Annotated in this window: 227 protein-coding genes, 3 tRNA genes, 1 pseudogene and 2 riboswitches (2 of these 233 only partly in view); of the genes and pseudogenes, 100 read left to right on the top strand and 131 right to left on the bottom strand. The window is 65.6% G+C overall.

Features of this window, described 5'->3' with window-relative positions:
• From mdh to AC1DV8_RS01385, 13 genes are all read right to left on the bottom strand, one after another.
• Nucleotides 1-106, bottom strand: the beginning of a protein-coding gene (gene mdh / locus AC1DV8_RS01445; protein ID WP_477148217.1) for a malate dehydrogenase. It extends 857 nt beyond the left edge of the window; 106 of the gene's 963 nt are visible here — the first part of the coding sequence; the start codon lies at nt 104-106; the stop codon falls past the left edge of the window.
• A 150-nt stretch (nt 107-256) separates the two neighbouring features.
• A complete protein-coding gene (zapE, locus tag AC1DV8_RS01440; protein WP_477156197.1) occupies nt 257-1,405 on the bottom strand; it encodes a cell division protein ZapE in 1,149 nt (382 codons plus the stop codon).
• Between the two features lies 1 nt (nt 1,406).
• Nucleotides 1,407-2,012: an AprI/Inh family metalloprotease inhibitor gene (locus tag AC1DV8_RS01435; protein WP_477148219.1), complete on the bottom strand. Its 606-nt coding sequence runs from the start codon at nt 2,010-2,012 to the stop codon at nt 1,407-1,409.
• Nucleotides 2,013-2,221: 209 nt separating this feature from the next.
• A complete protein-coding gene (locus AC1DV8_RS01430) occupies nt 2,222-2,401 on the bottom strand; it encodes a hypothetical protein (protein WP_477156196.1) in 180 nt (59 codons plus the stop codon).
• Nucleotides 2,402-2,447: 46 nt separating this feature from the next.
• Entirely contained in the window at nt 2,448-3,230 is a 783-nt protein-coding gene (locus AC1DV8_RS01425) for a succinate dehydrogenase iron-sulfur subunit (protein WP_477148221.1), read from the bottom strand.
• A gap of 4 nt (nt 3,231-3,234) precedes the next feature.
• Complete coding sequence (locus tag AC1DV8_RS01420) at nt 3,235-3,567, bottom strand: hypothetical protein (RefSeq protein ID WP_477148222.1); 333 nt, start codon at nt 3,565-3,567, stop codon at nt 3,235-3,237.
• 10 nt (nt 3,568-3,577) lie between these two features.
• Nucleotides 3,578-3,865, bottom strand: a complete 288-nt coding sequence (locus AC1DV8_RS01415) for a hypothetical protein (protein ID WP_477148223.1) — start codon at nt 3,863-3,865, stop codon at nt 3,578-3,580.
• Nucleotides 3,866-3,882: 17 nt separating this feature from the next.
• Nucleotides 3,883-4,308, bottom strand: a complete 426-nt coding sequence (locus AC1DV8_RS01410) for a DUF3052 domain-containing protein (RefSeq protein WP_477156195.1) — start codon at nt 4,306-4,308, stop codon at nt 3,883-3,885.
• On the bottom strand, nt 4,305-5,150 hold the full coding sequence (locus AC1DV8_RS01405) for a hypothetical protein (RefSeq protein ID WP_477156194.1): 846 nt from the start codon (nt 5,148-5,150) through the stop codon (nt 4,305-4,307). Before AC1DV8_RS01405 ends, AC1DV8_RS01410 begins: the two co-directional genes overlap by 4 nt.
• 1 nt (nt 5,151) lies before the next feature.
• Complete coding sequence (gene sdhA, locus AC1DV8_RS01400) at nt 5,152-6,960, bottom strand: succinate dehydrogenase flavoprotein subunit (RefSeq protein ID WP_477156193.1); 1,809 nt, start codon at nt 6,958-6,960, stop codon at nt 5,152-5,154.
• Nucleotides 6,961-6,964: 4 nt separating this feature from the next.
• Complete coding sequence (gene sdhD, locus AC1DV8_RS01395) at nt 6,965-7,357, bottom strand: succinate dehydrogenase, hydrophobic membrane anchor protein (RefSeq protein WP_477156192.1); 393 nt, start codon at nt 7,355-7,357, stop codon at nt 6,965-6,967.
• Nucleotides 7,354-7,740 carry a succinate dehydrogenase, cytochrome b556 subunit gene (gene sdhC, locus AC1DV8_RS01390; RefSeq protein WP_477148228.1) on the bottom strand — a complete coding sequence of 129 codons (387 nt, stop codon included), beginning with the start codon at nt 7,738-7,740 and terminating at the stop codon, nt 7,354-7,356. Before sdhC ends, sdhD begins: the two co-directional genes overlap by 4 nt.
• Before the next feature lie 147 nt (nt 7,741-7,887).
• Nucleotides 7,888-8,118 (bottom strand): hypothetical protein, encoded by a 231-nt coding sequence (locus AC1DV8_RS01385; protein WP_477156191.1) that lies wholly within the window; start codon nt 8,116-8,118, stop codon nt 7,888-7,890.
• Between the two features lie 157 nt (nt 8,119-8,275).
• Here AC1DV8_RS01385 and AC1DV8_RS01380 point away from each other — a divergent pair, with 157 nt between their 5' ends.
• Nucleotides 8,276-8,869 (top strand): NUDIX domain-containing protein, encoded by a 594-nt coding sequence (locus AC1DV8_RS01380; RefSeq protein ID WP_477156190.1) that lies wholly within the window; start codon nt 8,276-8,278, stop codon nt 8,867-8,869.
• A 193-nt stretch (nt 8,870-9,062) separates the two neighbouring features.
• Here AC1DV8_RS01380 and AC1DV8_RS01375 read toward each other — a convergent pair whose 3' ends face one another.
• Nucleotides 9,063-9,305 carry a hypothetical protein gene (locus tag AC1DV8_RS01375; RefSeq protein WP_477156189.1) on the bottom strand — a complete coding sequence of 81 codons (243 nt, stop codon included), beginning with the start codon at nt 9,303-9,305 and terminating at the stop codon, nt 9,063-9,065.
• 189 nt (nt 9,306-9,494) lie between these two features.
• On the bottom strand, nt 9,495-9,704 hold the full coding sequence (locus tag AC1DV8_RS01370) for a DUF1737 domain-containing protein (protein ID WP_477148232.1): 210 nt from the start codon (nt 9,702-9,704) through the stop codon (nt 9,495-9,497).
• 73 nt (nt 9,705-9,777) lie between these two features.
• On the opposite strand from AC1DV8_RS01370, the gene AC1DV8_RS01365 reads away from it, so the two are divergent.
• Nucleotides 9,778-10,413, top strand: a complete 636-nt coding sequence (locus AC1DV8_RS01365; protein ID WP_477148503.1) for a carbonic anhydrase — start codon at nt 9,778-9,780, stop codon at nt 10,411-10,413.
• A 95-nt stretch (nt 10,414-10,508) separates the two neighbouring features.
• Here AC1DV8_RS01365 and AC1DV8_RS01360 read toward each other — a convergent pair whose 3' ends face one another.
• The 3 genes from AC1DV8_RS01360 to AC1DV8_RS01350 form a co-directional block, all read right to left on the bottom strand.
• Nucleotides 10,509-10,961, bottom strand: coding sequence for an N-acetyltransferase family protein (locus tag AC1DV8_RS01360; RefSeq protein WP_477148233.1), 453 nt, complete (start codon nt 10,959-10,961; stop codon nt 10,509-10,511).
• Nucleotides 10,958-11,833 (bottom strand): EamA family transporter, encoded by an 876-nt coding sequence (locus AC1DV8_RS01355; protein ID WP_477156188.1) that lies wholly within the window; start codon nt 11,831-11,833, stop codon nt 10,958-10,960. Before AC1DV8_RS01355 ends, AC1DV8_RS01360 begins: the two co-directional genes overlap by 4 nt.
• Before the next feature lie 226 nt (nt 11,834-12,059).
• A complete protein-coding gene (locus AC1DV8_RS01350; RefSeq protein ID WP_477156187.1) occupies nt 12,060-13,100 on the bottom strand; it encodes an aspartate-semialdehyde dehydrogenase in 1,041 nt (346 codons plus the stop codon).
• A gap of 415 nt (nt 13,101-13,515) precedes the next feature.
• Between AC1DV8_RS01350 and AC1DV8_RS01345 the strand changes: the two genes are divergently transcribed.
• Nucleotides 13,516-14,709, top strand: a complete 1,194-nt coding sequence (locus tag AC1DV8_RS01345) for a BaiN/RdsA family NAD(P)/FAD-dependent oxidoreductase (protein WP_477156186.1) — start codon at nt 13,516-13,518, stop codon at nt 14,707-14,709.
• A gap of 16 nt (nt 14,710-14,725) precedes the next feature.
• Here the strand turns inward: AC1DV8_RS01345 and AC1DV8_RS01340 are convergent, their stop codons facing one another.
• Nucleotides 14,726-15,577, bottom strand: coding sequence for an NAD(P)H-binding protein (locus AC1DV8_RS01340; RefSeq protein WP_477148237.1), 852 nt, complete (start codon nt 15,575-15,577; stop codon nt 14,726-14,728).
• A 78-nt stretch (nt 15,578-15,655) separates the two neighbouring features.
• Between AC1DV8_RS01340 and AC1DV8_RS01335 the strand changes: the two genes are divergently transcribed.
• The gene (locus tag AC1DV8_RS01335; RefSeq protein ID WP_477156185.1) at nt 15,656-16,603 is read left to right on the top strand and encodes an AraC family transcriptional regulator; all 948 of its coding nucleotides are present in this window, start codon (nt 15,656-15,658) and stop codon (nt 16,601-16,603) included.
• Between the two features lie 102 nt (nt 16,604-16,705).
• On the opposite strand, the gene AC1DV8_RS01330 is transcribed toward AC1DV8_RS01335, so the two are convergent.
• From AC1DV8_RS01330 to AC1DV8_RS01315, 4 genes are all read right to left on the bottom strand, one after another.
• Nucleotides 16,706-17,272 (bottom strand): acyloxyacyl hydrolase, encoded by a 567-nt coding sequence (locus tag AC1DV8_RS01330; RefSeq protein WP_477148239.1) that lies wholly within the window; start codon nt 17,270-17,272, stop codon nt 16,706-16,708.
• A gap of 179 nt (nt 17,273-17,451) precedes the next feature.
• On the bottom strand, nt 17,452-17,832 hold the full coding sequence (locus AC1DV8_RS01325) for a glyoxalase superfamily protein (RefSeq protein ID WP_477148240.1): 381 nt from the start codon (nt 17,830-17,832) through the stop codon (nt 17,452-17,454).
• Nucleotides 17,833-17,871: 39 nt separating this feature from the next.
• Nucleotides 17,872-18,342, bottom strand: a complete 471-nt coding sequence (locus tag AC1DV8_RS01320; protein ID WP_477148241.1) for a DUF6644 family protein — start codon at nt 18,340-18,342, stop codon at nt 17,872-17,874.
• A gap of 4 nt (nt 18,343-18,346) precedes the next feature.
• Nucleotides 18,347-18,739: a DUF6152 family protein gene (locus tag AC1DV8_RS01315; RefSeq protein ID WP_477148242.1), complete on the bottom strand. Its 393-nt coding sequence runs from the start codon at nt 18,737-18,739 to the stop codon at nt 18,347-18,349.
• Nucleotides 18,740-18,977: 238 nt separating this feature from the next.
• Here AC1DV8_RS01315 and AC1DV8_RS01310 point away from each other — a divergent pair, with 238 nt between their 5' ends.
• On the top strand, nt 18,978-19,991 hold the full coding sequence (locus AC1DV8_RS01310; RefSeq protein WP_477148243.1) for a Gfo/Idh/MocA family protein: 1,014 nt from the start codon (nt 18,978-18,980) through the stop codon (nt 19,989-19,991).
• A 249-nt stretch (nt 19,992-20,240) separates the two neighbouring features.
• Here the strand turns inward: AC1DV8_RS01310 and AC1DV8_RS01305 are convergent, their stop codons facing one another.
• On the bottom strand, nt 20,241-20,789 hold the full coding sequence (locus tag AC1DV8_RS01305; RefSeq protein ID WP_477148244.1) for a TetR/AcrR family transcriptional regulator: 549 nt from the start codon (nt 20,787-20,789) through the stop codon (nt 20,241-20,243).
• A gap of 77 nt (nt 20,790-20,866) precedes the next feature.
• Between AC1DV8_RS01305 and AC1DV8_RS01300 the strand changes: the two genes are divergently transcribed.
• Nucleotides 20,867-21,889 carry an NAD-dependent epimerase/dehydratase family protein gene (locus AC1DV8_RS01300; protein WP_477148245.1) on the top strand — a complete coding sequence of 341 codons (1,023 nt, stop codon included), beginning with the start codon at nt 20,867-20,869 and terminating at the stop codon, nt 21,887-21,889.
• Between the two features lie 53 nt (nt 21,890-21,942).
• A tRNA-Ala gene (locus AC1DV8_RS01295) sits at nt 21,943-22,018 on the top strand.
• Between the two features lie 178 nt (nt 22,019-22,196).
• On the opposite strand, the gene AC1DV8_RS01290 is transcribed toward AC1DV8_RS01295, so the two are convergent.
• Nucleotides 22,197-22,586, bottom strand: a complete 390-nt coding sequence (locus AC1DV8_RS01290; protein WP_477148246.1) for a c-type cytochrome — start codon at nt 22,584-22,586, stop codon at nt 22,197-22,199.
• 136 nt (nt 22,587-22,722) lie between these two features.
• The gene (locus AC1DV8_RS01285; RefSeq protein WP_477156184.1) at nt 22,723-23,298 is read right to left on the bottom strand and encodes a GNAT family N-acetyltransferase; all 576 of its coding nucleotides are present in this window, start codon (nt 23,296-23,298) and stop codon (nt 22,723-22,725) included.
• A 568-nt stretch (nt 23,299-23,866) separates the two neighbouring features.
• Between AC1DV8_RS01285 and AC1DV8_RS01280 the strand changes: the two genes are divergently transcribed.
• The 7 genes from AC1DV8_RS01280 (at nt 23,867) to AC1DV8_RS01250 (ending at nt 32,460) form a co-directional block, all read left to right on the top strand.
• A complete protein-coding gene (locus tag AC1DV8_RS01280) occupies nt 23,867-24,919 on the top strand; it encodes a LacI family DNA-binding transcriptional regulator (protein ID WP_477156183.1) in 1,053 nt (350 codons plus the stop codon).
• 138 nt (nt 24,920-25,057) lie between these two features.
• The gene (locus AC1DV8_RS01275) at nt 25,058-26,734 is read left to right on the top strand and encodes an ABC transporter substrate-binding protein (protein ID WP_477156182.1); all 1,677 of its coding nucleotides are present in this window, start codon (nt 25,058-25,060) and stop codon (nt 26,732-26,734) included.
• Between the two features lie 51 nt (nt 26,735-26,785).
• Nucleotides 26,786-27,769: an ABC transporter permease gene (locus AC1DV8_RS01270; protein ID WP_477148250.1), complete on the top strand. Its 984-nt coding sequence runs from the start codon at nt 26,786-26,788 to the stop codon at nt 27,767-27,769.
• Nucleotides 27,769-28,788: an ABC transporter permease gene (locus AC1DV8_RS01265; RefSeq protein WP_477156181.1), complete on the top strand. Its 1,020-nt coding sequence runs from the start codon at nt 27,769-27,771 to the stop codon at nt 28,786-28,788. The genes AC1DV8_RS01270 and AC1DV8_RS01265 overlap by 1 nt, the downstream gene beginning before the upstream one ends.
• The gene (locus AC1DV8_RS01260) at nt 28,781-29,749 is read left to right on the top strand and encodes an ABC transporter ATP-binding protein (RefSeq protein WP_477156180.1); all 969 of its coding nucleotides are present in this window, start codon (nt 28,781-28,783) and stop codon (nt 29,747-29,749) included. Before AC1DV8_RS01265 ends, AC1DV8_RS01260 begins: the two co-directional genes overlap by 8 nt.
• Nucleotides 29,731-30,717, top strand: coding sequence for an ABC transporter ATP-binding protein (locus AC1DV8_RS01255; RefSeq protein ID WP_477156179.1), 987 nt, complete (start codon nt 29,731-29,733; stop codon nt 30,715-30,717). Before AC1DV8_RS01260 ends, AC1DV8_RS01255 begins: the two co-directional genes overlap by 19 nt.
• Nucleotides 30,718-30,732: 15 nt before the next feature.
• Nucleotides 30,733-32,460: a glycoside hydrolase family 9 protein gene (locus tag AC1DV8_RS01250; RefSeq protein ID WP_477156178.1), complete on the top strand. Its 1,728-nt coding sequence runs from the start codon at nt 30,733-30,735 to the stop codon at nt 32,458-32,460.
• 25 nt (nt 32,461-32,485) lie between these two features.
• On the opposite strand, the gene AC1DV8_RS01245 is transcribed toward AC1DV8_RS01250, so the two are convergent.
• Nucleotides 32,486-33,541: an acyltransferase family protein gene (locus AC1DV8_RS01245; protein ID WP_477156177.1), complete on the bottom strand. Its 1,056-nt coding sequence runs from the start codon at nt 33,539-33,541 to the stop codon at nt 32,486-32,488.
• Nucleotides 33,542-33,760: 219 nt separating this feature from the next.
• Here AC1DV8_RS01245 and AC1DV8_RS01240 point away from each other — a divergent pair, with 219 nt between their 5' ends.
• The 3 genes from AC1DV8_RS01240 to AC1DV8_RS01230 are packed head-to-tail and all read left to right on the top strand — an operon-like array spanning nt 33,761 to nt 37,648.
• Nucleotides 33,761-34,456: an ABC transporter ATP-binding protein gene (locus tag AC1DV8_RS01240; RefSeq protein ID WP_477148256.1), complete on the top strand. Its 696-nt coding sequence runs from the start codon at nt 33,761-33,763 to the stop codon at nt 34,454-34,456.
• Nucleotides 34,453-37,008, top strand: a complete 2,556-nt coding sequence (locus AC1DV8_RS01235; protein ID WP_477156176.1) for an ABC transporter permease — start codon at nt 34,453-34,455, stop codon at nt 37,006-37,008. Before AC1DV8_RS01240 ends, AC1DV8_RS01235 begins: the two co-directional genes overlap by 4 nt.
• A gap of 31 nt (nt 37,009-37,039) precedes the next feature.
• Nucleotides 37,040-37,648, top strand: a complete 609-nt coding sequence (locus tag AC1DV8_RS01230; protein WP_477148258.1) for a hypothetical protein — start codon at nt 37,040-37,042, stop codon at nt 37,646-37,648.
• A gap of 549 nt (nt 37,649-38,197) precedes the next feature.
• On the opposite strand, the gene AC1DV8_RS01225 is transcribed toward AC1DV8_RS01230, so the two are convergent.
• Together AC1DV8_RS01225 and AC1DV8_RS01220 are read right to left on the bottom strand one after the other, a co-directional pair.
• Entirely contained in the window at nt 38,198-39,091 is an 894-nt protein-coding gene (locus AC1DV8_RS01225) for a carbohydrate kinase family protein (protein WP_477148259.1), read from the bottom strand.
• Entirely contained in the window at nt 39,088-40,011 is a 924-nt protein-coding gene (locus AC1DV8_RS01220) for a pseudouridine-5'-phosphate glycosidase (RefSeq protein WP_477156175.1), read from the bottom strand. The genes AC1DV8_RS01225 and AC1DV8_RS01220 overlap by 4 nt, the downstream gene beginning before the upstream one ends.
• A 520-nt stretch (nt 40,012-40,531) precedes the next feature.
• On the opposite strand from AC1DV8_RS01220, the gene AC1DV8_RS01215 reads away from it, so the two are divergent.
• Genes AC1DV8_RS01215 through AC1DV8_RS01200 form a run of 4 tightly spaced genes read left to right on the top strand, consistent with a single transcriptional unit; the run spans nt 40,532 to nt 44,586 of the window.
• Nucleotides 40,532-41,623 (top strand): polyamine ABC transporter substrate-binding protein, encoded by a 1,092-nt coding sequence (locus AC1DV8_RS01215; protein ID WP_477156174.1) that lies wholly within the window; start codon nt 40,532-40,534, stop codon nt 41,621-41,623.
• A gap of 51 nt (nt 41,624-41,674) precedes the next feature.
• Nucleotides 41,675-42,823, top strand: coding sequence for an ABC transporter ATP-binding protein (locus tag AC1DV8_RS01210; RefSeq protein WP_477148262.1), 1,149 nt, complete (start codon nt 41,675-41,677; stop codon nt 42,821-42,823).
• Nucleotides 42,820-43,776 carry an ABC transporter permease subunit gene (locus AC1DV8_RS01205; RefSeq protein WP_477148263.1) on the top strand — a complete coding sequence of 319 codons (957 nt, stop codon included), beginning with the start codon at nt 42,820-42,822 and terminating at the stop codon, nt 43,774-43,776. The genes AC1DV8_RS01210 and AC1DV8_RS01205 overlap by 4 nt, the downstream gene beginning before the upstream one ends.
• Nucleotides 43,777-44,586, top strand: coding sequence for an ABC transporter permease subunit (locus AC1DV8_RS01200; RefSeq protein ID WP_477148264.1), 810 nt, complete (start codon nt 43,777-43,779; stop codon nt 44,584-44,586). It abuts the gene before it with no gap.
• A gap of 37 nt (nt 44,587-44,623) precedes the next feature.
• Here AC1DV8_RS01200 and AC1DV8_RS01195 read toward each other — a convergent pair whose 3' ends face one another.
• A complete protein-coding gene (locus AC1DV8_RS01195; RefSeq protein WP_477156173.1) occupies nt 44,624-45,106 on the bottom strand; it encodes a VOC family protein in 483 nt (160 codons plus the stop codon).
• 204 nt (nt 45,107-45,310) lie between these two features.
• Nucleotides 45,311-45,459: riboswitch (FMN riboswitch) on the top strand.
• A 120-nt stretch (nt 45,460-45,579) separates the two neighbouring features.
• Here AC1DV8_RS01195 and AC1DV8_RS01190 point away from each other — a divergent pair.
• Nucleotides 45,580-46,557 carry a DMT family transporter gene (locus tag AC1DV8_RS01190; RefSeq protein WP_477156172.1) on the top strand — a complete coding sequence of 326 codons (978 nt, stop codon included), beginning with the start codon at nt 45,580-45,582 and terminating at the stop codon, nt 46,555-46,557.
• Between the two features lie 82 nt (nt 46,558-46,639).
• Here the strand turns inward: AC1DV8_RS01190 and AC1DV8_RS01185 are convergent, their stop codons facing one another.
• The 4 genes from AC1DV8_RS01185 to AC1DV8_RS01170 form a co-directional block, all read right to left on the bottom strand.
• The gene (locus AC1DV8_RS01185) at nt 46,640-47,755 is read right to left on the bottom strand and encodes a Gfo/Idh/MocA family protein (protein WP_477156171.1); all 1,116 of its coding nucleotides are present in this window, start codon (nt 47,753-47,755) and stop codon (nt 46,640-46,642) included.
• A gap of 217 nt (nt 47,756-47,972) precedes the next feature.
• Nucleotides 47,973-48,881: a sugar ABC transporter substrate-binding protein gene (locus tag AC1DV8_RS01180; protein ID WP_477148268.1), complete on the bottom strand. Its 909-nt coding sequence runs from the start codon at nt 48,879-48,881 to the stop codon at nt 47,973-47,975.
• A gap of 81 nt (nt 48,882-48,962) precedes the next feature.
• Nucleotides 48,963-49,976 (bottom strand): ABC transporter permease, encoded by a 1,014-nt coding sequence (locus tag AC1DV8_RS01175; protein ID WP_477156170.1) that lies wholly within the window; start codon nt 49,974-49,976, stop codon nt 48,963-48,965.
• A 9-nt stretch (nt 49,977-49,985) separates the two neighbouring features.
• Complete coding sequence (locus AC1DV8_RS01170) at nt 49,986-50,762, bottom strand: ATP-binding cassette domain-containing protein (RefSeq protein WP_477156169.1); 777 nt, start codon at nt 50,760-50,762, stop codon at nt 49,986-49,988.
• Nucleotides 50,763-50,993: 231 nt separating this feature from the next.
• On the opposite strand from AC1DV8_RS01170, the gene AC1DV8_RS01165 reads away from it, so the two are divergent.
• Complete coding sequence (locus tag AC1DV8_RS01165) at nt 50,994-51,839, top strand: MurR/RpiR family transcriptional regulator (protein ID WP_477148271.1); 846 nt, start codon at nt 50,994-50,996, stop codon at nt 51,837-51,839.
• Between the two features lie 55 nt (nt 51,840-51,894).
• Here the strand turns inward: AC1DV8_RS01165 and AC1DV8_RS01160 are convergent, their stop codons facing one another.
• Nucleotides 51,895-52,722 carry an SDR family oxidoreductase gene (locus AC1DV8_RS01160; protein WP_477156168.1) on the bottom strand — a complete coding sequence of 276 codons (828 nt, stop codon included), beginning with the start codon at nt 52,720-52,722 and terminating at the stop codon, nt 51,895-51,897.
• A 253-nt stretch (nt 52,723-52,975) separates the two neighbouring features.
• Nucleotides 52,976-53,962, bottom strand: coding sequence for an inositol 2-dehydrogenase (gene iolG, locus AC1DV8_RS01155; RefSeq protein WP_477156167.1), 987 nt, complete (start codon nt 53,960-53,962; stop codon nt 52,976-52,978).
• Nucleotides 53,963-54,220: 258 nt separating this feature from the next.
• On the opposite strand from iolG, the gene AC1DV8_RS01150 reads away from it, so the two are divergent.
• The 6 genes from AC1DV8_RS01150 (at nt 54,221) to purU (ending at nt 61,017) form a co-directional block, all read left to right on the top strand.
• Nucleotides 54,221-56,104: a bifunctional 5-dehydro-2-deoxygluconokinase/5-dehydro-2-deoxyphosphogluconate aldolase gene (locus AC1DV8_RS01150; protein WP_477156166.1), complete on the top strand. Its 1,884-nt coding sequence runs from the start codon at nt 54,221-54,223 to the stop codon at nt 56,102-56,104.
• Nucleotides 56,104-57,948 (top strand): 3D-(3,5/4)-trihydroxycyclohexane-1,2-dione acylhydrolase (decyclizing), encoded by a 1,845-nt coding sequence (iolD, locus tag AC1DV8_RS01145; RefSeq protein ID WP_477156165.1) that lies wholly within the window; start codon nt 56,104-56,106, stop codon nt 57,946-57,948. Before AC1DV8_RS01150 ends, iolD begins: the two co-directional genes overlap by 1 nt.
• A gap of 144 nt (nt 57,949-58,092) precedes the next feature.
• Nucleotides 58,093-59,010, top strand: a complete 918-nt coding sequence (iolE, locus tag AC1DV8_RS01140) for a myo-inosose-2 dehydratase (RefSeq protein WP_477156164.1) — start codon at nt 58,093-58,095, stop codon at nt 59,008-59,010.
• 60 nt (nt 59,011-59,070) lie between these two features.
• Entirely contained in the window at nt 59,071-59,313 is a 243-nt protein-coding gene (locus tag AC1DV8_RS01135) for a hypothetical protein (protein WP_477148277.1), read from the top strand.
• Entirely contained in the window at nt 59,294-60,088 is a 795-nt protein-coding gene (iolB, locus tag AC1DV8_RS01130) for a 5-deoxy-glucuronate isomerase (RefSeq protein ID WP_477156163.1), read from the top strand. Before AC1DV8_RS01135 ends, iolB begins: the two co-directional genes overlap by 20 nt.
• Before the next feature lie 77 nt (nt 60,089-60,165).
• Nucleotides 60,166-61,017 (top strand): formyltetrahydrofolate deformylase, encoded by an 852-nt coding sequence (purU, locus tag AC1DV8_RS01125; protein ID WP_477148279.1) that lies wholly within the window; start codon nt 60,166-60,168, stop codon nt 61,015-61,017.
• Between the two features lie 39 nt (nt 61,018-61,056).
• Here purU and AC1DV8_RS01120 read toward each other — a convergent pair whose 3' ends face one another.
• Entirely contained in the window at nt 61,057-61,953 is an 897-nt protein-coding gene (locus tag AC1DV8_RS01120; protein WP_477156162.1) for an NAD(P)H-binding protein, read from the bottom strand.
• A gap of 256 nt (nt 61,954-62,209) precedes the next feature.
• Between AC1DV8_RS01120 and AC1DV8_RS01115 the strand changes: the two genes are divergently transcribed.
• Nucleotides 62,210-62,569: a winged helix-turn-helix transcriptional regulator gene (locus AC1DV8_RS01115; protein ID WP_477148504.1), complete on the top strand. Its 360-nt coding sequence runs from the start codon at nt 62,210-62,212 to the stop codon at nt 62,567-62,569.
• 120 nt (nt 62,570-62,689) lie between these two features.
• On the top strand, nt 62,690-63,691 hold the full coding sequence (locus tag AC1DV8_RS01110) for a DMT family transporter (protein WP_477156161.1): 1,002 nt from the start codon (nt 62,690-62,692) through the stop codon (nt 63,689-63,691).
• Here AC1DV8_RS01110 and AC1DV8_RS01105 read toward each other — a convergent pair.
• The 7 genes and pseudogenes from AC1DV8_RS01105 to AC1DV8_RS01075 all read right to left on the bottom strand — a co-directional run.
• Nucleotides 63,688-63,966 carry a hypothetical protein gene (locus AC1DV8_RS01105; protein ID WP_477156160.1) on the bottom strand — a complete coding sequence of 93 codons (279 nt, stop codon included), beginning with the start codon at nt 63,964-63,966 and terminating at the stop codon, nt 63,688-63,690. The two genes, AC1DV8_RS01110 and AC1DV8_RS01105, sit on opposite strands and share 4 nt — an antisense overlap.
• A 12-nt stretch (nt 63,967-63,978) precedes the next feature.
• Nucleotides 63,979-65,034 (bottom strand): sulfate/molybdate ABC transporter ATP-binding protein, encoded by a 1,056-nt coding sequence (locus tag AC1DV8_RS01100; RefSeq protein WP_477148283.1) that lies wholly within the window; start codon nt 65,032-65,034, stop codon nt 63,979-63,981.
• Nucleotides 65,035-65,041: 7 nt separating this feature from the next.
• Nucleotides 65,042-65,935, bottom strand: a complete 894-nt coding sequence (cysW, locus tag AC1DV8_RS01095) for a sulfate ABC transporter permease subunit CysW (protein WP_477156159.1) — start codon at nt 65,933-65,935, stop codon at nt 65,042-65,044.
• Nucleotides 65,928-66,881 (bottom strand): sulfate ABC transporter permease subunit CysT, encoded by a 954-nt coding sequence (locus tag AC1DV8_RS01090; RefSeq protein ID WP_477156158.1) that lies wholly within the window; start codon nt 66,879-66,881, stop codon nt 65,928-65,930. The genes cysW and AC1DV8_RS01090 overlap by 8 nt, the downstream gene beginning before the upstream one ends.
• Nucleotides 66,882-66,885: 4 nt before the next feature.
• The gene (locus tag AC1DV8_RS01085) at nt 66,886-67,917 is read right to left on the bottom strand and encodes a sulfate ABC transporter substrate-binding protein (RefSeq protein ID WP_477156157.1); all 1,032 of its coding nucleotides are present in this window, start codon (nt 67,915-67,917) and stop codon (nt 66,886-66,888) included.
• Nucleotides 67,918-68,215: 298 nt separating this feature from the next.
• Nucleotides 68,216-68,644, bottom strand: a complete 429-nt coding sequence (locus AC1DV8_RS01080) for an RrF2 family transcriptional regulator (RefSeq protein ID WP_477148287.1) — start codon at nt 68,642-68,644, stop codon at nt 68,216-68,218.
• A gap of 507 nt (nt 68,645-69,151) precedes the next feature.
• Nucleotides 69,152-70,981: pseudogene (locus AC1DV8_RS01075) on the bottom strand (cation:proton antiporter domain-containing protein); the annotation flags it as partial.
• 271 nt (nt 70,982-71,252) lie between these two features.
• On the opposite strand from AC1DV8_RS01075, the gene AC1DV8_RS01070 reads away from it, so the two are divergent.
• A complete protein-coding gene (locus AC1DV8_RS01070; RefSeq protein ID WP_477156156.1) occupies nt 71,253-71,738 on the top strand; it encodes a GFA family protein in 486 nt (161 codons plus the stop codon).
• A 54-nt stretch (nt 71,739-71,792) separates the two neighbouring features.
• Here the strand turns inward: AC1DV8_RS01070 and AC1DV8_RS01065 are convergent, their stop codons facing one another.
• The 3 genes from AC1DV8_RS01065 to AC1DV8_RS01055 all read right to left on the bottom strand — a co-directional run bounded on the left by AC1DV8_RS01065 (nt 71,793) and on the right by AC1DV8_RS01055 (nt 73,581).
• Nucleotides 71,793-72,800, bottom strand: coding sequence for a zinc-dependent alcohol dehydrogenase family protein (locus AC1DV8_RS01065; RefSeq protein WP_477156155.1), 1,008 nt, complete (start codon nt 72,798-72,800; stop codon nt 71,793-71,795).
• Nucleotides 72,801-72,869: 69 nt separating this feature from the next.
• Complete coding sequence (locus tag AC1DV8_RS01060; RefSeq protein WP_477148290.1) at nt 72,870-73,160, bottom strand: 4a-hydroxytetrahydrobiopterin dehydratase; 291 nt, start codon at nt 73,158-73,160, stop codon at nt 72,870-72,872.
• Nucleotides 73,161-73,260: 100 nt separating this feature from the next.
• Nucleotides 73,261-73,581, bottom strand: a complete 321-nt coding sequence (locus AC1DV8_RS01055) for a hypothetical protein (protein ID WP_477148291.1) — start codon at nt 73,579-73,581, stop codon at nt 73,261-73,263.
• 85 nt (nt 73,582-73,666) lie between these two features.
• Between AC1DV8_RS01055 and AC1DV8_RS01050 the strand changes: the two genes are divergently transcribed.
• The gene (locus AC1DV8_RS01050; RefSeq protein ID WP_477156154.1) at nt 73,667-74,110 is read left to right on the top strand and encodes a MarR family winged helix-turn-helix transcriptional regulator; all 444 of its coding nucleotides are present in this window, start codon (nt 73,667-73,669) and stop codon (nt 74,108-74,110) included.
• Here AC1DV8_RS01050 and AC1DV8_RS01045 read toward each other — a convergent pair.
• Complete coding sequence (locus AC1DV8_RS01045; RefSeq protein ID WP_477148293.1) at nt 74,107-75,126, bottom strand: LacI family DNA-binding transcriptional regulator; 1,020 nt, start codon at nt 75,124-75,126, stop codon at nt 74,107-74,109. The two genes, AC1DV8_RS01050 and AC1DV8_RS01045, sit on opposite strands and share 4 nt — an antisense overlap.
• A 174-nt stretch (nt 75,127-75,300) precedes the next feature.
• Nucleotides 75,301-76,116, bottom strand: coding sequence for an aldo/keto reductase (locus AC1DV8_RS01040; RefSeq protein ID WP_477156153.1), 816 nt, complete (start codon nt 76,114-76,116; stop codon nt 75,301-75,303).
• Nucleotides 76,117-76,323: 207 nt separating this feature from the next.
• On the opposite strand from AC1DV8_RS01040, the gene AC1DV8_RS01035 reads away from it, so the two are divergent.
• From AC1DV8_RS01035 to AC1DV8_RS01005, 7 genes are all read left to right on the top strand, one after another.
• The gene (locus AC1DV8_RS01035; protein WP_477156152.1) at nt 76,324-77,220 is read left to right on the top strand and encodes a carbohydrate ABC transporter permease; all 897 of its coding nucleotides are present in this window, start codon (nt 76,324-76,326) and stop codon (nt 77,218-77,220) included.
• Nucleotides 77,217-78,149: a carbohydrate ABC transporter permease gene (locus AC1DV8_RS01030; protein ID WP_477156151.1), complete on the top strand. Its 933-nt coding sequence runs from the start codon at nt 77,217-77,219 to the stop codon at nt 78,147-78,149. Before AC1DV8_RS01035 ends, AC1DV8_RS01030 begins: the two co-directional genes overlap by 4 nt.
• A 3-nt stretch (nt 78,150-78,152) precedes the next feature.
• Nucleotides 78,153-79,250 (top strand): ABC transporter ATP-binding protein, encoded by a 1,098-nt coding sequence (locus AC1DV8_RS01025; protein ID WP_477156150.1) that lies wholly within the window; start codon nt 78,153-78,155, stop codon nt 79,248-79,250.
• Between the two features lie 48 nt (nt 79,251-79,298).
• Nucleotides 79,299-80,564: an ABC transporter substrate-binding protein gene (locus AC1DV8_RS01020; RefSeq protein WP_477156149.1), complete on the top strand. Its 1,266-nt coding sequence runs from the start codon at nt 79,299-79,301 to the stop codon at nt 80,562-80,564.
• 69 nt (nt 80,565-80,633) lie between these two features.
• Nucleotides 80,634-81,113: a VOC family protein gene (locus AC1DV8_RS01015; RefSeq protein ID WP_477156148.1), complete on the top strand. Its 480-nt coding sequence runs from the start codon at nt 80,634-80,636 to the stop codon at nt 81,111-81,113.
• 235 nt (nt 81,114-81,348) lie between these two features.
• On the top strand, nt 81,349-83,679 hold the full coding sequence (locus tag AC1DV8_RS01010; protein WP_477148300.1) for a putative bifunctional diguanylate cyclase/phosphodiesterase: 2,331 nt from the start codon (nt 81,349-81,351) through the stop codon (nt 83,677-83,679).
• A 153-nt stretch (nt 83,680-83,832) separates the two neighbouring features.
• Nucleotides 83,833-84,624, top strand: coding sequence for an N-acyl amino acid synthase FeeM domain-containing protein (locus tag AC1DV8_RS01005; RefSeq protein ID WP_477148301.1), 792 nt, complete (start codon nt 83,833-83,835; stop codon nt 84,622-84,624).
• Nucleotides 84,625-84,690: 66 nt separating this feature from the next.
• Here the strand turns inward: AC1DV8_RS01005 and AC1DV8_RS01000 are convergent, their stop codons facing one another.
• From AC1DV8_RS01000 to AC1DV8_RS00970, 7 genes are all read right to left on the bottom strand, one after another.
• Nucleotides 84,691-86,595 (bottom strand): glycoside hydrolase family 127 protein, encoded by a 1,905-nt coding sequence (locus AC1DV8_RS01000; RefSeq protein ID WP_477156147.1) that lies wholly within the window; start codon nt 86,593-86,595, stop codon nt 84,691-84,693.
• A 49-nt stretch (nt 86,596-86,644) separates the two neighbouring features.
• Nucleotides 86,645-87,709, bottom strand: a complete 1,065-nt coding sequence (locus AC1DV8_RS00995; protein ID WP_477156146.1) for a LacI family DNA-binding transcriptional regulator — start codon at nt 87,707-87,709, stop codon at nt 86,645-86,647.
• Nucleotides 87,710-87,717: 8 nt separating this feature from the next.
• Nucleotides 87,718-88,620, bottom strand: a complete 903-nt coding sequence (locus AC1DV8_RS00990; RefSeq protein ID WP_477148304.1) for a carbohydrate ABC transporter permease — start codon at nt 88,618-88,620, stop codon at nt 87,718-87,720.
• Nucleotides 88,617-89,495 (bottom strand): carbohydrate ABC transporter permease, encoded by an 879-nt coding sequence (locus AC1DV8_RS00985; RefSeq protein WP_477156145.1) that lies wholly within the window; start codon nt 89,493-89,495, stop codon nt 88,617-88,619. The genes AC1DV8_RS00990 and AC1DV8_RS00985 overlap by 4 nt, the downstream gene beginning before the upstream one ends.
• A gap of 146 nt (nt 89,496-89,641) precedes the next feature.
• Nucleotides 89,642-90,907, bottom strand: a complete 1,266-nt coding sequence (locus AC1DV8_RS00980; RefSeq protein ID WP_477156144.1) for an ABC transporter substrate-binding protein — start codon at nt 90,905-90,907, stop codon at nt 89,642-89,644.
• 257 nt (nt 90,908-91,164) lie between these two features.
• Complete coding sequence (locus AC1DV8_RS00975; RefSeq protein ID WP_477148307.1) at nt 91,165-92,061, bottom strand: phosphotransferase family protein; 897 nt, start codon at nt 92,059-92,061, stop codon at nt 91,165-91,167.
• Between the two features lie 51 nt (nt 92,062-92,112).
• Nucleotides 92,113-92,274 (bottom strand): hypothetical protein, encoded by a 162-nt coding sequence (locus tag AC1DV8_RS00970; RefSeq protein WP_477148308.1) that lies wholly within the window; start codon nt 92,272-92,274, stop codon nt 92,113-92,115.
• Nucleotides 92,275-92,585: 311 nt separating this feature from the next.
• On the opposite strand from AC1DV8_RS00970, the gene AC1DV8_RS00965 reads away from it, so the two are divergent.
• Nucleotides 92,586-92,756 (top strand): hypothetical protein, encoded by a 171-nt coding sequence (locus AC1DV8_RS00965; protein ID WP_477156143.1) that lies wholly within the window; start codon nt 92,586-92,588, stop codon nt 92,754-92,756.
• Here the strand turns inward: AC1DV8_RS00965 and AC1DV8_RS00960 are convergent.
• A complete protein-coding gene (locus AC1DV8_RS00960; protein ID WP_477156142.1) occupies nt 92,753-93,310 on the bottom strand; it encodes a hypothetical protein in 558 nt (185 codons plus the stop codon). The two genes, AC1DV8_RS00965 and AC1DV8_RS00960, sit on opposite strands and share 4 nt — an antisense overlap.
• 187 nt (nt 93,311-93,497) lie before the next feature.
• Here AC1DV8_RS00960 and AC1DV8_RS00955 point away from each other — a divergent pair, with 187 nt between their 5' ends.
• Together AC1DV8_RS00955 and AC1DV8_RS00950 are read left to right on the top strand one after the other, a co-directional pair.
• Nucleotides 93,498-94,244 (top strand): GntR family transcriptional regulator, encoded by a 747-nt coding sequence (locus AC1DV8_RS00955; RefSeq protein WP_477148311.1) that lies wholly within the window; start codon nt 93,498-93,500, stop codon nt 94,242-94,244.
• Nucleotides 94,245-94,343: 99 nt separating this feature from the next.
• A complete protein-coding gene (locus AC1DV8_RS00950) occupies nt 94,344-94,586 on the top strand; it encodes a DUF2188 domain-containing protein (protein ID WP_477156141.1) in 243 nt (80 codons plus the stop codon).
• 3 nt (nt 94,587-94,589) lie between these two features.
• On the opposite strand, the gene AC1DV8_RS00945 is transcribed toward AC1DV8_RS00950, so the two are convergent.
• On the bottom strand, nt 94,590-94,772 hold the full coding sequence (locus AC1DV8_RS00945) for a hypothetical protein (protein ID WP_477156140.1): 183 nt from the start codon (nt 94,770-94,772) through the stop codon (nt 94,590-94,592).
• A 115-nt stretch (nt 94,773-94,887) separates the two neighbouring features.
• Complete coding sequence (locus AC1DV8_RS00940) at nt 94,888-95,310, bottom strand: DUF1236 domain-containing protein (RefSeq protein ID WP_477148314.1); 423 nt, start codon at nt 95,308-95,310, stop codon at nt 94,888-94,890.
• Nucleotides 95,311-95,513: 203 nt separating this feature from the next.
• On the opposite strand from AC1DV8_RS00940, the gene AC1DV8_RS00935 reads away from it, so the two are divergent.
• On the top strand, nt 95,514-95,891 hold the full coding sequence (locus tag AC1DV8_RS00935) for a GFA family protein (protein WP_477156139.1): 378 nt from the start codon (nt 95,514-95,516) through the stop codon (nt 95,889-95,891).
• 9 nt (nt 95,892-95,900) lie between these two features.
• Entirely contained in the window at nt 95,901-96,209 is a 309-nt protein-coding gene (locus AC1DV8_RS00930; RefSeq protein ID WP_477156138.1) for a hypothetical protein, read from the top strand.
• A gap of 13 nt (nt 96,210-96,222) precedes the next feature.
• Here AC1DV8_RS00930 and AC1DV8_RS00925 read toward each other — a convergent pair.
• From AC1DV8_RS00925 to hemC, 5 genes are all read right to left on the bottom strand, one after another.
• Nucleotides 96,223-96,298 (bottom strand) — tRNA-Thr (locus tag AC1DV8_RS00925).
• Nucleotides 96,299-96,387: 89 nt separating this feature from the next.
• Complete coding sequence (locus AC1DV8_RS00920) at nt 96,388-97,779, bottom strand: heme biosynthesis HemY N-terminal domain-containing protein (RefSeq protein ID WP_477156137.1); 1,392 nt, start codon at nt 97,777-97,779, stop codon at nt 96,388-96,390.
• The gene (locus tag AC1DV8_RS00915; RefSeq protein ID WP_477156136.1) at nt 97,776-99,068 is read right to left on the bottom strand and encodes a COG4223 family protein; all 1,293 of its coding nucleotides are present in this window, start codon (nt 99,066-99,068) and stop codon (nt 97,776-97,778) included. Before AC1DV8_RS00915 ends, AC1DV8_RS00920 begins: the two co-directional genes overlap by 4 nt.
• Before the next feature lie 27 nt (nt 99,069-99,095).
• On the bottom strand, nt 99,096-99,818 hold the full coding sequence (locus AC1DV8_RS00910; protein ID WP_477156379.1) for a uroporphyrinogen-III synthase: 723 nt from the start codon (nt 99,816-99,818) through the stop codon (nt 99,096-99,098).
• Between the two features lie 15 nt (nt 99,819-99,833).
• Nucleotides 99,834-100,769 (bottom strand): hydroxymethylbilane synthase, encoded by a 936-nt coding sequence (gene hemC, locus AC1DV8_RS00905; protein WP_477156135.1) that lies wholly within the window; start codon nt 100,767-100,769, stop codon nt 99,834-99,836.
• Between the two features lie 70 nt (nt 100,770-100,839).
• On the opposite strand from hemC, the gene tsaD reads away from it, so the two are divergent.
• The 5 genes from tsaD (at nt 100,840) to AC1DV8_RS00880 (ending at nt 104,106) form a co-directional block, all read left to right on the top strand.
• Nucleotides 100,840-101,898 carry a tRNA (adenosine(37)-N6)-threonylcarbamoyltransferase complex transferase subunit TsaD gene (gene tsaD, locus AC1DV8_RS00900; RefSeq protein ID WP_477156134.1) on the top strand — a complete coding sequence of 353 codons (1,059 nt, stop codon included), beginning with the start codon at nt 100,840-100,842 and terminating at the stop codon, nt 101,896-101,898.
• Entirely contained in the window at nt 101,888-102,856 is a 969-nt protein-coding gene (locus AC1DV8_RS00895) for an NAD(P)H-dependent glycerol-3-phosphate dehydrogenase (protein ID WP_477156133.1), read from the top strand. The genes tsaD and AC1DV8_RS00895 overlap by 11 nt, the downstream gene beginning before the upstream one ends.
• Entirely contained in the window at nt 102,856-103,149 is a 294-nt protein-coding gene (locus AC1DV8_RS00890; protein ID WP_477148322.1) for a YciI family protein, read from the top strand. Before AC1DV8_RS00895 ends, AC1DV8_RS00890 begins: the two co-directional genes overlap by 1 nt.
• Before the next feature lie 2 nt (nt 103,150-103,151).
• Entirely contained in the window at nt 103,152-103,577 is a 426-nt protein-coding gene (locus AC1DV8_RS00885; RefSeq protein WP_477156132.1) for an EVE domain-containing protein, read from the top strand.
• 103 nt (nt 103,578-103,680) lie between these two features.
• Complete coding sequence (locus AC1DV8_RS00880) at nt 103,681-104,106, top strand: DUF1761 domain-containing protein (RefSeq protein ID WP_477156131.1); 426 nt, start codon at nt 103,681-103,683, stop codon at nt 104,104-104,106.
• Here AC1DV8_RS00880 and AC1DV8_RS00875 read toward each other — a convergent pair.
• From AC1DV8_RS00875 to AC1DV8_RS00865, 3 genes are read right to left on the bottom strand one after another with little or no spacing between them, the layout of a single operon-like run.
• A complete protein-coding gene (locus tag AC1DV8_RS00875; protein WP_477148325.1) occupies nt 104,103-104,504 on the bottom strand; it encodes a PIN domain-containing protein in 402 nt (133 codons plus the stop codon). The genes AC1DV8_RS00880 and AC1DV8_RS00875 overlap by 4 nt on opposite strands.
• Nucleotides 104,491-104,727: an AbrB/MazE/SpoVT family DNA-binding domain-containing protein gene (locus AC1DV8_RS00870; RefSeq protein WP_477148326.1), complete on the bottom strand. Its 237-nt coding sequence runs from the start codon at nt 104,725-104,727 to the stop codon at nt 104,491-104,493. The genes AC1DV8_RS00875 and AC1DV8_RS00870 overlap by 14 nt, the downstream gene beginning before the upstream one ends.
• Nucleotides 104,728-104,782: 55 nt before the next feature.
• Entirely contained in the window at nt 104,783-104,974 is a 192-nt protein-coding gene (locus AC1DV8_RS00865) for a DUF1674 domain-containing protein (protein ID WP_477148327.1), read from the bottom strand.
• Nucleotides 104,975-105,069: 95 nt separating this feature from the next.
• Here AC1DV8_RS00865 and htpX point away from each other — a divergent pair, with 95 nt between their 5' ends.
• The 4 genes from htpX to purH all read left to right on the top strand — a co-directional run bounded on the left by htpX (nt 105,070) and on the right by purH (nt 110,734).
• On the top strand, nt 105,070-106,056 hold the full coding sequence (htpX, locus tag AC1DV8_RS00860) for a zinc metalloprotease HtpX (RefSeq protein WP_477156130.1): 987 nt from the start codon (nt 105,070-105,072) through the stop codon (nt 106,054-106,056).
• A gap of 4 nt (nt 106,057-106,060) precedes the next feature.
• Nucleotides 106,061-107,359 carry an RsmB/NOP family class I SAM-dependent RNA methyltransferase gene (locus AC1DV8_RS00855; protein WP_477156129.1) on the top strand — a complete coding sequence of 433 codons (1,299 nt, stop codon included), beginning with the start codon at nt 106,061-106,063 and terminating at the stop codon, nt 107,357-107,359.
• 81 nt (nt 107,360-107,440) lie between these two features.
• Nucleotides 107,441-109,075 (top strand): heparinase II/III family protein, encoded by a 1,635-nt coding sequence (locus AC1DV8_RS00850; protein ID WP_477156128.1) that lies wholly within the window; start codon nt 107,441-107,443, stop codon nt 109,073-109,075.
• A gap of 69 nt (nt 109,076-109,144) precedes the next feature.
• On the top strand, nt 109,145-110,734 hold the full coding sequence (purH, locus tag AC1DV8_RS00845) for a bifunctional phosphoribosylaminoimidazolecarboxamide formyltransferase/IMP cyclohydrolase (RefSeq protein ID WP_477148331.1): 1,590 nt from the start codon (nt 109,145-109,147) through the stop codon (nt 110,732-110,734).
• On the opposite strand, the gene AC1DV8_RS00840 is transcribed toward purH, so the two are convergent.
• Complete coding sequence (locus tag AC1DV8_RS00840; protein ID WP_477156127.1) at nt 110,731-111,666, bottom strand: LysR family transcriptional regulator; 936 nt, start codon at nt 111,664-111,666, stop codon at nt 110,731-110,733. The genes purH and AC1DV8_RS00840 overlap by 4 nt on opposite strands.
• A gap of 95 nt (nt 111,667-111,761) precedes the next feature.
• On the opposite strand from AC1DV8_RS00840, the gene AC1DV8_RS00835 reads away from it, so the two are divergent.
• Nucleotides 111,762-112,655, top strand: coding sequence for an NmrA/HSCARG family protein (locus AC1DV8_RS00835; RefSeq protein WP_477156126.1), 894 nt, complete (start codon nt 111,762-111,764; stop codon nt 112,653-112,655).
• A gap of 2 nt (nt 112,656-112,657) precedes the next feature.
• Here AC1DV8_RS00835 and AC1DV8_RS00830 read toward each other — a convergent pair whose 3' ends face one another.
• Complete coding sequence (locus tag AC1DV8_RS00830) at nt 112,658-117,433, bottom strand: NAD-glutamate dehydrogenase (RefSeq protein WP_477156125.1); 4,776 nt, start codon at nt 117,431-117,433, stop codon at nt 112,658-112,660.
• Between the two features lie 131 nt (nt 117,434-117,564).
• Here AC1DV8_RS00830 and AC1DV8_RS00825 point away from each other — a divergent pair, with 131 nt between their 5' ends.
• From AC1DV8_RS00825 to AC1DV8_RS00815, 3 genes are all read left to right on the top strand, one after another.
• Entirely contained in the window at nt 117,565-118,923 is a 1,359-nt protein-coding gene (locus tag AC1DV8_RS00825; RefSeq protein ID WP_477156124.1) for a lipopolysaccharide biosynthesis protein, read from the top strand.
• A 94-nt stretch (nt 118,924-119,017) separates the two neighbouring features.
• Nucleotides 119,018-120,421: a 3-isopropylmalate dehydratase large subunit gene (leuC, locus tag AC1DV8_RS00820; RefSeq protein ID WP_477148336.1), complete on the top strand. Its 1,404-nt coding sequence runs from the start codon at nt 119,018-119,020 to the stop codon at nt 120,419-120,421.
• 53 nt (nt 120,422-120,474) lie between these two features.
• Complete coding sequence (locus tag AC1DV8_RS00815) at nt 120,475-120,846, top strand: metallopeptidase family protein (protein ID WP_477148337.1); 372 nt, start codon at nt 120,475-120,477, stop codon at nt 120,844-120,846.
• A gap of 7 nt (nt 120,847-120,853) precedes the next feature.
• On the opposite strand, the gene AC1DV8_RS00810 is transcribed toward AC1DV8_RS00815, so the two are convergent.
• Complete coding sequence (locus tag AC1DV8_RS00810; RefSeq protein ID WP_477148338.1) at nt 120,854-121,168, bottom strand: hypothetical protein; 315 nt, start codon at nt 121,166-121,168, stop codon at nt 120,854-120,856.
• Between the two features lie 211 nt (nt 121,169-121,379).
• On the opposite strand from AC1DV8_RS00810, the gene AC1DV8_RS00805 reads away from it, so the two are divergent.
• Nucleotides 121,380-122,588 (top strand): GGDEF domain-containing protein, encoded by a 1,209-nt coding sequence (locus AC1DV8_RS00805; RefSeq protein ID WP_477156123.1) that lies wholly within the window; start codon nt 121,380-121,382, stop codon nt 122,586-122,588.
• Here AC1DV8_RS00805 and AC1DV8_RS00800 read toward each other — a convergent pair.
• From AC1DV8_RS00800 to deoD, 3 genes are all read right to left on the bottom strand, one after another.
• The gene (locus AC1DV8_RS00800; protein ID WP_477148340.1) at nt 122,585-122,872 is read right to left on the bottom strand and encodes a hypothetical protein; all 288 of its coding nucleotides are present in this window, start codon (nt 122,870-122,872) and stop codon (nt 122,585-122,587) included. The genes AC1DV8_RS00805 and AC1DV8_RS00800 overlap by 4 nt on opposite strands.
• 226 nt (nt 122,873-123,098) lie before the next feature.
• Complete coding sequence (locus AC1DV8_RS00795; RefSeq protein WP_477156122.1) at nt 123,099-123,722, bottom strand: hypothetical protein; 624 nt, start codon at nt 123,720-123,722, stop codon at nt 123,099-123,101.
• Entirely contained in the window at nt 123,719-124,432 is a 714-nt protein-coding gene (gene deoD / locus AC1DV8_RS00790) for a purine-nucleoside phosphorylase (protein WP_477156121.1), read from the bottom strand. The genes AC1DV8_RS00795 and deoD overlap by 4 nt, the downstream gene beginning before the upstream one ends.
• Before the next feature lie 101 nt (nt 124,433-124,533).
• On the opposite strand from deoD, the gene argC reads away from it, so the two are divergent.
• From argC to AC1DV8_RS00760, 6 genes are all read left to right on the top strand, one after another.
• On the top strand, nt 124,534-125,484 hold the full coding sequence (gene argC, locus AC1DV8_RS00785) for an N-acetyl-gamma-glutamyl-phosphate reductase (protein WP_477156120.1): 951 nt from the start codon (nt 124,534-124,536) through the stop codon (nt 125,482-125,484).
• Between the two features lie 273 nt (nt 125,485-125,757).
• The gene (gene leuD / locus AC1DV8_RS00780) at nt 125,758-126,363 is read left to right on the top strand and encodes a 3-isopropylmalate dehydratase small subunit (RefSeq protein ID WP_477148344.1); all 606 of its coding nucleotides are present in this window, start codon (nt 125,758-125,760) and stop codon (nt 126,361-126,363) included.
• Between the two features lie 10 nt (nt 126,364-126,373).
• Nucleotides 126,374-126,763, top strand: a complete 390-nt coding sequence (locus AC1DV8_RS00775; protein ID WP_477148345.1) for a RidA family protein — start codon at nt 126,374-126,376, stop codon at nt 126,761-126,763.
• A gap of 5 nt (nt 126,764-126,768) precedes the next feature.
• Complete coding sequence (locus tag AC1DV8_RS00770; protein WP_477156119.1) at nt 126,769-127,197, top strand: GNAT family N-acetyltransferase; 429 nt, start codon at nt 126,769-126,771, stop codon at nt 127,195-127,197.
• 21 nt (nt 127,198-127,218) lie between these two features.
• Nucleotides 127,219-128,316 carry a 3-isopropylmalate dehydrogenase gene (gene leuB, locus AC1DV8_RS00765; protein ID WP_477148347.1) on the top strand — a complete coding sequence of 366 codons (1,098 nt, stop codon included), beginning with the start codon at nt 127,219-127,221 and terminating at the stop codon, nt 128,314-128,316.
• 109 nt (nt 128,317-128,425) lie between these two features.
• The gene (locus tag AC1DV8_RS00760) at nt 128,426-129,829 is read left to right on the top strand and encodes a pyridoxal phosphate-dependent decarboxylase family protein (protein ID WP_477156118.1); all 1,404 of its coding nucleotides are present in this window, start codon (nt 128,426-128,428) and stop codon (nt 129,827-129,829) included.
• Here the strand turns inward: AC1DV8_RS00760 and AC1DV8_RS00755 are convergent.
• Nucleotides 129,826-130,074 carry a DUF1127 domain-containing protein gene (locus AC1DV8_RS00755; RefSeq protein ID WP_477156117.1) on the bottom strand — a complete coding sequence of 83 codons (249 nt, stop codon included), beginning with the start codon at nt 130,072-130,074 and terminating at the stop codon, nt 129,826-129,828. The two genes, AC1DV8_RS00760 and AC1DV8_RS00755, sit on opposite strands and share 4 nt — an antisense overlap.
• Before the next feature lie 211 nt (nt 130,075-130,285).
• Between AC1DV8_RS00755 and AC1DV8_RS00750 the strand changes: the two genes are divergently transcribed.
• On the top strand, nt 130,286-130,933 hold the full coding sequence (locus tag AC1DV8_RS00750) for a TetR/AcrR family transcriptional regulator (RefSeq protein ID WP_477156116.1): 648 nt from the start codon (nt 130,286-130,288) through the stop codon (nt 130,931-130,933).
• A 3-nt stretch (nt 130,934-130,936) separates the two neighbouring features.
• Here the strand turns inward: AC1DV8_RS00750 and AC1DV8_RS00745 are convergent, their stop codons facing one another.
• The 5 genes from AC1DV8_RS00745 to AC1DV8_RS00725 all read right to left on the bottom strand — a co-directional run bounded on the left by AC1DV8_RS00745 (nt 130,937) and on the right by AC1DV8_RS00725 (nt 137,593).
• Complete coding sequence (locus AC1DV8_RS00745; RefSeq protein WP_477156115.1) at nt 130,937-131,938, bottom strand: LLM class flavin-dependent oxidoreductase; 1,002 nt, start codon at nt 131,936-131,938, stop codon at nt 130,937-130,939.
• Nucleotides 131,939-132,000: 62 nt separating this feature from the next.
• A complete protein-coding gene (locus AC1DV8_RS00740; protein ID WP_477156114.1) occupies nt 132,001-133,812 on the bottom strand; it encodes an ABC transporter ATP-binding protein in 1,812 nt (603 codons plus the stop codon).
• A 397-nt stretch (nt 133,813-134,209) separates the two neighbouring features.
• Entirely contained in the window at nt 134,210-135,415 is a 1,206-nt protein-coding gene (locus AC1DV8_RS00735; protein ID WP_477148353.1) for an ammonium transporter, read from the bottom strand.
• Nucleotides 135,416-135,854: 439 nt separating this feature from the next.
• Nucleotides 135,855-137,231 (bottom strand): ammonium transporter, encoded by a 1,377-nt coding sequence (locus AC1DV8_RS00730; RefSeq protein ID WP_477148354.1) that lies wholly within the window; start codon nt 137,229-137,231, stop codon nt 135,855-135,857.
• A gap of 23 nt (nt 137,232-137,254) precedes the next feature.
• A complete protein-coding gene (locus AC1DV8_RS00725; protein WP_055046886.1) occupies nt 137,255-137,593 on the bottom strand; it encodes a P-II family nitrogen regulator in 339 nt (112 codons plus the stop codon).
• Between the two features lie 287 nt (nt 137,594-137,880).
• Between AC1DV8_RS00725 and AC1DV8_RS00720 the strand changes: the two genes are divergently transcribed.
• Complete coding sequence (locus tag AC1DV8_RS00720) at nt 137,881-139,098, top strand: FAD-dependent oxidoreductase (RefSeq protein ID WP_477156113.1); 1,218 nt, start codon at nt 137,881-137,883, stop codon at nt 139,096-139,098.
• 3 nt (nt 139,099-139,101) lie between these two features.
• Here AC1DV8_RS00720 and AC1DV8_RS00715 read toward each other — a convergent pair whose 3' ends face one another.
• The 3 genes from AC1DV8_RS00715 to AC1DV8_RS00705 are packed head-to-tail and all read right to left on the bottom strand — an operon-like array spanning nt 139,102 to nt 140,985.
• Nucleotides 139,102-139,305, bottom strand: a complete 204-nt coding sequence (locus AC1DV8_RS00715) for a Trm112 family protein (protein WP_477156378.1) — start codon at nt 139,303-139,305, stop codon at nt 139,102-139,104.
• Between the two features lie 38 nt (nt 139,306-139,343).
• On the bottom strand, nt 139,344-140,009 hold the full coding sequence (locus AC1DV8_RS00710) for an LON peptidase substrate-binding domain-containing protein (protein WP_477148356.1): 666 nt from the start codon (nt 140,007-140,009) through the stop codon (nt 139,344-139,346).
• A 28-nt stretch (nt 140,010-140,037) separates the two neighbouring features.
• Nucleotides 140,038-140,985 carry a tetratricopeptide repeat protein gene (locus tag AC1DV8_RS00705; protein ID WP_477156112.1) on the bottom strand — a complete coding sequence of 316 codons (948 nt, stop codon included), beginning with the start codon at nt 140,983-140,985 and terminating at the stop codon, nt 140,038-140,040.
• A 212-nt stretch (nt 140,986-141,197) separates the two neighbouring features.
• On the opposite strand from AC1DV8_RS00705, the gene AC1DV8_RS00700 reads away from it, so the two are divergent.
• Nucleotides 141,198-141,272 (top strand) — tRNA-Gly (locus tag AC1DV8_RS00700).
• Nucleotides 141,273-141,374: 102 nt separating this feature from the next.
• Here AC1DV8_RS00700 and AC1DV8_RS00695 read toward each other — a convergent pair.
• From AC1DV8_RS00695 to AC1DV8_RS00655, 9 genes are all read right to left on the bottom strand, one after another.
• Complete coding sequence (locus AC1DV8_RS00695) at nt 141,375-141,602, bottom strand: hypothetical protein (protein WP_477148358.1); 228 nt, start codon at nt 141,600-141,602, stop codon at nt 141,375-141,377.
• Between the two features lie 9 nt (nt 141,603-141,611).
• Nucleotides 141,612-142,925: an HlyD family type I secretion periplasmic adaptor subunit gene (locus AC1DV8_RS00690; RefSeq protein WP_477156111.1), complete on the bottom strand. Its 1,314-nt coding sequence runs from the start codon at nt 142,923-142,925 to the stop codon at nt 141,612-141,614.
• On the bottom strand, nt 142,918-144,594 hold the full coding sequence (locus AC1DV8_RS00685; RefSeq protein ID WP_477156110.1) for a type I secretion system permease/ATPase: 1,677 nt from the start codon (nt 144,592-144,594) through the stop codon (nt 142,918-142,920). Before AC1DV8_RS00685 ends, AC1DV8_RS00690 begins: the two co-directional genes overlap by 8 nt.
• 65 nt (nt 144,595-144,659) lie before the next feature.
• A complete protein-coding gene (locus tag AC1DV8_RS00680) occupies nt 144,660-146,666 on the bottom strand; it encodes a M10 family metallopeptidase C-terminal domain-containing protein (protein ID WP_477156109.1) in 2,007 nt (668 codons plus the stop codon).
• 272 nt (nt 146,667-146,938) lie between these two features.
• Nucleotides 146,939-147,925 carry an SDR family oxidoreductase gene (locus tag AC1DV8_RS00675; RefSeq protein ID WP_477156108.1) on the bottom strand — a complete coding sequence of 329 codons (987 nt, stop codon included), beginning with the start codon at nt 147,923-147,925 and terminating at the stop codon, nt 146,939-146,941.
• A gap of 90 nt (nt 147,926-148,015) precedes the next feature.
• Nucleotides 148,016-148,828, bottom strand: a complete 813-nt coding sequence (locus AC1DV8_RS00670) for an ABC transporter permease (RefSeq protein WP_477156107.1) — start codon at nt 148,826-148,828, stop codon at nt 148,016-148,018.
• Entirely contained in the window at nt 148,819-149,991 is a 1,173-nt protein-coding gene (locus AC1DV8_RS00665; protein WP_477156106.1) for a type 1 periplasmic-binding domain-containing protein, read from the bottom strand. The genes AC1DV8_RS00670 and AC1DV8_RS00665 overlap by 10 nt, the downstream gene beginning before the upstream one ends.
• Nucleotides 149,984-150,973 carry a PQQ-dependent catabolism-associated beta-propeller protein gene (locus AC1DV8_RS00660; RefSeq protein ID WP_477156105.1) on the bottom strand — a complete coding sequence of 330 codons (990 nt, stop codon included), beginning with the start codon at nt 150,971-150,973 and terminating at the stop codon, nt 149,984-149,986. The genes AC1DV8_RS00665 and AC1DV8_RS00660 overlap by 8 nt, the downstream gene beginning before the upstream one ends.
• Nucleotides 150,970-151,383, bottom strand: a complete 414-nt coding sequence (locus AC1DV8_RS00655) for a cupredoxin domain-containing protein (RefSeq protein WP_477156104.1) — start codon at nt 151,381-151,383, stop codon at nt 150,970-150,972. Before AC1DV8_RS00655 ends, AC1DV8_RS00660 begins: the two co-directional genes overlap by 4 nt.
• A gap of 171 nt (nt 151,384-151,554) precedes the next feature.
• Between AC1DV8_RS00655 and AC1DV8_RS00650 the strand changes: the two genes are divergently transcribed.
• Genes AC1DV8_RS00650 through AC1DV8_RS00635 form a run of 4 tightly spaced genes read left to right on the top strand, consistent with a single transcriptional unit; the run spans nt 151,555 to nt 154,848 of the window.
• The gene (locus AC1DV8_RS00650; RefSeq protein WP_477156103.1) at nt 151,555-152,550 is read left to right on the top strand and encodes an ABC transporter substrate-binding protein; all 996 of its coding nucleotides are present in this window, start codon (nt 151,555-151,557) and stop codon (nt 152,548-152,550) included.
• Nucleotides 152,551-152,606: 56 nt separating this feature from the next.
• Complete coding sequence (locus AC1DV8_RS00645) at nt 152,607-153,359, top strand: ABC transporter permease (protein WP_477156102.1); 753 nt, start codon at nt 152,607-152,609, stop codon at nt 153,357-153,359.
• Nucleotides 153,356-154,093, top strand: coding sequence for an ABC transporter ATP-binding protein (locus AC1DV8_RS00640; RefSeq protein ID WP_477156101.1), 738 nt, complete (start codon nt 153,356-153,358; stop codon nt 154,091-154,093). Before AC1DV8_RS00645 ends, AC1DV8_RS00640 begins: the two co-directional genes overlap by 4 nt.
• A complete protein-coding gene (locus AC1DV8_RS00635) occupies nt 154,090-154,848 on the top strand; it encodes an ATP-binding cassette domain-containing protein (protein ID WP_477156100.1) in 759 nt (252 codons plus the stop codon). The genes AC1DV8_RS00640 and AC1DV8_RS00635 overlap by 4 nt, the downstream gene beginning before the upstream one ends.
• A gap of 17 nt (nt 154,849-154,865) precedes the next feature.
• On the opposite strand, the gene AC1DV8_RS00630 is transcribed toward AC1DV8_RS00635, so the two are convergent.
• The 8 genes from AC1DV8_RS00630 to AC1DV8_RS00595 all read right to left on the bottom strand — a co-directional run bounded on the left by AC1DV8_RS00630 (nt 154,866) and on the right by AC1DV8_RS00595 (nt 162,471).
• Nucleotides 154,866-155,369 (bottom strand): thermonuclease family protein, encoded by a 504-nt coding sequence (locus AC1DV8_RS00630; protein WP_477156099.1) that lies wholly within the window; start codon nt 155,367-155,369, stop codon nt 154,866-154,868.
• The gene (locus AC1DV8_RS00625) at nt 155,366-156,121 is read right to left on the bottom strand and encodes a pentapeptide repeat-containing protein (protein ID WP_477156098.1); all 756 of its coding nucleotides are present in this window, start codon (nt 156,119-156,121) and stop codon (nt 155,366-155,368) included. Before AC1DV8_RS00625 ends, AC1DV8_RS00630 begins: the two co-directional genes overlap by 4 nt.
• A gap of 19 nt (nt 156,122-156,140) precedes the next feature.
• Entirely contained in the window at nt 156,141-156,890 is a 750-nt protein-coding gene (locus AC1DV8_RS00620) for a hypothetical protein (protein WP_477156097.1), read from the bottom strand.
• A gap of 3 nt (nt 156,891-156,893) precedes the next feature.
• Nucleotides 156,894-157,502 (bottom strand): c-type cytochrome, encoded by a 609-nt coding sequence (locus AC1DV8_RS00615; RefSeq protein WP_477156096.1) that lies wholly within the window; start codon nt 157,500-157,502, stop codon nt 156,894-156,896.
• A gap of 85 nt (nt 157,503-157,587) precedes the next feature.
• The gene (locus AC1DV8_RS00610) at nt 157,588-159,336 is read right to left on the bottom strand and encodes an outer membrane protein assembly factor BamB family protein (protein ID WP_477156095.1); all 1,749 of its coding nucleotides are present in this window, start codon (nt 159,334-159,336) and stop codon (nt 157,588-157,590) included.
• Nucleotides 159,337-159,420: 84 nt separating this feature from the next.
• On the bottom strand, nt 159,421-160,470 hold the full coding sequence (locus AC1DV8_RS00605; protein ID WP_477156094.1) for a LysR family transcriptional regulator: 1,050 nt from the start codon (nt 160,468-160,470) through the stop codon (nt 159,421-159,423).
• 152 nt (nt 160,471-160,622) lie between these two features.
• A complete protein-coding gene (locus AC1DV8_RS00600; RefSeq protein ID WP_477156093.1) occupies nt 160,623-161,027 on the bottom strand; it encodes a c-type cytochrome in 405 nt (134 codons plus the stop codon).
• 199 nt (nt 161,028-161,226) lie between these two features.
• Nucleotides 161,227-162,471 (bottom strand): DUF3422 family protein, encoded by a 1,245-nt coding sequence (locus tag AC1DV8_RS00595; protein WP_477156092.1) that lies wholly within the window; start codon nt 162,469-162,471, stop codon nt 161,227-161,229.
• A 218-nt stretch (nt 162,472-162,689) separates the two neighbouring features.
• Here AC1DV8_RS00595 and AC1DV8_RS00590 point away from each other — a divergent pair, with 218 nt between their 5' ends.
• Genes AC1DV8_RS00590 through AC1DV8_RS00580 form a run of 3 tightly spaced genes read left to right on the top strand, consistent with a single transcriptional unit; the run spans nt 162,690 to nt 164,696 of the window.
• On the top strand, nt 162,690-163,475 hold the full coding sequence (locus AC1DV8_RS00590; protein WP_477156091.1) for a hypothetical protein: 786 nt from the start codon (nt 162,690-162,692) through the stop codon (nt 163,473-163,475).
• On the top strand, nt 163,462-164,085 hold the full coding sequence (locus AC1DV8_RS00585) for a hypothetical protein (RefSeq protein ID WP_477156090.1): 624 nt from the start codon (nt 163,462-163,464) through the stop codon (nt 164,083-164,085). Before AC1DV8_RS00590 ends, AC1DV8_RS00585 begins: the two co-directional genes overlap by 14 nt.
• Nucleotides 164,082-164,696 carry a hypothetical protein gene (locus tag AC1DV8_RS00580; RefSeq protein WP_477156089.1) on the top strand — a complete coding sequence of 205 codons (615 nt, stop codon included), beginning with the start codon at nt 164,082-164,084 and terminating at the stop codon, nt 164,694-164,696. Before AC1DV8_RS00585 ends, AC1DV8_RS00580 begins: the two co-directional genes overlap by 4 nt.
• A 50-nt stretch (nt 164,697-164,746) precedes the next feature.
• On the opposite strand, the gene AC1DV8_RS00575 is transcribed toward AC1DV8_RS00580, so the two are convergent.
• Nucleotides 164,747-165,073, bottom strand: a complete 327-nt coding sequence (locus tag AC1DV8_RS00575; RefSeq protein WP_477156088.1) for a hypothetical protein — start codon at nt 165,071-165,073, stop codon at nt 164,747-164,749.
• A 74-nt stretch (nt 165,074-165,147) separates the two neighbouring features.
• Nucleotides 165,148-166,512, bottom strand: coding sequence for an FAD-containing oxidoreductase (locus AC1DV8_RS00570; protein WP_477156087.1), 1,365 nt, complete (start codon nt 166,510-166,512; stop codon nt 165,148-165,150).
• Between the two features lie 222 nt (nt 166,513-166,734).
• Between AC1DV8_RS00570 and AC1DV8_RS00565 the strand changes: the two genes are divergently transcribed.
• On the top strand, nt 166,735-167,079 hold the full coding sequence (locus tag AC1DV8_RS00565) for a DUF2934 domain-containing protein (RefSeq protein WP_477156086.1): 345 nt from the start codon (nt 166,735-166,737) through the stop codon (nt 167,077-167,079).
• Nucleotides 167,080-167,181: 102 nt separating this feature from the next.
• Here AC1DV8_RS00565 and AC1DV8_RS00560 read toward each other — a convergent pair whose 3' ends face one another.
• From AC1DV8_RS00560 to AC1DV8_RS00550, 3 genes are all read right to left on the bottom strand, one after another.
• Nucleotides 167,182-167,532, bottom strand: a complete 351-nt coding sequence (locus tag AC1DV8_RS00560) for a RidA family protein (RefSeq protein WP_477148384.1) — start codon at nt 167,530-167,532, stop codon at nt 167,182-167,184.
• A 90-nt stretch (nt 167,533-167,622) separates the two neighbouring features.
• A complete protein-coding gene (locus tag AC1DV8_RS00555) occupies nt 167,623-168,048 on the bottom strand; it encodes a DoxX family protein (protein ID WP_477156085.1) in 426 nt (141 codons plus the stop codon).
• A 28-nt stretch (nt 168,049-168,076) separates the two neighbouring features.
• The gene (locus AC1DV8_RS00550) at nt 168,077-168,973 is read right to left on the bottom strand and encodes an NADP-dependent oxidoreductase (protein ID WP_477148386.1); all 897 of its coding nucleotides are present in this window, start codon (nt 168,971-168,973) and stop codon (nt 168,077-168,079) included.
• 101 nt (nt 168,974-169,074) lie between these two features.
• On the opposite strand from AC1DV8_RS00550, the gene AC1DV8_RS00545 reads away from it, so the two are divergent.
• Nucleotides 169,075-169,725 carry a TetR/AcrR family transcriptional regulator gene (locus AC1DV8_RS00545; protein WP_477156084.1) on the top strand — a complete coding sequence of 217 codons (651 nt, stop codon included), beginning with the start codon at nt 169,075-169,077 and terminating at the stop codon, nt 169,723-169,725.
• Between the two features lie 184 nt (nt 169,726-169,909).
• Here the strand turns inward: AC1DV8_RS00545 and AC1DV8_RS00540 are convergent, their stop codons facing one another.
• Both AC1DV8_RS00540 and AC1DV8_RS00535 read right to left on the bottom strand, forming a co-directional pair.
• Nucleotides 169,910-170,938, bottom strand: a complete 1,029-nt coding sequence (locus AC1DV8_RS00540; protein ID WP_477156083.1) for a MerR family transcriptional regulator — start codon at nt 170,936-170,938, stop codon at nt 169,910-169,912.
• Nucleotides 170,939-171,118: 180 nt separating this feature from the next.
• Nucleotides 171,119-171,340: a hypothetical protein gene (locus tag AC1DV8_RS00535; protein WP_477156082.1), complete on the bottom strand. Its 222-nt coding sequence runs from the start codon at nt 171,338-171,340 to the stop codon at nt 171,119-171,121.
• Nucleotides 171,341-171,516: 176 nt separating this feature from the next.
• Here AC1DV8_RS00535 and AC1DV8_RS00530 point away from each other — a divergent pair, with 176 nt between their 5' ends.
• Nucleotides 171,517-175,482, top strand: coding sequence for an NACHT domain-containing protein (locus AC1DV8_RS00530; protein ID WP_477156081.1), 3,966 nt, complete (start codon nt 171,517-171,519; stop codon nt 175,480-175,482).
• A 7-nt stretch (nt 175,483-175,489) separates the two neighbouring features.
• Here the strand turns inward: AC1DV8_RS00530 and AC1DV8_RS00525 are convergent, their stop codons facing one another.
• Nucleotides 175,490-176,242, bottom strand: a complete 753-nt coding sequence (locus AC1DV8_RS00525) for an SDR family oxidoreductase (protein WP_477148393.1) — start codon at nt 176,240-176,242, stop codon at nt 175,490-175,492.
• 109 nt (nt 176,243-176,351) lie between these two features.
• On the opposite strand from AC1DV8_RS00525, the gene AC1DV8_RS00520 reads away from it, so the two are divergent.
• From AC1DV8_RS00520 to AC1DV8_RS00500, 5 genes are all read left to right on the top strand, one after another.
• Nucleotides 176,352-177,365, top strand: coding sequence for a phosphotransferase family protein (locus AC1DV8_RS00520; RefSeq protein ID WP_477156080.1), 1,014 nt, complete (start codon nt 176,352-176,354; stop codon nt 177,363-177,365).
• Between the two features lie 23 nt (nt 177,366-177,388).
• On the top strand, nt 177,389-178,675 hold the full coding sequence (gene eno / locus AC1DV8_RS00515) for a phosphopyruvate hydratase (protein WP_477156079.1): 1,287 nt from the start codon (nt 177,389-177,391) through the stop codon (nt 178,673-178,675).
• Between the two features lie 30 nt (nt 178,676-178,705).
• Complete coding sequence (locus tag AC1DV8_RS00510; protein ID WP_477148396.1) at nt 178,706-179,731, top strand: LacI family DNA-binding transcriptional regulator; 1,026 nt, start codon at nt 178,706-178,708, stop codon at nt 179,729-179,731.
• A 303-nt stretch (nt 179,732-180,034) separates the two neighbouring features.
• Nucleotides 180,035-181,846 carry an IlvD/Edd family dehydratase gene (locus AC1DV8_RS00505; RefSeq protein WP_477156078.1) on the top strand — a complete coding sequence of 604 codons (1,812 nt, stop codon included), beginning with the start codon at nt 180,035-180,037 and terminating at the stop codon, nt 181,844-181,846.
• A 139-nt stretch (nt 181,847-181,985) separates the two neighbouring features.
• Entirely contained in the window at nt 181,986-182,456 is a 471-nt protein-coding gene (locus AC1DV8_RS00500) for a Crp/Fnr family transcriptional regulator (RefSeq protein ID WP_477148399.1), read from the top strand.
• A gap of 65 nt (nt 182,457-182,521) precedes the next feature.
• Here AC1DV8_RS00500 and AC1DV8_RS00495 read toward each other — a convergent pair whose 3' ends face one another.
• Nucleotides 182,522-182,908, bottom strand: a complete 387-nt coding sequence (locus tag AC1DV8_RS00495) for a DUF3307 domain-containing protein (protein WP_477156077.1) — start codon at nt 182,906-182,908, stop codon at nt 182,522-182,524.
• 187 nt (nt 182,909-183,095) lie between these two features.
• Between AC1DV8_RS00495 and AC1DV8_RS00490 the strand changes: the two genes are divergently transcribed.
• Both AC1DV8_RS00490 and AC1DV8_RS00485 read left to right on the top strand, forming a co-directional pair.
• Nucleotides 183,096-183,836 (top strand): FecR family protein, encoded by a 741-nt coding sequence (locus AC1DV8_RS00490; RefSeq protein ID WP_477156076.1) that lies wholly within the window; start codon nt 183,096-183,098, stop codon nt 183,834-183,836.
• Nucleotides 183,837-183,861: 25 nt separating this feature from the next.
• On the top strand, nt 183,862-186,066 hold the full coding sequence (locus tag AC1DV8_RS00485) for a CHASE2 domain-containing protein (protein ID WP_477148402.1): 2,205 nt from the start codon (nt 183,862-183,864) through the stop codon (nt 186,064-186,066).
• A gap of 3 nt (nt 186,067-186,069) precedes the next feature.
• On the opposite strand, the gene AC1DV8_RS00480 is transcribed toward AC1DV8_RS00485, so the two are convergent.
• The 6 genes from AC1DV8_RS00480 to AC1DV8_RS00455 all read right to left on the bottom strand — a co-directional run bounded on the left by AC1DV8_RS00480 (nt 186,070) and on the right by AC1DV8_RS00455 (nt 195,513).
• Nucleotides 186,070-187,491 (bottom strand): protein adenylyltransferase SelO, encoded by a 1,422-nt coding sequence (locus AC1DV8_RS00480; RefSeq protein ID WP_477148403.1) that lies wholly within the window; start codon nt 187,489-187,491, stop codon nt 186,070-186,072.
• Nucleotides 187,488-188,681, bottom strand: a complete 1,194-nt coding sequence (locus AC1DV8_RS00475) for a class I SAM-dependent RNA methyltransferase (RefSeq protein ID WP_477148404.1) — start codon at nt 188,679-188,681, stop codon at nt 187,488-187,490. Before AC1DV8_RS00475 ends, AC1DV8_RS00480 begins: the two co-directional genes overlap by 4 nt.
• Nucleotides 188,682-188,727: 46 nt before the next feature.
• Nucleotides 188,728-191,586 carry an FAD-binding and (Fe-S)-binding domain-containing protein gene (locus AC1DV8_RS00470; RefSeq protein WP_477148508.1) on the bottom strand — a complete coding sequence of 953 codons (2,859 nt, stop codon included), beginning with the start codon at nt 191,584-191,586 and terminating at the stop codon, nt 188,728-188,730.
• 93 nt (nt 191,587-191,679) lie between these two features.
• Entirely contained in the window at nt 191,680-193,656 is a 1,977-nt protein-coding gene (locus AC1DV8_RS00465) for an NAD(P)-binding protein (RefSeq protein WP_477156075.1), read from the bottom strand.
• A 74-nt stretch (nt 193,657-193,730) separates the two neighbouring features.
• Nucleotides 193,731-194,552: a PadR family transcriptional regulator gene (locus tag AC1DV8_RS00460; RefSeq protein WP_477156074.1), complete on the bottom strand. Its 822-nt coding sequence runs from the start codon at nt 194,550-194,552 to the stop codon at nt 193,731-193,733.
• A gap of 154 nt (nt 194,553-194,706) precedes the next feature.
• A complete protein-coding gene (locus AC1DV8_RS00455; protein WP_477156073.1) occupies nt 194,707-195,513 on the bottom strand; it encodes an MBL fold metallo-hydrolase in 807 nt (268 codons plus the stop codon).
• A gap of 154 nt (nt 195,514-195,667) precedes the next feature.
• On the opposite strand from AC1DV8_RS00455, the gene AC1DV8_RS00450 reads away from it, so the two are divergent.
• Nucleotides 195,668-196,231: a hypothetical protein gene (locus AC1DV8_RS00450; RefSeq protein ID WP_477156072.1), complete on the top strand. Its 564-nt coding sequence runs from the start codon at nt 195,668-195,670 to the stop codon at nt 196,229-196,231.
• Here AC1DV8_RS00450 and AC1DV8_RS00445 read toward each other — a convergent pair.
• The 3 genes from AC1DV8_RS00445 to AC1DV8_RS00435 form a co-directional block, all read right to left on the bottom strand.
• Nucleotides 196,228-196,839 carry a hypothetical protein gene (locus AC1DV8_RS00445; RefSeq protein ID WP_477148408.1) on the bottom strand — a complete coding sequence of 204 codons (612 nt, stop codon included), beginning with the start codon at nt 196,837-196,839 and terminating at the stop codon, nt 196,228-196,230. The two genes, AC1DV8_RS00450 and AC1DV8_RS00445, sit on opposite strands and share 4 nt — an antisense overlap.
• Before the next feature lie 113 nt (nt 196,840-196,952).
• Nucleotides 196,953-197,510, bottom strand: coding sequence for a 50S ribosomal protein L19 (gene rplS, locus AC1DV8_RS00440; RefSeq protein ID WP_477148409.1), 558 nt, complete (start codon nt 197,508-197,510; stop codon nt 196,953-196,955).
• A 221-nt stretch (nt 197,511-197,731) separates the two neighbouring features.
• Nucleotides 197,732-198,316: a HupE/UreJ family protein gene (locus AC1DV8_RS00435; protein WP_477156071.1), complete on the bottom strand. Its 585-nt coding sequence runs from the start codon at nt 198,314-198,316 to the stop codon at nt 197,732-197,734.
• Between the two features lie 34 nt (nt 198,317-198,350).
• Nucleotides 198,351-198,543, bottom strand: a riboswitch (cobalamin riboswitch).
• 99 nt (nt 198,544-198,642) lie between these two features.
• Between AC1DV8_RS00435 and AC1DV8_RS00430 the strand changes: the two genes are divergently transcribed.
• Complete coding sequence (locus AC1DV8_RS00430) at nt 198,643-198,990, top strand: hypothetical protein (protein WP_477156070.1); 348 nt, start codon at nt 198,643-198,645, stop codon at nt 198,988-198,990.
• Between the two features lie 46 nt (nt 198,991-199,036).
• Nucleotides 199,037-199,597: a copper chaperone PCu(A)C gene (locus AC1DV8_RS00425; protein ID WP_477156069.1), complete on the top strand. Its 561-nt coding sequence runs from the start codon at nt 199,037-199,039 to the stop codon at nt 199,595-199,597.
• An 8-nt stretch (nt 199,598-199,605) separates the two neighbouring features.
• Here AC1DV8_RS00425 and trmD read toward each other — a convergent pair whose 3' ends face one another.
• From trmD to AC1DV8_RS00400, 5 genes are all read right to left on the bottom strand, one after another.
• Nucleotides 199,606-200,286, bottom strand: a complete 681-nt coding sequence (gene trmD / locus AC1DV8_RS00420) for a tRNA (guanosine(37)-N1)-methyltransferase TrmD (RefSeq protein WP_477156068.1) — start codon at nt 200,284-200,286, stop codon at nt 199,606-199,608.
• A complete protein-coding gene (gene rimM / locus AC1DV8_RS00415) occupies nt 200,283-200,822 on the bottom strand; it encodes a ribosome maturation factor RimM (protein ID WP_477148414.1) in 540 nt (179 codons plus the stop codon). The genes trmD and rimM overlap by 4 nt, the downstream gene beginning before the upstream one ends.
• A gap of 3 nt (nt 200,823-200,825) precedes the next feature.
• Nucleotides 200,826-201,230, bottom strand: coding sequence for a 30S ribosomal protein S16 (rpsP, locus tag AC1DV8_RS00410; RefSeq protein ID WP_477148415.1), 405 nt, complete (start codon nt 201,228-201,230; stop codon nt 200,826-200,828).
• Between the two features lie 30 nt (nt 201,231-201,260).
• The gene (gene ffh / locus AC1DV8_RS00405) at nt 201,261-202,865 is read right to left on the bottom strand and encodes a signal recognition particle protein (RefSeq protein ID WP_477156067.1); all 1,605 of its coding nucleotides are present in this window, start codon (nt 202,863-202,865) and stop codon (nt 201,261-201,263) included.
• Between the two features lie 259 nt (nt 202,866-203,124).
• A complete protein-coding gene (locus AC1DV8_RS00400; RefSeq protein WP_477156066.1) occupies nt 203,125-203,610 on the bottom strand; it encodes a class I SAM-dependent methyltransferase in 486 nt (161 codons plus the stop codon).
• A 239-nt stretch (nt 203,611-203,849) separates the two neighbouring features.
• Here AC1DV8_RS00400 and AC1DV8_RS00395 point away from each other — a divergent pair, with 239 nt between their 5' ends.
• From AC1DV8_RS00395 to AC1DV8_RS00370, 6 genes are all read left to right on the top strand, one after another.
• Complete coding sequence (locus AC1DV8_RS00395) at nt 203,850-204,395, top strand: DUF2087 domain-containing protein (protein WP_477148418.1); 546 nt, start codon at nt 203,850-203,852, stop codon at nt 204,393-204,395.
• Between the two features lie 10 nt (nt 204,396-204,405).
• Nucleotides 204,406-205,293, top strand: a complete 888-nt coding sequence (locus tag AC1DV8_RS00390; protein ID WP_477156065.1) for an alpha/beta fold hydrolase — start codon at nt 204,406-204,408, stop codon at nt 205,291-205,293.
• Nucleotides 205,294-205,395: 102 nt separating this feature from the next.
• Complete coding sequence (gene dapF, locus AC1DV8_RS00385; RefSeq protein ID WP_477156064.1) at nt 205,396-206,271, top strand: diaminopimelate epimerase; 876 nt, start codon at nt 205,396-205,398, stop codon at nt 206,269-206,271.
• Nucleotides 206,271-207,536 (top strand): tRNA (N(6)-L-threonylcarbamoyladenosine(37)-C(2))-methylthiotransferase MtaB, encoded by a 1,266-nt coding sequence (mtaB, locus tag AC1DV8_RS00380; RefSeq protein WP_477156063.1) that lies wholly within the window; start codon nt 206,271-206,273, stop codon nt 207,534-207,536. Before dapF ends, mtaB begins: the two co-directional genes overlap by 1 nt.
• On the top strand, nt 207,536-209,005 hold the full coding sequence (ftsY, locus tag AC1DV8_RS00375) for a signal recognition particle-docking protein FtsY (RefSeq protein WP_477148422.1): 1,470 nt from the start codon (nt 207,536-207,538) through the stop codon (nt 209,003-209,005). The genes mtaB and ftsY overlap by 1 nt, the downstream gene beginning before the upstream one ends.
• Complete coding sequence (locus tag AC1DV8_RS00370) at nt 209,002-209,628, top strand: septation protein A (RefSeq protein ID WP_477148423.1); 627 nt, start codon at nt 209,002-209,004, stop codon at nt 209,626-209,628. Before ftsY ends, AC1DV8_RS00370 begins: the two co-directional genes overlap by 4 nt.
• A 68-nt stretch (nt 209,629-209,696) precedes the next feature.
• Here the strand turns inward: AC1DV8_RS00370 and AC1DV8_RS00365 are convergent, their stop codons facing one another.
• The 6 genes from AC1DV8_RS00365 to ccmA form a co-directional block, all read right to left on the bottom strand.
• Entirely contained in the window at nt 209,697-210,065 is a 369-nt protein-coding gene (locus AC1DV8_RS00365; protein WP_477156062.1) for a hypothetical protein, read from the bottom strand.
• A gap of 77 nt (nt 210,066-210,142) precedes the next feature.
• Nucleotides 210,143-210,691, bottom strand: a complete 549-nt coding sequence (locus AC1DV8_RS00360) for a DsbE family thiol:disulfide interchange protein (protein WP_477156377.1) — start codon at nt 210,689-210,691, stop codon at nt 210,143-210,145.
• Complete coding sequence (gene ccmD / locus AC1DV8_RS00355) at nt 210,679-210,852, bottom strand: heme exporter protein CcmD (protein ID WP_477148425.1); 174 nt, start codon at nt 210,850-210,852, stop codon at nt 210,679-210,681. Before ccmD ends, AC1DV8_RS00360 begins: the two co-directional genes overlap by 13 nt.
• Complete coding sequence (locus AC1DV8_RS00350) at nt 210,849-211,613, bottom strand: heme ABC transporter permease (RefSeq protein WP_477156061.1); 765 nt, start codon at nt 211,611-211,613, stop codon at nt 210,849-210,851. Before AC1DV8_RS00350 ends, ccmD begins: the two co-directional genes overlap by 4 nt.
• Nucleotides 211,614-211,623: 10 nt before the next feature.
• Entirely contained in the window at nt 211,624-212,277 is a 654-nt protein-coding gene (gene ccmB / locus AC1DV8_RS00345) for a heme exporter protein CcmB (RefSeq protein ID WP_477156060.1), read from the bottom strand.
• Nucleotides 212,274-212,948, bottom strand: coding sequence for a heme ABC exporter ATP-binding protein CcmA (gene ccmA, locus AC1DV8_RS00340; RefSeq protein WP_477156059.1), 675 nt, complete (start codon nt 212,946-212,948; stop codon nt 212,274-212,276). Before ccmA ends, ccmB begins: the two co-directional genes overlap by 4 nt.
• A 134-nt stretch (nt 212,949-213,082) precedes the next feature.
• On the opposite strand from ccmA, the gene acnA reads away from it, so the two are divergent.
• Nucleotides 213,083-215,848 carry an aconitate hydratase AcnA gene (acnA, locus tag AC1DV8_RS00335; protein WP_477148429.1) on the top strand — a complete coding sequence of 922 codons (2,766 nt, stop codon included), beginning with the start codon at nt 213,083-213,085 and terminating at the stop codon, nt 215,846-215,848.
• Here acnA and AC1DV8_RS00330 read toward each other — a convergent pair.
• Complete coding sequence (locus AC1DV8_RS00330; RefSeq protein WP_477148430.1) at nt 215,845-216,546, bottom strand: class I SAM-dependent methyltransferase; 702 nt, start codon at nt 216,544-216,546, stop codon at nt 215,845-215,847. The two genes, acnA and AC1DV8_RS00330, sit on opposite strands and share 4 nt — an antisense overlap.
• A gap of 182 nt (nt 216,547-216,728) precedes the next feature.
• On the opposite strand from AC1DV8_RS00330, the gene AC1DV8_RS00325 reads away from it, so the two are divergent.
• From AC1DV8_RS00325 to AC1DV8_RS00315, 3 genes are all read left to right on the top strand, one after another.
• Nucleotides 216,729-217,478, top strand: a complete 750-nt coding sequence (locus tag AC1DV8_RS00325; RefSeq protein ID WP_477156058.1) for a DUF1223 domain-containing protein — start codon at nt 216,729-216,731, stop codon at nt 217,476-217,478.
• A gap of 365 nt (nt 217,479-217,843) precedes the next feature.
• Entirely contained in the window at nt 217,844-218,242 is a 399-nt protein-coding gene (locus AC1DV8_RS00320; protein WP_477156057.1) for a DUF2794 domain-containing protein, read from the top strand.
• 38 nt (nt 218,243-218,280) lie between these two features.
• Nucleotides 218,281-218,703: a GNAT family N-acetyltransferase gene (locus AC1DV8_RS00315; RefSeq protein WP_477156056.1), complete on the top strand. Its 423-nt coding sequence runs from the start codon at nt 218,281-218,283 to the stop codon at nt 218,701-218,703.
• On the opposite strand, the gene AC1DV8_RS00310 is transcribed toward AC1DV8_RS00315, so the two are convergent.
• Complete coding sequence (locus AC1DV8_RS00310) at nt 218,700-219,197, bottom strand: N-acetyltransferase family protein (protein ID WP_477156055.1); 498 nt, start codon at nt 219,195-219,197, stop codon at nt 218,700-218,702. The genes AC1DV8_RS00315 and AC1DV8_RS00310 overlap by 4 nt on opposite strands.
• An 86-nt stretch (nt 219,198-219,283) precedes the next feature.
• Entirely contained in the window at nt 219,284-220,057 is a 774-nt protein-coding gene (locus tag AC1DV8_RS00305) for a Bax inhibitor-1/YccA family protein (protein WP_477156054.1), read from the bottom strand.
• 284 nt (nt 220,058-220,341) lie between these two features.
• Here AC1DV8_RS00305 and thpR point away from each other — a divergent pair, with 284 nt between their 5' ends.
• Complete coding sequence (thpR, locus tag AC1DV8_RS00300) at nt 220,342-220,881, top strand: RNA 2',3'-cyclic phosphodiesterase (RefSeq protein WP_477148436.1); 540 nt, start codon at nt 220,342-220,344, stop codon at nt 220,879-220,881.
• Nucleotides 220,882-221,071: 190 nt separating this feature from the next.
• Nucleotides 221,072-221,198 carry the beginning of an invasion associated locus B family protein gene (locus tag AC1DV8_RS00295; RefSeq protein ID WP_477148437.1) on the top strand. The gene runs 413 nt beyond the window's last position, so only the first 127 of its 540 coding nucleotides appear in the window; it begins with the start codon at nt 221,072-221,074; the stop codon falls past the right edge of the window.

Raw genomic sequence — 221,198 nt, 5'->3', positions numbered from 1 at the left:
CCACGTCGAACAGGATCACATCGCCCAGCTCCTTGGTCGCGGCCAACAGAGCCAGAGTGCCACCAATCTGTCCCGCACCGATCAGAGCGATCTTCTTGCGCGCCATCCACCGAACCCCGTTTTGCTTATGCTGGAAATTGCGCGCTCCTATTAACCCTAGAGGGTGACGGGGGCAAGTCAGCCGTACGTCCTACCGGCTGAGTTTTCATCACATCGGAAATTGCCCATTCCTTGGGCAAGTTGACGAGTCCGACACTTAGTGCAGCGCCGCCCCATCCCCGCGATGCGGCGCCGCTAGATACTCCGCCGACTGCATCTCGATTAGCCGCGATACGCAGCGCGCGAACTCGGCTTTTGTCTTGTCGTCCTGTCCAAGCTCATCGAGCGGCACCGCAAAGCTCGCCGCCAGCTTCGCCCCACGATCGTAGAGCGTATCCACCAGCAGAATGAACCGCTTCGCCGCGTTCGATTTCAACCGGTCGAACTGCGGCACATGATCGATCATCACCGCCTCGTAGGCGTGGCTGAGCTTCAGATAGTCGCGCGCGCCAAGCGGCGCTTCGCAAAGCTCGGCGAATGTAAACCGCGCCGCCCCCATCGCCGCCCGCGGCACCGGTATCACCCGCCCCAGCGAATGCAGCTCCGCCGGCTCACCCTCGGCGCCACCGGTGAGCTTCAGCCACAGCCGGTCCATCGCCGCATCGACCTCGGGCCCCGCGCCATAGTGATAAACCGCCTCGCCCTCGAACTTCAGCCGCCGATAATCCGTCGGCCCATCGAGCTCGACGATCTCCGCGTGCTGCTTCAACTCGGCGATGAACGGCAGCACCAGTTGCCGGTTGAGCCCGTTCTCGTAAAGATCGTCCGGCCGTGTATTCGACGTCGCAACGATCGTCACCCCGCCGGCGAACAGCTTGTCGAACAGCCGCCCCAGCAGCATCGCGTTGGTGATGTCCTGCACCTGGAACTCGTCGAGGCACAGCAGCCGCACCTCGTCCAGCAACGGCTTCACCACCGCCGCGACCGGGTCGGCGCTATCCGCCTTGCCCTTCGCCGATTTGCGGAATTTCGCGATCGCCTCGTGCATCTCGTCCATGAACTCATGGAAATGCACCCGCCGCTTTTCTGTCGTCGGCGCCAGCGAGAAGAACAAGTCCATCAGCATGGTCTTGCCACGCCCGACCTGCCCGACGAGATACACCCCGCGCACCGGCTCCGGCCCGCCGAACAGCCCGCCGAGAAATCCGCGCGAGCCGTTCTGGGCGGCAAACTCTACCGCCACGCGATCGAGCGCCGCCGCTGCCTTGAACTGCAATGGATCGGGAGTGAGCGCGCCGCCCTTGGTCAGCGCGTTCAGTTTGTCGGTGATTGGTGTGCCTGCAGGCCCCCGCCGCCGGCTAGCCAAGCTAGCCGACCATCGTGATGCCCTGGCCGCCGGCCAGAGTGCCGATGAACTGGCTGCCGCTGAGGATCAGCGAGGCGATGATGTCACCGGCCTCGTCGAACAACTGCACCTGGCTGCCCACCAGCTGCCAGCTCGCCACCACTTTCAGGCCGGCGAGAGCGCAACCCGGCGTCGAGGCGCGATAGCGCGACGTGCCCGATTTCGCCGTCTGCGTAAGGTTGAGCTTGCACTGCTCGGCGCCCGAAACCACGGTCCAGCCGCCCAGCAGCTTCTCGACGGTCAGCCCGGTCGAGAGATCCCGCCCCGGCGCCTGCGGCACCGAGCCCAGCGTCGCGAACGAACCATCGGCACTCGCCACCTGCGCCGGCTGCCCGATCTGCCCCGGCGCACCAAGCGGCGCCGGCTGGGCAATCGCGCCCGGCTGCACGGTCGTGCCCGGCAGCGCGTTGAGGTCCGAACTCGCGACCGGCGTGTTCTGGATCGGGGTGATGGTCTCGGCCGAGGCGATGCTGGAAGTGGTTACGCCGCTCGAGGCGCAGCCGCTCAGCGCAAGCGCCAAACCGGCAATCACCACCATGGAAACGCTTGCGCGTCTCGAACTCATCATCGGCCCTGCTCCGCCAGATGGTTAAGAATTGGTGACCGGCGATACAGCCTGAACGGCAACGCCGTCAACCGCCAAAGCCCCGCTTCCCCTATGCGACGATCAATGTGGCAGAGTTAGGGAGTCGTCGCCGCAGCCGCCGCTGCGTCTCCCTCCCCCTTGCGGGGAGGGATCAAGGGTGGAGGCGCAACACGCTCGGACGGATCGGCCCCCTACCGCCTCAGCATCTCCGCCACCAGCGCATCGGCGAGCAGCTTGCCGTCGCCCGCCTCTTCCTCCGGCAGCTCGATCGGAATGCCCTTCGGCCCATACACCCCCGGCAGCCCCGGCAAGCCGCTGTCGCCGCCTTCCTTCGGATGAAACCCATGCGCCTTCAGCGCCGCGATCAGCACGCGGGCGACGGACGGATCCTCGATCTCGGCGATGGTCTCAAACAGCTTATGCGAACTCCCGTGTCACCATCATCTGCTTGATCTCGGCGATTGCCTTGGCCGGATTGAGCCCCTTGGGGCAGACCTTGGCGCAGTTCATGATGGTGTGGCAGCGATAGAGCTTGAACGGATCCTCGAGGTTGTCGAGCCGTTCCTCGGTCGCCTCGTCGCGGCTGTCGATCAGCCAGCGATAGGCCTGCAGCAGCACTGCTGGGCCCAGATATTTCTCGCCGTTCCACCAGTAGCTTGGGCACGAAGTCGAGCAGCAGGCGCAGAGGATGCACTCGTAGAGCCCGTCGAGCTTGGCGCGGTCGTCGCGCGTCTGCAGCCATTCCTTCTCGGGTGTCGGCGTCGTGGTCTTCAGCCACGGCTCGATCGAGCGGTGCTGGTCGTAGAAGGTGGTGAGGTCCGGCACCAGGTCTTTGATGACAGGCATGTGCGGCAGCGGGTAGACGCTGATATGCCCGGCGAAATCGTCCATGCCCTTGGTGCAGGCAAGCGTGTTGGCGCCGCCGATATTCATCGAGCACGAGCCGCAGATGCCCTCGCGGCACGAGCGGCGCAGCGTCAGCGTCGGATCGACCTTGTTCTTGATCCACAGCAGCCCGTCGAGCACCATCGGACCGCAATCGTCGAGATCGACGAAATACGTGTCGAGCCGCGGGTTCTCGCCCGAGTCCGGATCGTACCGGTACACCCGATATTCCTTGAGCCGCGTCGCCCCTGCCGGCTTCGCCCAGGTCTTGCCCGGCATGATCCGCGAGTTCTTGGGGAGCGTGAATTCAGCCATGGCCCTATCCTACAACTTTGCACGTCTTGAGCGCCGCGGCCGACGTGTTGGTCACCGCCATCACGTCATTGGCGCTCAAATTGCCGATCACTGCCGGATCGAACAGTTTTCCGGGGTCGGTCTGCGCGTAGGTCGCGAGCTTCATCAGCTCCGGCTTCAGCTTGGCCGACAGTTCCTTGGCGTAGCACTGGCAGCTTTCCGCGGTCGCGCCCGGCACCTTCGAACAGGAATCGGCAACCGCCTGCGCATCCGCCGACAGCCCGCCGCACCCCGCAAGCCACAACGTCGCGAACGCGCCGGTAATCAGTCCAATGGCTCTCGTATGCTTCAGCGACACAGGGCTTTCCTCAGTAGTTCGGCTTGCAGATCTGGTTCGATTTGGCGACGTAGGTGTTATAGGCCGAGTACTGGCCTGCCGGCGGCGCTTTGCCCTTCATCGAGGCGATCACCATCGCCATGAATTCCTCGTCGATCAGCGTCATCGCCGCATCGGCTTTACAGCTGCACAGCGCATCGTCCGAAGCGATGCCCATGCAGGTCTTGTAGAAATCGGCCTTCTGCGCCTCGCTCGGCGCCGCCTGTGCCACGCCGCCCAGCATCCCCAGCGCCAGCAGCGCCACCAAAACCCGCTTCATCATTCGCCCCGTTTGTCTCACCGCAATTCTCTGCGGATCATCAGTTTCAAACCCGACCAGATCTCGCTGACCGCCGCCACCTTGATATCGACCAACCCGATCGGCAGCACCACTTCGCGTATCACATCTTCCGTGATGTCGGTTTGAACCTTCGCCGCCTTCTTCGGCCATGAGATCCAGATCACCCCATCCCGGGTAATCGCCTCCATCAACGGCCGCGCATTGTCTTCCAGCACTCCGCGAGAGGCGGTGAAGCCATGGATATAGTCCCAGCCCCCGGTCCCACGCCAACCGTCCCACTCGACCTCACGAACCTCAGCAAAATCCCGCGCCGTCGCCAGCTCCTCAAGCTCTTCCGGCAACGCAAGAAACAGCACCCGCTGCCCATCCTTGAGCCCGAGCTTCTGCGGCAGCGGCGTGCCGGAATAGCCGGGGACGGTCACGGCTTCGGCTCCGTGCCCTTCGGCACTTGACGCTGAAGATCGATACTAAAGCCTTCCCGTCCGCCCCCGTCAGCGCTCCTGACGCCGTTGCACGCAGCCAACCGAAGCTTCGCGCCCGGCTTGATCACCACGTCGCAATCGAACTGAGCAGCATGGAAGAACCAACCGCCACCACTAGGTCTGTTGATGACGAGTCGTTCACCTTCGAAACGGTAGTGAGCGTCCCGGACCATCGTAGGCGCTCGCTGGAAACCGTCCAGCGTCGTCACGCCCCGATCCTCCGTTACTCGCAGGAGCCCGCTTCGCTCGAAACACATGGTGATCCAGTTGTCGTAGTCGGTGATGGTTTGCGCCGACCACGTCCAGCAACCGTGGAGGGCGGTCGCAACCTCAGCTACCGTTCCATCGCGATGGTGAGGAAATCCGCGGACCCTCTCGTCCGCCGGCACCCTGATAAAGGTCGCATCAGCCACGCCCTCCGAACAGTTGCTGATCTTGATCTGGTCAACCGTGTCCGTGGTCAGCTCACACGAAAAGCGATCCTGCCCTTCGTCGTTCCAAAGCCAGCCTTCCCATTGCAGGTCGGTGCTGAATTCGATGCGGTTGCGCTCCAGTCTGTAGCGACCGTCGCCGCCGAACCCCTCGCCCCAGCCCATCACGGTGACAGAAATCTCCGAGGCGCTTTCGAAACAAATCGACGACGGCAGGATCGGCGTGTCCTCCGCCTCCTGCAGGTCCCAGCAGCCGGCCAAGGTCCTCGGCGCCGGCGCAGAGCTTTCGGCCCCTTGCGCTGCTGAGAGAGCAAGTGCGAGCGCCGCGAGTATCAGCGCCAGCCCCCTCACCTCAATACACCCGCGCCTTCGGCGCGATCTTCTTCAGGCTGATCCCGCCCTCGCTCTCCGGCGTCAGCGGGTCCACATGCACCGGCCGATACCCCAGCTCCACCTTGCCGGCATCATCGATCCAGCTCAGCGTGTGCTTCCGCCAGTTCACGTCATCCCGGCTCGGGAAGTCCTCATGCGCATGGGCGCCGCGGCTTTCGTGGCGCGCCTCGGCCGAAACCACCGTCGTCGCGGCGCAGGCCATCAGGTTCTCGAGTTCCAGCGTTTCCACCAGGTCCGAGTTCCAGATCATCGAGCGGTCCGAAACCTTGAGATCACCCAGCTCGCCATAGAGCGCGTTGATGCGCTCGACGCCCGACTTCAGCGACTCCGACGTGCGGAACACCGCGGCGTCTTCCTGCATGATGCGCTGCATTCTGTCGCGCACCTGCGCCGTCGGCGACGAGCCATTGGCATGCCGCAGCCGGTCGAACCGCGCCAGAATGCGCTCGTCCTCCGAGGCCACCGCCGCAGGCACCATCGAGCCCTTGTCCACCACCTTCGCCGCCCGCAGCGCCGCCGCGCGTCCGAACACCACGAGGTCGGTCAGCGAGTTCGAGCCGAGCCGGTTCGCCCCGTGCACGGAAGCGCAGGCCGCTTCGCCCGCCGCCATCAGCCCCGGCACCACGCGGTCGGGATCGCCTTCGGTCGGGTTCAGCACCTCGCCGTGATAGTTCGCGGGGATGCCGCCCATATTGTAGTGCACCGTCGGCAGCACCGGGATCGGCTCGCGCGTCAGGTCCACGCCGGCAAAGATCTTGGCGCTCTCGGTGATCCCGGGGAGCCTTTCGTGAAGGACCTTCGGATCCAGATGGTCGAGATGCAGGAAGATGTGGTCCTTCTTCGGCCCCACGCCCCGCCCCTCGCGGATTTCGATCGTCATGCAGCGGCTCACCACATCGCGGCTCGCCAGATCCTTGGCGTTCGGCGCATAGCGCTCCATGAACCGCTCGCCCTCGGAATTGGTGAGATAGCCGCCCTCGCCGCGCGCCCCCTCCGTGATCAGCACACCTGCGCCGTACACGCCCGTCGGGTGGAACTGCACGAACTCCATGTCCTGCAGCGGCAGCCCGGCCCGAGCCACCATGCCGTTGCCGTCGCCAGTGCAGGTATGCGCCGATGTCGCCGAGAAATACGTCCGGCCATAGCCGCCTGTCGCCAGCACCACGAGCTTCGCCCGGAACCGGTGCAGCGTGCCGTCATCGAGCTTCCACGCCATCACGCCCTGGCAGCTGCCATCGGCGCCCATGATCAGGTCGAGCGCGAAATACTCGATGAAGAACTGCGCGTTGTTCCTGAGCGACTGCCCATAGAGCGTGTGGAGGATCGCATGCCCGGTGCGGTCGGCCGCCGCGCAGGTGCGCTGCACCGGCGGGCCGTCGCCGAATTCGGTCATATGGCCGCCGAACGGCCGCTGGTAGATCGTGCCCTTGTCGGTGCGCGAGAACGGCACGCCATAGTGCTCGAGCTCGTAGATCGCCGCCGGGGCCTCGCGCGCCAGATACTCCATGGCGTCGTTGTCGCCCAGCCAGTCCGACCCCTTCACGGTGTCGTACATGTGCCACTGCCACGAGTCAGGGCCCATATTGCCCAGCGACGCGGCGATGCCGCCCTGTGCCGCCACGGTGTGCGAGCGGGTCGGGAACACCTTGGTGATGCAGGCGGTGTTCAGCCCCTGCTCAGCCATGCCCAGCGTAGCGCGCAGCCCGGCGCCGCCAGCACCGACGATGACCACGTCGAATTCGTGGTCGATGATCTCGTAAGCGGCCATGCGGCTAACCCCAGAAGACGAGCTTGGCGATGGCGCCGAGCACCACCACCACGATGAAGACGGCAAAGACGTTGTTGGCAACGAGCGCCAGGCGGTTGGGCTCGCCGTTCATGTAGTCCTCGATCACCTCGCGCATGCCGATCCGCATGTGCACGGCGACATTGACGATGAGCAGCGCCAGCCCGATCGCGACGAACGGGTTGCGCGCCAGCGCGATCATCTCGGCCGGCGCCCTGCCCGCGAGGCTGACGACGAACCAGATGATGAACAGCGCGAACAGGATGTTGATCGCGCCGGTGATGCGCTGCGTGATGAAGTGCCGGGTCGACGCCTTGGCCCGGCCGTAATGCGTCGAGGGCGTCTGGATCTGTGCCCGCGTGGGCTTGGCCGAACTCATTTGAACCACACGAAGATTGCCCAGACGATCAGCGTCAGTAGGATCGAAGCACCGAGCTGGATGCGGACGATCAGCTCTCGCCCGGCCGCGTCCATCGCCTTGGTCGCATCCCAGACGAAGTGCCGGATGCCGCCGAACATGTGGTGGAACAGCACCCAGGTGTAGCCGAACAGCACCAGCTGCCCCAGCCACATGCCGAACAGCCAGGTGACGAAATCGAAGAACCCGCCGCCGATCGCCGCCCCCACCAGCCACAGCGCCAGCAGCAGCGTGCCGCCATAAAGCGCAATGCCGGTCGCGCGGTGCACGATCGACATCGTCATGGTGAGCGTAAAGCGGTAGATCGAAAGATGCGGCGAAAGCGGCCGTGAAGAAGGAGCCATGCTAGTCTCGCGCCTCGCCCGCCGGGAGAAGGCCGGGCGCCCCAGTTTGGAATGGTTCGAGACTTCTAGCGACGCTTTGCAGGAAGGTCAAAGGCTCTGCTTATGCGGAGCATTGCACTTTCGTCCCGCTATGCGCTGAGTGCATCTCTAGCGGCGCGGGCCGGCGAGCACCTCCGGCGCGGCCCGCAGCGCTTCGAGTGTGAGCAACAAGCTCAACACCCGCTCGCTGCTGGGTCCGGACGCCACCGGGGTGGCGGACGAAAGCGTGGTCGAGGCGATCAGCCGCTGGCTGTCCTCCGCCAGGACATCCCGCACCAGGTTGCCATTCATCGCGAGGATCGCGAGTGCAATGACCGTTCCCGCTGCGAGTCTGCCCATCTCTTTCGTCCTTGTTGCGGGCGATCCCTGTGTTCGAGATTTCCGCTGCTTGATGAGACTTCTAACGTGCCGCGAATGGCTCTGCGCTGAAGCCGCTATTCACAATCGGTTCACCAACGCATGGTGTTTGTGAGCGGTTCCATTGAGGATTGACGACGTGAACGAGAAAGTACGAGTGCTCGGCGAAGAGGTGCTCTCGAACAACTGGGGGCTGGTCAAGAAGACCACCATCGAGCTCAAGCGCCGCAACGGCGAATGGCAGCGCCAGGTCCGCGAAACCTACGATCGCGGCGATGGCGCAGGCATCCTGCTCTACAACCGCACCCAGCGCACCGTCATCCTCACCCGCCAGTTCCGCTACCCGGTCTTCGCCCACGGCGAGCCGGGTACGCGTGGCGACCCCGGCTGGCTCATCGAGGTCGTCGCCGGCAAGCTAGACGGCGACCACCCGGTCACCACGGCAAAGAAAGAAGCCGAAGAGGAATCCGGCTACCGCGTCCACGACGTCGAGTTGGTGCTGAGCGCCTACATGAGCCCCGGCTCGGTCACCGAAAAGCTCTCGCTGTTCCTCGCCGAATACGACGCCGACTCGAAAGTCTCGGCCGGCGGCGGCCTCGAACACGAAGGCGAAGACATCGAAGTGCTGGAACTCGGCATCGACCAGGCGCTGGGCATGATCGCCTCCGGCGAAATCGCCGACGCCAAGACCATCATGCTGCTGCAGCATGTCAGGCTGAAGGGGATCCTCTGAGGCGCCCCCCTCCACCCCTCCGGCGTCATTCCGGCGAAGGCGGGAACCCAGTGGGATGCTTCGACGCGCAGCGAAGTGGAGAGACCACAATGGGTCCCCTCCTACGCGGGGATGACGTCAGTACTTGGAGCTCGATCAAGCCCGCCCACAAAACGGCACCTCCCCTGGACGGGGGAGGATAGGAGCCCCGATATTAGTTGGCAACCACCCCAAACGGATCCGCATCCACATCCAGCGTCGCATACCCCTCGGGCAGCTTCACGCTGAACTCGGCGCCGCTCTCACGCGGATCGAGCAGCAGCATCGACAGCACCTGCGCCTTGGCCAGCGATGGCGCCGGCTTCAGCGCTTCGAGCTTCGGCTGGCTGGCAAACACCGCGAGCGGCAACGCCAGGGCGACAAGTCCGATAGCGGCGACGACAAACTTGATCTGCATTTCGGGGCCTCAAAACCTGGCGCATCCCTGCGCGTTTTGTCCCCTTCTAGCTCCACCCGTCCGAACCTGCCTTGAACCCACCGTTCATAATCGGTTTAGCGCGCCGCTCATGGGACGCGGCGGGCCGGGAGCAGTTGTCGCCCAGATGGACGCGCTGCGACGCATCCACCTGGGCGACCAAACCAAAGCCTAGACGTAGTCGACCAGCTTCTTGTCTGCGTCATAGGGCTGGTCGCTGACCACCTTGGTCACCGCCTGCCCGCATTTCATCTTCTTGTTCATTGCGTCGTACGCATAGCTGGCAGAACCGTGCAGCACCCAGCCTTCGCTGAGCGCCTTGGTCACCTTGTGGCAGAAGGCTGAATCGTCCTCCCCCGAGAGGAAGCGATAGATCAACATGCACTACTCCTTTGCTCGCCCTCTTTGCCCCGGGCGATTGAAATTGCCTTCAGTAACCGCTAATCGCTGCGGCATGGATCGGTTTCCAGCATTTTTGCTCGACGGCTACAAGTCGTTCATGTCCGACCGCTACGACCCTGAGCAGGGCCGTTACCGGCAATTGGCCGATCGGGGCCAATCCCCTACCACCATGATCATCGCCTGTTGCGACAGTCGCGCGGCGCCCGAGACCATCTTCAACGCCGGTCCGGGCGAGCTGTTCGTGCTCCGCAACGTCGCGAACCTGGTGCCCACCTTCCAACCCGACGGCGGCCAGCACGGCACTTCGGCGGCGATCGAATTCGCCGTCAACGCGCTCGAAATCAGCAATATCGTGGTGATGGGCCACGGCCGCTGCGGCGGCATAAAGGCCGCCCTCGCCCCCGATACCGGCCCGTTGGCCCAGGGCGATTTCATCGGCAAGTGGATGAGCATGCTGGCCCCGGTGTCGGACGCCGTGTCCAAGTACACCCTGCTGACCGACAAGGAGCGCCAGACCATGCTCGAGCGCTTCTCGATCCGCCACTCGATCAACAACCTGCGGACCTTCCCCTACGTCAAGAAGCTCGAGGAAGAAGGCAAGCTCGCCGTCCACGGCGCCTGGTTCGACATCTCCACCGGCGAACTCTGGGTCATGAACGCCGACGGCGATTTCTATCGTCCGGAGTAGTTTCCGCATCGCGGCTCGTGTGGCGTTTCCCTCCCCCTTGCGGGGAGGGGACGGGGGTGGGGGTCGGCTCGCACCGGGCAGCCAGTCGGCACCCCTCACCCGCTCCCAAACTCCCGCTCCCACCGATACAGGATATCCGGCGCCCTCTGCTCGTTGGCGGCCCCGTCGGTGAACTTCACCGCCTCAAACCCCATTCGCTCGTAGAACGCCCGCCCGCGCAGATTGTTGGCGAAGCACCACAACTGCAGGTCCTCGTTGCGCGATTGCGCATCGGCAACCAGCACCGATCCAACACCCGAACGAAGCTGCGCTGCATCGATATAGAGATGCTCGATCCAGCCCTCGAGCTCGGCCATGAACCCGACGATCGAGCCGTCCCGCTCCGCCACCGTCACCCGGAAATCTCGCAGCACTTTGTCGCGCACATAGACCCGGTCCTCCTCGACGGTATGGAGGTCCGGCAAAAACGTCAGCAACCGCCGCGACGTCGCGAACAGCGCCGCAATCTCCGGCGCATCCGCCTCCACCGCCAGCCGCAGCGTGATCATGCCGGCGCCCGCCTGAACAGCCGCGGGCCGAACACGTTGAGCAACAACCCGGCAAACACCAGCGCGCTGCCCACGATCTCAACCCCGGTGATGCCCTCGCCGAGGAACAACGCAGCGCCCGCGATCCCCGCTACCGGCACGAACAGCGCAAACGGCGCAACCTGGCTCGTGCTATAGCGGCTGAGCAGCCATGCCCATGCCCCGAAGCCGAACAGCGTCGCGATATAGGCCATGAAGGCGATCGACCCCACGCCCTTGATCGTCAGCTGCGACATCGCCAGCGGGATCGCTCCCGGCCCATCGAGCAGCAGCGAGGCGAGGAACAGCGGGATCGGCGGCACCAGCGCCGACCACACCACGAACCCCAGCATGTCGATGCGCCCCGCGGCCTTCCCCACCATATTGCCCAAGCCCCAGCAACCGGCCGCGCCAATCGTCAGCAAGAGCGGCAGCAGCGCTGCCCCTTCCAGCCGCTCCACCGCGATCACCCCGATCCCCACCAGCGCCACCGCCGCCCCGCCCAGTTGCGCGAGGCTCGGTCGCTCGCCGAAAAACGCGAACGCCAGGAAGATCGTGAAGAACACCTGCAGCTGGATCACCAGCGAGCTGAGCCCCGCCGGCATGCCGAGCTTGATCGCCAGGAACAGCAACCCGAACTGGCCCACCCCGATGGCGAAGCCATAGCCAACCAGCAACGGCCACCCGACCGCCGGGCGCTTGACGAAAAACACCGCCGGCACGGCCGCGAACACATAGCGCACCGCCGTCAGCAGCAGCGGCGGCACCTCATCGACGCCCCACCGGATGGCAATGAAACTCAGCCCCCAGACCAGAGCGACGGACAGCGCGAGGAAGATGTGGCGGGGGGGCATTGGGCAGCGAGCCTCGATCTATCGGCTTCTGCCTTCTCCCCTTGTGGGAGAAGGTGGCGCGGAGCGCCGGATGAGGGGTCCGCGCCACGCAGTGCAGCGCGATCCGAGCAAAAGCGAGGAGCGACGGGTTCACGCCAGCCTCTCCGTGATCCTCCCCCGCGTGGCGGGGGAGGGGGACCACCCGTCGGGTGGTGGAGGGGGCGGCTAAAGTCTCAGTCAGCAGCCCTTAGGCCGCCTTCTTCTCCACGAGCTTGCGCTCGATCAGCGTCTCGAGGATTTGCACCGTGTTCAGCGCCGCGCCCTTGCGCAAATTATCGCTCACCACCCAGATCGAGAGCCCGTTCTCCACCGTCACATCCTCGCGGATGCGCGAAACGAACGTGTCGTACTCACCCGCCGCTTCCACCGGCGTCGAGTAGCCACCGGCCTCGCGCTTGTCGATCACCGAGATGCCCGGCGCTTCGCGCAGGATATCGCGTGCCTCATCGGCCGAGATCGGATTGACGAACTCGAGGTTGACCGCCTCGGAGTGGCCGACGAACACCGGCACGCGCACGCAAGTGGCGGTCAGCTTGATCTTGGGGTCGAGGATCTTCTTGGTCTCGGCCACCATCTTCCACTCTTCCTTCGTGTAGCCGTCCTCCATGAACACATCGATGTGCGGGATGACATTGAAGGCGATCTGCTTGGTGAACTTGCGCGGCTCGAGCTTGTTGTTGACGAACACGCTCTTGGTCTGGTCCCACAACTCGTCGACGCCTTCCTTGCCGGCGCCGGAGACGGACTGGTAGGTCGCAACCACCACGCGCTTGATCGTCGCGAAATCGTGCAGCGGCTTCAGCGCCACCACCAGTTGCGCCGTCGAGCAGTTCGGGTTGGCGATGATGTTCTTGCGGTCGTTCCGCGCCATGTACTCGTCGAGCACATGCGCGTTGACCTCCGGCACGATCAGCGGCACGTCGCCGTGGTAGCGCCAGAAGCTCGAGTTATCGACGACGATGCAGCCGGTCGCCCCGATCTTCTCGCCATATTCCTTGGCGATGGCCGAGCCGGCGCTCATCAGCGCAAAATCCACGCCCTTGAAGTCGAAATTCTCGAGGTTCTGCACCTTCAGCCGCTTGTCGCCGAAGCTGATTTCCTGGCCCTGCGAACGCGACGAAGCGAGCGCGATCACCTCGGACGCGGGAAACTTCCGCTCGGCGAGGATGTTGAGCATTTCCCGGCCCACATTGCCTGTGGCTCCGACGACGGCGACGCGATAACCCATTTGGAAACTTCCTCTTTGCCTTCATTCCCCCGCGCTGGACCTATCGGGTCCGCGGCACATGGCATCCGGCCGCTCCCCGGCGGGAGTTGCCCGGGGATCGGCTCAGGGGGTTTTGGTGGTTTTTGTCCCCGCCATGACGAAACGGCGAAGACCCATGGCCTCCGCTTTCGTCACAGTGATGTGGTGGGTCTTGCGCATCCCGCAACCCGATCCTCTTGTCCGGCCCCGGGTTTCTACGCCGAAATCGCAAATAGTCAATCACCTATAGGACATCGCCTATCACCTGAAGGAGCCACAGCGGATCCTCCCCGCGCGGCGGGGAAGGGGGCCGCCGGAGGCGGTGGAGGGGGCGGCCAGGCTCTCAGGCATCCGCCTACCCTATGCGTGCCGCAGAACTCCGTGTATTTCCCACCCCATGCAAACCTACGACACCATCATCCTCGGCGCCGGCGCCGCCGGACTCATGGCCGGCATCGAAGCCGGCAAGCGCGGCCGCAAGGTTCTGGTGGTCGACCACGCCAAGAGCCCTGGCGAGAAGATCCGCATCTCCGGCGGCGGCCGCTGCAACTTCACCAACATCAACGCCACGGTGAAAGCCGGCCGCGACCGGTTCCTCTCGAACAACCCGCGCTACGCCTTCTCGGCCCTCTCCCGCTACACGCCGGAACACTTCATCGCGCTGGTCGACCAGTACGCCATCCCGTTCCACGAGAAGACCCTGGGACAGCTGTTCTGCGATGGCTCCAGCCAGCAGATCATCAACTTGCTCGTCAGCGAACTGAAGAAGGCCCAGGGCACCCTGCTGCTCGACACCGAGATCGAAAGCGTCACCCACGCCGACGGCACCTTCACCGTGATGACCGCCGAGGAAACGCTGATCGGCAAATCGCTGGTCGTCGCCACCGGCGGCAAGTCGATCCCCAAGATGGGCGCCACCGGCCTTGCCTACCAGCTCGCCACCCAGTTCGGCCTCAAGGTCACCGAAACCCGCCCTGCCCTCGTCCCATTGACCTTCGAGCCCCGCATCCTCGAGCGCCTCGCTCCCCTTAGCGGCATCGCCGTCGATCCCACCCGCATCTCGGTGAGAAAGAAGAGCTTCGACGAAGCCATGCTCTTCACCCATCGTGGCCTTTCCGGCCCGGCGATCCTGCAAATCTCCAGCTACTGGCGCGAAGGCGATGCCATCGTCATCGACCTGTTCCCCAACGGCGGCCTTGACGAAATCCTCCGCGAAGCTCGCAGCAACAGCCCCAAACTGCAGCTGCAGACCGTGCTGTCGCAGCACCTCGCCAAGCGCCTCGCCCAGATGCTCGCCGAAGAGATCGGCATCACCACCATGATGGGCGACATGAGCGACAAATCGTTCGCAAAGATCGAGGACTCGCTCCGCCGCTGGACCATCAAGCCCACCGGCTCCGAAGGCTACCGCACCGCCGAAGTCACCCTCGGCGGCATCGACACCGACGGCCTCGACTCGACGACGATGCAGGCCCGCACCGTCCCCAACCTCTACTTCATCGGCGAAGCCGTCGACGTCACCGGCTGGCTCGGCGGCTACAACTTCCAGTGGGCCTGGGCCAGCGGCTGGGCCGCCGGACAAGTGGCCTGAGCCGCCGCGCCCCCTTTCAGGCCACCCGAACCCAAGCCCCCTTCGCTCCCGTCGCGTAGTCGCGGAATCCCACTGCCGGCCGCCCAGTGACCCGCTCCACCACATCGGTCAGCCGCGCCCCATGTCCGTCGCGGATCGAGATCTGGTTGCGCACCACCACTGCCCCCTCGTCCTCTGACACCCCCGCCCCGACGAGAACGCTCATCAACTCCTCCGGCGCGATCTCGCGATAACCGATCGGCCGCCCCGCCACCTCCCCGATGATCGCCGCCGCCTCGGCAAAGCTCAGCGCCTCCGGTCCGGTGATCGCGTAGGTTTCGCCCACGTGCCCGTCCTCGCTCAGCGCCGCCGCCGCCACCGCCGCGATGTCACCAGCATCGACGAACCCCACCTTGCCGTCCCCGGTCGCCGTCGCGACCATGTCCATGTGGACGATCCCGGGCCTGAGGAAATCCTCCGAGAAGTTCTGGTTGAATCCGCCGGGCCGCAGCATTGTCCACTCCAGTCCCGAGTCCCTGACCAGCCGCTCGACCTTTAGCCGCCCCGACTCCACCGGCTCGCCCGGAAACTCCACCCCCATCGACGACACCGCCACCACGCGCCGCACCCCCGCCGCCTTGGCCTCGGCCAGCAGGGCGTCAACCATCGCGCTCGGATCTTCGACGCCGTTCGGCGTCACCAGATACAGCGCCTCCATCCCGGCAAGCGCCGGGGCATATGTCTGCGGCCGTTGCCAGTCGAACTCCACTTGGCCCTCGCCCGGCGTGCGGCTCGCCGCCCTTACCCCGGCCCCGCGCGCCTTGAGTTCGGGCACTAGCCGCCGCCCGCTCTTTCCCGTCGCCCCCAAAACCAGCACCGATCCAGCCATTCTCTGCTCCTGTTGTTGTCAGCAGTCGGGAGATAGGATCGATTGACGCTCCAATGAATGCATGAAACGCTCCACTTTATGTTCGAACGTCTCGACTCCCGCTTTGATGTCCTCACCGAAGTGCTCGAAGCGGTACACCTGGGCAGCGCCCTCTCCTCGCGGCTCGAGCTCGGTGGGCCCTGGGGACTCCATTTCGGCAAGGCGCTCGGCCAGCTCGCCGGCTTCCACGTGGTTACCGCAGGCCACTGCTACGCCCGGCTCGACGATGGCTCGGCGACCGTGGCGCTCGCCACCGGTGACATGGTGATCTTCCCGCACGGTGCCGGCCATGTGCTGAGCGACACCGCGGATGGACACGGCGTCGAGTTCCACGATCGCGTCAGGCCTCTTGCCCCAGGCGAGCGCACCGCGCTCCCCACCGGCGGCTCGGGCGCACCAAGCGTAGTGCTCTGCGGCTCCTATTCCTTTTCCGCCGACGGTATGAACCCGCTGCTGCGCGGCCTGCCGCAGCTGCTGCACGTCCGTCCTGAGCCGCAAAGCCCGCTCGCCGCGGCCATCGGCCTGCTTGCCGCCGAGGCCGAGGCCGCCGGCTCCGGTTCGGCTCTGCTGATCGATAGGCTGGTCGACCTGCTCTTCGTCTACGGCCTCCGCGACTGGATCGCGACACAGGCCACCCACAGCGCCCATAGCTGGTTCGGCGCCTTGCAGGATCCCGTCGTCGGCCCTGCCGTCTGGGCGGTACACGACGATCCGGCGCACCCATGGACAGTCGACAGTCTTGCCCAGCGTTCCGGCCTCTCGCGCGCCGCCTTCGCCCGCCGCTTCAATACCGCCGTCGGCGAACCGCCACTCAGCTATGTCACCCGCTGGCGCATGAGCCTTGCCGCCGACCTGCTGTCGCGCGGCGAGCGCATCGGTCTCGTCGCCCATCGCGTCGGCTATGACAACGAGTTCGCCTTCGCCAAGGCGTTCAAACGCGTGCGCGGAGTTGCGCCCGGCCAGCACCGCCGCCGGCAGGCGGGCTGACGCCGCTGGGGCCAGGGCTGCGAATGTAAGGACGAGTAGGTGGGCCGTCGGGTAGGTGGCTTAACGCGCACGAGGCGGGGTCAGCACCGATACCGGCAAGCCTCAGAACTTCCAGCCGACGCGCACGCCGATATTGCTGAGGCCCCGGTTGAAGTCGCACAACCCGGCATTGGAAATGTGGTCGGCGGTGATCATCACGCTCAGGTCGGGGGTAACGTCGTAGCCGACCGAGACACTTTCATGGAACAGCACGGGGCAGCCGAGGTTACGAGCCGGGGCCACCGCGCCGCTCGATGCTCCATTGTGCACCGCGCCGCCAAACGTGCCCTCGATGAACAGCGGCGTATCGAAAAGATGCGACGTAAAGCTCAGGCCGCCATAGACCATGCTCTCGAGGCCAGCGAAATTCACCGTGGCGCCGACATGCGGCCGAAGCTCTCCCCACGAATTGAAGCTGCCCAGGTCGAACGGCGTGAACAGCAACTCGACATTGGCATCCTGGATCTGCGAGTCGATCCACGGCAACCAGGCATTGTCGCCCTTATCGAAGCCGTGGAAATACAGTCCGCCCCGGACCTCGTCGACCCCAAAGCCAGTATCCTGGGCCATGGCCGTGCCGACGCACCCAAGCGTCAGCAATATGGTCAGTCCCTGCACTAGCCGACGCATCGCAACCGCCCCCGTTTGACGATGCCCGCAAGACGCCACGGGCGCCGTGCCAAGTCAATCGTGCTGGTCAAGAATCCGCGTGTGCCGGCCCGGTTCTTGGCCCCGCGTCTTCTTTCCACATCGGGGTTGTGGCCGCCCTGCAACTGCAAAGTCGCACTACCCGCCGCAGGCACGACTTGTCACTCATAGATGTCGGCGACCCGCTCACTCGCTTTCCGGTTGCCGACCGGGTCCACCACCGTGCACTCGAGCCCGCCCCAATCCGGCCGCTCCAGCCCCGGTCGGTTGTTCTTGTACTTCTTGGCGATCAGCTCGGCCTGTAGCGCCGCGACGCCGGTGCAATCGATCCGCACCTGGCCCCCCGGCGAGCCATCCCCGTGATGTTCCGAGATGTGCAGCACGATCCCGTCGCGGCTCACCTGCATGTAGAGCGGCATTCCCGGCTCGAAGCGGTGCTCCCAGTCGACCGTGAAGCCGAGCCAGTCCACGTAGAACTCCCGAGCCTTCGCCTCGTCGAACGAGCGCAGGATCGGCACCGTCCGGATATAGTTCAACCCCATGGCGTCCCTCGATATTCTCTCATCCGCCAACAGCGGCCCTTATTCCACATACCCGAGGAACCGGCCCACCAGCACCACCGTCACCCACAGCCCGATCGACGCCCCCGCCGCCACTCGCGCCACCATGGGCGCTGGTTCACCCGTCGCCCGCCGCCGGTCGATCGCCGAAAATACCAGGAAATTCAGGCCCGCCACCCCGATCAGCCCCAGCTTCACGAGAAACAGCGGCATCACCGCATATTCCCTCGCCCGCACCGCGAACATCGTCACGCCGGTCGCCACCGCGAATGCGAACGCCCCCAGCGCCACCCGGCGCAGCAGCCGCACGAACGGCGCCTCGGGCACGCTCCGCACCACGCCGATGACCCTGAGATCCATCAACGCCACCGAGGTCACCAGCGCCCCCACCGCCAGCACATGCACGGCGTTGACGATCGGATAGGCGAAGAACGAACTCTTCAGCACCCGCACCCAGGCGAGTTGCTCGATCGCCTCCAGCCACGCCTCCATCCGGCTAGTTCGCCGGCACGCGCGACGGATAGATGTCGTAGGCCTTGCCGCCCACCGTGATCCGCACCGCCTTCATCCGCTTCTCGTTCGGGTCGAGCGACCGGTTGCCGAGCGCCACCACCTCGTCGCCGGGGTTCGCGGTCTCCTCGGTGAACCCGGCCGCCATGGTCGGACCCGGCGGCGCCAGTTCCACCCGCCACACCACGCCGTCCACGTCGACATCCATCGTCGCATGCGGGTTGCCGACATACACCGACTTGATGATGCCCGTGAGCTCGAAGAACGCCTCCTCGGTCCACGCCCAGCCATGATGCGCGAAGGCCGGCATCGCCGGCAGAACGCAAGCCAGCATCACCCCGGCCAGCAGTCCACGAACAGAAAGTCCTCCAATACTCATCTCAGGCCTCCTTCCCGTCGATCCACTCAACCCTAGGCCGGGACGCCCGAGCGTCAACCCGCTCACCGAGCCCCGACCATCACTTTGGCCTGATCCTCTCCAATTCCGCGTTCAGCCTTCGTCTATCTCCCGTTCATCTCCGATCATCCACCGAAGGTCGATAGTGCAGCGGCACTGTCTCAGTGGACGGGCGCATCGCACCCCGCTACGACTCCCCGGCTATTTCGAGGAGGGAACGATGGCAGAAAAGAAAGTTCGCTGGGGCATCCTGTCCACCGCCAATATCGGCCTCAAGAAGGTCACGCCGGCGATCATGAAGTCGCCCTCGAGCGAAGTCGTCGCCGTCGCCTCGCGCGACCAGTCCAAGGCCGAAGAGTACATCGCCGAGCTTGGCCTCACCGGCAAGGCAGTGGCCCATGGCAGCTACGAAGCCCTGTTCGCCGATCCCAATGTCGACGCCATCTACAATCCGCTCCCCAACCACCTGCACGTCCCCATGACGCTCGCCGCCGCGAGGGCCGGCAAGCACGTGCTCTGCGAAAAGCCCATTGCGCTCAACGCCGGCGAAGCCGAGCAGCTGCGCCAGCTGCCGCCCGGCATCATCTTCTACGAAGCCTTTATGGTCCGCTGGCACCCGCAATGGGCCCGCGCCCGCGAGATCGCCCGCTCCGGCGAGCTTGGTGAACTACGCGCCGTGCGCGGGGTCTTCACCTATTACCTCACCGACCCCACGAACGTCCGCAACCAGGCCGATATCGGCGGCGGCGGCATCTACGATATCGGCTGCTACCCGATCACCGGCTCGCGCTACCTGTTTGAAGCCGAGCCGCAGCGCGTCGTCTCGCTGGTCGATCGCGATCCGGTCATGAAGACCGACCGCCTCGCCTCGGTGATCATGGATTTCGGCGCTGGCAGGCAGGCAAGCTTCGTCTGCTCCACCCAGACCGTGAACCACCAGTCCCTCGAACTGCTCGGCACCAAGGGCCGCGTCGAGCTGGTCATCCCGTTCAACGCCCCCGCCGACACCGCCACCGCGCTGCTCGTCGACCCGGGCTACGCGCCCGATGGCCACCTCAGCCGCCGCGAGATCATCGCCCCCTGCGACCAGTACACCGAACAGGCCGAAGCCTTCGCCCAGGCCGTCCTCGGCAACAAGCCGCTCCCCTGGGGTGTCGACGACGCCATCAAATCGATGAAGGTCATCGACGCGGTCTTCAAAAGCGAAAAAACCGGCGCCTGGGCCCAAGTCTAAACTCGGTCTCTCCATGATCCTCCCCCGCATGGCGGGGAAGGGGGACCACCCGCCGGGTGGTGGAGGGGGCGGCCGCCAGCACCGCTCTCTCAGCCATCTCCCCTCTTGCGGGGGAGAAGGCGATTTCTTGGGCTTAGCCCTTCGCTAAGTCCTAGAAATCGCAAGAGGGAGGCCGTTTCCCGCTCCGGCTGTCGCTGCCGACGTCTCCCTCCCCTTAAGGTCAGGCGGCGCCGGCCTAAGTGTGCCCCCCTACCCCCGCACCTCCGGCCCCACCAACCGCTCCACCAGCAACCGTATCCCCGGCCCGATATCCCCGGCCGTCCGCGCCTTCCGCTTGATCCCATAAGCCGCATCGAGCACCAGCCGGGCCAGCGCCTCAGGCTCCTTCGCCCCCGCCTTCCCAAGCTCCTCGGCCACCATCGCGTCGATCACATCCTCGGTCGCCCGCACCTCAGGCCGCACCTTCTCGTGCTCGTCATAGAGCTCTTCCGCGTGCGGTGAATCCCCCAGCAGCCGCCCGATCGCCTCGTACTTGGCTGAAAGCGCCGCACTAAGCCGCGCCACCAGGTCACCGTCTCCCCGCAGTGCCCGCACGAACCCCTCGTGCAGCTCCACCATCAGCTCGGAGACAATCGTCTCGAACACTACGTTCTTATCCCCGTAGTATTTGTAGAGCGTAGGTTTCGCGACCCGCGCCTCGGCCGCAATCGCCTCCATCGAGGTCGCGCGCAAACCCTGGCGCAGGATGAGCCGCCGCGCCGCCGAAAGGATCTGCTCCTGCTTGTCGATTTCCGCCACGTCGATTTTCCTTCGCATACCACTTGAACGAATTGAACGATATTCGTACATATCGTTCAATTCAACGGAGAGATACCATGTCAGACCGCGTCCTGCTCACCGGCATTTCCGGCTTCCTCGGCGGCCACGTCGCCCTGCAACTCCTCCAGCAAGGTTACACCGTCCGCGGCTCGGTGCGCAGCCTCGACAAGGCCGAAAAGGTGAGGAAAACCCTCGCCGCCCACGGCGCCGATACCTCCCGCCTCGAGTTCGTCGCCCTCGACCTGCTCTCCGACAAGGGCTGGGCCGAGGCCATGTCCGGTGTCCGCTACCTGCAGCATGTCGCCTCCCCCTTCGTCCTCGAAATGCCCAAGGACAAGAACGACCTGATCCGCCCGGCCGTCGAGGGCACCCGCCGCGCCGTAACCGCCGCGCTCGCCGCGGGCGTCGAGCGCATCGTCGTCACCTCCTCGATCGCCGCCATCGCCTACGGCCACGATGACTACAGCCGAACCTTCACCACCGCTGACTGGACCAATACCGACAGCCCCAAGGTCAGCGCCTATCCCGAATCGAAGCTCCGCGCCGAACGCGAGGCGTGGCGCATCGCCGAGCAGTTCAAGGCCCGCGACCGCCTCGCCACCATCAACCCCGGCGCCATCCTCGGCCCGCTGCTCGACGAGGATGTCGGCACCTCCGGCGCGCTGGTGCTTCGCCTGCTCAACGGCTCGATGCCCGCCGCGCCCAAGATGAGCTTCTCCATCGTCGACGTCCGCGACGTCGCCGCCGCCCAGGTCGCCGCCATGACCGCACCGGACGCCGGCGGCAAGCGTCACATCCTGTCCGACCGCGAGATGACCCTGTTCGAGCTCGCCAGCGCGCTCCGCGCCGCCCTGCCCCAGGCCTCTTCCCGCGCCCCGCGCTTCGAGCTGCCCAACTGGGTGGTCCGCCTGATGGGCCTGTTCGACCCGCAGATCGGCTCCAACACCGCCGAACTCGGCCATATCCGCCGCGTCGACGGCAACAGCGGCCGCCTGCTGCTCGCCCGCCCGACCATCCCCGGCCCCGACGCCGCCGTGGCCACCGCGCAAAGCCTCATCGCCCAGCGTCTCCTCGCCTGAAAAAAGGACTGGTCCAACGGCGCGAGATTGGCTAATAAGCGCGCCATCGAAGCGGGGCTGTAGCTCAGTTGGGAGAGCGCATCGTTCGCAATGATGAGGCCAGCGGTTCGATTCCGCTCAGCTCCACCACTTCGATTTTCACTATCTAGCTCAATGCACTCCGTTGGCTAACCTGCAGAAGCGCGCTTCACGGTGGCACGCCATTTTCTGCGGATGACCGAATAGAATCCGCGCCATAGCCTCCCGCAGAGCGGTGTCCACGCAGGCCGTGAGGCGGCGCGACGACGCTTCGCTGCTGCTACGCCGGCTATTGGGCCGGCGGCGAGGAGAAGGTGGCGAGGTAGGCGATGACGTTGGCAACATCGTCTGGGTCGCGCAACCCCGTGAAGGACATGTTCGAGCCATTGACCACGCTGCGTGGCTTGGTGATGAACTTGGTAAGCGTCTCGATATCCCAGACCACCCCGCCTTGCCCCGCCTCAACCATGCCGTCCGAGTACTTGAAACCCTCGACGGAGGCAGCGGGGCGCCCGATCAGGTTGTTGAGCGGAGGGCCGTTCTTGGCGCCTTCACCCACCGCGTGGCAGGTGGCGCATCTGAACTGGAACATCTCCTCGCCCAGAGCCACATCGCCCTGCGCCAACGCGCCTCCGGCATTCATCATGAGGGCGGCAATCGCAACCGCGGTCCGAACCATCTCACGACCTCCCTGACTGGCCTCGCGACCGAAATCAGCTCCCGGATCGTCGGGTCATCACCGAGCAGTATAGAGCAACCCGGCGCCGTCACCTAGACCGCGTCGCCCGCAGCAGTCGACCGTGACGCTTTGATTTCTAGCTGCGCCTGGGCACCTCAGCCGTCACGAGCCATCGGTCCTTCCCCAGCCTGCGCCGGCGCTCGAACCCCGCCCGCTCAAACATCCCCAACGTACCGTTGTGGAGAAACGACGACGACACCGAGCGGCCTTCGGCGTCCTCCGGAAAACTCTCCACCGTGCCGCCGCCGAGATGGCCGATCTCGGTCAGCGCGCCGGCCAGCGCCGCCGCTGCGACACCGCGCTTGCGATAGGCCTTGTCGACGAAAAGGCAGGTGATGCGCCAGTCCGGCAGTGTCTGCGGCTCCGCCTCATAGGCCCGGCGCGCCTTGATCCTCGGCAGTTCCGCCGGCGAGCCGAACTGGCACCAGCCGACGCAGGTATCGCCGTCGAACACCAGCGCGGCGTGGGCATTGCCGCTCTCCACCCGCGCCTCCTTGTCGGCCCGGTGTTGTGCGGCGCCCTCATGCCCCGCGCCCTCGGCGTGGAACGCCATGCACCAGCAGCCGCCCCAGACGCCGTTGTGGCGCTCTACCAGGGCGGCAAAATCCGGCCAGGTGCCGGGGTCGAGCGGTCTTGTCGAGAAGCTGGCCATCGCTCTCTCGCCGAGGCTGTAGAGCGGGCATCAGGCAGCAAACCGCGGCCCGATGCAACCCGAACGACTTGACGGCAAGGTTCGGGCGACCAGGTGTCTCTCGCCCTGACCAGCGGCAGCCCTCACTTCCGCCGCCTCCGCCTCCTGCTACTGATCGAGGCTCGCGAACATCGCTTTCGTCCCGGCGCACCCCCAGGTGCGTGTTGGCGACGAGGCTGGCCGCCCGGAGGACATAGCGCTCGCTCGACGCCGGCAGGGTCACGATCCAGATTTCGTTGTTGAGGCTTTGCACGCAGACAACCGCCCGATCTCCACCTCGAAAGCCGGCACCCTCGCGACAAGGTCGTGCAAATCGTCGTTCATTTTCAATGAGCTCCACTCCGCAGGCAAGGCTTGCAGTGATCGTGCGGTCCGGCCCAGCGGGCACAGCGCGGCAGATATCCTGAGCGCTCCCGGCTGCACTGGAATCTGAGAGTATCCACCAGATTCCAGTCAGCTCGCTGCATCCGGTTGACAACCCTGCCATCGTCACGCTCATATGTGGGATCGATCTCATGTCGAGTACCCGATGGCGACGATTACCGACGTCTCGAAGAAGGCCGGCGTTTCCCGATCCACCGTTTCACGGCTGATCGCAGGCAACGGCTATGTCTCCGAGGAAGCCCGGAAGGCCGTCGAAGCCGCCATCCTCGAGCTCGGCTATCGCCCCAACACCATGGCGCGGGGCCTCCGCTCCAATCGCTCCAATATCATCGGCGGCGTCGTCGTCAACGTCTCGAGCCCGTTCTACGCCCAGATGATCGGCGGCATGCAGGAAACGGCGCGCCACGCGGGCAAGAGCATCATCGTCGCCTCCGGCTATGCCGACCGCGATGAGGAGGCCCGCGCCATCATCGAGCTGGTCGATCGCGCCTGCGACGGGCTGATCCTCTACCTCGAAAACGCCCTGCGCGACGATGCGCTAGAGATCCTCACCCGCTCCAGGATCCCGGTGGTCAGCGTCGGCGGCAACGACTGCCCGCCGGCCCTCGCCCGCGTCGGCATCGACAATTTCACCGGCGGTCTCGACGGCATGCGCCTGCTGCTCGCCGAGGGCCACCGCCACATCATCTATCTCTCCGGCGGCCCGATCTACCACGATACCCACGAGCGGCTGCGCGGCATCGATGCGGCGCTCGCCGAGTTCGGCCTTACCCGCGACGACATCTTCATCGAGCACGGCAGCTTCTCCGAGACCTTCGGCCACGAGGCCACGGCCCGGCTGATCGCCGAACGGCCCGAGACCACCGCCATCTTTGCCGGCGACGACGACGTCGCGGCGGGGTCGCTGCTGGCCTTGAAGCGAGCCAACAAGCGCGTCCCCGAGGACATTTCGCTGCTCGGCTTCGACGACAATTTCCATGCCCGCCACCTGACCCCGGCGCTGACCACCGTGCGCCAGCCGGTCGATGAGGCCGGCCGTGTCGCCACCCGTCTGCTGCTCTCCATCCTCGATGGCGAGCCGCCGGCCGATCCGGTCATCACCATTCCCACCGAGCTGATCATGCGCCAGAGCGTCGGTCCGGTGCCAAGCCTTTCGCCGACGTCCCGCGTTGCGGCGCCGGCGCTGACGACCAACTGACCAGAGCGAGATCAGGAAAAGTTCTGAGACTTTTTCGGTTCGATCTCGCGACAAACCTAGGACTGCGCCTCAGGAGCCTATTTCGACTGCACACTGGCCTATCGATTATGGGATCGATCTCACAGGGAGAGACTAGCCATGCACCGACTGCGTTTACTGACCCTTCTCGCCGCCACCGCCCTTGCCGGCACGGCCCTCGCCACCGCGGCACAGGCAGAGGTGATCATCCGCATCGCCCCGGTCCACACCGACGCGCATGTCGAGAACTACAACCCCTACAACCTCACCGGCCCGCACGCCTACGTCCAGGATTTCGCCTATGAGCCGCTGTGGATCGACAATGTCTGGCACCCGGACAACGACTTCCCGGCTCTCGCCACCTCATATGAACTCGGCGACGACCTGAAGAGCGTGACCTACCACCTGCGCGAAGGCGTGAAGTGGTCCGACGGCGAGCCGTTCACCGCCGCCGACGTGGTCTTCACCTTCAACTACGCCAAGGCGCATCTCGATTTCCCCGTCGGCTACGACATCTACAATGCCGAAAAGGACACCGGCTCGATCGTCGATGTCGTGGCGGTCGACGATCACACCGTGCGCTTCGAGCTGAAAGCCGCCGACTCGCTGGCCCGTCTCAATATCGGCCCGGTCTTCCCGCTGCCCGAGCATATCTGGAAGGACGTCGCCGATCCGGTGAACTACGCCAACCCCAAGGTGGTGGCGACGGGCCCGTTCACCGAGGTGCGCGACTTCTCGCGCAACGCCTTCAAGCTCTGCAAGAACCCGCTTTACCGCGATGCGGCCGACGTGAAGATCGATTGCATCGAATACCCGCAGCTGTCGGACAATCTCCAAGTCATAGCCGCCATCACCAATGGCGATCTCGACTGGGCCACCGACGGCATCACCGATCCCGATATCACCTATGCGTCGAAGAGCCCGGACAACCACTACTGGCTGCCGCCCGATGCCGGCACCAACCTGCAGCTCAACACCACCAAGGCGCCGTTCAACAACCTCGAGTTCCGCAAAGCCATGTCGATGGCCATCGACCGCGGCACCCTGGTCGATATCGCCACCTTCGGCCTCACCACGCCCGCCGAATATCCCATCGGCGAAGGCATGTTCTACAAGGACTGGATCGATACCGCGGCGCTCGCGCCTTACCAGTACCTGATGAAGTACGATCCCGATGCGGCAAAGAAAGTCCTCGACGACGCCGGCTTCGTCGACAAGGACGGCGACGGCTGGCGCGACAATCCCGACGGCACGCCGATCGCCTTCAAGATGGCCGTGCCGGCCGGCTGGGACGACTGGGTGAATACGCTGCAGACCGTCTCGGAGAACCTCCAGGACATCGGCATCAACGGTGAGATGGAGACCCCCGAGGAAGGCGCCTGGTTCGACAACATCCCGACCGGCAATTTCGATGTCTACATCATGTGGACGAACCTCAGCTCGACACCCTGGTTCACCTATCACTCGATGTTCAACCCGCGCACCATGGTCCCTGGGCAACTCAACGAGCAGTCCATGCACCAGATGAAGATCCCGGGCATCGAAGCCGACCTCGCTGCCATCAGCGCCACGGCCGACGTCGCCATACAGAAGGAAAAAGTCACCTCTGTGATGAAGCAGGTAGCCGAGAACCTGCCGGTGATCACCCTGTTCTCCAACCCCGCCTGGTACGAGTACTCGACCCGCAACTTCACCGGCTGGCCGGACGCCGACAACGCCTGGGCCCGTCCCAACAACCCCTCCGGCATCCACGAACGCGTCAAGGTTCTGCTGAGCCTGACACCGGTGGCGAAGTAAGCTGATCCTCGGGGACGGGTTCGCCCGTCCCCATCACGCTCGGGGTACGCGATGGCCTTCCTCCTCCGCAGACTGGGGTTCTACTTCGGGGCGTTCTTCGTCGCGATCACCCTCAACTTCCTGATCCCGCGGCTGATGCCGGGCGATCCGGCGACCCGCATCCTGCTGTCACTGCGCGGCAAGCTGCGCCCCGATCAGATCGACGCCATCCGCAAGACCTATGGCTTCGAGGGTTCGATGTGGGACCAGTACCTGCAATATCTCTGGCGCCTCGCGCACTTCGATTTCGGCATCTCGACCGTCAACTTCCCCGAGCCGACGGCGAGCCTCCTCTTCTACGCCGCCGGCTGGACCCTGCTCCTCGTCGGCACCGCCACCGCGCTCTCCTTCGGCATCGGCATCACGATGGGCATCTGGTCGGCCTGGCGCCGCGGCGGCTTCTTCGACACCTTCTTCACCCCCATCAACGTGATGCTCAACGCCTTCACCCCGGCCGTCGTCGCGCTGCTGCTCTGGTACGCCTTCACTATGCAATGGGCGATCTTCCCGCTCGGCCGCGCCCACGAGATGAACCTCACCCCGGGCTTCAATCTTGAGACCTTCGTCAGCGTCGCCTGGCACGCCGTGCTGCCCGTCGCCTCGATCGTCATCGTCAGCTTCGGCGCCTGGCACCTGGGCATGCGCAACACGATGATCAACCTCCTCAACGAGGACTTCGTCATTCTAGCCAAGGCCAAGGGCCTGTCCGACCGCCGCATCCGCAACCGCTACGTGGCGCGCAACGCCATCCTGCCGCAGATCACCTCGCTGGCGCTGTCGATCGGCTACGTGCTGGGTGGCGCCTTCATCACCGAGGTGGTGTTCAACTATCCAGGGCTCGGCAAGTTCACCCTCAACGCCATCCAGACGCGCGACTATTCCTTCATCCAGGCCCAGCTGATCCTGCTCACCATGAGCGTCCTCATCGCCAACCTCGCCTCCGACGTCCTCAACGTCATCCTCGACCCCCGCCTGCGCTCGATCGGGAGAGCCTGATGACCGACATCCTCCCCGCCCTCACCGCCGCCGCGCCGCGTGCCGAGCTCACCGCCCCCACGCAGCGCGAGCTGATGGCCGAGCTCGGCGTCCGCCCCCGCTCGCGCCTTCTCGCGAAACTCCCCGGCTGGGCCCAGCTCTTCCTCACCAACAAGAAGGGCCTGTTCGGGCTGGTCATCCTTGCGATCTTCGTGATCCTCGCCGTGCTGGCGCCACTGATCACGCCCTATGACCCCTATCGCCGCGCCGGTAAGCCGCACGTCCAGCCCGGCGTCGAGCACTTCCTCGGCACTTCGCGCCAGGGCAAGGACAACTTCAGCCAGTTGCTCGAAGGCAGCCGCGCCAGCCTCACGGTCGGCTTCATCGCCGGCTTCTCGGCCACCCTGATCGGCCTCGCCGTCGGCATCTCTGCCGGCTATTTCGGCGGCAAGACCGACGAGGTCCTCACCTTCTTCGTCAACGTCTCGCTCGTCCTCCCCGCATTGCCGCTGATCATCGTCCTCGCCAGCTTCATCGAGGAGGCGTCGCCGACCGTTATCGGCCTCGTCCTTGCCTTGACCGGCTGGGGCTGGAGTGCGCGCACCATCCGCACCCAGACCCTCGCGCTCAAAAGCCGCGAGTTCGTCTTGGCGGCAGAGCTGATGGGGGAGAAGAAATGGCGGATCATCGTCCGCGAGATCCTGCCCAACATGAGCTCGTTCGTGGTCGGCGGATTCGTCCTCGCCACCATCTACGGCATCCTCGCCGAGGCAGCACTCGAGTTCATCGGGCTCGGCAGTCCCAACTCCGTCACCTGGGGCACCATGCTCTATTGGGCCATGCGCGCGCAGGCCCTGCAGACCGGCGCCTGGTACGAAATCTGGCCGCCCGCCATCGCCATCATGCTGACCGGTGCGGCCCTCGTCATGGTCAACTTCGCCGTCGACGAGATCACCAATCCACAACTCGCCGCCACCCGCCGCATCGGCCCCATCCGCCGGTTCCTCAAGCGCCGCAACCGGAGTGCCGATTTTGTCTGACTCACCCCTGCTCGAGGTCCGCAACCTCACCGTTGATTATGTCGGCGCCAATACCGTGTCGCGCGCCGTCAACGGCATCGACTTCGACATCCGCCCCGGCGAGGCCTTCGGGCTCGCCGGCGAAAGCGGCTGCGGCAAGTCCACCGTCGCCTTCGCGCTGGCCCGCCTCACCCGGCTCCCCGGGCTCGTCAGCGGCGGCGCCGTCCGCTTCATGGGCGAGGACGTGCTGAACTTCACCGCGGAGCGCCTCCGCCGCTACCGCTGGAGCGAGGTCAGTTTCGTCTTCCAGTCTGCAATGAACGCCCTCAACCCGGTGATCAAGGTTTCCGAGCAGATCGAGGACGCCATCCTCGCCCATCGCCCGCGCGCCAGACACGCCGAAACCCACGCCCGCGCCGCCGAACTGTTCGAGCTGGTCGGCATCAGCCCGCGTCGCCTCGACGATTACCCGCACCAGTTTTCGGGCGGCATGCGCCAGCGCATCTGCATCGCCATGGCGCTGGCGCTCGAACCGAAGCTCATCATCATGGACGAGCCCACCACCGCGCTCGATGTGGTGGTGCAGCGCGACATCATCGAGCAGATCTGCGAGCTCAAGGCCCGTTTCGGCTTCTCGGTCCTGTTCATCACCCACGATCTCGGGCTGATGATCGAGTTCTGCGACCGCATCGGCGTGATGTACGCCGGCGAGCTGGTGGAAGTGGCCCCCGCCAGTTCCATTCTCACCGCCCCGCAGCATCCCTACACCCGCGCCCTCGGCCGCTCCTTCCCGCCGCTCACCGGCCCGCGCGTCCGCCTCGACGGAATCGCCGGATCGCCGCCCAGCCTCAGCGCCTTGCCGGAAGGCTGCCGCTTCTCGCTGCGCTGCGGCGAAGCCATCCCGCTCTGCACCCGCCTCGCCCCCGAACTCCGCCCCACGCCCGCCACCGGAGGAGAAGCTGCATGTCATCTGCTGTCATGACCGCCGATCCCATCCTCGAAATGCGCGACGTCGACATGAGCTTTACGCTCGGCGGCCTCGTCGGCAAGCGCACCACGCTGCGGGCGCTCTCAGGCATCTCGCTGAAGCTCACCCCCGGCCGCGCTCTGGCGCTGGTCGGCGAATCCGGCTCCGGCAAATCCACCTGCGCCCGCATGCTGGCCCGTGTCTATGAGCCCGCCGCCGGTCAGATCGCCTTCCACGGCGCCGACGTCGGCAAGCTCACCGGCAAGGCGCTGACCGACTACCGCGCCGAAGTGCAGATGATCTTCCAGGATCCGTTCGGCTCGCTGAACCCTACCCAGTCGGTGGCCTACATCCTCGAGCGCCCGCTGCGCATCCACCGCCCTGGCCTCACGAAAAAGGAAGTCCGCGAGCAAAGCGAAGCCCTCCTCACCCAGGTTGGCCTCGTCCCCGCCGCTGAGTTCCTGAAGCGCCGCCCGCATGAGCTCTCCGGCGGCCAGCGCCAGCGCGTCGCCATCGCCCGCGCTCTCTCGGTCGAGCCCACGGTACTCCTCGCCGACGAGCCCACCTCGATGCTTGACGTCTCGGTCCGCTTGGGGATCCTCAACCTGCTCGAGGACCTGAAGCGCGAGAAGAACCTCGCCGCTCTCTACATCACCCACGACATCGCCACGGCCCGCTACTTCGCCGAGGAAACCGCGGTGATGTATGCCGGCCACCTCGTCGAGCAGGGCCCGAGCGAAGCGATCACCGACAACCCGCGCCACCCCTACACCCAGCTCCTGATCGCCGCGGTGCCCAACCCCAAGAACAAGATCACCGGCGCCGCCGTCCGCCGCGCCGCCGATATCCCGCTCTGGACCGCCGAAAGCCGCGGCTGCCCGTTCGCCCCGCGCTGCCCGCGCGCCACCGACATCTGCCGCGAAGTCATGCCCGGCCCCACCACCGTCGGCGACAGCCACATGGCCCGCTGCCACCACCTCTGACCGGATTACCCCAAAATGAACCAGCTCCTGGCGATCAACGCCCAGTATCCTGCGCTCTTTTCGAGCCGCGCCATCGCCACCAACCAGGTCGGCTACGAGGCCGCGGGGCCGAAATTCGCCGTCCTCGCCCTTGGCGCAGGTCCCGAGTTCACCGCGCTCCACCTGCGCGATGCCGCAACCGGCGATGTCGTCTTCGAGACCACGCCCGGCCACGCTGCCGGCGTCGACAGCTGGAAGGCCCAGCGCTGGCAGACAGCCGAGTTCACCGCGTTCACCGGCATCGGTCAGTTCATCCTCGAAGCCTTCGACGCGACCGGGGCCCGCCTCGTCTCCGAGCCCTTCGAGATCGCCGAAACCCTTTACGCTGAGCGCTTCCCTCCAGCGCTGCTGCGCTATTTCCAGAGCCAGCGCGCCGCCGAGCTCTATGACAGCGCCGACCGCGCCATCGCCTTCATCGGCAACAAGCGCAATTCGCGCGCCGACGTGCACGGCGGCTGGTACGATGCCTCGGGCGATGTGTCGAAATACCTGAGCCACCTCAGCTACGCCAACTTCATGAACCCGCAGCAGACCCCGCTGGTGATCTGGGCCCTGAGCAAGGCCGCCGTCTGCCCGCACATCGATGCGAACCTCCACGCCGCCTTCCGGACCGAAGCCCTATGGGGCGCCGATTTCCTCGTCCGCATGTGCGATCCCGCCGGCATGTTCTACATGACTGTCTTCGACCGCTGGTCGGGCGACACGGCGCAGCGCGAGATCTGCTCCTACTCCACCCAGAAGGGTCTGAAGCACGACACCTGGGAATCCGGCTACCGCCAAGGCGGCGGCATGGCCATCGCCGCTCTCGCCCGCGCCTCCCGGCTCAAGCAGGACGGCGAGTTCACCGCCGCGCAGTACCTCGCCACAGCCGAACGCGCCTTCGCCCATCTCGAAGAGCACAACCTTGAGTACCTCGACAACGGCGAAGAGAACATCATCGACGACTACTGCGCGTTGCTCGCCGCTACCGAACTCAGCCGCTCGACCGGCAAGCCTGAATACCTGGTGAAAGCTGGCGAGCGCGTCGCAAGCCTGCTCGATCGTCTCGCCGGTGGCTACGGCTATGACGGCTGGTGGCGCGCCGACAACGGCACCCGCCCGTTCTTCCACGCCTCCGACGAAGGCCTGCCGATCGCGGCTTTGGTCGACTACCTCGCCATCGCCCCCGAGGCCGACAAAGCGCGCATCTCCGCCGCCCTCGGCAAAGTGGTGAAGCACCTCGCCGCCATCACCGCCGAAGTCACGAACCCCTTCGCCTATCCGCGCCAGCTGGTGAAGCGCACCGACGGCGATATCGGCACCCAGTTCTTCTACCCGCACGGCAATGACAGCGGCTACTGGTGGCAGGGCGAGAACGCCCGCCTCGGCAGCCTCGCCTACGCGCTCCGCCGCGCCATGCCCCACATCGACCCCGAAACCGCCGAGCTCGCCCGCATCCAGTCGCAGCGTGCCATCGACTGGATCCTCGGCCTCAACCCCTATCACTCGTGCATGCTGCAGGGCTTCGGCCGCAACTGGGCCATCTACGGACCCGCCAAATTCCCCAACGCCGACGGCGGCATCTGTAACGGCATCACCTCGTCGCTCACGGACGAAACCGACATCGGCTTCTGCGAGACCGAGGACCCGTTCCAGTCCTGGCGCTGGAGCGAACAATGGCTCCCCCACGCGGCCTGGTTCCTGCTGGCGATGACGGAGTATTGAGCTTTCGGGCGGCCGGCCGGCTGAGCTACTGCGCCGGCACCGCCGTGCGCGCCGCTCTCGGTCGCTTGTGCAACACGCGCAGCAGCGGCTTTTCGACCCGCTCGTGCACGATCACCCCGGCCACAAGCGCCAGCCCGATCGCCACCGCCACCATGCCGAAGTAACTCCCCAGCCCCTCCGGCAGCACGCGCGTCCCCACTGCGACTACGACGCCGACCACGAACATATGCACCAGGTAGGTCGCATAGGAGGCATCCCCCAGCTTCTCCAGCCAGGGGCTCCGCGGCAGCGCAGCCTCGCGAGCCAGCCCCATCACCAGCAGCGCCACTGCCAGCCCAACCAGCGATACGAACGCCAGCGCCGTTTCATAGGGTGTCCGGTCGAGGCCAAACGCCACGATCGCGCCAACTGCCGCGAGCCCAACCAGCCCTGGCATCGCCAGTGCCGGCAGCCGCGCAAATACGCCCCTGATATATCCCAGGCCCACCCACGCGCCGGCCACGAACGCCAGCACCGCATGGTGCATGTAGAAACCGAGCAGCGGATCGGTCGGCTTCAGCACCTCACCCGCCACATAGAGCGCCGCAAACCCCGCGGTCAGCGCCACGACCCGCCCGCCAGCAGCCAGCCCTGCCAGCAGCGCGAACGCCAGGTAGAAGAACACCTCATAGTTCAGCGTCCAGCCCAGGCTCAGCAGCGGGCTCGTTCCGCCTCGACCAGGCGCCTCGTGCGGGATGAACAACATCGACTGCGCATAATGCGGCACGGTGAACACCGTGCTCTTGAACAACGCCGGCAGCGCCAGCGCCAGCAGCGCGGCGAGCGTCGTGAATATCCAGTACAGCGGCACGATACGGATGGCCCGGCGCTTCAGGAACTCCAGCGCCGAGAATGGCCCCGATCCCGAAATCGCCACCATGATGAAGCCGCTGATCACGAAGAACAGATAGACCCCGAACTCGCCCAGCCGCGCCTGCAGGTAGATCGGGTCCGCCAACGGATGCTCCGAGGCATGCGCGACCACCACCAGCAGCGCCGCCAGGCCGCGCAGGTACTGCACCGAGTAGAGCTTTCCAGCCATCCGGGTAACCTTTCGTTCACCCTCTGCAATAGCACTCCAGCCGCAGCACCCAATCCTCCGTCGCGCGCTACGGTTAAGACGGGGGACAGCACCTCTGCAGCGAGGAGCGATGCCACCTCCCATTGCCGGAACCGAAAACCTCCGCCAGTGTTCCTTCCTCCATTGAACCGCCGCATCCACCGCCTATCTCCTTGAGATCGCAGCTAACCCGGCCACCCCATGCCCGCTCCCGTCGTCGATGCCAAAGGCATCAACCTGCATCTGAAGAGCGGCACCACTTCGCTGCACATTCTCAAGGATGTCGACCTCACCCTGCAGCCCGGCGAGGTGACCGCCATCGTCGGCCCCTCGGGCAGCGGCAAGACCTCCCTGCTGATGGTGCTCTCCGGCCTCGAACAGGCCACCTCCGGCGCCATCAGCGTTGCCGGCACCGACATCGCGAAGCTCAACGAAGACCAGCTCGCCATCTTCCGCCGCGACGCGCTCGGCATCCTGTTCCAGAACTTCCACCTCATCCCCTCGCTTACCGCGCTCGAAAACGTCGCCCTCACCCTCGAGATCGCCGAGCCGTCGCTGCCCTGGACGACGATCCGCGATCGCGCCGCCGCCGCCCTCACCGATGTCGGCCTCGCCAACCGCCTGACCCACCTGCCCAGCGCCCTCTCCGGCGGCGAGCAGCAGCGCGTCGGCCTCGCCCGCGCCATGGTCGGCAACCCCAAGCTCATGCTCGCCGACGAGCCCACCGGCAACCTCGACCAGGAGACCGGCGCGCATGTCATCGAGCTGATGTTCGGCCTCGCCCGCGAGCGCGGCACTGCCATCCTGCTCATTACCCACGACTCGTCGCTGGCCGGAAAAGCCGATCGCCAGTTGCGCATGAACGAGGGCCATCTGAGCGAGCGGGTGCCCGCGTGAATGCGGTCGCCACCACGCTGCGCGGCTGGCTCCGCGTCGCGTTGAAAGACCTGCGCGGCGACCTCCGCCGCTTCACCATCCTCCTCGCCTGCCTGGCGCTCGGCGTCGGCACCATCACGATTGTCGGCTCGGTCGGTGCGGCGCTGCAATCGGCCCTGCTGCGCGATGCCCGCACCCTGCTCGGCGGCGACATCGAGGCCCAGCTCTCCTATCGCGCCGCCAACCCCGAGGAACGGCAGGAATTCGCGAGCTTCGGCAAGCTCGGCGAAGTCGTCGAAGTCATGGGCCGCGGCGACGCCGGGGACTCGAACAGCTTCCTCGCTATCCGCGCCGTCGACGCCAATTACCCGCTGATCGGCACGGTGACCGTCGAAGGCGCCGACGCTCCGCTGCCCGACCTTCTCGGCAAGCGCGGTGACGGCAGCTTCGGCCTCGTCGCCGACCAGCTGCTGCTCGATCGCCTGGGCCTGAAGCTCGGCGACACGCTCACCATCAGCGACGCCACCTTCACTCTAACCGGCATCATCGGCACCGAGCCCGACCGCATCACCGCCGGCATGCAGTTCGGCCTGCCCGTGCTGATGTCGGTCGATGCCCTCAACGCCACCGGCATCCTCGCCCCGGGCGTCCTCGCCAGCTATCGCTACAAGATCCTCTTGAACGGGACCGATCCCGATACGGCCATGGCGGCCATCAAGACCACCTTCCCCGAGGCCGGCTGGAAGCTCGCGGGTCCCAAGGATGCCACCGCCGATCTGGCGCGCTTCTTCGATATGTTCGCGCGCTTCCTCACCATTGTCGGCCTGTCGTCCCTGCTGGTCGGCGGCCTCGGCGTCTCCAACGCCATCTCCGCCTATGTCACCGAACGCCAGCGCTCCATCGCCACCATGAAGGCGCTCGGCGCGACCGGCCCGCGCATCCTCGTCCACTTCCTGACCCAGGTGATGCTGCTCACCATCGCCGGCATCATCCTCGGCCTGCTGCTGGGCACGCTGCTTACGCTGGTGCTGCTGCCGATCCTCGGCAGCCTCATCGGCCTGTCGCTGCCGCCGGTGGTCGACACCGTGACGCTGTGGACTGCCGCCGGTTTCGGCGCCCTCACCGGCTTCGCCTTCGGCTATTTGCCGCTGCGCCGCGCCGAGAAACTGAAGCCCGCGCTGCTGTTCCGCTCGGCCGGCTCCGCTGTCGAAGGCGGGCTCGACTGGCGTGACATGCTGAAGCCTGGCCTCTGGCTGCCGCTCGGCCTCGCTGCCGCCGGCATCTACGCTCTAGCCGCCCTCACCACCGGCCGCCCGCTGCTGGTGCTGTGGTACGCCATCGGCATCCTTGTCGCGTTCCTGATCCTCCGCGGCGCCGCCTGGCTCTTGCAGCGCACGCTGAAGCTCATCCCCCCGATCTCCAACGCGGCGATCCGCAACGCCATCAAGTCGATCTGGCGCCCCGGCGCCCCCGCCCCTGTGGTCATCCTGTCTCTCGGCCTCGGCCTCGCGCTGCTGCTCCTCATCGCGCTGATCGACGGGAACCTCCGTCATCAGCTCGCCCGCGAGTCGATCCCCAACGCCCCCAGCTTCGTCTTCATGGATCTGTTCGAGGACGAGGTGGACTCCCTCAAGCAGTTCTCGGTCGGCGACAAATCCGTCGAGACCTTCGCCTCCATGCCCGCGGTCACCGGCGCCATCGAGGCCATCAACGACGTGCCCATCGCCGAACTCGGCCGCGTCCCACCGCCCGAATTCGCCTTCGTGCTCGAGGGCGAGATCCCGCTAACCGCCTCCGAAGGCCTGCCGGAACAGTCCACCATCACCGAAGGCAGCTGGTGGCCGCCCAACTTCATCGGCCCGCCGGAAGTCTCGGTGTTCCAGCGCCTCAAGGAACCGCTCGGCCTGAAGCTCGGCGACATCCTCACCTTCCGCATCTTCGGCGACGAGGTGAAGGTGAAGATCGGCAGCTTCCGCGATTACGCCTGGCGCTCCGGCAGCGTGAACTTCGGCTTCGTGCTATCACCCAACGCCCTCGCCGATTTCCCGCTGAGCTATCTCGGCCTGTTGAAGGCCGTCCCCGGCCAGGAGGTCGAGGTGCAGCAACGCCTCGTCGCCGAGTTCCCGGACCTGCTGTTCCTACCCGTCGGCGAAGCCCTAGAAACCTTCGCCGCCATCCTCGCCAACGTCACCACCGCCGTCGAAGTCATCGGCGGCCTTGCCGTTGTCAGCGGCGTACTGGTGCTCGCCGGCGCCATGGCCGCGGGCCGCAAGCAACGCGAGTCCGATGCCGTAGTGATGAAAGTGCTCGGCGCCACCCGCGGTGACGTGCTCCGCGCCTATCTCGTCGAGTACGGCCTGCTCGGCCTCCTCGCCGCGGTCCTCGCGGCACTCCTCGGCCTCGCCGGCACCTGGGCCTTCGTGGAGTTCGTGCTGGAGATCGACTTCTGGGCCGATCCCGCCCTGCTCATCTGGGTCGCCATCGGCACCGTCGCCCTCGCCATCGTCGTTGGCATGCTGACCACTTGGTCGGCGCTTTCCACCCGACCGGCGAGCTTCCTGCGCGAGGAGTGATCGGCTAGCGTCCCGCCAAACGGAGGTCCCGATGCGCCGACTGCTCTTCGCCCTGAGCCTGCTGCTGGTCCCCGCGGCCCATGCCGCCGAACCACAGATCGACGAAGTCCGCGCCGCCTGGGACGCTTGCACCAAGCTGCTCGAAACCGCCCCCAACGACTGGACCGGCTGGCGCCGCAACTTCGACGGCGGCTATTCAGACCACTTCGAGTTCCACGACGGTGGCGACGGCGCCTCTTCGGTGCTGGTCCAGACCTGGCTGATCGACGCCATCGCCACGCAGACCGACACCTCCTGCTACCGCCCCGACGGCAGCCTCGCCTTCATCTTCTCCGAGATGACCTCGCCCAACATGGCCGTGGGTTTCGATGGCCCCGCCATCACCCGCGAAGGCCGCCTCTACTTCGCCCCCGACGGCCACCTGCTGCGCCTGTTGAAGCGCATCACCGAAGCCGGCAACGAAGTCGCGCCCATCGACAACGAGCAATACCAGCTCGCCCGCGGCTGCGGCCTAACCGCCCCTCACGCCACCGTCGAAGACGTCCGCTCCCACATGATCTCGGAGCTCGGCGACATCGAAGGCACGCGCGGGAAATACACCGCCGAGCCGCTCGATTGGTGCGGGATGGAGACGGAATAGCGGGCGCACCTGTTCGCCCGACAGCCTCTCGGCTTCGGTAGATTCAAAGAACGGGCGGTTCCGGCGTGGGTTCGACCACGCGGGTAGTCCGCAATGAAACGGCCGTCGCCACGCCGGAACTGTTCGGAGTTTTTGCGGGGACTACGAGGAAGCGTTCGCACGCCGTGCGCTAAGCACGGACGGTGGACGGGTGCCCGTAGTCGCGGCCGCCAGGGGACGGCTCCCCCAGCACCGAAATCGCCCCACCGACCGTCCGTACGCGACCGCGCCCGTGTGGGTGACGGGGGCAGTGTCTCATTGCTGAAAGGCGGGGGGATAAGTCGGGCAAATTTTCTTTGGTGCTGACGTTGCACGCCGGCCGTCATCCCGGCGAAAGCCGGGACCCAGTGCACTGGGTCATCCACTCGCCCTTAGCCCTCCGACCTTGCCGAGATGGACCGGCACGGCCTGTGCCCAGACAGACTGTCCGAGCAGTGGGTCCCGGCTTTCGCCGGGATGACGGCCTGTGGGTGGTGAGTTTCGCTTGGTAGAGCCCCCACGCGCCGAACCCTAATCCGGCTGCCCGCCCACCTTGGTCACCGCTGCAGACCCGGCCTCGATCCCGCGCCGCAGGCACGTCTCGACATCCGCCCCCCGCAGCTCCGCCGATACGAACGCCGCGGCGAACGCATCGCCCGCCCCGGTCGTATCCACCACATTCACCGCCGGCGCCGGCAGCCTCTGCTTCACGCCCGACGCATCGCCCGCCGCCGCTCCACCCGCTCCGAGCTTGATAATCACCCGCCCGTAATTCGGTCCGAGCACCCGCATCTGCGCCTCGACATCGTCGGTACCGGCCAACGCCACTGCCTCGTCCTCATTGGCGAACAACGTCGAAAACCCCTTGGTCCACTCGAGGAACTTGTCCGCCCCGACCTCCTCGACGAACCCCACCGAGGCCGCATCCACGGCCACGGGAATGCCGCGCGACTGCGCCTCTTCCGCCATCCAGCGCGCCGCATGCCGCGGCTTTTCCGCGAACAGCGAATAGCCCGACACCAGCACGTAGCGGGTCTCCTCGAGCAGCCACACCGGCATGTCCGAGTGCGACAGGTCGAGGTTCGCGCCGCGGTCGGTGAGGAAGCTCCGCTCTCCGTCCGGATCGACGATGATGACGAGAATGCCCGACGGCTTCACCGGATCGGCGATCAGCACCGGATCGACATGGAAGCCGCGCAGATACGCCTCGAGATGCGGCTTGTCGCGCGCCCCAACGCGGGCAACGAAGCTGACGGGCGTCCCCATCGAGCCCAACCACACCGCCTGGTTGGCGCCCGAGCCGCCCGGCCGCTGCGTGATCTGCGCGCGCCGGTCCGAGCCGCGCACGATCGGACCTTCGGGGATCACGATGACGTCGGTCATCACGTCGCCGATGACGATAACCCGGCCGGTGCTGTCGCTCATTTCTTGAGCTTCGCCAACGCCACCGCGATCTCCGCCGCCACCCGCGCGTTGTTCTCAACGAGAGCAATATTGGCGACGAGGCTCTTGCCTCCGGTCAGCTCGAAGATGCGCTTCAACAGGAACGGCGTCAGCTCCTTGCGGCTCACCCCTTCCTTCTCGGCACCCTTGATCGCCTCGTTGATCCGGCCCTCGATCTCATCCTTGTCGAGCGCCGCGCTCTCGGGGATCGGGTTGGCGACCAGCACACCGCCGAGCCCGAGCGCGAATTGCAGCGCGATCACCTTGGCGGCGTCCTTGCCGCTCTCCACCCGATGGTCGACCTTGCCGCCCGACTGCCGCGCCCAGAACGCCGGGAAATCCTCGGTCTGGAACCCCAGCACCGGCACGCCCTTGCTCTCCAGCACTTCCAGCGTCTTGGGAATATCGAGGATCGACTTGGCCCCCGCGCACACCACCGCGACCTGCGTGCGGCCGAGCTCCTCGAGGTCGGCGGAAATGTCGAACGTCGTCTCCGCCCCGCGATGCACCCCGCCGATCCCGCCGGTGGCGAATACGGAAATGCCCGCCGCCTCCGCCGCCATCATCGTCGTCGCGACTGTGGTGCCGGCCACTTCACCCGAAGCGAGCAATGCCGCGACGTCGCGCCGCGAGGCCTTCGCCGCCTTGCCGCCGGTCTGCGCCAGCCGCTCGAGGTCCTTGGCGGTGACGCCAACCTTGAACTTGCCGTCCATGATGGCGATCGTCGCCGCCACCGCGCCGTGCTTTTCGATCACCGCCTCGACGTTCTGCGCCATCTCGAGGTTCTGCGGATAGGGCATGCCATGGGTGATGATGGTGGATTCGAGCGCCACCACCGGCTGCCCGGCATCGAGCGCCTTCTTGACCGCAGGGGAAATGGAGAGATGCTTCTTCAGGCTCACTGGAGCGCCTTTCACTACGAGGTTTTGCCCTCACTTGAACTGAAATCCGCGGCAGTTCAACTCCCCGCCCGCCCCTCGTTCGCGTGGCCGGCCAAAGCTCCTGTGACGGCGCGTCGCAGCACCGTGCTCGCCGGGTTCCCGGCATGGCCGGAATGCCCCTAAAACCCTTGCTCCACGTCGGATTTCCCACTACGTTTCGGCCGGCTGGAAAGCTCGTCGCGAAGGGGCACGTCACTGCTTACGGTTATTGTTGATCCGGAGCCTCCGCCGGATCGATGGGCGCCCGGCTCCGGGCACATTGCGAACCCGAATTCTCCCGGCGCAAGACCCGCGCTGCTTGGCCTACCCTCCCGCGTACCCGCTGACCGACATCTCCGTAGCCGGTCCACCTGCACCCCCAGCTTCTTCGAAATTCGCCCGGCACGCCGTCGGGCTTCTGCCATCCGGCGCCGCGAGGCGTCGGGGCCATCCGCCATGCACCGCAGGCCACCCGCGGTTCTGAATCAAGGAGACACAACAAATGCATAAGCCGATGCTCATCGCCGCTCTGGGAGCGCTGCTCGTCGCTACCCCGGTGCTCGCGCAGGACAATGTGGTCAACGTCTACAACTGGTCCGACTACATCGCCGAAGACACCATCGCCAACTTCGAAGCCCAGACCGGCATCAAGGTGAACTACGACGTCTACGACAATAACGAGATCGTCGACGCCAAGCTGCTCGCCGGCAATTCGGGCTACGACATCGTCGTCCCCTCGGGCAATTTCCTCGAGCGCCAGATCAAGGCCGGCCTGATCCTGCCGCTCGACAAGTCGAAGCTGCCGAACCTGGTTAACCTCGACCCCGCCGTGATGGCCACTGCCGCCTCGCAGGATCCGGACAACGCCCACGGCGTGCCCTACATGATCAACACTATCGGCCTCGGCTACAACGTCGCCAAGGTCACCGCGGCGCTCGGCGCCGACGCCCCGCTCGACAGCTGGGACCTGCTGTTCAAGCCCGAAGTGGTGGCCAAGCTCAAGGATTGCGGCGTCGCCGTGCTCGATAGCCCGTCCGAGGTGATGGGCATTGCTCTCCACTATCTCGGCCTCGATCCGAACTCCGAAAAGGAAGAGGATCTGGCCAAAGCCGAGGCGCTGATGGCCAGCATCAAGCCGTCGCTCCGCTACTTCCACTCGAGCCAGTACATCGACGATCTGGGCAACGGCGAGATCTGCCTCGCACTCGGCTATTCGGGCGATATCTTCATCGCCGCCGATGCCGCCGCGCAGGCTGCCCAGGGCAACGAGGTCAAGTACCTGATCCCCAAGGAAGGCGCTGCGACACTGTTCGACTTCCTCGCCATCCCGGTCGACGCGCCGCATCCGGATAACGCGCTGAAGTTCATCAACTACATCCTCGAACCCAAAGTGGTGGCCGCGATCACCAACTACGTGTTCTACGCCAACCCGAACCTGCCGGCGCTGGAGTTCGTGAACGAGGAAGTGAAGTCGAACCCGGGCATCTACCCGCCGGCCGAGACCATCGCCAAGGCATTCGTGATGAAGGCGCACTCGCCTGAGTTCGAAGAGGTCTTGACCCGGACCTGGACCCGCATCAAAACCGGTCTGTAATCTCCTCAGGGGGCGGTACTCACCGCCCCCTTTTCCAGTCTCAGGTGCCGAATGGCCAAGAAGCCGCAGCTCGCCATCGACACGCGCCCCTGGCGCGATCCGTCGGCCAAGCCGTTTGTGCGCATTCGCAACGTCTCGAAGAAATTCGGCGACGTCTCGGCTGTGCATGAAGTGTCGCTCGACATCTACAAGTCGGAGCTGTTCTGCCTGCTCGGCGGCTCGGGTTCGGGCAAGTCGACCCTGCTGCGCATGCTCGCGGGCTTCGAAAAGCCGACCTCGGGCACCATCGAGATCGACGGCCAGGACATGACCGAGGTGCCGCCCTACCAGCGGCCGGTCAACATGATGTTCCAGTCCTATGCGCTGTTCCCGCACATGAACGTCGAGCAGAACATCGCCTACGGGCTGAAGCGCGATAACATGCCGCGCGGCGAGATCGCCGATCGGGTCGCGGAGCTCCTGAGCCTCGTGAAGCTCCAGGACTACGGCAAGCGGAAGCCGAACCAGCTGTCGGGTGGCCAGCGCCAGCGCGTCGCCCTCGCCCGTTCGCTGGCGAAGCGCCCCAAACTGCTGCTGCTCGACGAACCACTCGGCGCGCTCGACAAGAAGCTGCGCGAAGAGACCCAGTTCGAACTGGTCAAGATCCAGGAATCTCTCGGCGTCACCTTTATCGTCGTCACCCACGACCAGGAAGAGGCGATGACGCTCGCCACCCGCATCGGCGTGATGAACCAGGGCGAGATCGCCATGATCGGCGAACCGCACGACATCTACGAGTTCCCCAACTCGCGCTTTGTCGCGAGCTTCATCGGCTCAGCCAACATGGTCGAGGGCGTCGTCACCGAGGATGAGCCGGACCATGTCCGCATCCGCTCGCCGGAGCTCGGCTGCGACATCTATGTCGGCCATGGTGTCGATTGCGCCCCGGACCAGCTCCTCTGGTGGGCCATCCGCCCCGAAAAGATGGAGCTGAGCCGCGAGAGGCCCGAAGCGCTCAATGGCGCCAACGTCACCAAGGGCGTGGTGGAGGATATCGGCTACCTGGGCGACATGAGCGTCTACCAGGTCGTGCTCGAGAGCGGCAAACGCATCCGCGTCAGCCAGACCAACACCGCCCGCGGCAACCCCGACGCCATCACCTGGGAAGAGCAGGTCTACGTCACCTGGGGCGACAGCTCTGGCTCGGTGCTGACGGTATGACCCTCACCGGCAACCAGTTGCCGCCGCCGCGGCGCCTCCGCCCCTGGAGTGGGCTGGAGCGCCGGCTGCGCGACGTCGGCATTTCCGGCCGCACGCTGGTGATTGCCGCGCCCGCCATCTGGCTGACCGTCTTCTTCCTCATCCCGCTCGCCGTGGTCTTCGGCATTTCGCTCGCCACCAAGCAGTTCGGCCGCCCGCCTTACTCGCCGCTGCTCACCACGGAAGGCGGCACCGTGCAGCTGACGCTGCACCTCTCCAACTATCTGAAGCTCTTCACCGATCCGCTCTATGTCGCGGCCTACCTGAGCTCGATCCGCATCGCGCTGATCGCCACGGTGATCACCCTCTTCATCGGCTATCCGATGGCCTATGCCATCGCCCGCGCCCCGGACAAGTGGCGCAACATCCTGCTGATGCTGGTGATCCTGCCGTTCTGGACCTCGTTCCTGCTGCGCGTCTACGCGCTCAGTGGTTTCATGCGCGGCAACGGCGTGATCAACCAGGTGCTCGCCGTATTCGGCATCGAGCCGCTGGTGATGATGCAGACCGATTTCGCGGTCTATGTGGGCATCGTCTACACCTACCTGCCGTTCATGATCCTGCCGCTCTACACCAACCTCGTGAAGCTCGACTCGGCGCTGCTCGAGGCCTCCGCCGACCTCGGCTCGCGCCCCTGGCAGACCTTCATCTCGGTCACCCTGCCGCTATCGCTGCCGGGCATCGTCGCCGGCTCGATGCTGGTGTTCATCCCGGCGATCGGCGAGTTCGTCATCCCCTCGCTGCTGGGCGGGCCGGAGACGCTGATGATCGGCCGCGTGCTGTGGGACGAGTTCTTCGGCGCCACCAACTGGCCGCGCGCCGCATCCGTCGCCATCGCCATGCTGGTCGTCGTCGTCATCCCCATCCTGCTACTGCAAAAGGCGCAGGATGCGGTGGTCGAGAAAGGCAAGTAGATGCGGCGCGGCTGGTTCCTCCCCATCACGGCGACGCTCGGCTTCGCCTTTCTCTATCTGCCGATCATCTCGCTGGTGGTGTTCTCGTTCAACGAGAGCAAGCTGGTCACCGTGTGGTCCGGCTTTTCCACCAAATGGTACGGCGAACTGTTCGCCGACGAGCAGATGCTGGGCGCTGCCTGGCTGAGCCTTCGCATCGCCTTCTTCTCCGCGAGCTTCGCTCTCGTGCTCGGCACGCTCTGCGCCGTGGCGCTGGTGCGCTTCAAGCGCTTCCGCGGCCGCACCGTCCTCGCCGGCACCGTCTCGGCCCCGCTGGTCATGCCCGACGTGATCACCGGCCTGGCGCTGCTGCTGTTGTTCGTCGGGATGGAATCGACCCTCGGTTGGCCCGCCGGCCGCGGCATGCTCACCATCGTCATCGCGCATACCACGTTCTGCATGGCCTACATCACCGTGGTGGTGCAGTCGCGCCTCTCCGACCTCGACCTGAGCCTCGAGGAAGCCGCGATGGACCTCGGCGCCACCCCGTTCCGGGTGTTCTTCGACATCACCCTGCCGATCATTGCGCCCGCCCTGGTCTCCGGCTGGCTGCTCGGCTTCACCCTGTCGCTCGACGACCTGGTGATCGCCAGCTTCGTCTCCGGCCCGGGCTCGTCCACCCTGCCGATGGTGATCTTTTCCAAGATCAAGCTCGGCGTCTCCCCCGACGTCAACGCCCTCGCCACCATCATCATCGGCATCGTCGCCCTCGGCGTGCTAGGCGCCACGATCATCGGGCTGCGCGCCGGCAAGGAAAAGCGGGCGTCATAGTCCGCGCACCCGCTTCCCAACTTCAGGGCATGAACAGCTAAGCCACCTGCTTCGGCCGCGTCGGCGCCACGATGCTCGTCTTCCCCCCGCCCGCCTTCAGCTTGGCGATCGCCTCGAACTGGATGCAGTTCTTCAACATCTCCATGATCTCGATCCGGTTGCCGTCCGGGTCCTCGATCCACATGCCGCGATTGCGGTCGAGCCCGCGCTTGTCGCTGCGCGGATGCATCAGCGCGATGCCGACGCTCTGCAGGTGCCGCTCCGCCACCTCGATATCGTCGACCGTCAGGCACAAATGGTTGGTCCCCGTCGCCTCCGGACCCGCAACGCGCGATTTCCCGCCCGGGAACAGCTCGAGATAGAGGTTGTCGTCGAAGCGCAGGTAGGCGATCCACGCCTGCCCATCCTCCTCGGTCAGCCGCAGGAACTCGGGGAATCCGAGCTTCTCGTAGAAGGCGATCGAAGCCTCCAGATCCTGCACCTTGAGCGCAATGTGCCCCAGGCTGTTGAACGCCGCCATGCTCGTCTCCTCGTGATGATGTTGTGCCGCGCCCTCCCGGCGCCTGCTGTACTCTGCATCAGTATTAGCGATAATACAACAGACCACGAACGTCCCATCGTTCGCTCATCCCGAACGCGCCGTCGTCCCGGTTTCGTCTTTGTGCCTGCTTGCGCAGCCAACGCGACAGGTCTATGTGAGCGCGGTCGGTCGAACTATCGGCCGGCAAGTTCTCAGGGCGGGGTGCAACTCCCCACCGGCGGTAAATGGGTGAAAGCCCAAAGCCCGCGAGCGCCTCCGGAGCAATCCAGAGGGTCAGCAGATCCGGTGTAATTCCGGAGCCGACGGTATAGTCCGGATGAAAGAGAACGGGACCACGCGCTGGCTTGCCGGCGTCCGCCCATTTTGGGCTGCCCACCATTCGGGCAGGACGCCATTTTCCATCGCCGATCCCCGTAACTCCCTGAGGGAACTGGTTACGGAAAGGATCCACGATGAGCCAGATTTCCTCGTCTACCAACTCTGCCGCCACCGGCGCCGCATTCATGCTGGTCGCTGCCTTCGCCTTTGCCGGTTCCAACCTGCTGCAGTCGGTGCTGCCGACTCCGGTGGAGTATGGCGGCTTCGGCATGAGCTCCACCGGCATGGCCTTCTGGCAATATGTCATTGCCGCCATCCTCAGCCTGCCGCTGATCCTCCGCATCGGCGTCAGCAAGCTCCGCACCAGCCATCCGCTGGCGCACGAGATCCGCGCCTTCGTCTCGGCGCTCGGGGTCCACGTCTTCGTCTACGGCTTCGCCTCCGGGGTGCCGATCTGGCAGATGGTGACCCTGCTCGCCACCGGCCCGCTGTTCATCATCCTCGGCTCCACCATCTTCCTCGGCGAGCGCGCCTCCCCGGCCCGCATCACTGCGGCGCTGCTGGGCTTCGTCGGCGCCATCATCGTCTCCGGCGTCGGCACCGACAGCCTCGGCTGGACGGCCCTCGTGCCGATCGTCGCCGCGGCCCTGTGGGGCACCACCGACGTGCTCACCAAGTACCTCGCACTCAAGGGCGAGAGCCCCGAGACGCTGACCATCTCGCTGCTGGTCCTCGTGACGCCGAACCATCTGCTGATCCTGCTCGCCGTCTGGGGCCTCAGCATCGTCGCGCCCGGCCTGCTACCGGCCGGTATCGCCAACAACGTCTTCGCGCTCCCCTCGGGCAACGCCCTGTGGCTGCTGGCTTTGCTCGGTGCGCTCACTGCCGCCGCGCAGTACCTGCTCGCCTATGCCTACAAGGTGGCCGACGCGACGTACCTGCAGCCCTTCGGCGACAGCAAGGTGCCACTGAGCGGCCTCGTCGGCTGGGTCATCCTCGGCCAGGTCCCGTCGGTCTGGTTCTGGCCGGGCGCAGCGCTGATCGTTCTGGCCTCGGTGTTCATCTACTGGGTCGAAAGCCGCGGCCGCACCGGCACCCTCGCTACCGCCTGAGCTGACTGCACCAACTCAGGCGCTCCGGGGCCGCCGTGACTGCGGCCCCCTGCGGCGACGGCCTCTGGCCGTCGTCCGCTTGTCAGACGGAAACCCAGCGCTGCTCCTGATGGCTCTCTGCCATCGCATGCACCGCCCGCTCGATCTCGAGCCCGCGCGCAAAATCGACGATCTGCGCCGCCCCATCCCCACCGATCGCCTTGAGCAACTCGTGGCACTCGATGATCTTCAGCTCGTTGAAGCCCAAGCCATGCCCCGGCGCCGGAATGAACCGCTCATACGGCGCATGCACCGGAGCCGTCAGGATCGTCCGAAACCCCTGCTCGCTCGCGTGGTCGCTGGCGGTGTAGAGCTGGAACTCGTTCATCCGCTCCTGGTCATAAACGATCGTCCCCTTGCTGCCGAACACTTGCAGCGCAATCCGCCCCTTCCGCCCCCAGGCCGAGCGGTCGAGCGCCATCACCCCGGACGCACCATTCGTAAGCTCCAGTAGCACCGAAGCAATATCGTAGGTCTCGACCTTCCGCCGCCCGCCATCCCGGCTCGGCCGGTCGGCATAGGGCATCGCCAGCTGCGCCATCACCCGGCTCACGCCACCGAACAGGAACTGCATCAGGCTCAGCGGATGCACCCCGAAATCGTCGAGCGCGCCGTAGCCCGACGACGCCTCGCTCTTCCAGTAGAACAGGGCCTCGGGGTCGGCCATGAAGTCCTCGTCCATCTCGAACCGGACATGGTTCACCGCCCCGATCGCTCCCTCGTCGAGCAGCCGCTTGATGTGCCGGATCACCGGGTTCTGGATGTAGTTATAGCCGAGCGCCGTGACCTTCCCCGAGGCCTTCGCCGCCGCAACCATCCGCTGCGCTTCGGCAAAACCCACCGCCATCGGCTTCTCGCACCAGACGTGCTTGCCCGCCTCCAGCGCCGCGATCGCCATCTCCGCATGGAAGGCGTTCGGCGTCGTCACCGACACGACCTCCACTTCCGGATCGGCAATCAGCTCGCGCCAGTCCGAGGTGGACTTTTCGAACCCGAACTCGTCGGCCCGCCGCGCTGCCAGCTCCGGCGACACCTCGGCGAGATGCACCAGCCGCGGCTTCGGCCCATCCCCGAACACCGGCTTTACCCCATTCCAGGCCAGCGCATGGCACTTGCCCATGTATCCCGTGCCGATGAGGCCGACGCCGATGGTGGTCATGTTTTCTTCCTTCCGCCGGTGGCTGGGGACCCCCACCCCTGTCCCCTCCCCCTACTGGGGAGGGAGAACCACACACCAAAATTGAGGCCAGCGTCTCCCTCGCCATTCTTAGGGGGAGGGGACAGGGGTGGGGGTCGGCTCGCACCGAACAAGCCGTCTATCAAAAGAACACCCGGAGCCCTTGCGGACTCCGGGCGTCAGCTCCTTGGAGGAGAGCTTACTTGTAATCCGCGGCGTTATCCTTGGTGACCAGCACGGTACCGGTATCGATCCACGGCTCGAGCGTCTTGCCGGCCTTGAGGTCGACCAGCGCCTGGATGCCGAAGCCGCCCATATTGGCCGGCGCCTGTGCCACCGAAGCGGTCATTTCGCCCGCGAGGATCGAGGCCGCCGCATCCGGGTTGGCGTCGAACCCGACAACCATCACGTCCTGGAGCTTGGCCGCAGCCTTCAACGCTTCCACGGCGCCGAGCGCCATGTTGTCGTTGGAGCCGAAGATGCCCTTGATGTTCGGGTTGCCGGCAAGGATGTTCTCGGTCACGGCGAGGCCCTTCGCGCGATCCCACTCGGCAGTCTGCTCGGCGACGACCTTGAGGCCGCAGGCTTCGAGACCCTTCTTCGAACCATCGGCGCGAGCCTGCCCGGTCGACTGCGAAATCAGGCCCTGGAGGATCGCGACGTCCGAACCCGACGGCAGGTTCTTGCACATGAAGTCGGCGGCAAGTGCGGCGCCCACTTCGTTGTTGGTGCCGATGAAGGTGACGCCTTCATTGATGCCGCGGGTATCGACGAACACCACCGGGATGCCGGCGGCCTTGGCCGCGTCCACCACCGGGGCGAGCGCGTTCGGGTCGGTCGGCGCCAGTGCGATGCCGTCCACCTTCTGTGCGATCAGGTCTTCGATCTGGGTGATCTGTGCCTGCACGTCCGATTCGGACGGCGGCGCGACGACGATCACCTCGACGCCGAGTTCGGCACCCTTGGCCTTGGCGCCGGCCTCGACCGCCGCCCAGAACGGATTGCCGGCGCCCGGGCCCTTCATGCCCAGGACGAACGCGGCGTTGGCCGAACCGGCCATGGCGAGCAGCGCACTCAGCGCAACGCCCGTAAGAAGCAGTTTCTTCATGGTCATGGTCCTCCCTGAACCATTTGTTGTCTCCGTTCCCTCAGGACCCCGGCCGGGAGACACGGCCGGGCCCGATTCCTCCTAGCGGCGCACCGCAGCGCGGCGGCGCAGCACGTCGATATAGACGGCGACGATGATCACCAGACCGATCAGGATCTGCTGCCAGAACGCCGAGACATTGTTGATATTCAAGCCGTTGCGCAGGATGCCCATGATCAGCACGCCGGCCAGGACGCCCAGTACCGTGCCACGCCCGCCGAAGAACGAGGCGCCGCCAATGATCACTGCCGCGATCGCATCGAGCTCGATACCGATGCCGGCATTGGGGAAGCCCGAGTCCGTCCGACCGGCGAGCAGCAGGCCCGAGAGCCCGGCCATGAAGCCCGAGATCATGTAGACCACCACCAGGGTACGATCGACATTGATACCCGACACCCGCGCCGCATGTGGATTGCCGCCGATGGCGAAGATGTGCCGGCCCATATTGGTCTTCTCTAGGAAGAACCACAGCCCGATGGCGCACACCCCGACAAGGATCAGGCTCGCCGGGATGCCCGCTGGCGCCGGCAGCCCGAGGCCGAAATAGGCCTGCCCGATGTAACGCACCTCAGGCTGCAGGCCCGAGATCGGCGCGCCGTTCGAGATCAAATAGGTGAGCCCGCGCGCTACGTTCAGCGTGCCGAGCGTCATGATGAACGGATGCGGCAGCTTCAGCACCGTGAGACCCACGCCGTTCACCCAGCCGACGATCAGCCCGATCGCCGGACCGATCAGCAGCACCACCGGCCACGGCACCCCGGCCTTCGACGCAATCGCAAGGCTGACCATGGAGAGTCCCATGATCGAGCCGACGCTGAGGTCGATGCCGGCGGTGACGATCACCACGTACATGCCGAGCGCCAGCAGCGCCAACGAGGCGTTTTGCTTCAGGATATTGGTGAGGTTCTGCGCCGACAGGAACACGTCCGGCTTGATCGCGGCCAGCACCGCCATCATCACCACGACGACGAGGATGATGCCGTAGACCTCGAGGAATTTCGACATGCCGGGGCCGCGAAGCGAGAACCCGGATTTGGTAGCGGGGGTATCAGACATGGCCCGCCCTCAATGCATGTTGTCATGGGCGAGGGCGGTGGTGTGCCCCTTGGTCCCCATGATCCAGCCGATGACCTCGTTGCGCGAGGTCTTTCCCAGCTCCGACTCGGCGAAATTGGTGCCCTGGTAGAGCGCCATCACCCGATCGCAGCAGTAGAAGATGTCGTCCATGCGGTGCGAGATGATGATCACCGCCACCCCGTGCTCCTTCAGCGAGCGCACCAGATCGAGCACCTTGCCGACTTCCTTGATGGCGAGAGCCGCGGTCGGCTCGTCCATGATCACCAGCTTGGCGTCGAACGCGGTGGCCCGCGCGATCGCCACCGCCTGCCGCTGTCCGCCCGACAGGTCCTCGGTGTTTTGCTCCACCGATTTGACGTGGATATGCAGCCGGTCGAGGTGGTCGGTCGCCATCTGCCGCGACCGCTTATGGTCGACGATGGTCAGCGGCCCGAACTTCGTTCCCGGCTCGCGGCCGAGATAGATGTTCTCGTAGATCGGCATGTTCCCGGCCAGCGCGAAGTCTTGGTAGACCATCTCGATGCCGAGCTTCTGCGCGTCCTTGGGGCTCGAGAAATGCACCGGCGCGCCGTTGAACACCAGGTCGCCCTCGCTCGGCTTGAACAGCCCGCTCAGGATCTTCATCAGGGTCGATTTGCCGGCGCCATTGTCGCCGACCACGCCCAGCACTTCACCCGGCGCCACGTGGAAGTTCACGTCGCGCAGCGCCGTGATGGCGCCGAAATACTTCGATATTCCCCTGGCTTCGAGCAGCATTGCCGCCATTGTGCACGGTCCTCCCCGACCTTGCTGCGGCCTCGTTCTCATTGAATGGAACGAATGATACCGCATTCCCTGTTGATGGAATGTTTATTCCATTCTAAGGTGGGTCGTCAAGCGGGACGTGTTCCAAATTCGGAACGTGGATAACCCGAACGGTGCTGGCAGAAGTTCATGGACTTGGCCTGCACTTATGTTGGACTCTGCCGCGTCGAATGCATGCATTTTGAGGCCGGAATGGACGACGGGGATATCAAGCTCGATGATGCGGTGCCGCGGGACTTTCCCGCACTGCGCGCGCTGATTGCTGCCCGCGCCCCCACCCTGCCCCGCCGCCTGACCCAGGTGGCGAGCTTCGCGCTCGATAACCCCGACGACATCGCCTTCGGCACCGCCGCCAGCGTCGCGCAACGCTCGGGCGTGCAGCCGTCAACGCTGGTGCGCTTCAGCCAGGCCCTTGGCTATCAAGGCTTTTCCGACCTGCAGGACGTGTTCCGCGCCCGCCTGCGCGACCGCGTCCCGAGCTACGAAGAGCGCCTGAAGCAGCTGCGCGAGCACGGCGGCGCATCAAAAAGCGGCCTGCTGCTGCAGGGTTTTGCCGATGCCGCCGAGCGCTCGGTCGCCGACCTGCGGCTCAAGCTCGACCCGGAAACCCTTGATACGGCTGTCGAAATCCTCGCCAAGGCGGAGACCGTCTACCTCGTCGGCCTCCGCCGCTCGTTCCCCATCACCAGCTACATGGCCTACGCCATGGGCAAGCTCGGCATCCGCAATATGCTGGTCGACGGCATCGCCGGGCTCGGCGCCGAACAGATCGGCTTCATCTCGCCCCGCGACGCAGTGCTGGCCATCAGCTTCACACCCTATGCCAGCGAGACGGTGACCCTCGCCCACGCGGCAAAAGCCCGGCACGCCAAGGTCGTCTCGATCACCGACTCGATCTTTAGCCCCATCGCGCCGATCGCCGACGCCTGGCTCGAGATTGTCGAAGCGGACTTCGAGGGCTTCCGCTCGATGGCCGCAACCATGGCGCTGGCGATGACACTGACCGTCGCGGTCGCAAGCCGACGCGGCGAAAAGTAGGACACCCCCTGCCTTCTCCTACAAGGGGAGAAGGCGACTGCTGCACCCCAGAGCCTCAGGCCTTCTTTTGCGGATAGCCCAGCGCGCTTCCGGCGTACGCCCCGACCACCGTCTGCTCGTACTCCACGCAAGACCCTGTCATCGGCGACGATTCCGGGCCGCCGAGGAAGGCGATCAGCCGGGCTACGTCTTCCGGCTTGATCAGCTTGCCGAACGGCCGCGTCGGCTCGGCCTGTTCCAGCCAGTCGTCCGATGCGTCGTGGAACTTCTTCAGTGTCTCGTGCTCGCCCGGCGTGTCGGCCCAGCCGAGGATGATGCCGTTGACCCGGATCCGCATCATGTTGACGGCGTTGGCGGTGTTCTTGGTCAGCGTCATCAGCGCGCCCTTCGACGCGCTGTACGCCGCGAGGTTGGGCGAGCCGATATAGGCGTTGACCGACAGGATGTTGACGATCGTCCCCTCGGTGCGCTCGCGCTGCATCACCTTGATGGCGTCCTGCATCAGGAAGAACGGCGCCCGCACGTTGACGGCGAACATCTTGTCGTAGAGCGCGAGATCGGTGTCGAGAATGGTGCCGCGATCGGTCAGCCCCGCGATGTTGGCGAGGATATCCACCCGGCCGAACGCCTTGTCCGCCGCGGGAATGACCTTCGCCACCGCCTCGGGATCCGCCAGATCCGCCTCGACGAAGACTGCCTTGGTGCCGGCTGCGTTCAGCGACTTGGCCACCGCCTCGCCCTGCTCGGCGCGCCGATCGACCAGCACCACGCCGGCCGCGCCGCGCGCCGCCAGCAGCCGCGCCGCCGCCTCGCCGATGCCCTGCGCGGCACCGGTGACAACGGCAATCTTGCCGGCAAATTGGGCGGAGGCACTATCAGTCATGTCTGGGACTCAAATGGGTAAAGGAAAGCGGCCGGAGACTAGGGATTTGGGCAACGCAAGCCAAGCCCCATCGTGCGATGACGATGCTTCCCATTGGGCAGCCGCGCCGGTGCTCTCCGACCCCCACCCCTGTCCCCTACCCCTGAACATGGGGAGGGAGCCCCTCACATGAATTCCAGCGTTTCCCGTCTCCTCCCCATTCTTAGGGGGAGGAGACAGGGGTGGGGGTCCACAGCCACCAAGGCCTTGCGCCTTACCCGACGCGGACCGCCTGTCCGGTCTGCGAGCTCTTGGTTGCGGCTTCCGCCAGCTTCTGCGCCTGCAGTCCATCGTATCCGGACGGCGTCGGCGTGGTGCCGTTGGTCATCGCGTCGATGAACGTGTTCACCTCGGCCGCGTAGGCCGCGACGTACCGGTCGATGAAGAAATTCTGGATCACGTCCTGCGTGAAGCCGGCCCCGTCGGCCCGCTCGAGCGTCGTCATGTGGATGTTGCCGGCACGCAGCATGCCCTTCGAGCCGTGCACTTCGACCCGCTGGTCGTAGCCATAGGTGGCGCGGCGGGAGTTGGTGATGACAGCGATCTTGCCAGAGGCGGTCTGCATCTGCACCGCGGCGGTATCGACGTCGCCAGCGACGCCGATGGCCTTGTCGACCAACGCGCTACCGAGCGCGTGGACCGAGACGAACTCCTCGCCGACGAGGAAGCGCGCCATGTCGAAATCGTGGATCATCATGTCGCGGTAGAGCCCGCCGGAACGCTCGATATAGCTGACTGGCGGCGGCGCCGGGTCGCGCGAGACGATGGTGACGATCTCGACATCGCCGATCTCCCCGCCCTGGATCCGCTTCTGCACCGCGGCGAAGTTCGGATCGAACCGGCGGTTGAAGCCGATCATCAGCGGCACGCCGGCCGCCTTAACCACCGGCAGGCAGGCCTCGATTCGCTCCACCGACAGCGACACCGGCTTCTCGCAGAGGATGGCCTTGCCCGCCCGCGCCGCCCGCTCGATCAGGTCGGCATGCGTGTCAGTGGGGGTGGCGATCAGGACCGCATCGACGTCGGAGGCGAGGATCTCGTCGATCGTCGCGACCTTGGCGCCGACCGAGGCGGCCAGCGATGCCGCAGCGTCGGGAATGGCGTCGGCGACGTAGGTGACGCTGGCCCGGCTGGAGTTGCTAATCGTCCCCGCGTGGACCTTGCCGATACGCCCCGCACCCAGGACAGCAAACCTGACCAATTCTATTCTCCCCGATCAACCTAGATGAACGGATGCTGCATGCATCCTGAACTGCAAATCTGTGCATTCGACCATGCTGAGTTGCGCGATAGTCCATGCTTGGATCATGAACTTCTGCCGGCGCACTCCCGCCGGTTCAGCAGCCCACAAAATGGAACATCCATTCCGGAAATATTCCATTTCGGAATTGACGTTTCATTCGCGCGAGGGATACAACGGCCGCTGAAAGCTGTCCAGTCAGACTATGCGGGGGAGATCATGGCGGAGCCAAAGCTCGATGTCATCACCATCGGGCGCTCATCGGTCGATCTTTACGGCCAGCAGATCGGCTCGCGTCTCGAGGATATCGGCTCGTTCGCCAAATCCGTCGGCGGCTGCCCCGCCAACATCGCCGTCGGCACTGCCCGGCTGGGGCTGAAATCGGCGCTGATCACCCGCGTCGGCGCCGAGCAGATGGGCGGCTTCATCAAGGAGCAGATGGCCCGCGAAGGCGTCGACATCACCGGCATCGCCACCGACGACAAGCGCCTGACTGCGCTGGTGCTGCTGGCCGTGGAGGCCGAAGGTGTCTCGCCGATGATCTTCGTGCGCACCGATTGCGCCGACATGGCGCTCGACGAAGCGGATATCGACGAGGGTTTCATCCAGTCGGCCAGTGCCATCGTGGTGACCGGCACGCATTTCTCCACCCCCAATGCGGAAGCCGCGCAGCTAAAGGCGATCCGCATCGCCAAGGCGGCCGGTCGCAAGGTGGTGTTCGACATCGACTACAGGCCCAACCTGTGGGGACTTGCCGGCCATGCCGCGGGCTTCGAGCGCTACGTCAAATCGGACTACGTCTCGGCCAAGATGCGCCCCGTCCTTGCTGACTGCGACCTGATCGTCGGCACCGAGGAAGAAGTGTTGGTCGCCGCCGGCGAAAGCGACCTGCTGCAAGCCCTCAAGACCATCCGCACTGTCACCAATGCCACCGTGGTGCTGAAGCGCGGCGCCAAGGGCTGCGTCGTCTACGACGGCCCGATCGGCGACGACCTTGAGCACGGCATCGTCGGCCAGGGCTTCCCTATCGAAGTCTACAATGTGCTCGGTGCCGGCGACGCCTTCATGAGCGGCTTCCTGCGTGGCTGGCTGAAGGGCGAGAGCCATGCAACCAGCGCCACCTGGGCCAATGCCTGCGGCGCCTTCGCGGTATCCCGCCTGCTCTGCGCGCCGGAGTATCCGAGCTGGACCGAGCTCGAGTATTTCCTGAAGCACGGCAGCAAGGAAAAGGCGCTGCGGAAGGACGAAGCGCTGAACCACCTGCACTGGGCGACGACCCGCCGGCAAGCCTGGCCCAAGCTCACCGCCTTCGCCATCGATCACCGCAAGCAGATCGAGGATATCGCTGGCACCCGCACCGACCGCATCCCCGCCTTCAAGGTGCTGGCGGTCAAGGCGGCTGCAGCGGTGGCCAATGGCCGTCCCGGCTTCGGCATGCTGCTCGATGACAAATATGGCCGCGACGCACTGTTCGAAGCGCCGAAGAACTTCTGGATCGCCCGGCCGATCGAGCTGCCCGGCAGCCGCCCGCTGCGCTTCGAGTTCTCGCAGGACCTCGGCAGTCGGCTGACCGAGTGGCCAGTCGATCATTGCATCAAGGTGCTGTGCTTCTATCATCCGGACGACCCGGCGGCGCTGAAGGCCGAGCAGATCGAAAAGCTCCGCTCCGCCTACGAAGCTGCACGCAAGGTGGGCCGCGACATCCTGATCGAGATCATTGCGAGCAAGGCCGGTCCGGTCGACTCCAAGACCACCGCGCGGGCGCTGGCCGAACTCTACGACGCCGGGTTGAAGCCCGACTGGTGGAAGCTCGAATCGCAGCCCGACGCCAGAGCCTGGGAGGCCGTCGACCAGGTGATCGAAACACGCGATCCGCTCTGCCGCGGTGTCGTGCTACTCGGGCTCGAGGCGCCGCAGGACGAGCTGGCGCAGGGGTTCGCCATCGCGCGCGGCTCGCGCACGGTGCGCGGCTTTGCCGTCGGTCGTACTCTCTTTGCCGAGGCGGCCAAGGCGTGGTTTGCTGGCACGATGACCGACGCCGAAGCGGTCGCGGACATGACTGCGCGCTTCAAGGCGCTGGTGGGGATTTGGGAGGCTCAATGATGGCCGATAAGACAGTACGCCTCACCATGGCACAGGCTGTGGCGCGTTTCATGACGCGGCAGATGACCGTGATCGACGGCAAGAAAGTGCCGATCTTCGGCGGCGTGTTCGCCATTTTCGGCCACGGCAATGTCGCGGGTTTCGGCGAGGCGCTGTACCAGGTCCGCGACGAGCTGCCGACCTACCGGGCTCACAACGAGCAGGGCATGGCGCACGCCGCCATCGCCTTCGCCAAGGCCAGCTTCCGCCGGCGCTTCATGGCGGCGACCTCCTCGATCGGGCCGGGCGCCACCAACATGGTGACGGCCGCCGCGCTGGCGCATGTGAACCGGCTGCCGGTGCTGCTGCTGCCTGGCGACGTGTTCGCCAACCGCGCGCCCGATCCGGTGCTGCAGCAGGTGGAGGACTGGGGCGACGGCACGGTGAGCGCCAATGACGTGTTCCGCCCGGTCAGCCGCTATTTCGACCGCATCACCCGGCCCGAGCAGATCATCCCGGCGCTGAACCGCGCCATGCAGGTGCTGACCGACCCGGCCGAATGCGGCCCGGTGACGCTGAGCCTCTGCCAGGACGTGCAGGCCGAAGCGTTCGACTATCCCGAGAGCTTCTTTGCCGAGCGAGTGTGGACGCCGCGCCGGCCGGAGCCGGATCGCAACGAACTCGAGCAGGCCGTGACGGCGCTGAAGGCCGCGAGGAAGCCGGTGATCATCGCTGGCGGCGGCGTGCTGTATTCGGAGGCGGCTGGGGCGCTGAAGGCTTTCGCCGAGGCGCACGGCATCCCGGTGATGGAAACCAATTCCGGTAAATCGTCGTTGCCGCACGACCATCCGCTCAACATGGGATCGGTCGGCGTGACCGGCTCGTCGGCCTCGAACCTGCTGGCCGAACAGGCCGATGTCGTGCTCGCAGTCGGCTCGCGACTGCAGGATTTCACCACCGGCTCGTGGGCGCTGTTCAAGGCCGAGGGCGTGCAGATCGTCGGGCTCAACGCGCAGCCGTTCGACGCGGGAAAACACCGGGCGCTACCGCTTGTTGCCGACGCGAAGGCTGGGCTGGCGGCGCTGGAAGCGAAGCTCGGTCGCTGGAAATCGCCGGATGCCTGGGTCTCCACCGCCAAGGAGGCCAAGACCAAATGGCTGACCGCCGCAAAGGCCGTCACCGATCCGACCAACGCGCTACCGTCGGACGCGCAGGTGATCGGTGCTGTGCACCGGGCCCGCGGTTCGGGCGCGACGCTGGTCTGCGCCTCAGGCGGGCTGCCGGGAGAACTGCACAAGCTGTGGCCAGCCGGCGCGCCGGGCAGCTACCACATGGAATACGGCTACTCGACCATGGGCTACGAGATCGCCGGCGGGCTGGGCGTGAAGCTGGCGAAGCCGCATGACGACGTGATCGTGATGCTCGGCGACGGCAGCTACATGATGATGAATTCCGAGATCGCCACCTCGGTGATGCTGGGCAAGAAGCTGACCATCGTGGTGCTCGACAACCGCGGCTTCGGCTGTATCAACCGGCTGCAGATGGCCACCGGCGGGGCGAACTTCAACAACCTGCTGAAGGACACCTTCCACGAGACGCTGCCCGAGATCGACTTCGCCGCGCACGCGGCCTCGATGGGGGCCTGGGTGCGGAAGGCTGCGTCAATTGCGGAGCTGGAAAGCGCACTCGCGGACGCCGAGAAGGTGGAGCGCACCACGGTGTTGGTGATCGACACCGACCCGCTGATCACCACCGACGCCGGCGGGCACTGGTGGGATGTGGCGGTGCCGGAGGTGTCAGTGAGGCCGCAGGTGAATGCGGCGCGCAAGGAATATGAGGAAGCGCTGAAGGGTCAGCGGCACTGAGGCGCAACACCCACGACGTCATTCCCGCGAAGGCGGGAACCTAGTGGGATATCGCCACACCCTCGGACGCCGATGGACCGCACTGGGTCCCCGCCTTCGCGGGGATGACGCCGGTGGGTGGATCAGAAACTGGAGACTAACGACGTGAAGGCCAAACTCGGCATGTCCCCCATTGCTTGGTGGAACGACGATCTGGTGGAACTGAGCGATGACGTGTCGCTGGAAGAATGCCTGCGCCAGTCGCGCTCGGCCGGGTTTACCGGCATGGAGAAGGGCCGCCGCTTTCCCGATGATCCGGACGTCATGCTGCCGATCCTCCGCGCGGCCGACGTGACGCTCTGCGGTGGCTGGTTCTCGGGCACGCTGGTCAACGAGGACATTGCCGCCAACCAGGCGCGCATCGCCCCGATGATCGAGCTGTTCAAAGCGGTGGACGCGCCCTGCATCGTCTACGGCGAAGTCGGCCGCTCGATCCAGGGCGACCGGAGCAAGCCGCTGGCGACGAAGCCGAAGCTCTCGGACGACGAGATGCGGGCCTATGCCAAGAAGGTGACGCAGTTCGGCGAATGGTGCGCTGAGCAGGGCGTGCCGCTGGCCTACCACCACCACATGGCGGCGGTGGTCGAGACCGAGCCCGAGCTCGATGCCTTCATGCGGAACTCCGGCCCCGGCATCCCGCTGCTCCTCGATGCGGGGCACCTGGCCTTTGCCGGCGGCGATGTGCTGCGCGCCATCGACAACCACCATGCCCGGATCAGCCATGTGCATGTGAAGGATATCCGCCAGGCCGTGGTCGATGGGCTCGATCGCACCAGGCAGAGCTTCCTCGATGCGGTGGCGCTCGGCGCCTTCACCGTGCCGGGCGACGGTTCGCTGGATTTCGCCGCGATCGTCCAGAAGCTCGCCGACTATGGCTACGAGGGCTGGTTCGTCGTCGAGGCTGAACAGGACCCCAAGAAGAACCCGCCGCTCCGGATGGCGCAGGTGGGCCACAAGGAGCTGATGCGGGTGATGACGCTGGCCGGCTACACCGTCGAGACGCAGGGTTTTCCCAATCGCTGAATGCGGGCGTTTCGCACGGTCGCCTGATCGACTAGTTTGACGTCTTTCAGGAGGATCGGCGTGACGGACGACAACAACGAAGGAAAGAAACCCGGGCTCTTCACCCTGCCCTGGTTCAAGCCGCTCTACCGGCGGGTGATCCTGATTGCGATCATCGCGGTTTGGTGCGGCTGGGAGTGGCTCTACAACCACGACCAGTTCTGGGGCCTGATCACGCTGGCGGCGCTGGCCTACGGGGTCTGGACCTTCTTCATCAACTTCGAGAACGAGCTCAAGAAGATCGATGGCAAACCTAAAAGCTAGGCCCACTGCCGAACAGGGCCACGTCCACCACATCACGCCTGAGAATGCCGGCTGGAGCTATGTCGGGTTTGACCTGCACAAGCTGCCCAATGCCGGCGACATCGCGCGGGGCGGCGGCGACGACCGCGAGGTCTGCATCGTGCTGATCTCGGGCCGGGCCAACGTGAACATCGACGGGCAGGACTTCCTCGTCGGCGGCCGCATGAGCCCGTTCGAAGGCCCGGGCTATTCGGTCTATGCGCCGGCCGGCGCGAACTGGCGCATCGAGGCACTGACGCCGCTCGAGGTTGCGGTCTGCTCGGCCCCGGGCGTCCGCGGTGCGCGACCGCCGCGGGTGATCGGGCCTGATGATGTCGAACGACTGACCCGCGGCAAGGGCACCAATACCCGCTACCCCACCAACATCCTGCCCGAGACGGCAGCGGCGGATTCGCTGCTGGTAGTCGAGGTGATCACCCCCGGCGGCCACACCTCGAGCTACCCGCCGCACCGGCACGACGAAGACGACCTGCCGCGCCAGAGTTTTCTCGAGGAGACGTACTATCACCGGTTCTCGAAGCCCCAGGGGTTCGGCTTCCAGCGCGTCTATACCGATGATCGGTCGCTGGATGAAACGATGCTGATCGAGGATGGCGACGTGGTGATGGTGCCCAAGGGCTATCACCCGGTGGCGGCGGTGGCGGGGTACGACATCTATTACCTCAACGTCATGGCCGGGCCGACGCGGACGTGGAAGTTCTACAACGCGCCTGAGCATGAGTGGATGTTGGCGTAACCCTACGCCCGCCTCCCCCTTGACCCGCCTCGCCCCTGCGTGCATCGCTCCGCGACTTTGTTTCCGGAGTGCCTGACATGTCGTCCAATTTCGTTCTCACCCTCTCCTGTGCCGATCGGCCGGGGATTGTTGCCGCGGTGACCACGGAACTGGCGGGCCTCGGTTGTAACATCGCTGAATCCAACCAGTTCTGGGACAAGGAGACCGGCCAGTTCTTCATGCGGCTGGCCTTCACCACGCCGGCTGGTGTCGATCGCGATGCGCTGGAGCGCGGGCTGAAGCCGGCGGTGGAGCGCTTCGGCATGCGCACCACGCTGGTGGACGAGGCGAAGAAGAAGAAGATCCTGGTGATGGTCAGTAAGTTCGACCACACCCTGCTGCACCTGCTCTACCAGATCCGGGTTGGCTGGCTTGATGCCGAGGTGGTGGCGATCGTTTCCAACCACGAGGATAGCCGGAAGACCGCCGACTACGAGGGCATCCCCTATCACGTGCTGCCGGTCGGCAAGAACAACAAGGCCGAGCAGGAGGAGCAGGTGATCGCCCTGTTCAAGGAGACCGGCGCGGACCTCGTGGTGCTGGCCCGCTATATGCAGATCCTGTCGGACAAGTTCGCGACCCGGCTCTACGGCCAGATCATCAACATCCACCACTCGTTCCTGCCCAGCTTCAAGGGTGCCAAGCCCTATCACCAGGCCCACGAGCGCGGTGTGAAGATCATCGGCGCCACCGCTCATTACGTGACGCCGGAGCTCGACGAGGGCCCGATCATCGAGCAGGAAACGGCGCGCGTGACCCACGCGCTGAGCCCCGACGACCTGGTGGCCGCGGGGCGCGATATCGAAAGCCGGGTGCTGGCCCGGGCAGTGAAGCTTCACCTCGAGAACCGGGTGATGCTGAACGGCAAGAAGACGGTGGTGTTTGGCTGAGGCAGCAGGCGCCGCCCCAGCCGGACCGGGCGGCGGCGCTTAAGCCGCCTGCGAGAATGCCGCCTTGTTGGCCGCCAGCCAGTCCTCGAACGACTGCGGCTTGCCGCCGATCAGGTTCTCCACGTCCCCGGTCACGTCGCCCAGGCGGCCCTTGGCGATATTGACGTCCGCCGATGCGAGGACCGCGGCCACCGGCGCCGGCACGCCGTGCCCCACCATGCCCTGCTCCACCTGCTCCGCGGTGACCGGCACCACCTCGATGGTCTTGCCGAAGGCGCCGCCGATCAGGACAGCCAGTTCGGCCGTCGTATAGGCCTTGGAGCCGCCCAGCGTCAGTGCGCGCTTGCCGTCACCGCCATTGGCGAGTGCGGCTGCCGCCGCGTGGGCGAGGTCGCCGCGGGCGACATAGGCGATGCGGCCGTCGCCGTTCGCTGTGAACCACTGGCCCGACGCGAGCAGCCCCGGGATGGTGTGGTTGAGGTTCTCGAAATACCAGTTGTTGCGCAGCGCCGTCCAACCCGGGAGGCTGCTGGCCGCCAGCACATCCTCAGTTTTGGCATGGTCGTGCACGATCGCCAGCTCGGGCTCCACCGGGTTGGGGATCGAGGTGTAGAGCACGTGCTGGACCCCCGCCGCAACTGCCGCGTCGATTGCCGCCTTATGCTCGGTAACGCGGTTTCCGAACGTTCCCGTGCTGATCAGCAGCAGGCGATCCGCTCCGGCGAAGGCCGCCGGCAATGTCTCGGGCCTGGCAAAGTCCGCCGCACGGACAGCAACGCCGCGCGCTGCGATATCAGCGAGCTTCGCCGGATCACGGGTGGTGGCGATGATGCGACCGGGCGCGACCTGTAGAGTGTCGAGCAGGTGATCGAGCACCAGGCGGCCGAGATTGCCGTTGGCGCCAGTGACGAGGAGTTTGGGAGCAGAGGTAGTCATGATCGGGTCTCCAATGGGCACAACCGACAGCTGCCTGCCCTCGCTGGAAGCGAGGACGGGACTCTTTCGATCGCGAAAGCGGGGAACCGGAGGGCATGTCGAACAGCCCCCTGGCTTGTCTCTTTTTGAGACTACGTATACAATAGGAACTACCCTGAACCGCACAAGACGGCAGTTTTGCCGCCCCTGGTTACCTCGAAGGAACCACCTGATGCCTGGCCTCTCTCCTACCGATCTTGCCCCGCACTTCGAAAAGATGAAGGGAGACTTCCCGGATCCTTCGCAATGCCCGGTGCGCAACGTGCTCGACCAGCTGGCTGACAAGTGGAGCGTACTGATCGTCACCCAGCTAGCCGAACGGCCCTATCGGTTCGGCGAGCTGAAGCGGGCCATCGGCGACATTTCGCAGCGCATGCTGACCCAGACGCTGCGCGACCTGCAGGCCGATGGGCTGATCGAGCGCGAGGTGTTTCCGACCACGCCTCCGAGCGTCGAGTATCGGCTCTCCCCCATGGGCAGGAGCTTCCTGGTGCCGCTGAGCGCGCTGGTGGATTGGGCGTTCACGCATCACCCGGCGATCCGGGAAGCCCGGGCGGAGTTTGCCAAGGCGGCTTAGCGCCGGAGCGAGTTGCACCCCCACCCTTGGTCCCTCCCCACAAGGGGGAGGGAGACGCAGGAACTGAGGCATTGCAGCTATCGCCTCCCTCCCCCTTGTGGGGAGGGAATGAGGGTGGGGGTGGCCACACGCTCGGAGTCGGTTGTCCTTGCCCTGTTCCGCCAAATCCACCACAAGCGTGGCGTGTCCGCCCCCTCGATCTTTTCCGACCGCCGCGTCGTCGTCGCCATAGCGCTGCTGTGCTGCCTGCTGTGGGGCAGCGCCGTGCCCGCGGTGAAGATCGGCTATGGGCTGCTCGGCATCGTGCCCTCCGACACCCCGTCGCTGCTGCTCTTCGCGGGACTTCGTTTCAGCCTCGCCGGGTTGCTGCTGCTGGCCTACACGGCCGCCAGCAGGAAGCCGCTGCTGCCATCGCCGCGGCGACTGAGCGAGCTGGCGCTGCTGGGTCTGATCCTGACGGCCGCGCAATACCTGTTCTACTATATCGGCCTCGCCCACACGACCGGCACCAAGGTCTCGATCATCACCTCGACCAGCACCTTCTTTTCGGTGCTGCTGGCCCACTGGCTCTACAAGAACGACAAGCTGACCGGCCGGCGGATCCTCGGCTGCCTTGTCGGTTTTGCCGGTGTCGTCACGGTGAACCTCTCGGCCGCTGGGTTCGACTTGCACCTGACGCTGCTCGGCGAGGGTTTCATCATCATAGCGGCGCTGATGTTCTCGCTGGGCGCGATCTACGGCAAGCGCCTCAGCGCCGACATGGAGCCGGCGACGATGACCGGCTGGCAGCTGCTGCTCGGCGGGCTGATGCTGACCGCCGCAGGCTTTGCCGGGGGCGGTCACTTCACCGGTTTTGGCTGGGAGGCGAGCCTGCTGCTCGTCTACCTGGCGGCCCTCTCCGCCGCTGCTTTCGCGCTGTGGAGCGTGCTGATGAAGCACAACCCGGTCGGCGCCGTGGCGATCTTCAACTGCGCCATCCCGATCTTCGGCGTGCTGCTGTCGGGGCTGTTCCTCGGGGAATCGATCCTCGAGTGGAAGAACTTGGCGGCGCTGGTGCTGGTGAGCGTGGGTATCTGGCTGGTAACGGCGATCAGTCTTAGGCAGAGCAAGACCAACGCTTAGGAGTTGGGCTCGTCCTTCCCCTCAGGGTCGTCCTTTGGTCGAGACCCCTCCTTCCGTCCCGGGCCGATCCATGTGTTCCACTCCTTGTCTTCCTTGCGCAAACGGATGCCAGATTGCCATGGCATTGGCAGAAAGATCCGCATCAGGATGAACATGACGACGGCGCCGCCGACGATAATTGGCGCCCAATCGATCGACGGCGCTGCCAGGATCACCAAGACCACGAGGCAGATGGCACCGATGACAAGCAGGTCGATGCCGTTGCGCTCTTCCATCAGTGAACCGTCTCAGGCATTGGCCGCCGGGAACACCCGCCAGCGCTTCGGCCTGAACGCGATGCGCGTCCGTTCCCCCGCCGGATGGTCGAACGGCAGGTCGATTTCGACCCGCTCGGGCAGGCCGCCGATTTCGAGTTCGACGCGGCGCGTGCCGCCAACCCGGCGCGAGGCAACGACGACGCCGGCCAGCGCCGCACCCACTCCGTCCTCGACCAGTTCCACATCGTGTGGGCGGAAGAACAGCTTCGCCTCGCCCGGTGCGTCGGCCGGCGCTGGCAGGCCGATGGCGCGACCACCAACCCACAGCTCATGGTTCTCGACCGCTACGGGGATCGAGCTCGATTCGCCGATGAACGAGAAGACGAAGGGCGAGTTCGGCCGGTCGTAGACCTCGTCGGGCGTGCCGACCTGCTCGATCTTGCCCTGGCTCATCACCACCAGCCGGTCGGCCAGTTCCAGAGCCTCTTCCTGGTCATGCGTCACGAACACCGTGGTGTGCCCGGTGCGATCGTGGATTTCGCGGAGCCACTTGCGCAGCTCCTTGCGGACTTGCGCATCGAGCGCACCGAACGGCTCGTCGAGCAGCAGCACGCGCGGTTCGATGGCGAGCGCTCGGGCGAGCGCCACGCGCTGCCGCTGGCCGCCCGACAGCTGCTGCGGGAAGCGCTTCTCGAGCCCGCTCAACTGCACCAGGTCGAGCAGTTCCATGGCTCGACGCCGGATTTCCGCCCTGGGTGGGCGGGTCGCGCGCGGCCGCACTTTCAGCCCGAACGAGATGTTGTCGAGCACCGTCATATTGCGGAACAGTGCGTAGGCCTGGAACACGAAGCCGACATTGCGCTGCTGTACGGTCTTTGACGATGCGTCCTCGTCGCCGAAGAAGATGCGGCCGGCGGTCGGCATCTCGAGCCCGGCGATCAGCCGCAGCAGCGTGGTCTTGCCCGAGCCGGAGGGGCCGAGCAGCGCGATCAGCTCACTCGATTTCACCTCGAGCGACACGTCGTTGAGCGCCGGGTAGTGCGAGAATTCCTTGCGGACGGTATCGACGCGAATATCCAAACTCATGGGCCTTTCAGTGTCGGCGTGTGCCTGCGAGTTCGTCGCCGAAGCGGTACTCGAGGATGGTTTTGAACACCAGCGTCACCAGCGCCAGCATCGCCAGCAGCGATGCGATGGCGAAGGCCGCGGTGAAATTGTACTCGTTGTAGAGGATTTCGATGTCGAGCGGCATCGTTGTCGTCTTGCCGCGGATGTGACCCGAGACGACGGACACCGCACCGAACTCGCCCATGGCGCGGGCGTTGCAGAGCAGCACGCCGTAGAGCAGGCCCCACTTGATGTTGGGCAGCGTCACCCGGCGGAAAGTCTGCCAGCCGGTGGCGCCGAGCGACAGCGCCGCTTCCTCGTCGGTATTGCCCTGGTCCTGCATCAGCGGGATCAGTTCGCGGGCGATGAACGGGAAGGTGACGAAGATCGTCGCGAGCACGATGCCCGGCACCGCAAAGATGATCTCGATATTGTAGGCCTTGAGCAGCGGATGCAGCGCGCTCTGCGCCCCGAACAGCAGCACGTAGACCATGCCCGAAACCACGGGGGATACCGAAAACGGCAGGTCGATCAGCGTAGTGAGGAAGCTCTTGCCCCAGAACTCGTATTTGGCGACGCACCAGGCGGCAGCGATGCCGAACACCAGGTTGAGCGGCACGGCGATGGCCGCGACGATCAGCGTCAGCATGATCGCGGTCTGCGAGTTGCGATCCGAGAACGCCTCGAAATAGGTCTCCGCGCCTTTGCGGAACGCCTCGACGAATACCAGCACCAGCGGCAACACCAGGACGAACGCCATGAATGCCACGGCGATGCCGATCAGCGTGTAGCGCACCCATGGCCGCTCGGTCGTCGGGCGGGTGTGCTCTTCCGGCAGGATGACCCGCCGGCTGTCGTATACGACATCTGGCTCAAACATTGCCGAACCTCCGCCGGGCCCAGGCCTGGATCAGGTTGATGACCAGCAGCATGATGAAGGCGATGATCAGCATGATGCCGGCGATGACAGCCGCACCCGCCTGGTCGAATTCTTCGAGCTTGATGACGATCAGCACCGGCGCGATCTCCGAGATATTGGGGAGGTTGCCGGCGATGAAGATCACCGAGCCGTATTCGCCGACGGCGCGGGCGAAGGCCAGCGCGAAGCCGGTGAGCAGTGCCGGTGTGAGCCGCGGCAGGATCACCGCGGTGATGGTCTGCCAACGATTGGCGCCGAGCGTCGCCGCAGCTTCCTCGAGCTCCTGCTCGAACTCTTCGAGCACCGGCTGCACCGTGCGCACCACGAACGGCAGGCCGATGAAGATCAGCGCGATGACGATACCGGTGGGGGTGTAGGCGATCTTGAAGTTGAGCGAGAATTCGCTGAGCCCGAAGGGCAGCCAGGTCTGGCCGTGCCACCACTGCCAGAGCGGCGACTTGTCCGAGAACAGTGAGCCGATCCAGCCCTTGGGCGCGTAGAGGGACGAGAGCGCAATGCCCGCCACTGCCGTCGGCAGGGCGAACGGCAGGTCGACGATGGCATCGAGCAGCCGGCGGCCGGGGAACTTGTAACGCACCAGCACCCAGGCGACGATGATGCCGAACACCACGTTGACCAGCGCCGCGACCAGCGACGAGCCGAAGCTCACCTCGAGCGCCTTGAGGGTGCGCGGCGAGGTGGCGATCTTGATGATCTGCTCGAGCGGGGTGGTTGCCGCCTTGAGGAACAGCCCGGCGATCGGGATCAGCACGATGAGGCTGAGATAGAGGATGGTGTAGCCGAAGGTCAGCCCGAAACCCGGGATGACGCTGGGCTTTACAAAACTCCACCCCGCTCGCGCGGGGTGGGATGAATTTCCGGCGGCGCCGCGAGGCGCCCCTGCCACTGCATTACTGCGCAGGGGTGTAGACCTGGTCAAAGATGCCCCCGTCCCCGAAATGCTTGGGCTGCGCCGTCTTCCAGCCGCCAAAAAGCGGATCATCAATAGAGATCAGATCGATCTTTGGGAAGGCCGCGACGAGCGCCTGGTCGGTAACGATCGACGGGTCGGACGGGCGATAGTGGTTCTTGGCCGCCAGCGTCTGGCCCTCGGGCGAGTAGAGATATTCGATGTAGGCCTTGGCGAGATCGGCGGTGCCGTGGGCTTCGACGTTCTTGTCGACGATGGCGACCGGCGGCTCGGCGAGGATCGAGGTCGGCGGATACACGATGTCGAAATTGTCGGCGCCGAATTCGTCCTGCACGAGATAGGCCTCGTTCTCCCAGGCCAGCAGCACGTCGCCCAGTTCCTTCTGCGCGAAGGTCACGGTCGAGCCGCGGGCGCCGGTATCGAGCACCGGCACGTGGCTGTAGAGCTGCTTGATGAAATCGGCGTCCTTGGCTTCGTCGCCGCCGAAGGTCTTGTTGGCGTAGGCCCAGGCCGCGAGGTAGTTCCAGCGCGCACCACCCGAGGTCTTGGGGTTCGGCGTGATCACTTCGACCCCGTCCTTGATCAGGTCACCCCAGTCGGCGATCGCCTTGGGGTTGCCCTTGCGGACGAGGAACACGATGGTCGAGGTGTAGGGCGTCGAGTTGTTCGGGAACTCGGCACGCCAGTTCTCGTCGATCAGCCCGGACTTCTTGACGATGGCGTTGATATCGCCTTCGAGCGCCAGGGTGACGACATCGGCCGCGAGGCCGTCGATCACCGCCTGGGCCTGCTTGCCCGAGCCGCCATGGCTCTGCTCGATGGTGACATTGCCGCCATTGGTCTCTTTCCAATGCTTGGCGAACGCCTCGTTGAACTGCTCGTAGAGCTCACGGGTCGGGTCATACGAAACGTTGAGCAGGGTCTGGTCCGCGGCGCGAGCCGTGACGGCGCCGGTGAAGGCGAGCGCTACGGCAAGGCCGCCAAGCGCGAGAATCTGGGCCGTTCTCTTCATCATGTCCTCCTGGTGAAGATTAACTACCGTAACTCTACCTGGTTAGTCGGCATTCTCAAGGAAGCCGCAGGTTGCGGTGGCACAGCGAAGCGGAATAGCTTTCTCTGGGAAGGCTAGCAGCAGCATCGCCATTGCGCAAACCTCGAATTCACCCCTGTGGATGAGCATGGCTTTGCGCGAGAGTGAAACCGCGTTCAGCCGCGGGTTGGGTGTAAACGCTCAGGGCTGGCAGCGGGTTGCAGGAGTTGCCACGCCACCATCGCCCACCAACCGGCCGGTGATCGAGGGGACCCTAGCGCTAAACCAGTTCGTCCTTGGCCATCACCGCGTCGGCCAGCGTCGTCTGGTCGAGCACTTCGCGGGTGGCGATCGTCACCCTGGCGAAGACGTGGCGGATTTCGCAGCTCGCTTCCTCGGCGCAGTCGACGCATTTGCGATAGGCGATCTTCGAAAGGCACGGCAGCGGCGCGATCGGCCCATCGATCAGTCGCAGCACCTCACCGAACGTCACCTGCTCGGGCGCCCGCAGCAGCACGTAACCGCCGAGCCGGCCGCGACGGCTCATGACGATGCCGGCGCGCTTCAGCTCGAGCAGGATCTGCTCGAGGAACTTCTTGGGGATCGCCTGGCCGCGCGAGATCTCGGAGATCATCACCGACTCGCCGGCGGGCACCTTGCACAGTGCCACCAGCGCCCGCAGCGCGTATTTTGCCTTTTGCGAAATCATCGCGGGCTTTGTCCGATGCGGCCGCTAACTCGACCGCCACGCTAGGATATACCGAGTCCGGCGTGAACAAACCATTGCCCGGAAGGCTCAAGCCTTCTCCTCTTCGGCGACCGGCGGTGGCACCTCGGGATTGAACGGCACGCCGGGGGTCGTCGCAGGCCGATTTGGGCGCACCACCGGCACGACCGGCGCGTCGTCGACCGCTGCGGGTATGGCCGGCTCTGTCTCGACTGCGGACTCGACAGCTGCGACTGCCGCGCCATCCAGAGCCTCGAGTTCGGCGATGTCCTCGGGCTCGACCGCTTCCTCATCCGGTTCGGCGGGCGCTTCAATCTCAGCCGACAGTTCAGGTTCGGCATCAGGCTCTTGGCCATAAGCCGGCACCACGGCCGGCGGCTCCGCCGGCCCGGCATCCGGGTGCTGAGCTTCGGCCTGCGCCGCCTCTATCGCCTCGGCGAGGAGGTTCGGATCCGACGGCAGCTTCGTCGTCAGGCCGGCGGCAGCCAGCGGCGCCAGCACCGACTCGACGGCATCGGAGGCGGTTATCTCCGCCACGGCCTTGCTGTCGCGGTTGATCACATCGACCATGCCGAGGCCGATCTCGCGTTCGCCGAGGATCACCACATCCGCGCCGAGCGTCTTCAGGTGCGTCTCTTCCTCGTCCGAATGCGCCCGCGCCACGATCAGCAGTTTGGGGTTCTGCTTGCGCGCTTGCTCCACCGCCTGCCCGGCCTCGAACGCATTGGGGATGGCGATCACCACCGTAGTGGCGCCGGCGACATTGGCGAGCGTGAGCACCTTCGAAGCGGCGGCGTTGCCGACCACCACTTCGATGCCGAGCGCACGGGCCGCATTGGCCCTGCCCTCCGCATCCTCGACCACGAGGAACGGCGTCTTCGCTTCGAGCAGTGCCTCGCCGACCACGGAGCCGACCCGGCCGAAGCCGACGATGATGACGTGGCCCGTCTGCGCCGTCGGCACTTCCGTCGGCTCTGTCTCGGTCGGTGCCTCGGCGGCCGCCGTCCGCGGCGCCGCCGTCACGAGGTCCGGCTCGGTACGCTCGGCGGCAGCCCCGCCCATTGCCTCAGCCGGCCGGCCGAAGCGGTGCTCCAGCGCCGGCCGCAGCAGATCAAGCACGACGAAGATCACCGGGTTGAGGATGATCGAGATGATGGAACCGGCGAGGACCAGGTCACGTCCTTCGGGCGGTAGGATGCCGAGCCCTACGCCGAGCGCCGCGAGGATGAACGAGAACTCGCCGATCTGCGCGAGGCTCGCCGAAATGGTGAGCGCCGTGCCCACCGGACGGCGGAACGCCACGACGATGAGGAAGGCGAGGATCGACTTGCCGAAGATGATGATCAGCACCGTCGCCAGCACCGGCAGCGGATCGCGCAGCAGGATCGTCGGGTCGAACAGCATGCCGACAGCGACGAAGAACAGCACCGCGAAGGCGTCGCGCAGCGGCAGGCTTTCCTGCGCCGCGCGATGCGACAGCTCGCTTTCCGATAGGATCATCCCGGCAAAGAACGCGCCCAGCGCCAGTGACACGCCGAAGAGATAGGCCGCGCCGGCCGCCACGCCGAGCGCGATGGCCAGCACGGCAAGGCGGAACAGCTCACGGCTGCCGGTATGCGCGGTGTAGTGGAGGATGGACGGGATCACCCGGCGGCCGACCACCAGCATGAAGCCGACAAATGCCGCAAGCTTGACCACCGTCACCGCCAGGATGCCGACAATGCCGAGCTCGGTATTGAAGATGCGCTCGACGAAATCGACGAACGGATCGTGCAGTGTCGCAGCTTCCACGCCGTTGAGGCTGGCAATGGCCGGGATCAGCACCAGCGCCAGCACCATGGCGAGGTCTTCGACGATCAGCCAGCCGACCGCGATGCGGCCCTTCTCGCTGTCGACCATGTGCCGGTCCTGCAGCGCCTTGAGCAGCACGACGGTGGAGGCAACCGACAGCGCCAGGCCGAAGATCAGCCCGGCACCCAGCCCCCAGCCGAGCAGCATCGCGAGGCCAAGCCCCATGATGGTGGCGCCGCCGATCTGCACGATGGCGCCAGGGATGGCGATGGCCCGTACCGACAGCAGGTCCTTCAGCGAGAAATGCAGCCCGACGCCAAACATCAGGAGGATCACGCCGATCTCGCTCAGCTCGTTGGCGAGCGAGGCGTCGGCGACGAAACCGGGAGTGAACGGCCCGACCAGCACCCCCGCCACGAGGTAGCCCACCAGCGGCGGCATGCGGAAGCGGTTGGCGATTGCGCCGAGGATGAATGCCAGCACCAGACCCACAACGATCGTCGAGATCAGGGGTGTACTGTGCGGCATAAGCGGAACCTCCGGCGGGAATTACCCTGAAACTGGTTGAAGCGAGTGAGAGAGCGAAGATGGGCCATCGCGCGCCCCTCCGCAAGCCAATGAGGCCGGGAAAACTGCGGCAAAATCATGGGTGTGCCGCAGATTTGGGGGCCGACTTTCGTCGCGGATGCGGCCTGAGAGTGCCAGCCCAGACACCCGAGGTGATGGCGTGGGGGTGCCCCCGCGATGTGCTTGAGAAGCGCCGACCCGAGGCTATGATCGGCTGACGAGGGAGAAAGCGATGACCTATCCGCTGAGAGGTGGGTGCGCGTGTGGGCACGTCCGCTACGAGTTGCTAGATACGCCGATGTTCGTCCAGTGCTGCCACTGCCTTGACTGCCAGCGGCAGACGGGCGGGGCGTTCGTCATCAACGCGATCATCGAGGCAGATCGCATGAGGACTACAGGGGCCGATCCCGTAGCGGTGCCCGTGCCGGCGCCTAGTGGCGAGCCTCACATCGTCTTCCGCTGTCCAATTTGCCAGGTTGCGGTCTGGAGCGACTACGGGAACAAAGGTTGGCGTCGGTTTGTCCGCGTCGGGACACTAGACGATCCCACCGCGCTCATACCACAAGCCCACGTCTTCGCCCGATCCAAGCAGCCGTGGATCACCCTATCGCCCGACGTTCCCGCCTTCGACATCTACTACGAGGACGACCTCTGGCCCGCCGCCTCAATGGAGCGATTGCGGCGAGGTTGTGCCCAGGCAGAGAAGCCCCACGGCTGATGATGGGGTGTGGGATGGCCGGATATCCGCCCATCGCCTCCGCGCCGTCCCTACTCACCCCGCCATGATCAGCTTGATCTCGCCGAACTGTGGCGCCTCGGCGATGGCCGCAGGCACCTCGTCGAGCCTGACGGTACGGGTGATCAGCCGGTCGACCGACAATGCCCCCTGCGCGATCAGTTCGGCGGCGCGGGGATGGGTCAGCGGATTGAGCCAGGCGCTCTCGAGCCGCAATTCCTTGGTCAGGAGCTCGAACGGCGCCACGGCCACCTTCTCGCCCTCGGGCACCACGCCGAAAAACACCGCCGTGCCGCCGCGCCTCGCCATGGCGATCGACTGTACGAATGTCTCGCCCACCCCGGCGCATTCGAGCACCACATCGGCACCTCGCGGCAGGATCGCCGCGACCGCCGCTACCGGATCGGCCCCGGCATCGACCACGTGATGTGCGCCCAGTTCCAGCGCCAGCGCCCGCCGCGGCGCCTGCCGGGTGGAGAGCACCACCGTGCCGGCTCCGGCGAGCAGCGCCAGCTCGACCATCAGCAGCCCGATCACCCCACCGCCGAGGATCACGACGGAGCCACCGGACGGGATGCGGGCCACGTCGATGGCGTGGAGACAGCACGACACCGGCTCGCAGAATGCGCCGTGCAGCGGATCGAGGCTCGGCGGCAGCGCCACCGCCTGGCTCTGCGGCACCAGTACATACTCGGCGAAGCCACCGTCGCGGTGCACCCCGATGGCGCTCAGCTCGTGGCAGAGATTGGGGCGCCCGCCGAGGCAATCGTCGCACGCGCCGCAGGCGATGTTCGGATCGCCGGTGATCCGCGTGCCGATGCGGAAGCCCTCGACTTCGGCTCCCGCCTCCTCCACGAGGCCGGAGAACTCATGGCCCAGCGTCACCGGTTTGGCGGTGGGAAACTCACCGCGGTACATGTGCCGATCCGAGCCGCAGATGCCGCAGGCCTCGACCTTCACCAGCAAGTCATGCGGCCCTGGCACGGGCCTCGGCAGGTCCTCGACGATCATCTGACCTGCTGCATGGAGCCGCGCTGCCCGCATCTCATACCTCCGCCCTCGCGCCATCATGCGGCAAGCCTGGGCGGATGCAAAGGGTGGACGCGGGCGCCGTCAGATCATCAGCCGGTCGACCTTTTCGGCGAGCTTCATGTCCTTTTCGGTCAGCCCGCCCGCCGAGTGCGTGGTGAGCGTGATCCGCACCTTGTTGTAGACGTTCGACCATTCCGGGTGATGGTCCATCTTCTCGGCGGCCAGCGCCACGCGGGTCATGAACGAGAAGGCCTCGGAGAAATTCTTGAACTTGAAATCGTGGCTGATGGCGTCGGTCGTCGGGTCGTAGATCCAGCCATTGAGCTTCTGGAGGGCGGCTTCGCGGGCGGCAGGCTCAAGCTTATCGACCATTATCAATTTCCTCGGGTGTATGAGTCGCAAGACTGCGGCCGCATAACGCCCGATCCGTGGCAAGCGATCCGGCGCCCCCCGTGGAAGGCGCCGGATCGGGTCACGCTGCGAGCCCCGCCGCATCGCCCGGCACGATGCGCGAGACCAGCCCGCGCTCTTCGCCACCGGAATCGACATAGGCAATGCGGCCCGGCTCAACATCGATCTGCCAGTCGGCGCTCGGACCATCGGTCCAGTCGACATGGTAGCCTGTATCGGTGAGCCGCCAGGTGCCGCTGCGCCGGGTCCCGTCTGGCAGCCCCATATGGGCTTCATCGGCGGTGCGATAGTAGACCGCCGCCTCCTTGCCCGGCCCCATCCCGATATAATGCGTGCTGCCGACCAGCAGCGCGCTCAGCGTGTTGCGATCCCTTACGATCATCTGTGCATCCTTTCCTGGGCCTGCTGGCGATCGGCGGCGCGCCGTGCTAGTCAAGCGGCTTGACGATCTATCCGCGGAAACGAATGTGGTCAAGTCCCTTGACGATAATGATCTGAAGAGCATCCACCACATTGGCGTTGCCCTGTGGCGGGCGGCGCATGACTGGCGCAACCAGATGCGGGCGGAGCTGGCGACGCGCGGCTATCCCTGGCACCAGAGCGCCGCGGGCGAAGTGCTGGCGCACCTAGGGCCTTCGGGCATCTCGCAGGCGCTGCTGACCGAGCGCATGGGACTGACCAAGCAGGCGGTACAGCAGCTGGTCGACCAGTTGGAGGCGCAAGGGGTGGTCGGCCGGGCCCCGGACCCCAATGACGGCCGCGCCAAGCGCATCGTGCTCACCGAACTGGGGCTGCGGGACTTTGCCGAGCGTAACCGGGTAAAGCGGCTGATCGAGGCGCAATACCGCGAGAAGCTGGGGCCGGAGGCATTCGCGGCGTTGGAGGCGGCGCTGGCGAAGCTGGCCGATTAGCGCTCCGGCTGCGTCGATTCCCGCACGACGAGGTCCGGGTCGATCTGCGTCACCCGCGGCTCCGGCAGTTCATCGCCGGCGGCGATCAGGCGCATCAGCCGCTCGACCGCCATGCGGGTGACGGTCTCGACCGCGTAGTTGACGCTCGAGAGCGGCACCGAGGCGTATTCGGCGTATTCGATATTGTCCATGCCGACGATGGCCAGGTCCTCGGGCACTTTCAGCCCGTGCTTGAGGCACCAGCGCAGCACCCCGATGGCAAGGGAATCGTTGGAGGCGAATACCGCTGTCGGGCGCTTGGCATTGGTCATCAGCGTATCCACCGCCCAGTAGCCGCGCTCTACCGAGTTGCCCAAGGGGTCGATGTGGAATTCCGGCTTGGGGCGGATGCCCGCCTCCTCCATCGCCTGCCGGTAGCCCTCGCGCTTTTCGAGGTTGCCGTTGGGATCGGCGCTATCGATGATGCCGATCTCGGTGTGGCCGATATCGATCAGGTGCCGCGTCGCCTTGTAGGCGCCGCGCCGCTCGTCCATGCACACCGCATCGATCCCGGCATCGGGATCTCCCACCAGCAGAACGATCGGATAGTTGGCGCGCCGCAGCACGCGCAGATGGTCGAGCTTTCGGTGCGTCGTCGGGTAGATCAGGATGCCGTCGACCTGGCGGGCGCGGACCAGCTCGATCGCCCGCAGCTCGTCGTTGAGATTATTGTTCGACGTGGCGAACAGCGTGCCGTAGCCGCGCGCGGCCAGCGCCTTCTCGATCGCCTGCGCGGTGTGGGTCAGCGTCGGGTTGTTGATGTCGGTCAGCACCAGGCCGATGGTCTTGGTCTCGCGGCTGACCAGCGACTTGGCGATCTGGTTGGGCAGGTAGTTGAGCTCGGCAGCGGCGTTGCGGATCAGCAGCCGCGTCGGCTCGGGGATGCGCGGGCTTTCGCGCAAGGCCAGCGACACGGTGTTGGTCGAGAACCCGGTCTTGTCGGCGATGTCCTTCAGTCGAACGATGGACTTGCCCATGCGACGAGCCGACCCCTTATCCCGCGTGCGCCGCAGCGCCCTGCAATGGCGAGGCATTAGCGCATTTCAGCGTCGTATTACCAAGGAAAAGCAGATTCTTCCGCGACTTCCGCGAGATCCCGTACGATTTCATACGAACGCTAATACGACAGGACAGCTGTACCATCGCGTCCCTCAGTCCCATTTCGGGCTCCATGACGGATCGATTTGCCGCGCGCCCCGATCTACGCCTGCAATGGTGGCCATCTCGTCATCGGTGAGCTTCAGCTCGCGTGCCGCAAAATTCTCGGCGATCCGTTCATGCTTGCCGGAGGTCGGGATGACGATCAGCCCCTGCTGGAGCGAGAAGGCCAGCGCCACCTGGTGCACGGTTGCGCCGTGCCGCGCCGCGATCGCCTCGATCTCCGGCACGCCGGCGCAGGCGCCGCGCGCCAGCGGCAGGTAGCAGGTCACGGAGATTCCGTTGGCGTTGCAGTAGTTTACCAGCTTCTGGTTCTGCAACAGCGGGTGTCGCTCGAACTGGTTGTTATCGATCTTGCCGGGCCCGGCGATGCGTTCAGCCTCCTGCAGGTCGGCGATGGTGAAGTTGGAGCCGCCGATCAGCCGGGTCAGCCCACGCGCCTGCGCCTCGAGCAGTTCGGGGAGGTAACCCTCCATGTCGAGCCGACCGCCCGGCCCCACCGGCCAATGGATCAGCGTCAGGTCGAGGCTGTCGACGCCGAGCGTGTCGCGGCTCTTTTCCAGTGATGGGATCAGCGGTCCGGGGGCTGAGTTGCGGCCGTCGATCTTGGTGGTGAGGAACACCTCATCGCGCTTGAGGCCGGAGCGCTTGAGCGCTACGCCGCATTTGTGCTCGGTGTCGTAGCCCTGCGCGGTGTCGAGGTGCCGGTAGCCGAGCTCAAGCGCGAACAGCAGCGCCTCGATCCCCTCCGCCCCGGTCCGGCCATAGGTTCCGAACCCCATCGGCGGAATATTGCTATTCGTCGTCAATCACTTGCCTCCTAGACACCGGAGCGTTCGTCACCCACGGCATCCCCCGGTGTCTTGTCGCCCGATGCCACTTTTGCACCAGCCGCAGATTCCCGGTTGACGCCTCTCATTCGCTTAGTTTAACGATAATACAGGTTGGCTGACAAGTCGCCAGCGGGAGCGTTCGACGGCAGTGGGGATTGCCGAAGAATGCCGGGGAGGGAGCGAATGGTCATTCGGTGGAGCCGATGGTCGCCGCAGCTTGCGCTGATCCCAGCTGTCGCGGTGACCGCGGTGGTGTTCATCGGCGGCATCGTCTGGACCATGTACCTGTCGCTGACCCGCAGCCGGCGGCTCCCCGAGTACACCATCAACTGGGAAGAGTGGTCGCGGAACTACGATCGCATCTTCAAGGACGAAGGCTGGCAGATCTCGCTCAGCAACCTGATCGTCCTCGGGCTCGGCAGCGCGCTCGCCATCGTCTTCGGCTTCATCCTTGCCGCCATGATCGAGCGCGAGCGCCGCGGTGAAGGCTTCTTCCGCACGCTATTCCTCTATCCGCTCGCGGTGTCGCTGATCGTCACCGGCGTCGCCTGGCGCTGGATCCTCAACCCGACGCTGGGGCTCGAGCATTTCCTCCACGGCCTCGGCTTCACCTGGGTCGATTTCAACTGGCTGGCGAATGGCGATACCGCGATGTACGCCATCATCCTCGCCTCGATCTGGCAGAGCTCGGGCTTCTACATGGCCCTGATGCTGGCGGGGCTCAAAGGCATCAATACCGAGATCTGGAGCGCCGCGCGCCTTGATGGCGTGAGCCTGTGGCGGCTCTATCTCGAGATCATCGTGCCGATGATGAAGTTCACCTTCCTCACCTGCGCCATCTTGCTCTCGCTCGGCGTGGTCAAGGCCTACGACATCGTCATCGCCATGACTAATGGCGGGCCCGGCCAGTCGACCTGGGTGCCGGCCTATTTCACCATCAATGCGCTCGGGCCCAAGGGCAATCTCGGCTACGCCTCGGCCGCCGCCACCATGATGCTGGCGATCACCCTGGTGATCTTCCTGCCGCTGGTGGCGATCACTGCGCTCAGCCGCCGTCGCCGTGCGGAGACCGCAAAATGAGCTCCCTCACCGCTCCGCAGCAGGCGCTCGGCGCCGAGATCGTGGTCAGCCAGGCGCCCTACTTTCCGCGGAAGAAGAAGGCCATTTCGGCCCGCTCCATCGCGGTGCTCGGCTTCCTCACCATCTGCGCGCTGTTCTTCTGCGTGCCGCTCTACGTGGTGCTGGTCACGTCACTGAAGAGCATGGACCAGATCCGGCTGGGCGAGATCTTCTCGCTGCCCACGACGATCACCTTCGAGGCCTGGGACCTCGCCTGGAACCACGCCTGCTCGGGCATCAAGTGCAACGGGCTGAAGGTCGGCTTCTTCAACTCGGTGATGATCCTGTTCCCCTCGCTGATCCTATCGATCGGGCTTAGTTGCATTACCGGCTACGCGCTGGCGCTGTGGAACGTGAAGTGGGCCAACGGCTTCCTGTTCCTGCTCTTCATGTGCGCCTTCGTGCCGTTCCAGATCCTCATGTATCCGCTGATCGTGCTCTCGGCGAACCTGCAGATCTACTCGACGCTCTGGGGCATCGCGATTGTCCACGCGGTGCTCGCCATGCCGGTGCTGACGCTGATTTTCCGCAATTACTACAAGGACGTGCCGCAGGAGATCATCAGCGCCGCAATGATGGATTCCGGCTCGTTCTGGCGGGTGTTCTTCGAGATCATCCTGCCGATGAGCGGCAATATCCTGATCGTGGTGCTGATCCTGCAGATCACCTCGATCTGGAACGACTATCTGATCGGCGTCACCTTCGGCGGCATCAACAACCAGCCGATGACCGTCATCCTCGCCAATACCGTGGTCGTCTCGACCGGCACGGCTTCCTACAACGAGGACATGGCGGCGGCGCTGCTCACCGCCATCCCGCCGCTCGTCATCTACTTCTTGCTTGGAAAATTCTTCGTCCAGGGCATCACCGCCGGGGCGATCAAGGGTTAGCTCATGCCACGCGTTTCGTTCGAACACATCCACAAGAACTACGGCGCGGTGACGGTCCTGAGGGATCTCAACCTGGAGGTGGATGACGGCGATTTCCTCGTGCTGCTGGGGCCGTCGGGCTGCGGCAAGACCACGTTGCTGAACCTCCTCGCCGGCCTGCTCGATGTCAGCGACGGCCGCATCATGATCGGCGAGCGCGACGTCACCGACCTCGATCCCAAGGATCGCGGGCTTGCCATGGTGTTCCAGTCCTACGCGCTCTATCCGACCAAGACGGCACGCGGAAACCTCAAGTTCGGGCTTGCAGCGTCGAAGCTCCCGGCGGCCGAGATCGACAAGCGCATCGCCTGGGCGGCAAAGCTGCTGCAGATCGAGCCGCTCCTCGACAGGAAGCCCGCGCAGTTGTCGGGCGGCCAGCGCCAGCGCGTCGCCATCGGGCGGGCACTGGTGAAGAATGTCGGCGTCTTCCTGTTCGACGAGCCGCTCTCGAACCTCGACGCCAAGCTCCGCACCGAGATGCGGCTCGAGATCAAGAAGCTTCACGACGAGCTGAAATCCACCATCGTCTACGTCACCCACGACCAGATCGAGGCCATGACCATGGCCACCAAGATCGCGGTGATGGATGGTGGGGTGATCCAGCAGTTCGGCACCCCCGACGAAATCTACGAGCACCCGGCCAACCTGTTCGTCGCCGGCTTCATCGGCGCACCCTCGATGAATTTGAGGCCCGCCACGCTGAAGAAGGCCGATGGCACCGTCGCCGCCGAACTCGATGGCATCCGCTTCGATCTCGGCAGCTATCCGTTCAAGACCGCGCCCACCGATGGCGCGCCTGTCATCCTCGGGTTGCGGCCGGAGCATTTCGGTGCCCCCGGCGAAACGCTGCCCGGCGCGGCCGCCACCTTCACCCTGCCGGTCCAGTACACCGAGCGTACCGGCAGCGACGCCACCGCTTATCTCAAGCATGGCGAGAACCTGCTCGCCATCCGCGTCGAACCCTCGAGAACCGCCGGCCTCAAGCAGGGCGACGCGGTCTCCGTGCCCTTCGCCCGCGGCAAGGCCAACGTGTTCGATGCCCGCAGCGGGCAGCGCCTCTAGCCAACAGCAGTTTCAGACGTGCCGACGCATCAACGAGGAGGATTGACGATGCTGAACAAAAACGTGATGCCGAAGAAGACTCTGGCCGGCCTTGTCGCCGCCCTCATGCTCACCGCCCTGCCACTCGCCGCACACGCCACCGACGTCACCGTCTACCACGGCTGGTCGTCGCCGGCCGAAGTCGGCGCGCTCAATGTCCTGAAGAAAGGGCTCGAGGCGAAGGGCGACACCTGGACCGATTTCGCCGTGCCGCATGACACCGGCTCCAACGTCACCCTGATGGGGCTGGTCACCGGCGGCAACCCGCCGAACCTGTTCATGGAATCGAGCCCCGGCGTCTATCGCGACCTGCGCGGACTCGGCCTCGCGAAGGACCTGACCGCCTGGTACACCGAGAATGGCTATCTCGATAAGCTGCCGGACTCGGTGAAGAAGTCGATCACCGTCGACGGCGAAATCGTCAAAGTGCCGACCGCCATCCATATCGACGGCATGGTCTACTACAACATGGAGGTGGCGAAGGCCGCAGGGGTCGATCCGGCCGGCTGGACTTCGCTCGACGCCATGTTCGCCGATTTCGACAAGATCAAAGCGGCGGGCTACATCCCGATCGCCATCGGCGCGCAGCAATGGCAGATCGGCTACCTGACCCACGCCCTCGCCGGCGCCATCGGCGGGCCCGAGTTCTACACCAAGATCTATGGCGAAACCCCCGATCCGGCGGTGCTCGACACGCCCGAGATGAAAACGCTGCTGGAGACCATCCGCAAGTTCCAGCAGGTCGCCGACGAAGGCGCCGCCAACCGCGACTGGAACGTCACCACCAACATGGTGATCACCGGCAAGGCGCTGATGCAGCTGCATGGCGACTGGATGAAGGGCGAGTGGACAGCCGCCGGCAAAGTCGCCGGTACCGACTACGGTTGCGTGCCAGTGCCCGGTGCGAAGGCCGTCGTCGTGACGGTCGATGCCTGGGGCCTGCTCGGCAACCAGGCTGCTGACATCGACAAGGCCGAACTCGACTTCGCCTCGGTGGTGCTCGATCCGGCGATCCAGGGCGAGTTCGCCAAGGTGAAGGGCTCAACCCCGACCCGGCTCGACGCACCGGCCGAAGCCCTCGACCTCTGCTCCAAGAACGTCCTCGAGGTGCTGAAGGACCCCACCCACCAGGTGCCTAACCCGCACAACACCGCAGATGCGGACTGGCAGAACTCGATCTGGGACGTGGTGTTCGGCTTCTGGAGCGACCCGGCAATGACGGTCGACGATGCGATCGCCAAGATGAAGGAGAACTACGAGACCATCCTCGGCTGATCTCCTCCTGGCCGGCGGCCCCTTCCTTCCCAGAGGGTCGCCGGCCCCCACCATCGTGAGGACTTCGAAATGGACAAGCGCCTGCTCGACGAGGACGAGATCATGCAGATCTGCTTCGTCACCGATGACGTGGTCAAATCGGCAACCTGGTTCTCCGAGCTGACCGGCAAGCCGGTGCCCGAGATGGGCAAGGCCGCCGAGCCTGAGGAGGCGAAGGCGATCTACAACGGCCGCCCGACCGAGGTCGGCTGCAAGATCATCATGTTCAAGTTCGGCAACATCGATTTTGAGTTCCTCGAACCCGGGCCGGAAAAGAGCGCCTGGCGCGACCTGCTCGAAGAGCGCGGCCCGGGCTGCCACCACATCGCGTTCAGGACCCGGAACCTCACCAAGCGCGACGCCTATCTCGAGGGCAAGGGCCACCGCCTGCTGCAGCGCGGCGAGTTCGACGGCAGCCACGGGCGCTATGCGTATTACGACACGGTGCCGCAACTGGGCGCGATGATCGAACTGCTGGAGTTCGACGAGGACAAGGAAGCGCAGCCCTAGGGGCTGTCTCGTCCCATTTCCTACCCACTGCGTCACCCCGGCGAAGGGCGGGGACTGTGCCGAGACGCCCCAATCCGGGCGACTGGTACCAATTGGCCAAACGAAGCATAAACCATCCCAAGCAATTGGGCCCCTGAACACCGCCCCTGCGTCGCGCTTGGGTGCTGGCTTACGCTGGCCTGAAAGCAGGCATTAACGCCTAACCGGGCAAGATCACCGGACCTTGGTGAGGTCTATGTTCGAGCCAGCGCACAAGTCACTGCCGCCTGTCGATTACGTCTCGATGATCCGGTCGCTTTACGCGGACCGGCGCGTCATGATGCTTGGCGCCTTGTCGTCTGCGCTTGTTGCCGCCGTTGCCGGCCTCGAAGGCAACTCCTGGGTGCTGCTCGCCGTCGCCATCGGATTTGCCATTGTCGGCGTCGCCCGCGACATCGACATGCGCGCCTTCGAGAAATCCGACCTGGCGGACGACGATGTCGCCACTGCCACCCGCTGGGAACTGCGCGCCACCGTCGGCGCCGCGGCCATTGCGGCGCTCTACGGCTTCTGGATGAGCTACAGCTTCCTCGTCGTGAACACCGCGTTCGCCGAGATGAGCTCGCTCTCGGTCACCGTCGCGGTGCTGGTCGGCGTCGCCGGCCGCAACTTCGCCATCGATCGCCTCGTCACCAGCCAGGTGATCCTGATCGGCGCCGGCATGGCCATCGCCATGCTGTTCGATGGCGCATTGCACACCGCCATGCTCAGCGTGGTGCTGATCGCCTTCGTCGTGTCGCTGCGCAAGGTTTCGGCCAATATCCGCGCCATCCTGTTGCGCGCCGTGCACGGCCGTATCGAGGCCACCCGCCTCGCCTCCGAACTCGATGCCGCGCTCGAAACCATGCAGCATGGCCTCTGCATGCTCGACGAGAACGGCCTGATCGCTGTCGCCAACGATCGCGCCGAGCTGGTGTTTTCGAGCTTCATGCCCGGCAACTGGGCCGGTCGGCCGTTTGCCGCAATGATCTCGGCCGCCGCCACGCGCGGCAGCATTCCGCAGCGCTCCGCCACCCAGCTGATGGACACCGTCACTGCCGGCGACGGCGGCAAGGTGGTGCTGCGCCTCTCCGACGGGCAGTTCTGCGAAGTCACCGTGTCGTCGCGCCTCGACAAGACCGTGCTGCTGTTCGAAGACATCACCGAGCGCGTGAAGGCCGAAGAGCGCATCAACTACATGGCGCATTACGACACGCTGACCGGCCTGCCCAACCGCGCCTACTTCACCGAGCAGGTCGAGGCCGACCTCGAACGCCGCCGCCACCATGGCGACAAGCGCCCCAACGACATGGCCATGCTGATGATCGTCGATATCGATGACTTCAAGCATGTCAACGACACCATGGGCCACCTGATCGGCGACCGCGTGCTGATCGAGACCTCCGAGCGGCTGAACCGCGTGCTCGGCAAGGACAGCCTCGTCGCCCGCCTGGGCGGCGATGAGTACGTCGTCTACCGCTCCGGCGGGGTGCAGCTTTCCGACACCGTCACCGATCCCGAGGCCATCCTCGGCGGCTTCCGCGGCCCGTTCGAGGTCGAGGGCGAAGTGTTCTCGGTCAATGTCTCGGTTGGCGTGGTCACGCTCACCGACGGCAGTGACGACATGGACGCGCTGATGACCAAGGCTGACCTGGCGCTCTACAAGGCCAAGGCGCTGGGCAAGGGACGCAGCCAGGTGTTCCACGACGAGATGGACACCGACTACCGTTACCGCCAGCGCCTCAAGGCCGAGCTCAAGGCCACCGTCGCAGCAGGCAACCTATCGCTGGTGTTCCAGCCGATCGTCGACCTGAAGACCAGGCGCGTGGTGAGCTGCGAGGCCCTGGCCCGCTGGCACCATCCCGAACTGGGCTCGATCCCGCCGTCGCTGTTCATTCCGATCGCCGAGGAAACCGGCCTGATCTCCGAGATCAGCCGCTGGGTGCTGGCTACCGCCACGGCCGAATGCCGCAACTGGCCCGAGGAAGTCTCGGTGTCGGTCAACATCTCCGCCCGCGATTTCCGCAACGCCGACGTGGCCGGGATGGTCAAGAGCGCGCTCGCCGGCTCCGGCCTCGACCCGCAGCGCCTCGAGATCGAGGTCACCGAGACCGCCGTCATCGAGGAGCGCGCCGCCGCCACCAAGATCCTCGCCAAGCTCGCCAAGCAGGGCATCGGCATCGCCCTCGACGATTTCGGCACCGGCTACTCCTCGCTGAGCTACCTGCAGGCGCTGCCCTTCACCAAGCTGAAGATCGACCGCTCCTTCGTCATGGACATCGCCGAGAACCCGCGGTCGCTGAAGCTGCTCTCGAACGTCGCCCAGCTCGGCAAGGACATCAACCTGACGGTCACGGCCGAGGGCGTCGAGACCGAAGAGCAGCTGAACCTGATCGCCGAGCACTCAAAGGTCGACCAGATTCAGGGTTATCTGTTCGGCGTGCCGCTGCCGCGTCGCGAAGTGGCGGAGCTGATTGCCCGCATGGCCGCCCGGGCCACCGTCGAGCGGGTCATGACGGTTGGTGCGACTAACCGCAAACGTGGTTAAGACCGCTTAACATCTTCTGAAATCAATAGAATTCGGCGCAACGCACGGGGCATTGCGTGCTTATGCGTAAATGGCGCGGCCTCTGTGCGCATTTGGCAATTTTATTATGCCTAACGAAAGGTTAAACTGTTATCGAAGTTTGCGGAGTTCTCTATGCGTTCGGACGTGGAAGGTTCGGCAGCGGCGTCAGCTGCCCCGGTGTCTCGCTTCGCCGGCACGCTCATGGAAATACTCGATCGCGTTGAATACTCGCGCGTTCGCATGGATGTAACCGACAATCCGATCTACCGGTTGCGCTACGAAGCTTATCGCCGCGAAGAGTCCGTGCCGTTCAACGACGCCGGAATAGTCGTCGACGACCTCGACACTGCTCCCAACGGCATGAGCTTCGGGGTCCATATTGACGGCGAGCTGGTCAGTTCTATCCGTCTGCATCACGTAAGTGCCAAGCACCCGTTCGGCCCGTCGATGAAAAGTTGCCCTGATGTGCTCGAGCCGCTGCTCGCGCGGGGCGAAACTTTCATCGATCCATCACGCTTCACCGCCGACTACGAAGCATCGCTGGCCTACCCCGCGCTGCCGTTCCTGACGCTCAGGATCGCCGTGATGGCCTCGCTGTTCTTCAAGGCCGACGCCTGCCTGGCGCTGGTCCGCCCCGAGCACACCGCGTTCTACCGCCGGGTCTTCGGTTCCGAGGAGATGTCGGATGTCCGCGTCTACCCCGGCCTCGCCTTTCCGGTGGCGCTCTACGGCGCCTATGTGAACACCAAGCTGCCGGCAACGCTGCGCCGCTATCCGTTCTTCATGTCGACCGAGGAAGAGCGCGAAAAACTGTTCGCCCGCGCCATGGACGAGCACTTCGAGGTGCCGCAGCGGGCGAGCTCGCGCCTGGCCTATGAGCGGGCGCTGCTGGAATCGCAGTTTGGCGGGCAGGCGGCGGAGTAGGCGTCCCCTCTTGCCTTCTCCCACAAGGGGAGAAGGCACACACCTGCGTCATCAGTGGCAGAAGGCTCAAGCCTCCGGGATCCACACTACCATCGAGCCCTGCCCGCGGTTGGCCCAGAGGTAATACGGCAGCGCCGTGAGCGTCGCCGGTGCGTCCTTGGGTGGGCTGGTGCGGTAGAGCGGCTTGAACTCGCCCTCGTCCACCGCCTTGCCGCCGGCCGTCAGTTGGATGATGCCGTCGAACAGGTTCGACTGCTTCACCGCAATCTCGCTCTGCCGCGGCAGCTTGAAACGCTGCACCGTGCCGCCCGGATTGTCGGCCTCCTCGAGGCAGTAGACCAGCGGGCCGCGGGTCAGCGCTACGCGGCCGACATCCATCACCACATGCGGGTTGGCGTAGACGCGCTCGACCGGCATCGGCAGCTCGAGGCTGATCTTATCGCCCTTCTTCCAGGTGCGGTGGAGGGTAGCGTAGCCCTTCACCGGCGACAGCGTCACCGCCTCGCCATTCACTTTCGCCGTCGCGCCCTTGCACCAGCCGGGGACGCGCAGCTTCACGTCGAACGCCTTTTCCGCCGCCGGATCGATCTCGATGGCGATATCGCCCGACCACGGATAGTTCGAGACCTCGCGCACCGCCACTTCGGTGGCGCCGACGTCGAGCTTGGTCGAGATGCCGCCATAGAGGTGGAAGGCAATGCCGTCCGGTGCGGTCGAGACGAAGTAGCCGCCGACCGAGGCGACCAGCCGTGACACGTTCATCGTACAGCATGGGCAGGTGTGCCAGTCCCAGCGGGTCGGCGTGCCGTTGCTCTCCAGCGGGTTCATGTAGAAATAGTGCTCGCCGTCACGGCTTAGGCCCGAAAGCGCGCCGTTGAACAGCGCCGTCTCCAGCACGTCGGCGTACTTGCCGTCGAGATCGAGGTGCAGCATGCGCTGCGCCCAGAAGATCAGCGCCACCGAGGCGCAGGTTTCGGCGTAGGCGGTCTGGTTTGGCAGGTCGTAATCGAAGGTGAAGCCCTCGTTATGCGCCGACGGTCCGAGGCCCGCCGTCACATACATCTTGGTCTCCATCACGTCCTTCCACAGCGTCTCGCACGCCGCCTTGAGGCCCGCGTCGTTGAGCTCGACCGCGAGGTCGGCCATCGCCGTGTACATGTACATGGCGCGCACCGCGTGCCCGACCACCTTGTCCTGCTGGCGCACCGGCTTGTGCGACTGCGAGTACTCGTACGTGCCCTGCACGTAGCGCTGCCACTCCCAGCCCTTCTTCTCGCGCTCCTCGCGCTCGACGTCGAAATAATGCGGGTTCGGGTTGCCGCGCTCGTTGATGAAATAGGCGGCGAGGTCGAGGTGTTTCTTCTCCTTGGTCAGGTGATAGAGCTTGATCAGCGCCAGCTCGATCTCCTGGTGGCCGCAATAGCCGCGCTTCTGCCCCGGCCCGGTGCCGAAGTTCTGGCGGATGTGTTCGACGTAGCGCTCCATGACGTCGAGCCAGCGCCGCCGGCCGGTGGTCTCGTAGTAGGCGATGGCGCCTTCGAGCATGTGGCCGGCGTTGTAGAGCTCGTGATTGTCGCGCATGTTCGACCAGCGCTTCTCGGGCTCGCGGCCGAGATACCAGCAGTTGAGATAGCCGTCCGGCGCCTGCGCCTTCTCGAAATCGTCGACGATCGCCTCGATCTTGGCCTCGATATCCGCATCGCGCTTGTGGCTCAGCGCGTAAGCCGCGGCCTCGATCCACTTGCCCACGTCGCTGTCCCAGAACACCTGCACGGTGAAGCCGTTGGCATGGCGCGGAAAGCGCAGCGGCGGCGGCGGGCTCGGCAGCTTGAGCGAGTCGAGATAGCCGTATTCGACCAGCTTCTTGTGCTGGCTGGGGATAGTGCGGGCGAGCACGGTGTCGAGCCGTTCCTTCCAGAAGTCGCCCTCGAGGCGGACATCGACAAAACGCACCGGATGATACTGGCTCATTGCAACTCCTCTTGGCCCCACCGCCGAGCAAGCGGCCGGGCGACTAGATTCAATCCTGTCCGCTGGTGGATTCGCGCACCATCAGCGTGCAGGGCAGCCTGCGGATGCCCCGCGCCTTCTCACCGCCGATCATGTCGATCAGCAGCCGCCCGGCCTCGTGGCCGAGCGCCGAGAGATTCATGTCGACACTTGTGAGCGGCGGCCGCGCCGCGTTGGTCATGACTTCCCAATTGTCGAAGCCGACCACAGCTACGTCCTGTGGTACGGCGATGTGGCGCTCGCGCAGCGCATCGACCACGCCGCGGGCAATCAGGTCGTTGCCGCAAAAGATCGCGTCGGGTCGTTCGGCCTGGCCATCGAACAGCACCGCCACCGCGTCGCGGCCCCATGCCTCGGTCCACTTGCCCGAGAGATAGAACTCGGGATGCGCGGCGAGCCCGAGTTCCGCCAATGCCGACAGGTAGCCGCGGTGCCGCAACTGCACGGCCTCGAAATGCTCGGGCCCGGTGACATGCGCGATCCGCGTCTTGCCGATCTCGCCCAGGTGCTTCACCGCCAGCCGCGCTCCGCCCTCGTCGTCGGGCAAGAGGCACAGCGCATCGCGATCATCGGCCTGCGAGAATACGTAGATCACCGGCAGCCCGGCCGGCAGCGGGCCGACCGGCGGGCGCTTGTCGGCGCGGCGGGCGGTGACCACCAGCCCGTCGATGCGTTTGCCCAGCAACTGGTCGAGATGCTGCCGCTCGCGCTCCGGATCGTCGGTCGCGTTGCACATGAAGATGGCGATGCCCTGGTCGGCAAACTGCTCCTCCAGCGCCTGGAAGATCGGCAAGGTGAAGCGGCCGAACGAGTCGGTGGAGAGCACCCCCACGGTCATCGAGCGCGTCCGGTGCAGGCTCTGCGCCATGTCGTTGGGCCGGTAGCCGATCTCCCGCGCCACCGCCGTCACCTTGTCGCGCGTCTCCTGCCGGAGCCGCCCGTTCGAGTTCAGCGCCTTCGAAGCCGTGCCGATCGACACCCCGGCGATCCGCGCTACGTCGCGGATGGTCGGGCCATGGCGGCCGGTGCGTTCGGTTGGCGGGGGGCTTGGCAATGGGCTTGGCTCGTCGGTCATCGCGGGTCCTACTTCACGGCTCCCGCGAGGAGGCCCGAAACATAGTACTTCTGCAACAGCAGGTAGATGACGATGCAAGGGATGATCGAGACGGTCACCCCTGCCTGCAACATGCCCCAATCGGTGCCGCCGAGCATCGTGCGCGTGCGCGCCGCCGCGAGAATAAGCGGCAGGGTAAAAGTCTCGCCGCGGTTCATCATCACCAGCGCCCCGAGGAACTCGTTCCACGAGGTGATGAAGGCGAACAGCGCAACGGTGACGATGGAGGGCACCACCGAGGGCAGGCAGATGCGCACCAGCACCTGGAACGTGTTGCAGCCATCGATGACGGCGGCCTCCTCGAGCTCCTTGGGAATGGCCTCAAAACTGTTTCGCATCACATAGAGGCTGAAGGGCAGCTGGATGGCGGTGTGGATGATCGCCAGCCCGAACAGCGAATTAGTGAGCTTCAGTTGCGCGAACATCAGGAAGATCGGGGTGAGCAGAGCCTGGTAGGGGATGATCAGCGCCATCAGCAGGAAGACGAACAGGGCTTCCTTGCCCGGTATCGGAAACCGCGCCAGGGCGAACCCCGCCGGGATCGTGAGCAGTAGCGTGAGCGCAATGGTCAGGAATGCCGTGCCGAACGAATTGAGCAAGTAGACTGGCAGACCGGCCTGATACTCCCAGAGCTTGAGATAGCTCTCGAAGGTGAAGCTCTGGGGGAAATACGTCGGCGGGATGGCCGCCGCTTCCGACGGCAGCTTCACCGAGGCGGTGACCGCCGCGTAGATCGGCAGCAGCATGATCAGCGACAGTGCGATCAGCACGGCGCCCGCGAGGTATTTGCCGCGCCCCTGCCAAAGCGCCGTGATGAACCCGAAGCGCGCCGGCGCGCTTGCCATGCGCTGGTCTGTCCAAGTGGTACTCATGCGTGGCTCCTGCGGGTTAGCACCATCTGCAGCAGCGTGAACAACAGCACGAAGGCGGCAAGGATCAGCGACAGCGCAGCGCCATAGCCGAGTTTCAAATACGGGAAGGCGTTGAGATAGACGTAGAACACCGACGTTGCGGTGAGGTTCTGCGGCTGACCGGCCGTCATGATGTAGAACTGGTCGAACGCCAGCAGCGAGCCGATCACCGAAATCAGGGTTACCAGCAGCACGGTCCTCAGCGTCAGCGGCAGCGTGATGCTCCCCAGCCGCTGCCAGAACGAAGCGCCATCAACCAGCGCCGCCTCGTTGACCTCGACCGGGATCGCCTGGATGGCGCCGACGAACAGGATCATCCCAAACCCGATGACCTTCCAGGTGACGGAGATGATGATCGCCCAGTTCGAGAGATCGGCATGGACGCCGAGCCAGAGAACCGGCTCCCGGATCAGGCCGAGGTCGCGCAGTATCGTGTTGATGAACCCCGAGTCCGGCGAGAACAGCCAGTACCAGAGCAGGCTCGAGGCCCCGAGGCCGATGACGACGGGAATAAAGACGATGGTGCGCGCCGTGCGCTGCAGCTTCGAATTGCCCGCCACCAGCAGGGCGATCGCATAGCCCCCGATCATCAGGATCGGGGTGATCAGCAGGGTGTATTTGAGCGTGAAGCCCAGCGAGATCCAGAACTGCTTGTCAGCGAACGCCTTGGTGAAGTTCGCTGTGCCGACAAACTTGGGCGGCGTGATCAGCGACCACGACTGGAACGACACCCAGACCATCTGCCCGAACGGATAGACCGTGAAGGCCGCGACGAACAGCAAAGCCGGCGCCAGATAGAGCAAACCCACCCATTTGCCGCGTGACGATGAATACATGGAACCGCTTTCGAAGTCTGAACCGCGCCCGAGGGGCGGCCAACATCATAGAGTAACCCGTCCGGGAAACGACCTCTGAGGGAACCGCGMCGCCCCCACCGGGAGCGTCGCGACCCACACCGCCCCGGGAGGGACGACCGGAAGGCCTATTCCGCTGCAATCGCCTTCATCTGCGCCTTGGCGTCGGCGATGATGGTGTCGATCGGATCGTCAGTGTAGTAGACGCGCTGCAGCATCTGCAGCCACGGGCCCTGCGGCGAGTTGATCAGCTCGAAGAACTTGAGCGTGTACGGGGTACGCGCCACGTCGAGCGCCGTTGCCATCTTCTGCACCAGCGGGTTCTCGTCGAAGTACTTGTTCTTGGCCATATCGCCGCGTGTCGTGAGGTTGAGGAGCTTGGCATAGCTCTCGACCTGCACTTCGTCGCTGAGGATGAACTTCATGAAGTCCACCGCGTCCTGGACGCGCTTCGATCCCTTGGGGATCGTCACGATGTCGCCACCAGCGAACGATGCCGTGGTCCCGGGCTCGATGCCCGGCAGGAAGGTGATGCCCACGTTGCCGTTGAACAGCTCGGGGTTCTGCTCCTTCAGCAGATACAGATTGAAGTTACCCGTGCCCATGATGCCCACCTTGCCGGTGCCGAACTGCTCGGCAAAGGTGCTGCCGTTCTCGGACTGGTTGGCCGGGTTGATCAGCCCTTCATTGTGCATCATGCGGGCCCATTCGAGCACCTTGGGCAGGTTTTCGCCGGTCAGCGGCTCATCGGCGGCATCCTTGGGCTCAATCGTACCACCCGAAGCCCAGATCAGCGGGCCGAAGGTGAAGATGTTGCAGCCCGCGCAGTTGCCCGCGAGGTAGTAGCCGTAATTACCGTTACCGAGCGCGGTAACCTTGGCGGCCATGTCGTGAATGTCCTGCAGGCTCTTGGGACCGACTTCGGGGTCGAGGCCAGCCTCCTTGAACAGCAGCTTGTTCCAGTAGAGCACCGACACGTCGGCGTAGAGTGGCACACCGTACAGGTGCCCGTCATAGGTCGACACCTGAACGTGGCCAGGGCTGGCGGTCTTCAGTTCCGTCCAGTCCTTGGTGAGCTCGGTGATGTCCTCGAGTTGGCCGGCCGCTTCGAATTGCGGGCCATAGATGAGGTCCATGCCCATCAGGTCCGGAACCTCGCCGGAGGCAATGGCCTGGGCGAGCTTGGGGACCATTTCAGCATGGTCGATGTAGGTCAGCACGATCTTGCGATCTGGATTTTTCTCGTTCCATGCGCGAACGAGCTCGTCCACCATCGACGCGTTGCCGCCGGTGCGCTCCCACATCTGCAGGTCTGCGGCCCATGCCGACACCGGCATCGCTGCGAGCAAGGCGGCTGCAGCCACCGCACCCATTGCTAGTCTCTTGAAATTCATATCGGTTTCCTCCCTCTGCCGATAACGCCCTCCGGTCCCCGCGACACGCAGGGCTCCTCCCGGAAACGGCGAGGAAAAGCTGTTCACCTGTTGTCTCCGCAACCGGCACTTGCTGGCGGGCTTACGGATCAGGAAAAGCTTTTCTCGCGGCTTGGTCGCACGTTTTGATGTCATGCGCAAGGGATCAGGAAAAGCTTTTCTCGATTTACACTCGAGTGGCGCGCATCGTTGCCTGCTACGTGGCCGGAAATGCCGGTCTAGTGGCTCGCAAAACCGATCCGCTTCAGCTCCGCCACCCAGTCAGTGACGTTGGCGATGGCCTTCTCCTCGGGCAGGAACCCCTCGGCAAGCTCGGCCAGTCGCAGGGCCGAGGTGTAGAGCATCACCAGTTCACGCTTGACCGGGAAGCGCGCCAACTCCTCGTAACGCTCGATGATCCGGAGCGTGAGGTCGGCCGAAATCCAGTTCGAATAGCTGAGGTCGCGGTGGCGGGAGCCGAAGCCGGAATCGGCAAAGTCGTAAACGCCGTTGAGCAGACCGGTCTGGTGATCGAAGGCCATGTTCCAGCCATGACCGTCGAAATAGCCGTAGATCAGTTCGTCGCCTTCGATGCTGAGCTTCCGGTACGCCGCGACGGTGCGCTTCAGGAACCCCTTGTAGCCGCGTGGCAGCTTCGGTTCGGCCCCGGCGACGATCTCGTCGGGCCCCATCCACGGATCGACGCCAGTTGCCCCCACCGCTTGCATGCGGTTGAGCGGCAGCACGTGCAACTCGGCATAGAGCTGCGCCATGCGCGTGGCCAAAGCGTTCCGCCGTCCTTCGTCGAGCGCCAGGTATTCTGCGGTTTCTAGCGATGAGCCTGGTAGCTTCAGATGCTGCGAGAACGGCACCGGCCCTTCATGCAGCACCATCTGCGGCAGCGGCATGGTGACCCGCGGCTTGAGGAACGCCAATAGCGCCACTTCGCGCCTTAGCCGCGCTTCCGCTTCCGGATTGCGGGCAAACTTGAAGATCCAGCCGTCGCACTCGAGCGCAACGCTGTCCCAGCCGCCGGTGAGAGTTACGAAATTGCCGCCCGCGAACTGCGGCAACGTTCCGATGACGAGTGCGCGAAAGCGCGCGATCTCCGCCGCCGGCACCCCCTCCATCGTCATGACTCCCCATCAAGCGGTGAGGAATCTAGACGAGGCCGGGGGAAAGTCCAATCATGCAGGATGCAGTTCCCGCACGTTTTCCTTGTGGCGGCGGGGCGCCTTGGCATGGTGGCGTGCCTTGGGAGCCTGCGCGCGACGGTGTGCCGGGAGCCGCACGCCGAGCGCGTCGGCGACGGTTTTTTCCAGCAGGCGATCGAGTTCTGCCTTGTGCATGATGACGTCTCCTTTGGCCGCGCGAAGTCGTGCCCCGCGCCATTTGGAGAAGAAACGCCCGGCCGGCGGCCGGGTTGCCTGTCGCAGAGTTCAGTTTCTAGTGATCGGCGGCAGGTCAACAGCACGACGCGCTGGGCCGAACGCGATTACTTCGCGTGGATCAAGGCCTTGATCTCCGAATCGGCTCCCAGCTGCTCCCGGAAGTGCCATCAATTTCCGTTAACAATTCCGGCGGATACTGTCCGAACCGGAACATAAGAGGCGTCACCGGCTGTATCAGATGTGTTTCCGCCAAACAGCGGAGGGGCAACATGCGGTCCGTCGGCCTGGCAGCGATCCTGCTCGCTGCCCTGATCTTTCTGTTCCCGTGGTATCACCAGTGGCTGCCCTACCTGCGCCTCAGCATCGGTGACAGCCGGCTGCTTGGCGGCCTTTCCCTCGCCGTCGGCGCGCTGACGCTGATCATCTACCGCAACCGCTAGTCCTTCGACGGGCTTTCCTCGGGCTTCGATCCCGGCAGCTTGTCGTTGGCGAACGCCTCCGCGAACATCGCCTCGACGCTTTGCACCTTGCGCGGCGCAGGAGGTGTGACCGGCGGCGCCTTGGCAGCGGGCTTCTCGGCCGCGCCAGGCGGCGCAATCGGAACCGCCGGCGGCTTCGGCTCGACCGGCTTTGTCGCCGCGAACGCCACCACTACGCCGCTGGGCTTCGCCGGTTCCGTTGCCACTGCCGCCGGTGTCGCGACCTCCGGCTTCGGCGCTGGTTTCGCTTCGAGCTTCGCCGGCTCCTCGCGCTTCGCCTCCAGCTTCTCGGCTTCGACCTTCGCCGCCTGTGGCCTGGCCATCGGCGGCCTCGCCACCCGTACCGGCATCGACGTTACCGCAGCAGCCGCCACCGGCGCCGCAGCGCGTGCCTGGCGCAGGCGGCGGCTGAGCCGCCCGCGCTCGAGCGCCGAATAGCCCATCAACAGCATCAGGCTGGCGGCCACGCCGACCCCGAGCCCAACCAGCAACCACACCACCGCATCGTAGTTCATTCCCGGCTCCACTCGCCGCGTCACGTCGCTGCCACCATGCCGGATTTATGGGCCGCACCGCAACGTCACCGGCCGTTCAACTTCCCTTGGGGATACCCGTCCTGCGCCCAAAGCCCCAGTGGACATGCGACGCCCAACCTCTATCTACTGCCAGCATCGCCGCGCCGAGATCCCCCAGGACGCACACATGACGCAAACCAGAACGCGCCCGCTGCTGCCCGACGTTGTCCGCTCCGAACTGCGGCGCGCCATCATCGAGGGCGAGTTCCCCCCCGGCTCGAAACTACCCAACGAAGATGCGCTGTGCACCCGCTATGCGGTGAGCCGCATCACCCTGCGCGAGGCGGTGCGCGGGCTGATCGAGGACGGCTATGTCATCCGGCGCCAGGGCTCCGGCACGTTCGTCACGGCGGGGCCGAAGCTGCGCAATTCGCTCGACACCAATTTCAGCTACACCGAATACCTCGAGAGCACGGGTCTCAGCGTCACCAAGCGGGTACTCGACGCCGTGCGCGTCCCAGCCGACGAGGCCGTCGCCACCGCGCTCAACCTCGCCGCGGGCGCCGAAGTGGTGGTGGTGCGCCGTGTGCGCAGCGCCGACGGCAAGGCCGCCATCTACTCGGTCGACAGCCTGCCGACCGATATCGCCGACGCCAAAAGGGACCTCAAGGCGTTCGGCCGTTCGCTCTACCAGTTGCTGGCCGACCGAGGCCACGACGTCGATCACGCGCGTGCGGTGCTCGCTCCGGTGATTGCCGATGCCGAGCTGTCGCAGATCCTCGACGTTCCCGTCGGCACCCCGCTGCAGCATTTGCGGCAGGTCGATCACGACACCGCCGGCCGCCCGGTCATGCTGTCGCTCGAGTGGCACGTGCCCTCGGTGATCGAGCTCAGGGTCTATCGCCGCGGCCCCGGCCCGCAGCCCAAGGGCTGAGCCTCGCCAACCGACAGCTCCTTGCGATCGAGTGCGGCACGCTCTCGCCATAATGGCGGGCGCACCCTACATATCCAGTGCAACCAAGGAGCGGCCGCCATGAGCACCGTGAAATACGAAGTCGTCCAGCATGATGGCGGCTGGGCATACAAGGTCGGGGACGTCCTCTCCGAGACGTTCCAGACGCATGCCGCTGCACACGAGGCAGCCGAGTCGGCCGCACGCCGCCAGCGGGTCGCCGGCACCACTGACGGCATCGAGTACGAGGATTCGCGCGGCACCTGGCACCAGGAGATCGCCGAGGGCACGGACCGGCCCGATACCGTCGTCGAAGACGACTGAACCCTACTGCGCCAGCTTCCCCCTGAGCTCGTCGAGCTCGAGGATGCAGCGGTCGATCTCCGATTTGAGCGTCCGGCGCTCGGTCGGACTCATCGGGTTCTTGGTCCCCGGCCGGCTCTGGCCCACGATATCCCGCAACGTCGCGATCTCGCGCTTCAGTTTGGCAATCTCGCTGGTCGCTACCATTGGGTGACTCTCCTTGACCCGCGTCTTGTCGCCCGATCGCGGCCATCGCCGCAAGCAGCAATAAGCCCGCCCGGACGTACCGGGCGGGCTTCGTTCGTCAGCCGATGACGGCGGACTACTCCTTGGCCGCGACGACTACGCCTGGCGAATAGACGACGGTGCGATCGCCCAGATCGACGAACCACACGCGGTCGTTGGTGTAGAAATAGCCGTGGTCGGGGTCACCCTCGATCACGTGCAGCTCGATATCATCCGGCACGACGTAGCCGACCTCGATATCGCCCTGGATCACCACCGGCTCGGTGGGATGCAACCGCACGTAGTCAACCGAGGCGTCGCTGACCACGCTGGCGCCGATCACAGCTCCGGTGAAGCCACCGATGACGGCACCGATCGGTCCGAAAATCAGCCCGCCGGCAATAGCGCCGCTGACGCCGCCGGCCGTGCCGCCGACTGCTGCTCCGGCATCGCTTTGCGCCAGGACCGAGCCTGTGCCGAGCGCGAGAACTGCCACTGAGGCAAGGAGAAGTCTTTTCATTTTTCTAGCTCCTAAGCTTTGGTGTGCCCAGGAGGAGAAGTCGCGAGCCACAGATGGGTTCCTGCGACAGATCAGCCAATCGGGACGCCCCGGCGACTATCGGGCGGGCATGGTCCCGCCCTGACGAATGCCGATCGAGAGCGCCCGCGAGCATAATGAACCCGATGCACCGTCCGGTGTTGTGCCTCGGTGAGGAGGCAGAGATGGACGCAGCAATCAGATTTGGCGGATGCCGCTGTGGCGCGGTGAGGTACGAAGTCCGGGGCGAGCCCGAGGTGGTCGGGCTATGCCACTGCACCGACTGCCGGAAAGAGACCGGTTCGGCCTTTCTTGCTTACGCGGATTGGCCACGCGACCAGTTCAGCGTCGCCGGGGACTTCGTGACCTTCGAGGGAAGGAGCTTCTGCTCGGTCTGCGGCTCGCGGCTGTTTCATCTTGGCGCCGATCATGCAGAGATCTGCATCGGCTCGCTGGACGCCGCCCCCAGCGACCTGCGCCCTTCGCGCGAGGGCTGGACGATCCGGCGCGAGCACTGGCTGAAGAGCGTCGATGGCGCTCGGCAGGCCCAACGAGACCCGTGAGGTGGCCCGATGTTCGTCGTTCAAATCTACCTGCCGCTCGAGATGCCGGATGGATCGGCAGTGCCCGCGAGTGTCTTCGAACGGACCAAGGCCGAACTCACCGACCATCTCGGCGGGGTTACGGCCTTCCTGCAGTCGCCCGCCGATGGAGCCTGGAAACCGTCCGAAGGCGAAGCTGTGCACGATCGCATCGCCATTTTCGAGGTGATGGTGCGCGACGTGGATACGGTCTGGTGGCGCGAGTACCGCGATCGCCTGGAAGACGAGCTCGATCAGGAGCAAATCCTGGTCCGGTTGTTCCAGGTCACGGTGCTGTAGCTGGAGGGGGAAGTGGTGCCGCTTAGGTGACTCGAACACCTGACCCCATCATTACGAATGATGTGCTCTACCAACTGAGCTAAAGCGGCTTCATCGGCGCGAGCGACGCGCCGATGCGGGGTCTAATACAAGCGAGCGCTGTCACGCGCAAGAGAGCACAGACACGCTCTTTCGCCGCTTACCCCTCAGGGAGCGTGAGCGGCCCGCCCTGTGGCTTTTCGGGCTCAGCCGGCGCCGGTGCAGGCGCGCTCTCGGGCAGCGCCGGTGTCGTCCCGGTGCGCGTCGCCACGGCACTGGTCGGCACCCGCCACTCGAACGCATCGAGCTTGCCGGTCACCGGTGACAGCGGTTCCCACTCCTCGGCGGTAATGCCGTCGGCGGTCCACACCGGATCGCGCGGCGCCCGCACCGCCCGGTTCAGCCAGTCGCGCGCCTTGCCCTTGTCGCCGGACTGTCCGTCCTCGATCTCGGCCATCAGCAGGCACACCGCCTGCGACGGGTTGGCGTTCGAGTAGCCAGCCAATGCCTGCCGGGCGACCACCCAGTCGAAGGCATCGATCGCCGCCCGCGCCAGCACCAGCGCGCTGGCCTTGTTGGGCGGCGGGGTGTCGATCAGCTCGTTGACCCGCTTCAGCCGGTCGACCGCGGACACACCGGGCACCGAGTTGGCGAACAGCGTCGCGATATCGGGGTGCGAGGTGGCGCGCCACACCCGGCGGAGCAGGCTCATCGCCCGCCGTGCCTCGCCGCGGTTGGAGTAGATGCGCGCCGCGATCAGCGCCGCCGGCACGAAATCCGGCTGCAGCTTCAGCGCCGACAGCGCGTGCTCCAGCGCCGCATGCGGGTCGGTGCCTTCGGCGAGCTGGGCTCGCGCCGCTTCGACTACGGCCTGGCGACGGCGCTTGCGGGTTTTTTCCTCGCGCGTCACCGCCTGCTCATCGGCGATCATCCGGTAGGCGTCGTCCCAGCGGCCATTGCGGGTGAGGTCGTCGAAAACCGCCTCGCGCGCCCACGGCGCCTGCGGCGAGATGTCGATGGCCTTCTGCGCGAAGGTCAGCGCAGCGTCGGGCCGCCCCTGCTGCCGCGCCTGGTCGTAGAGCCCCGAAAGGGCCGCAAGCGCGGTCTTGCGATTGGTGATCAGCGCCCGGTAGTGCTCGCGCGCCGAATGCATGTCGCCCAGCGCCAGGTCGGCGCGGGCTTCGAGCAGTTGGGCCGCCGCGTTGCGCGGCAGGTTTCCGCGAGCGTCGCGCGCCAGCTGCCGCGCCCGGTTGGCGTCACCGGCCTGCAGCGCAATGAACCCGTCCGACAGCGCCATGTAGCCGGCATCCTTCCGCCGCTCCCGCGATTGCCGAGCGATGTAGTAGGGCGCCGCGATGATGCGCTTGACGATGCCCCAGATGAGGATGATCAGCACCACTGCCGCCACCGCGAGGAAGGCGGCGACGCCCAGCCGCGGCTGCATGCGGAAATCCAGGAACTCGATGGTGAGCGTCCCCGGCAGGCCGATCAACCAGGCGATGCCCGCGGTGACCAGCAGGCTGACGATGAGCCAGTAGGCGAGCCGTATCACGGAGTGGCCTCCGCCGTCGGAGCTAGGGCCCGGCTACGCAACTCGGTCATGAAGTCTTCCGCTGCGGCAAGCTTGACGATATCTGGTCCGGCAGTCGCGGCGCCGGCCTGCATGGCCGGCGGCAACTGCCCGAGCAGTTCGGCGGCGGCCTTGAAATCATGCCGTCCGACTGCGCCTTCGAGCCGCGAAACGATCGCCTCCGGACTATCCCCCGGCACCTCGCCCACCGGACGCAGGGCCAGAAGCCCCTTCATCCACTCGAGCGCATCCTCGCCCATGTCGCCGCTGCTGACTGCGGCACGACCGGCGAGCACGTTCGGCACCTCGGCGGTAAACCGCGCCGCCACAGCGTCGGGGCGCGGCAGCCCTTCAGCGGCGGCCGCCTCGACCGCCCCCGGCACCGTCAGGTCCGGCAGCAGCGCCTTCAATCCTGCGAGCTCGGCCGCAAACGGCCGGCCGTTGCCGATGGCGTTTTCGAGCCCCGACACGACCAGCGGCAGCCGCACCGCCGGACCGATCTCCGCTCCGCCCAGCGTCTGGTTCTGTGTCGAAATCGCCGTCTGCGTCGCGTCGACCTCGCCCTTGAGCGTGGTGATCGCCCCGTCGGTGGCACCAACCCGCTGGTCCAGAGTCGTCAGCTGCGTGCGCAACTCGGCGATCCCCGCTTCGATCGTGCGGATGGTCTCGGCCAGCGCGGTCGCATCGGCTGTCGAGGCGCCGGCGCCGATCGCCGTCACCCGGTCCTCGAGACCCTTCAACTGCGCCTCGATCGGCGCCAGGTCCACCGGCGCGGCAGCGGCGGGCAACGCCGCGATCGACTGCCGCACCTCGTTCAAACCGCCATCGAGCTGCGTGATGGTCGCATCAAGACTGACCTGGGTGCGCTTGCCCTGCTCTTCCAGCGCCGCAAGGCGCGTCTCGATCTCGCTGAGGCTGCTGTCCGTCGCATCGAGCCGCGCCGCGGGATCGGCGATCACCGGCCGCTGGTCGGGCAGCGGCAGCCAGTTGCCGAGCCCATAGACCAGGCCCGCACCAAGCAGCCCGCCAGCCACAGCCGCGATCGATATGGCGCTCCACGGCATGGCCAGTCGCGCCTGCGGACGTGGGGGCGGTGGGGGCGCCGGACGTACCGGCTCTTCAGCCGCCTCAGGGATCGCCTCCGCTGCGGCTTCTACCGCAGCCTCGGCCGCCTTGCCGCGCGCCGTCGTTGCGGCAGCCGGCTTCTCGGCCTCCCGCGCCTTCAGCTCGATGACCGGCGGCTTGACGGGCCCCGACTTGCGTTCAGCCATGCGGCAATTCCTCGATTGTTCCGGTCATCATGGGTTTTGGTCGCGCGCAAACGACAAGGCAAGCCCCATCATCGCCTCTTCGCTGGGATGGTCGGCCAGCCCGACCCGCACGAAATGGGCATCGAGCAGTGGCGCGGCAACTGCCTCGGACAGGCAAAGCACGCCGAACTGCGCGCGCAGCGACCTGTCGAGATCGCGCTCCACCAGGCGCACGAAGGTCTGCGCCGTACGTTTCGAATAGAACAGCGCTGCCTCGATCTCGCCGTCGCCCAGCCGTCCCACCATGCCCTCGGGCAGCGTCACTACCGGGTTCATCGCGTAAACTTCTGCGGTGATCACCATCCGCCCGAACGGCGCCAGCGATTTGCCGAGATCGGCCGACATATCGCGCGCGGCCGGATAGAAGATCGGCCCGACGAGCGGCGCATGGACCAGAAGCTCTGCGAGATCGGCGAAGGCGCCCTGCGCGCTGGTCACCTCGGCAAAGCCGAGTTCGCGCGCCATCGCCGCGGTGCGGTTGCCTACGGCGTAGAGCGGTAGCTCGAGATATCGGGCGAGCACCCCGCGCTCATCGAGCGCCCGCAGCGCATTGGAGCTGGTCACTGCGATCGCGGCAAAACCCTTGGGATCCGGCAGGCCCACCTCGAGCGTCTGGTGCACCAGCAGCGGGCACGCCACGCCCTCGATACCGAGCGCACCCAGCCTTGCGGCGGTATCGCTCGCGTCGGGGTCTGGCCGGGTCACGAGCATCTTCAAGTTACGCGCCTATCCTTTGAATTGCCGTTGGAATTCCGGCCCGGCCTGTTCCAGCAGCCTCGCACCCAGTTGCGTTCCGAGTTTGGCGGCATCGGCCGCCGCACCCTCCACCGTGCCGCGATAGAACTCGCGTCCATCCGGGCTGAGGATTTCGGCGGTCAACCTGCACGAAACCCCATTCAATTCGGTAAACGCGCCGATCGGGGTTCGACAGGATCCGTCGAGCGTTGCGAGCAGCGAACGTTCGGCCGCGATGGTGGTTGCCGTGGCGGCGTGGTTCAGCACGGTCACCAGCTCAGCCGTCCGCGTGTCGCTCTCGCGGATTTCGATGCCGATGGCGCCCTGCGCCGGCGCCGGCAGGAACTCGAGTGGGTCGAGATAGGCGGTGATCTTGTCCGCCTTGCCCAGCCGGTTGAGCCCGGCCACCGCGAGCAGCGTCGCATCCGCCACGCCCGCCGCCAGCTTGGCAAGCCGCGTGTCGACATTGCCGCGGAACGGCACGACTTCGAGGTCCGGCCGCAACCGCAGCATCTGCGCCGCTCGCCGGATGGACGAGGAGCCGAGCTTGGCTCCCTCGGGCAGTTCGGCAACGCTCCCGTATTGCAGCGACACGAACGCATCGCGCACATCCTCACGTTCGAGAAACGCGGCCAGCATCAGCCCTTCGGGCAGGAACGACGCTAGGTCCTTGCTCGAGTGCACGCCGAGATCCACCTCGCCGGCGTCAAGCGCCGCCTCGATCTCGCGCGAGAACAACCCCTTGCCGCCGGCTTCGCTGAGCGGCCGGTCGGTGAGCTTGTCGCCGCTGGTGGTGATGACGCGGATCTCGATCCGCTCGGGCGCCACGTCATGCGCCTCGGCCAGCAGCCGCTGCGTCAACTGTGCCTGGGCCAGCGCCAGCGGCGAGCCCCTGGTCCCGATGCGAAGGAACGCGGCCGATTGCATTTCAGTTCATACCTATTGTAGGCCAAAGCCGGGCTGGGCTTACCCCTTAGATAGGTAGCGGACAAGTTTGATGAGAGTGCTCGGCATCGAAACCAGCTGCGACGAAACCGCCGCCTCGATTGTCGAGCGCGATGCCGGAGGGCACGCAACGATCCTCAGCAACATCGTCCGTAGCCAGTTCGAAGAGCACGCGCCCTATGGCGGTGTCGTCCCCGAACTCGCCGCCCGCGCCCATGTCAGCTACCTCGACCACATCATCGAACGCGCCGCCAAGGCCGCCGGGATGGAACTGAGCGAGGTCGACGCTATCGCCGCCACGGCCGGTCCCGGGTTGATCGGTGGCGTGCTGGTCGGCTTGACCACCGCGAAAGCGATCGCCGCGGCGCTCGGCAAGCCGCTGATTGCGGTGAACCACCTCGAGGCGCATGCGCTCACCGCGCGGCTGACCGATGGTCTCGCCTTCCCCTACCTGATGCTGCTGGTCTCCGGCGGGCACAGCCAGTTTGTCCTCGTCCGCGGCGTCGGCGACTACGAGCGCTGGGGCACCACCATCGATGATGCGCTGGGCGAAGCCTTCGACAAGGTGGCAAAGCTGCTCGGTCTCGGTAACCCCGGCGGCCCGGAAGTCGAGAAGATGGCGGCAAAGGGCGACCCACGCCGCTTCAACTTCCCACGCCCGCTGCTGAAGGAGGACCGGCTCGATTTCTCCTTCTCCGGCCTCAAGACCGCCGTCCGCCTCGCCGCCGAGCAGCATGCGCCGCTGACCGACCAGGACGTCGCCGACATCTGCGCCAGCTTCCAGCGCACCGTGGCCGAGATCGTCGCCACCCGCGCCCGCTCTGCGCTGCAGAAATACGCCACGGAGTTGCCCGGGCAGCCGCTGCGCCTCGTCGTCGCCGGCGGTGTCGCCGCCAACAAGGCGATCGGTTCGGCCTTGCGCGAGGCTGCCGACAAGGCCGGCGCGACGCTGGTCATCCCGCCCATCCCGCTTTGCACCGACAACGGCGCCATGGTCGCTTGGGCTGGGGCCGAACGGCTGGCGCTCGGAGCGGCCGACGCGCTGGATTTCTCTGCCAAGGCCCGCTGGCCGCTCGACAGCGCCGACATGGGCCTGACCCATGCGGCTTGACCGCGTCGCCATCGTCGGCGCCGGTGCCTGGGGCACCGCCCTCGCACAAGCCGCAGCCATCGCCGGCCGGCAGGTGACGCTGGTCGGCCGCGATCCGGCGGTGATCGACGACATCAACCGCAACCATCGCAACAGCGCCCATCTCGGTGCGCAAACCCTGTCGAGCCGCGTCACCGGATCGCTGATCTTGCCCGACGCCGACCTGGTCATCCTGGCGGTCCCCGCGCAGGCGAGCCGCGCCGCCCTCAAGCCGATCGCCGCGGCATTGGCCCATCTGCCTGTCGTCCTTACCGCCAAGGGACTCGAGCACGGCACGCTGAAACGCCAGAGCGAAGTCCTCGCCGAAGTCTCCCCCACCGCCATTCCCTATGTGCTGAGCGGCCCGAGCTTTGCCGCCGACGTTGCGGCCGGTCGTCCCACCGCCGTCACCCTCGCCGGCGACGACCCTGAAGCCACCTCCGCCGTGGCGGCCGCACTCGCAGGCCCCACCTTCCGTCTCTATGCCGCCGACGACCGCCTCGGCGTCGAGCTCGCCGGCGCCCTGAAGAATGTCTACGCGCTGGGCTGCGGCGCCGKCGACGGCGCCGGTCTCGGGGCTTCGGCCCGCTCGGCGCTGCTTGCTCGCGCCTTTGCCGAACTCACCCGGCTGGTCGTCCGCATGGGCGGCAGCGCCTCGACATTGACGGGCCTTGCCGGCCTCGGCGACCTGACGTTGAGCTGCACCTCGACCCAGTCGCGCAACTACCGCTACGGCGTCAGCCTCGGCCGCGGCGAACCGGCCGGCACCGACCTCGCCGAAGGCGTATTGACCGCCCCTGTGGCGAAGGCGCTCGCCGACCAACTGCGCATCGACGCCCCGCTGATCGATGCGGTAAACCTGCTGATCGAGGGCAACACCTCGATCACCGCTATCGTCGCCGGCCTCATGTCGCGGCCGCTCAAGAGGGAAGAAGACTGATGCCGTTCTACTCGATCGTCGCCACCGATAAGCCCGATGGCCTCGAGCACCGCATGGCGGTCCGCCCCGAGCACCTGAAGCACCTCGACAACCTCGGCGACAAGCTGGTGATCGCGGGCCCATTCCAGACCGAGGAAGGCAAGGCCACCGGCAGCTTCATGGTCATCGAGGCCCCGGATCTCGCCACCGCCACCTCGCTCTACGAGCAGGATCCGTTTATCAAGGAGGGCGTGTTCCAGAGCTACGAGATCAGCCGCTGGGCGCTGACCATCAACAAGAGTGCGGGACGCTGAAAATGGCCTACTGGCTGATGAAATCCGAGCCGGACGTCAATTCCTACGATGACGTAGTGAACCGCGGCGTCCCCGAGGAATGGCATGGGGTGCGCAACTACACCGCGCGCAACTACATGAAGGCGATGCAACTCGGCGACGAGGCGTTCTTCTACCATTCCAACATCGGCAAGGAGATCGTCGGCATCATCAAGGTCGTGGCTCTCGCCCACAAGGATTCGACCGCCGAGCCGAACGAGAAGGGCAACATCGTCTGGGAATGCGTCGACGTGCTGCCGGTGAAAAAGCTCCCGAAGCCGGTGACGCTCGAGACCATCAAGAAGACCCCCGAACTCGCCAACATGGCGCTGGTGAAGCTCTCCCGCCTCTCCGTCGGCCCGGTCACCGAGGCCGAGTGGAAGCTGATCTGCAAGATGGGTGGGTTGTAGGCGCCGTTACACCTGGTGCGTGCCGCCCCCGGCTTCGTTGGCGAACGCGGGCAAATCACCGTAGAATCCCCTTGCCGCACCTGGCGGCTGAGGGGGAACAACTATGACGCATTTCGCAGTGAACTGGCTGGCGGTGGTCGTCGCCATGGTCGCCAGCATGGCGCTTGGCTTCGTCTGGTACATGGCGCTGTCCAAGCAGTGGCTCGCCGCCCAGGGCAAGCGCCGCGAAGACATCAACCAGGCCGACTGGACGCCCTATGCCTGGTCGGTCGTGGTGCAACTGGTGATGGCCTACTTCATCGCCCTGCTCACCCCGGTGATCTTCGACGCCACCAATGTCACCACCGGCATTCTCTGCGGCGTCCACATGTGGCTGGGCTTTGTCATCACCTCGATGATCCTCAACCACCGTTACCAGGGCGCCAAATGGAGCCTCACCCTGATCGACGGCGGCTACCTGCTCGGCGTGCTGATCGTCCAGGGCGTTGTCATCGGCCTGTTCGGCGGCCCGGCACCGGTCGCGGCCTAACTGAACGGATTCACGATGTGCAGGCGGCCAGCGATCAACTGGCCGTGCTGCATGTCTTCGGAATAGAGGGTGGTGCAACCGGCTTCGAGGGCTGATGCAACGATCGTGGCATCATAAAAATGCAGCATATAGCGCTCGGCCAAGGCCAGCGCCCGACGGTGAGTGTCGACGGTCAGCGGATGTACCTGAAGCAGGTTGCTTATGAAGTCCACTGCTTCGGAAATCTCGTCCCAGTCCATCCGCATCTTCGAGCGCGCGACGTTGGCAAACTCGTTGAGCACCTGGACGCTGACGTTTCCGCCCGCTTCCACGATTTCTGCAGCTCGGCCCGACCGCGTGGAAGCCTGTATCGAGAAGTAGACGAGGATATTGGTATCGAGGAAGCTAGCGCCTGGCATTCGCTTCTTCGCGATTGAACCGATAGTCCTCTGGCAGACGATCCTTCAGGATCTCCCGCAGTCGCTCAACGCGCTCGCGGCGCGAGGCAAGCCGCAGCAGTTCGATCCCGTTGATATCGGAAGGCCGAAAGTCAACCTCGTCGCCCTCCTTGAGACCGAGCCTGCTGGCCACATCCATGGGAATGCGGACCGCAAGGCTGTTTCCCCATTTCGAAATCTTCATTTGGCACCTTTATGATACACATATAGATCCTGTATATCATAGCTGCCGCCGAAGATCAAAAGTCCGCCGTTAGTCCCTTGATCTCCCAGTCGCCGTAGCGGGCGGGGTCGAGGCCGCCGCGGCCGCCTTTTTCCGCTTTGCTGGCGGCTGCCTTGTCGTCGATCGCCTTGCGCCGCGCTTCGGCTTCCGCGAGGGCGCGTTCGGCGGCTGGAGTCAGGGGCTTTTGTGCACTGGTTTCGTCGCTCATCGCATTACCGTTTGGTGAGGTTCCCTTGCCGGGAACCTTCCGCCGTCCCATTTATTGGGCCAGGATAACCAACCGAGGTACAAGACTTAACCGCAATGCTCAACTTCCTCCGCACTTCCGTGCTGCTCGCGGCGCTTACCGCCATCTTCATGGCGGTGGGGTACTTCGTCGGCGGCCAGAGCGGCATGTTGATCGCCTTGGGTTTTGCCGTCGTCACCAACCTCTTCGCCTACTGGAATTCGGACAAGATGGTGCTGCGCATGCAGAACGCCGTCGAAGTCGACCCGCGCACCCAGCCTGACCTCTACAACACGGTCGAGGCACTGGCGCAGCGCGCCGGCATCCCCATGCCCAGGCTCTACGTGATCAATACCGAGCAGCCCAACGCCTTCGCCACCGGCCGCAACCCGCAGAATGCCGCGGTTGCCGTCTCGGCCGGCCTGCTGCGCTATCTCGAGCCGCGTGAAGTCGCGGCGGTGGTGGCACACGAGCTGGGGCATATCCGAAGCCGCGACACGCTCACCATGACCATCACCGCGACTGTTGCCGGCGCCATCTCGATGCTGGCGCAGTTCGGGCTGTTCTTCGGTCGCGGCAACTCCCGCGACAATCCACTGGGCCCGATCGGCGTGCTGATTGCCGTGATCGTCGCCCCGATCGCCGCTGCTTTGGTGCAAATGGCGGTCAGCCGCACCCGCGAATACGAAGCCGACAAGGATGGCGCCGAGATCTCCGGCGACCCGCTGGCGCTGGCCTCGGCGCTGAACAAGATCAGCCAGTTGGCGCAGCGCACCGTCAACGTCGCGGCCGAACGCAACCCGGCCCAGGCCCACATGTACATCTTCAATCCGCTCAGCGGGAAGCGCATCGACAACCTGTTCTCGACCCACCCGGCAGTCGAAAACCGCATCGCGCAGCTGCAGCGCATCGCCTCCGATATGCAGGTCGATCGCACCGGCCGCCGCGCCGCGCCGCAGGTCACGCCGGCCGATGCCATCCCCCGCAATACCGGCGGCGGTTGGCGCGTCCCCTCGACAGGCTCGAGCGAGAATGGCAATAGCAGCCGCGGACCGTGGGGCTGAGCGCTTGAAGAAACAGAAAAATCCGCCGGGGCTGAAGCTCCGGCTTCTCGCAGCCGAGCGGCTCGACAAGGTGCTCAAGGGGGCGAACTTCGCCCCCTTTTCAGTTGCCGAGATCGAAGATGGTCGCGATCGCGCGCTGGCCAACCGGCTGGTCACCACGGCGCTGCGTCGCCATGGCCAGATCGACCTGATGATCGCCCGCTTCCTCGATCGCGGCATTCCGAAGAAGTCCGGCCCGTTCGAGGCCATCCTGCGGCTGAGCCTCGCGCATCTGGTGTTCCTGCCCGAACTGGGAGACCACAGCGCCATCTTCCTCGCAGTGGAAGCCAGCAAGCGCGACACCAAGAGCCAGCATCTGTCCAAGCTGATGAACGCCGTGCTGCGCCGCGCCCAGGGCGAAGCCCATTCGCTCCGCCACCTGCCGCATCAGGCGCTGTTCCCCGCCACTCTCGGCCCGCTCTGGCGCGACACCTATGGCGAGGACGCGCTTGAGGACTTTGCCGACGCGCTGCTCGACGGTGCCCCGCTGGACCTGACGCTCAAGGCCATCGATCCGGAGCTGATCGACAGCCTTGGCGCCTCCGCCGTCATCGCCGACACCGTGCGTATCGGCGAACGCGACAAGCCGGTGGAGGCCCTGCCCGGCTTCGACACCGGCCGCTGGTGGGTGCAGGACGCCGCCGCAGCCATCCCCGCCCGGCTGCTCAAGCTTGCTCCCGGCGCCCGCGTGCTCGATCTCTGCGCTGCCCCCGGCGGCAAGACCGCGCAGCTGGTGAATGCCGGCTACGCCGTCACCGCCATCGATAGCGAGCCCGATCGCGTGGCCCGTATGGCGCAGAACCTCGCTCGCCTGAGCATGACGGCCGAAACCGTCACCGCCGACGCGCTGGCCTGGGAGCCGGCGCAGAAGTTCGACGGCATCCTGCTCGATGCGCCCTGTTCGGCCACCGGCACGTTCCGCCGCCACCCCGAAGTCATTTGGCATCGCGATGCGTCCGATATCGCTGGCCGCGTGGCGCTTCAGCGCCGGTTCATCGAGCGCGCCCTAACCTGGCTCAATCCGGGCGGCCTGCTCGTTTATTGCGTCTGCTCGCTCGAGCCGGCGGAAGGCGAGGAGCAGGCGCGCTGGCTGCTTGGTCGCGACGATGTCGTGGCCGAGCCGATCGGCGCCGACGAACTGGTCGGGCTGCCGGATGCCGTCACCCCTGACGGCTTCGTACGAACTGCGCCGGGTATGCTTGTTCCTGGGGATAAGGGCGGCACGCTCGACGGGTTCTTCGTTGCGCGCGTCCGGCGCCGCTAGGATAGTGTCACCGGCCCTTGGCAAGCTCTCCGCGCGGGCCTATCAGAGCCCGCCGGCCAAAACGTATGTGAGGACGTAGACTTGGCACATTCGCTGCGTTTCCTCGCACGCCGCACGTTGTTGTCCGCGGCCGACCATATCGTCACCAATCCGCTCATCCGCTGGACCTGGACCGGCCCGAGCAATGACGACCTGATCGGCGCGCTCGCCGAGTTCCGGCCGACCGACCGCGAAACCGTTCTCGAGATGATGCAGGGCCGCTACCTGCTGGCATCCAAGCTCGTCGACACGCACGGCGTTTCGCCCTTCTCGCTCGATGTCGATCACGACGACTGGCAATACGACCTGCAGGCCTTCGCCTGGCTCCGCCACTTCCGCGACGCGCGCACCGATGAGGAACGCCGCTTCGCTCGCACCCTGACGCTCGACTGGATCGGCCGCGACGGCCATTTCAACCGTGACGCCTGGGGCCCGGCGCTCACCGCCCGTCGCGTTCTCAACTGGCTGCGGCACTACAACATCCTCATCGAGGGCGCGACGCTGGAGCAGACCCAGCAGATCGGCCGCTCGCTCTCCACCCAGATCTCGTCGCTGAAAGTCCGCAGCCTGCTCGCCACCGATCCGGTAGACGCGCTGCTCGTCGCCATCGCGCTGGTCGGGGTGGCGCTTTGCTCGGACCGGCCCAATGCCGAGGTCGAGGCCCGCGTCCGCAACGTGCTCGACCACGTCGACGCCCAGATCGACGAGGACGGGCTGCACCGCAGCCGCTCCGCCAAGATCCAGATCCAGTTGCTGGTCGAGCTGATCACCATCAAGCAGGCGCTGCGCCGCGACCACGAGCAGGCCTCGAACGATCTCGACGAACTGACCGAGAGCATGCACCGGGCGCTCGATGCCATCTCGCTCGGCACGGGCGAACCCGCCTATTTCAACGGCACGGGCCAGATGGCGCACGACCTGATCGTTGCCGTACAGGCGCAGAGTGCTGCGCGCGCCCGCCAGACCGGCACCGCCGGCGGCTATGGCCGGCTGATCGCCGGCCGCTCCATCGTCGTCGCCGATTCCGGCCTCGTCGCCGACCCGGAGTTCACCGCGCACGCCCATGCCAGCGCGCTGGCCTTCGAGTTCAGCCACGGCCGCGACCTCGTCGTCTGCAATTGTGGCCCGGCCCCGTCCGACTATGACGACGCGCTGCTGTTCCGGCAGGGCATCGCCCACTCGGCGCCCACCATCAACGCGTTGTCGGCCGCCGCGATCGCGCCGTCAGGCCCGCTCGCCGGGCGCTTGCTGCCGCTCGGCCGCCCCAGCGAGATCGAAGCTCGCAGCGCCGACGACACGCTGATCATCACCGCCCACGGCTATGCCGAGCGCTTCGGCGTGACGCTGGAGCGCCACCTGACGCTGCTCGCTGAGGGTAAGACGCTGGTCGGCCAGGACCGCTTCGTGCGCCACCGCAACCGCGTCTCGGGCGCCGCCGCCATCCGCTTCCACCTCGCCCACCAGACCGAGGTGCAAGTGACTGACGATCTCGTCCGCCTCCGCCTCAACTCCGGCGCGGTCTGGACCTTCCTCTGGGAGGGCGCCGACATGCGCGTTGAGGATAGCGTCCGCCAGTCGGCCTATTTCGGCTTCCACCGCACCAAGCAGTTGGTGCTGGAGACGCTGGTTGCCGACGCCAACGAGGTCAGCTGGATTTTTACCCTCGAAGAGAACTGACGCCGGTTCCCTTCTGCCGCCTCCCGTGCTAGCGAGCCGCCAACTCAACACATCGCGGGAAATCAAGGCATGTCCGACGGCAAGGTGGTTCCGGTCAAACGCGCGCTGCTTTCTGTTTTCGACAAGACCGGCATGGCCGATTTCGCCAAGGCGCTGGCCGGGCTCGGCGTCGAGCTGGTGTCGACCGGCGGCACCCACAAGCTGATCGCCTCGACCGGCGCCGCTGTCCGCGACATCTCCGATCTCACCGGCTTTCCCGAGATGATGGACGGCCGGGTGAAGACGCTGCACCCCAAGGTGCATGGCGGCCTGCTCTCGGTGCGCGACAACCCCACCCACAAGGCCTCGATGGACGAGCACCAGATCGGCGCCATCGATCTCGTGGTGGTGAACCTCTACCCGTTCGAGGAAACCATCGCCAAGGGCGCCTCCTACGACGAGACCATCGAGAACATCGATATCGGCGGCCCGGCGATGATCCGCTCCGCGGCCAAGAACCACGCCTATGTCACTGTCATCGTCGACCCCAGCGACTATGACGCGGTGCTGGAGCAGATCCGCCAGACCGGCGGCGTGCCCTACGACATGCGCCAGCGCCTCGCCGCCAAGGCCTATGCCCGCACCGCCGCCTACGACTCGGTGATCTCGAGCTGGTTCGCCAAGACCCTCGACTATGCCGAGATGCCCTATCGCAGCTTTGCCGGGCGTTTGAAGGAAGTGATGCGCTACGGCGAAAACCCGCACCAGTGGGCCGCCTTCTACACCACCGGCGAGCAGCGCCCCGGCGTCGCCACCGCCCGCCAGGTGCAGGGCAAGTCGCTGAGCTACAACAACCTCAACGACACCGATGCGGCCTTCGAGCTGGTCTCAGAGTTCGACCCCAAGGTTCCCGCCGTCGCCATCATCAAGCACGCCAATCCGTGCGGCTTCGCCACCGGCGCCTCGCTGATCGAGGCCTATCACTTGGCGCTGCGCACCGATCCGGTCAGCGCCTTTGGCGGCATCGTGGCGCTTAACCAGACCATCGACGCAGCCACCGCCACCGAGATCGTCAAGGTGTTCACCGAGGTGATCGTGGCGCCCGACGCCACTGAGGAGGCAATCAAGATCGTCGCCGCCAAGAAGAACCTGCGCCTCTTGCTCACAGGTGCGCTTGCCGACCCCAAGGCCGGCGGCCTGACGGTGAAATCGCTGGCCGGCGGCCTACTCGTCCAGGGTCGCGACGATCGCAACGTCGACGACACCGAGTTCCGCGTGGTGACCAAGAAGGCCCCGACCGAGGCCGAACTGCGCGACCTGAAGATCGCGATGAAGGTGGCCAAGCACGTCAAGTCGAACGCCATCATCTACGTCAAGGACGGCGCCACAGTCGGCATCGGCGCCGGCCAGATGAGCCGGCTCGACTCAAGCCGCGTCGCCCACCGCAAGGCTATCGACGCCGCCGAAGCCGCCGGCATCGAGGGCGCCCTCACCGCCAACTCCGTGGTGGCCTCCGACGCCTTCTTCCCGTTCCCCGACGGCATGCTCGCCGCGGTCGAAGCCGGCGCTACCGCCGTCATCCAGCCCGGTGGCTCGATGAACGACCAGGCGGTGATCGACGCTGCCGACGCAGCCGGCATCGCCATGGTGATGACTGGGATGCGCCACTTCCGGCACTAGGCAGCAGGCATTCCCAACGCATCCGGCGCGCAGTTTTCGAGCGCCGCCGCCCGGCTCAACCGCTCGGCGGCGAGCTCGACGAACGCCTTGACCGCCGGCGACAGGTGCCGGCTCGACGGATAGAGCGCGTAGACGCCGCCCACGGCCATCGCATAGTCCGGCAGCACCCGCTGCAGCCGGCCTTCGGCAATGGCGGGCGCCGCGGCGGAGGCAGGCAACTGCGCGATGCCGAGACCCTTGAGCACCGCCGCCGTCGCGATCTCCATCGTGTTGGCAGCGATACGGCCGCTCACGGCCACGGTCTGCGGCCCATCGGGCCCCTCCAGCACCCATTGCGCGCCGGCGATCGACCGTCCGGCAATGATGCAATCGTGCAATCTGAGGTCCGCCGGCTGTTCCGGCGTTCCTCGTTTGGCGAGGTAGTCGGGGCTCGCGCACAGCACCTTGTGCGACGCGCCGAGCTTGCGCGCCACCAGCGTCGAATCCGTCAGCGAACCGGTGCGGAAGGCGACATCGATGCCCGCCTCGACGAGGTTGAGCTTGTCGTCGGTGAGCAGCAGCTCGACACTCGCCTTGGGATAGGACTCGAGGAACTCGAACACCGTCTGCCCCAGGAAGAACCCGGCGAAGCCGACCGGCGCCGACACCCGGATGGTACCCGAGGGCTCGGCCCGCGCTTCGGCGAGCTGCTCGTTCGCCGCCTCGATGGTCCGCAGCGCCGCACTGCTCTGCTCGTAATAGAGCCGCCCTGCATCGGTCGGCCGCAAGCTGCGGGTGGTCCGGTGCAGCAGCCGCACCCCGACCTGCCGTTCGAGTTCGGCAACCCGTCGGCTGACGCTCGTCTTGGGCAGGCCAAGCAACCGGGCCGCCCCGGTGAAGCTGCCGGCCTCGACCACCCGGGCGAAGATCGCAACGTCGTTCAGGTCCACCATTGTAGCTCCCAGCGGTACGATGTTTCCTGACTATAGCTCGTTGTAGCGCAATCCGTCAGTACCGAAATCTCCGGGACCAAACTCGGAGATCGAAAATGACAACCAAGAAAACCGTCCTCGTCACCGGCGCCACCGGCCAGCAAGGCGGCGCCGTCGCCCGCGCCCTGCTCAGCAGGGGTCACACCGTGCGGGCGCTGACCCGCAACCCCGATGCGGCAGCTGCACGCCACCTCGCCGCCGCTGGCGCCGACATCATTGCCGGTGATTTCAGCGATCCGGCCTCGGTCGAACGCGCCGCCAAAGGCGCCGACGCGATGTTCGTCGTCACCAGCTTCTGGGGCAACGGCCCTGAACTCGAGACCCAGCAGGGCATCGCCGCAGTCCACGCCGCCAAGGCGGCCGGCATCGGTCACCTGGTGTTTTCCTCTGTCGCCGACGCCAACAAGGCGACGGGCATCCCGCATTTCGAGAGCAAGTATCGGGTCGAGCAGGCGATCACGGAACTCGGCATTCCCCATACGATCGTGGCGCCCGTCGCCTTCATGGAGAATGTCACGGCACCCTGGGGGATCGAGGCGCTCCGCAACGGCGTCTACGCCTTCGGGCTGCCGTCCGCGCGGACTAATCAGCTGATCGCCGTCGCCGATATCGGCGCCTTCGTCGCGGCGGTGATTGAACGCGGCGCCTCGGTGTTCGGCAAGCGCTTCGACATCGCCGGCGACGAACTCTCCGGCACCGACCAGGCCGCAATCCTCTCGCGCACCACCGGCGGCCCGGTTCGCTACCAGGAAATCCCGCTGGCGGCGGCGCGGCAGCAGGACCCCGAGAGCGCCATCATGTTCGAATGGTTCGACCAGGTCGGCTACGATGTCGACATTCCGGCCCTGCACCGGGCCTTCCCCGAGGTCGCCTGGCACTCGTTCGAGGCCTGGGCGCAGGATGCCGACTGGTCGATCCTCAACCCATCACCGCAGGCCGTGAACGGCTGACGTCAGACGCTCCGCGCCAGATCGCCGAGCAAGCCGGCGGCGACCGAGAGGCGAGATACCGTCATCTCGCCCTCGGTGAGCCCCTGCACCGCATCTGCAACCCGCGCGATTGCCTCCGGCTGCGCACTGCGCCAGGCGGCAAGCCGCCCATCCACCGCACCGGTGCCGAGGCTTAGCGCATCGACGGTGAGGTCGCGCTGCGCCCGCAGCAGGTTGGCCAGCGCCCGGTCGAGCGCCATTCGGTCGAACTTGTCGGCAAGGACGATGGCGTTGCCCTGCTCGACGATACGGCCGAGCTTGAACGTGTCGAGCACACCGAAGAACGCCACCGCAGCATCAGCCACCGGCGTCCGGGTCTTTTCGGCCACCAGCACGATATCGGTCCCTAGCGACAGCACCGGCAGTTCAGCGAAGCGCCGCGCCATCTCGCGGCTCACCCCGGCCGCTTCCAGCCGCGTTGTCCGCTCGCCGATGGCGTGCTCGAGATACGTGCCCAACAGGCCGGTGATCATCGCCCGCACCTGCGCGATGCCATCCTGGTAGCGATCGACCAGCGGTCGCAAGCCGTTGTCGAACCGCCCGTTCCTCAGGAACCACAGCGTCTCGCGCTTCAACAGCGCCTGCACCTCGGCATAGAGCCTCAGTTGCGTCTTGCCCGGCACCGTGCCGTCGAGCCCATCGATGTCGCGGTTGAAATCGGGCGTACCGTAGACGTCTCGCGCCGCCGCATAAGCGGCCGCCACCTGCCCGGCATCGGCGCTCGACGCCGTCATCATCTCATTGACGAAGCCCGGCCCGCCGCGATTGATCATCGCATTCGACAGCACCGTGGCGATCACCTCGCGCCGCAGCCGGTGGTTGGTGACCGTGTCCTCGAACGTCTCGGTCAGCCGCTCCGGGAAATAGCGGTAGAGCTCGCGCCCCAGATACGGATCGTCCGGCACGCCGGTCTTCAGCAGGTCCGCATTGGCGACGTTCTTGGCGTAAGCCAGCAACACCGCCAGCTCTGGCCGGCTCAGCCCCTTGCCGCCCTGCGCCCGATGCCGGAGTGCCGCGTTGTCAGGAAGGAACTCCACGGGCCGGCTGAGTTCGCCCGCCGCCTCCAGCGCCTCCATCAGCGACAGGTGCTCGGGGAATGCCGCGAGCCCACGCGATTCCTCGACGCTGAGCGCCAGCGTCTGCAGGTAGTTGTTCTTCAAACAGAGCGCCGCCACCTCGTCGGTCATCGAGGCAAGGAACTCGTTGCGCACCGGCGTCGTCAACTGCCCGGTCCGCGTCAGCGCCCCGAGCGCGATCTTGATGTTCACTTCGAGGTCGGACGAGTTCACACCGGCCGAGTTGTCGATCGCGTCGGTGTTGATCCGCCCGCCCTTCAGCGCGTATTCGACCCGCCCCAGCTGCGTCACCGCGAGATTGGCGCCTTCGCCCACCACCAGCGCGCGGATCTCGCCGCCGGCAATCCGCACCGCGTCATTGGCCTTGTCGCCGGCCTGCGCGTCGCTCTCGGCGCTGGAGCGCACATAGGTGCCGATGCCGCCGAACCAGAGCAGATCGACATGCGCCTTGAGGATGGCGCGGATCACGTCGTTCGGCGCCACCGCGTCGGAGTTGAGCCCCAGTGCCTTCCGTGCCTCAGCGAACAGGGCCACCGTCTTGAGGCTGCGCGAGTAGACCCCGCCGCCCTTCGAGATCAGCTCGGCATTGTAGTCCTGCCAGCTCGAGCGCGGCAGCTGGAACAGCCGAAGCCGCTCCGCCATGCTGACCGTCGGATCCGGATCGGGATCGATGAAGATGTCGCGATGGTCGAACGCCGCGATCAGCCGCGTCTCGGGCGATAGCAGCATGGCATTGCCGAACACGTCGCCCGACATGTCGCCGACGCCCACCGCGCTGAACGGCGTGGTCTGGATGTCGCGATCCATCTCACGGAAATGCCGCTTCACCGCCTCCCAGCCGCCCCGCGCGGTGATGCCCATCTTCTTGTGGTCGTAGCCAGCCGAGCCACCCGAGGCGAAGGCATCGCCGAGCCAGAAATCGCGACCCACCGCGATCGCGTTGGCGGTGTCCGAGAAACTCGCCGTGCCCTTGTCGGCGGCGACGACCAGGTACGGATCGTCGCCATCGCGCCGCACCACATCGGGGGGCGGGACGATGGTGTCGACTTCGAGGTTGTCGGTGACGTCGAGCAGCGTCGAGACGAATATCTTGTAGCAGGTGGTCCCCTCGCGCATCACCGTCTCGCGGTCAGCGCCGACCGGCGTCTGCTTCGGCACGAACGCGCCCTTCGCGCCCACCGGCACGATAATGGCGTTCTTCACCTGCTGCGCTTTTACCAGCCCCAGCACCTCGGTGCGGAAATCTTCCGGCCGGTCCGACCAGCGGAGGCCACCGCGCGCGATCGGCCCGAACCTGAGGTGCAGCCCTTCCACCCGCGGCGAATAGACGAAGATTTCGCGATAAGGTTTCGGCTCCGGCAGCGCATCGACCTTCGAACAATCGAACTTCAGCGCCAGCGCCGGTCGCCGCGATCCGCTCTGGTCGCGCTGATAGGCATTCGTCCGCACCACCGCTTCGGTGAGGTTGAGATAGCGCCTGAGGATGCGGTCCTCGTCGAGCGAGGTCGTCGCCTCGACCGCCGCATTGATGATGTCGCGCGCCTCGCTGGTCGCCCGCTTTCGATCGCCGGCGAAATGCGGATCGTTCTCGGCGTGAAACAGCGTCACCAGCGCCGCCGACACATCGGCATGTCGCGCCATCACGCCATTCAGGTAGTCGCGCGAGTATGGGATGCCGACCTGCTTCAGGTAGCGGGTTAGCGCCCGTAGCACCTCGACATCATCCCAGCTGAGCCCCGCCCGCATGGTCAGTTGGTTGAGCCCGTCGCTCTCCGCCTCGCGCCGCCACACGGCGAGGATGGCGTTCTCGATCTGCTGGCCCAGCACGCGGTCGTCGAGGTCGAGCCCATCATCGGCCTCGAGCAGCATGTCGTGGACGAACGTCTCGGCCCCGTGCAGCGGCTTCACCGTAAAGGTGTCCTCGTCGATCACCCGGAAGCCGAAATTCTCCAGCATCGGCACGCGGTCGCTCAGCGCGATCGGGCTGCCCTGATGGTAGACCTTGAGCCCCATGGCGCTGCGCCCCTCGCGCGCCCCGAGCCTGAGCGCAATCGCCCGCTCGTCCGGCAACACCCGGATCACCGCGATATCGGCGAGCGCGGCTTCGGCGGAGTGCACCGCCTGGTAATCCGGCGGGAACGCATCGAGGTAGTCCGCGATGGCCGCCGAATCCGGCGCCGCTGCCACCAGCCTGTCGCCAAAGGTGCGGATGCGCTCGGCAACGCCCTGCTCCAGCTCCTCGCGGAGCGGTGTGGGCGTTTTGCCGCCGTTGCGTCCGATGATGAAGTGCACGCGGACCAGCTCGCCCTCGGGGAAGCTCGGGTAGAACGCCGAAACCCGTCCCTCATAGACCTCGGCCAGATAGGCGCCGATCACCGCCCGCACGTCGGAATCGTAGCGGTCGCGCGGCACGAACACGAGGATCGAGACGAAATTGTCGAAGCGGTCGATGCGGCTGAGCACCCGCACCCGCGGCCGGTCGACGAGGCTCGCGATGATTGTCGCGAACTCATAGAGCTGCGGCTCGGAGATCTGGAACAGCTCGTCGCGCGGGAAAGTGTCGAGCGCGTTCATCAGCGCCTTGCCGGCGTGGCTCTGCGGGTCCTGGCCCGCTTCCTTCAGCACCTCGGTGATCTTCTTGCGGATCAGCGGCACGTCGGTGTTGGGCGAGGCCAGTGACATCGAGGTGAAGAGCCCGACGATACGAAGCTCGCCAGAGATGGCGCCTTCCCGGTCGTAGAGCTTCACCCCGACGTAATCCATGTAGGTGCGCCGGTGCACCCGCGACCGGATATTGGCCTTGGTGACCATGATCGGCGCCGGCTCGGCGAGGAACGCGAAATGCTGTTCGGTCATCTCGACATAGTTCGGACCCGAACGCAGGAACAGCACGCGGGGGTCCTCGAGGATCCCCAGCTCACTGTCATGTACCGGCACCAGCTTGGCCGGGATCGTTACCCCATCGGCCTCGCTGCCCGGCTCCAGCTTGTACTCGCGCATGCCGAGGAAGGTGAAGTTGTGCTCGGCCAGCCAGCCGAGGAAGTGCATCGCCTCGGCCACCTGCGCCGGCGGCGCCTTGGGCGCATGGGCGTGCCAATCGGCCATCGCCTTCTTCACCCGCGCCAGCATCGGCCGCCAGCCGGCAACTGCGCGGCCGACATCGGTCAGCGTGTCGTCGATCTCGCCCCGCAGCGCCTCGCGCTGGACGATATCTGCCAAGGGGTCGATCTCGACATGAAGGAAACTCTCGAGCCGGCTACCTGGGGTCGGGACTTCCAGCACCCGATAGGTCGCCGGGTCGAATTGCAGCACCGGATGGGTGATGAAGCGGATCACCCCGCCGCGCGCCCGGATTGCTGCCAAGACGCTATCGACGATGAACGGCATGTCCGCCGAGAACACCTCGACGATCTCGGCGTCGCCCGGTTTCTCCGGTGGCACCACGTAGACGTTGTGGCTCGCAAGCTCGCGCTTTCCCAGCCGGCCGTAGGACTTGCGAAACGTCGCTTCCAGCGCCTCCGCGGAGTGCATCGCCAGGTCTTCGGGGTCGGTCGCCTCGGCCACCGTCTTCAGAAACCGCGCAAAGCTCGGCTCCGATGATTGGTAGCCCTGCGCCCGCGCGATCAGTTCCGCACGCGTGTCGACAGCCGCCGCCTCATTCATCGCCCAACTCCCCGTCCCCTCGGTCCCCTGACTCTGCGTCCGGCTGCACCCGTTGTCGAGTGCCCACTCCGCAGTAAGACCTTGTGAGCATCCCCCTGCCATAGTCGGGCCAAACCTCTGTGACGGCCCTGATGTCTCCTGCTCCCACCGATCTCCGCGCGCTGCTGCGCACCGGCCTCAGCCGCTCGCTGGTCTCGCTGCTGATCAAGGTGGCGACGGCGGGGCTGACCTACCTGATGTACGTGGTGCTCTCGCGCACCATGGGCGCAGCCGAGTACGGCTATTTCGCCTTCGGCCTCAGCCTCGCCACGGTGCTCGCCATCGGCGCCTCGATGGGCCAGCAGACCGCCATCCTCCGCTATTGGCCGGAGGAGGAAGTCGCCGGCCGCCACGACAAGGCATTGGCGGCGTTGCGCTCCGGCGGCGCGCTGACACTGCTTGCCGGCCTCGGGCTTACGGTGCTGACGTTGGCAGGCGCCGCGATCGCCGGCGCATTCGATGGTGGCCCGCCTTGGCATCTCTACGCCGCAGCAGCACTGATCCTGCCGATGGCCTTCGCCGAATACTGGTCGTCCGCCTTGCGGGCGCAGGGCTCGGTGTGGACCGCGCTCAGCCCGCGCGACATCTTGTGGCGCGTCCTCACCCCGCTTGCCGTCGTCGCGCTGTTCGCGCTGGGCGTTCCGCTGAGCGGCTGGCAGGCCTTGCTTTTGACCGCAACCCTCCTCGCCGTCGCGCTGGTCCTGCAATACGCCCTAGCCCGCCTTCGCCGCTACCAGATCGCCCCCGGATTCAACGGCCTCCGCCCCTATTGGCGCGCGCACGGCGCGGCGAGCCGCTGGTTCCTCATCGGCACGGTGATCGATTCCGCCGCGCTGAACATGGACACCATTTTCATCGGCCTCCTCGTCACCGCCGAGGCCGCCGGCATCTACTTCAACGCCTTCCGTACGGCGGGACTTCTCACCCTCTTCATGTTCGCCATCACCCTGGTCGTGGCGCCGATGGTTTCGCGCCATTACCACGCCGGCGAGATGAAGCAGGCGCAGGCCATCACGGCATTGTGCGCTTGGGCCGGGTTTGCCTTCTCACTGGTGGTGTTCCTCGGCTACCTTGTCTTCGGCAACCAGATCCTGTCGCTGTTCGGCGATCACTCCACCGCCGGCTACTGGGTGCTGATCCTGCTCAGCACCGGCCTGCTGTTCGACGCCGCCACCGGGCCCTCGCGCATCGTCATGATGATGACCGGCCACGAGCGCGACTACGTGCGTATCTGGGGCGCCATCATGCTGGTGGGGCTGGTTGTAGAACTGGCGGTGATCCCCGTCTTCGGCCTCATCGGCGCCGCCGCCGTCAACGCCCTGTCGCGCGCTGTGGCGCAACTGGCGATCGCCCGCTGGAACCACCGCCACATCGGCATCGACACCACGCTGCTGGGGGCGTTTCGCGTCGGTGGGCTCCCCGATGCACCTAGACGCATGGCCCCCTTGTAAGGGGCGCGCCCGCGGCCAATCTTGACCTGACATGCAAGCGGGGCTTAGAACCCCCCGTTACTCCCTTAACCCCCGAGTGGAACCTCCAGCAAAAATGGCCGGCAGAACTCTGTACGATAAGATCTGGGACGATCACCTTGTTTCCAACAACGAGGATGGGACCAGCCTTATTTACATTGATCGCCACCTGGTCCACGAGGTGACAAGCCCGCAGGCCTTCGAGGGTCTGCGCATGAACGGCCGCAAGGTCCGTGCGCCCGAGCGCACCCTGGCCGTGGTCGACCACAACGTCCCCACCACCGACCGTTCCTTGCCCAATCCGGACCCGGAAAGCGCCATCCAGATCGCCGCGCTCGCCGAGAACACCAAGGATTTCGGCATTGAATACTACGATCCCTTCGACAAGCGTCAGGGCATCGTGCACATCGTCGGCCCCGAGCAGGGCTTCACCCTGCCCGGCATGACCATCGTCTGCGGTGACAGCCACACCTCGACGCATGGCGCGTTCGGCGCGCTGGCCCACGGCATCGGCACGTCGGAAGTCGAGCACGTGCTCGCTACCCAGACGCTGATCCAGCAGAAGGCCAAGAACATGCTGGTCCGCGTCGACGGCCAGCTGCCGCCCGGCGTCACCGCCAAGGACATCATCCTCGCCATCATCGGTGAGATCGGTACCGCTGGCGGTACCGGCCACGTCATCGAGTTCGCCGGCGAAGCCATCCGCGCGCTGTCGATGGAGGGCCGGATGACGGTCTGCAACATGACCATCGAGGGCGGCGCCCGCGCTGGCCTGATTGCGCCGGACGAGAAAACGTTCGAGTACGTGAAGGGCCGTCCGCGCGCCCCCAAGGGTGCCGCTTACGACCACGCCGTCGAGTACTGGAAGACGCTCTATTCCGACGCCGACGCGCACTACGACAAGGTGGTGATCCTCGACGCAGCCAAGCTGCCGCCGATCGTTTCCTGGGGCTCGAGCCCCGAGGACGTGATCTCGATCAATGGCGTCGTCCCCAATCCGGACGACATCCAGGACGCTAACAAGCGCGCCTCGAAGTGGCGGGCACTCGAGTACATGGGCCTCCAGCCGGGCACCAAGATCACCGACATCTCGATCGAGCGTGTCTTCCTCGGTTCGTGCACCAACGGCCGCATCGAAGACCTGCGCGCCGCCGCCAAGGTGGTGGCCGGCAAGAAGGTCGCCACCGGCGTCAACGCGATGGTCGTGCCGGGCTCCGGCCTCGTCAAGGAACAGGCGGAAGCCGAAGGCCTCGACGTGATCTTCAAGGATGCGGGCTTTGAGTGGCGCGAGCCCGGTTGCTCAATGTGCCTTGCCATGAACCCCGACAAGCTGAAGCCGCAGGAGCGCTGCGCTTCGACCTCGAACCGCAATTTCGAGGGGCGTCAGGGCTTCAAGGGCCGCACCCACCTGGTGTCGCCCGCCATGGCTGCGGCCGCCGCGATCACCGGCCACTTCGTCGATATCCGCGAGTGGCGGTAAGCCCCAATTCGTGGACGGAGCGCGCAGCTCCGTCTCTCGACGACTTCGAACAGATGGCGGCAGCGGCCTTCCGGGACCTGCCGCCTGAGTTCAAGGCGCTCGCCGGGGAAGTGCCCTGCGTTGTCGCCGAATTCCCCGATGACGAGACGATCAAGGAAATGGAACTCGAGAGCGAGTTCGATATCCTCGGCCTGTTCCGCGGGGTCGGCCTGCCGCAGGGCGGCGCTGCCGGTTACACCGGACAACTCCCCAACCAGATCTGGCTGTATCGCCGTCCGATCCTCGACTACTGGGCCGAGAGCGAGGACCACGAAACCCTAGGCGAGATCATCACCCACGTCCTCGTGCACGAGATCGGCCACCATTTCGGCTTCTCGGACGAAGACATGGAAGCGATCGAAGCGGCTGCCGAACGAGAAGGCTGAGTCCCACTCAGTCCCGCTGGTTCCCGTCGCGCGGCACGAACTCGAAGTAGTCGTCCAGCACGCCCGGCCGCTCGTCCTCGACCAAGAGCCCGAGCTTCTGGCTGTCGAACTGCTCGAACCATTCCGACCAGTCGACCAGGTCGAGCCCACCGGGCCGATCGCCGTACTGGTTCTCCCCGGCGTTCAGCGCGTACTGATCGAACAGGATCCTCAGCACCGGCGGGCCGCCGATGCCCGTCGCCCGGTCCTCGATGGCCGGGTTGCCGGACCGGGCCGCAGCCCATAGCCGGATGTCTTCGTGCTTGGTGAGGACCTGGGTCATGTCGATGCCTTTCTGGTCTTGTTCCAGGATAGCTTAGCGGGAAAACTCCCTTAGCTTAAGTGGTCGCAGAGGCGTCTGGTTCCAAGCCCGCGACATGTTCCTATACTCGACTGCGACAGCATGGCGCTGCACTTGGAGCTTGCTGTTAACCCGTTCTTTCTCGGGCTGCCGCTAGTGTCGTTCCACTACCCAAGGACGCGGACTGCAGGGCATGGCTGGCGCGAGCTTCATCCTCGCCATCAATCTGTTCATCGCGGCGCTGTTTGCGCTCGCCTTCTTCCTGGTCGGCGTCTCCAACCGGGCGGATAAGGTCGCGCCCTATTTCGCCCTCGCCTACGTGTTCGGCATCCTCTACATCGCCTCCGAATTCGTCCTGCCGCTGCAGGACTACCCGCAATTCGCCTACACCGCTGGCTTCTCCAGCTTTCTCGGAGCCGTCACCTCGGTAACGCTGGGCGTCGCCCGCCGCTATGGCCGCGCCCTGCCCTGGCCCGGCGTTGCTGCCATCGTCGTCCTGTCGGTCGTCGCCAATTGGTACGGCTACATGCTGCCCCACGACACCGTGCCGCGGAACCTCATCTACCAGGCGCCCTATGCCCTGATGCAGGCCTGCGCCGCCTGGATCATCCTCGCCTCGCGCCGCCGCCAGACCATCGATGTCGGCCTCGTTGCGCTGTTCACGCTGAGCGCGCTGCAGTTCCTTTCAAAGCCCTTCGCCGCCGTGCTGCTTGGCGGCTCGGGCGACACCTCCGCTACCTACCTCGCAACGACCTACGCGCTCTACTCGCAATCGCTCGGCGCCATCCTGCAGGTGGCTACCGGGCTGTTGATGCTGATGCTGCTGGTCCGCGACATGCTGGTCGAGATCACCGCCCGCTCCGAAACCGATCCGCTCTCGGCCGTCTACAACCGCCGCGGTTTCGAAGAGCGCGCCGCCCCGGGCATGAACAATCGCAGCTTGCCGGCGGCGCTCGTGCTTGCCGACCTCGATGCGTTCAAGTCGGTCAACGACAATTACGGCCACGATACCGGCGACCTGGTGATCGTCGCCTTTGCTGCGCTGCTGCGCGACACTGCGCCGGCCGAAGCGGTTGTCGGCCGCATGGGCGGCGAGGAATTCGCGGTGTTCATCCCAGGCGCCAACCTCGCCATCGCGCGCCTGCTCGCCGAAACCCTGCGCGCAAGCTTTGCTTCGCTGTCGATCCCGGGCCTGCCGCCGTTCGTCCGCTGCACCGCAAGCTTCGGTGTCGCCGAGCGGTTCGACGACGAAAGCCTCTCTGGTCTTCGCCGCCGGGCCGACGCGGCGCTCTACACAGCGAAGCGTGACGGCCGTGACCGTGTCGGCGTCTCCGGCGATCCGGATGCCGATGTTATGCCGGCCCATCCCCTGGCTGGCACTTCGCTGGCCAAATCCGCCTAGTTCCGCTCGCGCCGCTCGACGAACTCGAAGACCATCTGGTCGCTGACGCGCAACGCCAGATGCTGCCGGTCGAGTTCGGCCAACCATGCCGTCCACGAGCACGGGCTGATGCCGTCGTCCTGGCTCGGCGTTTCGGTCGGCGCCTGCGGGCGGGCGAAATTCAACGCGAGCCGCGCGCGCATCCGGCCGGTCGGATCGGGCACACTCCGGAGCGCCGGCTGGCCCTTGCGGGCCGTCACCCAGTTCTGGATATCGCGATGCTCGACTAGTGTATGGGTATTCATCCTGGCCTCCCCTCAGATGCCTAGCGTAACCCGTGAAACGCCCCCGCCAGCGGTTCAGTTCCGCTGCAATATCGGTGCGTCGAAGAGAGTATGGGCAGGTTCTGGAGGGCGCCGGAAGATCAACTTCCAGCCTCGCTACATGCCAACGCGTATTGACATTCCGCGCTATGCCACTCGCGCCGAATGAGGCTCGTACCTCAGCTTTTTTGTTATGGTCTACAGCGGGTTACCGCTGCAATCTCCGCAGGATTTTGTCGACCCGCGCACGCTTGGCGGAGGCGTCGATCTGTCCCAGCCGCGCGTCCAGGATCTGGCGCAGCCGTTCCCGATGTCCTGCATCGACCACCACACTAGCAGCTTCGGCATACATCGGAAACTGGTTCGGCGCCGCCGCCTCCACCCGCTCCAGCAATACCGGCAAGGCCACCTCGGCATGCCCCGCCGTAGCGAGCTTGGCGAGGATCTGCACCGCCTTGTCCTTGGCGATCACCGAACCCTTATCCGCCGCCGCGATGATCTGCGGCAGGGCCGAAAGCACCAGTTCAGGCGCCAGTTGAGTCACGGACTCGATCGCCTGGAGAGCGCCCCAGACATTGCGGTTGTTCCTTGAACCGAGCAGCGTCAGGAACGCTCCCGCATGTGGCACCACCAGTTCCGGACGCCGCGCGCCCAGCTCGTACAGCACCTTGATCGCGTCGTTCGACACCGCGGTCGAACCCGTCGACAGCGCCCCGACCAGTTCTCTTACCGCGGCGGCGTCCGGCTTCGCTGCCAGCCCCTCGGCCAACTCCACATTCGGCCGCTCGTCGTTCCGCCCGAGCGCCGAAGACAGTTTGTCGAGGACGCTCAAGCCCCGATCGCGGTGTCGAGCGCCAGGGTGATCATCTCCTTTAGCGACGACTGCCGGTCCTCGGCACTAAGTTCGGCATGAGTGATCAGGCAGTCGGTCATCGTGCAGATGGCCAGCGCCTTGCGCTCGAACCGTGCCGCCAGCGTGTAGAGCGCCGCCGCCTCCATCTCGACCCCGAGGATGCCGTGCGCCGGCAGCCGGCCGTAACCGGCGAGGCCGGGCTCGATGTGATAGAAGATGTCCGACGAGAGCATGTTGCCCACGTGGTAGCGCATCCCGGCCTTCTCGGCCCGCTCGACGCTGTCGCGAAGCAGCCCGAAATCGGCGATCGGCGCAAAGTTGAATGGCATGAACGCGTCGCGCACGATCGCCGAATCCGTCGTCGCGCCCTGCGCGATGATCAGGTCGCGCACCTTCACCTTGGCGTTTAGCCCGCCGCAGGTGCCGACCCGGATCAGCTTCTGCAGCCCATAGACGTTGATCAACTCGTGCACGTAGATCGACAGCGACGCCTGCCCCATGCCGGTCGCCTGCACCGAAACGGGCTTGCCCTTCCAGGTGCCGGTATAGCCGAGGCAGTTGCGCACCGAGTTGACCAGCTTGGCATCGGTGAAGAAGTTCTCGGCGATCCATTTGGCGCGCAGCGGGTCGCCGGGCAGCAGGACCGCTTCGGCATAGTCGCCGGGCTTGGCGTGGTTGTGCGGGGTCATTTTCGGCCTCTCATATGATCGTGTTGGCGCAACCAAACCCTTTGCACGTGACAGAGGCAACCCCTATATGTCCCGCGCATTCACCCCCATGGGAGCCTTACATGGTCGCGAAAATCTTCATCGACGGCGAAGCCGGTACCACGGGTCTGCAGATCCGGGAGCGCCTTGCCGGCCGTCGCGACCTCGAGGTCATCTCCATCGCGCACGACAAGCGCAAGGATCAGGACGAGCGGAAGCGCCTCTTGAACCTCGCCGATGTGGCGATCCTCTGCCTGCCCGACGATGCGGCCAAGGAGAGCGTGTCGCTGATCGAGAACGACACCACCAAGGTGATCGATGCCTCGACCGCGCACCGCATCGCCGAAGGCTGGGCCTACGGCTTCGCCGAGATGGACAAGGCGCAGTCCGCCGCCATCGCCAACTCGACGCGCGTCGGCAACCCCGGCTGCTGGCCGCAGGGCGCCATCGCAACGCTCCGGCCGCTTATCGAAGCCGGCCTCGTGCCCGCCGATTTCCCGGTCACCGTCAACGGCATCTCCGGCTATTCCGGCGGCGGCCGCACCATGATCGAGGATTATGAGGCAAAGGGCGAGGACGCCAACGAGTTCGCGCTCTACGGCCTCACCTTCAAGCACAAGCACCTGCCTGAGCTGCAGAAATACGCCAAGCTTGCGCACACGCCGCTGTTCCAGCCGGCCGTCGGCAATTTCCGGCAGGGGATGATCACCGCCGTGCCGCTGCAGCTCTGGACGCTCGCCAAGGTCCCGACCGGCGCCGAACTCCACGCCGCCATCGCCGACCACTTCGCGGCGATCCGCGACAGCTTCGTCGATGTCGCGCCGCTCGCCGATATCGAGCGCAGCCCCGAACTTGACCCCGAGCTCTACAACGACACCAATCGCATGCGCCTACACGTCTTCGCCAACGACGCGAAGGCCCAGGCCCTGCTGGTCGCCGTCTACGATAATCTCGGGAAAGGCGCTTCAGGGGCAGCCGTGCAGAACCTCAACCTGATGCTCGGCGTCGCCGCCGACACCAGCCTCGCGGCGTAAGGCGCCGGTGGGCTTTCGCCCATCGAGTTCCAAAGAGCCCCCCACCCCTGTCCCCTCCCCGCAAGGGGGGAGGAGACCCTCCGAATCTGCCTTTGTAGCCTCGCGCTCAGTGTAAGTGTTGGCGTCTCCTCCCCCCTTGCGGGGGAGGGACAGGGTGGGGGTACGTTTCCCGCGCCGGCCGGTCATCAAGTTGGCCGGTAAGCTCCGCCCTACGTCCGACTTGATTCCCGCCCCCCATTGCGTCATTACACCGCCACCGAAAGGGGTATTGCCATGGATAAGTTCACGACCCTCACAGGCGTCGCCGCGCCGTTGCCGATCATCAACATCGACACGGACATGATCATTCCCAAGCAGTACCTGAAGACCATCAAGCGCACCGGGCTCGGTTCCGCCCTGTTCTCCGAGATGCGCTACAACGAAGATGGCACCGAGAACGACACGTTCGTGCTCAACAAGCCGGCCTATCGCCAGGCCAAGATCATCGTCGCCGGTGACAATTTCGGCTGCGGTTCGTCGCGCGAGCATGCGCCGTGGGCCTTGCTCGATTTCGGCGTGCGCTGCGTCATCTCCACCAGCTTCGCCGACATCTTCTACAATAACTGCTTCAAGAACGGCATTCTGCCCATCGTCGTGACGCCCGAGCAACTGGCGCTGCTGATGGATGACGCCGAGCGCGGCTCCAACGCGACGATCACCGTCGACCTCGCAGCGCAGACCATTCGCGGCCCGGATGGCGGTTCGGTCCATTTCGACATCGACCCGTCCCGCAAGCAGACCTTGCTCGAAGGCCTCGACGATATCGCCGCGACGCTGAAGTCCGATCCGGCGATTTCCGGCTTCGAGCAGAAGATGAGCCAGAGCCGCCCCTGGCTCTGAGGAGGCACCCATGGTCCTCCACATCTCATCGGGCTCCCCGTTCGAGAAGAAGATCGGCTACTCGCGTGCCGTCGTCGACGGCAACATCATCTATGTGAGCGGCACCACCGGCTACGACTACAAGACCATGGTGATGCCGGACGACATCCGCGACCAAGCCCGCAACGCCTTCGCGACCATCGCCCATGCGCTCGAGGAAGCCGGCAGCACCATCAAGGATGTGGTGCGCGTTCGCTACTACATCACCGACATGGCGCACTATGACGGCCTCGTCGAAGTCGCCGGCAAGATGTTTGACGACATCCGTCCCGCCGCCACCATGCTGGTCTGCGGCCTAACGCGGCCCGAGATGAAGGTCGAAATCGAAGTCACCGCCCGAATGGGCGCCCACGAACGCTAACACCCGTGGAGATCAGGCTTAAGCTCAACCCCCTGGGTCGCGACGTGGCGGTGGTGCGCAATGGGTTGCGCGCCTACAACAAACAGCAGACCGGCGGCATCACGCACCAGAAGGTCGCGCTGCTGCTTTACGATGCGGACGACAAGGCGGTGGGCGGGTTGACCGCGACCGCAGTGCTGGACTGGCTGTTCGTCGAGTGGTTGCACGTGCCGGCCGAGCTGCGTGGCAAGGGGCACGGGCGGGCGCTGATGGCAGAGGCCGAGGTCTTCGCGCGTCAGCGAGGCCTTCTTGGCGTGTGGCTCGACACATTCAGTTTCCAGGCCCGGCCGTTCTACGAAAAGCTCGGGTTTTCTGTGTTCGGCACGCTGCACGATCATCCGGTCGGCGGCGCCCGCTATTTCATGCAAAAGCGCTTCGACAGCGCATCCATCTGACAACGCGAGACGTAAAGCAAAATGGCCCAAAAGCTCTTCCTCCTCCCCGGCGACGGGATCGGCACCGAGATCATGAAGGAGGTCGAGAAGGTGATCGCCTGGCTCAACAGCCAGGGTGAGACGGATTTCACCTTCGATACGGGCCTCGTCGGCGGCTGCGCCTATGACGCGCATGGCGAGGCGATTTCGGAAGAGGACATGCAGAAAGCGCTGGCCGCCGATGCGGTGATCTTCGGTGCCGTCGGCGGTCCCAAGTGGGACAAGGTGCCGTACGAGAAGCGTCCGGAAGCCGGCCTGCTCCGCCTCCGCAAGGACCTGCAGCTGTTCGCCAACCTGCGTCCGGCCATCTGCTACCCGGCGCTGGCTGATGCCTCGTCACTGAAGCGCGAGCTGATCGAGGGCCTCGACATCCTGATCGTCCGCGAGCTCACCGGCGGCGTCTATTTCGGCGAGCCCAAGACCATCACCGACCTCGGCAACGGCCAGAAGCGCGCCATCGATACCCAGGTCTACGAGACCTACGAGATCGATCGGATCGTCCGCGTCGCCATGGACCTCGCCCGCACCCGCAAGAACAAGGTGCATTCGGCCGACAAGAAGAACGTCATGAAGTCGGGAGTCTTGTGGGATGAAGTCGCGCAGGCCGTGGCCAAGGACTATCCGGATATCGAGTTCCACCACATCCTCGCCGACAACGCGGCGATGCAGCTGGTGCGCAATCCCAAGCAGTTCGACGTGATGGTCACTGACAACCTGTTCGGCGACATCCTCTCCGACGCGGCCGCCATGCTGACCGGTTCGCTCGGCATGCTGCCGTCCGCCTCGCTCGGCGCACCGGATGCGACCACCGGCAAGCGCAAGGCGCTCTACGAGCCGGTGCACGGCTCGGCCCCCGATATCGCCGGCCAAGGTATCGCCAACCCGATCGCCATGCTGGCGAGCTTCGCGATGGCGCTCCGCTATTCGTTCAACCTCGTGGCGCTGGCCGATCGGCTCGAGGCCGCCATTTCGAGCGTGCTGGCCGATGGCCTCCGCACCGGCGACATTGCGCAAGACAACCGCAAGACGGTCGGCACCGAAGAGATGGGCGCTGCGATCCTCAAGAAGCTCGCCGCCTAGCGCTATTCCATAGACTTTCGCGGGCCCGGCGCTGTCATGGCGCCGGGCCTTTGTTCATCTGCGCTTCAGATGCGGTATGATTTCTGCTGCGCCGCCGGGAGATCATATTATGACTGATGACTTGCGTACGCTGCTGACCCGCGCGGTCGATCACGCTGTAGACTATCGCGCGGGAGTGCGCCGGAAGGCAGGCCGTCCCGAAATGGGCTATCACGAGATGCGCGAACGGTTTTCGGCGGCGCTGCCGGAAACCGGCATGGATGCCGGCGCGATGCTCGATGAATTGGCCGCCCTCGCGGCCCCGGGCCTGATGCCGACCGTCGGCCCGCGTTTCTTCGCCTGGGTGATGGGCGGCTCGCATCCGGCCGGCGTCGCTGCCGACTGGTTGATCAGCGCGTGGGGGCAGAACGCCGGGTACCAATCGACCGCGCCGGCCGCAGCGGCGCTCGAGGAGGTTGCCGAGCGGTGGCTGCTCGAGATCCTCGACCTGCCGCGTGAAAGTGCCATCGGCTTCGGCACCGGTGCCACCGTCGCCAACGGCACCTGCCTCGCCGCCGCCCGCACCGGCGTCCTGCTGGATGCTGGCTGGGATCCCGACAGCGACGGCCTGTTCGGGGCGCCGCCGGTGCACGTGCTGATCGGAGCCGATGCGCACTCGTCGCTGTTCTCGTCGCTGCAGCTGATTGGTTTCGGCCGCAAGCGGGTCATCACCATCGCCACCGACAGCGAAGGCCGCATGCTGCCATCGGCCCTCGAGGCAGCGTTTGCCGGTCTCACCGGCCCCAAGATCGTTATCGCCCAAGCCGGCCAGATCAATACCGGCTCCTATGATCCGTTCGGCGACATCGTCGCGATCGGCAAAGCAAATGGCGCCTGGGTGCATGTCGACGGGGCTTTCGGCCTCTGGGCCCGCGCCACGCCGTCGTTGCGGCACCTGACGGACGGCATCGAGGGCGCCGATTCCTGGGTCACCGATGGCCACAAATGGTTGCAGGCGCCGTATGATTCCGGCTTCGCCATCGTGAGGAATCGCGACGCGCTGCTCGGCGCCATGACGCAGTGGTCGAGCTACCTGCCTTCCATCGCCCAAGGCGACCGCGTCCCCTCGAACTATGTTCCAGAGCTGTCCCGCCGCGCCCGCGGTGTGCCGGTCTACGCGCTGTTGAAGACCCTTGGCCGCGCCGGCATCGTCGAGATCGTCGAGCGCCACTGCCGGCTCGCGCGCCGCATGGCCGAACGCCTGGCGACGGAGCCCGGCATCCGCGTCGTCAACGAAGTGACGATCAACCAGCTGATCCTCAATTTCGGCACCGGCGATGCCGAGGCCCGCAAGGCCGACACCGAGGCGGTGATTGCCCGCGTGCTCGATAGCGGCGTCTGCTACGTCGCGGGCGCTGCCTGGCGCGGCGACTGGGTGATGCGGATTTCCGTCACTTCGGGCGCCACCACCGAGGCCGACATCGACCTTTCGGCCAATGCCATCATCGCCGCCTGGCGGGCAGTCAGGGGCTAGCGATGGTCGGGCTTCCGCACCGGATTGAACAGCACGGAGCTGCGTTTGCCATCGAGCGCGTCGAAAATGTCGCCGGGCTCGATACCTATGTCGCGCAGCAGGTGGGGCTCCATACGGATGAGACCGATCAGCGTGGCACGCTCCCGGCGCCGCTGCAGCCAGCGGCCCAGCAGCCGCCGGATGAAGCCGGAGTCGGTGTTGTGGCGGGTTACGAGCGGGCTCTCGTTCAGGTCGATGGTCGTCATAGTCGTCATCCTCGGCGCGCCCCGCTTGAGACAAAACATATGATGACTTTTGAGTGGGCGATAGCGAGCCCGTGGTACAGTTCGGCGTCCCAGGAACTTGGCGAGCAATCACAACCGGATAGCCCGCATCCTGTCGCGAGGGGCGACGTGTCGGCGTGGGTCGAGCGATCCGAGAACCACACCGGAAGTACAGTTTCTAGGAGGGACCACCATGCGCAAAGGCAATGAAACGCGTGAACGTATCCTCGATATCGCCGAAGCGGGCGTGCTCGCCAAAGGCTTCGGCGTCACCTCGATCGACGAGATCATCGCCGAGGCCGGCATCACCAAGTCCGGCTTCTTCTATCACTTCAAGGACAAGAACGAGCTCGCCAAGGGTCTCATCGTCCGCTACCGGCAGCGCAACAATGAACTGGTCCACGACGTGTTCGGACGCGCAGCGCAGCTCAGCGACGACCCGCTGCAGCGGCTGCTCATCGGCCTCACCCTGTTTGCCGAGCACATCTCCGCGCTGCCGGGCGGCCACCCGGGCTGCCTCGTCGCCGCCATGAGCTACCAGGACCGGTTGTTCGACCGCGAGGTGCGCGCCCAGGTCCGGGAGGCGGTGCAGGGCTGGAACACGTTCTTCCGCGAGATGATCGAGGAGATCGTAGAACTCTACCCGCCCCGCGAGGCGATCGATCCGGACCGGCTGGCCCGCACCATCTGCTGCGCCATCGATGGCGGCATCATCATGGCCAAGTCGCTCGGCCGGCCCGGCGTCCTCCCCGAGCAGATGCTGATGGCGCGCAATTACGTGAAGCTGCTCTTCCAGCCCGCGGCCATCCATGCCGCACGGCGCGAGGCGGTCGCTGCCTGACCATTAGCTGCGGATGCCGAAAGCCTCCGCCAGCAGCCGGAACGAGCGCAGCCGCAGCTCATAGTCATACATGGTGGTGGTCACCATCACCTCGTCGGCGCCGGATTCTTCGACCTTTCGCTCGATCGCGGCCTGCACCGTATCGGGCGAGCCGACGATCCAGAGTGGACGCTGACCTTCGATGATGCGGGTCTCGTGCGGCGTGTAGCTATGCGCTGCCGCCTCTTCCGGCGACACCAGCTTCCGCACTTGGCCGGAATGGAACAGCGCCCACATCAGCTCCTGCGAGCGCGCCAGGAACCGTGCCTCTTCGTCCGTCGGCGCCACCAGCGCCGAAACCGCGATGATCGCATGCGGCTTGGGAAAGGCGTCGGTCGGCGTGAACGCCGCGCGATAGGCCTGGAATGCCGGACCCGCCGGCGTCGCACTGAAATGCGCCGCGAACGAATAGCCGACGCCCAGCTGCCCCGCGGCCTGTGCGCTCGCGCCGCTGGAGCCGAGCAGATAGACCGGCGGCAGTTCCACCCGCTCCGGCACCACCATGACCGGATGGAACGGGTGGTCGGGAGCGAAATTGCCCTCCTCGAAGGCCAGCATCTCGGCCAGCTCCTGCGCGAAATACTCGCCGCCCACCGAGCGCAGCGCCTGCAGCGTCCGCCCGTCGCTGCCCCCGGCGCGACCGATGCCCAGATCGATGCGGCCGGGATTGAGCCCATTGAGCGTGCGATAGGTTTCAACGACCCGCAGCGGCACATGATTGGGCAGCATCACCCCGCCCGAGCCGACCCGGATGCGCGAAGTATTGGCCGCTGCCGTGGCGATCAGCACCTCCGGCGAAGACGATGCGATCGAGGGCATGCCGTGATGCTCGGCGTACCAGAGCCGGGTGAAGCCGAGCTCATCGCCGAGCTTGGCGAGTTGCACGATGTTGCGCAGCGCGTCCGGGGTTGAGGTGCCTTCGGAGACGGGAGCGAGGTCGAGGATGGAAAGGGGGAGGGAAGCCATGAGGGCTTATATCGTCATTCGACGATGAAAGCCAAGGCGTCCCTCCCTTCGAAGCGAGGGATTTACTCCGCCGCCTCCAGCCCCTTGATCAACTCCAGCGCCTGCCGTTCGAACAGCCGGCGATAGATGCCATCCGGCCGCTTCACCAGCTGCTCGTGCGTGCCTTCCTCGACCACCTTGCCGGTGTCGAACACCAGCAGCCGGTCGAGGGCGCGCACCGTCGACAGTCGATGGGCGATGACGATCGTCGTCCGCCCCACCATCAGCCGCTCCATCGCCTGCTGGATCAGCAGTTCGCTCTCGCTGTCGAGGCTCGACGTTGCCTCGTCGAGGATCAGCACCCGCGCATCCGACAGGAAGGCGCGGGCGATGGCGACACGCTGCCGCTCGCCGCCCGACAGCTTGATGCCGCGCTCGCCGACCAGTGTCTCGTAGCCCTTGGGCAGCCGCTCGATGAAATCATGCGCATTGGCGAGCTTCGCCGCCGCGATGATCTGTTGGCGATCGGCACCCGGCTTGCCATAGGCGATGTTCTCGGCGAGCGAGCGGTGGAACAGCACCGGCTCCTGCTGCACGATGGCGATCTGCTGGCGCAGCGAGGCCTGGCCGACGTCGCGAATGTCGACGCCGTCGATGGCGATGCAGCCGCCGCTGACATCGTGCAGACGCTGGATCAGCTTGACGAACGTTGTCTTGCCCGAGCCGGAGTGACCGACGAGGCCCACCTTCTCGCCTGGCGCGATGGTGACCGAAAGGTCGTGGTAGAGCGCCTTGGAATGCGCGCCGTAGTGGAAGTCGACATGCTCGAAGGCGATGCCGCCCGCCTTGATGGCAATCGGCTTCGCGCTCGGCTTGTCCTCGATGCCGAGCTTCTGGTCACCCAGATTGACGAGCTCTTCCATGTCGTTCACCGCGCGCTGCAGGTTGCGCACGTGCTGGCCGACATCGCGCAGGTATCCCTGCAAGACCAGGAACGTGGTGATGACGAAGGTGATGTCGCCCGCCGATGCCACACCCTGCTGCCACAGCAACAGCCCGGCCCCGATGATCGAGGCGCGCAGCACCAGCAGCATGGCGTTCTGGATGGTGCCGTTCAGCGTGCCACGGTTCCAGGTGCGCGAGGTGCGCTTCCGCCATTTGTCGACAACGAGCTTCAGCCGTGATTCCTCACGGTCCTCCGCGCCAAAACCCTTGACCACCGCGTTGCACGAAATGGCATCGGCCAGCGCCCCGCCCATGCGGGTATCCCACTGGTTGGCAAGGCTCGCCGCCGGGGCCACCCAGGTGGTCGAGAGGGTGACGGTCACGGCGATATAGATGATCGAGCCGACGCCGATCACCAGGCCCATTACCGGCCAGAACAGCCCGAGCATGACGGTCGTCCCCACCAGCATCACCAGTGAGGGGAACAGGGCCATCAGGATCACGTCGTTGAGCTGGTCGAGCGCCCACATGCCGCGGGTGATCTTGCGCACCGTCGAGCCGGCGAACGAGTTGGCGTGCCAGTCCGACGAGAAGCGCTGCACCCGGTGGAAGGCGCCCTGGGTGATCTCGCTCATCATCCTGAGGGTCAGCGAAATGATCTGCTGGAACCCGAGCTGACGGATGATCACCGAACCGACGCCCAGCGCCACGATGACGAGAAACGCCGTGACCGCCGCGTTCCAGGCGATCTCGTTGGTTGCCGCCCCCGTCGCCACCGCCTCGACGAGGCGGCCGGCGAAGAACGGCGTCAGGATGTCGGCCACCGTCTCGGTGAAGAACAGCCCCATGATGAGTGCAATACGCTTGGGCTGGCGCCGCCAGTGCCCTGCCGCGAAACCCAGCACCTTGGCGAAGGCCTGGCCGCGGAAATCGATCTTCGAACGAGCCATGTCACTTGTCCGGACGCGCCTTGCAGCCGCGATCCGGTCCCATAAGAAAAGCAAATCTGGAAATGCCGGCAGTGCCGGGAACTAGCGAGAGGGGCCTTGGCGGCCCCCGGGCGACCTAACGGTGAACCGTGGCGAGCCCGAAGAGGCGCGGTCGAGAAAATGCTGTCATATCGCCCCTCCTGAGTGGCTAGTGAAGAAGCCACTCATAGAGCGGTTTGGGGCGCTGAGCAAGCCGGCTAGGCGGCGAGGATGACTATCGCTGGGACCGCGGCGGCGAGGAGCAGCAGCGCGATCGATGAAAAATCAACGTACTTAAGCTTTTCCCTAAGAGACATGGAACTCTCCTTCCGCTCTTGAAACGCTGGAGCGGAAGGCCCGGTTCCCGGATCTGCCGGCGCTAGAACTCGAGTTCCGGATTGGAACCGATGGAGTGCACCGAAAGGTCGGCGCCACGCCGCTGCTGCTCGTCGCTGAGCTTGAGGGTGAGCCGCCGGCTGCTGAGCCAATAGAGCAGGTAGCCGGCGCCGAAGGCATAGGCCGACACGGCCACCGAGCCGACGAGCTGGGTCACGAACGACACGCCGCCCATGCCGCCCAGCGCCTCGAGTCCGAAGATCCCGGCGGCAACGCCGCCCCACAGTCCGCAAAGCCCGTGCAGTGGCCAGACGCCGAGCACGTCGTCGATCTTCAGCTTCTCCTGCGTCCAGCTGAAGCCCTTGACGAAGATCACCCCGGCCACTCCGCCGACCACCAGTGCGGCCAGCGGATGGTAGAGATCGGACCCCGCGCAGACCGCAACGAGCCCGGCCAATGCACCGTTATGGGTGAAGCCCGGGTCGTTCTTGCCGATCAGCACCGCGGCGATGATGCCGCCCACCATGGCCATCAGCGAGTTGATCGCTACCAGCCCCGACACCCCGGCGACCGACTGTGCCGACATCACGTTGAAGCCGAACCAGCCGATGGCGAGGAGCCACGTGCCCAGCGCCAGCCACGGGATCGATGACGGCGGGAACGGCCGGCCGCTCGGCCCATAGCGCCCATTGCGCGCCCCGATCCGCAGCACCGCCGCCAGCGCCAGCCAGCCGCCCAGCGCATGTACCTGGATCGAGCCGGCAAAATCGTGGAAGCGCGCGCCGAACGTCGCCTCGAGCCAGGCCTGGATGCCGTAATTACCGTTCCACACGATCCCCTCGGAGAACGGATAGATCAGCCCGACGATCACTGCCGCCGCGATCACCTGCGGCCAGAACTTCGCCCGCTCGGCAATGCCGCCGGAAATGATCGCCGGCACCGCTGCGGCGAACGTTGCGAGGAAGAAGAACTTCACAAGGCTGAAACCCTGCGGCGCGAACCCCGCGCCGCCGCCCGACAACGTCGCCGCGCTGTGAAAGAACGTCACCCCGTAGGCGATGGTGTAGCCGATCAGGAAATAGGCCAGCGTCGAGAAGGCGAAATCGACCAGGATCTTGACCAGCGCATTGACCTGGTTCTTGCCCCGCACTGTCCCCAGTTCGAGGAAGGCGAAGCCGCCATGCATCGCAAACACCAGGATCGCGCCGACCAGCACGAAGAATACGTCGAGCCCTGCGGACTCAGCCATTTGAAGCTCCCCCAAAACACCCGGCTCGCATCCGGGCTAATTGGGTGGCAGGCAATCAAGCTCCATGCCAATCCGGTGGGCAGAAAAGAGTTGAGGTTTTTTAGCAGCTTACGCCGCGACGCAAATCAAAAGCGCTCCGCCGCCGGCGAAGTGCTCAGAATTTGGGCGGACAACAGCCCGTCTCTGCCCACATTGTAAGCAGAGCGGCATCAGCCTGGCGGGGCGGACGCCGGCCCGTTGCCGGGCCCGGAAGCCGTTGACCGGGGTGTGCAGCCCACGCGGTTTGCGAGTGGGAAGCCTCTGTGGCGGGCCAAGAGGTACGTGAGCTGCACGCCGCGATCAGCGGGAAGGCAAGAAGGACGGAGAGCCGAGCCGGGCTCGACCCTCCGGCAGTTTCGACGCGGGKGGGAGAGGGAGAGTCCCACCCGCGCCAGAGGTGTTAGTTGTAGGCGTGCTCGCCGTGGCTCGAGATATCGAGACCATCGCTCTCGGCCGACTCGGAGACGCGGGCGCCACCGAACACTGCCTTGACGATCAGCATGGCAACGAACGTCACCACTGCCGACCACACGATGGCGATGACCACTGCGGTAAGCTGGATCACGAACTGCGAGCCGATATTGTAGGCCGCCGGATCGCCCAGTGCGTAGCCGCCGAGCGACGGTGCCGCGACGATCGCAGTGCCGAGCGCACCGATGATGCCACCGATGCCGTGCACGCCGAACACGTCAAGCGCGTCGTCGTACTTGAGCATCGGCTTCAGCGTCACCACTGCCCACAGGCAGACCACACCGGCAACCGCGCCGAGGACGATCGCGCCCATGCTGCCGGCAAAGCCGGCGGCCGGGGTGATCGCCACGAGGCCGGCGACGGCGCCGGAAGCAGCACCGAGCAGCGAGGCATGGCCGCGGGTGAACTTTTCAGCGACGGCCCAGGCGAGAGCCGCAGCGGCCGGGGCCGTGATGGTGTTGAGCAGGGCCTGCGCCGCAAGGCCGGTGGCCTCGAGGTTGGAGCCGGCGTTGAAGCCGAACCAGCCGACCCACAGCAGACAGGCACCGATGAAGGTGAAGGTCAGGTTATGCGGCGGGATCGGTTCCTTGAGGAAGCCGGTACGCGGCCCGAGGACGATCGCGGCGACGAGACCAGCCACACCGGCATTGATGTGAACCACGGTGCCACCGGCGAAGTCATACGCGCCGAGGCCGAACAGGTAGCCGCCGCCGAACCACACCATGTGGGCGATCGGCAGGTACGAGAAGGTGAACCACAGCGCGAGGAACAGCATCACCGCGCCGAACTTCATGCGCTCGGCGAAGGCGCCGACGATCAGCGCCGGAGTGATGGCGGCGAAGGTCAGCTGGAAGACGACGAAGGTAAGCTCCGGAATCTCGATGCCGGCCGAGAAGGTGGCCGACTGAGTGGAGGGCGTCACGCCCGACAGGAACAGCTTCGAGAAGTCACCGATGAAGGCGCTGAGGCCACCGTCGGTCGGTCCGTTGAAGGCGAGCGAGTAGCCGTAGATCACCCACAGCAGGGAGACCATGCAGAAGGCTGCGAACACCTGCATCAGCACGCTGAGCATGTTCTTGGCGCGCACCAGGCCGCCGTAGAACAGGGCGAGGCCGGGGATGGTCATGGCGATCACCAGGATCGTCGACAGCATCATCCAGGTGGTATCGCCCTTGTCGACGGTAGCAACCACTTCGGCCGCTGCCGCAGCCGGGGCGGCTGCATCCTGCGCGAACGCAGGCAGTGCGAGAGCCAGCGAAGCCAACGCCGCCGCTCCCAGGACTTTTGACATCTTCAAGTCTGTCATTGTTGTTTCTCCAGAGAGGTGCGTTAGAGCGCCGCCGCGCCGGTCTCGCCGGTGCGGATGCGGGTCACGGCCAACAGGTCGAGCACAAAAATCTTGCCGTCACCGATGCGGCCCGTCTGGGCGCTCTCGCGAATGGCCGAGACGATGGCGTCGGACTGGGCGTCGTCGACAGCGATCTCGATCTTCAGCTTGGGCAGGAAGTGCACGGCGTATTCGGTGCCGCGGTAGATTTCGGAATGGCCCTTCTGCCGGCCATAGCCTTTGACTTCGGTCACGGTCATGCCGTGCACGTCGAGCGAGTTGAGGGCCTGGCGGACCTCCTCCAGGCGCGACGGTTTGATGATTGCGATCACCAGCTTCATGGATGCCCCTTTCGATACGGTGTTTGGACGGTCTCCAATCGGGACAAACAGACTCAAGTGCCGTGCCAAACTGCCGCCACGATTGCCAAGCTTATGATTTTGTTAAGGAAAGACGCTGCGACTGCACCAATAGCCCGCCTCGCCCTTTCGTCTTGCTCCGCCCCCTGCCTAGAGTTTGTGCAGAATCGTCGCCAATGCTGACACTTTGGGCAGCACTACCGCGGCAAACGAGCCTCTTGCGCGAGCCAGCCTGAAGGTCGACATAGCCGGCAGAGCGGAGTGCATTGATGGCCGACACCAGCTTTGACATCGTGATCGTGGGCGGCGGCCCGGTCGGCCTCACCATGGCGCTGGCGCTGAGCCGCTCGATGAAGGGCCTCCGCGTCGCGCTGCTCGATCGCCGCCCGTTTTCCGCCCCCAAGGACCAGCGCGCCTCGGCCATCGCCGCGGGCGTCCGCCGCATCTTCGTCGAGCTGGGCGTGTGGACCGCCATGGCGATCGGCGCCGAGCCGGTGCGCCAGATGAAGATCACCGATTCCGGCACCGGCGACATCTCCCGCCCGCTCTTTCTCAGCTTCATCGGCGACGTGGCGCCCGGCGAACCCTTCGCCCACCTCGTGCCCAACCAACTGGTCGCCGAAACCCTGCTCGGCGCACTGAGCGACGGCGTCGAGGTCATCGCCCCGGTGGAGATCACCGGCTTCGTCGCCGATGCTGCCACAGCCCGCCTCAGCCTCGCCGATGGCCGCACCATCACCGCCCCGCTGGTCATCGCCTCCGATGGCGCGCAATCGGCGCTGCGCGGCATGGCCGGCATCGAGGTGATCTCGCACGACTACCGCCAGTCGGGCCTTGTCACCACCATCACCCACGAGCTCGACCACGAGGGCACTGCCTACGAGCATTTCCGCCCGGCCGGCCCCTTCGCCAGCCTGCCGCTACCCGGCCGCCGTTCGTCGCTGGTCTGGACCGAGAGCACCAGGCGCGCCGCCGAACTCAAGACCTGGCCGAACGAGCAGATTGCTGCCGAGATCGAAGCGGTGATGGGCTCAAGCCTTGGTCGCGTCACCCTCGAAGAAGGCCTGCAGACCTTCCCGCTGCGGTTGCAGATCGCCAAGAGCTTCGTCGCTCCGCGCCTGGCACTGATCGGCGACGCCGCCCACGTCGTCCACCCGGTCGCGGGCCAGGGCCTCAACCTCGGCTTGAAGGACGTCGCCGCCCTCGCCGAAGTGGTGATCGACGCCATCCGCCTCGGCCAGGACCATGGCACCGCCGATATCCTCGAGCGCTACCAGCACTGGCGCCGCTTCGACACCGCACTCATGGCGATGGTCACCGACGGCATGGTGCGGCTGTTCTCCAACGACGTCGCCCCAGTCCGCGCCCTGCGCGATTTCGGCATGGGGTTGGTCGATCGGCTGCCGCCGGTGAAAGACCTGCTGATCTCCCGAGCCGCCGGCCTCGACCGCAACGGGCCAAAACTGCTGCGCGGGTTGCAGATCTAGCAGCTACCCCAACCGCGGCAAGTTCCGCCCCATATCCCCTTGCTCGATCTCGCGCGCCTCGTCGAGGCTGAGCATCGGCACGCCGTCGCGGATCGGGAAGGCCAGGTGGGCCGCCACCGAGATCAACTCGGTGGCGTCGGCCGATAGCGTCAGCCGGGTCTTGGTCAGCGGGCAGACCAGCATTTCGAGCGTCTTCACATCCACCACGTGGCGGAGGTTGGCTGCTGCTGCCGCCGGCTCCTCGGTCAATTGAGCGGCGAGGCCCGGTTTTCGCCCTTGGCCATCTCGAATTCGGCCATGGCGATCAGCGTCTCGGCCCGGGTTTCGAGCGTATCGGCCTCGAGCAGCGCCTGCTTTTCGGCTGCGCCATAGGGCGAGACCATGGCGCAGAAGTTCACCAGGTCCGCCGTGCCGGTCTTTTCGATCTCGTCCCAGTTGAGGTCGAAATTGCCGAACTCGGCATAGTCGCGCATCATCTTGAGGAAGCGCGGCCGGTCCACCGCCTCTTCCCCGAACTCGCGCTCGAAATCCGAGGCGAAGGCATCGGTCGCGATCATGCCGCGCCGGAACGGCGTCATGGTCGGCATTTCCTTGATCAGCTCGAAGCGGCAGATGCCTTCGAGAATGACGAAGTAGCGGCTGTCCTCGACTTCCTCGAAATGGCTGATCCGCCCCACCGTGCCGATGCGCTGCAGCGGCGCCCGGCCCTTCGGGCTTTCCTCGGACGTGTCGCGCGGCTGGATCAACCCGATCAGCCGGTCGCCCCGGAGCGCATGGTCGATCATCTCGACATAGCGCGGCTCGAAGATATTGAGCGGCCGCCGGGCGTAAGGCAGCAGCAAGGCGCCCGTCAACGGGAACAGCGGCACGCTGGCGGGCAGGTCGGCGGGAGAATTTGGTCGCTTCAACACGGGCGCCTCCTTGGGCGCGATAGTAAGGTCAGCTGAACAGCAACGCCGACAGCAGCCGGCGGCCCTTCAGCGTGGCGGGATCCTTGGGACCCCAGGCTTCGAACAGCTCGAGCAGCTTCTTGCGCGCCCCGTCCTCGTTCCAGGTGCGATCGCGGTGCATCAGCGTCACCAGTGCTTCCGCTGCCTCGAGGCGCTTGCCCTCGGCATTGTATTTCACCGCGAGGTCGAACCGCGCCTGGTGGTCGTCGGGGTTCTTTTCGAGCTGTGCGGCGAGCTCATCGGTTTCGCTGAGCTCCGCTGCCTCGCCGAGCAGCTTCAGCGCCGCGACGGTCGAGTTGTAGTCGTCGCCCTTGCGCTCGGCTTCCGGCATGGTGTCAAGCACCGCCCGCGCCTGATCCGGCTCGCCGGCCGCGAGGAACACCTTGGCCATGCCGACGATCGCCGCCGCGTGATCCGGCTGGTGCTGCAGCACCATGCCGTAGATCTGCGCCGCCTGGTTGAGGTCGCCCACCTTCAGCGCATCGCCCGCGGCCGTCACTGCGTTGGCGATTTCTTCCTCGATCGAGCCTGCCTGCGGCTGGCCCGCCGGGGCGCCCGAGATCACCTTGTCGGCAAAGCGCCGCACTTCGCTCTCCGGGATCGCCCCGAGGAACGCATCGACCGGCCGGCCGCCGGCAAAGGCGAAAACCGCCGGGATCGACTGGATGCCGAGCTGGCCGGCGACGCCCGGATTCTCGTCGATATTGATCTTCACCAGCCGGATCTTGCCGGCCTTCTCGTTGATCACCTTCTCGAGGTTCGGCGTCAGCTGGCGGCACGGGCCGCACCACGGCGCCCAGAAATCCACCAGCACCGGCGCCTCGAGCGAGGCATCGATAACGTCGGCCTTGAACGCCCGATCTGTCGAATCCTTGATCAAAGCGGCGGCCGGAGCAGCAGCGGTGTTGGAGGCCGGATTGAGATCATTGAGGGACATACTGTACTTTTCCTGCCGGGTCGGGGCCGGTGAGAGGCCCGTCTTTCCTTGATTTTCTTGCGCCCCGAAGGGTGTCAGACGCAAGCTTTATCACGGCTTTGACGAGACCAGAATTATGGGTTGCAAACCCGCTTTCGATTGGGCATATAGGCGCGCGGTTCGGCGCTGCCAAGTTCCCACAAGGAGCTAGCATCGTAAAGAGCCGATGGAGTGCGGGTGTAGCTCAGGGGTAGAGCATAACCTTGCCAAGGTTAGGGTCGAGGGTTCGAATCCCTTCGCCCGCTCCAATATCCTCCCTGGATTGCAGGGATGCGACAAAGGCCGGGCCTAGTGCCCGGCCTTTCGCATTTCTGGGGAGCGCTGCCGGAAGCCCGGGTGCGCGGCGACCCTCAGCTGTTTTCCGATGGCTTGGGCAGCGGCTCGGAGTGCATCGGTGTCGGTTCGACGATGACTCGGAACCTGAGTGGCGGCGACCGCCAGTCGAACGGCGTTTCGAGCGGGACGATGCAATGGGTCATGAGGCTCTGCAGGTCGCCGTTGACCACCTCGAACACCATGCCCGGCCGCTCCATGCCGACGCATTCAGTCCAGCGTTGAAAGTCGATCCACTCGCTCATCGCTGTTCCCTAGTCTTCCCGGAAGCTGTGCAACACCTGGTCCATCAGCGGCTTCACCAGATAGGCTAGCACGGTGCGGGTATTGGTTTCGAGGAACGCTTCAGCCGGCATGCCCGGCATCAGCCGCGTCGCCGCCCCTAGGCGCTGGCGCTCGGCTTCCGGCACGCTGACCCTGACTTCGTAGAACATCGCGCCGGTAACCGGGTCGTTGGCCGTGGCCGGCGACACCGACCGCACCGAGCCGTGCAGTTCGGGCGTCGTCGGTGCTTCGAGACCGGTAAATCGCAGCAGCACGTCCTGGCCCACCGATATGTCGTCGACATCGGTGGGGCTGACGCGGACATCGACCAGCAGCTGATCGTTGGCCGGCACGACGAGCATCACCGCCTCGCCGGCGCCGATCACCCCGCCGACGGTCTGCACGATCGACTGGTGGATGATGCCCGAGCGTGGTGCCCGCACCTCCAGCCGCCGCAACCGGTCGTCGGCAGCGATCTGCTTCTGCAGCAATTCCGCGATGTTCGCTTCGAGCGCCTGCAGCTCCTGCAGCACCTCGGAGCGGAAATCGTCCACCACTTGCGCGCCCGCCAGCGCCCGCTCGGCGATCGCCGCCCGCGCGCCGGCGATATCGGTGGAGAGCTTGGCGATGCTGCCCTCGATGGTGGTGCGCTGGCGCCGGTTGGCGTTGGCACGCTCCGAGTCGGTGAGCCCGCTGGCCAGCAACTCTTCAAGCCCGCGCCACTCGTCGCTGAGGATCGCAAGCTCGTCGGTGAGGGCCGCGCGCTGCGCCTGCAGCCCCGCCACCTGTTCCTGCAATTGCGCGCTCTGCTCATCGAGCCGGGATTGCTGGCCGGCAAGCGAGGTCCTTCGCGCTTCGAGCAACCGCTCCTGCGTCTCGAAGGCCTGGTTGAAATCCGGACCCGGCGACCAGCCGGTGGCGGCTGGCCGCTCCATGGTGGCCGTTCCAGCGGCTTCCGCAACCAGCCGCGCGCGGGCGGCGAACGCATTGTCGAGATGCGCCCTGATCACGTCGCGCGACGCCGACACTGCCGTGCCGTCGAGCCGCAGCAGCAGCTGGCCCTCGGTCACCACGTCGCCGTTGTGCACCAGGATTTCGCTGACGATGCCGCCCTCCTGGTGCTGGATGCGCTTGCTGCCGCCCTCCACCACCACGATGCCGCCCGCGACCACCGCTCCGGCAATCTGCGTCGTCGCCGCCCATAGCCCCAGCCCGCCGACCACGGCCACGACGACGGCAAAGCCGACGAGGCCGTGCCGCCCCAGGCTTGCGGAAGCCATGCCTTCGAGCGTTTCGCTAGCCATTGGCCACCGCCACGATGCTGCGGACGTTCGATGCCGGCTGAGTGATCTGGCGCAGCACCTCGTCCTTGGGCCCGAACGCCTGCTGCCGTCCGCCCTTGAGATAGAGCAGCTTATCCGCCGCAGCGATCGCCGCTGGCCGGTGCGCCACGATGATCACCACCGCGCCGCGGGCCTTGGCGGTGCGCACCGCTTCGGTCAGCGCCGCGTCGCCCTCGGCATCGAGGTTGGAGTTGGGCTCGTCCAGCACCAGCAGGAACGGATCGCCGTACAGCGCCCGCGCCAGCCCGATGCGCTGCCGCTGGCCGGCCGACAGGGCGGCGCCGCGCTCGCCGATCTGCGTGTTGTAGCCCTCGGGCAGGCCGGCGATGAGCTCGTGCACCCGCGCCCCATGGGCCGCCGCGAACAGCGCGGCCTCGTCGTCGCCGGCCCGGAACCGTGCGATGTTCTGCGCCACGGTCCCGGCGAACAGCTCCACCTGTTGCGGCAGATAGCCGACGCTGCGGCCGAGTTCATGCGGATCGAAATGGTCGAGTTCCGACCCATCGAGGCGAACCGCGCCGTACAGCACCGGCCAGGCCCCGACCAGCGCGCGCGCCACCGACGACTTGCCCGAACCCGAGAGCCCGAGCACGCCCATCGCCTCGCCGGCGCTCAGATCGAAGGAGATGCCCTCGACAAGCCGCGTCCGCGCGCTGGGTCCGGTCGACAGCTGGTTGACCGCGAGCGAGCGGCGCGGGGCCGGCAAGCTCACGCCGGGCAGCTCGATCCGGGACGCCGCCAGCGCAGCTTTCAGCCTTTGCCAGGCCTGTCGCGCACCGACGAAGCCGCGCCATTGGCCGACAATCTGCTCGACCGGCGCCAGTGCCCGCGACGAGATGATCGACGTTGCAACCATCAGCCCGCCCGAGATTTCGCCGGCGATCACCAGATAGGCGCCAGTCGCCAGCACGCAGGCCTGCAGCAGGAAGCGGGACGCCTTGCTCAGCGACGCGTAGAAGCCGTTCCGGTCGGCGGCCTGCTGCTGGGCCCGCGACAGCTCGCCGCTCGCCACGTCCCAGCGCCGCGCGATCGCCGGCAGCATCCCCATGGCGATGACGCTCTCGGCGCTGGCCCGCGCGTCGTCGGACTGCACCTGCCGCCGCGCCGTCGCCGCAGCGAGTTCGCGCGAGGGCCGCTGCGACATGAACTCGTTGATGACCAGCAGCACCGTCATCACCGACGCGCCAGCGAGCGTTACGCAGCCGAGCACCGGATGGAGCAGGAACACCGTGGCGAGGTAAATCGGCATCCACGGCAGATCCAGCAGCGCCACCGGACCGGAGCTCGAGAGGAATTGCCGGATGTTGTCGAGGTCGCGCACCGGATCGGCCGGCGTTACCGCCTGCACCTGGAGCCTGCCCCTGAGCCCCGCCTCGAAGGCCAGCGGCGAAAGCCGCGCATCGACGAGGCTCGCGAAACGGGCAGACATCCGCGTCCTCAGCGTTTCGATCAGCGCGTAGACGCCGTAGAGCGCCACCACCAGCAGCAGCAACGCCCACAGCGTCGGCAACGAGCGGCTGGGCAGCACCCGGTCATAGACCTGCAGCATGAACAGCGGGCCGACCAGCATGATCAGGTTGGCAAGCAGGCTGACCAGCACGAACGCGGCGAGCGGTCCCGCGGCGCGCACCGATCCCCGCAAAGCCGGGGCCGCACCTGCTGATCGCCCTGACATGGTGTCCGTGGGTCCCATGTCTAGAGGATGAAATCGCCGGCCGCGAGCACCGCCAGGCCTTTGACGGCGATCTGGAAGTCGGCGATGCCGTCCCCGTTGACGTCGCCGGCGACAAGCCCGCCGGTGAAACTGAGCTGGCCCGCCTTCTTGGTGAAGGCACCCGAGCCGATATAGGTGAACGCCTGGTCGCCGGACACGGTGGTGTTGGCGTCGATCGCCCTGAGGTCGATCTTGTCGGTCAACGACAGGAAATCGGTGATCGTATCCCGCCCGGTCATAGGGCTGTCGCTGGTGGCAACGAATATGAAGGTGTCGAACCCCAGCCCGCCGGTGAGGGTGTCGGCGCCCGCATCGCCCTCGAGCTTGTCGTTGCCGATGCCGCCAATCAGGGTGTCGTTGCCGCCGCGCCCCTGGAGCGCATTGGTGCCGCCCATGCCGTTTATGACATTGGCGCCATCGTCCCCCCGCAGCACGTCGTTGAAAGCGCTGCCGGTGAGATTCTCGACAAAGAAGAAGGTGTCCCCCGCCGCCTCTCCGGTGTTGACGCTCGGGGCCATCAGGTCAACAGTCACCCCGGAGACCGACAGTGACAACAGGCTGTTGAGCAATGCCGCGCTGTAGTCCGCCGTGTCGATACCGTTGCCGCCCTCCAGCCGATCGGCACCTGCACCGCCGTTGAGGACGTCGTTGCCGTCACCGCCCACCAGCACGTCATTGCCGGCGCGGCCATTGAGCGTGTCGTTGCCGGCAAAGCCGCCTAGCCCGTTGGCCGCGCTGTCACCTGACAGGCTGTCATCGAAATTGCTGCCGATCACCTGCTCGATCGAGGAGTACGTATCGCCGGTTGCTTCGCCGCCATTGAGCGAGGGGCTCGCGAGATCGACCACGACGCGGGCCGTCGCTTCCAGGTACGACACCGAGTCGAGGCCGTTGCCGCCCTCCATCCGGTCGCCACCGGAGCCGCCATAAAGCAGGTCGTCGCCGTCGCCACCGGTCAGGGAGTCGGCACCGCCATTGCCCCACAGCGTATTGTCGGCGACGTTGCCGACGATGGTGTCATTGCCGGACCCGCCTTCGGCGTTCTCGATGAGCGAGCGCAGGTCGCCATTGTAGAGCAGTGCATTGGCGATGTTGCCGACCGCCAATTTGGAACCGTTGGTGGTCAGCCGCGCCAGTTGCTCGGAGGACGTGGTCGTCCAGGCGCCCGGGTTCAGGTCGATCTTCAGGTTGGTCGAGTAGTTGGAGAGATCATAGGTATCGACACCGCCGCCATCCCACACCGTCATCAGGATACGGTTGCCGCCCGGCGCCCCCTGCCCGACGCCGTTGATCGACATCTGCCCGGTGGTGGGGCTCCAGGTGTAGACCGAGCTGCCGGCGTTGGTGGTGAAATTGGCGCCGTACATGTGCTGGATCGCCGCGATGTCGTACATCATCAGCGTCTGGGCGAAGCCCCAGGTCTCGTTGGTATAGTTCTGCAGCGGCGCCCCGACATAGGAGCGGTAGCTCATCACCGTGTACTCGATCGAGTCCCGGCTCGAGGGCATGTTGTTGTCTTGCGGGTGCTCGAGGCCTAGCGCGTGCCCGATCTCGTGCAGGAACGAGATGTAGGCGTAGTTGCCCTTGACCGGGCTGTTGTAATAGCCGGTCGACTTGTTCATCCACACGTCGCCGCCCGAGGCCGCGGTGCTGGGATAATAGCCCCACGCCGTCGCAGGCAGGTCCGACATGGCCACCCGCAGGTCGCCATGCGTGGTCGAGGACTCCGTGACTTGCGTGAAGGTGAGATTGGCAATCGCCGCATAGGAGGCGAATGCGGCCTTTGCCGCCTGGATCTGGGCCGCGTTCAGGGCACCGAAATTGCTTGAGGGCTCGCCTGAGCTGTAGCTCCCGTAGAATGACGCGCTGGTCGGGAAGCTATAGGTGAGGTTGGACGTGCCCCACTTGTAGTCGCCGAGGATGCCGTCGACATAGGCATTGCCTGATCGCGAAACCGAAGACACGGAAGGCAAGGTCGTTCTCCACATTCGATTCGCCTTTAGCGGAGCGATGTGGAGATTAAGAACCAGTCCCGAGCGATAGGAAAACTTGTTGTACTTTGTACTATATAGGTGAAATGCAATAGTATTGACTACGCAGTTATTCCTATCCGAGTGTGGTGGACACTAGTTACGCCAGTTCATGCCCTTATTTCTTACTGAAACCACGCCACGAACGCTCGAGTGACAAAGGCCGGGCCTAGTGCCCGGCCTTTCGTATCGTCGGCGCCCTACGCACGTTGCCGCCCGCACGAACCAAGCTAGCGCCCCAACGCTGCCTGCTCCGAAGTGATCCGGTCCATCAGCGGATCAAGCTCCGTGTTCACCGGCGCGTTCGACGCCAGCCGCTGCTTCAGGAAGCCGATCGACTCCGCCAGCACCTCGTCGAGATCCTCCGAGCATTTGAAGTCGCCGGCGACGCGCTTCACCTTGGAATTGTCGAACAGCGCCGACCAGGTCTTGTCGCCGATCAGCGGCCCTTCCCAGTCCTTCTTGTAGGCAACCAGCGTGTCCGACGGCACATGCACGATGTCAGGCGTGAGCCCGACGCCGCGGCCGATCGCCACGTAGATGTCGTCCCAGCTATAGGCGCGGTCCGAAGTGATGTGGAAATCCTCGCTCAGCGCCGCGGCCTTGCCGAACAGGTTGACGAACGGCACGGCGAAATCCACCGAACGCGTCAGCGTCCACGGCGATGTGCCGTCACCCGCAACGATCACGGGCTTCCCCTGCTGCATGCGGCGGATGACGATGTCGCCTTCGCCCATCATCGTCGGCAGCCCGGTGCGCACCGTGTGGCTCGGCCGGACGATGGTCCAGGGCAGGTTCTTCGACGCCCTCAGCATCGCTTCCGACGCGATCTTGGCCTGGCTGTAGCCCCAGTAAGGGTTCACGGTCGGGGTCTTCTCGGTGATGATGTAATGCCGCGCCGGCTTCTCGTAGACCGAGGCCGACGAGATGAAGATGTACTGCTTGGTGTTGCCGGCGAAGGTCGCGATATCCTCGGCCATCTGCTCGGGCGTGAACACCATGAACTGCGCCACCACGTCGAACTTCATGCCGCCCAGCGCCCGATAGGTCGCCTGGTCCTTCATGTCGCCGACGATCGAGGTCACCCCCTTGGGCAGCGCCGCATCGCGCTGGCCGCGGTTGAACACGCTGACCTTGTGACCCTCGGCCACCGCACGCTCGACGCAGGGCAGCGAAATCTGCCCGGTACCACCGACGAAAAGAACACTGAGACTCATGAAATCCTCCCTGAAGTATGAGGAGCGTACCTCATCACCCGCTCGCCGCGACTTCAATGCTCCATATGAACGATAATGCACCTGCCAGGATCAGTCCCGCTTCACCTTGCGGATCGCTCCGGCCTGCGGATCGTACCCGCGCGCCGCGAGGAAGAACGCCACGGCGGCGCACCCGGCGACGACGCCGAGCGAGGTGAGGTTCAGCCGCCCGTACATGGCGAAGCGGATCAGCTCCACCGCATGAGTGAAGGGGTTCGCGACGCTGAGCCAGTAGACGATCTCCGCCCCGGACTCGCGCAGCTTCCACAGCGGGTAGAGCGCGGAGGAGAGGAAGAACATCGGGAACACCACGAAGTTCATCATCCCGGCGAAATTCTCGATCTGCGGCGTGTACACCGAGACCAGCAGTCCGATCGAACCCAGCATCAGCCCCGCGAGGATGATCGCCGGGATGGCGGTGAGATAGCCGAAATCCGGCACCCCGTAGCCGACGAGCTTGGCAACGATCAGGAACGCATAGGCCTGCAGCAGCGCCAAAATCGTCGCGCCGGTGATCTTGGCGAACAGCAGGAACCCGCGCGGCAGCGGCGTCACCAGCATCACCCGCATCACCCCGGCCTCGCGGTCATAGACCATCGACAGCGCCGACTGCATGCACTGGAACAGGATGACGATCCCGACCAGCCCCGGCAGTATGTACTCCTGGTACGGCGTATAGGTCTGGTACGGCGGCACGATCGAAACGCCGAGCAGGTCATGCAACCCCGTCGCGAACACGACCAGCCACAGCGCCGGCCGCACCAGCGCCGAGAGCAGCCGCTCGGTCTGTCGCAGGAACTTGGCGATCTCCCGCCAAGTGATGGCGTAGACCCCGAGCCACAGATGCTGAACGCCTACAGACACTTGTGCTCCGGCTCGTCGGTGCCGAGCGTATCGAGCACGTTGGTCTGGTGCAAAAACCCCTCGAGCGGCGCCTCGGCGATCACCGCGTTATGCGTCGCCAAGACGATGGGGAAGCGCATCTGCCCGTCCCACGGCCGGAAGTTCAGTTGCACGCCCTTGGCGCCGTCGATCTTCAGCCGGTTGCCGCGAATGTAGTCCGCGGTCTTCTGGTACTCACCGGTTCGGGCCTTGGCATAGGCCGTGACAATCGCCTTGGCGGCGATCCAGGTCGACCAGTCCTGCCCGGTCATCCGCCGGCCGCCGGTCAGCGTCTCGAAGCGCGAGGTGACCTGCGTCGAGCCATCGCGATCCCAGCTCCACTGCCACTCCGAAGCAACCAGCCCGGTCGAGCCCACCACCAGCCGCGGCAGCTGCGTATCGTACGGCAGGTAGCGCGAGAACTCGCCCTGGTGGTCGGCGACGAACACCACGTCGTAATCGGCATTACCGGTGATCAGCAGCGAGTTGTTCCTCTCGCGGTTTGCCGGGTCGGTGGCGAGGGTGAACTCGCGCTCGTCGACGATATTGAGCCGCTGCCGCTCGGCCGAAGCGCGGAACGCCGCCGCCATCGCCTTGTCGCGCGGCTCAGCGCCGACCAGCATCAGCACCTTGGTCCAGTTGCGTGTGCGCAGCAGCTGCACCATGGCGTCCGACAGCATGCGGTCCGACGCTGCAGTGTGCAGCAGGTTCGGGTAGCACCGCTGGCGCAGATAGTCCTCCGGCGCCGTGGCGTTGAGCAGCGTCACCGGCCACTCGCGCATATGCCCGGCCACCTGGTCCACCAGTTCGGCCGGCAGGTCGAGAATGACGAACTGCTCGCCCGCCTTGACCATGGCGTCGACCTTCGCGACCAGCGAGGCTGCGTCGGTGCCCTCTTGGTGATCCAGCACCACCTGCTGGTCCACCGCGTCCGACACCACCTTCATCTCCGCGACGCCCATCGTCGCCCCGTCGATCGGGTTGCCACCCGGCGCGATCTCGATGCGCGTGTAGACGAGGTCGGGGTGGTAGCGCGGATCGTCCTTAAGCCCGAGATAGCCGATCTTCACTTCGGCAGAAAAGGCGGGGGCGCTTAGGAGCAGCGACGCCGCCAGGGGGAGGAGCCCGAGGAACTGTTTAGTCATCGATCACCACCGAATGCGGCACACGCCCAACCGGTACCGACTGGATCGGCTTCATCGAGGCCATGTCGATCACCGTGATGTCGTCCGACAGCCCGTTGGCCACATAGGCCCGGCTCTCGTCGCGCGAGAGATCCACCGACCACGCGCGCTTGCCAACGAGCACGTACTGCAGCACGTCATGCGTCTTGCCATCGATGATCACGACATGGTTGGCGCGGCCGAGGCTGAGCAGGATCTTCGATCCATCCCTCGTCACCGCCATCCCCACCGGGGTCACGTCTTCCTCGCGGAAGCCGGGCGGCACGAAGATCAGGCTGTCGCCCTTGATCTCGTCGGTGGCCGTATCGATGATGTAGATCTCGCTCGATAGCTCGCAGCTCACCCACAGTTCCGTCCCGTCCGGCGTCAGGATGAAGCGGCGCGGCCGCGTGCCGACAAGGATGTTCTTGGTCACCGCGCCGGTGGTGGTGTCGACCACATGCACCATGTCGGCGACTTCCGAAGTGACATAGGCGGTCTTGCCGCTCGGCATCACCAGCACACCCTCGGGCTCGGCGCCGGTCGGGATGTCCTGGATGGAAACCCGCGTCTCCATGTCGATCGCCTCGAGCCGCGAGTCCTCCTCGTTCGAGACGTAGATGATCTTCTCGTCAGGCGAGAACGCGAACACTTCCGGCGACGGGCCGGTCGGGATCGAGTCCACCACTTCGAGCGTCGCGACATCGATCACATCGATCGCATCATCGTCGCCGCAGGCCACGTAGAGCAAATCCTTGGCCGCGTTGAAGTGCATGTCGCGCGGCCGGCGCGAGGTGGGAATGCGCTTGATCACCGCCAGCGATTGGTCCAGCACCACCACTTCGTTGCCCTTCTCCGTGGACACGAAGATGTTGCCCGTCCCCTTGGCGAGGACCCGCGGCACGGCGCTCGACGCCAGCAATGCCGTCGCCGTCGCGACGAATGTGCGTCGGGTGAACCTCATTTGACGATGAACTTCCCGTTCAGCCCGCGGTTCTCGTAGCCCGGGACATAGATCTCGTACTCACCCGGCCGGATCGGCACGAACGAGATGTTGAAGGTGCCGGCATTGTCGAACTCCACCGAATAGAGCCCGTAGCTCTTCACCTCGAGGTCGTTGACGACGATCTGGTTGATCCACGAATTGCGGAACAGCTCCGGCGCCACCACCGAGATTTCCTCGTTGCCGTCGGAGGTGATGTCGAGCTGGTAGTACTTGCCGGTTTCGAGCTCCCACACGTCCTGCGAAAACTTCAGGTCCACCGTGTTGATCTCGAGCGTCAGGTCTGTGCCGTTCGCCGCGAGGTTGCCTTCGGCTTGCGCCGCGCAGGCCAGCATCAGTACGGCAGCAGCAGCTGCAAAAATCGTCTTCATTATGCGGGTTCCAATAGGCGGTTTTCGATCAGCGGTATCGCAATTCACAATCCGCTTTCCGCCCGAGCGCGCCCACCCCGCCAACCGCAATACATGATATAGCCAAGCCCAATGTCCGCGGGTGCTAGCGCTGGACCCACCACGAAAAACACGCGTTCCCTGGGAGGGACCATGCGCAATATTCTTCAGGCCGTTCTGCTGGGTTTGACCCTGGCGATCGGCTTCGTTTCCGGTGCCTTCGCCCAGCACGGCGAGCCGGAAAAACTGTCGCTCGGCGTGCAGGCCACCGGCACGGTGAAATGGGAGCTGGCCGCCATGCAGGCGCTCGGCCTCGACAAGAAGCACCACCTAGCGCTCGACATCCGCGATGTCGCTGACAGCAAGGCCGGCCAGATCGCGCTGCAAGCCAAGGAAGTCGACGTCATCCTGTCCGATTTCGTCTGGGTCTCGATCCAGCGCCACCAGGGCAACATGGTCACCATGGTGCCGCACTCGCTGACCGTCGGCGGCCTCGTCGTCGATCCGGCCGCCGGCATTGCCACGGTCGCTGACTTGAAGGGCAAGACCCTCGCCGTCTCCGGTAGCCCGGTCGACAAGAGCTACGTGATCCTCGCCGCCTATTACAACAAGCTCACCGGCGGCAACCTCACCGAGGACGCTTCGGCCAAGTTCGGTGCGCCCCCGCTGGTCAACGAGCTGATCACCGGCGGCCAGGCCCAGGCGGCGCTCAACCTGTGGAACTGGAACTCGCGCGCCAAGCTCGCGGGGAAGACCGAGCTGATCTCGGTCGCCGCCATGCTCGCCGATCTCGGCGTCTCCGAAACTCCGCCGCTGCTCGGCTGGGCCTTCTTCGACGAGACCGGCCGCGAGAAGAAAGCCGCCATCAAGGGCTTCCTCGACGCCAGCTTCGAAACCAAGAACGCGCTGCTCACCGACGACGCGCTGTGGGACAAGATCCGCGACGTGATGAATGTCGGCGATGACGACGCGCTGTTCACCCAGCTGCGCGACGATTATCGTCGTGGCATCGTCACCAAATACGCGGCCTCGAGCATGAAGCCGGCCGAGGAATCCTTCGCCGTGATGGCCAAGTTCGGCGGCCCCGATGTCGTCGGGGATTCGACCGAACTGGCCGACGGCACCTTCTGGAAGGGCTATCGCAAATAGCCGTTGAACTGCGCGACAGTAGCATCGCAGCCGTAACCAATGGGCGGCAGCGGCGCGTGACCAGGCGGGGCGTTCCCCTCGAACTGATCAGCCTGCTGCTGCTTTTGGCCGGCTGGCAGGTCCTCTCGATGCTGTTCCCGTCGCGCCTGTTCCCCTCGCCCATCGAGGTCGGGGCACACGTCTGGACGCTTGCCACTACGGGCAAGCTCCTGCCCGATCTCGGCAAGACCCTCACCCGCGCCATCACCGCCTTCGTCATCGCCATGGCGCTCGGCACCGCCATCGGCATCGCGCTCGGCCGCTCGCGCGTCGCCGACCGGCTGTTCTCCACCTGGGTGGTGGTCGGGCTCAATATCCCGGCCATTGTCATCGCCATCGTGCTCTACATCTGGCTCGGCCTCACCGAGTTCGCGCTGATTCTCGCCGTGGTGCTCAACAAGCTGCCGCTGGTCATTGCCACCATCCGCGAGGGCGTGCGCAGCTTCGATCCCGCCTATGACGATCTCGGCCGCGCCTTCCGCATGCCGTTCCTGCGACAGCTGCGCCTGATCGCCGTGCCGCAGCTGATGCCGTTCGTCCTCGCCGCGGCGCGCACCGGACTCAGCCTGATCTGGAAGATCGTCCTAGTCTTCGAGGTGCTGGGCTCCGATGGCGGCGTCGGCTTCCGCATCTCTGTGTTCTTCCAGTTCTTCGACATCAAGGGCATCTTCGCCTACACCACCGCCTTCATCCTCGTGGTCTTCGTCTTCGAGTACCTGATCCTCCGCCCGCTCGAAGCGCGGGTGCTGAAGTGGCGGCAGGTGCGATGACCGGCCCCCGTCTCGACATCGCCGTGGAAGGCAAGCGTTTCGACTTCCTGCCCGAACCGCTGCTCGAGCGCTTCAACCTCACGGTCGAGCCTTCCTCCATCGTGGCACTGGTCGGCCCCAGCGGCGTCGGCAAATCCACCCTGCTGCGCATGGTCGGCGGCATCGACACGCTGTTCTCCGGCACCGTGCTGGTCGACGGCGTCCCCGCCGCCGAAGCCCCGCCTGCCGGTTTCGTGTTCCAGGACGCACGCCTCCTGCCTTGGCTCAGTGCCCTCGAAAACATCCGTGCCGTCCGCCTCGAAACCACCATTGCCGAAGCCACCGAGATGCTGCGCAACGTCGGCCTAGCCGGCTTCGAGCACCACTATCCGCACGAACTCTCCGGCGGCATGCAGCGCCGCGTCGCGCTGGCCCGCGCCTTCTCGGTCAACCCGCGCCTGCTGCTGCTCGACGAGCCCTTCGTCTCACTCGACCGCACGTTGGTGCGCGAGATGGAGCAGGTGCTGTCCGCGCTCATCGACGCCAGCCGCCCCACCGTGCTGCTCGTCACCCACCTGCCCGAGGATGCCGCGATGCTGGCCGACCGCGCGATCGTGCTCACCGGCCGCCCCGCCCGCATCGCCGCCGACCATCGCTTCGACATCCCGCGCGGCCGCCGCACCCGTGAGCAGCGCGAACAGATCGCCAACCAGATCGCCGCCTCCGCCGGGACAGACGAGAAGGCCTTCGGATGACGGCCCCCGTCCTCGCGCTCAGCGACATCAGTAAGTCCTACGGCAGCAACGAAGCGCTGAAGGGCGTGTCACTGGACATCACCCCCGGCGAGATCGTCGGCTTGCTCGGCCCCAACGGCGCCGGCAAATCCACCCTGTTCCAGATCTGCTCGGGCCTGTTCTCGCCCGATGGCGGCGAGGTCCAGCTGTTCGGCCTGAGCTACCAGGACCAGGCGTCCGCGATCCTCAAACGCCTCGGCGTCGTCTTCCAGTCGCGCTCGCTCGATCTCGACATGAGTGTCCGCGCCAACCTCAAATTCCACGGCAACCTGTTCGGCCTTTCCGGCAAGCTGCTGAAGGACCGCATCGACGCCGCAGCGTCACTGTTCGAAGTCACCGACCTCATCGACAAGCCGGTCCGCACCCTCTCCGGCGGCAACCAGCGCCGCATCGAAATCCTCCGCGCCCTGCTCAACCTGCCCGACCTCCTGCTGATGGACGAGCCCTCCGTCGGCCTCGACCCAACCACGCGAAAACTCCTCGGCCAGCACATCCGCGCCGTCCGCGACCAGCACCAGGTCTCGATCCTCTGGGCCACCCACCTGGTCGAAGAAGTCGAACACGCCGACCGCATCGCGCTCATCGTCGCAGGGAAGATCATCCGCGTGGGCACGCCGGCCGAGATCATGGCGGCGGCCGGGACGGAAACGCTGACGGATGCATATATTGCGCTGACCGGGGCAAAGCCGGCCGCCGCGACCGCCGCTGCGGACTAGGCGCCGCCCTCCGAGCGTCACCGATAATTCCGAGGATCCGTCTTCCTGAACTCCCACGGCGCGTCGACCTTGGCCCCAGCCTGGAACACCCCAATCGCCGCGACCCTTGCTTCCTCTTCCTGCGCCACGTAGTCCGGCCCCTGCTCCCCATACGCCCGCGCCATCCCGAGCCGCACCAGCTCCGCGCCAATATCCCTGCCTGCGGACGTGCACACGCCATACCGCCGGTTGAACTTGTCCGGCTCGCCCGGCTGCAGCGTGCAACTCGCCTCACCCGAAGCTAGCAGCTCGCCCAGCGCCTGCCGTGCTGCGCCGTAGCAGTCCCACAGCAGATCGCCCACGAAGCACTTCTGCGGCCGCTCCGGCGCATCCACCGCCCAAAGGATCACCCGCTGCTTCTCCACCATGATGATGTCGGCGTCGACCACCTTGGCGGCCCCCGTCACCACCTCCTGCGCCACCGCGCCGGACACCGCCAGCGTCATCGCCACCACGGCGAGGCCTAGTTTCGTGCGTATCATTCAGGCCCCTGCACCCGCCCATCGGGCAGGATATTGCGTGTGAAAGTGCTGCCGGTGAACTGCTCGAGCTTTAGCTTGGCGCGCGTGAAGCGATTATCGCTCAACACCGCGCCGGCGAAATCAGCATTGTTGAGCTCGGCCCCGTAGAAGTCGGTCAGCGAAATCGTCGCCGCCTTGAAGCTCGCTCCCGGCGCGCTCGCCTGCAGGAAGCCAGCACTGGTGATCGTGGTCTCGTCGAACTTGGTCCGCCCCACGCTGGCCTTCTCGAGATTGGTCCGCTCCATCGAAGCTCCCGTGAGGTTGGCATTATTGAGCCGCACCTCCTTCATAACAGACCAGTCGAGATCAGCCCCGCTGAGGTCCGCGCCGGTCAGCCGCGCATGCTGCATGCGCGTCGCCGTCAGGTCCGCCTTCGCCATCTTGGCGCCCGACAGCTGCGCCTCATAGAACATCGCGTCCTTGAAATGCCCGCCGCTGAGATCAGCGCTGCCGAGGTCGGCGAGATTGAAGTTCGCCCCCTCCGCGTTCACCCCCGATAGGTTGGCACCCCTCAGGTTGGCCCGATGAAACGTCGTCCCGCTGAGATTGGCCCCCGAGAGGTCGACCCCTGCAAGGTTGACCTTCTTGAAGCTCTCGTTGCTCAGGTCACAGCCCCGGCATTCGGTCCGGGTCCCGCTCTTCAGGTCCTCCACCGGCCCGGCCGTCGCCGCGCCCGGCAACAGCGCCAGCAGCACGAACAGCCCTATCCTCATCGTCATCCTCCCAGCGGCCCTAGCGGACCGGCGTCGTGTCCGGCTCATACGGCTTCTGCACCACCTCCAGCCGGGTCGCCGACTGGAAGTAGTTCTTGTTGATCTTCTGCGTTTCGAGACTGATCGAGGTCTGGCCCTTCTTGCGGAAATACGTGGCTTCGAGCCGCATTCGCGCATCGCCCTCCGGGCTGACGGCGGTGCAGATCTCGTGCACGAACACCTTGCCCACCGGCAGCTGTCCATCGGTCGGCTTGAGGTTGTCGCAGCTCTGCGCCCAGCGCCCGTAGCGCGACTTGAGGTTGCGCGCCAGCGTCACCGCCACCCGCCGCTCGCGGTCGGCGGCGCGCTCGTCGGTGACGATGCGGATGCCGCGGGCGATCCCCCCGCCGTCGATCAGCACCGAATAGACCACCGGATGCGCATAGATCGACGTGCCGCCCTGCATCACGCGGTACTCCGCTTCCAACGCCCTCGCGATGTAGTCGGCCTCGTCGTCATTGGTGAAAAACACCTCGTGCAGCCCCGACGGCTCCGCCGGGCATTTCTCGAACTCCGAGAAATCCCTGAGCGGCGTCGAGGGCGGCCCGCCATTGGTGCCGCAGGCGATCTCGGCGATCTCCTGCGGCGGCACCTGGCTGATAGGCTCGCCGAACTTGATGTCCCAGATCGTGTACTTGGGCACGAGGTTCACGTCGAACTGCGCCAGCGCCGGCGTCACCGCCAGCGCCATCAGCACCCCGATCGAGAGCAGCGGCAGGCCGATCCGCATCGCCTACTTCTTCAAAAAGGCGCAGGCCTTCTCGGCCGAAGCGCCGAAGTAGAACGCACAGTCCTCGTACGTCGCCTTGGGCTTCCCCTGGATGTGGGTCTGGATGTAGGCGACGAGGCTGATGATGTCCTCCTTCTTGAGCGACTTGCCCTTGTGCGGCATCTGTCCCTCTTCGAAGTCGGCCTTGGTCATGCCGTAGCAGCGGTCGTCCTTGTAGGCCTGCGCATCGTGGTAGGGCATCGGCGTGCCCGGAATGCCGCAGCTGATGATTTCGATGAACCCCTGCGCATCGAGGCCGGATTCGCGCAGCAGTGCCGCGGCGCCTTCCGAGCGCGGGTTCTTGCCCAGCCCGTTGCCGTCCCAGCCGTGGCACGAGACGCAGTTGCCACCCTTGCTGCCATAAACCACGACGCCGCGGTTGATATCGGCGCCAGCCAGCAGCGGATCAAGCGCGACAGCGGCGGCATCGGTCGCCGGCGCTTCGGCGGGTGCGGCAGTCTCGGCTGCCGGGGCATTGGCCGGCGGCTGCGCGGCATGCAGCGCCAGCGGCGTGATGGCGACGAGGCCCGCCGCGACGAGCAGCGCCAGGGATTTGCGGTTGAGGAGCGACATCTGAGGAACTCTTCTTTCTTCAATGAGCTGTGCCGGGCGGTCGGAACCGCCCGGCATCGTTAGGTTTGCGGTCGCGGGCTCGCTCTCAGAGCGCGAACACGTAGAGGACGTTGGCCGCCGGCCGGTTGGCGAGCTCGGGATACCCGAAGGTGGTGACGGCACTGCCGCCGGCCGCGATCGCGATGTATTCCTTGTCGCCGACCTTGAAGGCGATCGGCGGGGCGCTGAACGTGCCGCCCACGTTGATCGACCACTTCTGCTCCAGCGTCTTCGCGTCATAGGCACCGAACGTGCCGTCCATCTCGCCGGTCCAAACGAGGCCCGGAGTGGTCATCACGCCGGCATAGTTCGGATAGGGACGATCGATCTTGGCGACCTGCTTGCCGGTGGTGACGTCGAACGCAAATATCGCGCCGGTCTGGGCACCCGACGCCGCCGCCGCACCGCCCGCGAAGGTCGAATTGCCGGGCGCCACGTCTTCCGGAGCCTTGGCTTCGACGGTCAGGTCGGAACAACCTTCGATGCCGGCGCCGTAGGCGATGTTGCTGGTCGAATCGACAGCCGGCGGCCAGAAGTTCATGCCGCCCTGGATGTTCGGGCAGGTGTTCACCGTCTCGCCGCCACGACGCATCGTGCCGTTGGCATAGACCTGCAAAGGCTTCGACGCATCGTACTCAACCGGCTTGCCGGTCTTAGGGTCGATCCCCTTGGTCCAGTTCAGCTTGCTGACATAGGGGTTCGCCGCGATGAACGAGCCGTTGGTGCGGTCGAGCGTGTAGAAGATGCCGTTGCGGCCGAAATGCGCCAGGACCTTGCGGTCCTCGCCTTCCACCTTGGCATCGACGAGCAGCTGGGCGCCGACTTCGTCATAGTCCATGTAGTCGCCCGGGGTGTACTGGAAGTGCCACTTCAGCGCGCCGGTATCGGCGTCGAGCGCCACGGTCGAGTTGGAGTAGAGGTTGTCGCCCGGACGATACTCCGGATCGTACATCGGCACCGGGTTGCCCGTGCCCCAATAGGTGGTGTTGCTGGCTTCGTCATAGGAACCCGTCACCCACGCCGCCGCGCCGCCGGTCTTCCAGCAGTCGGGGTTGCCCGACTGGTCGCAGAGCCAGGTTTCCGAACCCGGCTGGCCTGGCTCCGGCACAGTGTAGAACCGCCAGACCTCTTCGCCGGTCTTGGCATCGAGTGCCGCAACCCAGCCGCGCGTTGCCCAGTCGCCATAGGATTGCCCGACGAGGATCTTGTCCTTGACCACCAGCGGCGCGTTGGTGAAGCCTTCGCCCGGCTCCTTGCCGACCTGCTGGTCCCACACCACGTCGCCGGTCTCGTCGTCGAACGCCATGACACGGCCGTCGTTGAGCGCGGTGATCACCAGGTTGTCGACCAGCGCCAGGCCGCGCGAGGCGAGGAGGATGGCGCGGCTCGGGTCCTTGTCGACGCCGGTATCGCCGACCCACACGGTCTTGCCGGTTTTGCCGTCCGACGCGTCGATCTTGTAAGGCGTGCCCCACGGGTCCGAGATGTAGAGGAAGCCGTCCTTGGCGAGCGGGGTCGCTTCCATCGAGCCGGCGCCGAAGCCGGCGGGCTCCGAGCCGCCGAGTGGCACCGCAAAGGCCAGCTTCAGGCCCGAAACGTTGTCTGCGGTGATTTCGCTCAGCGGCGAGAAGCGGTGCGCGTCATAGGTGCGGTGCACCATCAGCCAGTTGCCGGCCTCCGCCTCGCTGCCCGCGGCAGAAAGCCGCTCGGCGGTCACATCCGCCGCAATTGTCAGGCCCGGCAGTGCCAGCATGCTGCCGGCCAACATGGCGGCCAGAAGGTGTTTTAGGCGCATAGTCTCCCCCTCTTCAAGGATCAGTTCTTAGGTAGGCGTTGGCGCCACATAAGACCGATGCGCGGGGAAGTTTGCCTATGTCATCTATTGGTAATTCTGCTGCACCCCGGCAGCCACACGGCCCCCGGCCAACTCTTTCTCCGGCCGCGCCCGTTCGGGCACCGGCAGTTCCAGCACACTGTCGGCGGGGACGTTCTGGGCATACTCATGCCGGCAGAAATCGGTCAGCCGCCTGAAGATATTGGCATAGCCCGGCAGCGTCATCAGGTGCTTGGGCATGGCAAGGACGATCGAGCGGTCCATGCCGGGGAGCGTATGGACCTTGAGCCGCGTCCGCACCGAATTGGGCAGGCTCGGCAGCAGCGACAGCGGCACATGCGTGGTCGCCAGTCCCTCCGCCACGATGTCGGTCGCCGCCACGTAGGTCATCGCCGAGAAGGTCGGCGTCGCGTAAGGCAGGTTGGCGCGGTACCAGGCATCGGACACCGGCCGCATCGGCACATTGGCGCTGATCTCGACGTAGCGGGTGAGCGACGCATCGAGCTGAGAGGCTTTGACCCCTTTGGTCAGCGCCCTCTCCAGCATCCCCTCCGGCAAATCCGCCGGCACCACCAGCACCATCGGGTCGCGGAACAGCAGCGACGTAGCGAACGACGAGCGATCCTCGGCCAGTGCCTCGTCATTGACGATCACGCAGTTGAGCTGGTGCAGCCGCAACTGCTCGACCAGTTCGCTGCTGGTCGTCGCATAGCTCACTTCGAACTTGGCAAAGCCTTGCTCGTCGCTGGCGATCCGCGCCGCCGCCGACAGGAACCGCCCGCGCAGCGTTGGCGAGAGCCCGATCCGCAGGAACACCCGGCTGTCGACATAGCGTTTCTCGTGCTCGTCGATCGCCTGGTCGAACTTGCGCAGCACATCGTCGGAGAACTTGAACCAGTACTCGCCCGACGGCGTGAGGCTCACCGTGCCGGTGCGGTTACGGTTGATCAGCTGGGTGCCCAGCCGCTCCTCGAGCTTGGCCAGTTGCTGGCTGATCGACGGCTGGCTCAGCCCGACGCGCCGCGATGCCTTGGTGATCGATCCCGCGATCACCACGGCGCGGAAGATCTGCATCTGCTTGAGGGTGATATCCATGAGGGCCCTGACTTCTAGCCCTCAATGTCAGCACAATACGTCACATTCGATAAGCTAATAGAAGGTCGCATACCCCCCATTTGGGGGGTGCGCAAGAAAAAGCCCCCTCCCGGTCTGGGAAGGGGCTGAATCATGCCACGTCGTCGTTGGCCTTACTGCGCGGGCGCTGCCGCCGGCGCGGTCGAGAAGGTCGTGAGGTAGGCGACGACATTGTCGATGTCCGCCTGCTCCTTGAGCCCGGGAAAGCTCATCTTGGTGCCCTTCACGAAGTCCTTCGGCTTGGTCAAGAACTGGTGCAGCGTCTCGGCCGACCACACCAGCCCGCCGGCGCCGGCATCGGTCATCCCCTGGGAATACTTGAAGTCCGGGGCCGTGCCGGCAGTCCGGCCGATGAGCAGGTTCAGCTCAGGCCCGACCTTGTTCTTGGCGCCCTCGCCCACCGCGTGGCAGGACGCGCACTTCTTGAACACGGTGGCGCCTGCTGCCGCGTCGCCTTCGGCAAAAGCCGAACCGGCGAGCAGCGCCGACATCACCAAACTAAGGGCCAGGACTTTCATTCACATTCCTCCAAGCGCGCGCCGGATGGCCCGGCGTCAGTCACGTTGGGCAATCTCTGGCGACGGCGTTGGTTGCGGTCAAGCGACGACACGTCGCACCGCCGCCGGGTAGTGCCTAGCCCAAAAAGCGCTGGCACAGCACTTGCTTGGCATCCGAGCGCGCTCCACCCACCGATGGTGGTCGTTGCCAAGCTGGCGATCACAAATGCCGGTTCCGCAGCCGCCGGATGCCCAGAAACACCAGCAGCACCACCACCGGCGCCGCCACCGCCAGCATCTCGCCCTTGGTGAATGGCAGCACCTCGTGCAGCCCCTCGAAGATGTACCCGAGGATCCCCAGCGCGTAATACGAGATGGCGATGATCGATAGCCCCTCGACCGTCAGCTGCAGCCGGTACTGGCTGCGCCCAGTCTTGCTGATCGCATCGAGCACCGAGCGGTTCTGCGTCTGGATGGACAGCGTAATCCGCGCGTCCAAGAGCTCGATCGAGCGCTGCACCTTCTGCGTCAGCGCCGTCAGCCGCTTCTCCATAGCCTTGCAGGTGGCGAGCGCCGGGTGCACCCGGTTGTTGAGGAACCGCTCGATGGTGGTGAACTCACCGATCGCATGCTCGCGCAGCCGCGTCAGCCGCTCCGCCAGCACCTCGCCATAGGCCTGCGTCGCGGCAAAGCGGAAGCTCGTCTCCTCTACCGTGCGGCTGATCTCGACGCTCAACTTATGCAGCGCCGCCAGCGACACCTCGTGGTCCTCGGCGGTGTCGCCCTCCCCCACGGCTTGCATGATCCCGGCCAGCTGCCGCTCATAGCCCGACACCCGCCCGCCCAGCTCCCGCGCCAGCGGCAGCCCGATCAGCGCCATCGTCCGATAGGTCTCGATCTCCAACAGCCGCCGGACGATCACCCCGATCCTGAGCTCACCGCTCCGCCCGGCCGCCACCTCGAAACGGGTGAACCCGTCGGCATCAAGGTGGAAGTCGGTCGCCGCCTGCGCCCCGTCGTCGAAGATCGACGAGTAGCAGAGGCTCAGCGGATTGAACCCGGCCAGCGCCGCCTCGCCGATGGTGTCCGTCGGCATCACGTCGATGCGTGTCGCGAACACCAGCAGCAGCTTCTCGTGCAGCTCGAGCCCGATCCCCGCGGGCTTGGCGTCCCAGTCATCCGCCGCTCCGGTCCACGTCATCGTGGCAAACTCGTTGTGCAGCTCCCACGTCACCCGCCGCCCGTCGCGGCTGAACGCCAGCTGCCGCGCCCAGGCCGGCCCTTCCGGTGCCACCCCGGCCACCACCCCCATCTGCCCATGCAGCGCGCGCAAGTCGGCGCCGCCATCGGCGCTCATGAACGCCAGCCGCCGGATGCGGATCGGCGGCGTCATGCCCAGCACCGGCCGCGCATGCGTCTCGGCATCGATCAGCCGCCGATATTGATGCTCACGCCACTCAGCCATCTGGCCCGTCCTCAGCTATGCCCGGCACCAGCCTGACTGCTCCCGCGGGGCGCAGCAATCGGCACCTTTGTCGCGCCACTAAAGGCCAATCGCTTGCAGGCCACGTTGGCATTTCCAATGCGATGCATAGGCGGAGGCGATCTCCGCCTCATGCTAGCGGTTGCGGAACGAGCTCGCCCCGCAGCGAAGCGAGCCGGCCGGGGTGCGGAGGAACGGGTTTGGACGACGTGAAAGCAGCGGTCATCGGACCGCCCATCGAGCGGCGCGACTACAACGCCGTGCTGCGCTGGCTGATCGTCAACGTGCTCGTCGCGCTCGGCCTCCTCACCCTCTGGCAGCTCGGCTTCCTCGGTTCGGTCCTCGCCTCCGACCACACTCGCATCTCGCTGCTGATCTTCGCCATCTTCGTCATCACCAGCCTCCATTGCCTGATGCAGGCCATCGACATCAGCCGCGAACTGATCGCCGCCCGCCGCGCCCGCGCCGTGATCGAGGCCGAAAGCGCCACCGGCTTCCGCCTCGCCGGCGTGCACGTCCTCACCGGCGCCGGCACCCTGCTCGAACCGGGCCTGCTCACCGCCCATGTCGGCAACCTGGTGAAAAAGGCCGATATCCGCGGCAAGGGCCAACTCGACCAGACCCTGCTGCTCCGCACCGTCGCCGACAAGCTCCGCTCCCGCGAAAAGATCGGCCTCTTCGTCTCCGAGGGCCTGCTCCGCCTTGCCCTCCTCGGCACCGCTATCGGCTTCATCCTGATGCTGATCCCGATCGCCGGCCTCACCTCGTTCGACGCCGAAACCCTGCGCGGCGCGCTCAGTGGAATGACCGGCGGCATGGCCGTGGCGCTCAACGTCACCGTCGCCGGCATCGCCACAGCGCTAGTCCTCAAGTTCCAGTATTTCCAGCTCGATGGCGCCATCGGCGAGCTGTTCTCCCTCATCGCCGAGGTCTCCGAGATCCACGTCGTCCCCGCCATCGAGCGGAGCCACGATGGACGGCCCTAGCCTTTTCAGCGGCGCGGAGAGCGACGACGGCACCTTCGTGCCGTTCACCGACATCCTGTTCAACGTGCTGCTCGGCTTCACCATGATGGTGTTCGTCGCCTTCGCGCTGATCCGGCCGGACGCCAAGTCGGGCATCATCGACACCAACGCCGAATTCATCATCACCACCACCTGGCCCGACGACAGCGACGACGACATCGACACCTACGTGCAGGACCCGACCGGCAACGTCGTCTGGTACCACTCGATGCAGAAGGGCTTCGTCACCCTCGATCGCGACGACCGCGGCAACTATCTCGACGAAGTCACCGTCAACGGCGTCACCCACCACATCGCGCTAAACCAGGAAACCGTGACGGTCCGCGGCATCCTGCCGGGCGATTACGCGGTGAATATCTACCACTTCACCAACCCCAGCGCCGCCGCCGTGCCGGTGACCATCAAGGTCGAAAAGATCAACCCCAAGCTCTCGGTGGTCTACTACGACACGCTCGTCCTCGATCACAAAGGCGACGAGAAAACCGTCGTCCGCTTCACCCTCGACAAGGACGGCGCTGTCAGCAACATCAACACCGTGCCGGTGTCGCTGATCCAGGCGGTGCGCAAGTGAACCCGCTGATCATCGTCGGCGCCGTCGCGCTGTTCCTCGTCCTCGCGCTGCTGCTGCTCAGCCTCAACCTCACCTCGCTGTGGAAGTGGTGGATCAAGGCCGCCGCCATCGTCGTGACGCTCGGCTCGGTGCTAGTGCTCTACTTCACCATGACCGGCCTCGTCGGCTGGGCCAGCCCCGGCGAGATGCCCAAACGCTTCGGCCTCCTCGCTACCCGCATCGTCGAGCCCGACAAGCTCAACAACCTGCCCGGCGCCATCTATCTCTGGGTCGAGGAAGTCGACGACCGCCAGATCGTCATCAGTCCGCCCCGCGCCTTCGAGGTCCCATACAAGGTCGAGATCGCCACCGAGGTGGCCTCGGCGCAGCAGCAGATCGAAGGCGGCGGCAAGGTCCTCGGCCAGTTCGCCGCCACCGGCAACGCTGAGGCCAACGCCGCCCAGACCGCGCAAAAACAGGGTCAGGGCGCCATCAACACTGACGGCGACGCCAGCCTCTCGGCCAGCGGCGGCGAAGGCGCTGAAAACATCGGCGACCCCGGCGCCCTAACCTTCTCCGAAATGCCCCCGGTCGACCTCCCCGACAAAGCCGTCATCCAGATGGGGCAGTAAGCTGTCACCGGCCGCGCCGGTGGAGGGGGCGGCCAGACTCTCAGCGAGAGCTACTTGCTCAACGCATCCGCGGCATAGCTCAGCGCATGCTCCACCGCGCGGATCTCGACCACCAGCGGCGCCACCTTCGGGTCCGACTCCCAGGCAGCAAACCCGCGCTGCTTGGCCAGTTCCGCCAGGTCCGTCGCCCGCTGCCCGACGATCCCTGCCGCCGTCCGTGCCTCGGCCAGCGCATCGCTGCGCACCGAGTCCGGAGTCTGCGGATTGTTGGCGAGGCTCTGCAGCCGCTTGGCGTTGATCTTCCACTGCCGCGCAAACTCCTCGGCCCGCGCCAGGCGGAACGAGATGACTGTATCGCTGAGTGCTGCGTCTCCCATGCCCCCACCATTGATTCGGGTCCACGAAGAGTCAATTTGGCGCGCCGATTTTGATCGCCAGATGGCGGCCGTCACTAAACTAATGGCTTGAGGTCACCCAGCAGCGTCGGCACCAGCTCGCTCACCGTCGGGTGCACATGCATGGTGCGGATGATGGTGTCGACACTCACCCCCGCCGCCATCGCCTCGAGCAGCGACTGCATCACCTCGTCGCCCTCGATCCCCAGCAACGCCACCCCAAGGATTTGCCGCGTCTTCGCATCGGCGAACACCTTCATGAACCCCAGGTTCTCCGCCCGCTCGTTGGCCCGGCTCACCCGCGTCATCGGCCGCGTTGCCACCAGCGCCGGCCGCCCGGAGTTCCGCACCTCCGCCTCGCTCATCCCCGCCCGCCCCAGCGGCGGATCGATATAGAGCGCATAGGCCGGCACCCGCTCGCTCACCTTGCGGTCCGCCCCATCGAGCAGGTTCTGCGACACGATCTCGAAGTCGTTGTACGAGGTATGGGTGAACGCCCCACGCCCGTTCACATCGCCCAGCGCATAGATATGCGACTGGTTGGTCCGTAGCTTGTCGTCCACCTCGATGAACCCCTCCTCGTCCAGCGCGACGCCGGCCCTCTCGAGCCGCAGATCCTCGACATTGGGCACCCGCCCCACCGCCAGCAGCAGGTGACTGCCTTCGACCTCCTGGCTGCCCGCCGCATAGCGAACCGCCACGCCGTCGCCCCGCCGCTCGGCCGCCATGCAGCCCGCATTGGTGATGACCCGGATCCCCTCCCCCTCGAGAATGTCGCGGATTGCCGCCGACACATCCTCGTCCTCCTTGGCCGCGAGCCGAGGACTGCGTGCCAGTACCGTCACCTCGGCCCCGAAGCGGCGATACATCTGCGCAAACTCGAGCCCGATATACGACCCGCCGACAATCACCAGATGCCTGGGCAGCGTATCGAGCTCCAGCACCGAGACATTCGTGAGATGGGGCACGCCCTCGGCCCAGTCCGGCACCACCGGCCTTGCGCCGGTATTGAGGAAGATCTCGGCCCCCTCGAGCACTTCGCCATTCACCTCGACCTCGTGCGGCGAAACGAACGCCGCCGAGCCGCGGAACACCGTGATGTTCGGCGTCGACTCCATCCAGTCGTCGAGCCCCTGGCGCGAGGCCAGCACGATCTTCTCCTTGCGCGCCTTCACCGCCGCCATGTCGACGCTCACCGGCCCGGTCGAAATCCCGAAATCCGCCGCCCGCCGCGCCAGCCACGCCACCCGCGCGCTCGCCACCAGGGTCTTGGTCGGCTGGCAGCCATTGTTGACGCAGGTGCCGCCCATGAACCGCCGCTCGACCAGCGCCACCTGCCGTCCCGCGTCGGCCAACCGCGCTGCGAGAAACGGGCCGGCCTGCCCGCCCCCGATGACGATGGCGTCGAACGATCGGCTCATGCGTGCTCTCCTATCCAGGCGCGCAAACCTTAGCCGCCCACCGTCAATCTCGAAAGCGGCCCGAGACGGGCCGCTTGGGAACTGGCGCCCTGTACGCGCCGTTCATAGCTCGCCTGCAGCAACGCCTCTTCGCGTCGCGCGCCGTCGCTGCTAGGCTGATGTGGTCTGCATTAGGGTTGGCGCGCCATCCCGGTCGCGCCCCTCACTTCGGGGGAATGACAATTGCCCGGTAAATCGAAGGCAGCCGACGCCGCTGCCATGGTCAACGACGACGCCATCCGCCAGCGCGCCTACTACATGTGGGAAGCTGACGGCCGCCCTGACGGCAAGCACGATCACTACTGGCGCCTCGCCCACCAAGAGGCGACCCATGCCTTCGCCGAAGCCACCGCCAATGGCGTGGCCAGGGCCACCAAGGGCAAAAACCCCAGCGCCATGCCGGCCGCCGTCAAATCGCCAAAGCTGGCAAAAGACGCAAAGCCCGTGAAGGCCAAGGCGGAAGCCAAACCCGCCAAGAAAGCCGCGACCAAGCCAAGAGCTGCCGTCCCTGCGAAGAAGGCGAAGTAATCGGCACCAGCCTATCGGTGATCCTCCCCCGCGCGGCGGGGGAGGGAGATCATGCGAAGCATGGTGGCGGGGGCGGCCCTACGCACGGGCGGCCACTAACCCTTAGTCCAGCGCCGCGATCGCGATGATCTCGACCTTCAGCGCCGGGTGCGCCAGGCGCGCCTCGATCGCCGCGCGGGCCGGCGGGTTGGCCGGATCGATCCACGCGTCGTAGACCGTGTTCATCGCCGCGAAATCGGCGATGTTGTTGAGCACCACCTGGCAGAACAGCACCTTGGATTTGCTCGAGCCGGCATCGGCGAGGAGCTTGTCGATCGCCGCCAGCACTTCGCCGGTCTGCTTCTCGATCGTGCCGTTGTAGTCGGTCGCGACCTGCCCGGCGAGATAGACGGTGTTGCCGTGGACGACGGCCTGGCTCATGCGCTTGCCGGGCTGGTAACGGGTGATGCTCATCGGATGCTCCTCAATAAATGGCGGAGCCTCTGTAGCGGCTGCATCACCGGGGCGAAAGGGGGGAACGGCACGCCCGCTCCCCTCGCGATCCTAGCGCGGCGAAATCACCCGCTTGCGGGTCCGGCCCCACAGCACGAAGAGCGACAGCGCCAGCAGCACCAGGTTGATCGGCAGCGTCATCGCCGTTTCACCGCGTGTGGCGTGGAGAATAATCGCCGCCACCTGCACGATTGTCAGTCCCAGCGCCGCCAGCGGCGTGAGGAACGGCAGGATGCGGGTTGCCGCCGGCAGGATCAGCCCGATCGCGCCCAGCACTTCCATCAGCCCGACGAAGCGGACGAAGAGTTCCGGCAGCGTCGTCGCATAGCCCATGCCCATGGCGGCGAGTCCCGCCATCGGCTGGCTGAGCTTCATCCAGCCCGCCATCAAGTACATGACGGCGAGCAGCACTTGCGCCACCCACAGCCCGATATTCAACCAGTTCGTGCGCCGCACGGCGCCGGCTTCGATAGTCATCTCATTGTCCTCGAAAGTCTGGATCTGTTCAGTGCGTGACGACGATCTTGCCGCGCGGGCCGGCGGCGAGCGCCTGGTGCGCCTTGCCGAGTTCGGCGAGGGCGAAGGTCTTGGCCACCGGGATCGTCAGCTCGCCACGGCCCGCCGCGTCGGCGATCTGCTGCAACTGCTTGCCGTCCTGCTGGTGATAGACGGTCTGGAACGTGACATTCGGGTTGGCACCCTCCGGCGCCTGCACCGAGGAGCCGACCTTGCCGCCGTCGCGCACATGCTTGACCGCGTTGGCCGCCGCCGGCTGCACTGCGGCAACCGCAAAGTCGAACTCGGCCTTGCCCGGCGCCACGGTGATATCCAGCGCTTCGCCAGCGAGCTTTTCGCCTTCGGCCAACTCATCGGGCAACACGCCCGCCACGGGCTTGGCACCCAGCTGCTTCAGATAGTGGACCGCGACGCGCCCGACCGCGCTCAGCGCGCCGGCAACCAGCACGCGATCGCCAGCCTTGACGCCCAGCACATCAACCACCTGCCGTCCGGTGAGCCCCACCAGCGGCAACGTCACGCCGGTCTCGTAGTTCACGTTGGCGGGGAGCTTCGCGACGCCATTGATCGAGGCCACCCCGTATTCGGCATGCGCCCCCGCCCCGTTGACCGGGAAATTGGCGATCACCCGATCGCCCACCACAAAGCCGCTCACATCAGGCCCGACCGCCGCGATCGTGCCGGCGCCGTCACCGCCCAGGATCGCCGGCAGCGCCAGCGGGATCATCTGGGCCATGTAGCCCTGCCGGACGAAGAGATCGAAATGATTGACGGCCGATGCCTCGAGCTTGACGAGCACTTCGCCGGCGCCGGGAGTGGGCACCGGGACGTCTTCAAGCTGCAACTGATCGACATCGCCATAGGACTGCAGACGGACCGCTTTCATGATAGGACTTGCTCCAGGGTTTGTTCATCACTAGATACGATAGGGTACACTATCGTTTCGCGATACGATATGGAGCATTATCGTTTGAAGGTCAAGCGGGCATGAAGGATTGGGCTGCCGATCACCCCAAGGCGAAGCTGATGGCGCGCAAGCGTGCGGCTATCCTCGCGGCGGCAAAGGATATTTTCCTCGAGCAGGGCTTCGAGGGCGCCAGCATGGAATCGATCGCGGCGGCGGCCGACGTGTCGATCATGACCCTTTATCGCCATGCCGAGAGCAAGGACGACCTGTTCGCCGCCGTCATCGCCAGCGCCTGCGATCCCAATGACGAAGAGGAGCAGGCCGGGTTCATCGAGCTGATGAAGCGGCCGCTGGCCGAGGTGCTGGTCGAGGTCGGCATGATCGCCCAAGCGCGGCTCGCCAATCACGAGACGGTGGCGCTGATGCGGGCCGTGATGGCCGAAACCGCACGCTTCCCGCAGCTGGGCGAGACCGCCTATAGCGGCTTCGTCGGCCACCTCGAGCAGTTCGCCGAAGTGGTCCTTGCCGAAAAGCCGGAGTCGCGCGACCTCGGCACAGCCGAGCACAAGCGCCTCGGCGCCCTGTTCATCGACCGCCTGTTCGGCGCCGATATGCTGCGCGTCCTGCTCGGCCTAGGCGGCGTCTCGCCGGCCGACTGGCGGCAGCGCGCCATCCGCGCCCGCGACGAGGTGATGCAGCAGATGGAAGCCTTCGCCCCCGCCGCGAGCTGAGCGCCCGCTACTGCAGCGCCTCGACCTCCAAGCCCGCCAGCCGCTCGGGGTCGGCGAACCGCCTCAACGCCGCCACCCGCCAGATCGCCGGCGCCTGGAAGGCGTAAGGGGAGGCCTGATCCTCCCCCGCGGGGCCACAACCTCAGAGACTGGCGGGGTGATCACCTCACCCCGTCCTCTCCCCTCAAGCCACCTGCGGCCGCCAGGCGATAACCCCCTCGGTCCGCGCCCGCACCTCGGGCGAGGCGAGGCACGTCGCCACCGCCTCATATCCCGCGGCGCCCGGATAGGGCGCCACCACCGTCGGCGGGCTGTGATTGGCCGGGCAAAGGATGATCGCCTCATCCGCCCCCACCGCCCCGAGATCGAGGATCGCGTTCGACCGCGTCATCACGAACAGCGATCGCGCCCCCTCGCCCCGGCGCCGCAGATGCGCGATCACCGCCTCCTGCGACGCCTGGTCCAGCCCCTGCTCGATCATGTCGATCACCAGCACATCCGGCCCATCCGTCTCCAGCCCCGCCACCAGCGCCGTCAGCGCCTCGGACTCCGTCGCGCCATCATCGACCAGCCAACCCAGCGTCGCCGCGACCCGCTGCTTCAGCCCGGCATCCCCCGCCATCCGGCTTTCCGCCGCGGTGCCATCCACCAGCCGGTCCAACCCCAGGAACATCGCCCCCGGCACCGCCTCCGCAAGCTTCTGCGCCAGCTTGGTCTTGCCGCTCCCCAGCGGCCCGATGATGTAGTTGATCGCGCGGATCTGGCTCAGCTCGAACCGCTCGCCGCCCCAGGGCCACGGCAGGTCGAACCCGACGCTCCGCGCCGGCTCCGCCATCAGCCTCGCCAGTTCGCCGCTCACCGGCGCCTCGCCGCGCCTCAGCCGCTCGCGCAGCTGCCGCAGCCGCTCCATCATTCCGGACAGCTGCTGCATCCGGCCTTCGAGCACGCCTTGATGCGCCGCCAGCGATGCTTCCAGCTCCCGTGCATCTCCCCCAAGCACCCGCGCCACCTGCGCAAGGCTCAGGCCGAGCGCCCGCATCGCCGCGATCTCGCCGGCCCTGGCCATCTGCTCCGGCCCATATGTGCGCCACCCAGCCGCGGTGCGCACCGGCACGATCAACCCGCGCTGCTCGTAAAGCCGTAGCGCCTTGGCGGAAACTCCGAGCCGGCCGGCGGCATCGGAGGCGTTCAGAAACTCAGTCGAGGACCCCATGGAATCACCCTTCATTTGCTTGACCGCCTCCCTTATCGGAGCGGCCCCAAGGGCCGAGTCAACCGGGATCGTCACGCCGGGTGCTCGAAGGCGAAGCCGGCACAGTCCACCTGCGCTATCGCGTGCTGCGCTGACGGGGCGGGCGGAGCGATCGCTGCCTACGTGAGGCGACAGCCCTGATCACGCCAGCTTGCGGTACAGCATCACCCGTTCGGTCACCCTCATGCCCTCGAACCGCTTCACCTCGGCCGCCAGGTTCGCAAAATACCCCGTCCGTTCCAGCGGCACGTCGACCAACCGCCGCGCCGCCGCCATCGCATCCGGAGCGTCCACCGTTTCCGGCGCGCTGGCGCTCGGCGGCGTGGCCAGGAAATCGTAGAGCGTCACTTCATACCGAGGCATCGTCCCCGCACCGACCTGCGATCTGATCGCAGGAGCTTATCGGCGCGCGGCTGACAAACAGCTGACCTTCGGGCTGTGAAGTTATTTGCCCCCGCCGGACTTGACGTTGTTCGAGGCCGCATAGAACATGGCAGTCTATCACCACCGTAGCCTGTACTTCTTTGGGGGGAAGCACAATGCGTACGATCCTTTGCGTGATTTTCGGCTCATTGTGCCTCGTTTCATCTGTATTCGCCCAGTCGACTTCGCTGCCAAGCAAGGATTGGATGGTGAAGGGCTTCGAGGCCGCGCTCGCCGATCCTTCCGAACAGGTCGCAGCAGAAGCCGTGATCTTCGCCGGCCACCTAGTGGCAGACGTACCCCTTGGCGAAAGAAGCACGCATGTCGTTGACCGGCTGCTCAAGCTCCTGGAAACCTCATCGGCACGGCGCGCCACCCTCGAAGCCCTTGCCGTCGTGCCCTCGGGACCGGACACGCACCGGATCGTCGACAGCCTGATCGAGGCTGCAGCAAAAGGCGACGTCGACGCGATATCGGCCCTGGGGACGATGGAGCACGGCACTCAAGGCGCGCGCATCATTGCCGCACTGTTCGAGCAACTCGACGCAGAGACCAGCAATGGTATCAGGTCCGACATCCTGATCGCGCTCGCCAAGCTGCCTCTGAACGCGCAGCAGAAGGCGAGCTTCGCCGACGCTTTGGTGTCGATCTTGCCTGATCGCGACGACGTCATTGACCCTGATGTAATCGTTGGTCCCGAACCAGTTGATGCCGTGCCCACTCCGGACCTGGCCCGCATCGTTGCCGATCGTCTGATTTCCGCCGCGGACAAGCATCCGATCGCTTGGATAACCGCGGCCAAGGGGCTTGCTAGGCACGATCTGGGGGATCGGCGGCCGGTTATCGTCGACACACTCATCAAGCATCTTCAGCAGCCCGATCCCATCGTCGCGCGGGTCGCCGCCAACGCGCTGGCGGACATCCCGCCCGATGGTTCGTCGAGAAAGGCGGCCGTGTCGGCACTGCTGAAACTCTTCGGCGGCGCCAACGCCGAGCTTGCCGCCGCCGCGATGGCGACCGTGGGCAAGATGCCCTTGGGTGACGATGCGCCACGGGTGGTTGAAGCCCTGCGGCTCCAACTCAAGGGAACCCGACGGGTCGCGGCAGCCGCCGCTCTGGGCACCACAGATCTGGGTTCAAAGGCCGACGCGATCATCACGTCTCTCCGGGCGGTGATCGAGCAGGAGGAGGAGTACGACGCCCGGGCCGCAGCGGCGACCGCATTGGCGACCATGCCGCTGGGCGATCGCACCGCCCAACTCTACCCCGAAATTCTTGCTGTCCTGAGCGAGGGGAACGGTAGCATCGCCGCCGAGGCCCTCGCCGAACTTGCAACGCATGATCCTGCGCAGCGGGACCGGGTGATCGACGTCGCGCTGCCTTTGCTCGCGACTGAGAACCTCCCACTGCAACGCGAGGTGGCATACCTGATTGAGAAACTGCCACTGGGGACACGCAAGGCTCAGGTGATCGACCGGTTTCTGCCGCTGGCGGATCCGGCCAACCCGGGCCAACCAGAGATGCTCGCAACCCTGGCAACACTGGCCGCCGGCGAAGCGCGCAAAGACGTAGCGGACCGCTTTCTCGTGCTGCTCAAGTCCGAAAACACCGACACTCGGGACGCGGCGATCGATGGGTTGGCGACCCTTGGACGCGAGTTGGACAAGGATGAGGTGTTGGACGCTCTCCTTCCGCTGCTCCCCGGTTCTCGCGCCTCGATCATCGATGCGATCGGCGCGCTCAAGTTCGACGTTGCACCAGACAAGATGGTCGACGCACTGCTGCCGCAGATCGGTGCATCACCAGGCGGTTTGGCAACCACCCATGTCCTGAGCGCGGCTCCCTCCAAGTACAAGTTCGCCGAAGTCATCGGCGCCATTTTGGGCCTGCGCGAATCGAGCCTGAAATCGGCGAACTCAGCCGCCCTCAACGGCATCGCCAGCTTCGGCCCCGTAGGGGTGCCCGGGACGATCGCGGCGATCAAGCTGATCCAGACGCGCAGCGACAAATCGGTGCCCAAGTTCCGCGCCGCCGCTCACATCGCGATTGGCGACGACCCTGACAGCACCCTGCTGCTCTCCCTCCTGGGAGCGCCCATGGAGCCTGCGATTGCGGCTGTCTCCGCCGATCCCGTCAAGGCCAGCGCGGCCATCCGGCTGATCCATTCCAACTGGCAAGCGCTGGCCGCAGAATCCTCGGCTCGCAAGGAGGCAGAGGAGGTGATCATGCGCATCATCTATGCCGCCTGCGGCAAACCTGCCGGAACCAATTTCCTCCAGCAGCTCTTCAATGGCGCGATCGGCGCGGTCGTCGACATAGCCACCACCGGGAGCTTCCTGACCTGCTGGACGCCGGCACAGCGGGCCACCATCGAGCAGGTCCACGCCAGCTTCATCCAGGCCGGCTCCAGTTACCAGCAGCCGCTTGGCGATCACCTGGCGGCGGAGAGCCGGGTCCCCATCTTCAATTCCCTGAGCTACGGCGTCGTTGGCTGGATCGCCTTCTGGGCGGCGCTCCTGTTTGCTTTCCCCTACTCGCCGATGGTGCAGGCCGCGTTCTTTCACAATCCCAAGCTGCGCGAATACCTGAGCGTCTGGACCGTGCCCCTGCTGCTGATTGCGGTGCCATACTTCCGTGGGCGGATCCTCGACACCTTCCGTGATGACCTCATCCGCGATGCCAATCCCAAGGGCTTCGTCGAAAGGCTCGGCTATTTCGATAATGGGGAAGCCGAACTGGGCGACGCCAAACCTGCACCCCTCAAGAACATCCTGCCCAACCTGCACGGCATCGTCGTTGTCCGCGGCGAAGCCGGGCTCGGGAAATCCAGCGCCCTCAGATGGCTAGCCATCAACCGGCCGCATGTGGCCTTCCTCAATGCGCGCGACTGCGCCGCGGGGGTTGATGTCGCCATCGCCGAGCGCATCCACCGGCTTCAGGAAGCAGACTTCATCAAGAGCCTCGTCCATATCCGGGCCCTGACCGTCATCATCGACGGCCTCAACGAGGTCTCGGCCGGCACCCGCGAGAACATCGGGACATTTGCCCGCGAGGGGGCGCGGGGCGACATCTTCGTCGGAACCCAGCCCATCGACTGGACCGAGCCCGCCGGCTCCACACGCCTTACACTGCAGCCCTTGCGCCGGGAGCTGGCCGCCGAGTTCCTGAAGTCGCGACCAGTAGGCGCCGACTCTGAATCGCCGCGCCATGGCAAACCTTACGAGGAGGCCGTCGACGAATTCCTGCGCGAGGCACTGGATCTGGTGCCCAAGGACGAGTCGCAGGCCGCCGCCCTGATGCTGTCGAACCCCTTCGACCTGTCCCTCGCCGCCGATCTCCTCGCCAACGGTACGATGCCGAAAGCGACGGCACTGATCGACGAGGCCTTCCACCTGGCCGATACCGACGAGGACGACGGCTACCGCGTACTGCATGCCGGCCAGCAGTTCCCGCTGCTGGCCTTTGGCGACAATGCAATCAAGATGCGCCTCGAAGACCGCAACTGGTTCCGAAAGGGTGAGTTCGTTGACGAGACCCGTAGCCTGCGCAAGTGGCGACTGGTGGTCGAGCGCAGCGCCTACACGGCCGACGGTGAAGAGCAGCGCCTCCAGTTTCGTCACGACCGGGTCTGGGATTTCTTCATCGCCGCGGCCTTCAGGCTGGAGCCCAAGCTTTGGCTGGAGCATCTGAACGACGCCAGGTTCCGCGGCGCCTATCTCCGGATCGCGGAGACCTGGCCGCTCGAGGACGCGAGGAAGGTGGGAGAAAGACTGGTTGCGGCCGCGGCAAAGAGCGGCGATCACACGACCAGCGATGCTTTCGTAAATCGCCTCGAACGCCGGCTGGAGGAGGAAGACAAAACGGATGATCCCAACTTGACCAAACCCATGTCCAAAACGCTGGCGACCGAGATTGCCGACCGCACCCTCGCGGTGGTCAATCCGCAGAACCGTCCGCTGGCCCTCAACGCCGCACTGCAGCGCCACGCCATCAGGCCGGTCTCGACCCCACCCGCCGATCAGCTGCTCGATCGCACCGCGATCGTCGCCTGGCTGCTCGCCACCTACGCGCCAAGCACGTAGCGCGCGCCTACATCGTGATTCCGCCATCCACCACGAAGTTCGAGCCGGTGGCATAGGCGCTCTCGTCGCTGGCCAGATACACCAGCAGATGCGCCATCTCCTCGGGCTGCGCCATGCGGCCCATGGGCTGGCGCGCCACGAACGTCTTCCACACCTCGTCATGGTTGCCCAGCGCGTTCGCCCGCTCGTGCAGCGACGGCGAGTCGACGCTGCCGGGGCAGATGGTGTTCGCCCGGATTCCGTTCTTCATGTAGTCGAACGCCACCGACTTGGTGAACCCGATCACCGCCGCCTTGCTCGACATGTAGCTGACCCGGTTCGGCACCGCCTTCATCGAGGAGGCGACCGAAGCAACATTGATGATGTTGGCCCCGCCCTGCGCGATGAAGGCCGGCAGGAACGCCTGGGTCAAGACGAACATCGGCGTCACGTTGATATCGAAGCTGAGCTGCCACTCCTCCAGCGTCGTCGTCCCCAGCATGCCCTGGTGCACCCAGCCGGCGCCGTTATAGAGCACGTTGACGTCGTGATGCCGCGCTGCCGCCTCGCGCAGCGCCAGGTGGTCGGTGACGTCGAGCGCATAGGCCTCGTGCCCGGCCGAAATCGCCTTCAGTTCCTCGCCCTTCAGCGCAATCCCCGCGGCGTCGCGATCCGTGGCGATCACCCGCGCCCCCTCGCGCGCGAACGCCGTCGCCGCCGCCCCGCCGATGCCGGCAGCCGCCGCCGTCATGAACACTACTTTCCCCTCGAGCCGTCCCATCTTTCCCGCTCCTCCAGCGCTTCGTCCGACCAAAGCCTGATCAGCCGGTCGATTGTTCCAATGCCTCCCATCCGCTACCATACCAGTCAAGGGATGGGGGAAGGATAGGATGCCGAGCGAGACGAAAGACCTAACCTGGGAAGCGCTGCTCCCCCCGATTTTTGCTGCCGCCGGCATCGACCCCGGCAAGACTGTCACCGTCGAGCCGCTGACCGGCGGGGTCTCCTCCGATATCGTCCGCATCCGCCTCGACGACGGCCGCCAGTACTGCGCCAAGCGGGCCCTGCAAAAGCTGAAAGTCGCGACCGACTGGCAGGCGCCACTCGAGCGCAACCATTACGAAGTCGCCTGGCTCCGTCGCGCCAACGCCATCGTCCCCGGCGCCGCGCCCCAAGTGATCGGCGAGGACCGCGAGCACGGTATCGCGCTGCTCGAATACTTGCCGCCCGAAGACTACGTGCTGTGGAAGTCCGAACTCCTCGCCGGCCGCGCCGACCCCGCCGTGCCGGTGGCCGTCGCCGATGCTCTGGGCAGCATCCATGCGGCCAGCTTCCTGCAGGTGTGGCCCAAGGCAGAGTTCCGAACCGACGTCATGTTCGACGCCCTCAGGCTCGATCCCTATCTTCGGTACACCGCCGGTCGCCATCCAGAACTCAGCGAGCAATTCCTGACCGTGCTGAAGATCACCGCGGGCACTAGGGTCGCGCTGGTGCACGGCGACGTCAGCCCAAAGAACATCCTGGTCAACCGTCACGATGGCCACCCTGTGTTACTCGATGCCGAGTGCGCATGGTGTGGCGACCCGGCCTTCGACGCCGCCTTCTGCCTCAACCACCTTGTGCTCAAATCCATCCACCTGCCGGCGCTCGGTGGTACCCTGATCAATCAGGCGAAGAGTTTCGCGACCACCTGGATTGCCCATTTCCCCATCGCCCATCGCGTCGGCATCGAGCAGCGCGTCGCCGCGCTTCTTCCGTGCCTGATGCTGGCACGTGTCGATGGCAAATCACCGGTCGAATATCTCGATGAGGGCGAACGGCAAGCCGTTCGCGACAAGGCCATCCCGTTCATCCGCAATCCGGCGTCGGGCATCGTTCATCTGCTCGACAGCCTCCGTTCATAACCGTTCAGGAAACCCACCTCGTTATGTCAGCCATCAAGACCATTCTCGGCCGGCAGGTCTGGGATTCCCGCGGCCGCCCCACGGTCGAGGTCGAAGTCACCCTCGCCTCCGGCGCCACCGGCCGGGCCATCGCCCCCTCCGGCGCCTCCACCGGCAGCCGTGAAGCGCTCGACAAGCGCGACGGCGGCAAGCGCCTCGGCGGCTACGGCGTCAACGGTGCATTGGCTGCGGTCAACGGCGAAATCGCGAGCCGCCTCAATGGCTTCGACGCCCTCGACCAGGCCGCCGCCGATCACGCGATGATCGCGCTCGACGGCACTCCACAGAAGACGCGCCTCGGCGGCAACGCCATCGTCGCCGCCTCCTCCGCCATCGCCTGGGCCGCCGCCGCCGAGCAGAAAGTCCCGCTCTGGCGCCACCTCAGGCAGCTCAGCGGCCTCGACCCCGCCATCGAGCACATCCCCGCCCCCATGATCCAGATCTTCGGCGGCGGCCGCCACGCCGGCAACCGCATCGACATCCAGGATTTCCTCATCCTCGGCGTCGGCGCCCGAAGCTTCGCCGAAGCCACCGAGCAGATCGCCGAAGTCTATATCGCCGCCGCCAAGGCCATGGCGCAAAAGGGAAAGCTCAACGGCGTCGCCGACGAGGGCGGCGTCTGGCCCGATTTCACCGCCAACGAGGATGGCCTCGAACTCCTCACGCGCGCCATCGAAGACGCCGGCCTCCGCCCCGGCACCGATATCGGCATCGCCCTCGACGTCGCCGCCACCTCGTTCTACGCCGATGGCGCTTATCGCCTGGCCCTCGAGGGCCGGGACCTTTCCACCCTCGAGATGATCGAGCTGCTCGAGTCCTGGGTCGCCGCCTACCCGATCGTCTCGCTCGAAGATCCGCTCGCCGAAGACGACGACGAGGGCTTCGCCGAAATCACTCGGCGCCTCGGAAAGTCCATCCAGATCATCGGCGACGATTACTTAACCAGCTCGGAGTCCCGTGTTGCCCTTGCGGCAGAACTGAGTTGCTGCAATTCGGTGTTGCTCAAATCGAACCAGTGCGGCACCCTCACCGAATTGATTGCGGCAAGCACGCGCGCTCGATCTCTTGGTTGGAATACCATCCAGTCGGGACGGTCCGGGGAAAGCGAAGACGTGACGCTCAGTCATCTGGCCGTCGGCCTGATGTCCGATCAGATCAAGGTCGGCTCGATGACGCGGTCGGAACGGACTGCGAAGTGGAACGAAGTGATCAGGATCGAGGGTCATTGCACTGCGCCGCACTACTGGCGCTTTACCATCCCGCGTCTCTAGGCGCATGGTGGGTTATTTGGGGGAAATGAGTTGGGGGACGGAGACATACGCAAGCGCGCGGGCCGGCCGGTTCGCGTCGAGGATGTAGCACGTGTAGCCGGCGTCTCGCCGATCACCGTGTCGCGCGCCCTGTCGTACCCCGACAAGGTCAAGGACGACACGCGGGCGCGCATCCTCGAAGCCGTCGCGCAGACCGGCTATGTGGTCAATCGCTTCGCCTCCTCGCTCCGCTCCGGCCGTTCCAACGTCATCACCGTCTTCGTCTCGAGCCTCCTCAACCCGCACTTCGCCACCTCGGTGCAGGGTATCGTCGATTCGGTCGAAGGCAGCGGCTACCACCTGATGTTCGCGCAGACCGGCTACTCGGAAATGCTCGAGATCGACGTCGTCGAGTCGGTGCTGCCGTTCCGCCCCGCGGGTGTCGTCTTCACCGGTGTGGTCCGCGCCGACCAGACCCGGCAGGCGCTGCAGAAGCTCGGCATTCCGGTGATGGAGATGTGGGGCAACCGCCCCGACCCCATCGACATGCTCGTCGGGTCCTCGAGCTACGATGCCGGCCGCCTGATGGGCGAGCACTTCGGCGAGCAGGGGTTCAGCCGCATCGCCTATAGCGGCCACACCATCGACCGTACCATCCAGCGCATCGAGGGCTTCCGCCACGGGCTCGCCAAGCACGACCTGAAGCTCGATCTGATCTACCCCATGGACGGTACCCGCAATTTCGCCGACGGCATGCACGCCTTCGACCAGATTCTCGAGCAACTGCCCGACTGCGACGCCATCTTCTTCGGCACCGATGTCCTCGCCTCCGGCGCCATCGTCCGCGCCACCGATCGCGGCATCGCTGTGCCGGGCCAGGTGGCCATCGCCGGCTATGGCGACCTCGATTTCACCCCGCATGTGCGCCCCTCGCTCACCACGCTCCACGTCTCGAGCTACCAGATGGGCCGCGATGCCGGCCGCATGCTGCTCGACCGCCTCAACGGCGAGACCATCGACGACCCCATCGTGCTGCAACCCATCAGCCTCGAAGCCCGCGACAGCACCCGGCGATAGTCCTCCCTAGCGTGACGGGGAGGGGAGCGGCAAAGCCGGTCGGAGCGAAGCGACGAGCGACTGAGTGCGCGGAGAGGACCCCTCATCCGCCCTTCGGGCACCTTCTCCCACAAGGGGAGAAGGCATTCCGCCGCACCGCCGGCATCCGTGCTGCTCCACTCCCAACGGCCCATTGCCACCTGATATTCCGATGTTTATCATCGCCGCCGGTACGATCCTCCCTCAATCGAAGGAATGCCTGCCCAGTCCATCTGGATTGGGCTATGGATCGTCGAAACAGCCTGTTGATTTGAGGAGATCACTATGAGTTCGGGTAAAGGCGAGACCACGCAGGGCAAGAAGCTCCGGTCGCGCGCCTGGTTCGATAATCCGGAAAACCCGGACATGACTGCGCTCTACCTCGAGCGCTATCTCAACTACGGCATCTCGCGCGAAGAGCTGCAGTCCGGCAAGCCGATCATCGGTATCGCGCAGACCGGCTCCGATATCTCGCCCTGCAACCGCCATCACCTCGAGCTCGCCAAGCGCGTCCGCGACGGCATCCGCGATGCCGGCGGCATTGCCATGGAATTCCCGGTCCACCCGATCCAGGAAACCGGCAAGCGCCCGACCGCGGGGCTCGACCGCAACCTCGCCTATCTCAGCCTCGTCGAAGTGCTGTACGGCTACCCGCTCGACGGCGTGGTGCTGACCATCGGCTGCGACAAGACCACTCCCGCCATGCTGATGGGCGCCGCCACGGTGAACATCCCGGCGATCGCGCTGTCGGTCGGCCCGATGCTGAACGGCTGGTTCCGCGGCGAGCGCACCGGTTCGGGCACGATCGTCTGGAAGGCGCGCCAGATGATGGCCGCGGGTGAAATCGGCTACGAGCAGTTCATCGAGCTGGTGGCCTCCTCCGCCCCCTCGACCGGCTACTGCAACACCATGGGCACAGCTTCGACCATGAACTCGCTGGCCGAGTCGCTCGGCATGCAGTTGCCCGGCTCCGCCGCCATCCCGGCACCCTATCGCGACCGGCAGGAAATGGCCTGGCGCACCGGCATGCGCATCGTCGAGATGGTGCATGAGGACCTGAAGCCCTCCGACATCCTGACCAAGGACAACTTCATCAACACCATCGTCGTGAACTCGGCGATCGGTGGTTCGACCAATGCTCCGATCCACATCCAGGCCATCGCCAAGCATATCGGCGTCGAGCTTGAGCTGAAGGAGTTCGAGACCTACGGCCACAAGGTGCCGCTGCTGGTCAACCTGCAGCCGGCCGGTGAATATCTCGGCGAGGACTACTACCATGCCGGCGGCGTGCCGGCGGTGGTCAACGAGCTGATGACCCAAGGCCTGATCCGCGAGAACGCCCCCACCGTCAACGGCAAGACCATCGGCGAGAACTGCCGGTCGACCACCATCCAGGACGACAAGGTCATCCGCCACTTCGACAATCCGCTGAAGAAGGAAGCCGGCTTCCTCGTCCTCTCGGGCAACCTGTTCGATAGCGCCATCATGAAGACCTCGGTGATCTCCGAGGAGTTCAAAGAGCGCTACCTCAACAACCCCGAGCACCCGAACATGTTCGAGGGCAAGGCCGTGGTGTTCGACGGCCCTGAGGACTACCACAAGCGCATCGACGACCCCGCGCTCGCCATCGACGAGCACACCCTGCTGTTCATGCGCGGCGCCGGCCCGATCGGCTATCCGGGTGCCGCCGAAGTCGTCAACATGCGGCCGCCTGATTACCTGATCAAGAAGGGCATCACCTCGCTCGCCTGCATCGGCGACGGACGCCAGTCGGGCACCTCGGGCTCGCCCTCGATCCTCAACGCCTCGCCGGAAGCAGCCGCGGGCGGCAACCTCGCCATTTTGAAGACCGGCGACCGGGTACGCATCGACCTCAACAAGGGCGAAGCCGACATCCTGATCTCGGCCGAGGAAATCGAGCAGCGCCGCGCCGAACTGCATGCGGCCGGTGGCTACAAGTACCCGGCGCACCAGACCCCGTGGCAGGAAATCCAGCGCGGCGTTGTCGACCAGCTCGGCTCCGGCGCGGTGCTCAAGAACGCGGTCAACTACCAGCGCCTGGCACAGACCGCCGGGCTGCCCCGCGACAACCACTAAAGACGTGTGAAAGGGCCGGTCTTACCGGCCCTTTCTTCTTGCGCGGCCCACAGCAATGAGCCAACAAGCCGCCGCAATGTTTGACGAACTAGATGGCGTTAGCGCACTATTGCCGGCGCTGCAGGCGGGTGAGGGCTCGATGTCGGATATTCTGGACTATTGCAAAGGGCGAGAGGCACAGAGCTTCCGCCCCGGCCATATCCTGATCAAGGAAGGCGGCCAGGAGGGCAAGCTCTTCGTCCTGATCGACGGTCAGGTCGAGGTGCTGCGCAAGGACACCCAGGTCAGCTATATCGACGAGCCCGGCTCGATCTTCGGCGAGATGGCGGTGCTGCTCGACATGCCCTCGAGCGCCACGGTCAAAGCGCTATCGAACGTCAAGGCCTACGCCATCGACGACGCCATCAGTTTCCTCGGCGGCAACCCCGAGATCGCGCTCTACGTCGCGACTCTCTTGGCCCGCCGCCTCTACTATACGACCTCTTACCTGGTCGACCTGCAGCAGCAGTCCGAAGGCAAGCGCGAAGACCTCGACCTCGTCGACAAGATCCTCGCCCAGCTCGTCGAAAAACCCGACGAAGCCAAGCACGCCCGCCGCACGCGCAAGTAAGTTGGTGGAGTCATGCACTCCGCCCAGTGCACTGGCAGATGACCTAGGCGCGGCCCAAAGCCACACTAAGCCAGCCCCTTGCTCACCAGCACACCATAAATAATCGCCGCATAAGTCAGCTGGTGCGTGATCTGGTCGAGCCCGTGCAGGCTCCAGAACCGTCGCGGCTGCGTGTCGACATGCACGCCGCGCGAATAGTGGATCTTGGAATAGTCGAGCAGGTAGTGCACCACGAACTCGGCCACCACGATGCCCGCCAGCCATGGCAGGGGCGTGCCCGCCAACAGCAGTATCAGCGCGGTCAGCGCGGCATGCACGCCCGCATGCGCGTAACCGCCCAATTGGCGGAAATCGCCCTTGCCGCCCAGCATCCATCCCGGCTGCAGAAAATAGTCGGCGATGTAATGCTTGAACTCCAGCCCTATGAACAACAGAAAAAATAGCCCGACCATTCGGTCTTGTCCTTGCGGGACAGCGCCCCCACGGCCTACCCCGAGAACAGATGCTTGCAAGCTCCGTTGTTTGAGGCAAGCACAGAGTTTAGTCCTGTGTTAGGTTCAGTGAAGCGCCGTTCAGCCGGCGTTCATGGACGGCATGGCAGTTCGTCCGCGCCGGACGTTTGTCCGCTTGGAGGTTTCGATGCGTAGGCTGGTTACCTCGATTGCTCTGCTGTTGCTGGCGCTGCAGCCCGCTTTCGCGGCCTCCGGCACGGCGCTCGGGGTCGACCCCGCCGCAAGGCTCGAAGACAAGACCGGCACCAAGACCCTCGTTGTCGGCACCGACGTCTTCATCGGCGATCGTGTGGTCACCGATGCCAAGGGCCTCGTGCAGATCAAATTCTCCGACCGGACCGAACTCGTCGTCGGACCACGCTCGTCCCTCGTCATCGAGGATTACCTGCTGCGCGAGGACGGCTCGGGCGGCAAGTTCGCCATCAACGCGCTGAGCGGCACCTTCCGCTTCGTTACCGGCGGCGCCCCCAAGGACCGCTACATCATCAAGACGCCTACCGGCACCGTCGGCGTGCGCGGCACCGCCTTCGACATGAACGTCCATCAGGACCATTCATCGCTGCTGCTGTTCCACGGCACCGTCATCATGTGCACCCTCGCCAACCAGTGCATCGACGTCAGCGATGTCTGCGACGTCGGCATGTTCGACCTGAGCCAGGCCAAGCTGCTCGGCAACACCCACGATTTCACCGGCCAGGAGCGCAACACCATGCGCGGCATGTTCCCCTGGGCCATCTCCGAGAGCGACCTGCTGAGCATCTTCTGGGTCGCCCAGGCCCGCGAATGCTTCCTCCACTCCACTACCGGCGCCCCGGACAGCCTCGTCAAATCCGACAACGAAGCGCCGCCGCCGAAGCGGGGCGATTGATCAATCCAGGGACTTACGCAACCCCATGCTCCGGCGCCTCATTCCTATCTTCGCCGGTCTCGTCGTCGTCGTCCTGCTGACGCTGCTGCGCATTGCCGACCCGTTCCCGGTACAGGTGCTCCGCGAAATCGCCTTCGATTTCTACCAGCGGCTCCACCCCCGTCCGCAGGGCGAATTCCCGGTCCGCGTCATCGACATCGACGAGAGGTCTCTCGCCGAGCTCGGCCAGTGGCCTTGGCCCCGCGATCGGCTCGCCACCCTCTCCGACCGGCTGACCGAACTCGGCGCCGCCGCCATCGGCTTCGACGTGCTGTTCCCCGAGCCCGACCGCATGTCGCCGAGCCGCATCGCCGCCACCCTGCCCGGCGTCGATGCCGCGACCCTGCCCGACTATGACGCCATCTTCGCCGCGTCGCTCTCGCGCGCCCCGGCCATTCTCGGCTTCTCGCTCACCCCCGCGGGCAAGCCGATGACTGGCGGCCCCAAGGGTGGCTTTGCCATTTCCGGCCCCGATCCGAGCGAGCGCATCCCCTATCTCAGCGGCACCGCCGCTCCGATCCCGATCCTGCGCGACGCCGCCCCCGGCCTTGCCGCCCTCAGCCTCAATTCCACCCTCTCGACCACCGCCGTCCGCCGCCTGCCGATGCTGTGGACCAACGGCTCGCAGCTGTTCCCGACGCTGTCGCTCGAAGCGTTGCGCATCGCCATGGGGGTCGGCGCGGTCGTCGTCTTCGGCGATACCGCTGCGGAGGGCTATGTCGAAGGCCTGAAGGTCGGCGATTTCAACATCCCGCTGACCTCCGAGGGTGACCTCTGGCTCTACTACAGCCGCCCGAACCCGGACATGATGGTCTCCGCCGCCGACCTGCTCGGCCGCAACTATCGGCAGCTGAGCGATCGCATCGCCGGCAATATCGTGCTGATCGGCACTTCCGCCTCCGGCCTCCTCGACATCCACAACACCACGCTGGGCGACAACGTCGCCGGCGTCACCATCCACGCCCAGGCCATCGAGCAGATCCTCTCCGGCACCTATCTCAGCCGTCCCGACTGGGTTGCCGGCCTCGAGATCGTCGGCTTCCTCGCTCTCGGCGCACTGCTGGTTACCGTGGTGCTGCTGCTCGGGCCGGTCGCCGGCCTCGCCGCCGGCGCGCTCTGCCTTGCCGGCGCCATCGGCGTCTCCTGGTGGCTGTTCCTCACCGACGGCATCATGCTCGATCCGAGCTTCCCGCTGGTCGGGCTGACCCTGCTCTACCTCGCCCTGGTCTTCTTCCGCTTCGTCACCACCGAGCGCGCCAAAAAGCAGATCCGCCGCGCCTTCGGCTACTACGTCGCGCCGTCGCTGCTCAGCGAAATCGAAAAGAACGGCGACCGGCTGAAGCTCGGCGGCGACCTGCGCCGCATCACCGTGCTGTTCTCGGATACGCGCGGCTTCACCTCGCTCAGCGAGCGGTTCGAGCCAGCCCGCCTGCTCGCCATCATCAACACGCTGTTCGGCGCGCTCGGCGCCGAGATCACCGGCCGGCTAGGCACCATCGACAAGTTCATCGGCGACGCCATCATGGCGTTCTGGAACGCGCCGGTCGATGTGCCCGACCATGAGCGCAAGGCGCTGCGCGCCGCTCTCGGCATGCGCCAGAAACTCGCCGAGCTCAACCGCCACGACGCCTTCCACCTGAGGGGCGGCAACGGCGTGCAGGAGCTGGGCATCGGTATCGGCATCTCCACCGGGGAGGCGCTGGTTGGCAACATGGGCCTCGAGACCCGCTTCGACTATTCGGCGCTCGGCGACACCGTCAACGTCGCGAGCCGCGTCGAAAGCGCCTGCAAGGAGGTCGCCTACGACATCCTCGTTACCGAGCCCGTCCGCCTCGCCGCCTCCGATTTCGCCATGCTCGAAGCCGGCGCCCTGGCGCTGAAGGGCAAGACCGAGCGCGTCGTCATCTACCTGCTCGTGGGCGATGCCGACCTCGCCAAGTCCGGCGCCTTCAGCCTGCTGAAGACCACCCATGCCGATGCCCTCGAGGCGCTCCGCACCGGCAAGGATACCCGCGGCGCGCTGGCCGAATGCATCGCGCTATCGGCCAAAGTCGAGCCTGGGCTGAAGAGGTTCTACGAGCAGCTGCCGACTCGCCGCACCGACTTCCTGTCGACGCTGACCACCGTGCCGCTCACCCCCGAGATCATCGGAGCCCCCGCCAACGACGTATCCGCCCGCGCCGAGGGCTGACCCTCAGCTGCCCGAATACGCCTCGCGCATCTCCTCGATCTCCCCCAGCGTCTCATACAGCGGCCGCCAGTTGTCCTCCTCGGCGATCGGCGCCCACAGCGCCTCCATCTCGTCGATCAGCATGGTCCGCGGCGTCGCCCGCTTGAAATACGGATGCTCGAGATTGGCGTCTGCCGCCCGCGGATGTGCCGCGATCAGCCCCCGCAACTTCTCGAACGCCTCGCTCCGATAGTGCTCCGCCGACGGGCTGGCGAACGCCCTCGCCTCGTCCCCGCCGCGCCAGTCGAAGAAGAACTGCTCATACGGTGCCTGCGTCGCATGCAGCGCCGCGAACACTTCCTGCACCAGCGCCGAATCCGCCTCCACCCCGAGCGACTCTAGCCCCAGCCGCTCCAGCATCGCCTGCCAGATCGAGCGCTGGAACGCCGGCCAGAAGCGGTTCAGCGCCGCTTCCAGCTCGTCATGCTCGCCCAGCGGCAGCAGCACCTCGGCCAGCCGCGTCAGGTTCCACGCCAATGTGTCGGGTTGCTTGCCGAATGCATACAGCCCCCACTCGTCGAAATATGCCGCCGTGAACGCCGGATCATAGGTCGGCAGGAACCGCCACGGCCCGTAATCGAAGCTCTCGCCGGTGATGTTGATGTTGTCGGTGTTGAGCACCCCGTGCACGAACCCCGCCGCGATCCACCGCGCGCCCGTCTCCGCCACTGCCTCGCTCACTGCACCCAGGAACTTCGCAGCCCGCCCGTTGTCGCCCTCGACCCACAGTTCCGGGTAGTAAGCCCGCACCGAATGGTCGAGCAGCCCCCGGAGCCGTTCCTCTTCCTTCAGGTAGCTCAGCCTTTGGAACGAGCCGATCCGCGTATGCCCATGTGAGAGCCGGACCAGCACTGATGACCGCGTCGGCGACGGCTCATCACCGCGCTGCAGCTCCTCGCCGGTCTCGATCAGGCTCAGCGATTTCGAGGTATTCACCCCCAGCGCCTCGAGCATCGCCGTCGCCAGCACCTCGCGCACCCCGCCCTTGAGGGTCAGCCGCCCGTCCCCACCCCGCGACCACGGCGTCCGCCCCGACCCCTTGGTCCCCAGGTCCATCAGCCGCCCGTCATTCAGATCCTCGAGCTGCGCATAGAGGAAGCCCCGGCCGTCGCCGAGCTCCGGATTGTAGGTCTGGAACTGATGCCCGTGATAGCGCAGCGCCAACGGCTCGCGGAACGACCCCGGCAAGGGCTCAAACTTGCCGAAATGGTTCACCCACTCCACGTCCGTCAGCCCATCCAGCCCCACCGAAGCCGCCGCCCGCTGGTTGCGGTAGCGCAGGATATGCTGCGGAAACTCGGCGGCTCTCACCTTGTCGAAGTAGCCCTCGCCGAGTTCGGCATGGGTGGTGCGGGGCTTGAATGGCGTCACTGTGGCAGCCCTCACCGCCGAAACACTCCGACGACCTCCACATGGGTCGACCAGGCGAACTGATCGACCGGCGTCACGCTTTCGATCCGATATCCGCCATCGATCAAGATCGCCGCGTCACGCGCAAACGTCTTCGGCTCGCACGACACCGCTACCACCGTCTTCACCTTGCTCCGCGCCAACTCCCTCGCCTGCGCCTCGGCGCCGGCGCGCGGCGGATCGAACACCACCGCGTCGAACGGGTTGAGCTCGATCGGCGCCAGCGGGTCGCGGAACAGGTCGCGCACCTTGGCCTCTACTGGCTTCAGCCCCTGCACGTGGTTGAAGGCCTTGACCAGTGCCGCAATACCCAGCCGGTCGCTGTCCGCGGCATAGACCCGCGCGCCCTCGGCCAGCCGCAGCGCGAACGGCCCGACCCCCGAGAACAGGTCGGCCACCGATTTCACCTTGCCGACACCCTCGACCACCAACTGCGCCAGCGTCTCCTCCGCCGCCGCCGTCGCCTGCAGGAAGCTCGCGGGCGGGATCTCAACCATGGCCTTGCCCATCCGGATGGATGGCGGATGCGCCATGAACACCGGGTCGCCATTGAAGGTCAGCCGCGCCAGCCGGTGCGTCCGCGCAAACTCGGCCAGCTGCGCCGGCTTCAGCTTCCGCTCCGACTTCACCGAGAGGTCGATGCCGGTGTCGCTGAGCGTGAAGCTCACGTCGCAATCCCCGGCGAGCGGCTGCAGCGCCCGCGCGATCCGCGGCGCGTGCTTGGACAGCGTCGGCACGAGGATCGGGCACGCATCGATGTCGAGCACCTCGTGGCTTTTCGCCCGCATATAGCCCGCGCCGGCCTTCCGCACATGCAGCGTCGCCCGCCGCCGTCCGGTGCCGGTCGCATCCACCAACGGCTTCACCACCGTCTCGACCTCGGCATGCTGCAGCGCGATCTCGACCAGGCTCCGCTTGAAGCTGGCGTAAGTCTCACGGTTCATGTGCTGCAGCGAACACCCGCCGCAAACCCCGAAATACGGGCTGATCGGCTCCGCCCGCGCATCGCTGGGCTCGATAACGCGCAGCAGCGTCCCGCGCTCCCCGTCGCGCGAAATCTCCACCCGCTCGCCTGGCAGCGTGAACGGCACATACACCCGTTCCCCGCCGATCTCCGCCACGCCGTCGCCGTGCTGCCCGATGCTATCGATAAGAACTTCTGTCATGGGGGCGCTCTAGCAGGCTTTTGGGCTACTGAACATGGCAGCCCCCTCAGCCCACCGGCTGGCTCACCCTCTCCAGCAAGCTCGCAATCGACACGAACGGTATTCCCATCCGCTCGCTCAACCCAGTCGCGCACGTCGACACCGTCGACAGGCCGATCTCGCACCCATCCGGGATCTGCGCCTTGCCGAACCGCGTGCCATGTTCATTGAGCTCCGGCACGAACAGCCCCTTGTCCCCGGCATAGCCGCAGCAGCTGATGGCATCGAGCACCACCACTTTCCCGGCGATCACCGCCGCCAGCACGTTGATCGCGTCTTGCTCCTTGAGCCGCTGCGCCGAGCAGTTGTGGTGCACCGCCACTGCCGGCAGCGGCCGCGTGATCTTCAGCCGCGGCAGGATTTCCTTGAGCAGGAACTCCGCCGAATCCATCACCGCCGCTTCGCCCGGATGCTCGCGCATATGCTTGGCGCAGGTCGAGGCATCGGTCACCACCGGCAGCGCTCCGGCCTTGCTCAGCCCATCAAGGGCTGCCCGGGTCGACCCGCCAACCCGCTCTGCCTCCGCCGGAAACCCCTTCGACAAGAACGGCTGCCCGCAGCACTGCCCATCGAGTTTTTCCGGCACCACAGGATCGAACCCCGCCCGCCGCATCAGCTCGAGCATCGCATCCGTCGTCGGCAGCAGCCCGTTCTCACGCGTCGGCGCCCCGAACATGCGCGTCGCGCAGGAGGGGAAATACACCACCTGCCCACGCGGCGCGTCCGGCACGTGCACCGGCTTCGGCGCCCCCGGTCCCACCCGCAGCGCCGGCGACAGTCGCGGGATCGCCCCACCCGTCATCTTGCGCGCCAACCCGGCCAGCGCATCGGTCGCGCCATCGCCGATAATGGTGCGCGAGAACGCCTGCGCCCCCACTGCCAGCTTCATGCCGCGCTCCACCGCCAGCGTGTGCCCGCCGACCAGGTGCGCTGTCTTCCGCTCTGCGTCGGTCCGCCGCCGCGCCCGTTCGCCGATCACCATCCTGCCGGTCTCGATCCCCACCGGGCAGCGCAGCGCACAGACATTGCCCGCCGCGCAGGTGGCGAGCCCGGCATACTCAAAACCCTCGTCCAACGCCTTGAGCCGCGCCGGGTCCTCACCGGTCGCGTGCAGTCGCGCCCGCTCGCGCGTCACTACGATGCGCTGTCGCGGGCTCATCGTCATGTGATGGCTCGGACAGGCCGGCTCGCAGAAGCCGCACTCGATGCACATGTCGACCACGTCGTCGGCCAGCGGCATCAGCTTCAGGTCGCGCACATGCAGCTGCGGGTCGGGATTGAGCAGCACGCCGGGATTGAGCAGCCCCTCGGGATCGAACAGCGCCTTGATCCGGTACATCACGCGATAGGCGCTCTGCCCCCATTCCAGCTCGACGAAGGAAGCAATCGCCCGCCCCGTGCCGTGCTCCGCCTTGAGGCTGCCGCCATAGGTCACCGAGACGAGTTCACCCAGCGCCACCGAGAACCGGTCGAACCGGTCCGCCTCCTCCGGGTTGGAGAAATCCGCCGCCATCTGGAAATGCAGGTTGCCCGCCAGCGCATGCCCGAACAGCACGCCATCGACATAGCCGTACTCGTCGAGAAGCTTCCGCATGTCGATGACGAAATCGGCCAGCTGGTCGACCGGCGCCGCGACGTCCTCGGTGAGCATCGTCGTGCCCTTGGGCCGCGTTGCCCCAAACATCGGAATGAAGCCCTTGCGCATGTCCCACAGCAGGTGCGCCCGTTCCGTGTCGTCGGCAAAATCGATGTCGGTAGCGCCCTCCTCGCTCAACACCGCGACCGCCGCCGCGATTTCCCGCTCCAGCGCCTCGGGGCTCTCCGCCGAAATATCGATCAGCATCGCCGGCGAGCTCTCGGTGAAGAACCTGAGATAGGGCTGCATCACCGGCAAATGCGTCACCGCCTCGAGCGCCCGCCGTTCCAGATACTCCGCCGCCGTCACCCCATGCGTCTGCTGGATACCGCCATTGGCGAGGCGCGAAATCGCCCGCCCACAGGAATAGGGATCGGGAAACGGGATCAGCCCGGTCACTTTGAACGGGTGCTCCGGAATGGTGTTGTAGGTCACCTCGGAAACGAACCCGAGCGTCCCCTCGGACCCGACGATCAGGTGGATCAGGATGTCGATGGGATCGTGGAAATCGACCAGCGCGTTGATCGAATAGCCGACGGTGTTCTTGATCCGGTATTTCTTCCTGATCAGCGCCACCAGCTCGGCATCGGCCATCACCTCGTGATGCAGCCGCTGCAGCCCCTCCAGCAGTTCTGCGTGCGAGCGGCGGAACGCCTCGATCGAGGCCGGATCCCCCGAGTCCAGCACCGTTCCGTCGACCAGCATCACCCTCAGCCGGGCCATCGTGTGGTAGGTGTTGTAGGCGACCCCGCAGCACATACCGGACGAGTTGTTGTTGACCACCCCGCCGATCTTGCAGGTGGCCTGGCTCGCCGGATCGGGCCCGAGCTTGCGATTGAACGGCTTCAGCGCCTTGTTGACGTTGGCGACGATGTTAGCCGGCCCCAGCGTCACCTGCTCGCCGCCCTCATGCACGGTGAGCTTCCGCCAGCCGTCGCCGAGCACCGCCAGTATCCCGTCGGTGATCGACTGGCCCGAGAGCGAGGTCCCGGCGGCCCGGAACGTCAGCGGCAATCCTTCGGCCCGCGCCGCCTCGATCACTGCGCGCACCTCGTCCTCGGTGTTGACGATCACCACCACCGCGGGCACCAGCCGATAGTGGCTCGCATCGCCGGAATAGGCGTAGGTCATCACCGGGTCGGTCATGATCCGGTCCTGGCGGATCACCTCCCGCAGCCGCGCCACCACCCCTCGCGTCGCCGCAGCCCGGTTCACCCCGATCGGGGCCATCTCGTTCACGTCCCTACCCGCCCTACTGTCTTGCCCTGGCATGTTAGTGCCATTCGCCGGGGCGAGATAGTCGGGCCCGCGCCGCGCGGTACGCTACGAGACGATTTCGACCTTATCGGCCGGCGGGCCGGGGAAGGTGGCAAAGCCGGTGATCACCCCGCCGCCGAGTAGTTCGTCGACCGCCCGCCCCGCCTGGTCGATAGCCGAATGCGCGTAGGCGTAGGCGCCCGAATCCGAGTTGGCGATGGCGATCCGCCCCCAGCCTTTGCGCGCCGTCTCGATCGGCAGCGGCCCATCCGGCCAGAACTGGTCCCACGGCCGCATGTACTCGAGCGCGTAGCCGTGACTCCAGCGGTTGCAGGTGATCGCCCCGATATCCCGCGCCGCGTCGAACCCCTTGTCGCCCAGCGCGCGGTTCAGCATGTCGCGCACCTCGCGCTCCATATCCTCGAAGCTGATCGCCGTAAGCGTCTGCCGTCCCATCGCCGCCTGCTCGCGGGCCGAGCTTCCCGGCTCCCCGGCCACCACGATCTTCGCCACATGCAGCAGCACCGGATCGGCCGGCCCCTCCGCGAACTTGTAGTCGCCGACGCTCACCGGAAAATCGATCGAGGCGCCCAGCCAGAACCCGCCCGGCGCCTCGAAACCGGAAATCCCCGCATCGGCAAAGGCCTGCCAGTTGTTGACCAGCACATTGGTGTAGATCAGCGGGATCTTCACCTGGTCATCCAGCGCTTCGATCTGCGCCTCACCGACCTCGTCGCTGAGATAGCGGATGATCCGGTGCCAGCACGCGAGCACCACCTGCTTGGCTCGCACGGTCCTCAGCTTTCCGTCCTCGACATAGGTCACGGTGACGCTCTCCGCCGAAGCCGGATCGCCATCGTGCTTCACCTTCACCACGCTGGCATTGAGCCGCAGGCGCGTGTCGTTCTCCGCCGCGTCGAGCGCATCATAGTCGAGCCGACCGTTGACCAGCTCTTCCATGCCCGTGCCGGCAAGCGCCTGGGGGATCAGCTTCCGCACCAGCGCCCGCGCCACACCGGCGTTCCCGTCGGGGAAGTGGTAGATGTAGTCGACCGGGTCGACCAGCACGAGCCGCCCCGACGGGCTCATCGTCTTGAACGGGTGCTCGCCCAGGTCCATGCCGCCGAACCCGGGGTTCCAGTTGCCCCAGGCATCGAGCGCAGTCACGCCGTCGATCCCCATGCCGAAATACTCGTGCGTCGACTCCTGGAAATAGGCCACCAGTTGCGGATCGTACCCGCAGATCCTGGTGAGGAAGTCGGCATAGGTGGTCTCGGCGAGGATCTTGAACTTTTCTTCCCGCGTCTTGCCCTTGAGATAGTCCGGCGGGGCGTCGATCAGCTCGATCAGGTTCGTCTGCGCCTTGGCGTTCAATGGCGTCTGCGGCACCCAGTCGGCGGCGACCTCGGTCTGCACCACTAGCCTGTCTTCGCCGAACACCTCCTTGCGGAACAACGTCGCATCGCCGAGGCCATGCCGCTCATACCAGCCGCTGTCGTAGTAGCTCTCGAACTTGTCGAGCTCGACCCCCACATCGGCCAGCACTTCCATGACCAGCGGCGAAAAGAAGCTCGGTGTCTGCAGCGACTGGCTGCCGCCGTAGCCGATCACCGTCCTGCCATTCGCCGTGGTGAACTCGTTGCGCTGCGCATGCCCGCCGAAATCGGCATTGTTCTCGAGGATCAGCACCCTGCCCGGCTTGTGCTTCTGATAGAGCTGCGCCGCGGCCAGCCCCGAAATGCCGCCGCCAACCACCACCAGGTCGTAGCTTTCACCGGTTGCCTCGGGTGCTCCGGCACTATCCCAGAACGTGCCGTCGCGCAGTGAGTGCGCCACGCCCATTGCCGTTTCGGAGTGTCCGCGCAGTTGCCCCGCCGCCGGCGGATAGGCCGAGGGAGCGGCGGCCTGCGCAGCGTCGGCGCCGAGGCCCAGCTGCGCCGCCGCCACACCACCGACGGTCAGCGCCACCCCGTTGAGGAAATCCCGCCGGCTGATCAGCCGGTCCATCCCCAGTTCACGATCACGCTCGGACCAGTCCGCCATAGTAAAAACTCCCGCCGCTCATTCTGCCTCAAGCATCGGAGCAGGCGGGAGTTCTTGTCAATCACGGCAATATCTTAGCCGAGGTCGATGTCCGTGGCGTCCTCATCAAAGCCGCCGCGAATTTCCTGCGCGGCGCGGCGAAGAATCTCCGCCACTCGACGGTCGTCCTCGGGACCGCGCCGGATCGCTTCCTTGATCGCCTTCTTCAGCGCCTTGCGCGCTTCGTTCACTTCCGGCGCCACGTCGTCGATATCACGGTCGGGCCGGGCTGGGCGCTCGGGCCGGTCGGGTCGTCCCGGATGCTCCGGATGCGGCGGCGGGCCGCCGCGATCGCCGAACCAGCCGCCCCGGCCAAACTCCCGCCCCATGCCGCGAAATCGGCTGCGGAACTGTTCCGCCTCCTCCGGCGTGAAGGGAAAGTCCTGGCTCGCCATCCGCTCGCGCAGATGCTCCATGCCCGAGCCGGCCTTGGCGAGAAAATCCAGCGTCGACGCGATCGCCTCGCGATTGTCGTTGAGGTGCGTCCGGCCCTCGTCGGTGATGGTGTAGAGCTTCTTGTTGCCCTCGGCGGCCGAGGTCACATACCCCGCCTCCTCGAGATAGGTCAGCGCCGGATAGACGATGCCCGGGCTCGGCGAATAGAAGCCGTGCGAATGCTCCTCGATCGCCTTGATAAGGTCGTACCCATGCCGCGGCCGCTGCTCGATCAGGAACAGCGCCACGAGCCGCAGGTCGCCCGAGGCGAGCATCCGCCCGATACGGAAATTGCCTCCGAACCCGCCCCAGTCGCCGGGATTGATGCCGCCTTCGAAGTTGCCGAATTTGCGAAACCCGCGCCGCGCCATGGCCTCCATGCGCCGCCAGTTCCGGTCCCACCTATGGTCGTGATCATGCATGACTGCACTCCAAGATATATCTTACGATAGCCGCAAGATATGCCTCGACCACGGAGCGTTCAAGATAGCTCTCAAGATATATCTTAAGTCAGCGATACTGCCTTGATCCTCCTCCGCGTGGCGGCGGAGGGGGCGGCCACAAGCACGAAGCGAGCTACCCCGCGATCGCCTTCACATACCGCTCCGCCGAAGCATGCACCCGCGCCTTCGCATCCGTCGTCATTACCCGATCCCACCACGCCGAGTAGATGCGGTCATACGCAAACCCCTCAACGCAGCCGACGATTCGGTTCACCTCGCGCGCCGGCAGCGGGATCAGGTTGGGATAGGAGTACATGAAGCTCACCCAGCGCGTGTCCGGCACCACCATGATGGTGTCGCCGGTCATCAGCACGCCCTTGCCGTCCTCGCCCGGCCAGTGCAGCGCCGTCGAGCCCTCGAAATGCCCGCCGCAACGCACCAGCGTCACCCCCTGCCCCAGGTCCAGCCGCTCGCCGTTCCAGTACTTCACCCGCTCCGACGTCCGCATCACATACTGCCGGTTCGCCTCATGGATATGGATCGGCACCCCACCCAGCGCCTCCGACCAATCGACCATCGAGGAATAGAAATGCGGATGCGAAATCGCCATCGCCCGCACCCCGCCCAGCTCCTTTATCCGGGAAACCGCCTCATCAGTCACCAGCGGCGTACAATCCCACAGGATGCCCCCGCCCGGCTGCCGGATCAGCAACATCCGCTGCCCGATGGCAATCTGCGGCGTCGCCCCGATACCGACGAGCCCCGGCTCCTGTTCCTTGAACTCGATCGTGTGCTTGGCTTGCAACTCCGCCAGCGTCGTCCACCGCTGCCCGGCCGCCGTCACATACTGCCGCTCGTCATCACAGATCGCACACCGCTCCGGCGGCGTCTCCGACGGTGCATGGCCAACGCCACAGGTGACGCAGATGAAGGATTGCATCGGAAATCTCCGGTTCGAAAAGCTGCCGGAGCAATTGTTAGCGGAGTCGAGCGCGCCTGGGCACCCAACTGGGTCAAATCACCCCTCGCCTTCGCGGGTTGCCTGTCGATGCGCTCCCAGCCAAAGTCACTCCGCCAACTGGGGGGATAGGGCAATGCTGAAAGCTGTGCTGTTTGCGGGATGCGCTCTGCTTCTGTCGGCGACTTCAGTGGTCGCGGCGACGTTGATTGTCGAGCCTGCCGACACCCAGCCCCTGCCACGGCCCGAAATACCGCCTCCGCCAAGTGGCGAGCTGGTTCGCACCATCAAGGACGGCAGCGGAACCACGAAGATCGACGTCAGCGGTAAAGGAGCGGTGTTGTGCACCTGGAGCATCCTGACTGCAGTACAGGCAACCACCGAGGCATGTGGCTGGAAACGCCTTCCCGTCGATGCTGCGATAGATGCCGCCATCGCCGACATGGACAAGTACATCATCGACAACATGCCGACGCCGATAACCCAAGGCGATCTCGATGAACAGAAGCGGCACGACCGTGAAGGTGTTTGGGGAGTGGCAGCCGACCAGATCGCGTTGATGTGCGAACTCAGTTCGGAAACCGATACCTACGCAAACTTCGCCTCAGGCATGCGGCAGATCGACCCGGCGACTTTGGCCACGAGTATCCAGGACACGCTCTCAATCCCCCGCGAGCCAGTCATGAACCCCTGCCTTTAAGCCACCAGTCCCTTCCAAACCTCAAGCTCGTCCAGCGTCTCGCCCGCTCCCGCCAGTGCGAACTGGTAGATGTCGAAGCTCCCCACCATCACGCCGTAATAGCCCGGCCGCTCCCGCGCCTCGTGCTTGAGCCTGAGGATCAAATCCCGGTCGCAGTTCGAGAGGTCCGCGCGCAAATTCGCGTCCCGGGCCTGGCGCACGGCGAAATCGAAGGGCTCCCAGCCCCAGATGTCGCACTTCCATTCATTGCCGGCGAAATCCTTGAACTCGATGCCCCAGTAGAGCCCGGCGCCGAGCGGATGCGGGTCGACATAGTCGTTGAGGAAGCTCGCCTTGTGCAGTTGTAGCCCGGCCCGGTCGAACTGGATGGCGATGTCCGCGGCGAGCCCGGCCCACTCGGCCCAGCGTTCCGCCTCGCACGGCATGTGGATGTCGATGTCGCGCCACACCATCAGGTCGTAGCCGGCGCTGCCGGTCACCACCGCCTCGCCGAAGCGGGCATTGAGCAATTCGAGCAGGCCGGTCTCAACCAGCACGTTGCGGGTCTCGTTGCGGAGTTCGGCGGCCAGCCGCGCCCTCTCTTCTGCGTCCTGAAGAGCTGCGTCCATTCCAAATGTCCCTCTTTGGAATCCGTCCCGGGGCATCCCGACCCCGGAATCAAAAGCCCGGCTCGTGAGCCGGGCTGAAAATCTAGTGACGTAAGCGCCGAAACTGTGGCGACTTACTCGGCCTTGGGCTCGGCGGCAGCCTCGGTCGCAGCAGCAGCCTCGGCGGCAGCAGCAGCGGCGGCCTCGGCGGCGTCCTTCTCGGCGAGTTCCTTCGCCAGTGCCTCGGCGGCGGCGATCTTCTCAGCCTCGCGGGCGTTCTTGGCTTCGATGGCGGCTTCGCGCTCACCAGCCTCGATCTTCTTGGTACGGGCGCCGACGTTCTCGAAGATACGGGCGGCCTTACCGCGACGGTCGCGCAGGTAGTAGAGCTTGGCGCGACGCACCTTGCCGCGCTTGATCACTTCGACGCGGTCGATGTTCGGCGAGAGCACCGGGAACACGCGTTCCACGCCTTCGCCGTACGAAATCTTGCGCACGGTGAAGCTTTCCATGATGCCGGTGCCGGAGCGGGCGATAACCACGCCCTCATAGGCCTGCAGGCGTTCCTTGTCGCCTTCGCGGATCTTCACCCAAACCTTGACGGTATCGCCATGGGTAAATTCCGGATGGGCGCCCTTGGCGAGCAGCTTCTCGTGCTGCTCCTGATTGAGCTGTTCGATGATGTTCGACATCTGATGTTCCGTTCGTCTTTTTCAAAGGAGCGTTTCGCCGGCTTTCGCCGACCGCCCGGTCTTGGTTGCACGGATTTTTATGCATTATTGGCCGAGCCGAAGCTCAAGCGAGCGGGGCTATAGATGAAGAAAGCCCGCGAGTCTAGAGCAGGTCTAGGGCTCGCGGGCCTTTGATGTCACTTCGATGTCAGCCGCGCGACACTAGTCGCTGCGGACGAGGCTCAGAGCCAGCCAGCCAGCACCCCGACACCGCCCAGCGCGAACACGCCGCCCGCCACCTGCGCAACCGTCTTGCTGTACTTGCCGACGAGCTTCGATACGCCCATCGCCGCCCCGATACCCGCCGCGTGCAGCAGCGCGGTCGCGACGATAAAGCCCGCCGCATACTCGAAGCCCGAGGCATCGACCGGCATTTCGGCGCCATGCGCGTGGCCGTGGAAGACCGCAAACACCCCGACCAGGGCCGAAGCCGCCACCACCGGCATCGGCCGGCCGAGCGCCGCGACGCCGCCGATCACCACGCTCGACAGCGCAATTCCCAGCTCCACGAACGGCACGTCGATCTGCCCGACGCCGAGCATGAAGCCTACCGCCATCATGCCCACGAAGCTCAGCGGCACCAGCCACAGCGCCTTGCCGCCCAGCACGTAGGCGAACACGCCCACCGCCACCATGGCGAGCACGTGGTCGAGGCCACCCACCGGGTGCATGAAGCCATGCAGGACCCCGGAGGCGTCGCCGTGCCCGGTATGGGCGAAGGCGGCCGTCGGAACAGCAATGAGCAGAAGAGCCAGTAGCGCGCGCATAAATATCTCCATCTCGGGACCCACCGTCCCGCTCGCGTATGTTTCACTGACGGCCGGTCTCCTGGCTCCGGGCATCTCCCACTCCGCCTTCCCAGTCGCAAACCAGTGGCACGCTGAGTGGAAGTCAGGCCCGTTACAGTCGCGGGGGCGGCGCCGGCATCGCCCGAAGGCCACCGGCTTCCCGTTTCACGCATCACCCGATGCGCACCGTCGCCTTATCTCTGTCAGGTCTGGGTAGCGAGATCAACGGCAAGCCGCGCATTTGCCGCATGACGCGGCACCTCCTCCTGCGCTAGAGGAGCAACGTCCAACCGGGATAGCCGCCAGTGCTGAATGCGCGAAACATGGGAATCGAGGTGCTGCGCGCGGCTGTCGTGCTGGCGCTGATCTTCCTCAGCTTCGCCCACACACCGGTCACCGCGGCTACCACCGGCCCCGACGTGCTCACCGCCGCGCTCGACCTCAGCTATTGCGGCGACCTCCCGGACGAGCCCAAGTCGCACGCTCCCTGCCACGCCTGCCGCATCGGCGCCGGCGCCGACCTGCCCCCGCCTTGCACCCTCGCCCTCCCGGCCACCCTCGTCGCCACGGTTGCCTATGGCGCGATGCCGGTGCTGGTCCGACCGGCCACCTCCATCCGCCCCTTCGACGCCCGCGGACCACCTCTCGCCTGATCTTCCTCGCCTCGAATTCCCCAATTCCATTCGAAAGATCAGTTCAATGAACCGTCTCCTCATCCCGGCCCTGCTGGGCCTTGCCCTCGTCGCCACCCCGGCCTTTGCTCACAATGGCCTCATCCACGAGGGTTGCCCCACCGGCCAGGTGTTCACCGCCGGCGACCTCACCATCACTGGCGCCTACACCCGCGCCATGCTGCCCAAGGCCCAGGTTTCCGGCGGCTACCTCACCATTGAGAACAAGGGCAGCAGTGCCGATCGCCTGCTCGGCGGCAGCACCCAAGCCGCCAAAACCGTCCAGGTTCACCAGATGAAGATGGAGGGCGACATGATGAAGATGGGCGAAGTCGAAGGCGGCCTCGAAATCCCCGCCGGCGGCACTGTCGCGCTCTCCCCGGGCGGCGACGCCTATCACCTGATGCTCATGGGTGTCGGCACGCCGTTCGAAGAGGGCCAGTGCCTGCAGCTGACGCTGAAGTTCGAGAAGGCCGGCGAGGTGCCGGTTGTGCTCAACATCGGCGGCGCCGCAGCCGACGCTGCGCCCGAGGGCGAGATGAGCATGCCGATGGATCACTCGGACCACCAGATGGCCCCGGCGCAGTAAGCCCGGCGCTACCTCAGCAGATCCGGCCGGCGCGCCCGCGTGAGCTTCTCGCTCTCGGCGCGCCGCCACTTCTCCACCTTGCGGTGGTCGCCCGACGTCAGCACCGCCGGGATCTCGCGCCCCTCAAACAGCTGTGGCCGCGTATATTGCGGGTATTCCAAGAGCCCGTTCTCAAAACTCTCGTCGGCATGGCTCTCCGCCGCACCCAGTACCCCGGGGATCAGCCGCACCACCGCCTCGAGCAGCACCATGGCCGCGACCTCGCCGCCGGCGAGCACATAATCGCCGATCGAGACTTCCTCGAGCTGCCTGGCCTCGATCACCCGCTGGTCGATCCCCTCGAACCGCCCGCAAACGATCACCGCCCCCGGCCCCACCGCCAACTCGCGCACACGCTCCTGCGTCAGCGGCTTGCCGCGCGGCGACATCAGCAGCCGCGGCCGAGCATCGCCTTCCGGCGACACCGCGTCGATGGCTTTCGCGAGAATGTCCGGCTTCAGCACCATCCCGGCGCCGCCGCCCGATGGGGTATCGTCCACCGTCCGGTGCCGGTCGGTGGCAAAATCGCGCAGCTGGGTGGTCGAAAGGCTCCACAACCCATCCGCCATGCCACGGCCGATCACCGAGGCGCCCAGCGGCCCCGGGAACAGTTCCGGAAAGAGCGTGATGATGTGAGCCGAAAAGCTCAATCGGGTTCTTCTTCGCCCGGATCCGCCTCGATCGGCGGATCGATCAGCAGATACCCGTCCTTGACCCGCACCTCCGGCACAACGGTCTTGGAGAATGGATAGAGATAGGTATCGCCCGAGCGCGGATCGCGGATTTCGAGCAGGTCGCCGGCGCCGAAATTGGGCACCGCCATCACCTCGCCGATCTCCGAGCCGTCCGACAATCGGGCTTTCAGCCCGATCAGGTCGGCATGGTAGAAATCGTCTTCGTCGTCCGGCTCCGGCAGCAGCGCGCGATCGACATAGAGTTCGACCCCGTTGAGCTTTTCCGCTGCGTTCCGGTCGTTCACCCCCTCGATACGCGCCACGAGCACATTCGTCGTGGTGCGCGCCGAGAGGATTTTGATCGTCAGCCCCGGCTTGTCGGTCGACAGCGGGCCATAGGAAACCAGCGCCAGCGGGTCCTCGGTGAAGGACTGGATGCGCACTTCGCCCTTGATCCCATGGGCCGCGCCAATGCGGCCCATGAGGAGCTTGTTGTCGCCCGCTTGCGCCACGGCTTACTCGGACGCGGCTTCGGCTGCCGGCTCTTCAGCGGCGGGAGCGGGAGCGTTCTTGGCTTCCTCGGCGGCGGCAGCGGCAGCAGCCTTCGCCTCGGCGCGCTCGGTCGCCTTCTTGCCCGGCACGGCCTTCTCGGGGTTGTTGCGCGCTTCGCGCTTCAGCAGGCCCGCGGCGTCGAAGAAACGGGCGACGCGGTCGGTCGGCTGGGCGCCGACGCTCAGCCAGTGGGTGGCGCGCTCGGTGACGAGGTTTACGCGCTTTTCCTTGTCGGCGAGCTTGGGGTCATAGGTGCCGATCTTCTCGATGAAGCGGCCATCGCGCGGCGAACGGGCATCGGCGACGACGACGTGGTAGTAGGGGCGCTTCTTGGTGCCGGCGCGGGCAAGGCGGAGTTTCAGCGACATAGGTTCAGTCCTTTGAGTTGATTTCGTCTGTTACTTTTTCTTCGGCACGAAGCCGCCACCGAGGCCCGGAAGGCCAGGGAAGCGCGGCGCGCCGCCAAGCCCGGGAAGTCCCGAGCCGGATTTGAGCAGCTGGCCGACATCGGTCGGCAGCTTGTTTTCAGTGAGTTGCTTCGGCGGAGCCGCCTGCTGCGGAATCGCCGCCGGGTCGATGCCCATACGACGCGCCAGCGCCTCGAGTTCCTTGGGGTCCATGGTGGACGGGTCCGGCATGTTGCCGAGCCCCGGCATCATCCCGCCCATCTTGCCGCCGAACATGCCGGCGAGCGAGCCCATGCCGCCCTTCGACACCTTCTTCATCATGTCCGCCATCTGGCGGTGCTGCTTCATCAGCTTGTTGACGTCTTCGACCTTGGTGCCCGAGCCATTGGCGATGCGGATGCGCCGCTTGGCGTTCAGCAGGTCCGGGTTCGCCCGCTCCGCCTTGGTCATCGAGTTGATGACGGCGATCTGCCGGTCGAACACCTTCTCGTCGATATTGGCGCCGGCCATCGCCTTCTTCATCTGGCCCATGCCCGGCATCATGTTCATGAGCGAACCCATGCCGCCCATCTTCTTCATCTGCAGCAGCTGGCCGCGCAGATCCTCCAGGTCGAAGACGCCCTTCTTGAGCTTCTTCGCCATCTTCTGCGCGTCTTCGGCAGTGACGTTCTGCGCCGCCTTCTCGACCAGGCTGACAATGTCGCCCATGCCGAGGATGCGGTCGGCGATGCGCGAGGGATGGAAATCCTCGAGCGCATCCACCTTTTCGCCGGTACCGAGCAGCTTGATCGGCTTACCGGTCGCCGCCCGCATCGAAAGCGCGGCGCCGCCACGGCCATCGCCGTCGACACGCGTCAAAACGATACCGGTGATATCCACCCGCGCATCGAACGAACGCGCCAGGTTCACCGCGTCCTGGCCGGTCAGCGAGTCCGCGACCAGGAGGATTTCGTGCGGATCGGTAGCGGCCTTCACCGCCGCCGTCTCTTCCATCAGCTCTTCGTCGATATGCGTGCGACCCGCCGTATCGAGGATCAGCACGTCATAGCCGCCGAGCTTGCCCTCGCGCTGCGCGCGCCTGGCGATATCGACCGGCTTTTCGTTCTGCTGGATCGGCAGCGTATCGACGCCAATCTGCTCGCCGAGCACCCTGAGCTGCTCCTTCGCCGCCGGGCGGCGATCGTCGAGCGAGGCCATCAGGACCTTCTTGCCCTGACGCTCCTTCATCCGCTTCGCCAGCTTGGCCGAAAGCGTGGTCTTGCCCGCGCCCTGCAGGCCCACCATCAGCATGGTCATCGGCGGCGTGGTGTTGAAGTCGATCGGCACCTGCGTTTCGCCGAGCACCTTGACCAGCTCGTCGTGGACGATCTTGACCACCTGCTGGCCCGGCGTCACCGAGCGGGTAACCTCCGCGCCAACGGCGCGCTCGCGCACCTGCTCGACGAACGCCCGCACCACTTCCAGCGACACGTCGGCCTCGAGCAGCGCCCGGCGCACTTCGCGCAGCGCCGCATCCACGTCGCTCTCGTTAAGAGCGCCGCGGCCCCTGAGGCCCTCGAAGATTTTCCCAAGCCGGTCGCTAAGGCTTTCGAACATTTTTGTTCCTTTGGTTCCGCAGCATGGATGCCTCGGACCCGGAGATAGGTAGTCTTGGTCGATCCCGCCATCCGAGGACGGCGCCATCGGCGCAAACGCCAAACCCACCCGAGGGCGCATCGCGCTGTCGGGTGTTAGCCTCCGGGATCTCTTTATACCTTTGCGGGTCCCGGTCGGCAGTCAGGCGTTCGAACCTGATGAATTGTCGCGGTCGATAGAGAGGAAATGGGGCGGAGTCAAGGAAGAGGGCGCACTGCCCTCAAGCGATCCGCCGCCCTTGCACGGCAACGATACCCTCGACGAGCAGAGTATCGACCTCGAACCCCACGCCAACGAGGCTCGCTGCAGCCTGCATAGCAAATCGCTCCGCAGTACGGATAGCCGGCGCCTCCAGCACGAGCACGATCCGCCCACCTACCTTCAGCACTTTGCGGAACGCGGGCGCCCAGCCAAGGTCGGCATGCCGCGGAAAATCGACGTTCACCGCCAACGCCGCATCGAATGTGCCGAGGTCGAGCGTCTCGAACTCGCTTTCGAACGCCGTCAGCCGCCCGAGGCCGGCGTTCCGCTTGATGCAGGCCTCGACCATCTTGCCCGAGCGATCGACCGCGACGACGTCGGCGCCCGCGGCAAGCACCAGGCCGGTCGCGATCCCGTGCCCGCAACCGATTTCCAGCACGCTTTCGCCGCGCCTCGGCGCCAGCAATTCCACCGCCCAGCGATGACGTTTCGCGATCTCCGCCAAGCGCGACTCCCCTTTTCGCAACGAAATAACCCGGCCGAACGTGACCTGAACATGGCCGTTGCCCGCTTTCCCCAGCAGCGCTACATCTTGGCCGGGTCTGCAGTTCACCCAGGCGTCGCCGCCCCATCCGGGGAGCTAAACCTGCCTCGTATCCGAGCCCAGCACTTATCCCCGTGCCAACTCGCAAGCCGGCGGCCACGACATCTCCTCCGGGGGATTGGCACTACGAGGATGAGTTGATGTCCAGAACCGCTGTCCCCCTCCGGGTGGACGACCTGTCGCCCTTCGCCAAGACGCTCCGCCAGAGCCTCTCACAACACGAAGGCATCCCCAGCCATGTCGAACTGCTGAACCTGCTGGCGAAAGCCGCCGGCTTCTCAAACTACCAGCACCTGCGCGCCGATGCCGGCACCGCCGGCCGCCTGGCCAGCGCGGCCGAAGCGGCACCCCGTGCTGACCTCACACAGGTCGAGAAGGCGGCGCGCTATTTCGACGATGGCGGCGTGCTGCAAAGCTGGCCGGCCCGCTTCAATCTGCAGCTGCTGTGCCTCTGGGTGCTGTGGTCGCGCCTGCCGCCCGATACCAGCTACACCGAACGCGAGATCAGCGACCTCTTGCGCGATTGGCACGAGTTCGGCGACCACGCGCTGCTCCGCCGCGCCATGTACGAAGCCAAGCTCGTCGACCGCACCATCGACGGCCGCGACTACCGCCGCATCGAGCAAGCCCCGCCGCCCGAGCTCAAACCGCTGCTCGCCCACCTCGCCGCCCGCGCGGCCGGCTGAGGCAACGGCAATGTCTCACGTGAATCACACCGCCCTCGCGGCAGGGCCTGAGCCCAGGCGTATCGAGACCGCGCTCGGGCCGGTCGAGTGCGCCGACACCGGCAGCGGTCCGGCGATGATCTGCCTGCATGGCGCAATGGGCGGCTGGGACCAGTCCTTGCTGCTCGGTCGTGCGCTGCTTTCCGGACCGGACCGCTTCCGCATCCTCGCGCTGTCGCGACCTGGCTATCTGGGCACGCCGCTGTCTACGGGCGCGACGCCAGATCAGCAGGCCGACGCTTTCGCCGCCCTGCTCGACGGGCTGGGGATCGATACGGCCTGGGTCGCGGCGATTTCGGGCGGCGGACCTTCAGCGCTGGCCTTCGCGCTCAACCACCCGGATCGCTGCCGCGGCCTCATCATGGTGTCGGCTCCCACCGGGCAGCACGCGCCGCCGGTCAACACCGGCTCACGGTTGCGCACCATGGCGTTCCTCGTACGTATCCCCGGCGTTGCGGCACTACTGCGTCGCAGGGCAACAAGATCCGATCCCGATCGGACCGCGCGGCGGGCAATCGCCGATCCTGCGCTGCTCCAGCGGACCCTCGCCAACTTCGAAGCCGTGGCAATGCTGGCGGCTGTACGGGTGAGCATTGCCGACCGGCTGGTCGACCGCATCCCGGGCACCTTGTCCGACATCGCCGGGAACGCCGATATGCTGCCCTTCCCCTTCGAGCGGCTCACCGTGCCCGTACTCGGTGTCTATGGGGATGCCGACGCCGTCGTCGCTCATCACCACGGCGAAGCCCTGCTCAGCTCACCGCACGCCCGACTGGTGACATTGAAGGGCGGCGAACACTTTGCCCTCTTCACCCACCTCGAGGACGTGCGGCATGAGGTCGAAGCCTTCATCCGTTGACGCGTACCCGGCAACGATCGGCAAGGTCTGCGCCCCGCCACTGGCAATTTGGCGTCACTTCCGCCATATACACCCACAACTGAGACCCAGCAGGTCACGCATATGTCCACGGCCCCATTCCTCAAGATGAACGGGCTCGGCAACGAGATCATCGTCGCCGACATGCGTGGTCGTGCCGATCGCGTTACCCCAGCCGCCGCCGTAGCCATCAATGCCAACCCGGCCACCCGCTACGACCAGATCATGGCCATCCATGATCCGCGTACCCCGGGCACCGCCCATTACATCGAGATCATCAACTCCGATGGCTCGCTGGCCCAGGCCTGCGGCAACGGCATGCGCTGCGTCGTGCAGGCGCTCTCGGCCGAGACCGGCCAGAAGCACTTCGTCTTCGAAACCCTCGCCGGCATTTTGACCGGCGATGAGCACGCGGATGGCCTCATCACCGTCGACATGGGCAAGCCCCGTTTCGGCTGGGAAGAGATCCCGCTGGCCGAGGAGTTCTACGACACCACTGGCATCGAGCTCCAGATCGGGCCGATTGATGCACCCGTGCTGCACACCCCGTCAGTCGCCTCGATGGGCAACCCGCACGCCACTTTCTGGGTCGAGGACGACGTCTGGAACTACGCGCTCGATCGCTTCGGCCCGCTGCTAGAGAACCACCCGATCTTCCCCGAGCGCGCCAATATCTCCATCGCCCAGGTCGTCGCCCCCGATCACATCATCCTTCGCACCTGGGAACGCGGCGCCGGCCTGACCCGCGCCTGCGGCACGGCCGCCTGCGCCGCCCTGGTCAATGGCGCCCGCACCCATCGCACCGGCCGCAAGGCCACTGTGACCCTCCCCGGCGGCGATCTCGTCATCGAGTGGCGCGCCGACGACCATGTGCTGCTCACTGGCCCGGCCGAGTTCGAGTTCTCCGGCACCTTCGAGCCCTTCACCGGCACCTGGACCCGGGACCAGGTGGACGCCTGATGTCCATCGAAACGCTGACATTCGGCTGTCGCCTCAACGCCTATGAAGGCGAAGTAATGAAGGCCGAAGCCGAAAAGGCCGGGCTCGACAACACCATCATCATCAACACCTGTGCCGTCACCGCCGAAGCCGTCCGGCAGGCCAAGCAAGCCATCCGCAAGGCCAAGCGCGACAATCCCGAGCGCCGCATCATCGTCACCGGCTGCGCCGCGCAAACCGAAGCGCGCTCCTTCGGCGACATGACCGAAGTCGATCTCGTCATCGGCAATGCCGACAAGCTGAAGTCGGAAAGCTATGCCCCCATAGCATTCGGCCTGCCCCTCAACGACAAGGTCCAGGTCAACGACATCATGTCGGTCAAGGAGACCGCCGGTCACCTGATCGAGGCCATGGACGGCCGCACCCGCGCCTTCGTCCAGGTCCAGAACGGCTGCGATCACCGCTGCACCTTCTGCATCATCCCGTTCGGCCGCGGGCCGTCGCGGTCAGTGCCAATGGGCCTCGTCGTCGAGCAGATCAAGAAGCTCGTCGGCAATGGCTACCGCGAGGTCGTGCTCACCGGCGTCGACATCACCTCCTACGGCCCCGACCTGCCGGGCACCCCCACCCTCGGCAAGCTGGTCCAGCAGATCCTGCGCCACGTCCCTGACCTGCCGCGGCTGCGCATCTCGTCGATCGACTCGATCGAAGCAGACGAGGCCTTCTATGACGCCATAGCGTCCGACCGCCGCCTGATGCCGCATCTGCACTTGAGCCTGCAGTCGGGCGACGACATGATCCTGAAGCGCATGAAGCGCCGGCACCTCCGCGACGATGCCTTTGCCGTGGTCGACAAGCTCCGCTCGCTCCGCCCGGACATCGTCTTCGGCGCCGACATCATTGCCGGCTTCCCCACCGAGACCGATGAGATGTTCGAGAACTCGCTCGAGTTCATCGAAACCGCCAACCTCACCTACATCCACGCCTTCCCCTATTCGCCCCGCCCCGGGACGCCGGCGGCCCGCATGCCGCAGGTGGACAAGCGCGTGGCCAAGGAGCGCGCCGCACGCCTCCGCGCCCTCGGCGAAGCCCAGTTCGAAAAGCTCGCCGCCTCCCGGATCGGCCAGATCGAGTCCATCCTGGTCGAAAAGGACGGGATCGGACGCCAGGAGCAGTTCATTACCTGTTCATTGCCCGGTCATCAGGCCGGTGAAATTGTGACAGCCCGTATTACCCATTTCGCGGATGGCAACCTCGTCGGCGAACCACTGAGGACCGCTGCCTGATGGCCGAAAAGAAAAAGGGCTTCTTCCAGCGCCTGTTCGGCGGCGGCGACGCCCCGCCGCCGGCCCGCGAGCACTCGGTCGCCGAAGACCTGGAAGCCGACATCGTCCTCGACGAGGTCGTCGAAGCCGCCCCCCTCGTCCTGCCGCCCGACCAGGAGATCGCCCTCGAAGAGGCAATGCACGACGCTGGCATGACCATCGAGGGTCCCGCTCCGGCGGCCCCGCCCGCGCCGCCTGCTCCTCCGGAGCCGCCTTCGAAGCCCGAACCCACCGTCGAAGACGAACTCGTCGCCGACATCATCCTCGACGACATCGTCGAAGCCGCGCCGCTCGTGCTGCCGCCCGATCAGGAAATCGCGCTCGAAGAAGCGCTGCACGATGAAGGCCTGACGATCGAAGCACCGGTCGAGGAAGTCGCCCCCGAGCCGCCCGCCGGCCCGCCCGAGGCGACGCCCGCCTATATCGAGGAAATCGAGGAACAGCAGGCCCCCGAACCTGCACCGATCCTACCGGTTCCGACCCCTGTCGCCCCCACCGAGCCGCCGAAAAAGCAGGGCTGGCTGCAGCGTCTCGCCTCCGGCCTGAAGCGGTCGTCCGACCAGCTCACCGGCTCGATCGCCGCCGTCTTCACCAAGAAGAAGCTCGATCAGGCGATGCTCGATGACCTCGAGGACATCCTGATCCAGTCCGATTTCGGCGTCGACATGGCGACCACCGTCACCGAGGCACTGCGCCGCGACCGCTTCGACCGCGACATCTCGTCGGACGAAGTCCGCGAGGTGCTGGCCACCGAGATCGTCAATGTGCTCGAGCCCGTCGCCCAGCCGCTCAACATCGATGCCGGCCAGAAGCCTTACGTCATCCTGATGGTCGGGGTGAATGGCACCGGCAAGACCACCACCATCGGCAAGCTCGCGAGCCTCTACGGCGCGCAAGGCAAGAAAGTAATGCTCGCCGCCGGCGACACCTTCCGCGCCGCTGCGATCGAGCAGCTGCAGGTCTGGGGCCAGCGCACCGGCGCCCCCGTCGTCACCAAGCCCGCCGGCTCCGACGCTTCCGGCCTCGCCTACGAGGCGGTGGAACGCGCCAAGGCCGAGGGCGCCGACATCCTCATTATCGACACTGCCGGGCGCCTGCAGAACCGCGATGAGTTGATGAGCGAGCTCGAAAAGATCATCCGCGTCATCAAGAAGGTCGAGCCGTCGGCGCCGCACGCCACGCTCCTCACCCTTGACGCCACCACCGGCCAGAATGCCCTTAATCAGGTCGAAATCTTCGGCAAACGTGCCGGCGTCACCGGGCTGGTCATGACCAAGCTCGATGGCACGGCGCGCGGCGGCATCCTTGTGGCCATCGCCAGCAAGTTCGCCCTGCCTGTACACTTTATCGGCGTCGGCGAAGGCGTCGACAACCTAGAGGCGTTCGCGGCCCGCGACTTCGCCGCCGCGATCGCGAGGACTGCACAATGACCGACGACAGCAAGCCAGCCGAAGTGAACTGGCACGAGCTCCGCCCGCAGATCGTCAAGATCGCGCTCGAACTCGGCCCGCTGCTGGTGTTCTTCTTCGTCAACGCCAACTACGACATCTTCACCGCCACCGCCTGGTTCATGGGCGCCATGGTGGTGTCGCTGGTGCTCAGCTGGCTGATCCTGAAGAAGGTCGCCATCATGCCGCTGGTCACCGGCGTCGTGGTGCTGATCTTCGGCTCGCTCACGCTGCTGTTGAAGGACGACACCTTCATCAAGATGAAGCCGACCATCGTCGACACCCTGTTCGGCGTCACCCTGCTGGGCGGGCTCATCTGGGGCCAGTCGCTACTGAAATACGTCTTCGGCGACGTCTACAAGCTGAAGCCCGAAGGCTGGCGCCGGCTCACCATCAACTGGGGCCTGTTCTTCCTGTTCCTCGCTGTCGCCAACGAGGTGGTCTGGCGCATGTTCGACACCAATTTCTGGGTGGCGTTCAAGGTCTGGGGCGTCATGCCCATCACCATCGTGTTCTCGATGCTGCAGCTGCCGCTGCTCACCAAGTACGCGCCCGATCCCAAGGAGCCCATCGAGGTCATCCCCCCGATGGACCCGCTGCCGTAATCCACCCCCGCCTGGCGGGGGAGGCGGACCACCCGAAGGGTGGTGGAGGGGGCGTTGCTGGCTCAGAGCTAGTGCTTGATCAGCTCGTCCTTGGTGACATTGAGCGTCATGCCGTCGCTCGACACCGAGTCGATCTGCTCCGGCATCACATAGCGATCCGCCTGGAACAGCCCATCGGCATCGATCCGCACGAAACCCTGGTGCACCAGCCGGTCGCGCAGTTCCTCGGGCACGTTGTCGCTGGTGAACGCCTTGGCGATCACGTCGAACAGGTTGACGTCATCGCGGTCCCGGCGCGGCCCGCTGGCCTCGACCTCCAGGGTATCCGGGTCGTCGTCACCGAACTGCACCCATTCGACCTTGCCGATCTCATGGTGCTCGCGATCGAACACCCGCATCCCCTGCTCGGCAAAACGCAGGCTGGCACTGGTTTGCATGGCACTATCTCCTCATGGCTCCGCCGCTCGGAGCCGCGCGAGACAAATGAGGATGGCGGGGTCGAGGTTCCCGAAGCTCAGCCGGCCTTTGCCTTGTCGATCGCCGGTATCACTTCCTTCTCCAGTGATTCCAGTGTCATCGGCCCAATGTGCTTGTAGGTGATGATCCCCGCCGCATTGACGATGAAGGTCTCGGGCACGCCATAGACACCCCAATCGATCGAGGCTCGCCCGTCCCTGTCGGCGCCCACCGCATCATAGGGGTTGCCGAGTTCGGCAAGGAACGCCCGGGCATTCTCCGGCGCATCCTTCTGGTTGATGCCGATCAGCCGCACGCCCGTGCGCCTCAGCAGTTCCATCAGCACCGGGTGTTCGTCCCGGCAGGGGATGCACCAGCTGGCGAACACGTTCACCACCGTCACCTGCCCCTCGAGCAGCGACGGGATGATGCCGTTGCGGTCGAGCCCATCGACGGCCGGCAATGTGGTCGCCGGCGCCGGCTTGTTGATCAGCACCGAGCGCACGAGGCTGGGGTCGCGGTCCATGTTCATCGCGAACACGGCCACCAGCCCGACCAGCAGCAGCAGCGGCAATACCGCGAGAAGAATGCGCCTCAAGTGTTCGATCCTGCCGAACGCCGCCGAATCCCGGCCTTGTCGAGATCGGCCAACCGCTGCTTCACTCGTCGTGCGTCCCACGCCACATAGGCGATGAGCCCCAGCGTCAGCACGGCGACGCCCGCATAGGCCCAGACGATGAATTCGAGATGCGCGCCTTCGCCGATCATTTGGCGGCTCCCTGCAAGGCCGCCTGCCGGCTCAGCGTCTCGGCCCGGCGGCGCAGGATCTCGGTCCGCATCCGCACCACCTGCAGCAGCGCGAACAGCAGCGTGAACGCCAGCATCATCACCAACAGCGGCGTCAGGATCGAACCCGGCATCTTCGGGCCGGACGCGGTGAAGACGCTCGCCGGCTGGTGCAGCGTGTTCCACCAGTCGACCGAGAACTTGATCACCGGAATGTTCAGCGCCCCGACCAGCGTCACGATGGCAACGATCCGCCCGGCCTTCAGCTGATCGTCGAACGCCCGCCACAGCGCGATGATGCCGAGATAGATCAGCAGCAGCACGAGGGTGGAGGTCATCCGCCCGTCCCACTCCCAGAACGTGCCCCAGGTCGGCCGGCCCCACAGCGAGCCGGTGTAGAGCGCCAACCCCGTGAACACCGCACCAAGAGGCGCCGCCGCCTTGTTGGCGACGTCGGCGAGCGGATGCCGCCACACCAGCGAGCCCAGCGCCGAAACCGCCATCACCCCGTAGACCAGCTGGCTCAGCCAGGCGTTTGGCACGTGCACGTACATGACGCGCACCATGTCCCCCATCTGGTAGTCCTCGGGCGAGTTGAAGAACGCGAACCACAGCCCGATGGCAAAGCTCAGCGCGGTGGCAATCGCGAGCGGCCAGATCAGGTAGCGCGACCAGACGAGGAACTGCCCCGGATGCGCCAGGCGGCTGAACCAGTTGGGTTGTTTGACGGTATCGACGGACATGAACTTCGCTCTATTCCCCGGCCACGCGCAAGGCAAGCGCAGCCGCGAATGGCGAGAAGGCCGTCACCACGAGGCTGAGCGCAATGAGGAACAATGTCGCGCCACCCCCGGACAGCGGGTCCATCATCCCTACCCCGAAGATCATCACTGGAATGGCCAGCGGCAGGATCAGCACCGGTGCTATCAGCCCGCCCCGCCTGAGCCCCACGGTCACTGCGGCGCCCAGCGCCCCGAAACTCACCACCGCCGGCGTGCCGATCAGCAATGCCAGCACGGTCTGCCCCCACTGCCCCCACGACATCGACAGCAGCAGCGCCAGCACCGGCGTCGCCACCAGCAGCGGCAGCGCCGTCACCAGCCAGTGCGCGATCACTTTTGCGGCAACCACCGCTTCGAGCGGCAGGCTTGAGTGCCGGAGCAGGGTCAGCGAGCCATCCTCGTCATCGGCACGAAACAGCCGGTCGAGCCCCAGCAGCATGGAGAGGAACGCCGCGATCCACACTATCCCCGGCGCCAGCCGGCTGAGCTGCGGCCGGTCCGGTCCGATGGCGAACGGCACGATCACCGCCACCATGATGAAGAACAGCACCAGCGTCAGCGCCTCGCCGCCGGCGCGAAACGCCAGCTTCAGGTCCCGCCCGATCAGCGCCCGGAACGCGTTCATGCGCCACCCCCGAGCACCAGCGTCTCGACGTCAGTCGCATCAGCCAGCGCCAGGTCATGGTGTGTCGCGATGACCGCTATGCCACCCCGCGCTCGATGCGCATCGATCAACCGGCCGAGCAGGGCCTCGCCCTCGGCGTCGAGCGCCGCGCTCGGCTCATCCAGCAGCCAGATCGGCCGCTCCGTCACCAACAGCCGTGCCAACCCCAGCCGCCGCAACTGCCCCGATGACAAGTGACCGGCTTCCAAGACCCCGAGCCCGCCAATCCCCACAGCCTCCAGCGCCGCCTCGACCCCAAGCCCGGTTTCCCCGTTCATCGCCCGCCAGAACTTGAGGTTCTCGGTCACCGTCAGCCGCGGCTTCAACCCACTCTGATAGTTGAGCAGATGCATTGCGGTGCGCTCGATCCCGTCGATCGCCCCCGCATCCGGCCTGACAATCCCGGCCAGGGTCATCAGCAATGTCGACTTGCCCACGCCGTTCGGCCCGCGCAGCAGCAGCACCCCGCCGGGGCCGACCTCGAATGCCAGATCGGCGAACAGCAACCGCTCGCCCCGCCTGACGGTGAGCCCGCGCACCCGCAGCTGCGGTGCAAAAGCCTTGGAAACGGGCGGCGACTGGTTCATGGCCGCCATGCCTAATGAACCCAAGTCACCACTGGCAAGCGTCATGTAGTTTCTCTATAAGCCAGCCGTAGATTGGAATCCTTCCAGTCAGACGACCTTTGCCCCCGGTCCCACGGGCCTTTTCCGGTCCGAGTTGAGCCAGGCGGCGCCTTGTAACACCAGCGCGTGAAGGCGATACCGTGACCTCGAAATCCCTCGACAGCTTCAAGTCCAGAACCACGATCACCGTCGGGGACAAGACCTACAGTTATTTCTCCATCCCGCTGGCGGAGAAAAACGGTCTGAAGGGCGTCTCGCAGCTGCCGCACTCGATGAAGGTGGTGCTGGAAAACCTGCTCCGCTTCGAGGATGGCATCACCGTCACCCGCGCCGATATCGAAGCCGTCGCCGATTGGCTCCGCACCCGCGTTTCCGAGCATGAAATCAGCTACCGCCCGGCCCGCGTGCTGATGCAGGATTTCACCGGCGTCCCCGCCGTCGTCGATCTGGCCGCCATGCGCGACGCTACCGCCAAGCTCGGCGCGGATCCGCAGAAGATCAACCCGCTGGTCCCGGTCGACCTCGTCATTGATCACTCGGTGATGGTCGACAGCTTCGGCACCCCGCTGAGCTTCCTCCAGAACGTCGATCTCGAATATGAGCGCAACGGCGAACGCTACGAGTTCCTGCGCTGGGGCCAGAAAGCCTTCGACAACTTCCGCGTCGTGCCGCCCGGCACCGGCATCTGCCACCAGGTGAATCTCGAATACCTGGCCCAGACCGTCTGGACCCGCCAGGACGAGACCTCGGGCGAACTCTACGCCTACCCGGATACGCTGGTCGGCACCGACAGCCACACCACCATGGTCAATGGCCTCGCGGTGCTCGGCTGGGGCGTCGGCGGCATCGAGGCCGAAGCCGCCATGCTCGGCCAGCCCATCACCATGCTGATCCCCGAAGTCGTCGGCTTCAAGATGACCGGCAAGATCAACGAGGGCATCACCGCCACCGACCTGGTCCTCACCGTCACCGAGATGCTCCGCAAGAAGGGCGTGGTCGGCAAGTTCGTCGAGTTCTACGGCCCCGGCCTCGATTACCTGAGCCTCGAAGACCAGGCGACCATCGCCAACATGGCCCCCGAATACGGCGCCACCTGCGGCTTCTTCCCGGTCGACGAGGACACCCTCACCTATCTCGAGACCTCCGGCCGCGACGCCGACCGGGTCGCACTGGTGAAGGCCTATTCCGAAGCCCAGGGCATGTACCGCACCACGGCCTCGCCCGATCCGCTGTTCACCGATACGCTGGAGCTCGACCTCACGACCGTCGTTCCCTCGCTCTCCGGCCCCAAGCGCCCGCAGGACCGCGTCTCGCTGGTCGATGCCGCGCCGAAGTTCGCCGAGGCGATGAAGGATCTCGCCGGCGGCCGCAAGGAGCGCACCGCGCTGCCCGAGTCGCGTGGCGAGAGCCGCTTCGTCGATGAAGGCGCCACCGGCATCGACGACATCCCCGAGGAAGCCGCCTTCCCGGTGAAGGGTGCCTCCTACGGGATCGACGACGGCCATGTGGTGATCGCCGCCATCACCTCGTGCACCAACACCTCGAACCCGAACGTGCTGATCGCTGCCGGTCTCGTCGCCCGCAAGGCCCGCGCCAAGGGCCTCACCAGCAAGCCCTGGGTCAAGACCTCGCTCGCCCCTGGCTCGCAGGTGGTCACCGACTACCTCAACGCTGCCGGCCTTTCGGCCGATCTCGACGCGCTCGGCTTCAACCTCGTCGGCTATGGCTGCACCACCTGTATCGGCAACTCGGGCCCGCTGCCGGAAGCCATCTCCGAGTGCATCAACGCCAACGACCTCGTCGCGGCCTCAGTGCTCTCGGGCAACCGCAACTTCGAGGGCCGCGTGAACCCCGACGTGCGCGCCAACTACCTGGCCTCCCCGCCGCTGGTCGTCGCCTACGCCATCGCCGGTTCGATGAATGTGAACCTGACCACCGATCCGCTCGGCACCGGTTCGGATGGCCAGCCGGTCTATCTCAAGGACATCTGGCCGACCAACCAGGAGATCGCCGACATCGTTCGCACGGTGATCACCCCCAAGATGTTCCTCGGCCGCTACTCCGACGTGTTCAAGGGCGACGAGAACTGGCAGGGCATCGCCGTCGACGGCGGCGAGACCTATCGCTGGAACTCCAGCTCCACCTATGTGCAGAACCCCCCGTATTTCGAGGGCCTGACCATGGAGCCGGCGCCGGTCACCGACATCCACGAGGCTCGCGTTCTCAGCCTCTTCCTCGACTCGATCACCACCGACCACATCTCGCCCGCCGGCTCGTTCAAGGCAGGCACCCCGGCCGGCAAGTACCTGGTCGACCGCCAGGTGGCGCCCAAGGACTTCAACTCCTACGGCGCCCGCCGCGGCAACCACGAAGTCATGATGCGCGGCACCTTCGCCAACATCCGCATCAAGAACCAGATGGTCCCCGGCGTCGAAGGCGGCTTCACCAAGGGCCCGACCGGCGAAGTCATGGCGATGTACGACGCCGCCATGGCCTACCAGAAGTCCGATACCCCGCTGGTGATCTTCGCCGGCAAGGAATACGGCACCGGTTCATCGCGTGACTGGGCTGCCAAGGGCACGCGCCTGCTCGGCGTCCGCGCCGTCATCGCCCAGAGCTTCGAGCGCATCCACCGCTCCAACCTCATCGGCATGGGCGTGTTGCCGCTGCAGTTCGCCGACGGCGAGAGCTGGCAGACCCTGCATCTCGACGGCACCGAGACCGTCTCGATCGAGGGCCTCACCACGCTGACCCCGCGCTCCACCGTCAAGGTGAGGATCGTCCGCGCCGACGGCCGCGTCGAGGAGATCTCGACCCGGTGCCGCATCGATACGATCAACGAGCTCGAGTACTACCAGCACGGCGGGATCCTGCACTACGTGCTGCGTAACCTCGTCGCCGCCTAGGCTGTTGCCGGCGCTTCGATGAAATAGCAATTGCCCGCGGTGCGGACTTCGAGCCGCCCGTGGGCAAAGGCAAATTCGGTGACCGCCCGGCGCACCGGCAGCAGGTATCCCATGAACTGATGGTGCTCGAGGCCGGGGTTGAACTCCCAGTCGTCGCCGGCAATCGTCGCGCCCGGGAACAGGTGGAAGGCCAGCGTCAGGTCGTCATAGCACCCATGGAAGGTGTGCATCCCGTCGATGTAGATCAGGTCGGGCTTGAGCCCCATCGCGAACAGCTGGGGCAGCCCTTCGCCGGAGGTGGCGCGCAGTGGCAGCAGCCGGTCGCGCCATTCCCAGTTGAGGCTCATGAACACCCGGTAGTAGGAGAGCCCGTCGGCCTCTGCATGGGTGGCGATCTGCGGCCATTTCTTGCTGATATGCCGATAGTTCGCCGGCCACGGATCTATGGTGATCACCTGGGCATCGGGAAACTGCCTCAGGAAAAAGCGCGTGCTGCCGCCCAGTTCGCCGCCCACCTCCACGATGGTCTTGATCGGCTCGGTCCGGCTGGCGACGATCGCCTCGACCAGTTCGGCAAGTCCGCCGGTGGGCCGTCCGACCTCAGCCTCGCCCGCAAGCGCGGGGATGGGCCGTTCGGCGGGCCAGGTCTCGCGCATCGTTCCGTGGAGCTTTGCCGCGGTATCGATCATCGTGTCCATCGGGGCATCCTAGCAGGGTTCGCCGGCGAGCGTCGTTAAGCCACCCTTTCGCCAGTGCCGGGGATTGCGATCCGGTTTGCACCCCTGCAAACGCAATTGGGCGCGCCCAGTTCCCGGGACTTTCCGGCACTTTTCCCCATCACGTAAGCTCGCGCCGATTTGACTCGCGCGGGACAAATGGCGTGCCTACAACCGTTGCCATGCTTTTTAGACAGTTACTTTGCGGCGCCTCCTTTTCGCTTGCCCTGATCGCTCCAGCCCTCGCCGGCGAGATCAAGCTTGCGCCCAAGGCCGTGCTCGAGCTGTTCACCTCGCAGGGCTGCTCGTCCTGCCCGAAGGCCGACGCCATGCTCGACGAGATGTCCAAACGCCCCGATGTCGTCGCCCTCGCCTACCACGTCGACTACTGGGACTATATCGGCTGGGAAGACACGTTCGGCGCCAAGGAGAACTCGCAGCACCAGCGCGACTATGCCGAGAGCTGGGGCTCCTCGCGCATCTTCACCCCGCAGCTGGTGATCAACGGCAAGGGCGGCCTCGTCGGCTCGAAGCGTGACGCAGTCAACACCGCGCTCGGCGGCGCCAGCCTGCCGCTCGACGTCAAGCTCGTCGCCGCCGCCGACGATATGCTGCAGGTCTCGGTGCCGGCCAACCCGGCGCATGGCGACGCCATGATCTGGCTCGTCACCTTCCTCGATCGTGCCGATGTCGCCATCGAGCGCGGCGAGAACGAAGGCAAGCACGTCGCCTATTCTCAGATCGTCACCGGCCGCCAGGTGCTGGGCATGTGGAACCACGAGACCGGCGCCGAGCTGACGCTGCCGCTCGCCGAAGCGTTGACCGGCCGCTCCAACGGCGCCGTCATCCTCATCCAGGAAGACCGCGACGGCCTCCCCGGCCCCATCCTCGGCGCCGCCAGCTTCACCCGCTGACCCGCACCGACCTCCCGTCAGCCTTCAGCCAGTCCCGGGCCGCGGCGCCTCGCCGCCATAACAAAACTCCCGCCAGCTTGCGCTGGCGGGAGGAGAATGACTGTGCATGTAAGAGGCGGCCGGCAAACGAGCATCGTGGTTTGGGGGCTCGGTCAGCCCGCTTGCCGGCCACTGGAGGCAATATGGATAAGGTGCCGGGCCAATCTGGCGCCAAGTGGGAGGGATTGTGACCGAATTGGGGATTCTACGTTAACCACTGCGGCAGGTGCTTACGTCGTCACCACGGCGTAACGCCGATGTATCCCGACCGGCTTGCCAAGCGTTGCGAATGACGCGATCATGACATTGAGGTGACGAGGCGAGGAATGGTGGACGAACCCGAGCAGCTTGGATCAGGGCTTCTCATCGATTTCGCGGCAGCCGCGAGCCCTGGTCCTGCAGAGCCCCAACCGGCCAACCACAACCGCTTCGTTCCGGCGGTCAGCTTCGAGCGCAAAGAACTCCAGACCATCCTTAACCTCTATGGCCGCAAGGTCGTCGATGGCGAGTGGCGCGACTATGCGATCGACTTCCTGCGCGACCGCGCCTTGTTCTCGATCTACAAGCGCGCCTCCGAGCGCCCGCTCTACGTGGTCGAGAAGAACCCGAAGCTCCGTCTCAAGCAGGGCCAGTACATGGTGCTGAGCCAGGACGGCCGCATCCTGAAGCGCGGCCACGACCTGTCGACGGTGCTGCGCGTCCTGGAACTCGCCCTCGTCAAATGATCACCGTCCGCCCGGCCGAGCCGGCGGATGCAGCGGCCATGAGCGCCGTGCTCACCGCCTCGATCCGCGACCTCTGCACCGCCGATCACTGCAACGACCCCGAAATCCTCGCCGGCTGGCTGCGCAACAAGACGCCCGAAATGGTGCTGCGGATGTTCGACAACCCGAACGCCCAGTTGCTGGTCGCCGAGCATGACGGCGAGGTCGCAGCCGTCGGCTGCCTCAACGGCACAGACGAGATTGCGCTCAACTACGTCGCCCCGGGCCACCGTTTTGCCGGCGTCAGCAAGGCCCTCCTGGCCGACATGGAAGACCGCATCCGCCAGGCTGGCGCTACCCGCGGCAAGCTCACCAGCACCGGCACAGCCCGGCGCTTCTACCTCGCGTCCGGCTGGCTCGAAGCCGGCCCCTGCGAGGCCGATCGCGGCATGGTGTGCTACCCGATGGAAAAGCCTCTCTAGAGGGCCTTCTGCATGTGCACGATGTCGAGCCAGCGGTCGAACTTGTAGCCTATTGCATCGTAGCGCCCGACATGGCGGAACCCGGCCTTCTCGTGCAGCCGCACCGAGTTCGCCCGCTCAGCGGTAATCACCGCGATCATCTGCTTGAACCCCACCGCCCGGCTCTGCGCCATCAGCTCGTCGAGCAGCCGTCCGCCGATCCCCTGCCCCACCGCATCCTGCGCTAGGTAGATCGAGTCCTCGCAGGTGAACCGGTACGCGGCGCGCGGCCGGTAGAACGAGGCATAGGCATATCCGAGCACCTTGCCGTCCCGTTCGGCGATGATCAGCGGATGGCCCAGCGCCTTCAGCTTGCCGAAGCGCTCCGCCATCTCGGTCTCATCAGGCGGCTCCGTCTCGAACGTGATCACCGTCTCCTCGACATAGGGCCGGTAGATGGCCGTGATCGCCGGGATGTCTGACCAGGCGAACGGGCGGAAGACGACGTCGGACATTGGAAGCTCGCTGCAAACGAAAGGGCCGCGATCTCTAGTAGATCGCGGCCCTTCAAACTTCCAATCAGACTTGCTGATTGCTGAGATTATTCCCGGTTACCGAACAGGCGGAGCAGCATCAGGAACAGGTTGATGAAGTCGAGGTAGAGGCTGAGAGCGCCCATCACGGCGGTCTTGTGCAGCACCTCGGCGCCGTAACCCTCGTTGTAGCCTTCCTTGATCTTCTGCGTGTCGTAGGCGGTCAGGCCCACGAAGATGAGCACGCCGATCGCCGAGATGGCGAAGTCGAGCATGCTCGAAGCAAGGAAGATGTTCACGATCGAGGCGATGATCAAGCCGATCAGGCCCATGATCAGGAAGTTGCCGATGCTCGTGAGGTCACGCTTGGTGGTGTAGCCGTAGAGGCTCGTGGCACCGAAGGTCGCCGCCGAGATGAAGAACACCTTGGCGATCGAAGCGTCGGTATAGACCATGAAGATCGACGAGAGGCTAAGGCCCATCACGGCCGCGAACACCCAGAACAGCAGCTGCGCGGTCGCGCCGGACAGCTTGTTGATGCCGAAGCTCAGCACCAGCACGAAGGCCAGCGGCGCGAAGGCGATCACCCACATCAGCGGCGACGTATAGAGCAGTGCGCCCCACGAGGTGAGCATCGTGCCATTGGTCAGCTGCGCCACAGCCTGGCTCGGGTCGGTGGTGGTGGCGAAGGAGTTGCCGAAATAGGCAACAAGGCCGGTCACCACCAGACCGATGCCCATGTAGTTGTAGACCTTCAGCATGTAGCTGCGCAGGCCCTCATCGATGGCCGCGGCGGTTCCGGCCCGCTGAGCGGCGATAGTCGGACGGTCGAATTCAGCCATGACGAAATTCCTTTTCCTGGCGACGTGACGGGGCGCTCCTCCGAGCCACTGCCGTCGATCACACAATATGAGGGCACGCCCTGGCGAATACAAGACTTCCGGATCCCACCTTAACGTTCCGTAATGTCGCAATTCTTCAACGGTTTATCCGAGCCTTTTCGCCTCACGGCGCAGCCGCTTTACCACGCTGTGCTGCGTGTCTTGCGGGAGCCATCCTCCGTCGCTACGTTTCTTGTGTAGATGAGCGCGAATCACGTGGCTCACAGCGGCAAAGGGAGGGTCGATTGCCCAGGCTCTTTACCGGAATCGAGGTTCCTCCAGAGGTGGGCCTCGCCCTCTCGCTCAAGCGCGGAGGCCTGTTCGGCGCCCGCTGGATCGACACCGAGAACTATCACATTACCTTGCGCTTCATCGGCGACGTCGATCACCATGTGGCGAGCGAAGTCACCGACATGCTCGACCGCCTGGCCGACAGCGAGGCCTTCACGGTCAAGCTCGATCACCTGGGATCGTTCGGTGGCAACACCCCCCGCGCCCTGTTCGCCGGCTGCTCCGCCAATGCCGCTCTCTTACGCTTGCAGGCGGCGCAGGAGCGGGTGCTGCAACGCTGCGGCCTCGCGCCGGAAGGCCGGAAATTCGTGCCGCATGTGGCTTTGGCCCGGCTCCGCGGTGTTTCCGCCGAGGAAGTCGCGAGCTTCATCGCCTTCTCGGGCCGCTTCACCCCGCTCGAGTTCAAGGTCGGCCGCTTCGTCCTGTTCTCGAGCCGTGACTCGGTCGGCGGCGGGCCCTATCTGGTGGAGCAGAGCTACCCGCTGGCGGCGTGAGCGTTAACGCTTCTTTCACCATGCGGGCCCAAACAGGATTTTCGGCGATTTGCCCTGTCAAATTGCCGACAAGATTGCCGCTAATGTCGCGACTACTCAAAATGCGCGACCGGTTTGAGACCTTGGTAACCATGCCATGGCAGGATGCCCAGGTGCTGGTTGCGCAACTTCGGACAAGGATGTTCGGGCGATGACATCATCTCGTTTGGCGCTGGCAGGTCTCGTTGCCGGAAGCCTCTGCCTCGCACTGGCGGCCGTGCCGGCCTCAGCGCAGGAAATCAAGCAACTGGGGACCTTCAAGGCGTGGACCGCCTGGA

Source organism: Devosia sp. P3_B2 (genome assembly GCF_056402875.1).
This window is presented reverse-complemented; position numbering and strand designations above follow the sequence as displayed.

What these genes read in the sequence shown, in the direction of transcription:
- AC1DV8_RS01435 (WP_477148219.1), bottom strand. Translation starts at nt 2,012, where the DNA reads ATGATGAGTTCGAGACGCGCAAGCGTTTCCATGGTGGTGATTGCCGGT.
- AC1DV8_RS01425 (WP_477148221.1), bottom strand. Translation starts at nt 3,230, where the DNA reads ATGGCTGAATTCACGCTCCCCAAGAACTCGCGGATCATGCCGGGCAAG.
- AC1DV8_RS01415 (WP_477148223.1), bottom strand. Translation starts at nt 3,865, where the DNA reads ATGAAGCGGGTTTTGGTGGCGCTGCTGGCGCTGGGGATGCTGGGCGGC.
- sdhA (WP_477156193.1), bottom strand. Translation starts at nt 6,960, where the DNA reads ATGGCCGCTTACGAGATCATCGACCACGAATTCGACGTGGTCATCGTC.
- sdhD (WP_477156192.1), bottom strand. Translation starts at nt 7,357, where the DNA reads ATGAGTTCGGCCAAGCCCACGCGGGCACAGATCCAGACGCCCTCGACG.
- sdhC (WP_477148228.1), bottom strand. Translation starts at nt 7,740, where the DNA reads ATGGCTCCTTCTTCACGGCCGCTTTCGCCGCATCTTTCGATCTACCGC.
- AC1DV8_RS01385 (WP_477156191.1), bottom strand. Translation starts at nt 8,118, where the DNA reads ATGGGCAGACTCGCAGCGGGAACGGTCATTGCACTCGCGATCCTCGCG.
- AC1DV8_RS01375 (WP_477156189.1), bottom strand. Translation starts at nt 9,305, where the DNA reads ATGCAGATCAAGTTTGTCGTCGCCGCTATCGGACTTGTCGCCCTGGCG.
- AC1DV8_RS01370 (WP_477148232.1), bottom strand. Translation starts at nt 9,704, where the DNA reads ATGTTGATCTATCGCTTCCTCTCGGGGGAGGACGATTCAGCCTTCTGC.
- AC1DV8_RS01365 (WP_477148503.1), top strand. Translation starts at nt 9,778, where the DNA reads ATGGATCGGTTTCCAGCATTTTTGCTCGACGGCTACAAGTCGTTCATG.
- AC1DV8_RS01360 (WP_477148233.1), bottom strand. Translation starts at nt 10,961, where the DNA reads ATGATCACGCTGCGGCTGGCGGTGGAGGCGGATGCGCCGGAGATTGCG.
- AC1DV8_RS01355 (WP_477156188.1), bottom strand. Translation starts at nt 11,833, where the DNA reads ATGCCCCCCCGCCACATCTTCCTCGCGCTGTCCGTCGCTCTGGTCTGG.
- AC1DV8_RS01350 (WP_477156187.1), bottom strand. Translation starts at nt 13,100, where the DNA reads ATGGGTTATCGCGTCGCCGTCGTCGGAGCCACAGGCAATGTGGGCCGG.
- AC1DV8_RS01345 (WP_477156186.1), top strand. Translation starts at nt 13,516, where the DNA reads ATGCAAACCTACGACACCATCATCCTCGGCGCCGGCGCCGCCGGACTC.
- AC1DV8_RS01340 (WP_477148237.1), bottom strand. Translation starts at nt 15,577, where the DNA reads ATGGCTGGATCGGTGCTGGTTTTGGGGGCGACGGGAAAGAGCGGGCGG.
- AC1DV8_RS01335 (WP_477156185.1), top strand. Translation starts at nt 15,656, where the DNA reads ATGTTCGAACGTCTCGACTCCCGCTTTGATGTCCTCACCGAAGTGCTC.
- AC1DV8_RS01330 (WP_477148239.1), bottom strand. Translation starts at nt 17,272, where the DNA reads ATGCGTCGGCTAGTGCAGGGACTGACCATATTGCTGACGCTTGGGTGC.
- AC1DV8_RS01325 (WP_477148240.1), bottom strand. Translation starts at nt 17,832, where the DNA reads ATGGGGTTGAACTATATCCGGACGGTGCCGATCCTGCGCTCGTTCGAC.
- AC1DV8_RS01320 (WP_477148241.1), bottom strand. Translation starts at nt 18,342, where the DNA reads ATGGAGGCGTGGCTGGAGGCGATCGAGCAACTCGCCTGGGTGCGGGTG.
- AC1DV8_RS01315 (WP_477148242.1), bottom strand. Translation starts at nt 18,739, where the DNA reads ATGAGTATTGGAGGACTTTCTGTTCGTGGACTGCTGGCCGGGGTGATG.
- AC1DV8_RS01310 (WP_477148243.1), top strand. Translation starts at nt 18,978, where the DNA reads ATGGCAGAAAAGAAAGTTCGCTGGGGCATCCTGTCCACCGCCAATATC.
- AC1DV8_RS01300 (WP_477148245.1), top strand. Translation starts at nt 20,867, where the DNA reads ATGTCAGACCGCGTCCTGCTCACCGGCATTTCCGGCTTCCTCGGCGGC.
- AC1DV8_RS01290 (WP_477148246.1), bottom strand. Translation starts at nt 22,586, where the DNA reads ATGGTTCGGACCGCGGTTGCGATTGCCGCCCTCATGATGAATGCCGGA.
- AC1DV8_RS01285 (WP_477156184.1), bottom strand. Translation starts at nt 23,298, where the DNA reads ATGGCCAGCTTCTCGACAAGACCGCTCGACCCCGGCACCTGGCCGGAT.
- AC1DV8_RS01280 (WP_477156183.1), top strand. Translation starts at nt 23,867, where the DNA reads ATGGCGACGATTACCGACGTCTCGAAGAAGGCCGGCGTTTCCCGATCC.
- AC1DV8_RS01275 (WP_477156182.1), top strand. Translation starts at nt 25,058, where the DNA reads ATGCACCGACTGCGTTTACTGACCCTTCTCGCCGCCACCGCCCTTGCC.
- AC1DV8_RS01270 (WP_477148250.1), top strand. Translation starts at nt 26,786, where the DNA reads ATGGCCTTCCTCCTCCGCAGACTGGGGTTCTACTTCGGGGCGTTCTTC.
- AC1DV8_RS01265 (WP_477156181.1), top strand. Translation starts at nt 27,769, where the DNA reads ATGACCGACATCCTCCCCGCCCTCACCGCCGCCGCGCCGCGTGCCGAG.
- AC1DV8_RS01255 (WP_477156179.1), top strand. Translation starts at nt 29,731, where the DNA reads ATGTCATCTGCTGTCATGACCGCCGATCCCATCCTCGAAATGCGCGAC.
- AC1DV8_RS01250 (WP_477156178.1), top strand. Translation starts at nt 30,733, where the DNA reads ATGAACCAGCTCCTGGCGATCAACGCCCAGTATCCTGCGCTCTTTTCG.
- AC1DV8_RS01245 (WP_477156177.1), bottom strand. Translation starts at nt 33,541, where the DNA reads ATGGCTGGAAAGCTCTACTCGGTGCAGTACCTGCGCGGCCTGGCGGCG.
- AC1DV8_RS01240 (WP_477148256.1), top strand. Translation starts at nt 33,761, where the DNA reads ATGCCCGCTCCCGTCGTCGATGCCAAAGGCATCAACCTGCATCTGAAG.
- AC1DV8_RS01230 (WP_477148258.1), top strand. Translation starts at nt 37,040, where the DNA reads ATGCGCCGACTGCTCTTCGCCCTGAGCCTGCTGCTGGTCCCCGCGGCC.
- AC1DV8_RS01225 (WP_477148259.1), bottom strand. Translation starts at nt 39,091, where the DNA reads ATGAGCGACAGCACCGGCCGGGTTATCGTCATCGGCGACGTGATGACC.
- AC1DV8_RS01215 (WP_477156174.1), top strand. Translation starts at nt 40,532, where the DNA reads ATGCATAAGCCGATGCTCATCGCCGCTCTGGGAGCGCTGCTCGTCGCT.
- AC1DV8_RS01210 (WP_477148262.1), top strand. Translation starts at nt 41,675, where the DNA reads ATGGCCAAGAAGCCGCAGCTCGCCATCGACACGCGCCCCTGGCGCGAT.
- AC1DV8_RS01205 (WP_477148263.1), top strand. Translation starts at nt 42,820, where the DNA reads ATGACCCTCACCGGCAACCAGTTGCCGCCGCCGCGGCGCCTCCGCCCC.
- AC1DV8_RS01200 (WP_477148264.1), top strand. Translation starts at nt 43,777, where the DNA reads ATGCGGCGCGGCTGGTTCCTCCCCATCACGGCGACGCTCGGCTTCGCC.
- AC1DV8_RS01195 (WP_477156173.1), bottom strand. Translation starts at nt 45,106, where the DNA reads ATGGCGGCGTTCAACAGCCTGGGGCACATTGCGCTCAAGGTGCAGGAT.
- AC1DV8_RS01190 (WP_477156172.1), top strand. Translation starts at nt 45,580, where the DNA reads ATGAGCCAGATTTCCTCGTCTACCAACTCTGCCGCCACCGGCGCCGCA.
- AC1DV8_RS01185 (WP_477156171.1), bottom strand. Translation starts at nt 47,755, where the DNA reads ATGACCACCATCGGCGTCGGCCTCATCGGCACGGGATACATGGGCAAG.
- AC1DV8_RS01180 (WP_477148268.1), bottom strand. Translation starts at nt 48,881, where the DNA reads ATGAAGAAACTGCTTCTTACGGGCGTTGCGCTGAGTGCGCTGCTCGCC.
- AC1DV8_RS01175 (WP_477156170.1), bottom strand. Translation starts at nt 49,976, where the DNA reads ATGTCTGATACCCCCGCTACCAAATCCGGGTTCTCGCTTCGCGGCCCC.
- AC1DV8_RS01170 (WP_477156169.1), bottom strand. Translation starts at nt 50,762, where the DNA reads ATGGCGGCAATGCTGCTCGAAGCCAGGGGAATATCGAAGTATTTCGGC.
- AC1DV8_RS01165 (WP_477148271.1), top strand. Translation starts at nt 50,994, where the DNA reads ATGGACGACGGGGATATCAAGCTCGATGATGCGGTGCCGCGGGACTTT.
- AC1DV8_RS01160 (WP_477156168.1), bottom strand. Translation starts at nt 52,722, where the DNA reads ATGACTGATAGTGCCTCCGCCCAATTTGCCGGCAAGATTGCCGTTGTC.
- AC1DV8_RS01150 (WP_477156166.1), top strand. Translation starts at nt 54,221, where the DNA reads ATGGCGGAGCCAAAGCTCGATGTCATCACCATCGGGCGCTCATCGGTC.
- iolD (WP_477156165.1), top strand. Translation starts at nt 56,104, where the DNA reads ATGGCCGATAAGACAGTACGCCTCACCATGGCACAGGCTGTGGCGCGT.
- iolB (WP_477156163.1), top strand. Translation starts at nt 59,294, where the DNA reads ATGGCAAACCTAAAAGCTAGGCCCACTGCCGAACAGGGCCACGTCCAC.
- purU (WP_477148279.1), top strand. Translation starts at nt 60,166, where the DNA reads ATGTCGTCCAATTTCGTTCTCACCCTCTCCTGTGCCGATCGGCCGGGG.
- AC1DV8_RS01120 (WP_477156162.1), bottom strand. Translation starts at nt 61,953, where the DNA reads ATGACTACCTCTGCTCCCAAACTCCTCGTCACTGGCGCCAACGGCAAT.
- AC1DV8_RS01115 (WP_477148504.1), top strand. Translation starts at nt 62,210, where the DNA reads ATGAAGGGAGACTTCCCGGATCCTTCGCAATGCCCGGTGCGCAACGTG.
- AC1DV8_RS01105 (WP_477156160.1), bottom strand. Translation starts at nt 63,966, where the DNA reads ATGGAAGAGCGCAACGGCATCGACCTGCTTGTCATCGGTGCCATCTGC.
- AC1DV8_RS01100 (WP_477148283.1), bottom strand. Translation starts at nt 65,034, where the DNA reads ATGAGTTTGGATATTCGCGTCGATACCGTCCGCAAGGAATTCTCGCAC.
- cysW (WP_477156159.1), bottom strand. Translation starts at nt 65,935, where the DNA reads ATGTTTGAGCCAGATGTCGTATACGACAGCCGGCGGGTCATCCTGCCG.
- AC1DV8_RS01085 (WP_477156157.1), bottom strand. Translation starts at nt 67,917, where the DNA reads ATGAAGAGAACGGCCCAGATTCTCGCGCTTGGCGGCCTTGCCGTAGCG.
- AC1DV8_RS01080 (WP_477148287.1), bottom strand. Translation starts at nt 68,644, where the DNA reads ATGATTTCGCAAAAGGCAAAATACGCGCTGCGGGCGCTGGTGGCACTG.
- AC1DV8_RS01070 (WP_477156156.1), top strand. Translation starts at nt 71,253, where the DNA reads ATGACCTATCCGCTGAGAGGTGGGTGCGCGTGTGGGCACGTCCGCTAC.
- AC1DV8_RS01065 (WP_477156155.1), bottom strand. Translation starts at nt 72,800, where the DNA reads ATGCGGGCAGCGCGGCTCCATGCAGCAGGTCAGATGATCGTCGAGGAC.
- AC1DV8_RS01060 (WP_477148290.1), bottom strand. Translation starts at nt 73,160, where the DNA reads ATGGTCGATAAGCTTGAGCCTGCCGCCCGCGAAGCCGCCCTCCAGAAG.
- AC1DV8_RS01055 (WP_477148291.1), bottom strand. Translation starts at nt 73,581, where the DNA reads ATGATCGTAAGGGATCGCAACACGCTGAGCGCGCTGCTGGTCGGCAGC.
- AC1DV8_RS01045 (WP_477148293.1), bottom strand. Translation starts at nt 75,126, where the DNA reads ATGGGCAAGTCCATCGTTCGACTGAAGGACATCGCCGACAAGACCGGG.
- AC1DV8_RS01035 (WP_477156152.1), top strand. Translation starts at nt 76,324, where the DNA reads ATGGTCATTCGGTGGAGCCGATGGTCGCCGCAGCTTGCGCTGATCCCA.
- AC1DV8_RS01030 (WP_477156151.1), top strand. Translation starts at nt 77,217, where the DNA reads ATGAGCTCCCTCACCGCTCCGCAGCAGGCGCTCGGCGCCGAGATCGTG.
- AC1DV8_RS01025 (WP_477156150.1), top strand. Translation starts at nt 78,153, where the DNA reads ATGCCACGCGTTTCGTTCGAACACATCCACAAGAACTACGGCGCGGTG.
- AC1DV8_RS01020 (WP_477156149.1), top strand. Translation starts at nt 79,299, where the DNA reads ATGCTGAACAAAAACGTGATGCCGAAGAAGACTCTGGCCGGCCTTGTC.
- AC1DV8_RS01015 (WP_477156148.1), top strand. Translation starts at nt 80,634, where the DNA reads ATGGACAAGCGCCTGCTCGACGAGGACGAGATCATGCAGATCTGCTTC.
- AC1DV8_RS01010 (WP_477148300.1), top strand. Translation starts at nt 81,349, where the DNA reads ATGTTCGAGCCAGCGCACAAGTCACTGCCGCCTGTCGATTACGTCTCG.
- AC1DV8_RS01005 (WP_477148301.1), top strand. Translation starts at nt 83,833, where the DNA reads ATGCGTTCGGACGTGGAAGGTTCGGCAGCGGCGTCAGCTGCCCCGGTG.
- AC1DV8_RS01000 (WP_477156147.1), bottom strand. Translation starts at nt 86,595, where the DNA reads ATGAGCCAGTATCATCCGGTGCGTTTTGTCGATGTCCGCCTCGAGGGC.
- AC1DV8_RS00995 (WP_477156146.1), bottom strand. Translation starts at nt 87,709, where the DNA reads ATGACCGACGAGCCAAGCCCATTGCCAAGCCCCCCGCCAACCGAACGC.
- AC1DV8_RS00990 (WP_477148304.1), bottom strand. Translation starts at nt 88,620, where the DNA reads ATGAGTACCACTTGGACAGACCAGCGCATGGCAAGCGCGCCGGCGCGC.
- AC1DV8_RS00985 (WP_477156145.1), bottom strand. Translation starts at nt 89,495, where the DNA reads ATGTATTCATCGTCACGCGGCAAATGGGTGGGTTTGCTCTATCTGGCG.
- AC1DV8_RS00980 (WP_477156144.1), bottom strand. Translation starts at nt 90,907, where the DNA reads ATGAATTTCAAGAGACTAGCAATGGGTGCGGTGGCTGCAGCCGCCTTG.
- AC1DV8_RS00975 (WP_477148307.1), bottom strand. Translation starts at nt 92,061, where the DNA reads ATGACGATGGAGGGGGTGCCGGCGGCGGAGATCGCGCGCTTTCGCGCA.
- AC1DV8_RS00970 (WP_477148308.1), bottom strand. Translation starts at nt 92,274, where the DNA reads ATGCACAAGGCAGAACTCGATCGCCTGCTGGAAAAAACCGTCGCCGAC.
- AC1DV8_RS00965 (WP_477156143.1), top strand. Translation starts at nt 92,586, where the DNA reads ATGCGGTCCGTCGGCCTGGCAGCGATCCTGCTCGCTGCCCTGATCTTT.
- AC1DV8_RS00960 (WP_477156142.1), bottom strand. Translation starts at nt 93,310, where the DNA reads ATGAACTACGATGCGGTGGTGTGGTTGCTGGTTGGGCTCGGGGTCGGC.
- AC1DV8_RS00955 (WP_477148311.1), top strand. Translation starts at nt 93,498, where the DNA reads ATGACGCAAACCAGAACGCGCCCGCTGCTGCCCGACGTTGTCCGCTCC.
- AC1DV8_RS00950 (WP_477156141.1), top strand. Translation starts at nt 94,344, where the DNA reads ATGAGCACCGTGAAATACGAAGTCGTCCAGCATGATGGCGGCTGGGCA.
- AC1DV8_RS00945 (WP_477156140.1), bottom strand. Translation starts at nt 94,772, where the DNA reads ATGGTAGCGACCAGCGAGATTGCCAAACTGAAGCGCGAGATCGCGACG.
- AC1DV8_RS00940 (WP_477148314.1), bottom strand. Translation starts at nt 95,310, where the DNA reads ATGAAAAGACTTCTCCTTGCCTCAGTGGCAGTTCTCGCGCTCGGCACA.
- AC1DV8_RS00935 (WP_477156139.1), top strand. Translation starts at nt 95,514, where the DNA reads ATGGACGCAGCAATCAGATTTGGCGGATGCCGCTGTGGCGCGGTGAGG.
- AC1DV8_RS00930 (WP_477156138.1), top strand. Translation starts at nt 95,901, where the DNA reads ATGTTCGTCGTTCAAATCTACCTGCCGCTCGAGATGCCGGATGGATCG.
- AC1DV8_RS00915 (WP_477156136.1), bottom strand. Translation starts at nt 99,068, where the DNA reads ATGGCTGAACGCAAGTCGGGGCCCGTCAAGCCGCCGGTCATCGAGCTG.
- AC1DV8_RS00910 (WP_477156379.1), bottom strand. Translation starts at nt 99,818, where the DNA reads ATGCTCGTGACCCGGCCAGACCCCGACGCGAGCGATACCGCCGCAAGG.
- hemC (WP_477156135.1), bottom strand. Translation starts at nt 100,769, where the DNA reads ATGCAATCGGCCGCGTTCCTTCGCATCGGGACCAGGGGCTCGCCGCTG.
- tsaD (WP_477156134.1), top strand. Translation starts at nt 100,840, where the DNA reads ATGAGAGTGCTCGGCATCGAAACCAGCTGCGACGAAACCGCCGCCTCG.
- AC1DV8_RS00890 (WP_477148322.1), top strand. Translation starts at nt 102,856, where the DNA reads ATGCCGTTCTACTCGATCGTCGCCACCGATAAGCCCGATGGCCTCGAG.
- AC1DV8_RS00885 (WP_477156132.1), top strand. Translation starts at nt 103,152, where the DNA reads ATGGCCTACTGGCTGATGAAATCCGAGCCGGACGTCAATTCCTACGAT.
- AC1DV8_RS00880 (WP_477156131.1), top strand. Translation starts at nt 103,681, where the DNA reads ATGACGCATTTCGCAGTGAACTGGCTGGCGGTGGTCGTCGCCATGGTC.
- AC1DV8_RS00875 (WP_477148325.1), bottom strand. Translation starts at nt 104,504, where the DNA reads ATGCCAGGCGCTAGCTTCCTCGATACCAATATCCTCGTCTACTTCTCG.
- AC1DV8_RS00870 (WP_477148326.1), bottom strand. Translation starts at nt 104,727, where the DNA reads ATGAAGATTTCGAAATGGGGAAACAGCCTTGCGGTCCGCATTCCCATG.
- AC1DV8_RS00865 (WP_477148327.1), bottom strand. Translation starts at nt 104,974, where the DNA reads ATGAGCGACGAAACCAGTGCACAAAAGCCCCTGACTCCAGCCGCCGAA.
- htpX (WP_477156130.1), top strand. Translation starts at nt 105,070, where the DNA reads ATGCTCAACTTCCTCCGCACTTCCGTGCTGCTCGCGGCGCTTACCGCC.
- purH (WP_477148331.1), top strand. Translation starts at nt 109,145, where the DNA reads ATGTCCGACGGCAAGGTGGTTCCGGTCAAACGCGCGCTGCTTTCTGTT.
- AC1DV8_RS00840 (WP_477156127.1), bottom strand. Translation starts at nt 111,666, where the DNA reads ATGGTGGACCTGAACGACGTTGCGATCTTCGCCCGGGTGGTCGAGGCC.
- AC1DV8_RS00835 (WP_477156126.1), top strand. Translation starts at nt 111,762, where the DNA reads ATGACAACCAAGAAAACCGTCCTCGTCACCGGCGCCACCGGCCAGCAA.
- AC1DV8_RS00830 (WP_477156125.1), bottom strand. Translation starts at nt 117,433, where the DNA reads ATGAATGAGGCGGCGGCTGTCGACACGCGTGCGGAACTGATCGCGCGG.
- AC1DV8_RS00825 (WP_477156124.1), top strand. Translation starts at nt 117,565, where the DNA reads ATGTCTCCTGCTCCCACCGATCTCCGCGCGCTGCTGCGCACCGGCCTC.
- leuC (WP_477148336.1), top strand. Translation starts at nt 119,018, where the DNA reads ATGGCCGGCAGAACTCTGTACGATAAGATCTGGGACGATCACCTTGTT.
- AC1DV8_RS00815 (WP_477148337.1), top strand. Translation starts at nt 120,475, where the DNA reads ATGGCGGCAGCGGCCTTCCGGGACCTGCCGCCTGAGTTCAAGGCGCTC.
- AC1DV8_RS00810 (WP_477148338.1), bottom strand. Translation starts at nt 121,168, where the DNA reads ATGACCCAGGTCCTCACCAAGCACGAAGACATCCGGCTATGGGCTGCG.
- AC1DV8_RS00805 (WP_477156123.1), top strand. Translation starts at nt 121,380, where the DNA reads ATGGCTGGCGCGAGCTTCATCCTCGCCATCAATCTGTTCATCGCGGCG.
- AC1DV8_RS00800 (WP_477148340.1), bottom strand. Translation starts at nt 122,872, where the DNA reads ATGAATACCCATACACTAGTCGAGCATCGCGATATCCAGAACTGGGTG.
- deoD (WP_477156121.1), bottom strand. Translation starts at nt 124,432, where the DNA reads ATGACCCCGCACAACCACGCCAAGCCCGGCGACTATGCCGAAGCGGTC.
- argC (WP_477156120.1), top strand. Translation starts at nt 124,534, where the DNA reads ATGGTCGCGAAAATCTTCATCGACGGCGAAGCCGGTACCACGGGTCTG.
- leuD (WP_477148344.1), top strand. Translation starts at nt 125,758, where the DNA reads ATGGATAAGTTCACGACCCTCACAGGCGTCGCCGCGCCGTTGCCGATC.
- AC1DV8_RS00775 (WP_477148345.1), top strand. Translation starts at nt 126,374, where the DNA reads ATGGTCCTCCACATCTCATCGGGCTCCCCGTTCGAGAAGAAGATCGGC.
- leuB (WP_477148347.1), top strand. Translation starts at nt 127,219, where the DNA reads ATGGCCCAAAAGCTCTTCCTCCTCCCCGGCGACGGGATCGGCACCGAG.
- AC1DV8_RS00760 (WP_477156118.1), top strand. Translation starts at nt 128,426, where the DNA reads ATGACTGATGACTTGCGTACGCTGCTGACCCGCGCGGTCGATCACGCT.
- AC1DV8_RS00755 (WP_477156117.1), bottom strand. Translation starts at nt 130,074, where the DNA reads ATGACGACCATCGACCTGAACGAGAGCCCGCTCGTAACCCGCCACAAC.
- AC1DV8_RS00750 (WP_477156116.1), top strand. Translation starts at nt 130,286, where the DNA reads ATGCGCAAAGGCAATGAAACGCGTGAACGTATCCTCGATATCGCCGAA.
- AC1DV8_RS00745 (WP_477156115.1), bottom strand. Translation starts at nt 131,938, where the DNA reads ATGGCTTCCCTCCCCCTTTCCATCCTCGACCTCGCTCCCGTCTCCGAA.
- AC1DV8_RS00740 (WP_477156114.1), bottom strand. Translation starts at nt 133,812, where the DNA reads ATGGCTCGTTCGAAGATCGATTTCCGCGGCCAGGCCTTCGCCAAGGTG.
- AC1DV8_RS00735 (WP_477148353.1), bottom strand. Translation starts at nt 135,415, where the DNA reads ATGGCTGAGTCCGCAGGGCTCGACGTATTCTTCGTGCTGGTCGGCGCG.
- AC1DV8_RS00730 (WP_477148354.1), bottom strand. Translation starts at nt 137,231, where the DNA reads ATGACAGACTTGAAGATGTCAAAAGTCCTGGGAGCGGCGGCGTTGGCT.
- AC1DV8_RS00725 (WP_055046886.1), bottom strand. Translation starts at nt 137,593, where the DNA reads ATGAAGCTGGTGATCGCAATCATCAAACCGTCGCGCCTGGAGGAGGTC.
- AC1DV8_RS00720 (WP_477156113.1), top strand. Translation starts at nt 137,881, where the DNA reads ATGGCCGACACCAGCTTTGACATCGTGATCGTGGGCGGCGGCCCGGTC.
- AC1DV8_RS00705 (WP_477156112.1), bottom strand. Translation starts at nt 140,985, where the DNA reads ATGTCCCTCAATGATCTCAATCCGGCCTCCAACACCGCTGCTGCTCCG.
- AC1DV8_RS00695 (WP_477148358.1), bottom strand. Translation starts at nt 141,602, where the DNA reads ATGAGCGAGTGGATCGACTTTCAACGCTGGACTGAATGCGTCGGCATG.
- AC1DV8_RS00690 (WP_477156111.1), bottom strand. Translation starts at nt 142,925, where the DNA reads ATGGCTAGCGAAACGCTCGAAGGCATGGCTTCCGCAAGCCTGGGGCGG.
- AC1DV8_RS00680 (WP_477156109.1), bottom strand. Translation starts at nt 146,666, where the DNA reads ATGTGGAGAACGACCTTGCCTTCCGTGTCTTCGGTTTCGCGATCAGGC.
- AC1DV8_RS00675 (WP_477156108.1), bottom strand. Translation starts at nt 147,925, where the DNA reads ATGAGTCTCAGTGTTCTTTTCGTCGGTGGTACCGGGCAGATTTCGCTG.
- AC1DV8_RS00665 (WP_477156106.1), bottom strand. Translation starts at nt 149,991, where the DNA reads ATGACTAAACAGTTCCTCGGGCTCCTCCCCCTGGCGGCGTCGCTGCTC.
- AC1DV8_RS00660 (WP_477156105.1), bottom strand. Translation starts at nt 150,973, where the DNA reads ATGAGGTTCACCCGACGCACATTCGTCGCGACGGCGACGGCATTGCTG.
- AC1DV8_RS00655 (WP_477156104.1), bottom strand. Translation starts at nt 151,383, where the DNA reads ATGAAGACGATTTTTGCAGCTGCTGCTGCCGTACTGATGCTGGCCTGC.
- AC1DV8_RS00650 (WP_477156103.1), top strand. Translation starts at nt 151,555, where the DNA reads ATGCGCAATATTCTTCAGGCCGTTCTGCTGGGTTTGACCCTGGCGATC.
- AC1DV8_RS00640 (WP_477156101.1), top strand. Translation starts at nt 153,356, where the DNA reads ATGACCGGCCCCCGTCTCGACATCGCCGTGGAAGGCAAGCGTTTCGAC.
- AC1DV8_RS00635 (WP_477156100.1), top strand. Translation starts at nt 154,090, where the DNA reads ATGACGGCCCCCGTCCTCGCGCTCAGCGACATCAGTAAGTCCTACGGC.
- AC1DV8_RS00630 (WP_477156099.1), bottom strand. Translation starts at nt 155,369, where the DNA reads ATGATACGCACGAAACTAGGCCTCGCCGTGGTGGCGATGACGCTGGCG.
- AC1DV8_RS00625 (WP_477156098.1), bottom strand. Translation starts at nt 156,121, where the DNA reads ATGAGGATAGGGCTGTTCGTGCTGCTGGCGCTGTTGCCGGGCGCGGCG.
- AC1DV8_RS00620 (WP_477156097.1), bottom strand. Translation starts at nt 156,890, where the DNA reads ATGCGGATCGGCCTGCCGCTGCTCTCGATCGGGGTGCTGATGGCGCTG.
- AC1DV8_RS00615 (WP_477156096.1), bottom strand. Translation starts at nt 157,502, where the DNA reads ATGTCGCTCCTCAACCGCAAATCCCTGGCGCTGCTCGTCGCGGCGGGC.
- AC1DV8_RS00610 (WP_477156095.1), bottom strand. Translation starts at nt 159,336, where the DNA reads ATGCGCCTAAAACACCTTCTGGCCGCCATGTTGGCCGGCAGCATGCTG.
- AC1DV8_RS00605 (WP_477156094.1), bottom strand. Translation starts at nt 160,470, where the DNA reads ATGGATATCACCCTCAAGCAGATGCAGATCTTCCGCGCCGTGGTGATC.
- AC1DV8_RS00600 (WP_477156093.1), bottom strand. Translation starts at nt 161,027, where the DNA reads ATGAAAGTCCTGGCCCTTAGTTTGGTGATGTCGGCGCTGCTCGCCGGT.
- AC1DV8_RS00595 (WP_477156092.1), bottom strand. Translation starts at nt 162,471, where the DNA reads ATGGCTGAGTGGCGTGAGCATCAATATCGGCGGCTGATCGATGCCGAG.
- AC1DV8_RS00585 (WP_477156090.1), top strand. Translation starts at nt 163,462, where the DNA reads ATGGACGGCCCTAGCCTTTTCAGCGGCGCGGAGAGCGACGACGGCACC.
- AC1DV8_RS00575 (WP_477156088.1), bottom strand. Translation starts at nt 165,073, where the DNA reads ATGGGAGACGCAGCACTCAGCGATACAGTCATCTCGTTCCGCCTGGCG.
- AC1DV8_RS00570 (WP_477156087.1), bottom strand. Translation starts at nt 166,512, where the DNA reads ATGAGCCGATCGTTCGACGCCATCGTCATCGGGGGCGGGCAGGCCGGC.
- AC1DV8_RS00560 (WP_477148384.1), bottom strand. Translation starts at nt 167,532, where the DNA reads ATGAGCATCACCCGTTACCAGCCCGGCAAGCGCATGAGCCAGGCCGTC.
- AC1DV8_RS00555 (WP_477156085.1), bottom strand. Translation starts at nt 168,048, where the DNA reads ATGACTATCGAAGCCGGCGCCGTGCGGCGCACGAACTGGTTGAATATC.
- AC1DV8_RS00550 (WP_477148386.1), bottom strand. Translation starts at nt 168,973, where the DNA reads ATGAAAGCGGTCCGTCTGCAGTCCTATGGCGATGTCGATCAGTTGCAG.
- AC1DV8_RS00545 (WP_477156084.1), top strand. Translation starts at nt 169,075, where the DNA reads ATGAAGGATTGGGCTGCCGATCACCCCAAGGCGAAGCTGATGGCGCGC.
- AC1DV8_RS00540 (WP_477156083.1), bottom strand. Translation starts at nt 170,938, where the DNA reads ATGGGGTCCTCGACTGAGTTTCTGAACGCCTCCGATGCCGCCGGCCGG.
- AC1DV8_RS00535 (WP_477156082.1), bottom strand. Translation starts at nt 171,340, where the DNA reads ATGCCTCGGTATGAAGTGACGCTCTACGATTTCCTGGCCACGCCGCCG.
- AC1DV8_RS00530 (WP_477156081.1), top strand. Translation starts at nt 171,517, where the DNA reads ATGCGTACGATCCTTTGCGTGATTTTCGGCTCATTGTGCCTCGTTTCA.
- AC1DV8_RS00525 (WP_477148393.1), bottom strand. Translation starts at nt 176,242, where the DNA reads ATGGGACGGCTCGAGGGGAAAGTAGTGTTCATGACGGCGGCGGCTGCC.
- AC1DV8_RS00520 (WP_477156080.1), top strand. Translation starts at nt 176,352, where the DNA reads ATGCCGAGCGAGACGAAAGACCTAACCTGGGAAGCGCTGCTCCCCCCG.
- eno (WP_477156079.1), top strand. Translation starts at nt 177,389, where the DNA reads ATGTCAGCCATCAAGACCATTCTCGGCCGGCAGGTCTGGGATTCCCGC.
- AC1DV8_RS00505 (WP_477156078.1), top strand. Translation starts at nt 180,035, where the DNA reads ATGAGTTCGGGTAAAGGCGAGACCACGCAGGGCAAGAAGCTCCGGTCG.
- AC1DV8_RS00500 (WP_477148399.1), top strand. Translation starts at nt 181,986, where the DNA reads ATGTCGGATATTCTGGACTATTGCAAAGGGCGAGAGGCACAGAGCTTC.
- AC1DV8_RS00495 (WP_477156077.1), bottom strand. Translation starts at nt 182,908, where the DNA reads ATGGTCGGGCTATTTTTTCTGTTGTTCATAGGGCTGGAGTTCAAGCAT.
- AC1DV8_RS00490 (WP_477156076.1), top strand. Translation starts at nt 183,096, where the DNA reads ATGCGTAGGCTGGTTACCTCGATTGCTCTGCTGTTGCTGGCGCTGCAG.
- AC1DV8_RS00485 (WP_477148402.1), top strand. Translation starts at nt 183,862, where the DNA reads ATGCTCCGGCGCCTCATTCCTATCTTCGCCGGTCTCGTCGTCGTCGTC.
- AC1DV8_RS00475 (WP_477148404.1), bottom strand. Translation starts at nt 188,681, where the DNA reads ATGACAGAAGTTCTTATCGATAGCATCGGGCAGCACGGCGACGGCGTG.
- AC1DV8_RS00470 (WP_477148508.1), bottom strand. Translation starts at nt 191,586, where the DNA reads ATGGCCCCGATCGGGGTGAACCGGGCTGCGGCGACGCGAGGGGTGGTG.
- AC1DV8_RS00465 (WP_477156075.1), bottom strand. Translation starts at nt 193,656, where the DNA reads ATGGCGGACTGGTCCGAGCGTGATCGTGAACTGGGGATGGACCGGCTG.
- AC1DV8_RS00460 (WP_477156074.1), bottom strand. Translation starts at nt 194,552, where the DNA reads ATGCATGATCACGACCATAGGTGGGACCGGAACTGGCGGCGCATGGAG.
- AC1DV8_RS00455 (WP_477156073.1), bottom strand. Translation starts at nt 195,513, where the DNA reads ATGCAATCCTTCATCTGCGTCACCTGTGGCGTTGGCCATGCACCGTCG.
- AC1DV8_RS00450 (WP_477156072.1), top strand. Translation starts at nt 195,668, where the DNA reads ATGCTGAAAGCTGTGCTGTTTGCGGGATGCGCTCTGCTTCTGTCGGCG.
- AC1DV8_RS00445 (WP_477148408.1), bottom strand. Translation starts at nt 196,839, where the DNA reads ATGGACGCAGCTCTTCAGGACGCAGAAGAGAGGGCGCGGCTGGCCGCC.
- rplS (WP_477148409.1), bottom strand. Translation starts at nt 197,510, where the DNA reads ATGTCGAACATCATCGAACAGCTCAATCAGGAGCAGCACGAGAAGCTG.
- AC1DV8_RS00435 (WP_477156071.1), bottom strand. Translation starts at nt 198,316, where the DNA reads ATGCGCGCGCTACTGGCTCTTCTGCTCATTGCTGTTCCGACGGCCGCC.
- AC1DV8_RS00425 (WP_477156069.1), top strand. Translation starts at nt 199,037, where the DNA reads ATGAACCGTCTCCTCATCCCGGCCCTGCTGGGCCTTGCCCTCGTCGCC.
- rpsP (WP_477148415.1), bottom strand. Translation starts at nt 201,230, where the DNA reads ATGTCGCTGAAACTCCGCCTTGCCCGCGCCGGCACCAAGAAGCGCCCC.
- ffh (WP_477156067.1), bottom strand. Translation starts at nt 202,865, where the DNA reads ATGTTCGAAAGCCTTAGCGACCGGCTTGGGAAAATCTTCGAGGGCCTC.
- AC1DV8_RS00395 (WP_477148418.1), top strand. Translation starts at nt 203,850, where the DNA reads ATGTCCAGAACCGCTGTCCCCCTCCGGGTGGACGACCTGTCGCCCTTC.
- AC1DV8_RS00390 (WP_477156065.1), top strand. Translation starts at nt 204,406, where the DNA reads ATGTCTCACGTGAATCACACCGCCCTCGCGGCAGGGCCTGAGCCCAGG.
- dapF (WP_477156064.1), top strand. Translation starts at nt 205,396, where the DNA reads ATGTCCACGGCCCCATTCCTCAAGATGAACGGGCTCGGCAACGAGATC.
- mtaB (WP_477156063.1), top strand. Translation starts at nt 206,271, where the DNA reads ATGTCCATCGAAACGCTGACATTCGGCTGTCGCCTCAACGCCTATGAA.
- ftsY (WP_477148422.1), top strand. Translation starts at nt 207,536, where the DNA reads ATGGCCGAAAAGAAAAAGGGCTTCTTCCAGCGCCTGTTCGGCGGCGGC.
- AC1DV8_RS00370 (WP_477148423.1), top strand. Translation starts at nt 209,002, where the DNA reads ATGACCGACGACAGCAAGCCAGCCGAAGTGAACTGGCACGAGCTCCGC.
- AC1DV8_RS00365 (WP_477156062.1), bottom strand. Translation starts at nt 210,065, where the DNA reads ATGCAAACCAGTGCCAGCCTGCGTTTTGCCGAGCAGGGGATGCGGGTG.
- ccmD (WP_477148425.1), bottom strand. Translation starts at nt 210,852, where the DNA reads ATGATCGGCGAAGGCGCGCATCTCGAATTCATCGTCTGGGCCTATGCG.
- AC1DV8_RS00350 (WP_477156061.1), bottom strand. Translation starts at nt 211,613, where the DNA reads ATGTCCGTCGATACCGTCAAACAACCCAACTGGTTCAGCCGCCTGGCG.
- ccmB (WP_477156060.1), bottom strand. Translation starts at nt 212,277, where the DNA reads ATGAACGCGTTCCGGGCGCTGATCGGGCGGGACCTGAAGCTGGCGTTT.
- ccmA (WP_477156059.1), bottom strand. Translation starts at nt 212,948, where the DNA reads ATGACGCTTGCCAGTGGTGACTTGGGTTCATTAGGCATGGCGGCCATG.
- AC1DV8_RS00330 (WP_477148430.1), bottom strand. Translation starts at nt 216,546, where the DNA reads ATGGACACGATGATCGATACCGCGGCAAAGCTCCACGGAACGATGCGC.
- AC1DV8_RS00320 (WP_477156057.1), top strand. Translation starts at nt 217,844, where the DNA reads ATGGTGGACGAACCCGAGCAGCTTGGATCAGGGCTTCTCATCGATTTC.
- AC1DV8_RS00315 (WP_477156056.1), top strand. Translation starts at nt 218,281, where the DNA reads ATGAGCGCCGTGCTCACCGCCTCGATCCGCGACCTCTGCACCGCCGAT.
- AC1DV8_RS00310 (WP_477156055.1), bottom strand. Translation starts at nt 219,197, where the DNA reads ATGTCCGACGTCGTCTTCCGCCCGTTCGCCTGGTCAGACATCCCGGCG.
- AC1DV8_RS00305 (WP_477156054.1), bottom strand. Translation starts at nt 220,057, where the DNA reads ATGGCTGAATTCGACCGTCCGACTATCGCCGCTCAGCGGGCCGGAACC.